This is a genomic window from Limibacter armeniacum, from assembly GCF_036880985.1.
GTDB lineage: Bacteria > Bacteroidota > Bacteroidia > Cytophagales > Flammeovirgaceae > Limibacter > Limibacter armeniacum.
In genome coordinates, this window is sequence record NZ_JBAJNO010000008.1 from 807,398 (window position 1) to 1,038,083 (window position 230,686).

The 230,686-nt window shown below is 40.4% G+C and carries 170 protein-coding genes, 3 tRNA genes and 1 pseudogene (1 of these 174 only partly in view); 112 read left to right on the forward strand and 62 right to left on the reverse strand.

The features are described 5' to 3' along the window. Positions 1-585, forward strand: partial view of an NAD-dependent epimerase/dehydratase family protein gene (locus V6R21_RS09230; protein WP_334242994.1) — the 3' portion only. 369 nt of this gene lie to the left of the window's left edge; 585 of the gene's 954 nt are visible here — the last part of the coding sequence; the start codon falls outside the window, past its left edge; it ends in the stop codon at positions 583-585. Positions 586-669: 84 nt separating this feature from the next. On the opposite strand, the gene V6R21_RS32405 is transcribed toward V6R21_RS09230, so the two are convergent. The 3 genes from V6R21_RS32405 to V6R21_RS09240 all read right to left on the reverse strand — a co-directional run bounded on the left by V6R21_RS32405 (position 670) and on the right by V6R21_RS09240 (position 3,515). Continuing rightward, the gene (locus V6R21_RS32405; RefSeq protein ID WP_408612978.1) at positions 670-819 is read right to left on the reverse strand and encodes a PspC domain-containing protein; all 150 of its coding nucleotides are present in this window, start codon (positions 817-819) and stop codon (positions 670-672) included. A gap of 238 nt (positions 820-1,057) precedes the next feature. Beyond that, a complete protein-coding gene (gene feoB, locus V6R21_RS09235; RefSeq protein ID WP_334242996.1) occupies positions 1,058-3,184 on the reverse strand; it encodes a ferrous iron transport protein B in 2,127 nt (708 codons plus the stop codon). Positions 3,185-3,278: 94 nt separating this feature from the next. After that, on the reverse strand, positions 3,279-3,515 hold the full coding sequence (locus tag V6R21_RS09240; protein WP_334242999.1) for a FeoA family protein: 237 nt from the start codon (positions 3,513-3,515) through the stop codon (positions 3,279-3,281). Between the two features lie 359 nt (positions 3,516-3,874). Between V6R21_RS09240 and V6R21_RS09245 the strand changes: the two genes are divergently transcribed. Continuing rightward, on the forward strand, positions 3,875-6,352 hold the full coding sequence (locus tag V6R21_RS09245; RefSeq protein WP_334243000.1) for a type IA DNA topoisomerase: 2,478 nt from the start codon (positions 3,875-3,877) through the stop codon (positions 6,350-6,352). Positions 6,353-6,427: 75 nt separating this feature from the next. On the opposite strand, the gene V6R21_RS09250 is transcribed toward V6R21_RS09245, so the two are convergent. The 6 genes from V6R21_RS09250 to V6R21_RS09270 all read right to left on the reverse strand — a co-directional run bounded on the left by V6R21_RS09250 (position 6,428) and on the right by V6R21_RS09270 (position 11,847). Further along, positions 6,428-7,534: an IS4 family transposase gene (locus tag V6R21_RS09250; protein ID WP_334240759.1), complete on the reverse strand. Its 1,107-nt coding sequence runs from the start codon at positions 7,532-7,534 to the stop codon at positions 6,428-6,430. 154 nt (positions 7,535-7,688) lie between these two features. Beyond that, positions 7,689-8,096: a cupin domain-containing protein gene (locus tag V6R21_RS09255; RefSeq protein ID WP_334243002.1), complete on the reverse strand. Its 408-nt coding sequence runs from the start codon at positions 8,094-8,096 to the stop codon at positions 7,689-7,691. Between the two features lie 3 nt (positions 8,097-8,099). Further along, positions 8,100-9,041 (reverse strand): alpha/beta fold hydrolase, encoded by a 942-nt coding sequence (locus V6R21_RS09260; protein WP_334243005.1) that lies wholly within the window; start codon positions 9,039-9,041, stop codon positions 8,100-8,102. A 187-nt stretch (positions 9,042-9,228) separates the two neighbouring features. Next, a complete protein-coding gene (locus V6R21_RS09265) occupies positions 9,229-10,548 on the reverse strand; it encodes a M48 family metallopeptidase (protein ID WP_334243007.1) in 1,320 nt (439 codons plus the stop codon). Positions 10,549-11,021: 473 nt separating this feature from the next. Beyond that, entirely contained in the window at positions 11,022-11,171 is a 150-nt protein-coding gene (locus V6R21_RS32410) for a hypothetical protein (RefSeq protein WP_408612979.1), read from the reverse strand. Then, the gene (locus V6R21_RS09270; protein WP_334243009.1) at positions 11,128-11,847 is read right to left on the reverse strand and encodes a hypothetical protein; all 720 of its coding nucleotides are present in this window, start codon (positions 11,845-11,847) and stop codon (positions 11,128-11,130) included. The genes V6R21_RS32410 and V6R21_RS09270 overlap by 44 nt, the downstream gene beginning before the upstream one ends. Positions 11,848-11,956: 109 nt before the next feature. Between V6R21_RS09270 and V6R21_RS09275 the strand changes: the two genes are divergently transcribed. Genes V6R21_RS09275 through V6R21_RS09285 form a run of 3 tightly spaced genes read left to right on the forward strand, consistent with a single transcriptional unit; the run spans position 11,957 to position 13,262 of the window. After that, the gene (locus tag V6R21_RS09275) at positions 11,957-12,166 is read left to right on the forward strand and encodes a transposase (protein WP_408612980.1); all 210 of its coding nucleotides are present in this window, start codon (positions 11,957-11,959) and stop codon (positions 12,164-12,166) included. Between the two features lie 2 nt (positions 12,167-12,168). Beyond that, positions 12,169-12,357 carry a hypothetical protein gene (locus V6R21_RS09280; RefSeq protein ID WP_334243011.1) on the forward strand — a complete coding sequence of 63 codons (189 nt, stop codon included), beginning with the start codon at positions 12,169-12,171 and terminating at the stop codon, positions 12,355-12,357. A 14-nt stretch (positions 12,358-12,371) separates the two neighbouring features. Further along, positions 12,372-13,262: an IS3 family transposase gene (locus V6R21_RS09285; RefSeq protein ID WP_334244919.1), complete on the forward strand. Its 891-nt coding sequence runs from the start codon at positions 12,372-12,374 to the stop codon at positions 13,260-13,262. Between the two features lie 95 nt (positions 13,263-13,357). Here the strand turns inward: V6R21_RS09285 and V6R21_RS09290 are convergent, their stop codons facing one another. Then, positions 13,358-15,007 (reverse strand): ATP-dependent DNA helicase, encoded by a 1,650-nt coding sequence (locus tag V6R21_RS09290; RefSeq protein WP_334243013.1) that lies wholly within the window; start codon positions 15,005-15,007, stop codon positions 13,358-13,360. A 281-nt stretch (positions 15,008-15,288) separates the two neighbouring features. Here V6R21_RS09290 and V6R21_RS09295 point away from each other — a divergent pair, with 281 nt between their 5' ends. The 4 genes from V6R21_RS09295 (at position 15,289) to V6R21_RS09310 (ending at position 22,083) form a co-directional block, all read left to right on the forward strand. Further along, complete coding sequence (locus V6R21_RS09295; RefSeq protein ID WP_334243015.1) at positions 15,289-16,080, forward strand: M48 family metallopeptidase; 792 nt, start codon at positions 15,289-15,291, stop codon at positions 16,078-16,080. Between the two features lie 529 nt (positions 16,081-16,609). Then, positions 16,610-17,989: an ammonium transporter gene (locus tag V6R21_RS09300; RefSeq protein WP_334243017.1), complete on the forward strand. Its 1,380-nt coding sequence runs from the start codon at positions 16,610-16,612 to the stop codon at positions 17,987-17,989. Between the two features lie 570 nt (positions 17,990-18,559). Continuing rightward, entirely contained in the window at positions 18,560-19,597 is a 1,038-nt protein-coding gene (locus V6R21_RS09305) for a porin (RefSeq protein ID WP_334243019.1), read from the forward strand. Positions 19,598-19,932: 335 nt separating this feature from the next. Further along, entirely contained in the window at positions 19,933-22,083 is a 2,151-nt protein-coding gene (locus tag V6R21_RS09310; protein WP_334243021.1) for a glutamine synthetase III family protein, read from the forward strand. 79 nt (positions 22,084-22,162) lie between these two features. Here V6R21_RS09310 and V6R21_RS09315 read toward each other — a convergent pair whose 3' ends face one another. The 3 genes from V6R21_RS09315 to V6R21_RS09325 all read right to left on the reverse strand — a co-directional run bounded on the left by V6R21_RS09315 (position 22,163) and on the right by V6R21_RS09325 (position 30,963). Further along, on the reverse strand, positions 22,163-25,000 hold the full coding sequence (locus V6R21_RS09315) for a T9SS type A sorting domain-containing protein (protein ID WP_334243023.1): 2,838 nt from the start codon (positions 24,998-25,000) through the stop codon (positions 22,163-22,165). Between the two features lie 194 nt (positions 25,001-25,194). Then, entirely contained in the window at positions 25,195-28,056 is a 2,862-nt protein-coding gene (locus V6R21_RS09320; protein WP_334243025.1) for a T9SS type A sorting domain-containing protein, read from the reverse strand. A gap of 435 nt (positions 28,057-28,491) precedes the next feature. Further along, on the reverse strand, positions 28,492-30,963 hold the full coding sequence (locus tag V6R21_RS09325) for a T9SS type A sorting domain-containing protein (RefSeq protein ID WP_334243027.1): 2,472 nt from the start codon (positions 30,961-30,963) through the stop codon (positions 28,492-28,494). 469 nt (positions 30,964-31,432) lie between these two features. On the opposite strand from V6R21_RS09325, the gene V6R21_RS09330 reads away from it, so the two are divergent. The 11 genes from V6R21_RS09330 to V6R21_RS09380 all read left to right on the forward strand — a co-directional run bounded on the left by V6R21_RS09330 (position 31,433) and on the right by V6R21_RS09380 (position 44,329). Beyond that, positions 31,433-31,503: transfer RNA gene (locus V6R21_RS09330), tRNA-Cys, on the forward strand. A gap of 97 nt (positions 31,504-31,600) precedes the next feature. After that, positions 31,601-31,671 (forward strand) — tRNA-Cys (locus V6R21_RS09335). A gap of 48 nt (positions 31,672-31,719) precedes the next feature. Beyond that, positions 31,720-31,793: transfer RNA gene (locus V6R21_RS09340), tRNA-Cys, on the forward strand. 519 nt (positions 31,794-32,312) lie between these two features. Beyond that, the gene (locus tag V6R21_RS09345; RefSeq protein ID WP_334243028.1) at positions 32,313-33,560 is read left to right on the forward strand and encodes a c-type cytochrome; all 1,248 of its coding nucleotides are present in this window, start codon (positions 32,313-32,315) and stop codon (positions 33,558-33,560) included. A 119-nt stretch (positions 33,561-33,679) separates the two neighbouring features. Then, complete coding sequence (locus tag V6R21_RS09350; protein ID WP_334243030.1) at positions 33,680-36,871, forward strand: TAT-variant-translocated molybdopterin oxidoreductase; 3,192 nt, start codon at positions 33,680-33,682, stop codon at positions 36,869-36,871. 100 nt (positions 36,872-36,971) lie between these two features. Further along, positions 36,972-38,423: an NrfD/PsrC family molybdoenzyme membrane anchor subunit gene (gene nrfD / locus V6R21_RS09355; RefSeq protein ID WP_334243032.1), complete on the forward strand. Its 1,452-nt coding sequence runs from the start codon at positions 36,972-36,974 to the stop codon at positions 38,421-38,423. Positions 38,424-38,475: 52 nt separating this feature from the next. Continuing rightward, positions 38,476-39,087 (forward strand): DUF3341 domain-containing protein, encoded by a 612-nt coding sequence (locus V6R21_RS09360; protein ID WP_334243035.1) that lies wholly within the window; start codon positions 38,476-38,478, stop codon positions 39,085-39,087. A 108-nt stretch (positions 39,088-39,195) separates the two neighbouring features. Then, positions 39,196-39,864 carry a c-type cytochrome gene (locus tag V6R21_RS09365; protein WP_334243037.1) on the forward strand — a complete coding sequence of 223 codons (669 nt, stop codon included), beginning with the start codon at positions 39,196-39,198 and terminating at the stop codon, positions 39,862-39,864. Between the two features lie 107 nt (positions 39,865-39,971). After that, entirely contained in the window at positions 39,972-41,339 is a 1,368-nt protein-coding gene (locus V6R21_RS09370; protein ID WP_334243039.1) for a quinol:cytochrome C oxidoreductase, read from the forward strand. Positions 41,340-41,484: 145 nt separating this feature from the next. Then, a complete protein-coding gene (ygiD, locus tag V6R21_RS09375) occupies positions 41,485-42,312 on the forward strand; it encodes a 4,5-DOPA-extradiol-dioxygenase (RefSeq protein WP_334243042.1) in 828 nt (275 codons plus the stop codon). Positions 42,313-42,421: 109 nt separating this feature from the next. After that, positions 42,422-44,329 carry a DUF4139 domain-containing protein gene (locus tag V6R21_RS09380; protein ID WP_334243044.1) on the forward strand — a complete coding sequence of 636 codons (1,908 nt, stop codon included), beginning with the start codon at positions 42,422-42,424 and terminating at the stop codon, positions 44,327-44,329. A 120-nt stretch (positions 44,330-44,449) separates the two neighbouring features. On the opposite strand, the gene V6R21_RS09385 is transcribed toward V6R21_RS09380, so the two are convergent. The 4 genes from V6R21_RS09385 to V6R21_RS09400 form a co-directional block, all read right to left on the reverse strand. Continuing rightward, positions 44,450-46,045: a hypothetical protein gene (locus tag V6R21_RS09385; protein ID WP_334243045.1), complete on the reverse strand. Its 1,596-nt coding sequence runs from the start codon at positions 46,043-46,045 to the stop codon at positions 44,450-44,452. Between the two features lie 2 nt (positions 46,046-46,047). Further along, positions 46,048-46,806 (reverse strand): hypothetical protein, encoded by a 759-nt coding sequence (locus V6R21_RS09390; RefSeq protein ID WP_334243048.1) that lies wholly within the window; start codon positions 46,804-46,806, stop codon positions 46,048-46,050. 38 nt (positions 46,807-46,844) lie between these two features. Then, the gene (locus tag V6R21_RS09395) at positions 46,845-47,435 is read right to left on the reverse strand and encodes a hypothetical protein (RefSeq protein ID WP_334243050.1); all 591 of its coding nucleotides are present in this window, start codon (positions 47,433-47,435) and stop codon (positions 46,845-46,847) included. Positions 47,436-47,566: 131 nt separating this feature from the next. After that, positions 47,567-48,058 (reverse strand): hypothetical protein, encoded by a 492-nt coding sequence (locus V6R21_RS09400; RefSeq protein ID WP_334243052.1) that lies wholly within the window; start codon positions 48,056-48,058, stop codon positions 47,567-47,569. 365 nt (positions 48,059-48,423) lie between these two features. Here V6R21_RS09400 and V6R21_RS09405 point away from each other — a divergent pair, with 365 nt between their 5' ends. After that, entirely contained in the window at positions 48,424-49,881 is a 1,458-nt protein-coding gene (locus tag V6R21_RS09405) for a hypothetical protein (protein ID WP_334243055.1), read from the forward strand. Between the two features lie 50 nt (positions 49,882-49,931). Continuing rightward, positions 49,932-50,723: an NRDE family protein gene (locus V6R21_RS09410; protein WP_334243057.1), complete on the forward strand. Its 792-nt coding sequence runs from the start codon at positions 49,932-49,934 to the stop codon at positions 50,721-50,723. On the opposite strand, the gene V6R21_RS09415 is transcribed toward V6R21_RS09410, so the two are convergent. Together V6R21_RS09415 and V6R21_RS09420 are read right to left on the reverse strand one after the other, a co-directional pair. Next, positions 50,720-51,538 (reverse strand): MBL fold metallo-hydrolase, encoded by an 819-nt coding sequence (locus V6R21_RS09415; protein WP_334243058.1) that lies wholly within the window; start codon positions 51,536-51,538, stop codon positions 50,720-50,722. The genes V6R21_RS09410 and V6R21_RS09415 overlap by 4 nt on opposite strands. 109 nt (positions 51,539-51,647) lie before the next feature. Beyond that, on the reverse strand, positions 51,648-52,244 hold the full coding sequence (locus V6R21_RS09420; RefSeq protein ID WP_334243060.1) for a porin family protein: 597 nt from the start codon (positions 52,242-52,244) through the stop codon (positions 51,648-51,650). A 399-nt stretch (positions 52,245-52,643) separates the two neighbouring features. Between V6R21_RS09420 and V6R21_RS09425 the strand changes: the two genes are divergently transcribed. Together V6R21_RS09425 and V6R21_RS09430 are read left to right on the forward strand one after the other, a co-directional pair. Then, positions 52,644-53,789, forward strand: coding sequence for an NAD(P)/FAD-dependent oxidoreductase (locus V6R21_RS09425; RefSeq protein ID WP_334243062.1), 1,146 nt, complete (start codon positions 52,644-52,646; stop codon positions 53,787-53,789). A gap of 183 nt (positions 53,790-53,972) precedes the next feature. Continuing rightward, positions 53,973-55,040, forward strand: a complete 1,068-nt coding sequence (locus V6R21_RS09430) for a glycosyltransferase family protein (protein ID WP_334243065.1) — start codon at positions 53,973-53,975, stop codon at positions 55,038-55,040. Between the two features lie 141 nt (positions 55,041-55,181). Here the strand turns inward: V6R21_RS09430 and rfaD are convergent, their stop codons facing one another. Next, positions 55,182-56,147 (reverse strand): ADP-glyceromanno-heptose 6-epimerase, encoded by a 966-nt coding sequence (rfaD, locus tag V6R21_RS09435; RefSeq protein WP_334243067.1) that lies wholly within the window; start codon positions 56,145-56,147, stop codon positions 55,182-55,184. A gap of 258 nt (positions 56,148-56,405) precedes the next feature. Between rfaD and V6R21_RS09440 the strand changes: the two genes are divergently transcribed. The 7 genes from V6R21_RS09440 to V6R21_RS09470 all read left to right on the forward strand — a co-directional run bounded on the left by V6R21_RS09440 (position 56,406) and on the right by V6R21_RS09470 (position 69,916). After that, the gene (locus tag V6R21_RS09440) at positions 56,406-57,611 is read left to right on the forward strand and encodes an alpha/beta hydrolase family protein (protein ID WP_334243068.1); all 1,206 of its coding nucleotides are present in this window, start codon (positions 56,406-56,408) and stop codon (positions 57,609-57,611) included. A 407-nt stretch (positions 57,612-58,018) separates the two neighbouring features. Continuing rightward, positions 58,019-61,120 (forward strand): SusC/RagA family TonB-linked outer membrane protein, encoded by a 3,102-nt coding sequence (locus tag V6R21_RS09445; protein ID WP_334243070.1) that lies wholly within the window; start codon positions 58,019-58,021, stop codon positions 61,118-61,120. Positions 61,121-61,169: 49 nt separating this feature from the next. After that, positions 61,170-63,065: a RagB/SusD family nutrient uptake outer membrane protein gene (locus tag V6R21_RS09450; protein WP_334243072.1), complete on the forward strand. Its 1,896-nt coding sequence runs from the start codon at positions 61,170-61,172 to the stop codon at positions 63,063-63,065. 489 nt (positions 63,066-63,554) lie between these two features. Next, a complete protein-coding gene (locus V6R21_RS09455; RefSeq protein ID WP_334243074.1) occupies positions 63,555-65,126 on the forward strand; it encodes a hypothetical protein in 1,572 nt (523 codons plus the stop codon). 533 nt (positions 65,127-65,659) lie between these two features. Further along, positions 65,660-67,951: a TonB-dependent receptor gene (locus V6R21_RS09460; RefSeq protein WP_334243076.1), complete on the forward strand. Its 2,292-nt coding sequence runs from the start codon at positions 65,660-65,662 to the stop codon at positions 67,949-67,951. 89 nt (positions 67,952-68,040) lie between these two features. Beyond that, positions 68,041-68,790 carry a DUF4249 family protein gene (locus V6R21_RS09465; RefSeq protein ID WP_334243078.1) on the forward strand — a complete coding sequence of 250 codons (750 nt, stop codon included), beginning with the start codon at positions 68,041-68,043 and terminating at the stop codon, positions 68,788-68,790. A 139-nt stretch (positions 68,791-68,929) separates the two neighbouring features. Next, positions 68,930-69,916, forward strand: a complete 987-nt coding sequence (locus V6R21_RS09470) for a cation diffusion facilitator family transporter (RefSeq protein WP_334243079.1) — start codon at positions 68,930-68,932, stop codon at positions 69,914-69,916. Positions 69,917-69,923: 7 nt separating this feature from the next. Here the strand turns inward: V6R21_RS09470 and V6R21_RS09475 are convergent, their stop codons facing one another. Genes V6R21_RS09475 through V6R21_RS09485 form a run of 3 tightly spaced genes read right to left on the reverse strand, consistent with a single transcriptional unit; the run spans position 69,924 to position 73,672 of the window. Next, on the reverse strand, positions 69,924-72,005 hold the full coding sequence (locus V6R21_RS09475; RefSeq protein WP_334243082.1) for a carboxypeptidase-like regulatory domain-containing protein: 2,082 nt from the start codon (positions 72,003-72,005) through the stop codon (positions 69,924-69,926). A gap of 32 nt (positions 72,006-72,037) precedes the next feature. Further along, complete coding sequence (locus V6R21_RS09480; protein WP_334243084.1) at positions 72,038-73,036, reverse strand: FecR domain-containing protein; 999 nt, start codon at positions 73,034-73,036, stop codon at positions 72,038-72,040. 45 nt (positions 73,037-73,081) lie between these two features. Continuing rightward, on the reverse strand, positions 73,082-73,672 hold the full coding sequence (locus V6R21_RS09485; RefSeq protein ID WP_334243086.1) for an RNA polymerase sigma-70 factor: 591 nt from the start codon (positions 73,670-73,672) through the stop codon (positions 73,082-73,084). 176 nt (positions 73,673-73,848) lie between these two features. Between V6R21_RS09485 and V6R21_RS09490 the strand changes: the two genes are divergently transcribed. After that, complete coding sequence (locus V6R21_RS09490; protein ID WP_334243090.1) at positions 73,849-74,712, forward strand: LA_2272 family surface repeat-containing protein; 864 nt, start codon at positions 73,849-73,851, stop codon at positions 74,710-74,712. A 170-nt stretch (positions 74,713-74,882) separates the two neighbouring features. Here V6R21_RS09490 and V6R21_RS09495 read toward each other — a convergent pair whose 3' ends face one another. Continuing rightward, on the reverse strand, positions 74,883-75,461 hold the full coding sequence (locus V6R21_RS09495) for a DJ-1/PfpI family protein (protein ID WP_334243092.1): 579 nt from the start codon (positions 75,459-75,461) through the stop codon (positions 74,883-74,885). A gap of 345 nt (positions 75,462-75,806) precedes the next feature. Continuing rightward, positions 75,807-76,661 carry a DMT family transporter gene (locus V6R21_RS09500; RefSeq protein ID WP_334243095.1) on the reverse strand — a complete coding sequence of 285 codons (855 nt, stop codon included), beginning with the start codon at positions 76,659-76,661 and terminating at the stop codon, positions 75,807-75,809. A gap of 193 nt (positions 76,662-76,854) precedes the next feature. On the opposite strand from V6R21_RS09500, the gene V6R21_RS09505 reads away from it, so the two are divergent. Together V6R21_RS09505 and V6R21_RS09510 are read left to right on the forward strand one after the other, a co-directional pair. Then, positions 76,855-77,802: a mechanosensitive ion channel family protein gene (locus tag V6R21_RS09505; protein WP_334243097.1), complete on the forward strand. Its 948-nt coding sequence runs from the start codon at positions 76,855-76,857 to the stop codon at positions 77,800-77,802. Between the two features lie 203 nt (positions 77,803-78,005). Beyond that, on the forward strand, positions 78,006-80,414 hold the full coding sequence (locus tag V6R21_RS09510; RefSeq protein ID WP_334243099.1) for a heavy metal translocating P-type ATPase: 2,409 nt from the start codon (positions 78,006-78,008) through the stop codon (positions 80,412-80,414). 73 nt (positions 80,415-80,487) lie between these two features. On the opposite strand, the gene V6R21_RS09515 is transcribed toward V6R21_RS09510, so the two are convergent. The 7 genes from V6R21_RS09515 to V6R21_RS09545 all read right to left on the reverse strand — a co-directional run bounded on the left by V6R21_RS09515 (position 80,488) and on the right by V6R21_RS09545 (position 87,331). Further along, positions 80,488-80,949: a hypothetical protein gene (locus V6R21_RS09515; protein ID WP_334243101.1), complete on the reverse strand. Its 462-nt coding sequence runs from the start codon at positions 80,947-80,949 to the stop codon at positions 80,488-80,490. A 71-nt stretch (positions 80,950-81,020) separates the two neighbouring features. Continuing rightward, a complete protein-coding gene (locus V6R21_RS09520; RefSeq protein WP_334243102.1) occupies positions 81,021-81,266 on the reverse strand; it encodes a DUF2061 domain-containing protein in 246 nt (81 codons plus the stop codon). Between the two features lie 113 nt (positions 81,267-81,379). Then, complete coding sequence (locus tag V6R21_RS09525) at positions 81,380-81,787, reverse strand: RrF2 family transcriptional regulator (protein WP_334243104.1); 408 nt, start codon at positions 81,785-81,787, stop codon at positions 81,380-81,382. A gap of 248 nt (positions 81,788-82,035) precedes the next feature. Continuing rightward, complete coding sequence (locus tag V6R21_RS09530) at positions 82,036-82,944, reverse strand: universal stress protein (RefSeq protein ID WP_334243106.1); 909 nt, start codon at positions 82,942-82,944, stop codon at positions 82,036-82,038. Between the two features lie 388 nt (positions 82,945-83,332). Then, positions 83,333-84,157 (reverse strand): purine-nucleoside phosphorylase, encoded by an 825-nt coding sequence (locus V6R21_RS09535; RefSeq protein WP_334243108.1) that lies wholly within the window; start codon positions 84,155-84,157, stop codon positions 83,333-83,335. 96 nt (positions 84,158-84,253) lie between these two features. Beyond that, positions 84,254-86,491, reverse strand: coding sequence for a Tex family protein (locus V6R21_RS09540; protein WP_334243109.1), 2,238 nt, complete (start codon positions 86,489-86,491; stop codon positions 84,254-84,256). Positions 86,492-86,551: 60 nt separating this feature from the next. Beyond that, positions 86,552-87,331 carry a biotin--[acetyl-CoA-carboxylase] ligase gene (locus V6R21_RS09545; RefSeq protein WP_334243110.1) on the reverse strand — a complete coding sequence of 260 codons (780 nt, stop codon included), beginning with the start codon at positions 87,329-87,331 and terminating at the stop codon, positions 86,552-86,554. Positions 87,332-87,548: 217 nt separating this feature from the next. On the opposite strand from V6R21_RS09545, the gene rsfS reads away from it, so the two are divergent. Together rsfS and ftsH are read left to right on the forward strand one after the other, a co-directional pair. Beyond that, positions 87,549-87,917 (forward strand): ribosome silencing factor, encoded by a 369-nt coding sequence (gene rsfS, locus V6R21_RS09550; RefSeq protein WP_334243112.1) that lies wholly within the window; start codon positions 87,549-87,551, stop codon positions 87,915-87,917. A 328-nt stretch (positions 87,918-88,245) separates the two neighbouring features. Then, positions 88,246-90,285 carry an ATP-dependent zinc metalloprotease FtsH gene (ftsH, locus tag V6R21_RS09555; protein WP_334243114.1) on the forward strand — a complete coding sequence of 680 codons (2,040 nt, stop codon included), beginning with the start codon at positions 88,246-88,248 and terminating at the stop codon, positions 90,283-90,285. 104 nt (positions 90,286-90,389) lie between these two features. Here ftsH and V6R21_RS09560 read toward each other — a convergent pair whose 3' ends face one another. The 3 genes from V6R21_RS09560 to nqrF all read right to left on the reverse strand — a co-directional run bounded on the left by V6R21_RS09560 (position 90,390) and on the right by nqrF (position 94,656). Next, entirely contained in the window at positions 90,390-91,100 is a 711-nt protein-coding gene (locus tag V6R21_RS09560; protein WP_334243116.1) for a YebC/PmpR family DNA-binding transcriptional regulator, read from the reverse strand. 230 nt (positions 91,101-91,330) lie between these two features. After that, positions 91,331-93,163, reverse strand: a complete 1,833-nt coding sequence (locus V6R21_RS09565) for an ABC transporter ATP-binding protein (protein ID WP_334243119.1) — start codon at positions 93,161-93,163, stop codon at positions 91,331-91,333. Positions 93,164-93,348: 185 nt separating this feature from the next. Beyond that, positions 93,349-94,656 carry an NADH:ubiquinone reductase (Na(+)-transporting) subunit F gene (nqrF, locus tag V6R21_RS09570; RefSeq protein WP_334243120.1) on the reverse strand — a complete coding sequence of 436 codons (1,308 nt, stop codon included), beginning with the start codon at positions 94,654-94,656 and terminating at the stop codon, positions 93,349-93,351. A 485-nt stretch (positions 94,657-95,141) separates the two neighbouring features. Here nqrF and V6R21_RS09575 point away from each other — a divergent pair, with 485 nt between their 5' ends. From V6R21_RS09575 to V6R21_RS09585, 3 genes are all read left to right on the forward strand, one after another. Continuing rightward, positions 95,142-95,567 carry a hypothetical protein gene (locus V6R21_RS09575; RefSeq protein WP_334243122.1) on the forward strand — a complete coding sequence of 142 codons (426 nt, stop codon included), beginning with the start codon at positions 95,142-95,144 and terminating at the stop codon, positions 95,565-95,567. Positions 95,568-96,089: 522 nt separating this feature from the next. Next, positions 96,090-96,278: a hypothetical protein gene (locus tag V6R21_RS09580; protein WP_334243124.1), complete on the forward strand. Its 189-nt coding sequence runs from the start codon at positions 96,090-96,092 to the stop codon at positions 96,276-96,278. 165 nt (positions 96,279-96,443) lie between these two features. Continuing rightward, a complete protein-coding gene (locus tag V6R21_RS09585) occupies positions 96,444-100,796 on the forward strand; it encodes a DEAD/DEAH box helicase (protein WP_334243126.1) in 4,353 nt (1,450 codons plus the stop codon). Positions 100,797-101,371: 575 nt separating this feature from the next. On the opposite strand, the gene gloA2 is transcribed toward V6R21_RS09585, so the two are convergent. Beyond that, complete coding sequence (gene gloA2, locus V6R21_RS09590; protein ID WP_334243128.1) at positions 101,372-101,761, reverse strand: SMU1112c/YaeR family gloxylase I-like metalloprotein; 390 nt, start codon at positions 101,759-101,761, stop codon at positions 101,372-101,374. Positions 101,762-101,959: 198 nt separating this feature from the next. Here gloA2 and V6R21_RS09595 point away from each other — a divergent pair, with 198 nt between their 5' ends. Then, positions 101,960-102,379, forward strand: coding sequence for a hypothetical protein (locus V6R21_RS09595; RefSeq protein ID WP_334243130.1), 420 nt, complete (start codon positions 101,960-101,962; stop codon positions 102,377-102,379). A gap of 73 nt (positions 102,380-102,452) precedes the next feature. Here V6R21_RS09595 and V6R21_RS09600 read toward each other — a convergent pair whose 3' ends face one another. Continuing rightward, the gene (locus V6R21_RS09600; protein ID WP_334243132.1) at positions 102,453-103,613 is read right to left on the reverse strand and encodes a mandelate racemase/muconate lactonizing enzyme family protein; all 1,161 of its coding nucleotides are present in this window, start codon (positions 103,611-103,613) and stop codon (positions 102,453-102,455) included. 258 nt (positions 103,614-103,871) lie between these two features. Here V6R21_RS09600 and V6R21_RS09605 point away from each other — a divergent pair, with 258 nt between their 5' ends. Both V6R21_RS09605 and V6R21_RS09610 read left to right on the forward strand, forming a co-directional pair. After that, positions 103,872-104,528: a PD-(D/E)XK nuclease-like domain-containing protein gene (locus V6R21_RS09605; protein ID WP_334243134.1), complete on the forward strand. Its 657-nt coding sequence runs from the start codon at positions 103,872-103,874 to the stop codon at positions 104,526-104,528. 214 nt (positions 104,529-104,742) lie between these two features. Further along, positions 104,743-105,627, forward strand: a complete 885-nt coding sequence (locus V6R21_RS09610; protein ID WP_334243136.1) for an outer membrane beta-barrel protein — start codon at positions 104,743-104,745, stop codon at positions 105,625-105,627. Positions 105,628-105,692: 65 nt separating this feature from the next. Here the strand turns inward: V6R21_RS09610 and V6R21_RS09615 are convergent, their stop codons facing one another. Together V6R21_RS09615 and V6R21_RS09620 are read right to left on the reverse strand one after the other, a co-directional pair. Continuing rightward, a complete protein-coding gene (locus V6R21_RS09615; RefSeq protein WP_334243138.1) occupies positions 105,693-106,157 on the reverse strand; it encodes a hypothetical protein in 465 nt (154 codons plus the stop codon). Positions 106,158-106,201: 44 nt separating this feature from the next. After that, a complete protein-coding gene (locus V6R21_RS09620; RefSeq protein ID WP_334243139.1) occupies positions 106,202-106,510 on the reverse strand; it encodes a hypothetical protein in 309 nt (102 codons plus the stop codon). Positions 106,511-106,609: 99 nt separating this feature from the next. Here V6R21_RS09620 and V6R21_RS09625 point away from each other — a divergent pair, with 99 nt between their 5' ends. Next, a complete protein-coding gene (locus V6R21_RS09625; protein WP_334243142.1) occupies positions 106,610-107,146 on the forward strand; it encodes a hypothetical protein in 537 nt (178 codons plus the stop codon). Positions 107,147-107,193: 47 nt separating this feature from the next. On the opposite strand, the gene V6R21_RS09630 is transcribed toward V6R21_RS09625, so the two are convergent. Next, positions 107,194-107,976 carry a DUF5995 family protein gene (locus V6R21_RS09630; RefSeq protein WP_334243144.1) on the reverse strand — a complete coding sequence of 261 codons (783 nt, stop codon included), beginning with the start codon at positions 107,974-107,976 and terminating at the stop codon, positions 107,194-107,196. 281 nt (positions 107,977-108,257) lie between these two features. Here V6R21_RS09630 and V6R21_RS09635 point away from each other — a divergent pair, with 281 nt between their 5' ends. The 8 genes and pseudogenes from V6R21_RS09635 to V6R21_RS09670 all read left to right on the forward strand — a co-directional run bounded on the left by V6R21_RS09635 (position 108,258) and on the right by V6R21_RS09670 (position 118,514). Beyond that, positions 108,258-109,508 (forward strand): efflux RND transporter periplasmic adaptor subunit, encoded by a 1,251-nt coding sequence (locus tag V6R21_RS09635; protein WP_334243146.1) that lies wholly within the window; start codon positions 108,258-108,260, stop codon positions 109,506-109,508. 6 nt (positions 109,509-109,514) lie between these two features. After that, positions 109,515-110,975 (forward strand): TolC family protein, encoded by a 1,461-nt coding sequence (locus V6R21_RS09640; protein ID WP_334243148.1) that lies wholly within the window; start codon positions 109,515-109,517, stop codon positions 110,973-110,975. A gap of 27 nt (positions 110,976-111,002) precedes the next feature. Next, positions 111,003-111,694 (forward strand): annotated as a pseudogene (locus V6R21_RS09645) (ABC transporter ATP-binding protein). Next, positions 111,691-112,929 (forward strand): ABC transporter permease, encoded by a 1,239-nt coding sequence (locus V6R21_RS09650; protein ID WP_334243150.1) that lies wholly within the window; start codon positions 111,691-111,693, stop codon positions 112,927-112,929. The pseudogene V6R21_RS09645 and the gene V6R21_RS09650 overlap by 4 nt, the downstream one beginning before the upstream one ends. Continuing rightward, positions 112,926-114,107, forward strand: a complete 1,182-nt coding sequence (locus V6R21_RS09655) for an ABC transporter permease (protein ID WP_334243151.1) — start codon at positions 112,926-112,928, stop codon at positions 114,105-114,107. Before V6R21_RS09650 ends, V6R21_RS09655 begins: the two co-directional genes overlap by 4 nt. Positions 114,108-114,190: 83 nt before the next feature. Beyond that, entirely contained in the window at positions 114,191-115,597 is a 1,407-nt protein-coding gene (locus V6R21_RS09660; protein ID WP_334243153.1) for a sigma-54-dependent transcriptional regulator, read from the forward strand. Next, entirely contained in the window at positions 115,584-116,894 is a 1,311-nt protein-coding gene (locus V6R21_RS09665) for a sensor histidine kinase (RefSeq protein WP_334243155.1), read from the forward strand. Before V6R21_RS09660 ends, V6R21_RS09665 begins: the two co-directional genes overlap by 14 nt. A 183-nt stretch (positions 116,895-117,077) precedes the next feature. After that, complete coding sequence (locus V6R21_RS09670; protein WP_334243158.1) at positions 117,078-118,514, forward strand: hypothetical protein; 1,437 nt, start codon at positions 117,078-117,080, stop codon at positions 118,512-118,514. 100 nt (positions 118,515-118,614) lie between these two features. On the opposite strand, the gene V6R21_RS09675 is transcribed toward V6R21_RS09670, so the two are convergent. From V6R21_RS09675 to V6R21_RS09700, 6 genes are all read right to left on the reverse strand, one after another. Next, positions 118,615-121,008 carry a TonB-dependent receptor gene (locus V6R21_RS09675; RefSeq protein WP_334243160.1) on the reverse strand — a complete coding sequence of 798 codons (2,394 nt, stop codon included), beginning with the start codon at positions 121,006-121,008 and terminating at the stop codon, positions 118,615-118,617. Positions 121,009-121,026: 18 nt separating this feature from the next. Beyond that, positions 121,027-122,349: an HTTM domain-containing protein gene (locus V6R21_RS09680; RefSeq protein WP_334243161.1), complete on the reverse strand. Its 1,323-nt coding sequence runs from the start codon at positions 122,347-122,349 to the stop codon at positions 121,027-121,029. 69 nt (positions 122,350-122,418) lie between these two features. Next, entirely contained in the window at positions 122,419-123,510 is a 1,092-nt protein-coding gene (locus V6R21_RS09685) for an imelysin family protein (protein ID WP_334243162.1), read from the reverse strand. Between the two features lie 83 nt (positions 123,511-123,593). After that, positions 123,594-124,622 (reverse strand): DUF4856 domain-containing protein, encoded by a 1,029-nt coding sequence (locus tag V6R21_RS09690; protein ID WP_334243163.1) that lies wholly within the window; start codon positions 124,620-124,622, stop codon positions 123,594-123,596. Between the two features lie 336 nt (positions 124,623-124,958). Then, on the reverse strand, positions 124,959-125,729 hold the full coding sequence (locus V6R21_RS09695) for an NYN domain-containing protein (protein ID WP_334243165.1): 771 nt from the start codon (positions 125,727-125,729) through the stop codon (positions 124,959-124,961). A gap of 176 nt (positions 125,730-125,905) precedes the next feature. Then, a complete protein-coding gene (locus tag V6R21_RS09700; RefSeq protein ID WP_334243167.1) occupies positions 125,906-126,748 on the reverse strand; it encodes a 1,4-dihydroxy-2-naphthoyl-CoA synthase in 843 nt (280 codons plus the stop codon). Positions 126,749-126,976: 228 nt separating this feature from the next. Between V6R21_RS09700 and V6R21_RS09705 the strand changes: the two genes are divergently transcribed. The 11 genes from V6R21_RS09705 (at position 126,977) to V6R21_RS09755 (ending at position 137,118) form a co-directional block, all read left to right on the forward strand. Then, entirely contained in the window at positions 126,977-128,074 is a 1,098-nt protein-coding gene (locus V6R21_RS09705; RefSeq protein ID WP_334243169.1) for a class I SAM-dependent methyltransferase, read from the forward strand. 5 nt (positions 128,075-128,079) lie between these two features. Then, a complete protein-coding gene (gene rlmF, locus V6R21_RS09710) occupies positions 128,080-128,997 on the forward strand; it encodes a 23S rRNA (adenine(1618)-N(6))-methyltransferase RlmF (RefSeq protein WP_334243171.1) in 918 nt (305 codons plus the stop codon). 449 nt (positions 128,998-129,446) lie between these two features. Then, entirely contained in the window at positions 129,447-129,908 is a 462-nt protein-coding gene (locus V6R21_RS09715) for a DUF1801 domain-containing protein (protein ID WP_334243173.1), read from the forward strand. Between the two features lie 124 nt (positions 129,909-130,032). After that, positions 130,033-130,905: a helix-turn-helix domain-containing protein gene (locus tag V6R21_RS09720; RefSeq protein ID WP_334243175.1), complete on the forward strand. Its 873-nt coding sequence runs from the start codon at positions 130,033-130,035 to the stop codon at positions 130,903-130,905. Positions 130,906-131,284: 379 nt separating this feature from the next. Continuing rightward, positions 131,285-132,283 carry a hypothetical protein gene (locus tag V6R21_RS09725; RefSeq protein WP_334243178.1) on the forward strand — a complete coding sequence of 333 codons (999 nt, stop codon included), beginning with the start codon at positions 131,285-131,287 and terminating at the stop codon, positions 132,281-132,283. Between the two features lie 109 nt (positions 132,284-132,392). After that, the gene (locus tag V6R21_RS09730) at positions 132,393-132,905 is read left to right on the forward strand and encodes a hypothetical protein (protein WP_334243180.1); all 513 of its coding nucleotides are present in this window, start codon (positions 132,393-132,395) and stop codon (positions 132,903-132,905) included. A 6-nt stretch (positions 132,906-132,911) separates the two neighbouring features. After that, complete coding sequence (locus V6R21_RS09735; protein ID WP_334243182.1) at positions 132,912-133,424, forward strand: SRPBCC family protein; 513 nt, start codon at positions 132,912-132,914, stop codon at positions 133,422-133,424. Between the two features lie 89 nt (positions 133,425-133,513). Then, a complete protein-coding gene (locus V6R21_RS09740) occupies positions 133,514-134,143 on the forward strand; it encodes an energy transducer TonB (protein ID WP_334243184.1) in 630 nt (209 codons plus the stop codon). A 122-nt stretch (positions 134,144-134,265) separates the two neighbouring features. Further along, positions 134,266-135,405 carry a DUF2891 domain-containing protein gene (locus V6R21_RS09745; protein WP_334243185.1) on the forward strand — a complete coding sequence of 380 codons (1,140 nt, stop codon included), beginning with the start codon at positions 134,266-134,268 and terminating at the stop codon, positions 135,403-135,405. A gap of 29 nt (positions 135,406-135,434) precedes the next feature. Next, the gene (locus V6R21_RS09750; RefSeq protein ID WP_334243187.1) at positions 135,435-136,640 is read left to right on the forward strand and encodes a porin family protein; all 1,206 of its coding nucleotides are present in this window, start codon (positions 135,435-135,437) and stop codon (positions 136,638-136,640) included. A 28-nt stretch (positions 136,641-136,668) separates the two neighbouring features. Next, positions 136,669-137,118: a GNAT family N-acetyltransferase gene (locus tag V6R21_RS09755; protein ID WP_334243189.1), complete on the forward strand. Its 450-nt coding sequence runs from the start codon at positions 136,669-136,671 to the stop codon at positions 137,116-137,118. Positions 137,119-137,170: 52 nt separating this feature from the next. Here the strand turns inward: V6R21_RS09755 and V6R21_RS09760 are convergent, their stop codons facing one another. Both V6R21_RS09760 and V6R21_RS09765 read right to left on the reverse strand, forming a co-directional pair. Next, entirely contained in the window at positions 137,171-138,157 is a 987-nt protein-coding gene (locus V6R21_RS09760) for a DNA topoisomerase IB (RefSeq protein ID WP_334243191.1), read from the reverse strand. Positions 138,158-138,168: 11 nt separating this feature from the next. Continuing rightward, on the reverse strand, positions 138,169-138,915 hold the full coding sequence (locus V6R21_RS09765; RefSeq protein WP_334243192.1) for a glucose 1-dehydrogenase: 747 nt from the start codon (positions 138,913-138,915) through the stop codon (positions 138,169-138,171). Between the two features lie 248 nt (positions 138,916-139,163). On the opposite strand from V6R21_RS09765, the gene V6R21_RS09770 reads away from it, so the two are divergent. Then, positions 139,164-139,739: a 3'-5' exonuclease gene (locus V6R21_RS09770; RefSeq protein ID WP_334243194.1), complete on the forward strand. Its 576-nt coding sequence runs from the start codon at positions 139,164-139,166 to the stop codon at positions 139,737-139,739. 187 nt (positions 139,740-139,926) lie between these two features. After that, positions 139,927-141,918, forward strand: a complete 1,992-nt coding sequence (locus V6R21_RS09775; RefSeq protein WP_334243196.1) for a serine hydrolase — start codon at positions 139,927-139,929, stop codon at positions 141,916-141,918. Between the two features lie 56 nt (positions 141,919-141,974). Here V6R21_RS09775 and V6R21_RS09780 read toward each other — a convergent pair whose 3' ends face one another. Beyond that, positions 141,975-142,430 (reverse strand): hemerythrin domain-containing protein, encoded by a 456-nt coding sequence (locus tag V6R21_RS09780; protein ID WP_334243198.1) that lies wholly within the window; start codon positions 142,428-142,430, stop codon positions 141,975-141,977. A gap of 487 nt (positions 142,431-142,917) precedes the next feature. Here V6R21_RS09780 and V6R21_RS09785 point away from each other — a divergent pair, with 487 nt between their 5' ends. Next, a complete protein-coding gene (locus V6R21_RS09785) occupies positions 142,918-143,505 on the forward strand; it encodes a phospholipid scramblase-related protein (RefSeq protein WP_334243200.1) in 588 nt (195 codons plus the stop codon). Between the two features lie 77 nt (positions 143,506-143,582). Here the strand turns inward: V6R21_RS09785 and V6R21_RS09790 are convergent, their stop codons facing one another. The 3 genes from V6R21_RS09790 to V6R21_RS09800 form a co-directional block, all read right to left on the reverse strand. Next, positions 143,583-144,728: a PepSY-associated TM helix domain-containing protein gene (locus V6R21_RS09790; protein WP_334243203.1), complete on the reverse strand. Its 1,146-nt coding sequence runs from the start codon at positions 144,726-144,728 to the stop codon at positions 143,583-143,585. A gap of 71 nt (positions 144,729-144,799) precedes the next feature. After that, a complete protein-coding gene (locus V6R21_RS09795) occupies positions 144,800-146,059 on the reverse strand; it encodes a DUF4374 domain-containing protein (protein ID WP_334243205.1) in 1,260 nt (419 codons plus the stop codon). Between the two features lie 4 nt (positions 146,060-146,063). Next, positions 146,064-148,403 carry a TonB-dependent receptor gene (locus V6R21_RS09800; protein WP_334243208.1) on the reverse strand — a complete coding sequence of 780 codons (2,340 nt, stop codon included), beginning with the start codon at positions 148,401-148,403 and terminating at the stop codon, positions 146,064-146,066. A 513-nt stretch (positions 148,404-148,916) separates the two neighbouring features. On the opposite strand from V6R21_RS09800, the gene V6R21_RS09805 reads away from it, so the two are divergent. The 16 genes from V6R21_RS09805 (at position 148,917) to V6R21_RS09880 (ending at position 167,320) form a co-directional block, all read left to right on the forward strand. After that, on the forward strand, positions 148,917-149,816 hold the full coding sequence (locus V6R21_RS09805; RefSeq protein WP_334243210.1) for an STM4015 family protein: 900 nt from the start codon (positions 148,917-148,919) through the stop codon (positions 149,814-149,816). 10 nt (positions 149,817-149,826) lie between these two features. After that, positions 149,827-150,960, forward strand: coding sequence for an STM4014 family protein (locus V6R21_RS09810; RefSeq protein WP_334243212.1), 1,134 nt, complete (start codon positions 149,827-149,829; stop codon positions 150,958-150,960). Next, a complete protein-coding gene (locus V6R21_RS09815; RefSeq protein WP_334243214.1) occupies positions 150,950-151,573 on the forward strand; it encodes an HAD family hydrolase in 624 nt (207 codons plus the stop codon). Before V6R21_RS09810 ends, V6R21_RS09815 begins: the two co-directional genes overlap by 11 nt. A 279-nt stretch (positions 151,574-151,852) precedes the next feature. Then, positions 151,853-152,653 (forward strand): STM4013/SEN3800 family hydrolase, encoded by an 801-nt coding sequence (locus V6R21_RS09820; protein ID WP_334243216.1) that lies wholly within the window; start codon positions 151,853-151,855, stop codon positions 152,651-152,653. A gap of 10 nt (positions 152,654-152,663) precedes the next feature. Then, positions 152,664-153,986 (forward strand): STM4012 family radical SAM protein, encoded by a 1,323-nt coding sequence (locus V6R21_RS09825; RefSeq protein WP_334243218.1) that lies wholly within the window; start codon positions 152,664-152,666, stop codon positions 153,984-153,986. A 14-nt stretch (positions 153,987-154,000) separates the two neighbouring features. Next, the gene (locus tag V6R21_RS09830; RefSeq protein ID WP_334243221.1) at positions 154,001-154,846 is read left to right on the forward strand and encodes an STM4011 family radical SAM protein; all 846 of its coding nucleotides are present in this window, start codon (positions 154,001-154,003) and stop codon (positions 154,844-154,846) included. Positions 154,847-155,021: 175 nt separating this feature from the next. Further along, positions 155,022-155,555, forward strand: coding sequence for a hypothetical protein (locus tag V6R21_RS09835; protein ID WP_334243223.1), 534 nt, complete (start codon positions 155,022-155,024; stop codon positions 155,553-155,555). Positions 155,556-155,716: 161 nt separating this feature from the next. Beyond that, positions 155,717-160,087: a CusA/CzcA family heavy metal efflux RND transporter gene (locus V6R21_RS09840; RefSeq protein WP_334243225.1), complete on the forward strand. Its 4,371-nt coding sequence runs from the start codon at positions 155,717-155,719 to the stop codon at positions 160,085-160,087. Between the two features lie 11 nt (positions 160,088-160,098). Then, positions 160,099-161,319, forward strand: coding sequence for an efflux RND transporter periplasmic adaptor subunit (locus tag V6R21_RS09845; protein WP_334243227.1), 1,221 nt, complete (start codon positions 160,099-160,101; stop codon positions 161,317-161,319). Positions 161,320-161,495: 176 nt separating this feature from the next. After that, a complete protein-coding gene (locus V6R21_RS09850) occupies positions 161,496-162,188 on the forward strand; it encodes a response regulator transcription factor (RefSeq protein ID WP_334243229.1) in 693 nt (230 codons plus the stop codon). Further along, complete coding sequence (locus tag V6R21_RS09855) at positions 162,185-163,558, forward strand: HAMP domain-containing sensor histidine kinase (protein WP_334243231.1); 1,374 nt, start codon at positions 162,185-162,187, stop codon at positions 163,556-163,558. Before V6R21_RS09850 ends, V6R21_RS09855 begins: the two co-directional genes overlap by 4 nt. A 101-nt stretch (positions 163,559-163,659) precedes the next feature. Further along, positions 163,660-164,148: a universal stress protein gene (locus V6R21_RS09860; RefSeq protein ID WP_334243233.1), complete on the forward strand. Its 489-nt coding sequence runs from the start codon at positions 163,660-163,662 to the stop codon at positions 164,146-164,148. An 11-nt stretch (positions 164,149-164,159) separates the two neighbouring features. Beyond that, a complete protein-coding gene (locus tag V6R21_RS09865; protein WP_334243235.1) occupies positions 164,160-164,642 on the forward strand; it encodes a hypothetical protein in 483 nt (160 codons plus the stop codon). Beyond that, the gene (locus V6R21_RS09870) at positions 164,626-165,411 is read left to right on the forward strand and encodes a YoaK family protein (RefSeq protein WP_334243237.1); all 786 of its coding nucleotides are present in this window, start codon (positions 164,626-164,628) and stop codon (positions 165,409-165,411) included. The genes V6R21_RS09865 and V6R21_RS09870 overlap by 17 nt, the downstream gene beginning before the upstream one ends. Positions 165,412-165,662: 251 nt before the next feature. After that, positions 165,663-166,235 (forward strand): Crp/Fnr family transcriptional regulator, encoded by a 573-nt coding sequence (locus V6R21_RS09875; RefSeq protein WP_334243239.1) that lies wholly within the window; start codon positions 165,663-165,665, stop codon positions 166,233-166,235. A gap of 146 nt (positions 166,236-166,381) precedes the next feature. Then, a complete protein-coding gene (locus V6R21_RS09880) occupies positions 166,382-167,320 on the forward strand; it encodes an NAD(P)-dependent alcohol dehydrogenase (protein WP_334243241.1) in 939 nt (312 codons plus the stop codon). A gap of 149 nt (positions 167,321-167,469) precedes the next feature. On the opposite strand, the gene V6R21_RS09885 is transcribed toward V6R21_RS09880, so the two are convergent. Continuing rightward, complete coding sequence (locus V6R21_RS09885) at positions 167,470-167,688, reverse strand: hypothetical protein (RefSeq protein ID WP_334243243.1); 219 nt, start codon at positions 167,686-167,688, stop codon at positions 167,470-167,472. 300 nt (positions 167,689-167,988) lie between these two features. Between V6R21_RS09885 and V6R21_RS09890 the strand changes: the two genes are divergently transcribed. Further along, positions 167,989-168,564 (forward strand): GrpB family protein, encoded by a 576-nt coding sequence (locus V6R21_RS09890; protein ID WP_334243245.1) that lies wholly within the window; start codon positions 167,989-167,991, stop codon positions 168,562-168,564. 46 nt (positions 168,565-168,610) lie between these two features. Here the strand turns inward: V6R21_RS09890 and V6R21_RS09895 are convergent, their stop codons facing one another. The 4 genes from V6R21_RS09895 to V6R21_RS09910 all read right to left on the reverse strand — a co-directional run bounded on the left by V6R21_RS09895 (position 168,611) and on the right by V6R21_RS09910 (position 172,228). Then, positions 168,611-168,832 (reverse strand): hypothetical protein, encoded by a 222-nt coding sequence (locus V6R21_RS09895; RefSeq protein ID WP_334243247.1) that lies wholly within the window; start codon positions 168,830-168,832, stop codon positions 168,611-168,613. Between the two features lie 407 nt (positions 168,833-169,239). Continuing rightward, positions 169,240-170,277 (reverse strand): hypothetical protein, encoded by a 1,038-nt coding sequence (locus V6R21_RS09900; RefSeq protein WP_334243249.1) that lies wholly within the window; start codon positions 170,275-170,277, stop codon positions 169,240-169,242. A gap of 99 nt (positions 170,278-170,376) precedes the next feature. Beyond that, positions 170,377-171,432 (reverse strand): hypothetical protein, encoded by a 1,056-nt coding sequence (locus V6R21_RS09905; RefSeq protein WP_334243251.1) that lies wholly within the window; start codon positions 171,430-171,432, stop codon positions 170,377-170,379. Positions 171,433-171,466: 34 nt separating this feature from the next. Next, positions 171,467-172,228 carry a hypothetical protein gene (locus V6R21_RS09910; protein WP_334243253.1) on the reverse strand — a complete coding sequence of 254 codons (762 nt, stop codon included), beginning with the start codon at positions 172,226-172,228 and terminating at the stop codon, positions 171,467-171,469. Between the two features lie 543 nt (positions 172,229-172,771). Between V6R21_RS09910 and V6R21_RS09915 the strand changes: the two genes are divergently transcribed. From V6R21_RS09915 to V6R21_RS09935, 5 genes are all read left to right on the forward strand, one after another. After that, a complete protein-coding gene (locus tag V6R21_RS09915) occupies positions 172,772-173,383 on the forward strand; it encodes a hypothetical protein (RefSeq protein ID WP_334243255.1) in 612 nt (203 codons plus the stop codon). A 4-nt stretch (positions 173,384-173,387) separates the two neighbouring features. Further along, positions 173,388-174,275 carry a GNAT family N-acetyltransferase gene (locus tag V6R21_RS09920; RefSeq protein WP_334243257.1) on the forward strand — a complete coding sequence of 296 codons (888 nt, stop codon included), beginning with the start codon at positions 173,388-173,390 and terminating at the stop codon, positions 174,273-174,275. Positions 174,276-174,365: 90 nt separating this feature from the next. Beyond that, positions 174,366-174,956: a Crp/Fnr family transcriptional regulator gene (locus tag V6R21_RS09925; protein ID WP_334243259.1), complete on the forward strand. Its 591-nt coding sequence runs from the start codon at positions 174,366-174,368 to the stop codon at positions 174,954-174,956. Positions 174,957-175,064: 108 nt separating this feature from the next. After that, positions 175,065-175,994 carry an NAD-dependent epimerase/dehydratase family protein gene (locus V6R21_RS09930; protein ID WP_334243262.1) on the forward strand — a complete coding sequence of 310 codons (930 nt, stop codon included), beginning with the start codon at positions 175,065-175,067 and terminating at the stop codon, positions 175,992-175,994. A 94-nt stretch (positions 175,995-176,088) separates the two neighbouring features. Next, positions 176,089-176,535 carry a GNAT family N-acetyltransferase gene (locus V6R21_RS09935; RefSeq protein ID WP_334243264.1) on the forward strand — a complete coding sequence of 149 codons (447 nt, stop codon included), beginning with the start codon at positions 176,089-176,091 and terminating at the stop codon, positions 176,533-176,535. Between the two features lie 55 nt (positions 176,536-176,590). On the opposite strand, the gene V6R21_RS09940 is transcribed toward V6R21_RS09935, so the two are convergent. Beyond that, a complete protein-coding gene (locus tag V6R21_RS09940; RefSeq protein ID WP_334243266.1) occupies positions 176,591-176,995 on the reverse strand; it encodes a hypothetical protein in 405 nt (134 codons plus the stop codon). Positions 176,996-177,612: 617 nt separating this feature from the next. On the opposite strand from V6R21_RS09940, the gene V6R21_RS09945 reads away from it, so the two are divergent. The 9 genes from V6R21_RS09945 (at position 177,613) to V6R21_RS09985 (ending at position 188,664) form a co-directional block, all read left to right on the forward strand. Continuing rightward, positions 177,613-179,637 (forward strand): serine hydrolase, encoded by a 2,025-nt coding sequence (locus V6R21_RS09945; protein WP_334243268.1) that lies wholly within the window; start codon positions 177,613-177,615, stop codon positions 179,635-179,637. Positions 179,638-179,869: 232 nt separating this feature from the next. Beyond that, positions 179,870-181,183, forward strand: a complete 1,314-nt coding sequence (locus V6R21_RS09950; RefSeq protein WP_334243270.1) for a carboxypeptidase-like regulatory domain-containing protein — start codon at positions 179,870-179,872, stop codon at positions 181,181-181,183. A gap of 220 nt (positions 181,184-181,403) precedes the next feature. Continuing rightward, the gene (locus V6R21_RS09955; protein ID WP_334243272.1) at positions 181,404-182,030 is read left to right on the forward strand and encodes an HAD family hydrolase; all 627 of its coding nucleotides are present in this window, start codon (positions 181,404-181,406) and stop codon (positions 182,028-182,030) included. 433 nt (positions 182,031-182,463) lie between these two features. Continuing rightward, entirely contained in the window at positions 182,464-183,183 is a 720-nt protein-coding gene (locus tag V6R21_RS09960) for a hypothetical protein (RefSeq protein ID WP_334243274.1), read from the forward strand. Between the two features lie 266 nt (positions 183,184-183,449). Next, a complete protein-coding gene (locus V6R21_RS09965; protein WP_334243275.1) occupies positions 183,450-185,375 on the forward strand; it encodes a hypothetical protein in 1,926 nt (641 codons plus the stop codon). Between the two features lie 269 nt (positions 185,376-185,644). Beyond that, entirely contained in the window at positions 185,645-186,208 is a 564-nt protein-coding gene (locus tag V6R21_RS09970; RefSeq protein WP_334243276.1) for a Crp/Fnr family transcriptional regulator, read from the forward strand. 71 nt (positions 186,209-186,279) lie between these two features. Then, the gene (locus V6R21_RS09975) at positions 186,280-186,606 is read left to right on the forward strand and encodes a DMT family transporter (RefSeq protein ID WP_334243277.1); all 327 of its coding nucleotides are present in this window, start codon (positions 186,280-186,282) and stop codon (positions 186,604-186,606) included. A 660-nt stretch (positions 186,607-187,266) separates the two neighbouring features. Then, complete coding sequence (locus tag V6R21_RS09980; protein ID WP_334243279.1) at positions 187,267-187,767, forward strand: GNAT family N-acetyltransferase; 501 nt, start codon at positions 187,267-187,269, stop codon at positions 187,765-187,767. A gap of 408 nt (positions 187,768-188,175) precedes the next feature. Beyond that, positions 188,176-188,664 carry a hypothetical protein gene (locus V6R21_RS09985; RefSeq protein ID WP_334243282.1) on the forward strand — a complete coding sequence of 163 codons (489 nt, stop codon included), beginning with the start codon at positions 188,176-188,178 and terminating at the stop codon, positions 188,662-188,664. 506 nt (positions 188,665-189,170) lie between these two features. On the opposite strand, the gene V6R21_RS09990 is transcribed toward V6R21_RS09985, so the two are convergent. Further along, a complete protein-coding gene (locus tag V6R21_RS09990; RefSeq protein WP_334243283.1) occupies positions 189,171-190,214 on the reverse strand; it encodes a beta/gamma crystallin-related protein in 1,044 nt (347 codons plus the stop codon). 1,234 nt (positions 190,215-191,448) lie between these two features. Here V6R21_RS09990 and V6R21_RS09995 point away from each other — a divergent pair. The 12 genes from V6R21_RS09995 to V6R21_RS10050 all read left to right on the forward strand — a co-directional run bounded on the left by V6R21_RS09995 (position 191,449) and on the right by V6R21_RS10050 (position 221,394). Beyond that, on the forward strand, positions 191,449-191,781 hold the full coding sequence (locus V6R21_RS09995) for a transposase family protein (RefSeq protein ID WP_334243285.1): 333 nt from the start codon (positions 191,449-191,451) through the stop codon (positions 191,779-191,781). Continuing rightward, positions 191,742-192,368, forward strand: a complete 627-nt coding sequence (locus V6R21_RS10000) for an HARBI1 family protein (RefSeq protein ID WP_334243287.1) — start codon at positions 191,742-191,744, stop codon at positions 192,366-192,368. Before V6R21_RS09995 ends, V6R21_RS10000 begins: the two co-directional genes overlap by 40 nt. Before the next feature lie 453 nt (positions 192,369-192,821). Continuing rightward, positions 192,822-202,784, forward strand: coding sequence for a LamG-like jellyroll fold domain-containing protein (locus tag V6R21_RS10005; protein ID WP_334243288.1), 9,963 nt, complete (start codon positions 192,822-192,824; stop codon positions 202,782-202,784). After that, positions 202,784-205,315, forward strand: a complete 2,532-nt coding sequence (locus tag V6R21_RS10010; RefSeq protein ID WP_334243291.1) for a T9SS type A sorting domain-containing protein — start codon at positions 202,784-202,786, stop codon at positions 205,313-205,315. The genes V6R21_RS10005 and V6R21_RS10010 overlap by 1 nt, the downstream gene beginning before the upstream one ends. Positions 205,316-205,835: 520 nt before the next feature. Beyond that, positions 205,836-207,455 carry a calcineurin-like phosphoesterase family protein gene (locus tag V6R21_RS10015; RefSeq protein WP_334243293.1) on the forward strand — a complete coding sequence of 540 codons (1,620 nt, stop codon included), beginning with the start codon at positions 205,836-205,838 and terminating at the stop codon, positions 207,453-207,455. A 183-nt stretch (positions 207,456-207,638) separates the two neighbouring features. Continuing rightward, complete coding sequence (locus tag V6R21_RS10020; RefSeq protein ID WP_334243295.1) at positions 207,639-211,334, forward strand: two-component regulator propeller domain-containing protein; 3,696 nt, start codon at positions 207,639-207,641, stop codon at positions 211,332-211,334. A 338-nt stretch (positions 211,335-211,672) separates the two neighbouring features. Beyond that, positions 211,673-214,726 (forward strand): SusC/RagA family TonB-linked outer membrane protein, encoded by a 3,054-nt coding sequence (locus V6R21_RS10025; protein WP_334243296.1) that lies wholly within the window; start codon positions 211,673-211,675, stop codon positions 214,724-214,726. Positions 214,727-214,738: 12 nt separating this feature from the next. Continuing rightward, positions 214,739-216,319 carry a RagB/SusD family nutrient uptake outer membrane protein gene (locus V6R21_RS10030; protein ID WP_334243298.1) on the forward strand — a complete coding sequence of 527 codons (1,581 nt, stop codon included), beginning with the start codon at positions 214,739-214,741 and terminating at the stop codon, positions 216,317-216,319. A 138-nt stretch (positions 216,320-216,457) separates the two neighbouring features. Next, positions 216,458-218,287 (forward strand): alkaline phosphatase, encoded by a 1,830-nt coding sequence (locus tag V6R21_RS10035; protein WP_334243300.1) that lies wholly within the window; start codon positions 216,458-216,460, stop codon positions 218,285-218,287. 11 nt (positions 218,288-218,298) lie between these two features. Further along, positions 218,299-219,399 carry a sulfatase-like hydrolase/transferase gene (locus V6R21_RS10040; RefSeq protein WP_334243301.1) on the forward strand — a complete coding sequence of 367 codons (1,101 nt, stop codon included), beginning with the start codon at positions 218,299-218,301 and terminating at the stop codon, positions 219,397-219,399. A gap of 381 nt (positions 219,400-219,780) precedes the next feature. Further along, positions 219,781-220,578 carry an arylamine N-acetyltransferase family protein gene (locus V6R21_RS10045; RefSeq protein WP_334243304.1) on the forward strand — a complete coding sequence of 266 codons (798 nt, stop codon included), beginning with the start codon at positions 219,781-219,783 and terminating at the stop codon, positions 220,576-220,578. Between the two features lie 240 nt (positions 220,579-220,818). Beyond that, a complete protein-coding gene (locus V6R21_RS10050) occupies positions 220,819-221,394 on the forward strand; it encodes a YdeI/OmpD-associated family protein (RefSeq protein WP_334243306.1) in 576 nt (191 codons plus the stop codon). Between the two features lie 276 nt (positions 221,395-221,670). On the opposite strand, the gene V6R21_RS10055 is transcribed toward V6R21_RS10050, so the two are convergent. Next, the gene (locus V6R21_RS10055) at positions 221,671-222,444 is read right to left on the reverse strand and encodes a hypothetical protein (protein ID WP_334243308.1); all 774 of its coding nucleotides are present in this window, start codon (positions 222,442-222,444) and stop codon (positions 221,671-221,673) included. Positions 222,445-222,870: 426 nt separating this feature from the next. On the opposite strand from V6R21_RS10055, the gene V6R21_RS10060 reads away from it, so the two are divergent. Beyond that, positions 222,871-223,785: a hypothetical protein gene (locus V6R21_RS10060; RefSeq protein ID WP_334243310.1), complete on the forward strand. Its 915-nt coding sequence runs from the start codon at positions 222,871-222,873 to the stop codon at positions 223,783-223,785. Here V6R21_RS10060 and V6R21_RS10065 read toward each other — a convergent pair. Next, a complete protein-coding gene (locus tag V6R21_RS10065) occupies positions 223,780-224,886 on the reverse strand; it encodes an IS4 family transposase (RefSeq protein WP_334240759.1) in 1,107 nt (368 codons plus the stop codon). The genes V6R21_RS10060 and V6R21_RS10065 overlap by 6 nt on opposite strands. 632 nt (positions 224,887-225,518) lie before the next feature. On the opposite strand from V6R21_RS10065, the gene V6R21_RS10070 reads away from it, so the two are divergent. From V6R21_RS10070 to V6R21_RS10080, 3 genes are all read left to right on the forward strand, one after another. Further along, complete coding sequence (locus V6R21_RS10070) at positions 225,519-226,457, forward strand: SDR family NAD(P)-dependent oxidoreductase (RefSeq protein WP_334243312.1); 939 nt, start codon at positions 225,519-225,521, stop codon at positions 226,455-226,457. 66 nt (positions 226,458-226,523) lie between these two features. After that, positions 226,524-227,438, forward strand: a complete 915-nt coding sequence (locus V6R21_RS10075) for a helix-turn-helix domain-containing protein (RefSeq protein WP_334243314.1) — start codon at positions 226,524-226,526, stop codon at positions 227,436-227,438. Between the two features lie 335 nt (positions 227,439-227,773). Further along, entirely contained in the window at positions 227,774-228,658 is an 885-nt protein-coding gene (locus V6R21_RS10080) for an AraC family transcriptional regulator (protein ID WP_334243315.1), read from the forward strand. Positions 228,659-229,042: 384 nt separating this feature from the next. On the opposite strand, the gene V6R21_RS10085 is transcribed toward V6R21_RS10080, so the two are convergent. Then, positions 229,043-230,182, reverse strand: a complete 1,140-nt coding sequence (locus V6R21_RS10085) for an acyltransferase family protein (protein ID WP_334243317.1) — start codon at positions 230,180-230,182, stop codon at positions 229,043-229,045. Between the last annotated feature and the right edge of the window lie 504 nt (positions 230,183-230,686).

Sequence of the window (230,686 nt, forward strand, 5' to 3'; positions counted from 1 at the left end):
TATGGAGAGCCAGTACACTTGCCGCAACATGAAGAAACAACACCTTTGAACTCCCGACTGCCTTATGCAGTGGTGAAGAATGTAGGTGAATCGTTCTGTCGCTCATTCAAACAGGAGTACGGATTGGATTATACGATCTTCCGTTTCTTCAATACTTATGGACCAAAGCAGAGTACTGACTTCGTTATGTCCAAATTCATTGATTCGGCACTGAAAGGAGAACCATTGACGATCTATGGTGATGGATCCCAGACCAGAACGTTCTGTTATATTGATGACAATATTGAAGTAGCTTTGAAACTGTTGGAAACCAATAGTGGACAAGATCAGGTAATCAACGTAGGTAATGATATACCAACAACGATATTGGAGTTGGCAGAGTTGATCAAGGATATGACAGAGAGCGACTCTCCAATCATTCATCTACCTCCATTGAAAGAAGGTGATATGACCCGTAGACAACCTGATATCGCACAGATGAAAGGGATTATAGGGAAAGATTTGGTGAAACTGGAAGTCGGAATGGAACAGGTAATTTCAGCAAGAAGAAAGATGCTGAAAGCCGGTGGAGTAATTATGGCGTAAGTTTTATCATTATAAACAAAACAGAAAAGGAAGCTGCTATAGCTTCCTTTTTTGTTTTTATATGTGCTTTGCTGAACGCTCAGCTTATTTCGATAATAACTTGACAATCCAAAGTATCAGGTAAAGCCCAAGACCTGTTCCAAAAAACAGAACTGAGATTACAAATACGATTCTAATGAGAGATACACTCCATCCTAGTTTGTTAGAAAGCCAGCTTGATACGCCTAAAATCATTTTATTCAGTTTTATGGTGATAAGATTACTGTAACTTGTTAACGAATAACAGTATCAGTAAGGTATTATTTTTCATAGGAAAAGTACCTTAGTGTAATACTATATACGCTAAATACAGCATTAATTTGACACATTTACAGATACGTTTTTTCTAATGAAAAAGTTATAAAGCCTCGCTGAAAGTCCAATTTATGACCACTCAGCGAGGCTTTAGGTTTATATTTAAAGAGGGGAAAATCTATTGCATTATTTGGTAGACAATAAAGCTACCTATATAAGCCAAAGCGCCCATATATCCCATCTGGATAAGTGGCCATTTCCAGCTTTTGGTCTCTCTTTTTACAATCGCCACTGTACTCATACATTGCATGGCAAATACATAGAAGATAAGCAGAGAGAAGGCTGTAGCTGGGTTAAAGACCTTTTCACCTGTGACAGGGTCAATTTCCTTTTCCATTCTAGTCTTAATAGTACCTTCATCATCTGCACTTCCAATGCTGTAGATCGTAGCCATTGTACCTACAAACACCTCTCTGGCTGCAAAAGATGAAATCAGAGCGATACCAATTTTCCAGTTAAAGCCAAGTGGGCGAATAGCAGGCTCAATTGTTTTACCCAAATAACCGGCATATGAAACCTCGATTCTTTTGGATGCGATCAGGTCCGCTGTATGTGTTTCATCCAATTGTTCCTGCTGAGCGATTTTTACAGCTTCTTTTTCTGCATTGTCCATTTCATTTCCTGGACCATATGAAGCTAGTGCCCAAAGCACGATAGAGACGATAATAATTACTTTACCAGCTTCCAATACGAAGGACTCTACCTTTTCACGAACATTCAACAGGACGTTTTTCCAATGTGGTGCACGGTAGGCAGGTAGTTCCAGCATCAGGAAAGTGCTCTCGTTGGTCTTCAGTATTTTTTTGAATACATATGCCGATATCAAGGCAGCTGCAGCACCAAGAATATACATGCCGATGAATGTAATCGCTTGCAAGTTGAAGATTCCCCATACTGTAACAGGGGGTACGGCAAAAGCAACCAGAATAGCATAAACTGGTATACGGGCTGAGCAGCTGATCAGTGGAGTTACCATAATGGTAATCAGGCGTTCTTTCCAGTTACCGATGGTACGGGTAGACATTACAGCTGGAATAGCGCAAGCTCCGCCAGAAATCAATGCCACAATGCTTCGACCATTCAAACCGAATTTCTGCATGATCTTGTCAAACAGGAAAACAGCTCTGGCCATATAACCAACTTCTTCCAGTAAACCGATGAGAAGGAAAAGAATAGCAATCTGAGGTATAAAGACCAATACACCGCCTAGACCTGCAATGATACCATCCGTAATCAGACTTGTGTACCAAGCTTCAGGAAGTATAGCCTTTACTAAGTCGCCAGTTGCAGTAAAACTTTCTTCAATCCACTCCATTGGTAGTTCTGACCAAGAGAAAATGGCTTGAAAAACAAAAATCAGAATGCCGAAAAAGAGGATAGGTCCCATTACTGGGTGTGTAACGATCCTGTCTATCTTGTCTGTATTTGTAACAGCAGGTAACGGTGCTTTCTTCAGTGCTTTTTGCAAGATAGGAGCCATGCTGTCATAACGTTGCATAGTCTCATCTATCTGAAGCTTAATAGCCTTGAAATCATGTTGCTGACAGATTTCCTGAATAGTATTTTTTTCTTCTGACGATAAGAAGGGAAGATCTTGGTGATGGTGAGCAAGCAGAAGTGCTCTATATTGATTGTCTAACTGGAGACGATCCTGAATAGCACTGCTCACTTTTTCAGCAGTAGGTGAATTCTTGAAAATTATGGGAGAAGCTGTTTTTCCATTGACTTTGGTTGAGCTTTCAACAACAGCATTTTTTAAACCTTCAAGCCCTTCACCTGTACGGCCATTTATCTTCAGAACAGGAATGCCAAGTTTTTCACTCAAAAGCTGCTCGTTACAGAAAACCTGATCCTTGTCAGCCATGTCAATCATGGTCAATGCCAAGACAATCGGTAAACCTGTATCCTGCAATTGAGAGAGGAGTAGCAGGTGGCGATCAAGGTTGGTAACATCAGCTACATAAACGATAACTTCAGGGTAGTTTTTGTCTTTAGGGTTGGAAAAGACATTCAAAACTACTTTCTCATCCAATGAAGTAGGATAAAGACTGTATGTGCCAGGGAAATCTGTGATTTTGGCTTCGAAGTCTTCTGTCAGTTTGCAGTACCCTACCTTTTTGTCTACCGTTACACCTGGAAAGTTTCCTACTTTCTGTCTTAACCCTGTCAACTGGTTGAATACGGATGATTTACCTACATTCGGGTTTCCAACCAATGCAACAGAGATTTCCTTTCTTTTCGTCATATCCGCTCTGATAAAAATATATGGCTCATTTCCCCAATGGATGCTATTCCACTGGAATCATGAGCGAGCAAAAGACCTGAAATTAGTGGTCCAACTATTCTTTAATTTTGATGCAGTTTGCTTCTTCTTTGCGAATGGCAAAGTTATTTCCTGCCACTTTAAGGTAAAACACGCCACCGAAAGGGGCCTTTCTTACCATAGTGACATCACTACCTGGAAAAAGTCCCATCTCAATTAGCTTGCTTGCAATGTTGTCGTCAGCAAAACCTACAATAGTGCTTTTCTCTCCTGCTCTCAAATTGGCGATGGACCTGTATGTGATCATGTTCATAATTATAAAAGAGTCAGTGGATTACAGTTGTGAAATGGCAGGTGTTGAAGCTTTTTTGCCGTAAAACTGTTCTGTTAAATCCTTATTTAGACTGAATTTTGATAGTGGCAAAGGTAATTATTACAAATGCTTTTTACTATAAATGTTTGGACTTAACCTCTAAAAAGTTTTAATGTTAAGCCTTATCAGAAGCAAAAAAAGTACAACCATTTCCTTAGGAAGTGGTATTTTTATGTCTGAATTTAGAAAGAAATCAAGCAAAGCCTTTGGAAAAAGGTGATGTGAAATATAGAATTAAAAGAAGGTCAGACGCTTATATTGCCTTTGTGTGGTAAGTGTTCCCGACTGATTTTTAGCTTATGAAAGTCTGCATCGCAGAGAAACCGAGCGTGGCAAAGGAAATTGCCATGGTAATAGGCGCCAAGCAGCGCAGAGATGGGTATTATGAGGGAAATGGGTATCAGGTAACCTGGACTTTTGGACACTTGTGTACCTTGAAGGAACCTCAAGACTATGATCCAGCACTGAAAAGGTGGGACTTAACCACTTTGCCGATTATCCCTGTGAAGTTTGCCATTAAGATTATGGAAGACAAAGGGGTGAAGCAGCAGTTCAATGTGATCAAATCATTGGTGGCAAAAGCGCAGGAAGTGATCAACTGTGGTGATGCCGGGCAAGAGGGAGAACTTATACAGCGTTGGGTTTTGCAAGAAGCTCGTTGCCGTGTTCCTGTCAAGCGATTGTGGATTTCATCTTTGACTGAAGAAGCGATTCGTGATGGTTTCCGTGCACTGCGTGATGCCAAAGAGTTTGACCTTTTATATGCTGCAGGTAGCTCTCGGGCTATTGGAGACTGGCTGCTTGGGATCAATGCAACGAGACTTTATACACTAAAATACGGGGCTTTTGGGCAGGTATTATCCATTGGCAGGGTACAAACGCCAACCTTGGCACTGATAGTCAACAGACAAAAAGAGTTGAACAATTTTACACCTGAAACTTATTGGGAGCTTAAAACCAAGTACAGGGATGTTCTCTTTACAGCGAGAGGTGAGCAACTGGATGAATTTGGGGCTTTTGAAGGCAAGTTCAAGGATAAGGAAAAAGCCGAAGAACTGGTTAGGTCTTTAGAAAATCAGCCATTTACCATCACGTCATTTACAAAGAAAAAAGGAAAGGAAACACCTCCTAAGCTTTTTGACTTGACTTCATTGCAGGTGACTTGTAATAAGAAGTTTGGGTTTTCAGCTGACCAGACACTGAAGTTGGCTCAGAGCTTATACGAAAAGAAGGTGTTGACTTATCCAAGGGTTGATACAACACACTTGCCTAACGATGTATTTCCGCAAGTGCCGGCTATATTGAAAACCTTGCACAAGTTTGCAGATCAGGTGCAGCCGCTTCTGGGTAAACCGATCAAGAAGTCAAAGAAGGTATTTGATGATAAGAAAGTCACTGATCACCATGCCATTATTCCTACAAAAGTGGCAGCTAAAGGACTTGCACATAACGAGCAGGTAGTTTATGATCTGGTGGCATTGAGGTTTATAGCAGCATTTTACCCTGATTGTATCGTATCCAAAACAGAAGTATTGGGTGATGTAAAAGGTATTGAATTTAAAGTTACAGGTAAACAGATCCTTGATCCGGGATGGCGTGTATTGTTTCAGAAAGAGGAAGAGGCTGCCAAGAGAGCTAGAGAGCAAAGGAAGAAAAGAGGGGAGGAGGACGATGATGACGACAATAAGGGACAGGAAGATCAGGAACAGGTATTGCCTGAATTTAAGAAGGGCGAGAGTGGTCCGCACGAACCTCAATTGCAAGAAAAGGTAACCTCTCCACCTAAATTGTACACTGAAGCAACCCTACTTAGGGCAATGGAAACCGCAGGTAAACAGGTGGAAGATGAGGAGTTGAGAGACCTGATGAAAGAGAATGGGATAGGAAGACCTTCTACTAGAGCAGCAATCATCGAGACACTTTTCAGAAGAAAGTATATTCGAAAGGAACGTAAGAACCTTGTGCCTACACAAACAGGGACCGAATTGGTGGACACCATCCAAAATGAGATGTTGAAGTCTGCTGAACTGACAGGTGTTTGGGAGAAAAAATTACGTGAGATCGAGGATGGGACTTATCAGGTTGCCAATTTCATGAATGAAATGAAAGAAATGGTAACAGAAGTAGTTCAAACAGTGAAATACGATCAGAATGCCAAACGAATAGTAACTGAAGATCCTGAAGAAAAACCAGAGCATAAAACAGCTGCAACAGCTGACAAGAAGAAAAAGGCTGTTTCAGATAAAAAAATAACATGTCCGAAGTGCGGAGAGCATGAAGTTGTAAAGGGAAATACAGCTTATGGTTGTCTAGGAAACAAGGATAAATCTTGTGATTTTGTAATAGGGTTTGAATTTGGAGGTAAAAAACTAACAGATAAGCAATTACAGTCTCTGATTATAAAAGGTAAAACCCCAAGTATAAAAGGACTTGAAATAGATGGACAAAAAGTGGAGGGATACCTTACTTTGGATAAGCGTTTTAAGGTGGCTTTTCACAAAGTAGAAGAGGCTCTGCTAACTTGCCCTAAGTGTAAGAAATATGAAGTAGTGAAAGGGAAGACGGCCTTTGGTTGTTTGGGGAATAAATACAGGACTTGCAATTTTGTGGTTCCATTTGAAATCAGGGGTAAAAAGTTGTCTGAAAATCAGATTAAGCAGCTGGTTCAAAAAGGAAAGACAGGTAAGCTATCAGGGTTTGAGGTTAATGGTGATAAATTTAACGCCAAACTGATCTTGGATGCGAACTGTACCATTCAATTTGAAAAAATGGATTAGTAAAATATAGGAAAAGCCGTTACCAATCGAATGGTAACGGCTTTATTATTATTCAACACTCTACGGTACACTTTTTTATAACCAACTAAAAACCAGTTTTTCAGATGGTGTTTTGGAACTAATTCCCCTCCAAAACTTCTTCCAAAGTCCTTTGATCTCATTACCTACTTGGCGGGGTCTCGTACAGAAATGCTCCTGCAACAGATCTTTTCCCTTTCTGAAATAGCTGTTCTCCCTGTAACCGTGGTTCTTTACTTTTATGTTTTGTACTTTTTCATGGAAAGCCACGCCAAATAAGTGACAAACAGCAAAGGCCATACACACCACAGCAAAAAGTCTTTCAAGCCGATCCAATTTGGTCAGGTGAGTGGCTTCCAGGTTGAATCCCCGCCCTTTGAGCGACTGGAAGAACACCTCGATGCTCCACCGTTTTCTATAGCTTGACAGCAAGCCGCTTTTCATCAGGTTTGAGACTACGATCAGGTAGTCCTTTCGCCCGTTTTTATCCTTGGTCATCTGCATGGAAAGAGTCAGGTCCATTCCATAGATCGTCGCTCTTCGGTCAGTGCAACGAAAACCTTCTTTGCTCCATACCTCTCCTGTTTTCTCCACACCATCGATGTTGATTTTGTGGTGTGATGGAATCCGAACGCAGAAGACAATCCCTTGCATGGTCATAAACCGAAGCCACTTTTTGCCGATAAACTCTCGGTCTGCAATCACTTTCCCGATCCGCTCGGGAGGTACAATCTGAAGCACTTCCTTCAGCAAATCAATACGCTCCTGCTGGTGGCTGTTTCCTTTTTTGTCCAGTAGCCGAAAAGCCAGTGGGAAACCCACGCCATGACTGTAGGCCGTCACGGCCAGAATATTCACTGCCTGCTTTCTGGACTGCCAGTTGGTTCGGTCAATGCAGAGGGTGATCTTTCCGGATGGCAGGCAGGAAAACAACCATGCCATCAGGGCCTGATAATTGAACACAGCTCCTGACATAAAGCGTTTGACTTGCTTGGTCCGAGAAGCTTTTTGTGCCTTGGATGGCAAGTTTTTGGCTATCTGATGAAATTGCACATTTTCATCTTCCACCAAGGCCGTAATTAGCTTGGCTAGTACCTGTTTGCTTGGTTTGCCTTTGACGATTTGGAAACCGCAGAGGATTTCAAGTATATTTGCAGTCAACATAAAGGTAAAGGTCTGGCTTGTGGTTTTGGCGAACGGCAAAGTTAGACCTTTGCTTTTTCTTGCCCCAATCAGCCCTTAAATAACCTGCAAATATCCTGTAATCCAGTATTACACCCTTAACTCACTTTGTTATTAAAACTGTACCGTAGAGTGATTATTCAATAAAAATACGATCTTCACCTGTAAACTTTGGTGACTGTACTGATAATACTTTTAAAGGTTTGTTGCCCATGACTTTTATAACTGCATGAGGAGTTCCTTTTGGTATAAAAATATAATCTCCTTTTTGAATATTTAAAGTTTGTTCACCCAATAACATTTCAGCTTTACCATCAAGAATATAAACACTCTCAGTATGGTGAATATGTTTATGCTTTCTAACAGACGTCTTAACCCAGATTATAAAAGAAGTTACCTGTTCGTTGGATGCAATGGGCTTTACATGGACATTTTCATAAACAGTGTTTGGTTCAATTTTTTCTAAACTGGTTATGTTTTGACCATTACAGTAAAGCGTAAATACAAACCAAAATACAAAGGTTGTTATCAAGTACTTGATCATATATTAGCGGATATAAACCAACATTTGACCAGAAAAGAACTTGTGAGCGTCTTGTGCGGTGACGATAGGGATTTCCTCCATAGGTACATGACCAGCATCTTCATATATGATCATCGAGGCATCAGCAATCTTGTCACTGAATTTGGTTGCCAATTCTGAAGGAATCCATACATCTTTTTTACCCCACATGATTAAAGTAGGAGCATAGACTTGTCCAATCATGGAGGTGTTATCTTTTTTAGGCATGGAAATTCTGTCTATAAAAGCCTGCCTGTTTCCTGACCTTAAGAGTGTTTGGTGGTAGCGGTTAACCAACTTGTCATCTACTTTTGAATCATCTCCATAAACCTCAAGCAGGTTCTGTTTTACTAAAAATTTCGGTGTGCAATAGCGTAAAGCCTGTTGTATTAGTGGTGTTTTGGTAAGATCAAATACCCAAGGTGAAGTAGTGGTCTCATTGCGAATGCCACTAGGAGAAATAAGAATAAGTTTATTGACTTTTGCAGGGTGGCGGGCGGTGAAGTTCCATGCTATTTCCCCTCCAAGAGAGTTTCCGACTAAATAGCACTCATCAATTTTTAGTGAATCCAAAAGTGTTGACAGCATTCTGTCGTACATAGCAATAGAATAATCTTTATTAGGGTGTGGACCAGACAGACCAAAACCAGGGAGGTCCAGTCGGATAATTCTATAATCTTGGCGTAATTGTTTTCGCCATCCATCCCACGTTTGTAAGGAGGAAGCTGTCCCGTGAAGCAGTATGAGTGGTATTCCTGTCCCTTCATCTTGGTAGTGGACAGTCATTCCTTCAAAATTCAAGTAGTGTGAATAGGCGTTGGCAAAGTGTTTTTTGAGTTTTTCAGCAGGTATGTCGCTGTAAAAGTGGAAACCAACAAAAGTGGCAATCACAGCTACAAGGGTTACAGTAGCAATTTTCTTGTACATGGTAGTTCAATCGTAGTTGTTTAATAGGGTTTTTAGCTTAATGTTAACAATTTGATGTTTTTTAAATGATAATTCAAATAAAAACCCCTTAAATGATATTGATGTACAATGTTTTTTGATTGTGTAAAAAGAAAACCACTTCATTATAGAAGTGGTTTTATAGGGAAATTTATTGTATTTGAATTGCTTAGTTAGAAGTCTGCTTATTAGTAAAGGTCTTACATCTAGCAATCATTTGTCTTGTCCAAATAAGTTGTTCTTTGTTATATTCTTGAGTCTCTTTAAACCTTAAAACCAAATACCTTTCACAGGCTTCAAAAGCTGCTAATGCTTTTGAATACTCCTCCATTCTTAAAAATAATAGTCCTTTTTCTTGCTCACGTTCTGGTTTGAAATTGATGAAGTCTTGGTTTTCAATATTAAGTAGAGCTAAGGCATCTTTGTTGCTTTTGTTAGTGTTTTGAAGGTGTCGGCTAATATTAGCCTTTAAGAGGTATGCTTCTTCAGTAGGCCATTGACTCGCAATGATTTTATCCAAGAGTTCGGAAGCTAATTCAAAGTTTCTGTTGTGAATTTCAATGGTAGCCAAAGCTTGTAAACTAGGAACTACCATTCTTTGGAAACGGTAGTCAGGATTGGGTTCACTTGATATATATTCAAGTTTTTTTAGCCTCTTTTTTAAGCTTGGATGGCTGTCAAGCAACCCTGTCCATTCTTTACTTCCGCTACGTGTATAATGTTTGCCAGCTCTCTCCAAGACTCTGCCTAAAGCATGTTTATCTTTTCCTTGTGTAATTAGCCATTCTTGTGCAATCTTATCAGCAGCTGTTTCATCATTTCTTGAATAAGAAGCACCGATAACCTGTTGAATAGCTGCAGTTGCATTATTAGAAAGTGTGCCGGCAACTACTGTGGCAATATAACTATTAGTAAGCGAATAGTTTTTCTTCTCAGCGTTCACTGCAGCTGCTGTCATAGCTGCAGTGTCAATGATATTACCTATGGTAGTCGTTGTTTTATGGGTCTTGTATTGCTTTAAATTGTGATCCAAGACAAGATGAGCTACTTCATGAGCCAAAATTGCCTCTAACTCATCCTCATTTTCTATCAGAGACAGCAGGCCTGTGGTTATAAATATACTACCGTCGTGTGTAGAGAAGACATTAAGTTCAGTTGATTTTATAATTTGAATATTAAGGTCTTTGTATCTACCTGGTAATACTAAATCAGTAGGAAATACCTCCATCAAGTTTTGATACAGGTAATCTTCCATCATAGGGTCATTCAGAAAGTTATAGTTATTAAGTTTTTTGCTTAGATATTTTTTAGACTTTATGTCTAACTCATTTCTGTTGTTATAATCTTGATAAACCTTTCCATTATTTGATATTTTTGGTTTTCTGTATTTAAGCCATTGGGCTGTCCAAAAATCAGCTTCAAAATCTTGTGCAAACAAGGTGTGGGGAAGGAGTGAAATAAATGTGAGTAATAAAAAATACTTTTGCATAGTAGATAGGGTTTTAAATTGAATTTGGGTGCTTGTTTATATTGTGACAATTGAAAAGTAATATAGTCAAAAAAATATATTTTTCTCATAAAAAAATAGAGCGGAATGAGATTGATTTCTTGTTAGGAGGTGAGTTTTTATATGTTTGAAGTGTAGGTGGGTGTTTATGTTTAATTTGTTTGTTGTAATGAAATTTTGTTGCTTTTATTAAATTTATATATATATAGGTTTTTCTGTTGAGTGTTTTGTGATTGTAGTTTTCTCGATGTTAACATTGTAAATTTTTAATGATTAACTGGGTGGTGAAGTTGTGTTTTGAGATTGTTTGTTAGTTGAAATATTGTTGATTCAATTAGTTAATTGTGTTTTTTGATTTTGTGTTCAATATAGCCCTAAGCGCTCTCTTATTGTTCTCTTGGTAATGGAAAGAGGTAACCTAAATTAAATCATTAGAAGGATTTGGAGTGAAATTTTTAAATATGGGGTGGGTGGTCTGCGTGCAAGGTTGAGTTAAAAGTATCTTGGTATTTTTTAGAGACAGGTACTACTTGAGAAAACCCTAAATCAAGTTTGATTTGTTTATTTGAAAAGTGTACATGATGAATTTGCTGAGGGTTTATCATGTAGCTTCTGTGACATCGTTGAAGGGAGGGGGGTAGGGTAAATAGCTTCAATATTTTTTAGTGAATTTCTAAATAACTCGTGTTGTAGCTTTTGGTTAGAGATAAAATAAATGGCGACATAGTTGTCCTCAGACTTTAGGTAGAGTAGGTTTTCAGGTTTAATGCTTAGCTGTTGTTTATTATTATCCGATTCAAAAAATAGCATGTTGGAAGTAGGTGAACCTGTAATGGTTTTTATTTCAAATCCTTTGAGGTTTTTTGTCAAAGCCCAACTGATCAATAGTGGAAATATCATGACAAAAGTGAATTCCATTAGCATCAGAAAATAGCCATTCCAATAAAACTCTTGCCAGTTCCAGAAATAGTTGAAAAGTAAAAAGATAGCATTGGCGCCGAAAAATATTTCCCATACAAGCCATATCAATTGCTGTTTCCAGTTTGAGAGATGCAGACGTGGTGCAATGTAAAACTCATGGAAAGCAAAGGATAATGAAGTAAGCAAACCAAATGCTATAGACCTAAAAAGAAGGCTATGACCAGAAAATGAGAAGCCTTGTTGTATGTTGTAGCCTTTATATATAAAAAGTACAAAAAACATAAAGAAGCCTGTCAATATCGATTTAAGCCAAGGTTGTAGGTACTTACTGAAGTGTGCTTTTAGTTGAGATTGATTCATTTTTCTCTACACGTGTGTTCGTAGTTATATTAGTCTATTGAGTGCAATATAAGGAATTGGGAAGTGCTTGTCCCGTCCTAGTATAGCGTTACACCAAAACTGTAACGTCATGGAAGAGAAGCAAGTAAATCAGGTTTATATAAAGCGAACTCAGAAGGATTATACAATGTCCTTCAAGCTTCAAGTGGTCGCTGAATTGGAAGAAGGCAAGCTCTCCGTACAGGGCACTTGTGACAAATATGGTATTCAAGCCAAATCTACTGTTCGTGACTGGTTGCGAAAATTTGGTAACTTGGACTGGTCCAACACCCCCCCTTAAAAATGTCGAAAACCCCTGAGCAAAGAATATTGGAGCTGGAGCAAAAAGTCAAGCTGCTGGAACGTCAGAAGCAAACCCTAGAGAAGCAGGTAGAACGAGCTGACAAGAAGATCATTCTCTTTGATATGATGCTGGAGATGGCAGAGAAAGAATATAACATCCCGGTGCGAAAAAATATATCCCCCGAGTAATCGAGGGCAGCAACATTGAACACGGTTGGAGCAAGGTTGAATGTTGTGAGTTACTCGGGGTAAACAGGCAGTTTTATTACAGATGTAAGCAGGAGCAAAAGAAGCGGGAAGCCCTAACGGTGAAGGTATTGGAGCTAGTGACGCAGGTACGCATGCGACAGCCTCGCTTGGGTGTGCGCAAACTGTACACCATCTTGGAACAGGAGTTAAGGACTCTTGATGTAGGAAGAGATTGGCTTTTCGATATCCTCAGGGCTAACCATATGCTGATAAAGCCTCGCAGAAGATATCACGTGACCACCAACTCACATCACCGTTTCCGTAAGCACAAGAACCTGACGCAACACTTGGAGGTAAAGCGCCCAGAGCAGCTTTGGGTGGCTGATATCACCTACATAGGCACAAGGCAAAACCCGATGTACCTGGCTTTGGTCACGGATGCTTATTCCAAAAAGGTTGTTGGCTATGATGTATCCAACAGCTTAAATGCACAAGGGGCTATCCGGGCATTGAAAAGGGGACTCCAGCAACGGGAATACCCTGCAGAAGCCTTGATCCATCACTCCGATAGAGGGTTACAATATTGTTGTGATGATTATCAAGAAATGCTGGACGACGCACAGGTAACCTGTAGCATGACTGAGAAGTATGATCCTTATCAAAATGCAGTAGCTGAACGCGTAAATGGCATCCTTAAGCAGGAGTTTATAAGAGGAATCCAAATCAATGATATCCAACTTATGAAGAAAATAATCAAGCAGAGTATAGACATCTACAACACGGAAAGACCCCATTTATCATGCAGGGTGAAAACGCCAGAATACATGCACCTGCAAAGAGAGATAAAGATTAAGACCTATAAAAAAGAAAACCCACCAGCACTTGAGCTAGTGGGATCCATATAAAGTTGTATCATTGTAAATCTGTAACGCTATTTCAGGACGTCACAGCTTTATAAAAAGAAACCCCTTCAATATCAGCTGAAAGGGTTGTTGTTTTTTTAGAAAGGTAGATCCATATCTCCTAATATCTTATTGGTAGTGTATTCTTCAGGTAAGGGATATTGAGTACGTGTTGCTTCTGTTAGTTCTCTAATCAATTGACTTTGGTGATTTAATTTACTGAAAAAGTATTCCCAAAACCGTTTAAACTCAGGTGTGTTAATATCATTTCTGAAATGCATGGCATGGCTGAAGTAAGCATAAGCAAGGTCATATTTATGATAGCGAATAGCTTCTCGGCATTTTTGATAGTAAATGTCTGCCATTTGGTTGCTGTATAATTCCTTGTTCTGTTCGAATGAGGGAATCCGTTTGATAAACTTCTGAACAGTAGGAGAGGCTTTAATGGACTCAAAACGTATAGGAGATAGTAATATAAGGTCGTTCAATGAAGTAGCCCTACTGAGGGCAACATAAACCTGTCCAGTATCAAAAGCTTTAGCTGTATCTATTATTAACTTCTTAAATGTTAGTCCCTGACTTTTATGAATAGTGATTGCCCATGCTAGTTGTAATGGAAATTGGGTAAAAGTTCCAATGACTTCCTCTTCAAGTATCTGAAATTGGGTATTCCAGTTGTAACGGATATTACGCCACGTACTTTTTGTGACCCAAATAGGTTCCTTGTTTTCAGGTTGAACCAAAACCTGATCGTGTTTTAGTTTTATAACTGTACCAGTTAGACCATTGTAGTAGCCATATCGTGTGCTATTTCTGGTAAACATGACTTGAGCACCAACCTTTAGCTGTAGCGTTTTTGGAACAGGATGTAATTCCTCATTGAAAATACCATCGACAATACCATCGTAGGTATAACCTTTTCCCCTTAATTTTAATAACTCTGTATTGTTCCATTGGTCTGCATCAGACCGGTGTGTTACTAATCTAACATATTGCCCTTTTTTTTCAGGTGAAAGTGATGGCTGAACTCTGGAATTGAGGGTTTTCAAGTCAGTGACTGTAGGGCTGCCCACCCTTATTCGGTTCAGGATATTAATAAATGACTGATCCTTTTGTCGGTAGACCTTTTCAAGTTCTATGCAGATGGAGTTACATGATTGAAAAGCTGTTGATAGAAAAAATGAAGTACCTGTGTAATGCTTCTTCAGTAATTGCTGGGTTTCTGTATTGTTTATAGGAGGAAGTTGGAATGGATCGCCAACCAAAATGACTTGAACACCGCCAAAAGGTTTATCTCGCTCTCTTCGAAATACCCGTAATAGTTTGTCAATCGCATCAAGTGTATCGGCTCTGACCATAGAAACTTCATCAATGATCAACAGTTGCAAGTTTCGGATAATCTCTTTTTTGGATAAACTGTATTTAAAAGTATTCAGAATGGCAGTTTTGTCTGGATCATTAGCGGGTGCGAAAACCCTGAACCTCTTGTCATCAGGTAGTAATGGACCAAATGGTAACTGAAAGAAGTTGTGTATGGTCATACCACCGGCATTAACAGCAGCAAGTCCGGTAGGTGCCAATACCAGTAAGTTTTTGTGGGTGTTTTGTCTGATATATTGTAGGAAAGTGGTCTTGCCACTACCTGCTTTACCTGTCAGGAACAGGTTGCGGTCAGTTTCTTTAATAAAGGATATTGCCAACAAAAAAGCAGGGTTGTGGTTGTCAGGTTGAAAGGTGCTGTTTGTCATGATGATATATAATAGGTTGAAAATAAGGGAAGATGAAAATAATCATTCGAGCCGACTCGAGGAGGGAAGGTACTATAGGGTAATGCTATAATCTTACATGCGTATTAAAAGGCAAGATATTATGGGTTAGTCTATTTTTAAGAGGTGAAAGGAGAGTGGGAGTTTATTGATGTTAAAAAATGTAGAAAAAATATAACCATATTAACTATTGCTGGACAGTGAATGTTAAATTGACCAAACCCTTCACAAAATTACTATACATAAACTAATTATTAACGACAATGAAGAAGCTGTTTTTAATAGTACTGTTGCTTTGGATGGGAGGATGCTCTAAAGTTCCAATAACAGGCAGGAATCAGATTACACTGGTATCTAATAGCGAAATTTTGGCATTGAGTCAGCAGAATTATAAAGAAGTATTGAAAGAAAGCAAGCTTTCCAATGATGCTGATAAGGTAGCACAATTGCGAAAAATCGGAAATAAGATTTCGGCAGCAGTTGAGGAGTATTTGAAAAGTAAAGGCAAAGGTGAAATCCTTCAAGGATATAAATGGGAGTTTAACCTGATAGAAAGTGAACAGCAGAACGCATGGGCAATGCCAGGTGGTAAGGTGGCTTTCTATACAGGGATATTGCCTGTTTGTAAAAATGAGGATGGAATTGCCGTGGTAATGTCTCATGAGATTGCACACGCCATCGCTCAGCATGGTAATGAACGAATGTCACAGCAGATGGTAGCCCAAGGTTTAGGTACTGCCTTAGATGTGGCACTAGCCAACCAGTCTTCACAAACAAGGTCTGCGGCAATGGCTGCTTTTGGAGCTGGCGCACAAGTAGGGGTTTTGTTACCATATAGCCGCAAGCAGGAAAGTGAGGCTGATATATTAGGGTTGTACTTTATGGCAATGGCGGGGTATAACTTGGATGAAGCACCTGAATTCTGGAAACGCATGGCAGGCTCGGGAGGTCAAGCTCCTCCTGAAATCCTTTCAACTCACCCTTCAAATGAAACTAGGATTAAGCAAATGGAAGAAAATATTCCAAAGGCGAGAGAATATGCCAAAACGCATTAATGCTCGGTAGTTAGGAATAACACTTGGCAGAAATGGTAATAGAGTCAAAAAACCTCAGCAATCGCTGAGGTTTTTTTGTGGGTAATGGTTTGCGTTGGGCTTCATCTCCTTACTCCCTGCTTTCAGTGACTGAAAAGTAGAATGTAGGAATGAGGGGTTTTTGATGAATATTTCGTTTAAGGGTTTTTACGAACCCTATTTTTTGTAAAAAATTACTTTTCAGTTAAAAAATGGGTTTGAAAATGACTTAAAATTACAAAAAGTGAATATTTATATGAAAAATAGGATAAAATTTAAACTACTATTTGGTTGTTTAAGTATTTTGTAATAAAATTGGATATGAGTTAGGAAAATCACTAAAAACAGTGATGTATTTTGATAAAATGTTAACTGTACAATTAATGGATTGAATATCCATCTGATATATTCAAAACTCAGCCAATTCAATTATTACTATGTGTGTTTATGCTCTGAATTAATTACCAAAACATTACTGGAGCTATTAATCATTCTAAAACCCTTGTAAATAATGTACAACGCTTTCTACTTTTTACTAGACGCAGCCGTGCCAGCAATGCAGTTGGCTGCCAATACAGTAGCTGACGCCGCTTCAGCTGTAAGTACCACTTCAGCAACTGATACAGCAGCAACCGCAGCTGTTGCTACCGCAGAGGAGGTTCAAATGATTAGCCTCACAGCCAACAACGTATGGATGATGGTAGCAACTGCTCTTGTCTTTATCATGCACTTAGGATTTGCTGGAGTAGAGGCAGGATTTACACAGTCTAAGAATACTGTAAACATCCTGTTTAAGAATGTACTTACATTTGCGATCGGCTTGCTGTCTTACGCATTTATTGGATTCAAACTGATGTACCCAACAGTAGCAGATCCAAACGGATTCCTGAACTGGTCAGGAATTGGCATCGGTATGGGTGCTGACTACGTGTCAGGAGCTTATGCGGATGGACACTATACTTACTGGACTGACTTCCTGTTCCAAGGTATGTTTGCAGCAACTGCCGCAACAATCGTATCAGGTGCAGTAGCAGAACGTATCAAAATCAGTGGTTACCTGATCTTTACTTTGATTTTTGTAGGTGTAATCTACCCAATGGTAGGTATGTGGCACTGGGGCGGAGGCTTCTTGGCTAGCATGGAAACTCCTTTCATTGACTTCGCTGGTTCTACACTGGTTCACTCTGTAGGTGGCTGGGGTGCATTGGCTGGTGTGTTGATCCTAGGTCCACGTATCGGTAAATATGTAGATGGCAAAGTAGTAGACAAACCAGGTTCAAGTGTGCCTTTGGCTACAATCGGTGTGTTCTTGCTGTGGTTAGGCTGGTTCGGTTTCAATGGCGGTTCTGTATTGTCTGCTGATCCAGAAGGAACTTCACTTGTACTGGTAACAACTTGTTTGGCAGGTGCGGCTGGCGCAATTGGTGGCTACGTAGCAGGATACTTTGTGTTCAAAAGACTTGACCTTGGCATGGTGCTGAACGGTATCCTTGCAGGTTTGGTAGGTATCACAGCTGGTGCAGACATCATGTCTCCAGTAGAGGCAATCATCATCGGTATGATCTCAGGTGTGTTGGTAGTACTTGCTGCGAAAACGCTTGACAAACTGAAAATTGACGATTGTGTGGGTGCGATACCTGTACACCTTGTGTGTGGTATCTTCGGAACACTGGCTTGCGGTATCTTCGGTGCAAAAGCAGGTGTTGACCAGTTCCTTACTCAGCTGATCGGTGTAGCAGCTTACGGTGCGGTATCATTCTCTGTAGCATTCCTGATCTTCAAACTGCTCGACGTGACAATGGGTCTGAGAGTATCTGAACAGCACGAGCTGGAAGGTCTTGATAGCCACGAGCACGGTATGAGAGGTTATACAATTACTTTTGACGACTAATCATATATAACAAAGAGTTGCACTGTAATGGTGCAACTCTTAACATCCAAAACAAATCATAATCAAAAGCCTAATTAAAGCTGTTAGCTCTCACAACTTTTCATAACAGTTTTACAGGTTCCGAAAGCAATCTCTGTGTATACTGAAGCGAATTTTAAAAACCCGAAACAAAGTGGTGTTAAACGCATCATAAACCTTCAAAAAGTACTTCCTTCAGATCTTGTTAAAGTTAAAACCTACTGCTGATAGATTTTGACAGCAAAACGGTAAAGTGTTTCTGGTAAAAGTATCAGAATTAACAGTAGGAATTAACAAAGTCGTTTCTATTCAGAAGCGGACACAGTACTCCTTTGTCTTTATTTTCAATTCGTTGATTAATAGTAGTCTTGGAGGAAGAAAGGAGCTGTAGAGAAATACGCTATTATCAAAGGATTAGAATAAACTAAGGAGTGTAAAAAAAGAAAGCTGCCAGTCTCTCACCCCTGGCAGCCAAACATCGAAAGCCAAAATGTTCACTCTTAAACTTTCTTAGTTATGTGCAAAATTACACGTTTGTTCTTTGTTTTCCTAATGACATCTATAATTTCTACTGCATGGGCGCAGGAAGAAGAAGCGCCAAAACTTCAGGTTTCAGGTGCAGTAGATGCATATTATAAATATGACTTTGGCAAAAGCCCAAATGCTTATACAAGTTTTACTGATTCGCATAACTCGTTTCAGTTAGGTATGGCGAACCTGATCCTCTCTCAGCAAGTAGGGAAGGTAGGTTTTGTGGCTGATCTTGCTGTTGGTCCACGTGCAGATGCTGCCAATGGATATGTGAGTGAAGATGGTTCGATTAGCTCACTGTCCTTGATCAAGCAGTTGTACATGACGTATTCACCAACAGATTACTTAACAGTTACAGCTGGTAACTTTTCCACTTTTGTTGGATATGAGGTGATTGATGCTAACGGCAACTTCAACTACAGCACTTCTTACCTGTTCTCCAATGGTCCGTTTTACCATACAGGTGTTAAGCTGGACTTTGATTTGGGGAACGGTGTAAGTGCAATGGCTGGTATCTTCAATCAGACGGATACGAAGTTTCAGACCATTGACCCTAAGTTTTATGGCTTGCAGTTAGGTTATGCGCCAGAAGATTCTGGACTGGCACTATACCTGAACTACCTATACGGTAATCAATCAGGTGATGAGGACGTAGATGATATCGTGTCTCAAATTGACCTGACTGGTACTTATCAAGCGACAGACGCTTTTATGATAGGTTTGAACTCAAGCTATAAGAGCAATACAATTGAAGGAATGGAGGGTAATTACGGGTTCTTTGGTACTGCATTGTACCTGAACTATGCAATTACAGAAAGCTTTGGCCTTGGTGCGAGAGGAGAGCATTTTGAAATGTACGGTGGAGAGGATGAAACAGGTAGCGCGCTGTCAGAAAATGTGATGGAGTTTACGTTATCTGCAAATATCAAGCAAGGTCCATTGACAATCATTCCAGAGTTTAGATTCGATAAAGCATCTGTAGACATGTTCTCGGATGCGGACGATAACCCAACAGATGCGGCGACAAGTTTTCTTGTAGCTGCCTACTATTCTTTCTAAGCAAGTGTGTTTTGGTTCTACTCTGCCTGGTCGCATTAGCGACCAGGGAGTTTTTACACCTTGATAGGAAAGAAATGTGTATGAAATTAAGAAAACAGGGTTTATTCAAGCCCTGTTTTTTTGATATAAGGTATTATAAGCCGTGTTATGGGTTTTGTTTTAATCCCATTTTTAGGAAAAGTGTTGTTTTATTGAGGAATAATACTCATTTTTGAACCGTGTTAAGAACTATGTGTGTTATTTCAAGGTGATCTCAACCGTTTTTAGACAGTTAGGTCACACACAATGCTTAGAAATTAAAATCTACATTAAGATTATCTTCAAACGCTGTATCCATGACAAATCTTAGACTGAATGCCGTTGAAAAGGCGCTGGCTAGAACTACTAAGTCAGTTGACGTACCTTCAAACAAGATTTCTGATTACTTTGGTGATGACTGCTTCGATCTGAAAAAATTGAAAGCAGCTGTTACACCTGCTGTATTCGAACAAGTTCAAGCTTCTATCGAAAAAGGAGCTAAAATCGATCCTGAAACTGCTGACGCTGTAGCTGCAGCTGTTAAGGAGTGGGCGGTTGCTAAAGGTGTTACACACTGTACGCACTGGTTCCAGCCATTGACTGGTTCATCAGCAGAAAAGCACGATGCATTTTTCGATTCAAGAAAAGGTGTTGAAATATTCAAAGGTTCTACTCTGATACAGCAGGAGCCTGATGCATCTTCATTCCCTAACGGTGGTATCCGTTCTACTAACCTTGCTAGAGGTTATACTGGTTGGGATCCATCATCTCCATTCTTTATTGTTGAGTCTACATTGTGTATCCCTACGATCTTCGTATCGTTCACTGGTGATACATTGGATTATAAAATGCCATTGCTGAAAGCTCAGGAAGCAGTTAGCAAAGTGGCTGTTGAAGTATGTAAATACTTTGACGAAGAAGTAACTGCTGTTAGCGCATCTTTGGGTTGTGAGCAGGAGTACTTCCTAGTTGATAAAGCGTTCTACGCTGCAAGACCTGACCTTTACATCACAGGTAGAACACTGTTCGGTGCTGCTCCTGCGAAAGGTCAGCAGTTGGATGACCACTACTTTGGTTCAATTGCACCAAGAGTGTACGCATTCATGAAAGACTTCGAGATTGCGTGTCTGAAATTGGGTATTCCTGTACAGACTCGTCACAACGAGGTAGCGCCAGGTCAGTTTGAGGTGGCTCCTTTGTTTGAGGAGATCAACGTTGCTGTTGACCACAACCTGCTGATGATGGATGTAATGCAGAAAGTTGCTGACAAGCACGATCTGAAAGTGTTGTTGCACGAGAAGCCATTCAAAGGTCTGAACGGTTCTGGTAAGCACAACAACTGGTCACTGATCACAGATAACGGCAGAAACCTGTTTGATCCAGAAGGAAGCCTTTACTTCCTGACATTCTTGGTGAACACAGTTAAAGCTGTACACAAATATGGTGACATCATCAGAGGTTCAATCGCTTCTGCTGGTAACGATCACCGTCTGGGCGCTAACGAAGCACCTCCAGCAATCATGTCAGTTTTCTTGGGTTCTACTTTGACTGAGTTCTTGGACAAAGTTGAGGCTACAGGTGAGCTGGTTTACGAAGATGGCGAGGACAAATTCATGCAGTTGGGTATCGAGAAGATTCCTTCACTGAAATTGGATAACACTGACCGTAACCGTACTTCTCCATTTGCCTTCACAGGTAACAAGTTTGAGCTGAGAGCTGTAGGTTCTACTCAAAACTCAGGTACTCCAATGGCTATCCTGAACTTGGTAGTAGCAGAGCAGTTGACTCAATTCAAAGCTGAAGTTGATGCCCTTATCGCAGGTGGGAAAGACAAAGAAGAGGCTATCAGAGAAGTATTGATTACTTACATCAAAGAATCTAAGGCTATCCGTTTCGAAGGCGATGGTTACTCACAAGAGTGGGTAGAAGAAGCTGAAAGAAGAGGTTTGTCTAACGTGAAAGATACGCCAAGAGCACTGAAATTCCTGGTAACTGAGCAGGCAATGGAAGTATTTGCTAAGCACGGTGTATTCAGCCACAAAGAAATTGAAGCGAGATACGAGGTTTGGACTGAGATCTACAAGACTAAACTGGATATCGAAGCTAGAACAATGGAGTCTATCGCTCTGACTAAGATTATCCCTGCAGCTTCTCGTTACATGGGTAAATTGGTTGAGACTGCAGCTGTTGCAAAGAGCATCGGTATTGAGTCTAGAGGTCTTGTGAAGACTATCGAGGAGGTTGCTTACCAAATCGACGTGTTGAAAGAAGGTGTTGCTTCTATGGCAACTGATCTTGATCGCATCGAAGAAATGGGTGACGTTGTTGAGCAGGCTATTGCTTTCGCTGACACTGTAAAAGGTGTACACTTCGAGAAAGTAAGAGGTGCAGTTGATGCGCTGGAAGCATTGGTTGACGATCAGGAGTGGCCATTGCCAACTTACAGCGAAATGCTGTTCCTGAAGTAAGATTAAACCACTTGCCGAGATTTCGGTTTGTGCAAATCATAAAACGGAGGCTGATACAAATGTATCAGCCTCTTTTGTTTTACCGGATAATGAATTTCTGAGTGCTTTGTTGTGTATCGCTATGATAGTTTAAGAGATATACGCCACTCGGTAAATTGAGTTCTTGTTCTCCTGATGGAAGAATAATGATTTTTTCCCCCATCAAACTTCTAATTTCAACCTGACCTGAAGCACTCTGTGGAGTAGTGATCTGGATATTCCCGTTGGAAGGGTTCGGGAATACCTGTAGGATGGTGGAATTGATACTATTGGCTTCAAAACCGCTGACCTCAATACTTCTGACATACCTTTGAAGCAATGTACCTGTACCATCAGCACCAGACCATGTTTCTATCATCAGCTCAAACGTGGTCGAAGGTGGGGTGAATGGTAGTAAATCACCATTGTCTTTACCTGTAAGGCTATAAGGGGCTTCATTTTCAACCTGAACAGTATTGCCATTGATTTTAAAGACGACACTTCCTACAGCCACTTTTGGGTTTACGACAACCGTCTGGTTGGGAGTGGAACTGAAGTCGATAGGGAAGCGGAAACCGACAAGATCATTGTCTTCCAGCAAGCCGATGTTTTGTTGTTGATCGGTGTCAAAAAGGAAGGTTTCTATATCGTATTCTTGCGAGTATTCAGCCGTAAAGCCTAGAAGAGAAAAACCTGTCAGAATTCTTTTGCCATTTTCTGCCTTATAAGTGGCAAGGTAGTAAGGATTACTGTTTTGGTTGAAATATGTATCAGGTCTGTCAGAAAAGAAGTCATATGGAGCATTTTCAAAGAGTCCTTGACTGAAACTTTTTGAAAATGTCAGAAGAAGATCACTGCCATTTTGTAATTCGGCACGTATGATGTATTCCCCTTCAGCATTGGTATTAGGATCGAAATACTGACTCAGGTTTACTGTTTGGGCTGCTTCAATTGGCTGTCCAACCTGTATGTGCTCTCCAAATAGGGATCTGATCATCAGATAGATTTCAGATTGAGCTTCGGGATACTCAGGTGAATTGATTATATCAAAGTCCCATAAGATATCAATTGGTTCATTAATCAGGTAACCACCATATGCCATATAATGACCATCAACGAAAGGAAAAGGCAGTATATTCCCTTCTCCGTCTTTATGTTGGACAGGACCGTAACCTAATGGGCTGTGGAGTTCGACGGATACATTCGTGATCGGGTCTTCACCTTTGTCCAGTTCAAAATAGTAGCTTCCTGAGCTGAACTGGCTAAGGTCCAATGTGAAGCCAAAACCTGTTGGGACCTCTGTCAGCCTTTCACCCGTGGTTGCATCTACCAAATATAGTCTAGGGTGAGATGTCTCATTGAATACAAGAAATGTCAATGGGGTTGAAACGGTTTCTCCTACTATTTCACCTGTTCCATTCGCATCGGTATAGGCAGTTGCTTTTATATCATAGATACCAGGTTCTAAAGCCTCACCGATTGGCTGTCCGTTGTTGTCGCCAAACAGGAAATAAGGAGTTGTATTCTGAATGCTTTTGGCTACAGAAACCCCATTGCTGAAGACATTTTTCCTTAGTACCAGTTCCGTTTCAATACTTCCGACACTTCCTGATGGAATTACTTCAATGTTGAAAAGATTTTCAGTGAAGTCTGACAGTGTAAAAGTGGAACCACTTGGGGCAGTTACCGGTATGGTAACGGTACTGTTGTCAGGAGCGTAGGCTACCCTTGCAGATAGGGCAACTGGGGTAGGAGGAATATTCAAAATTGTGCTGAAAGTAATGGTTTTTTCAGCAACAAGGTTGCCTTGAAGGTTACTCTTGCTATATGCCTTTGCCGTGAGGGTGTAACTGCCGGGAGGTAGCGTTCTGACATTGAATTTGCCGTCATAGTCGCCAAAGAATGTATAAGGGATTGTGTTTTCTGTTCGGCTTGAGCCGTTGAAGATCAGTTGCATACTATCTACACCGTCAGGCATGTTGGTTTTGAGGTAGAATTTTGTCTCTGCCAGATCCGGAAAGTTGGCAAGGTTGAATATATCACCATCAGATACCGAATAGAGATTATGCCTGACATCTTCTATAAGTGAGAAATTGATCTTGTCAGAAGAAGGTGGAGGTGTGGATGAATTACTTACATTGAAGCTTAGCTGCTTTTTCCCAATTGCATTTCCCGATGCGTTGTCAGCACTATAGACAGTAACTTCCAATTGGTAGCTTCCTACATTGAGAGACTGTGCGTTCAATTTGCCATTGACATCTCCGAAAAGGGCATAGGGGACGACATTTTCGGTTTTTATGGAGTTGTTTAACTTGAATTGAACACTCTGGCTTCCTTGCAGGTTATTGGCAATTATATTGAAAGAGTTGCTGGGGAACTGAGATAGGTCAAGTGTGTAGTTGTCTTCTAACTGAGCAATGATGGTGTTGCTGGGAACATGGATTAAACTTAATATTACTTCGTCCCCATTTGGTGGAGGTGTATCATCTTTGACGACCGAAAACTGAACAGTAGTCTCTCCCAAAAGTGTTCCTGAGCCATTGATACCGCTGAAAGCCTTTGCCGTAATCATATGGGAGCCAAGTGAAAGTGATTCACCATTGTAATTGCCATTACTGTCTCCAAATAATGCATATGGAGAGATGTTTTCAAAAGGACTTGCATTCCCATCATAGATCAGTTGGACACTGCCAGGGTTGAGGCTTTCAGCTACTGCCCGAATACTAAATGTATTGCCAGGAAAATCGCCTTGGTTAAGGGTCGCCCCATTTGTCAGTGCGCCAGTCTCGGTATCAGTATCAGACCTGACAAGTTGAAGTGTGATATCAGATGACTGTGACTGTGCCCAAAAGGGTAAGGAGAATAGCCATAAGACCATTAGCGTAGTAATCAGTTTCATTGTGTCAATGTTTTGATTTGAACTGTTTGGTTAAACCTGTGGAAAAAGCATATTAGAGAGCCGTCAGGTTCAAAAAGTACCCACTTCGTGTGCTGTGGATTAGTATATCAATGATGATATGAATTGTTTATGCTGTGTTAAAAAAGTAGGGCTTATTCGAGATGAAGTAAGCCCTACTTTATTTATAATCAAGATCAGTGGATAATTAGCTTTTGGGTGGTGTGCTCGTTGCCATTACTGTAATTAAGTAGATAAATCCCCCTTGGTAGGTTTATCTGATGTTGTCCTGAAGGGAGGTTTTGAATGTTTTGTCCTAATACATTGACAATCTCAATGTTTCCTTTTCCATTTGGAGAGACAATATTGACTTTTCCCGATGATGGGTTAGGCCATGTTTGCAGGATTGTTTCCTGACTATTGTCGAGTCCTACTGCGAAAGCAGTTGTAAAACCGGGTGTCGCTATACTTCGAACATACCGTTCTATCAGTTCCCCTGTAGCATTTGGTCCTGTCCAAGTTTCAACGATCAACTCAAAATAAAATCCATCTATCAGTGGAGGTGTAAGTGGTGTAATTATGCCATTCTCATCTTTAGGAGTAAGGCTGTATGGAGGATTGTTGCTAGTGTGGTACTGCTCTCCATTTACCACAAAATTGACACTTCCTATTTCGTATTTTGGTTCTACAACAATGGTTTGTAAAGGGTAGAGGTTATAGTCCATTTCATAGAAATAAGGAAGTGGTAATGCTCCAATTACTTCCTGTAGTTCTGTATTGAATGCGAGTGTTTTGACATTCAACGCTCTTGGTTCATCTGAATTCAGGTCATTGAAAATGTCCAATACTTTAAAACCGGAGAGTACCCTTTTGTCATTTTCAATCTTGTAGGTGGCAATACCCATCAAGATATTGTACCTGTTGAAAATACTTAATGAGTATGGAGGTTCTTCAAAAAGGTATATACTAGCATCTACGGTAGGTAAAAATACTTGAAGGATTTCATTATTAGGTACTGAAACAAAATTCAGGATAGATGCATCTTCAAATTGGCTATTGGGATCAATGTATTGTGAATAGGAAATAGTGTCACCTGTAACCAGTTCAAAGCTTTTAAGGAATTCAGGAGTGGTAAAATTAGAATGTACCATAAAAAGCGCTTGTACAGGACTTTCAGGGTAATCGGGTGCATTGATGACTGTAAATTCCCATTTCTGATCAAAAAACTCATCTATTCTGTAGCCTCCAAATACCTCATATCCTCCATTTACCAGTGGGTAAGGTAAAATTCTACCATCTTCATCTGTGAATGTTAGTGGTCCAAACTCAATGAATTGATTGATGATACTAGGGTTTGTAGCGATGATCGGGTCAGATCCTTTATCATAATCGAAATAGAAATTCTCTGTATTGAATTGACTTAAGTCCAATATATAGCCATTGATTTGAGGGATTTCAATCAGCCTTTCTCCTGAAATGGCATCCGCCAGATATAGTTTTGGAGCTGTAATGTTCTCAAATACATAAAAGAATAGCCCTGGTGATGAGATGCTCTCTATCACTTCTCCTGTACCATTAGCCCCCGAGTAGGCAATCACTTCCAGTTCATATCTTCCGGGTTGTAAAGTTTCTCCTATTGGTTGTCCGTTTTGGTCGCCGAACAAGTAATAGGGTGCAGTACTCTGTATGCTGCTAAATACTTCAGGATTATCATCATCTGAATTTTGACTGTAACTGAGTTTTGTTTCGATACTACCTATCGTTCCTGAAGGAATAACTTCTATGTTGAATGCATTTTGCGCATAGTCTGAAAGTTTCAGGTAAACATCACTGGGTGCATAATCAGGGATTGCAGCAGTGCTATTGTTTGGCGTATAGACTACTCTTGTGCTTAGTCCTACAGGAGTCGGAGGTGTGTCAAGTACAGTTGAGAAAGTAATGGTTCTTTCTGCAAGCAATGTTCCTTGTAGGTTGTCTTGACTATAAGCTTTGGCAGTTAAAGTATAGTTGCCTGGAGGGAAGGTTTTACCGTTGAAGATATTGCCTGCATCTCCAAAAAATGAGTAAGGCGCTACATTTTCTAACCGGCTGGAACCATTGATGGTTAGCTGCATACTTTCTGTGCCTTCAGGGGCTGTGGCTGTCAGGTAGATTAAAGATGCCTCTTTCTGTGGGAAAAGGTCACTGCCAAGGTCTATGGAGGAGCTATTTTCAAGTTCAAAAGCATTTTTACTGACTATATCTGTAAGAAGTAATTTGATGCTTGAAGTAGTGGGAGGTGGTGGTGTATCCTGACCTATTACCGTAAGAGTAACTTGTAGTTGCTCCAAAACGTTGCCGGAGGCATTGTCGTTGCTATAAGCTGTCGCACTTAGGTTGTAGGAGCCAATAGCGATAGGTTTACCAATAAGGGCACCATTTACATCGCCAAATAAGGCATAGGGAGCGATGTTTTCCGTGCGTTGCGTGGTGTTGAACTGAAACTTTACACTTTCAGGGTTTTTACTGCTGATAGCTATTACACTGAATGCATTGGAGTTAAACTCAGAAAGGTTTAGAATATAATTACCTTGAAGTTCTGTGACTACCGTATTGGTAGAGGTATGGATCAGTTGGAGAGTCAACTCGTCACCAGATGGCGGAGGAGGGGTGTCATCTCCACTTACTGTAAATTGTACTGTAGCTTGTCCAAGTAGTGAGCCTGAACCATTGCTTCCGCTATAGGCCACAGCTGTTACAGTATGGTTGCCGACTGTTAGAGGGCTGCCTTCGTAATTGCCATTGCTGTCTCCAAACAAGGCATAAGGCGCTACATTTTCTTTTGACTTGATTGCGCCGTCATAGGATAGAATAACACTTCCAGGATTGAGGCTTTCTGCTATTGCTTGAACGCTAAAAGTACTTCCAGGGAATTGATTCTGATTAATCGTTATTCCATTGGCTAATGTGCCAACTTCAGTGTCGCTATCAGTGCGTATTAGCTTAAACGAAATGGGAGATTGCGCCCATGTCGTAGGGATTAGCAATACTGCTAATAAGAAAGTAAAAATGAGTTTCATGGGTAAACATATTGAGTAGTAAATGAAATGGAAGCTACTTAAATAGGAAGGAATGTCTGTAGATAGGTGTTGAGTTGGTTAAGGTAGCGGTGATATATAGCGTTGCATTTGTTTTCATAACAGTATAAGTATTTACGAATGTTCCTTAAGTAGTTGTGAACAAGGCCGTAATGGCAGTTTTGGGCTGTTAATAAATATTGATATTTAAAACATTAAGAGAGCTTGTTTGAAGTTGTTGTGTAAAAGAAAGACTGTCCCCTTGATTGAAGCAGTCTTGATAGGCGTGTTAATAAGTTGTAGTCAGGTTTTGAGGTGGTATAAGGTCAGAATTCATTTTGAAATCAGGGTGTATTCAAGAAAAAAACGGCTATCTCGAAGTCGAAATAGCCGTACAAACACACACATAGATTTAAATATACTCCAGATGAAAGCATGTTACCTTACAATGAGCTTCTGAACTCGTTGCTTGTTGCCATCATTGAAGTTGAGTAAGTAAATGCCACTAGGTAGGTCAATGGCATAATGACCTGCCGGAAGCGTTTTGATTCTTTGTCCCAGTACACTTAATATTTCAAGGTTGCCATGACCTTTAGGTGTTGAGATCCTGACTTTTCCACTTGAAGGGTTTGGCCATGCCTGAATCTTGTCTGTATCAAGGTCTGCCGTTGTGCCAATGCTAAGAGACTGGCTGGCGCCAAGTGCATCAATACTTCTGACATATCTCTCGATAAGTTTTCCTGTTGCATTAGGTCCTTCATAGGTCTCAACCATTAGTTCCATGTAGGTGTTTTTGGGGAAATAAGGTAGAATATTGCCATACTCATCAGTACCAGTCAGTACATATGGAGCCGCATTGCGAGTATATACTGTCTGCCCGTTTATCAGCATTTTAATACTTCCCACTTTATAAGTAGGTGTTGGAATGATCGTTTGAGCAGGGTAACTGTAATAGTCAATAGGGTAGTAGAACCCAGTAGGAGGCGCTTCCAGCAGTCCTATGTTTTGCCTTAATGAAGTATTGTAAAGCATTGTACCAACATTCAATGACTGGTAATACTTTCCTTCTATTTCCAATTCAGAAAAGCCACTGATGACATATTTATCTTCTACCAACTGAAAAGCAGCCAATCCTATTGGAATGGTTCCATCAATTCTTCCTGAGTAAAAATCGAAAGGAGCCTCTTCAAAGATGTTTGGGGTAAGGTTTGTGTAAAAGCCCTGCATCAGGTCTGTTGGCTGTGAAGGCTCAGCCCTTAAATTGTACTCATCCTCAAGGTTAGTGTTAGGGTCTGTGTATTGCGTCATATTGAGCGTGTCCCCTTCTACTATTTGGATTCCTTTCAGGATAAATGGCGTGAATTGTGAGCGTACCATCAGGAAGTTCTCACTTTCCAAAACCGGTAACTCAGGGGCGTTTATGATATTGAAATCCCATTCCTGAGTGTAGATTTCGCCAGAGGTATAGCTTCCCTGCACTTTATAATTACCATCCTTGATAGGGAATGGTAGTATTCGTCCATCCTGATCATAGTAAGTGATAGCGCTAATGACGTACTCATACGGTGTGGCAGTAAAGCCCGCTGCTGCATTGCTGGCAGGCTCTTCTATTACCTGCTTGAAGTAATAATGCTCGGTTTCATACTGACTCAGGTCAATGGTGAATCCCTTTGTTTCAGGAATCTCTACCACAGGGTTGTCTGTTTTTACATCAAACAGGAAAAGCCTTGTGAAGCCTTTTGTACGTTTCACTTCAAACTCCCCTCCAGTTGTTGCCAATACTTCTCCACCAGCATCTTGTTCTGCATATGCCGTTATCTTAATGGAGTAGAACCCTAACGGGAGCGCTTTCCCGATTAGTTTGCCATCCACAGCTCCATACAAGGAAAAAGGAATGTTGTTTTGTATAACAGTCAGTTCTATGGGGTCCCCATCTGCTGTGGCTTTATAAGCCAGTTGAATCAGGACACTCTTGCTCGGTTCGTCTGCTTTGACTTCAACATTGAAAGCGTTTTCAGCAAAGTCATCCAACAAAATGGTTTTGACCTCCTGATTGTTTTCCATCAGTTTGGTTACAACCATATTGTCAGGTGTATAGACGAGGTTCCCTGTAACTGTCACGGGAGCAGGAGAGGTGTCGATAATATGAATGGTAATGGTATGTTCAGCCAGTTGATTTCCTGCTAGCTTGTCTTTGGTGAAGGCTTTTCCTGAAAGAACATAAGTGCCGGGAGCCAAAGTATTGGTCAGGAAATTACCCTTGCTGTCACCCCAAAACGCGTAAGGTTCATCATTTTCTGGTCGGGCTTTCCCGTCAATAGCCAGTTCCATACTTTCAGTTCCGTTTGGAGCAATAGCCTCAAGATATAGCGGTGTATCAGCTTTTTCTGAAAAGTCATTCAGGTCAATTGTGATACCATCAGTAAGTTCATAGACTTGTTTGGTATTGTCGTCAACAAGGTTGAATGTGATTTCCAAAGGAGGTTGTTCCTTGATGACGTACTCGACGGTAAAGGTGATGGTTACCTCACCGAGTATTTCGCCTTTGCCATCGGCTTCAGAAAATATGATTACCGTAAGCGTGTGTTCTCCTAGGGTGAGTTCTTTCCCGTTGTAGTTGCCTTTGCCATCTCCAAAAAGGGAATAAGGAACCAGGTCTTCTGTTGAGTAGGTTTTTCCATCATAAATAAATCGGACACTTCCAACTTCAGCACCTTCTACTTCAGTTTTGACGCTGAAGTCATCTCCAGGGAATTCATTTTTGTCGACAATGTCTCCATCTTTCAGCTCGCCAGCTTCTGTATCAGTATCCGTTTTTATGAGTTTGAATGTTACCTTAACTTCTGGTGGTTGAGCGAAGATTGGTGGTAGCGTGAATAGCACGAGTAAGATAGTAGTAATGAGCTTCATGTGGGTATATATTGTGACTGTTACAGATCAATTGGTTCTATATGTTTGAGTAAGGAAGAAGGGGTCTGCAATTGCTTACTCAAAAGAAGATGTTGATAGAGTGTTAAGCCTGTTTGGATTAATATAGAGTGTTCAGGTTTAAAGGGTTTTTCTCTACACAGTGTTATAACAGAAGCTGTTTTAAAAATGTTCCTCTTGCTTACATCCTTTATTGAGGGGTATGGAATGGCTATTGGAAATGGGAATTATTGTTAATAAGTGCTATTCAGTTGGTGAAGCATGGATGCGTTTTTCGATGCGGATGATGCTAAATCAGGGTTATGCCTAACGATATTGAAAAGGGATAAAAAAAACTTGAATAAATTACTGATTGAAGACCAGTGCTTTGAATTGGATAGGGTTCAAAATGGGAGAAGTGCATTTGGAAGAAAAAAACATAACCGTTATGTTTGCAGGGCAATTTTGAAAAGGCACCGTGGCCGAGAGGCTAGGCAGGGCTCTGCAAAAGCTCGTACAGCGGTTCGAATCCGCTCGGTGCCTCTAGTTGCTTTCAAATAGGGGCCCATTAAGTTGGGCTTTTGTTTTCTGAAGTAAAGAACTTTTACTTACTTAAAGCATACAATACCAGAATTGTCAAGGCACCGTGGCCGAGAGGCTAGGCAGGGCTCTGCAAAAGCTCGTACAGCGGTTCGAATCCGCTCGGTGCCTCTAACATTCATCACTCATAGTAGTGGTAGTGTTTTCTTTTATTGTCAAGGCACCGTGGCCGAGAGGCTAGGCAGGGCTCTGCAAAAGCTCGTACAGCGGTTCGAATCCGCTCGGTGCCTCCACGATCTCAAAAGGTTTATCCATCTCGGGTAAACCTTTTTTGTTTTACAAAAAGTTTTGTGTGAAACTGACACTTAAGGGGTTGCGAGATAGTGTCGAATTGGATGATGTTACATGAATAAGTATTCACTTAAAAGAGTGATCAGTGTTAGGTGATTTTTGAACGGAAATATTCTTTTCGAAAATGGATAAGTGAAAAAACATTAAAAAAGGCTTGTGAATTATCAGTTTTTGACAGCCAAGTAGATAGGAGATCAGCTTAAGTGTTAGTTGCACATGAAAATGTAATTTAGAGTAAATCTAAATAAGATTGATTGCCGCTTCAATAAATGTAATGAACTCATTTTTAATTAGTTGTATAGATTTGGTTAGGCGATAATATATGACCTACATCACTGTTCAGTGATAACTTTTTGTTTGAATAATACCAAGTCAGTGTTAGATTTGCGGCAAACTGAAGAAAAGTGAATGATTTTTAAGGTAGGAAACTAAACTGAAGTTTTTTTATAAACCCTATAAGTATGAGTATCGGCAGAAGTGTTACTAGGTTTCGTTTTGCTCTGATGATGGTTTTCGGACTGTTGTTCTCTGCGGGTGTTTACGCTCAAGGTGCAGCAGGGGGGATTCCAACCGATGAGGCTTCAATCTCAGCGGGTCAGGCATTGTTTTCAGGAAACTGTGCTTCGTGTCACGCAGTAGACAAAAAAGTAGTAGGCCCAGCGCTGAAAAATGTTTACGACAGACGCGATGTCGCATGGTTGACTAAGTTTATTAAGCATCCGCAAAAGGTAATCGACAGCGGAGATGAGTATGCGGTGGCATTGTACGACCAGTTCAAGCCAACGATCATGCCAAACCAGGAGGTATCTGATCAGGAGATCCTGCAGATCCTTGCTTACGTGAAGCACACTACGGACAATCCTCCGGTAGTGGATGAAACAGAAGTACCTGGTGGTGGTGAAGGCAGTAATGCACAAGCTGCAGGCGTAGACTCAAATCTGTTGCTGGGAATCATTGCAGTGCTGATGGTATTGCTGGTAGTTGTACTGGTAGTGCTGATTGTACTTGCACAAGTACTTTCTAAGTATCTGAAGCAGCAACAAGGTCTTTCAGAAGAAGATCAGGAGTACGTTGCTCAGAAGTTTGACCTGATGGCTGTGCTGAAAAGCCAGGCATTTGTTGGTTTTGCTTCATTCATCTTTGTAGTAATCGTTGCAAAAACGGTGATTGACGGTCTGTTCGCTATTGGTGTACAACAAGGTTATGCGCCAGATCAGCCAATTAATTTCTCTCACAAACTGCACGCAGGTTACTACGAGATTGACTGTAAGTACTGCCACACAGGTGTAGAAAAGTCGAAAAACGCCAACATTCCGTCGGCAAACATCTGTATGAACTGTCACAACAGTATCAGAACGACTTCACCTGAAATCCAGAAGATCTACAAGGCAATCGAAAACAACGAGCCGATCCAGTGGGTGAGAATTCACAACCTTCCAGACTTGGCTTACTTCAACCACTCACAACACGTGAAAGTAGGTGGTATTGAGTGTGAGACTTGCCACGGTGACATCAAAGAGATGGAGATTGTACAGCAACACTCTATCCTGACAATGGGATGGTGTATTGACTGTCACAGAAAGACTGACGTAGCGGCGAAAGGAAATGCATACTACGAGAAGCTTGTGGAAATCCACGAGTCGAAAACCAAAGCTCCTATGAAAGTAGAAGACATTGGTGGTCTGGAGTGTGCTAAATGTCACTATTAATAGCAGTGTAAGGGAGCAGGGCAAATGCTTAGGGTGATCAAACAAACAGACTTCATTCATAAGCTCCCTCTACAAAAGACTGCATCAAAAAATCATTGGATAAGATAATTAAACATACAATGAGCAAAAAAACATACTGGAAGGGTGTTGAGCAACTTACCAACAACCCGGACTTTGTGAAAAATGCTGAAAAAGAATTTCCAGAGCAGCTACCAATCGTAGATGCTTACGGAGATAATACTGATGAAGAGTCAACTACTAGAAGGGACTTCCTGAAGGTAATGGGCTTCTCTGTAGCAGCAGTATCATTGGCAGCTTGTGAAGCTCCAGTGAAAAAGGCAATTCCTTACCTGAACAAACCTGAAGAGGTTGATCCGGGAATTCCTAACTATTACGCTTCTACATTCATCGATGGATCAGATTACTGTCCGGTTGTTGTAAAAACACGTGAGGGTCGTCCGATCTTGGTGGAAGGTAACACTTTCTCATCTCTTACTAAGGGTGGTGTTTCTGCGAGAGCAGCAGCTTCAGTTCTTTCTCTTTATGACAATGAGAAGATCAAAAACCCAACTAAAGGTGGTAAAGAAATCGCTTGGGACAAGCTGGATGCAGAGGTAACTGCTGGTCTGAAAGCTGCTGGTAAAGTAGCGATCGTGGCTAATACAGTCCTTTCTCCTTCTACAAAGCTTGTTCTGAAGCAATTTGCAGATACATATAATGCTGACTTGGTTCAATATGACCAAGTATCAGTTTCAGCGCTGATCGAGGCTAACCGCAAGCAGTTTGGTAAAGCTGTAGTTCCAGCTTACAAATTCGGTGAGGCTAAGACAGTAGTCAGCTTCGGTGCTGACTTCTTGGGCAACTGGGTAGCAATGGAGGAGCACACTGCTAACTTCATGGCAACTAGAAAAGTTGGTCCTAACAGAAAAGAAATGTCTCAACTGTTTGTGTTCGAAACAATGCTTTCGATCACAGGTGCACAAGCTGACTACAGAACGCCAGTTAGAGCGTCTGAAGAAGGTTTGGCAGTAGCAGCGCTTTACAATGAGATCGCTAAGGTGACTGATAACGCGACTGTAAACACTGCAGCATTCAAGAGCGAGAACATCAAGAAAGCGGCTAAAGCCCTGCTAGCTTCTAAAGGTAAGTCAATCGTTGTTTCAGGTATCAACAACGTGGCAGTTCAACTGATGGTGAACAGCATCAACCAGATGCTGGATAACTATGGTAAAACTGTAGACCTTGACAGACCATCATTCCAGAAGCAAGGTAACGACGTAGCAATGAACGCTTTCGTTGACGGCTTGAAAGTAGGTAAATACGGTGCGGTTGTATTCTACAACGCAAACCCTGTTTACGATCACTCAAGAGGTGGTGAAATTGCTAAAGCAATCAGCAAAGCAAAACTTTCAGTAGCGACAGCTGACAGACTGAACGAAACTGCTTCACTTTGTACTTACAACGCTCCTGACTCTCACTACTTGGAGTCTTGGAACGATGCTGAGGCAAGAAAAGGCTTCTTCGCTTTGGGGCAGCCTACTATTTCTACAATCTTCTCTACTCGTCAGGCACAGGAATCATTCCTGATCTGGGCAGAGGATGAGAGAGAGTACGAAGAGGTAATTCAGGAGTACTGGAAGAATACACTGTTCCCAATGCAGTCTCAAGAGTCAACTTTTGAGAAGTTTTGGGTAAGATCACTTCACAACGGTGTTTTCGAGACAACAGCGGCATACACTTCAGTTCACGAGGCTAACGGCGATGCAGTAGACTATACGTCGGCAATTGACACGAATGAAGTAGTGTCTTCTCTACGTAAATCATACAAAGCAGGAAACGCAGGAACTGAAATCGTTGTTTTCTCTACAGCGGTAATGGGTGCTGGTACACAGGCTAACAACCCAATGCTGCAAGAGACTCCAGACCCAATCACGAAGGTCTGCTGGGGTAACTACATTGCAATGCACCCAGCTCAGGCTAAGGAAATGGGCTTGGAAGAGTTCGAAACGAAGAAAGCAGTTGTGAAAGTTTCAACACCGAAAGGTACTGTTGAGCTTCCAGTTGTAATGCAGCCAGGTCTTCCTAAAGGCGTATTGGCAATCGCTACTGGTTACGGTAGAGATGCTGAGAAAGCTGGTAAGGTAGCCGCTCAGGCAGCAGGTTTCAACGCTTTCACACTGGTAAGTAATAAAGACGGTTTTGCGCAGTATGCTATCACTGACAAGGTTTCAGTAGAGGCTACTGGTGAGAAGCAAGACTTGGCACAGACTCAGACACACGAAACAATCATGGGTCGTGAGTCAATCATTCAGGAGACTACACTGGGTGAGTACAAGAAAAACCCTGCTGCAGCACGTTACCAAGTGATGATCTCAACTTACGAAGGTAAGGAGAAGCCAGAGAACATCTCGGCTTGGGACATCAACAACGATGGCTACGGCAAGAAAGAAGAGGTGGAAGACAAGCACAACGCACTGTGGTTCGACAGAATGGGCTTGCAGGCGGATACGCACTCTTACCCTAACCACCACTGGGGTCTTGCAATCGACCTGAACTCTTGTACTGGTTGTTCAGCATGTGTGGTAGCATGTCACCTTGAGAACAACGTACCTGTAGTAGGTAAAGACGAAGTAGTAAGAAGACGTGAGATGCACTGGATGCGTATCGACCGTTACTATGCTCACGAAGAGGTAGAAATCCACATGCCGGAGGACTACAAGAAAATGGAGCAAGCGGTTGAGAACCCAGAGGTTGTATTCCAGCCAATGATGTGTCAGCACTGTAATAACGCTCCTTGTGAGACTGTTTGTCCAGTAGCTGCAACTACTCACTCTTCAGAAGGTCTGAACCAAATGACGTACAACCGTTGTGTTGGTACTAAGTACTGTGGTAACAACTGTCCTTACAAAGTACGTCGTTTCAACTGGTTCAAGTACCACAACAACAATGAGTTTGACTATCACTTGAACAACGATCTGGGCAAAATGGTATTGAACCCTGACGTTACAGTTCGTTCTCGTGGTGTGATGGAAAAATGCTCAATGTGTGTGCAAAGAATCCAAGGCGGTAAGCTGAAAGCGAAGCGTGAAGGTCGTCAGATGGTTGACGGTGATGCTTCAACAGCTTGTGCTACAGCTTGTCCTTCAAATGCGATCGTATTCGGTGACCTGAACGATCCTAAGTCTAGCATCAGAAAAATGATGGAAGGCGAACTGGAGGAAAGAGCTTACAACGTTCTGGACGAGATCAACACAAGACCGAACGTTTGGTACATGGCCAAGGTAAGAAATAAGGACGCACATAACGCATAATAAGACTTGAGACCTAAGACATGAGGTATTAGACCATAATCTAATATCTTGTGTCTTGAGTCTTACATCTAAAAAAATTTAAAACTCATAAGCAATAGATATGGAAATCGTATCAAAAGTTCGTGAGCCACTGGTAACCGGTGGTAAGACGTACAAAGATATCACAGAGGACGTTTGTCGTCCGGTGGAGGCTGCGCCAAATATCAAATGGTTGGCTGGTCTTGGATTTGCCCTACTGCTGCTCGTTTCAGGTGGCTACTTCCTGGGAGAGATGCTGTGGTATGGTATCGGTAAATGGGGTATGAACAAGTCAGTAGAATGGGCTTGGGATATCACCAACTTCGTATGGTGGGTAGGTATCGGTCACGCAGGTACCCTGATCTCTGCCGTACTTCTTTTGTTCCGCCAGAAATGGAGAACATCTATTAACCGTGCTGCGGAAGCAATGACGATCTTCGCCGTAATCTGTGCCGCTATCTGGCCAGTAGTACACATGGGTCGTCCTTGGTTGGGTGCTTACTGGGCTCTTCCACTTCCAAACGCATTTGGTTCACTGTGGGTAAACTTCAACTCACCACTACTTTGGGACGTATTCGCGATCTCAACTTACTTCTCTGTATCATTGGTATTCTGGTTCATCGGTCTGATTCCTGACTTTGCAACTATCCGTGACAGAGCAATTAAGCCAGTTCCAAGACTGATCTACGGTATGCTTTCAATGGGCTTCAATGGCTCAGCTAAAACTTGGATGCACTACGAATCAGTATCATTGATTCTGGCAGGTCTTTCGACTCCTTTGGTACTTTCAGTACACACGATTGTATCGTTTGACTTTGCTACTTCAGTGATTCCTGGATGGCACACAACTATTTTCCCTCCATACTTCGTAGCAGGTGCGATCTTCTCAGGTTTCGCCATGGTATTGACGTTGATGATTGTAACGCGTAAGCTTTACAACTTGGAGGACTACATCACAATGGAGCACATTGAGATGATGAACGTCATTATTACAGTGACAGGTTCAGTAGTAGGTATCGCCTACATTACTGAGTTCTTCATCGCTTGGTACTCAGGTGTAGAATATGAGCAATATGCTTTCGTAAACCGTATGACAGGTCAGTACTGGTGGGCTTACTGGTCAATGATGACTTGTAACGTAATCTCTCCACAGCTGTTCTACTTCAAAGGAGTAAGAACAAACCTGTATGCGACTTTCGCACTGTCAATCGTGGTAAACATTGGTATGTGGTTCGAGCGTTTCGTAATTATCGTAACATCACTGCACAGAGACTACCTGCCTTCAAGCTGGGTATACTTCTCGCCAACAATTCACGACGTGATGTCATACGTATTTACATTCGGTCTGTTCTTCACGCTGTTCCTGATGTTCTCTAAATTCTTCCCTGTAGTCAACATGGCTGAGGTGAAATCAATCCTTAGAGACTCAGACTCTAAAGTGTACAGAGGTCGTAGAACTATCTCTGATGCTGTAGTACCAGCTGACCACAGAACAACTGAAGAAGAAAAGGCAAGAGAAAGCGTAATGGCTTAATCACCGCTAAACAGTTGTGTGAAATTCTGAAGAACTGAAAACAGAAAATTCAATGGAAAACAATAAGCATTTCGTACTGGGTATATTCAACGACCACAACGTGTTGCTGAAAGCGGTGAAAGCTGTAAGAGGCAAGGGCGTGAATATCAAAGAGGTATATACTCCTTACCCGGTTCACCACCTAGAGGACGCACTAGGATATAAGAGATCTTGGATGCCAAAAGCGGCATTTATGTTTGGTATGACAGGTACAATCCTGGCAATCGTACTCCAAACTTGGGTGATGGGTATTGACTGGCCGATGATTATCGGTGGTAAGTCATTTATCGCTATCCCTGACTTTGTTCCGATTACTTTCGAGTTGACAGTACTACTGTCTGCATTCGGTATGGTAGGTTCATTCTTTGTATCACAAGGTCTGAAACCTTACGCTGTACCAGTTATATTTGACAGAAGACAATCTGACGACAAGCACGTAATGGCGATTGATTTGGCTAAAAATGGCTTGAGCGAAGCAGAACTTATGGGTCTTTTGGAAGAGACAGGCGCAGAAGAAGTGAAAAGAAGAGACCTGACTGAGAAAGAGCAGGAAGGTAACTTTATCACTTACATTGTTGACCTGTTTACACACGGTGTAACTGACTCAGCTCGTAAACTAAACTAATTTTCTAGAGGCTAGAGACAAGAAGCTAGAACATAGATAAATACTTGTCTAGGTTCTAGTCTCTAGGTTCTGGCTTCTAAAAAGAATCAAACATAAAATTTTCGCAAAATGCGCATCAATAAAATACTTCTTGGACTTTTGGCAGGTGCTGCGGTAATGACAGGATGTACAGCGGAAGGTAACGATCCAGGTGTGGAGTATGCTCCACAAATGTATGTTTCAATCCCTTACGAGCCACTTACGCAGGTGACCAATGAAGGGGTTCCTACTGGTCTTATCGAAGGCTTGTATGAGTACTATACCAACTCAACTCCTTACAACGACTACAAAGGTAAGCAGCCGATGAACGAGATGCTTCCTGTTGAAGGTACAGTTGCTCGTCAGAACTACTCTTCAGTGACTAAGTCATTAGACGCTAAGCCAGACCAACCGCTTCTTTACTACAAAGAGTACGGTAAAAACGACTTGGAAAAAGCAGCAGCAGAGCTGCAAAACCCACTTCCAGACTCAAAAGATATCGTGAAAGAGGGTAAGCACCTTTTTGAGGCTTACTGTCAGCCATGTCACGGTGCAGCTGGTGATGGTCAAGGCAAAGTAGGTAAGGTATACCTTGGTGTAGCTAACCTGAAAGGCAAGGCTATCGTCAATGCAACTGACGGTCATATCTTCCACGTTATCACTCATGGAAAAGGCAGAATGTGGTCTCATAAATCACAGCTGAATCCTGAGCAGAGATGGAAAATCGTTAAATACGTAAGAGATCTTCAAGGTAAGTAATTGCAAATAGTTTTGTTGGGTTGAGAGTGTCAGTGCACTTTTTTCAAAAATTGGAGAAACGTGCAGGGGGACTTCTTGGGCTTAGCAAAACCAAAAAGATATAAAAAATGGCTCACGTAGATGTAGATATCAACAACATTCAGGAGCAATTCTCCTTCTCGGGGGACCTGAAGAAAAAAATACTCGGTATTGGCGGACTGGGTGTGCTGGTACTTGTGATCGGCATAGTGATGCTGATGTTTGGTGGCGGACACGGTCATGAGGAGCACCATGCTGCTCTTGAGGCTGCTGCTAACGTAGCATCTGTAGCTTCTGATGGTCACGGGCACGCAGCAGATGTAGCGGCTCATGCTGAAGGTGGCGAGCACCACGGTGGTTTCCACTGGACAACTGTACTGAAAACTAACCTTTGGATGAATGCAGTATACTTTATCGGTATCGCACTTCTTGGTTTCTTCTTCTTTACAATCCAGTTTGCGGCAAACGCAGGTTGGTCAACGCCAGTTCAGCGTATCATGTTGAACTTCGGTAGATTTATTCCTATCGGTGGTGCTATCCTGTTGGTAGCATTCCTGATCGGTAACCACGATATTTTCCACTGGACGCACAGCTACCTGTTCGATCCAACAAGCCCAGAGTTTGACCCAGTTATCAAAGGTAAGGAAGGCTTCCTTAACCTTCCTTTCTACTTGGTTAGAATGGTAGTGTTCGTAGCAGTTTGGACAGTGTTCTTCTTTATGCTGAACAAACTTTCTACTAACGAGGATCTTCACGTAGGTTCAACTGTACACTTCAGAAGAACACAAAGAATCTCAGTAGCATTCTTGATCTTCTTCGGTGTATCAGAGTCTATCGCTTCTTGGGACTGGATCATGTCAATCGACACACACTGGTACTCAACACTATTCGGTTGGTACTGTCTGGCTAGCTGGTTGGTAACTGCGGTTTCATCAATCACGTTGGTAGCAGTAATCCTGAAAGAAATGGGTTACCTGAAAATTGTTAACGAAAACCACTTCCATGACCTTGGTAAGTTTATCTTCGGTTTCTCAATCTTCTGGTCGTACCTGTTCCTTGCGCAGTTCCTTTTGATCTACTACGCTAACATCCCAGAGGAAACAATTTACTTTATTGAGCGTCTGAGATCAGGAAACTACTTCTGGATCTTCGTTACAATGTTGTTGTTCAACTTTGTAATGCCTTTCTTCATCATGATGACAAGAGATGCGAAGAGAAAGACTATGTTCCTGAAGATCGTTACTGTAGTAATCATCATCGGTCACTGGTTGGACTTCTACCTGATGATCACTCCAGGTGTTCTGAAAGAAAACGGTGGTATGACTTTGTCAGCTATCGGTATGGGTCTGGTATTCCTGTCAGGTTTTGCTTACGTGATCTTCAATGGTCTTACTAAAGCAGGTCTGATTCCTCAGAATCACCCAATGATCGAGGAAGGTATCTACCACCACACTTAAGAAATGCAGTAGCAACTAGTTTGTTACTTAAAAATATAACCCTCGGGAGAGCAATCTTCTGAGGGTTTTTGTTTTTACAGGAATTTGAAACAACCGGTCCTTATGTGGGGTTATGATTGGAGAATCATAATCAAGAAAATTAGCGATGGGAAGAATTAAAGCGTTTGATAAACTGAAGGACACAGGTTATACAATGCCTGTACTTTTTGTAGGACATGGGTCTCCTATGAATGGAATTGAAGACAATGAGTTTAGCCGTTATTGGGCAAAACTAGGTAAAGAAATACCAGAGCCAGCTGCCGTATTGTGTATTTCGGCACATTGGCTGACAAGGGGAACACATATTACGGCAATGGACGCTCCAAGAACGATTCATGACTTTGGTGGTTTCCCAAAAGAGTTGTTTGAGGTAGAGTACCCTGCACCGGGAAGCCCTGAAATAGCAAAGTCAACGAGTGATCTGATTGCTTCAACCTCAGTAGGGCTAGACCATGATTGGGGGTTGGATCACGGTTGCTGGACTGTGGTCAGACACATGTACCCAAATGCCAATATTCCTGTCCTTCAATTGAGTATTGATTATGATAAGCCCGCATCATATCATTATGAGTTGGGCAAAGAGTTGCAGGCATTAAGAAAGAAGGGAGTTTTGATAATGGGAAGTGGCAATATGGTCCATAACCTTAGAATGGTAGCTTGGGATAAGATGAGTACACCTGACTTTGGGTTTGACTGGGCATTGGAAATCAACGAAAAGTTCAAGCAGCTGATTTCAGCCCAAGACCATCAGTCCTTAATTGATTATCAGAAACTAGGACAAGCTGCCCGATTGGCAGTGCCAACCCCAGACCATTATTTCCCTTTGCTCTATACCTTGGCATTGCAGCAGGAGAGTGATGAGGTATCCTTTTTTAATGACAGGTATGTAGGAGGGTCTCTTAATATGACATCCGTGAAGATTTCAGCTAGTTAGGTGAGAGTGGTTCAGTTTAAGCTGAACCATTTTTTATTATTCTTAGAATTATCTATACTTCCCATATTTTAAGGGTAGATGACTTTTTAATACTAAACCTGATTACTAAATGAGAATATTACTTATCGCGCTTCTGCTATTATCTGGAAGCCAACTTTTAGCACAAACTTACAAAGATGTATCAAGTAAGGTAAAAAGCGCTACAGTGTACACTAAAGGCGCTCAAATCATAAGGAAAGCAAATGTCAGTTTGAAAGCAGGTAAGAACTACTTGAAATTCACCAAGCTTTCAGAAAACATAAATCCTTCTAACCTTCAGTTGAGTGGGAATGGCACCTATACACTGATCAGTGTCAAACACCAGCATAATTACCTGAGCAAGGAAGATAAGCAGCAAGATGCTGACCGTGAAGTATGGAAACAGAAGCTAGACTTACTCAACAAACAAGAAGTTAAGGAGAGAGCCAAGCTGAGGGTAGTGGATAGAGAATTGGAAATTCTGTTGGCAAACAAACAACTCAGAGGGGAGCAACAGAACCTGAGCACACAGGAGTTGATGACAGCCATGAACTATTTCAGCAGCAAGATGACTGAGATAGAGGAGAAGAAAATTGCCATCAATAGCAGGTTGGAGGATATCAAAGAAGAAAAAGAAAAACTGATCCATCAAATTTCCTTGTTGAAGAAAGGGAATGATGAACTGGTAAGCGAAGTGTTGGCTGTGGTGGATGTACCTCAGGCTCTTGATTGGAAAGTGGAGTTAACCTATACCATTGACAAGGCAGGTTGGTTTCCAACATATGACATTCGTGTAAACAAGCTGAATGAACCAATGCAGATTGTCTCCAAGGCAAGTGTTTTTCAGCAAAGTGGCTATGACTGGAAAGATGTTAAGCTATCCATTTCTTCTGGTAACCCATCTCAGAATCAGGTTTTGCCTACCATGGATACTTGGTACCTGGATTATACCTATTCCACTTTCAATTCAAGAAACTATGGTAGCCAAAGTTACTATAGCACACCTGCTTCTTCACTGGGTATCCATCAGGTGAGTGGTAAAATCAGGGATGAGAGAGGTGAACCAATAGCGGGAGCAACTGTCCTTGTAAAAGGATCAACGATTGGAACAGTTACGAATAGAGAAGGTTATTACTCATTGCAGTTGCCAAATAATGCAGCCGTTTTGGTTGTTCACTATATTGGTTATGAAAATGTAGAGGTACCGATAAATCAGTCGGTAGCCAATGTTACACTGAAGGAGGATATAAATCAGCTTGATGAAGTAGTAGTTGTGGGTTATGGCACGGAAGTTAAAAAAAGACTGTCAGGAAAAGTAGCAGGCGTTAATGTAAGTAAAGCTAAAAAAGAGGAGGCTCCCAAACCTATTCCAGTTACCCGAACAGAGAACCCTGTCAGCTTTAACTATGAGATCAAAATACCTTATACAGTGCCTTCAGACGGTCAGTCTTATGTAATTGAGATGCTTAAGCAGGAAGTGCCTACAGAATACGCTTACAGTGCTGTTCCAAAATTGGAGGAGGGAGCATTCCTGATGGCTAGGGTACCTGACTGGGAGAATTATGACTTCCTTGAAGGAGAGGCAAGTTTGTATTTTGATAACAATTTTGTCGGTAAAACGGTCATCAGTAGCGAGACCGTAACAGATACTTTGGACATCTCTTTGGGTAAGGATGAGCGAATAGTGGTCAAGCGTGAAAAGGTAAAAGAACTGAAAGAGAAAGCTTTCATTGGCGCTACGAGAAAGGCAACAAGAGCTTGGACCATTTCATTGAAAAATGCCCGTTCCGAAACGGTTGAGGTTAACCTTAAAGACCAGATTCCGGTATCGGTCAATGATGAGATTGAAGTTGAGTTGCTTTCAGGAGATGGGGCAGAATTAGATGACAAGACGGGCTTGTTGACTTGGAAGATCAAACTGAAGCCTGGACAATCCAAGGACTTTACATTTAAATATATGGTACGATATCCGAAAAAGGAAAATGTGCTGCTAGAGTAGTGAATGCAGAAAGGCTGAATGGAATACGAACCATTCAGTCTTTTTTTATTGAGGCAAATTTAGACAAAAAAATACAGGCGGGATAGCCTGTATAAAAAAAACGAAAGGAAAGAAGGGGTATTAAAAGCAAGCTCCAGCTGCCTTATCGTTCGGTATCTCGACTCTTTTGGTAATTTCGTTGTCACTGATTGTATAATTGAAATCTTCGTATCCCATCCATCTGCCACCAACCCAAACACTAGTGTAGAATTGGTATTCTGTTCCAACTTTTAGTTTGTTGGTAGAGAAAACCCCTCCTTTCATATAACCCAAGTACTGCCAATATCGACACCCGCTTGGGTCTTTGTAATAGATATAAGCACTAGGGTAGAATACAACATCTGGATTATTGGGGCAAGTAGCAGAAAGGTCAAAACTGATTTCTTCCAGTGGGGAAGTATCTCCTGTTGCTGTAAAAGAGATTGACTGGGCTTGGCAGGCATCAAATGATTCAGATGTAGCAATTTCTTTAGTGTTGTTACACCAGTAATAGCCATCGAATATTTTGATTTCGAGTGAGGTGTTTTGGGGTACCCGATACATGTAAATCATCTCTTGGTCAGCGAAGTACTTGTACCCTGAGCTTAGATACTGACCTGTTTGTGAATTATAGATTCTTGTATAATAATATCCTGATTTGAAGTTACTGTCAAAACTCATGTTAATGCTTGAAGTGTTGCATGAACTGAACCACCAGTCAAGATTCCAGTAAGAAAGATGTGATACGCTCAGCGTTGCATACAGTTCTCCGCTTTGCTCGTACACTAAAGCATTGCCTTCACTATCCCATGATGATGCTCCTTCATTGAGACTCCAAACAGGGATAATGTCACCCGCCTTGACAGGTTCGTAATTGTTTTCAGGGTTAGAAGTTGCTGAAGAGATACTAATTTCTACTTTGATGGGTTCAGAGAAGGTTTTAACCTCTTTTGTCTCGCTATGCATATTGATTGCTACAAGACCAGCTGTTTCAAATACAAAATAACCTTCTTCTTCCCTGAGTGAGATATTATCTAAACCTCCAGGGAAAGCTTCTAGTGCTTGAGGACTGTTAGGTGAAAAATAGACCAATTGTGCCGTAACATTACCAGTAACAGGTCTGCCTTTAGCATCCTTCATAATAGTGCCATTTGGAATAGTTACAGAAGCACCTTCTTGGTCATAGCTATATGTTTGGAAACTCATTTCCTGTGTGGTCGCACCTTGGCTATCAGTATTGAAATTGATTTCCTGAACACTTATTCCTTCAGGTGGAGAACTGAGGTTCACCATATTGATATAGACATACTGTGCCTCCGCATTTGTTGTGGTGATATTTCTGGAAGTGGTTAGGTAATTTGACAACTTGGCTGTAACTGTAAAATCAAGCTGTATGGGAACTTCACTTTGAGACTTTACCACAAGCGTTAGGAAACCAAACTCATTTACACTGAATCGCCTGTTAAGATTTTGACTCAAAATAGAAGTGGCATTGGGACCACTGACCGATATGGAAATGTCCTCAAATGGAATTTCTGTACTGCTATTGGTGTCAACGAACTGTACAGTGATGGTACTTATGTTGCTGTCATCATCTATGGCTAATTGAAGCTGTAATCCTTCCAGTGGATCATTGCAACTACCAATTAAACAGAGTACCAGAAGAAAGACGATTTTTTTTGCTAATCGCAATATCATGATCATAGTAGTTTCAAGGATATTAAGGTAAAGGTGTAGTGTAGTTTAAAAGACAGGTAAGGGTAAATTTGGTATTGAGAGAGGTTTTGCTCAATTGTTGGTTGCTGAGATACATTTGGGGCGAGATAGTTACTAGCTTCCATACTTACTTTTGGAGCACCTTGATAAAATGCTCCAATGTCTATCCCTAAGCCCAAACCTTTGAGAATATCATTGAGAATAAACCAGTGTTGTCTCCTGAGTGACCGAATATCCTTCAATTCCAGATTACTGCCTATACCTAAATAGGGCATAATGGAATTGGTTTTGATAAAAACAGCTACCTGACCTAGTTCTTCAGGGGAAATATCAATTCCACCAACGAAAACATTACTGTCGTTTAAGCCTGTGACAGAAAAGTCAGTCATAACGTTATAGGCAAGCCCAGCGGTTACTTTTAAGGCGATAGGAGCATTACGTGTTTCGGGATGAAAATAGTAGTGACCATAGATACCAGCAGTGATGGTTTCTGCCTTGATTTTAGCTAAAATACTATAGTCAAGGATATAGCGGTTTTGAGTGAAATTTACATTGAGGTAATTGATGTTTCCACTTACTGAAAAATGGTTTTTGAGGGTCTTTTCAGCGTCAATTCCAATTCCTTGGCTACTGAATTTTAATCCCAAGTGCAGGTAATTCCTACTTTTTCGTTGGGCATGACAATCAACGTTAAATAAGGAAAGTAGAAATAAAGTTAAGCTCCAAAGTAGTAGGGTTTTCATAGCAAAAGTAGATAGTGGTAAAGTTAGTGGTCGATCAATTAGTTTAAAGCCAGACTTTCTGCTTTTTTCTCTTTCTCCTTAAGTATACCACCTTCATAAGTGGTGATCACAAATGCTTCATCCTTGAGAGAAAGACCATAAGTTTTTTGAAGGCTAGTAATGGTGAGGATATTATTTCCTATAACAGCAAATGAGTATTTTCCTTGTAACTGAAGCGTAGCCAATAGTTTGTTTTCATGGTATATTCCCAACCATTTTTTGGAAACAGGTTTCATGTATAGCTGTTTATCCGTAAAGTATTGGGCTAAGGCTTCCTGCTCTTGAATTTTGATATAGTAGTTGTCCATGTCAAACTTGAACAGGTTTACACCATCAAAGAAATGAGTACCTTGTTTTTTGTGTGTAAGGATCATCCAAGAACCGAAGTCCATACGTTGGTCATAGTAGTATTTGCGGATTTTGTTTTTTTTGCGGACGGATGCTAAGATGATCTCATTGTCTTCAGTCATTTCCACCTCAGAGGCTATCTCTTTTGTATTCAGGTTGAATAGCAATTTTAATAGCGCTATATCTTCCACACTACTTATTTCATTCAGGTTGATTTTGTCAGGTATCAGTTCTTCAATCACTGGAGGGGTGTGCTCTTCTGGGGTAGGAGGAATAACTGTTTCTGTATTGTCTTCACTTCCATTGATTATATTTTCCTTGATACTTTCAGAACTGCTCGCTTCGGTGTCAGTAGTTGTCTCAGAGTTAGTTTCTAACCCTTGATCAAGTGCTTCCTGCAGAGGTCTGACTTTTTGAGGCCTATTCTGAATAGGTTCAAATTCATTATGTTGTTGGGATTGTTATTATCAGTTACAGCAAAAGCTTCAGTGGTTTTGTTACCATTGATGCCGTCTACTTTGTTCATGACCATGATCCTTCTTTCAAAATAATCACTTTGGCTGAACATAATATTGGACTTTCGGACTCCTGCAACAGCTATTCCAGACTCATATACCCTGACTATTTTAAGCGCATCTTTATCTGAGTATTGTATAAGTCTTCCTGTATCATTCAAATCAAATCTCTCCGTAGTTCCAGAATGAGTTATTATATGAATTTCAAACCCAGATAGGGCACTAACCTGATCTACCATGATGTTGTATTGCTCTTGGTCTTCCTGTACCAATAGAACGCCATTCCATTGTGCATAAATGAAAGCAAAACTATTGATAGAGAGTAGTATAGTGATAAGTAGTTGTTTCATGATTATTTTAATTGGTACAGAAAAATAACGTAAAAAGGTTTAGCTGTACATGTGAGCCAGAAAGCCGTGAAGTGGAGAAAGTGTAGATTGTTATTTTATCGGATTATAAAGGGCTATTATCAGGGTTTAGCCAAAAAACATACATTAGTTAAGGATGAAGTGAAGCGACTTTATCAATCAGCGTAAAACTTTTGGGGAGGATGTTTGGCTACAAACATTAAGGAAATTAAATTCAGATAAGAATATTTCTAGATTGACCTTCAATTGACAACATTATATTTCTGCACATTTACTTGTATAACCTACTCAAGTGATAAACCTTTGAAAAAGTATAGAAGCTAACTCTTCCATACTGTACTTATCATATGTCTACTCTAACTCAAATCAAATTTGGAGGATATACTGGTGGGGTACTTTTGATCTATTTTCTGTCATACTTTGACCTTTTTGCCCAAAACCATTATTACAATACGGTTCAATATGGAGGAACCGCCTCTCTTATATCTGGAGCTGCTGTATCAGGTACTCCTGACAATGCTTCCATTTATTACAACCCTGCAGCGACTGCCATTCATCGTGTACAGGATCTCTCAATGAGTTCAAACCTGTATGGGATTACCTTGCTGAAGGTGTTTAACGGAGCTGGGTTGAATCAGGATTTCAATTCCAATAAAGTAAACCTGTTCCCTCAGTTGTTAGCGGGAAGAATACCATCTAAAAAATCGGACAGGCTTTTTATTGGTTATACACTATTGACTAGAAATGACAACGTTGTAGAGTTTAATGCCAGAAATAATATTTATAAGCCAAGCTCAGTAGATAATACACCTGATACATTGGCAGTGGCTGCATTTGACTGGGAAGAACAATTGACAGAGCAGTGGGGAGGACTGAATTTAAGTTATAGGTTAAACAGTAATTGGGCAATTGGAGGCACCTTCTTTCTCGCATACCGGCAGCATAAGTTTTCAAGTAGAAGTTTTGTCAGAATTGTCAACTTGTCAAATAGTATCACCATCGGGACAGGAGAATTGTTTCAGCGCTTTAGAAGCAATACCTTGGGGATGCTTTTGAAACTGGGTGTTCATTGGAAACAGGGACCTATCAGGTTAGGAGGAACCATTACTACTCCCAAACTGAACCTTGATACCTTTATAGACAAAGGGACTTTGGAGCGAGAGCTTTTGATACTGAACATCCATGAGTTTTTTGGGGCTAATGACATTATCCTGATAGATCGGCAGGAGAAGTTGAAAACGAGACACAAACAACCATGGGAAATTGCATTTGGGGCTGCCTATCAACTAAAGCGGACCGCCTTGTATTTCAGTGTCAATTATTATACAGCTGTGAGTATCTATACGTTGCTTGACCCTAAACCGCCAAGTGATATTGTGGAAGAGTTACTTTCCTCAACAGATTTTTTGTCAGTGAGGGATGGGGCTCGGTCAATTACCAATATCAGTGTAGGAGCGGAACATAGATATGGTAGTTTTACCTTGTTGGGAGGTTTCAGGACAAACCTGTCCAATTATTTGGATATCAGAAACCGTATTGGCAGTGAGATTGTGATAGCCCCTGGAGTCGGACGGTATAACCTGTATTATCTAACGGCAGGAGTTGGGTTCCAAAAAGGACACAATAGTGTACATATAGGAATAGATTATGGTTTTTCGAAGAAGAGTGTGGCGCCATTTGCGGATGACCTGACATCAATCAATAACTTTTTTGGCTTTCAAGAAAGTGAGGTAAGCCCTGAAGTAAAGTTGAATCAGATTAACCTGATTCTAAGCTTTACACATTACTTGAAAACAGGTGACTAAACAACAAAATACGGTTTTATAGGTTAACTTTTTGGATCAAAAAAATACATATGTGTCTCATAACTTTTGCTTTGGACAAACATCCCCGATACAAATTGGTTTTGGCTGCTAATCGGGATGAATTTTTTAATAGACCTACTCAACCGATGCATTTTTGGGAAGAGCATCCGGATCTTCTGGCAGGTAAAGACCTTCAGGCAGGTGGCACTTGGATGGGGTTTAATCAGCAAGGGAAGTTTGTTGCTATTACAAACTATCGTGATATGGCAAGTATCAAGGAAAGTGCACCTTCAAGAGGTCACCTTACTGCGGGATTTTTGCTCTCACCTTTCAGTGCTGCTGATTATATGACAGAAGTGGAAAGAGAGGGACACAAGTACAATGGTTTTAACCTTTTAACAGCTGATAGTAGTGGTTTTTATTATTACTCCAATTATGATGGAAGCCCGAAGCGGTTGTCGGAAGGTATCTATGGCTTGAGTAATCATCTACTGGATACTCCTTGGGTAAAGGTAACCAAGAGTAAAAGGCATCTGAATGAGCTGTTGGTTCAAGATATCATCACAACCGACCAGTTGCAATCCATGATGTTTGATATGGAAACCGTATCAGAAGATCAATTGCCTGATACAGGTATTGGTGCAGAATGGGAAAAGCTGTTGTCCTCCATGTTTATAAAGACGGACTTTGATTATGGCACAAGATGCTCATCCGCAGTGCTCATGGACTATGAAGGAAACCTCACTGTACAGGAGGTTACCTACAATAGTCAGCAAGAGGTATTAAGTGATAAGCATTATAGCCTAAAACTTGATCAGCCGTTTGGATCTGACTGTTACTAATTTTTTCGTAATACAGGACCTTCCAATATACTGCGGATTACATTTCTTTTTGATACATCGCCTGCTGTAAACCAATACATCAGGCGGTCTTCTTTACCCAAAAGTTGTAAGGTTATTTCGTCTATGGAATACCCTTCTTTTTTTAGACTAATTGTTCTCTCCTTGAGGTTCAACATAAAGTCCAGCTTGCGTTTCAAGGCTGTTTCCGCATCTTGAAAAGTAGGGCGGTGACAACAAAAAATCTTTTTCACCTTGAGTTTGCTAAGCTTTTGCACAGAATCAAGGCTTTGTAAAAAGTCTTCGTCTTTCCTGAAGTACTTCACCTTGTCTGCCAGAAAAGCATCTGCCGAAAAAAGCCACTGCTTCTCCGGTTCGTATAGAGCAACCTGATCAGTAGCATGCCCCGGAACATTAATTACCTGAAAATTATAACGGTTGGTTTTAACCTCACTTCCCAATTCTGAAGTGGAAGTAACAGGAGCAGGAGCCCAGACTACTTGCTGGTAGAAGTGGATACCAAAACCATTGGAAAGAATATGATTGGTAGCAGAAGAAGCCAAAACAGGGTACCCAGCTTTAGTCAGGGCAAGGGCATTGCCACTATGGTCTTCATGGTGGTGTGTAATTACTACTTGATTGACATTGGCAGCTGTAGCAAAGGATAACACCTCATTAGTAAAACATGATAGGCCTGAGTCTATAAGCAAGCCATCAACGGCATAGCACCTTACGTACATTATGGGTGAAATCACACCAAAAATTTTTTTGCCCATTCTAAGAGCCTGCACTTCATCGAATGTTTCAGTAGTAGTCATGTCGCTAATGGATTATTGAAAAAATAACATCGTTAAAGTACAAAAAAGCAAAAAGGATTTCCTCTTTAAGAAAGGAAATCCTTTTTGTATTGTTCATTTTCAGTTGACACTAAAACTTTATTTTCACGCCTGCATTGGCATACAGAGATCGAGATCGAGTGTCGGCAAATGTCTTGTTGATACCAAATTCGTAACCGGCATCAATGAAGAAGATAAATAGGTCCAAACCAGCACCTACGTTCATTCCCCAATCGGTCTCTTTAAAAGTGAAGTCGTGAAATACATTTTCCTCTTTGTTAGTTAGAAAAGTGGCTGAGGGACCTGCAAAAACTCGAAAATTAACGGGGGCATCAGCGTCAGCAAATCGCAGACCTACCAAAAGTGGTACTCTTATGCCCTTAAGATCAGGTTGAGCGATTACTTCACGAATGGAAAGTTCCCTATCAGTTTGGGTACTGACCAGCTCAGTTTTACGATTCACAAACTGGAAGCCTGGCTCAAAATAAACTTTGTTACCTATTGCGAGTGATGCACCTAGTTGTATGCCTGCTCTTGCATCAGATTCAAAAGTGCCTGGATCATCATTATAGCGGAATGCATTAATACCAATATGTGGTTTTAATTCTACCTGAGCCAATAGTGTTGCCGGCAATGTAAGAATTAGTGCAAGCAAAAAGATTGATAGTGAAAAGGATGTTTTATTCATGGTTTAGTTGGTTGGTGTAAAATCTGTTTACAGTCATAAGACATTGCTTAGCGCACATCAGACAATCAATTTTAGATTTTTATAACATTTTTTACATAAAAGCACTCAAGTAAGAAGTGTCTTGTTGTATTTCATGTTTAAAATTCTGCATTTCAGTCAATTGTCGGTTGATTGTGTTGTTGTGGGTGCGTGATTTTGCTTATGCTAAGGGGAAATAGGGACTACCATTTTTGAGCTAAAAAATGTATTATCGGACAGCAAAAAAAGCCCCCTCTAACTTTTTGAGGGAGGTAATATAACCAATCTGACTAGCAATATGGAGTGTAATGATCATCGTAATCACTCTATCTGTTAACCTGATAAACCTAATTAATGTACAACATGTAATGATTTAAGACTATGCTAAGTTTTTGGGAACAAAGACATTTTGTGGACTATGACTATTTGATAATTGGAGGAGGAATTGTGGGGCTTTCTACCGCAGCTTCTTTAGCCGAAAAGCAACCTGATAAAAAGATAGTACTGCTGGAAAGAGGGATTTTTCCGACAGGAGCCAGTACCAAGAATGCGGGCTTTGCTTGTTTTGGAAGTCTTACCGAACTACTGTCAGACCTTCAGTCCATGGAACGGGAAAGCGTTTTGGGGTTGGTGAATGACCGGTGGACAGGCTTGCGAAAGTTGAGGGACCGTCTGGGAGAAGAAGCTATAGGCTACCATTGCCATGGAGGTTATGAGCTTATTTCTGATAAACAAATGCCCGCCTTACAACATATTGAAGCTGTCAATAGTATGTTGTTGCCTATCTTCGGAGAGCCCGTATTTATACAGCGTAATGATTTGGTGAAAGCGTTTGGGTTTAACCGTGAGCAGACAAAGGCGTTGGTGTATAACCAGTTTGAGGGGCAGATTGACACTGGTAAAATGATGCGCTCACTATTGGGGTATGTTCAGTCCAAAAGTAATGTAACGCTTTTGACAGGCTGTGAGGTGAAAGATTTTGAAGATGATCGTAACAAGGTGAAAGTTCGTGTTTGTAATACAGTATCTGGCAGTGAGATCAGCTTCAGTGCTGATCAAGTAGCGGTATGTACAAATGCCTTTACGGAAACACTCTTGCCTGACTTGGAGATAGAGCCGGGTAGGGGACAGGTATTAGTTACCAAACCAATAGATGGATTGAAGTTTAAGGGAGTATTCCATATGGATGAAGGTTATTACTATTTCCGTAATTATGGTAATAGGGTAATTTTTGGAGGTGGACGAAATCAGGATTTTGAAGGGGAAGCAACAACAGAATTCAAAAATACAGATCACATCATCAATGTACTGAAAGAGAAGTTGGAGAAAATGATCTTGCCTGATCAGACATTTGAAGTCGAGCATCAATGGGCAGGTATTATGGCATTTGGACAAAGTAGACAACCGATTTGTCGAAGGGTTTCTCCAAAGGTTGTGGCTGGAGTTCGCCTTGGTGGAATGGGCGTGGCAATTGGCAGTAACCTTGGTGAGAGGTTAGCCCTGATGATGACAGAAGCTAATAGCTAACAAGTTTAGATTTTAAAGTATATCCCCAATTTTGTAAACAGCTGAACATCGTTTAAGCCTGTTACAAGGTTGGGGATTTACGTTTCTTAACAATGTCCCATTTTTCTTCACATTATTATAACCTTCCCGTTTCATCAATGTCTTTTCTGTTGTGCATTTTGCTCATACATCAATAACCTGATTATGAGAGTACTTTACGCAATACAAGGAACAGGAAACGGACATTTGAGCAGAGCGAGAGACATCGTACCTGCCTTGCAAAAATACTGCGAAGTAGATTTGCTTATAAGTGGCACTCAGGCAGAAGTACAGTTGCCTTTTGAAGTAAAATACCGATACAAGGGAATGAGCTTCGTCTTTGGTAAAGAAGGAGGTGTTGCGCTTTGGGAAACTGTCCGAATAACAAAACCCAAGCGGTTCCGCAATGAGATAGCCAGTTTGCCGATTCAGCAATACGATTTGGTTATCAACGATTTTGAACCAGTCTCTGCATGGGCTGCTTTCCTGAAAGGAGTGCCGTGTGTATCCCTAAGTCACCAATGTGCAGTGCTGTCTGAGAAAGCACCTAAACCAAAGAAAGGAGATAAGCTAGGTAAGTTTATTCTGGAAAACTATGCGCCAGTGCAGGAGCATTATGGTTTTCACTTTGATAAATATAGCGAAGGTATCTTTACGCCTGTTATACGAAAGGAAGTGAGAGAGCTGGAAGTAACCGATCAAGGGCATTATACTGTTTATTTGCCATCTTATGCTGACAAGAAGTTGTTAAAGCATTTGAGCAAGTTTGAGGAGATAAGGTGGGAGGTGTTTTCCAAGCACTGTCAGGAAGAACTGAAGGAAGGTAATATAACTATCAAGCCTATCAGTAATAAAGCCTTTATCGAGAGTATGGCAAGCAGCAAGGGAGTGTTGTGTGGAGCAGGGTTTGAAACACCTGCTGAAGCTTTGTATATGAAGAAAAAGCTGTTGGTTATTCCGATGAAGAATCAGTATGAGCAACAGTGTAATGCAGCTGCCCTCAAGAATATGGGAGTGCCTGTAATAAAGTCATTGAAGAAAAAACATTACGAGACAATTCAGTCTTGGTTGGAAAGCGCTCAGCTAGTAGAGGTGAACTACCCTGACAATGCTGAGGAAGCTGTAAAGATTTTGCTTGAAGATTTTCAAGCGCATATGCTATCGGATGCTTATGAATTTGCGGAAGAGCTAGATTACAGAAAAAACCTTATACCTCAAGTAATTGGGGCATAACTAGATTTTTCTGTTTTATTTCAATTCTCGTGATATCCGGAAAGGGTAGTGCTTTATAGTGCTGCTCTTTTTTTATATAAAAGACAAAAGACTTGAGACAAGCTATAGAAGTCTCAAGTCTTTTGTTAAAAGTCTTATATCTTAATAATACTTTCCTTCTTTCAGGTAGTTCTGAACATAATCAGTTACACCTTCTTCCAGCGTATGGAAAGGCTTGTCGTAACCGATTTTTCTCAGTTTATCCATATTAGCCTCTGTGAAGTACTGGTACTTGTCACGGATGTCTTCAGGAGTATCAATGAATGAGATGTTTTCAGCAACATCCAGTGCCTTGAAAGTGGCTCTTGTCAGATCCAGGAACGTACGTGCATTACCTGTTCCCAAGTTGTATAAACCAGAGTCCTTACGGTGATGAAGTAGGAACATCATTACATCCACTACATCTTTCACATAAACAAAGTCTCTTGTCTGCTCACCATCCTTGAACTCAGGATTGTGTGAACGGAACAGCTTCATGCCATCTGTTTTGGTAATTTGGTTGAAGGCATGCATAATCACAGAAGCCATTCTGCTTTTGTGATACTCATTGGGACCATATACGTTAAAGAACTTCAGCCCAGCCCAGAAGAATGGTTTTTTCTCCTGCTTCAATGCCCACTTGTCAAATTCATTCTTTGAAACGCCGTATGGGTTCAATGGCTGAAGCTTTTCTACCACTTCTTCATTGTCATCATAACCGAACTCACCCAAGCCATATGTAGCCGCTGAAGAAGCGTAAACCAATGGAATGTAGTACTTGCAGCAAGCTTCCCACATCTGCTTGGTGTAATCCAGATTCAGCTTGTTGAGCAATTCCATGTCAAACTCAGCTGTGTCGGTTCTAGCTCCAAGATGGAAGATAAACTCTACTTCCTCGTAGTTTTTGTCTAGCCACGCAAAGAAATCATCTCTGTGAACACGCTCTTGAATCTTTTTGCCTTCAAGGTTTTTGTTTTTTGCCTCGTTGGAAAAATCATCCACAGCGATGATGTAATTGAAGTTATCCTTGTTTAGTCGCTCAATCATGCAGCTGCCGATAAAGCCTGCCGCTCCTGTCACTACTATCATTGTTCGGAATTATGAATTATCTGATGAATAATAGATTTGTCATGCAAAAAGGACGTCTGCTTTGTATAGTCGCCTTATGCTTTCGGGGCGCAAGTTACTGAATTTTTTATTTAGGCGAGGTGCGATAAGTCAGGTCCTTTTATTAAATAGAAAATTGAACAATATTTGGCCTCGAATAGATTAATTCAATTAACACCCTAGTAACGGAACTTAGGCAAAGGGTGTTCAATTTTTTACCCAAATACATATCTTATATCTATGAACTATACCAAGAATATTTGGATACTTTTGTTGTTGCTTGCACCATTTTTTCAATCATGTTCTGATGACGACGGAGACGATCCACAGCCAATCAATGAGAAGTTGGTATCTTATGAAAAAGCCCAAGTGATTTCTGAAACGTTTGCAGAGCAGGCAGCTCAAATTGCTGGATATGGTGATTTCACGGAGTTTATTGAAAACGATACGGATGTTTATGCCATCATATACAAAACCACTTATCAGGGAAATGAGATTCAGGCTTCAGGGTTGGTGAGTGTGCCAAAACTGTCAGACCCTTCGCCATTGATTATGGTACATCGTGGAACGATCTTTTCAGATACGGAAACACCTTCAGAAAATCCGTTGTCACCATATGCTTTATTTGGGACTTTGGGCTACATTTCTTTTACGCCGGATTTAATTGGTTTTGGAGCATCAAAAGACGTTTTCCACCCTTATTTTGAATATGAACATACCGTAGATGCTTCATTGGATATGCTGGTGGCTGTAAAAGAGCTGCTTAATGAACTGGAAATCACTTATGACCCTACTCTATTTATTACAGGGTATTCTCAAGGAGGGTATTCTGCGATGGCTACATTAAAAGGAATGGAGGATTCTTCAGATGATTTTGGTGTTGAGATAGGAGGAGTAGCTGCTGGTGCAGGTGGATATGACATCAATAAGGTAATGGATGAAATTGTCATGGAAGATACTTATAGCTCACCGGGCTTTCTGACATTTGTAGTTCAGTCTTATCATGAAACCTACAATTGGGATACTCCTTATTCAGAATACTTCAATGAGCCATATGCACAGCGAATTGCAGGTGGTCTATTGGAGGGGGCCAATACACAAGAAGAAGTCAATGCGCAACTGAGTACAGAGTTGGATACCTTGTTTACTGCAGCTTTTTTAGCAGCTGTAAGGGAAGGTACAGAAGAGCAAGTTTCTGGAGCGATGGCTACTAACAGTGTAGCTGATTGGGCACCTCAATCGCCATTAAGACTTTATCACAGCCCCAATGATGAATCTGTTCCTTATGCCTCGTCAACTTTTACTTATGATTTGATGGTATCTAATGGAGCAGAAGATATAGATTTTAAGGAAATAGGTGGAGACAACCATGCTGATGCAGCTGCCTATATGTTATTGGAAGGCTACCTGTGGATTGAGAGTCGCAGGGCAGAGCTGATTCCATAAGACGTTGTAAGGTTTTAGCCATCATAACAAAGCCACCTTTGGTCATGAAAAGACGAAGGGTGGCTTTCTTTATTTGAACCACTTTATCAAATATTTTGTATTTCTGAATAGGAAATGCCCTCCCACCATTAATGACATACCTGTCTACTGAAGGCTGTTCTTATCTTATAACATGCTGTAATTCATATGAAATCACCCTTTAAAAGCCCATGTAATTGATCATTTCAAGATGATAAACATTATGTAAGGTTTGAAGTGTTTTATTTCTTAACAATGTACATAATGACTCTTTTGTGACACTTATTTAAGCACATGTAACACCACGTTAGACACGCATTTTTTATTGTCAAAGTGCCTCTTGTGCACATTTTAGACAATGTGTTGACCGAAAACATCTCCAATTGGTTATGAAAAAACATTACTATTTTCCTCGTGTAAGATTATGGCTCTTCTTTGCTATTATCCTGCATTTGATTTGTGCTCCTGCATGGGCACAGGATCGAACAGTGTCAGGTACTGTTACCGATGCCGAGTCAGGTACACCTTTGATAGGGGTCAGCATTGTAGTTGAGGATGCTGCCGAACAGAAAGGTGTGACTTCAGATATAGATGGTAAGTATAGGATTAACCTGTCTGAGGGAGAGAATGCCTTGAAGTTTTCATATATCGGCTATATATCACAGACTGTACTAGTGGATGGAAGGGAAGTGGTAGACGTTCAGATGGAAGTAGATGCTGAAGAGTTGGAAGAAGTAGTGGTGGTGGGATATGGTGTACAGAAGAAAAGTGACCTTACGGGGTCAGTGACTTCCATAAAGAGTGAAGACATTACGAAGTTGCCAGTGCCAAATGCTACCGAATCTTTACAGGGAAAAGTATCAGGTGTGCAAGTCGTACAGACCTCAGGAGCACCGGGAGCCACGCCTACTGTCAGGATTAGAGGTGTTGGTACAACAGGAGATGCAAGTCCCCTATACGTGGTGGATGGTATGTTGACCAATGATATTTCCTACTTGGCTCCAACAGATATCACTTCTATGGAAGTGTTGAAGGATGCGTCCGCAACAGCCATATACGGTTCGAGGGGTGCCAATGGAGTCATTATCATTACAACAAGGCGAGGAAAAAGTGGCAAGGCCCAGATCAGTTATGATGGCTATGCAGGTTTGCAGACAGTATATGAACGGATTGACATGGTCAATGCGAGTGAATATGCACAACTGGTAAACGAAATCAAGCTTAATTCGGGACAGCAACCTATTTATTCACAGGATCAGATCAACAATTTCGGGAAAGGAACGGATTGGTTTGATGAAGTCCTCCATACAGCCTTTATCCAAAATCACCAGCTTTCATTCAATGGAGGCTCTGAAAGGATGACTTACAGCATTAGTGCAGGGTACTTTTATCAGGATGGGGTTGTGGAGGAGTCTAGTTATGATCGGGTCAATTTTAGGGTAAACAACAACTATAAGTTAACCAGTCGGATTGATGTAGGGCACAATATAGCCTTCTCCTTTAGCGATACGGACAATGCCCCTGATAACATTATTCAAAACACCTATTGGTTTGCCCCGACGATTCCTCCAAGAACAAATGATTTCTATTCGCCTTCCAATACCAATATTGCCAATCCTGAAGCACAGATTGCTTTCACGAATAATGAAACGAAGGAACACAGGCTATTGGGAAATGTGTACATGGATATTGACTTGTGGAAGTACTTTACTTTCAGGTCTAACTTTGGTGTAGACGTGCTTTTTAGGGAGAATACAGACTTCGCCCCTCAATTTTTGGTTTCCAATCTCCAAAGGCAAGTTAGAAGCCGCATTATGAAAGAGTGGACAAACGAACGCTCTTGGCTATGGGAAAATACACTGACCTTTGCGAAAGACTGGGGAGATAACCATCGACTGACAGTTTTGGGAGGATATACCTCTCAGGAATTTAGAACAGAGAATCTGTCAGGTACTACTTCAGGGTTTCCATCTGACATACCACAGTCAATCGTGGATCAGGGAATTCCTTTTGAAAATATATTGCCGGAAGACCTTTGGTATTTGGATGCAGGTTTGAACACAGCAGATGCCCGTACGAATGCAAATACAGCAGAAGAATGGGCAATTATATCCTACCTGTTTAGAGTAAACTACACCTTTATGAATAGGTATTTGTTTACAGCGTCAGTTAGAACGGATGGTTCGTCTAGGTTTGGCGAAAATAACCGCTATGCAACCTTCCCTTCATTTGCACTTGGGTGGAGGGTTTCTGAAGAACCATTCTTTGGCTCTAAGGACATTGTCAGTAACCTAAAAATTAGGGGTAGCTGGGGACAGATAGGTAACGACAAGATTGGCGTCTATCGCTCTCAAGTAGCTGTAGCAGGTAACCTTAACTATGTATTTGGACCTAGTGAAGTGACGGAAGCAGGTTTGACCGTACGGGATATTGCCAACCCAGACCTGAAGTGGGAAACAACAGAGCAATGGAATGTGGGTTTTGAGTTGGGATTGTTTAAGGACAGGTTAAGTCTGGAAATGGACTACTACAGCAGGAATACCAAAGACCTGTTGGTTGAAGTGAACGTACCGTCCCAATTAGGGTTTGAAGGTAACCTTCCTACCAACTTGGGAGAAGTTCGAAACCGTGGTATTGACTTGAGCTTAAATTGGGAAGATGATATCAATGACAATTTCTCATACAACTTTGGAGTCGTACTGTCAACAGTAGACAACGAAGTGCTTGAACTTGGTGGAGCAGGTGAGATTGCTGAAGGTGCTGTTGGGGGGAATGTACCGAATACTGTAACCCTTACTAGAGTGGGAGGAGAGATCGGAGCCTTTTATGGGTATAAAACACAAGGTGTTTTTACAGACCAATCCCAAATTGATGAATTCAATGGGTTGGATGGCGATGCTTCAACACCTTATGATGCTCAGGCACAACCTGGTGATTTGATCTATCAGGATACCAATGGAGATGGACAAATCACTCCGGAAGATAGGGTGTTCATAGGCTCTCCAATTCCAGAACTGATTTTAGGAGTAAACTTCGGCTTTAATCTGGCAGGGTTTGATTTCTCAGCAAGCTTTAATGGTGAGTTTGGCAATGAAATCTATAACGCTAAGAAGCAGATCAGGACGGATGATGTGAACTTTGAAGATACATACCTTGCTCGTTGGCAACAACCAGGGGATGTCACCAATGAGCCAAGAGTGACCAACGGAGGGATCAACTATAATCGGGTATCAGATCGCTTTGTAGAGGATGCCAACTATTTCAGGCTTAGAAATGTTGTGTTGGGTTATACTTTCCCACAGGCGCTTACTGAAAGTATCAAGATAAGTAAGCTGAGGGTTTATGTGAGTGGTACCAATATCGTGACATTCACAGATTACTCTGGTTTTACCCCTGAAATCTCTGGTGATTCACCTTTGGACACAGGAATTGACAGAGGGGTATACCCTATTGCCGCAACCTACCTTTTTGGTGTCAATGTAACCTATTAGGGCATTGCACTGAATCTTCTCAAACTCATATCAAAGCATTTCAACAACTATGACACATAAAGGAATAAAGGGAATATTTTGGGCAATCTGTCTGCTTGTAGGCTGGAGTTGCTCAGATGATTTTCTCGATAAACGCATACAGGGAAGTATTTCAAATGAGAACTTCCTGCAAAGTGAAGGGGATGCCATTAGGGCTACCATTGCCATCTACAACGAATTGTATGAAATCTACGATTCAGATTGGCTGATAGGAGACATCGCATCGGACTTGGCAGACAAGGGCAGTAGTTCTGGTGATGACGGAGGTGGTTTTATTGAAGTAGATAACTTTCCTATTGGCGTAAACAATGGCAGACCAAGACAATGGTGGGAAGGAAATTACAGAGGAATAAACCGAGCCAATCAGGTTATAAACCGTGTTCCGGATATAGAGATGGATGAAGCAACACAATCCATGTTGCTAGGAGAAGCAAAGTTTCTTAGGGGACTGTTTTACTTTAACCTTGCCACAACATTCGGAGGTGTTCCTATCTATACAGAGCTTCCAGATAAGGACTTGCCTATACGTCCAAGAGCTTCACTGGAAGAAGTCTATGATGTAATAATCGGTGATCTGCGAGAGGCTGAAACGTTACTTCCTCCAGTAGGAGGCGAAGGTTATGAGCAGCCAAGGGCGTCCAGAGGTGCAGCACAAGCTATGCTAGCCAAAACTTATTTGTATATGCAAAACTATGACAGTGCAGCCTTTTATGCAGAGGAAGTAATCAACTCTGGAAATTATGCCTTGATAGATGATTATAAGGAAGTTTGGCGACAGGAATCAGAATTGGGTAGTGAATCTGTATTTTCTGTGGCACAGGCAGCGAACCCCGGAGAAAATACTTCCGGAAACTGGACCCTGTTTCAAGGGGTAAGAGGACGTTTCAATAAAGGGTTTGGGTTTAATAGCCCTTCGGAAGTTTTACAGGATGACTATGAGTCAGGTGATCCCCGTTTGGATGCAACTGTATTGTATATAGCTGAGACTGTACTGGATCGTAAACAGGAGATATCACCAGAAGATGCCGCTGCTGGTGATTTTGAAACCATACCACCTGCGGAGTTTGGGCTTTTTACATTCAACCAAAAAGCATATGTAGAAACAAAAGATAGGGTGCAGCTAAATGATTTCAGCCCAAAAAATATCCGGTTGATTCGATATGCAGATGTGTTGCTGATAGCCGCTGAAGCATTGAATGAAACAGGAAACAGTGGCGATGCCCTTGTTTATTTGAATCAGGTAAGAGAACGGGCACGTAACTCATCTCCATTAAGTGTGGATTTAGGAGTTGCCTTACAAAACCTGAATGATTCCATACGAAATGCATTAGGTACAGATGAAAGCTTAAATGGTGTAGTGGTCAGAAGGGTTTACAGTGGCAGTAATGCAGAGACGGCAGGCTTGAACAGCTTTGTCATGAACTACTTTGATGTCGGTATGGGAAGACAATTGTATGCAGAGAGTATAGATATCATCATGTCGGTCAATGGGCAATCGGTAAGCGATGTGGAGGATGTTTATAACCTGATAGATAGTGCAATGGTTGGCTCGACAGTCACTTTCACTGGAACTCGCTATATGCAGGATGCTAACCGTAATAATACAACAACAGGGGTTAGTGCATCGGTGACAGTCAATGAACTGCTTCCGGATATTGAAGGACTTTCAGGGACGGAATTGCGTGATGCTATCTGGCAAGAGAGGGTAGTGGAATTTGCTATGGAAGGTCATAGTTTTTGGGATGCTGTCAGAATGGACAATGTAGAAGCAGGTACATTGGAGCAGCGGATTGTCAATGAGCATGGGAAAACAAACTTTAACCCGCAACGGGATAGGTTATTGCCAATTCCTCAAACAGAAATAGACCGGACAGGTGGAGTATTGGAACAGAATCCAAACTATTAGCGAAAGTTGACTCAAAAAGTGAGCTTTTCACTTAAAAAGGTGTTTCATAAGGAACACCTTTTTGTTTTGTGAAATTTGAAATTGATGACAATACAAATTGGTGGTATTACTTGTTAGATCCTGATCAAATAGAAATGCAGGCAAGTAGCCGAACAGGTTGATTGAAGTAATTAAAATAGCATGTAAGAAAAGAACTGTTAATTACTTAAGACCTGAAATGGCTTATATGAGACAATTGGTGTTATTATATTGAAAAAGTGCTGAAATTATTGTTAAAAGTGCAAGCCCCGAAAGTATTATTACCAACATTTGTGAATGAATTTGTCAGTTAGCTGCCATGAAATCTAATTGTATATATCCTTTTGGGCTTGTAATAAATGGGGTGTAATAAAATCATATCAGTGAATACTTACCTCAAAATATAATGTCCATGATGGAAGAGTAGCATTCAGGCTGGCGAGGTAGTAGTCTCAACATGAACAGTAAAGTATGAAAGCGTCTTCTTCGTGGAGGTTTATAGTATTTTTCAACATTGTGGCAGGGATGTTACTGCTTACAGAATTGACATTTCGCTACTATGCAGATGAGATAGCAGGGGATTACCTGAAACAAACTTTTCAAAAACAGACCAAAGGGAAATACCAGCTTCAGTATGATGATTGGACAGTCGGGTTGTTGGGAGGTAATACCTCTTTTGAAAACCTTCAAATCACTCCTGTTGATACCCTTATGAAGGAAACTAAGGCATTTATAAAGTTTAAGAAAGTAGCACTGAATGGACTGTCTTATTACACATTGATCACCAAAAAAGGGGAGCTTTTCAATTCTTTGAAAATTACAAAAGGATGGGCTTCGGTCTTTTCCAATAAGCAACTGAAGTCTGATACAGCCAAACGCTTTCAGGTGCCAGCTAAGTTGCAGCAAATGGAACTAGGTAAAATTGAAGTAGACTCTGTGCAGGTAAGAACATACCAACAGGATTCGACTGGTAAAAAGCTGTTGGCGCAAGCAATTGTAAACGTCTCTTTACAGGACATAGCCTATCATAATGAGGAAGGGAAGTTGGTGCCATTTCTTGCGAAAGGAGTGGAGATGAAAGCTAATGATATCATGCTGTATGATTTTTCAGATGCTTATACCCTTTCTGTAGACTCTATAGGCATTTCCACCCATGACTCAACACTTTGGGTAAATGCATTTGCACTGAAGCCGATTTATGGAGAACAGGAGCATTCGGCCCGAAAAGGGATTTCAAAAGATAGAATTGATTTGGAGTTAGGGGCTGTTCGTGGCCATGGTGTAGAAGTCGACAGTATGCTGTATGGTCATTATATGCTCAGAAGGCTTGAGCTGGATTCTGTCAACCTTCAAGTTTTTAAAAACAAGCAGTTTCCTGTTAATGGAAAGTTTAAGAAGCTTCCTCAGCAGTTATTGCGTGAGCTTAAAAGTAAGGTCAGAATAGATACCCTGCAGGTTAGAGATACTTATGCAGCATATGAGGAATTAACCAAGAATAGCAGTATTGCTGGGAAAGTATTTTTTACAAATCTCCAATTAACGGCTACCAATGTGAGTAATATTGAAGCCAATAACCCTGTCATTCAGTTGGATGCAAAGACAAGGCTAATGGGTGAGGGGACTTGTGATATTCATATCCAAATGCCTGTCTATAATCCTGAAAACCGCTTTGAGGTAAAAGGGACTTTAGGGAGTATGGACCTTAAAACCTTGAATCGGGCACTTAATCCATTGGCTATGATGGAAGTGGAGATGGGTAGCCTGCATAAAATGGATTTTGGTTTCAGTGCCGTGGAGACGGTATCCAATGGTTGGATGGACATACAGTATGAAAACCTGAAGGTGAAACTGCTACGGAAAAAGGATAAGGACACCAATAAGTTCCTTACAAAGATTGCAAACATCTTTGTCAAAAAAGACAAGGAAGAGTCTAAGCACAGTAAGATCAAATTCAAAAGAGATCAATCAAAATCGTTTTTGAACTATTGCTGGAAGAGTATTTTATCAGGGATTAAGGATGCTTCAGTAGCGGATTTGAATTGAGTAACTTTAGCTTAGATAAATGTTGACAATTAAGTTAAAAAGGTAAGACAAAAGCATTCACTTACATTAACAGGGTACATGCTGATTGCACACGTAACGAATTAGGATTAATAATACTAATGCAGTAATTTAAAATAAATACATAACCCAAATAAAATGTGTTTTGATAAAATGGGGCTTGCTAACAATGTACTGAGATAATGTAATAAATACTGATTTAAGGTAAATTGTTAGCACTATTCATTTTATAAAACATAAATAATAACCCAATAAAGCACATATGCTTTACATATGTCATTCCCATACAACGCTATTCATTTCAAGTAGATACTCATTGTCTTAAAAATATAAATATTATGAGAATGTAGTATGTTCAATATAATTGCATATCTATCTCATTTTGTTCTAGCCAATAACTTATCTGGCTGTAAAACCCATTAAGCTTAACAGTATACTTTTTATGCCATAAACAGAGACTATATCTGTGGCAGCTTACAAGGCTATAATTCTGAACCAAAGAACACACGCCAGCTATGCACCAACTTTCTACGATACATTTTAGGACATTGATTTTTAATGTCTGTCTCTTTATATCAATACCCACTATCGGGCAAACTATCACTGGTAAAGTGATGGAGTTGAAATCAAAGAATGGTTTGGAGGGAGCATTTATTTCTGTTCCTGCTTATGGTTTGATGACAGTTTCAGAGACTGATGGATCTTTCAGTTTAGAGCTGGAAGGTAAACCAGTAAGTGAAGTGATCGTATCTATGCTAGGCTATGATAAAATGAGCATGGTATTGTCAGGAAATAATCCATTGGAGGTTTATTTAAAACCACTGGATACTACTTTGGAAGAAGTGGAAATAGTGGAAGATGCAGGACTGTATAATATCAAAACACTTCAGTCTGTTACGATTTCTGCTGAGGAGTTATCTAAAATTCCCACTTTCCTAGGGGAAGTAGATGTAGTGAAAAACCTGAAGATGCAGGCAGGGATCGGAGGTACTACAGAGATGGATGGAGGATATTACGTAAGGGGTAGTAGTTATACTCATAACACAGTATTAATTGACGGAATGCCGCTTTTCAATTTAAGCCACCTGATGGGGGTTTCGAGTATGATTCAGGGAGATATTATCGATGAAGTGAGCATGTATAAAAGTGCTTATCCGGTAGAATACAATGGAGCATTGGCTTCGTATCTGGTAGTCAATACAAAAGCTGGCAATACAGAGAGACATAAAGTAAAGTCAGGTATTGGGTTACTATCCTCTTCAATGAAATTGGATGGGCCAATTGTCAAAGGGAAGTCTTCTTATTCCTTGGCTCTAAGGAAGAACTATTATGATGTGGTTACAAGCCTTTATGATGAAATAAATAAAGGTAAAGAGGATTACTCTCCCATTCCATTATATACTTTTTGGGATGGCAGTTTGAGATTGGATACAGAACTGAAAGGTGGACATCACTTGTCTTTGACGGGGTTTCATTCTTCCGATATCCTTATTCGTGATAGAGAAGATCGCCAGTTTGTTTTAAAATCAGGATGGAAAAACCATTTGGCATCATTGAATTGGTCCTATCGTGATGATGCAGGGGTCAACTATCAGGCTGTAGCAGGGGTGTCATCCTTCAATTATACCTCCTACCTGAATTATGGAACAAAAGAGACTGGGAACAATGGCGTGTTGCAATGGCATTTCCGTTATCAGGCAGACGGATGGTTAGGAGAGAAGTGGCATCTGATGGTAGGAAATTCACTCTCATGGCTGAATTTTGATATAAAGAACCATGTCATTACTACAGATGGAGAGACTATAAGGTACCAACGTCAACAGACTGCACCCAGCCAATTGGCAGCATTTGCTGATATCAACTACCATGTAAATAGTGACCTTAAAGTTAGGTTGGCTAATAGGGTTGATATCTTTGTCAATGGCAAAACAAGAACTGAGTTTTCACCGGGTGTCGATATGACTTACAAGAAGAAGAAGTGGACATATGACATGGGAATATCAAGGTCAGTACAATTTCACCACATGTTGTCTGTTTTGGGATTTTCATTGCCAGCAGATGTGATGTATCCTGCCAATGAAGTAATAAAGCCACAGTCTGCTTGGCAAGCATCGACAGGCTTGAAAAGGGAGCTAGGCAAAGGTATATCCATAAAAGGAGCTACATTTTACAAATGGCTGTATAACCTTTCAGAACTAAAGGATGGAGCCAATGTGTCAACAGAAACAGCAGAAGAGGTATTGCTTTTTGGAAATGGAAATGCCTACGGAGCTGAAGCAACACTAAGTAAAGAGGACGGGAAGTTTACAGGTGAACTAAACTATACCTATACCCGAATTAGGCAGCAGTTTGAAGATATCAATAATGGTAATTCCTATTCTCCTTATTATGACATCCCTCACCGATTTAATATCAACGTTCACTATCAGTTCACCGAGAAGCTGAGTGTCATGTCAGCATGGGCTTACAGTTCTGGAGCATTAATGACTGTTCCAGTTTCCTTGGTAGCGTATCAGGGAACTCATGGGTCAGGTTTTAATGGACCCGTGCCTATCTATGATAGCCGTAACAATTTCAGAATGCCTGAGAACCACCGACTTGATTTCGGTCTTGAGTATTGGTGGTCAGGTAAATATGGTAAATCAACAATATCATTCGGTGTTTTTAATGCTTATAACAGGGCAAATCCATTTTATGTGTATTTTGATGGGAAAGAGAATGAAAACGGATCAGTTGATATAGTAGCTAAAAAGAAATCATTGATGCCACTGATGCCTTCTATCGGTTATTCATTTGAGTTGTATTGAGTTTTAATATTTCAGCAGAATAAATATTCTTGAGTATGAAGCTATCTTACTATCTTCTGTTTTATTGTTTCATTTTTTTGTTCAGTTGTATGCCTGATGAAATCATCAATGTTGATATTCCTCAAGGTAAGAAGGAGATAATGGTTGAAGCTTATATTGAATCAGATAAGCCTATCAAGATGTTGGTGACAGAGAATAACCTATTGAGTGAGGCACTTTACCCTGTGCTAATTAGCAATGCACAGGTAAAAGTTTATTCAGATACAGCATCAGTGTTGCTTGAAAATACAAGAGATGAGTATGTGGAAGGGAAAGCTTATTTTAATTACCAATATGGCGAAGCAATTGGCTTCAAGGAAGGAGAAGTAATCCATTTGGATATGATCACTCCAGATGGACAGCAAATTACAGCATCAGCTCCTGTCATGTCTAAGTCTGTTATCGGAGAAATAGAGGTGGCTGAAAGATTATTTTCAGTAAAAACAAAAGCTGATAGTGTACCTGAAAATCGATATTTTGCTCTAGAAGGAACGCTGTATGCAGAACCTGAAAACCATTACTTCAGAGAAATATTTGATTTTTCGGTTCAAGAAAATGAAATCGTGACATTAACAATAGGTCATGATGTAAAGATAGATTCAGCAAGAGTTTCATTGATGCATATTTCTAAGGAGCTGTATGACTTTCAGCGTTCAGCTAGGCAGGCATATTCAGCTAATATTGATAATTTTACACAGCCAGCAAGTGTTAAAGGTAATGTAAATGGTAGCTTAGGCATATTTACACATTATACAAAGTATGATTCCATGTATCGAGTAAGTTCATTGGACACGCCTTAATCCATTGGAATACATAGCTTGAAATATATTCAATAGCCACCTCATTTGGGGTGGCTTTTTTTCTCTGTTTTTGTCATTAGAACTGAGTCATTCTATCATTTTTTTGGATCTTTGTATGCTGAAAGTAGAATGAACCGTCATGAACATTTTAAAACAGCATACTCGTCTACTAAGGATAGCAGTAATAGTAAGTGGACTTCTGATGACCATCAAGTTTACAGCTTACTTTATGACTGCATCCAACTCAATTCTTTCTGATGCATTTGAATCTATAGTCAATGTTGTGGCAAGTGCTTTTGCTTTGTACAGTATTATGTATGCAGCAAAACCTAAAGATGAGGATCATCCTTATGGACATGGCAAAATTGAGTCCGTAGCTGCTTCACTGGAGGGGATGTTGGTACTGATGGCAGGGTTAGGCATCATTTTTAAAGCAGCCCATGATTACTTTTTTGGATATGAGATAGGGAAGTTGGATACAGGTATTGTTTTAATGGTGGTGACTGCTGTAGTGAACTTTGTATTAGGAAGAATATTGATAAAAACTGGACGAGAGCATCATTCAGTTTTACTGGTGGCGGATGGTAAGCATTTGGTGGCAGATACATACTCTACTAGTGGAATAGTAGTGGGGTTGATAATCATGTACTATACAGGGTTTTCATGGTTGGACTCCCTGATTGCTTTTGGAGTAGGTTGTGTGGTTGCGTACTCAGGTTTCAGGGTCGTAAAAGAAGCTCTTTCAGGTATTATGGATGAAGCGGACTATAAGCTTCTTAGAAAAGTAGTCAAGATTCTGGAAAAGAACAGGAAACAAAATTGGATTGACACTCATAACTTGCGGATCATCAAGTATGGTCGGATGCTACATTTAGACCTGCATATGACAATGCCCTATTTTTTGACTGTAGAGCAGAGCCATGATGAGGTAAAAGCAGTAGAAGAGTTAGTGGATGCTCAGTTTCATGACGAGGTAGAGGTTTTTATACATGTAGATCCTTGTATACCTATAGAAACCTGTGGTTTGTGTATGAAGGATGCGTGTCCTTTTAGGGACCATCGTTTTGAAAAGAAGGTCATATGGGATTTGCACAATGTACTTAAAGATGAAAGGCATACGGTTTAAATAGGTTTTACGCTTTTTTCTTTCCATTCAGAGTAAACCTGATTCCTCCCTGAAATCCCCACCAGCAACTAACCAACCTTTGGTCATTATCTACCTTTTGGTAAAAAGGATGGTGGGGTTGTGATGATGTGAGGTTTTGCCCTTCTTCAAGCATTTTACTGATCTGTCCATTGATGGAACCTCCTCCAAAAATGGTTATTGTGGGTATAATGTCGATAGTTAGGTTGGAAGTTAGAGAACCTAGAAAGTTCATATACTTAAACCAGTCATCACCTTCCTGTACATAATGGAGTGTGCCGTCAAAATTAAGTCCAATCCATTTCCATATTTTAGGAGCTGTACCGATACCGTACCCAGCCATGACAGTCAGTGAGTCAGCTACCTGTCCACCGATTGAAATGATGTTATAGAACTTTCGAAGACCTGTTTTGTAATTCAGCGTAATATTGGTTCTCTCTTTTACATTTATATCTATCACCTGATAGCCATTCTTAACAAAGCTAAGTAATCCTATTGGAGCACCATTCTTCACATGTGTAGAGACATTGACCAATCCTGCTTGCACACCTGAAAGTGTATCAGCAACATTGACCAATCCAATTTGTAGACCTTGCATTTCTTTATCTACATCATTGGCAATGAGAGATAACTGCATGCCGTCATAATTTTGATAGGCTTTATTGATAATAAGGTTTGTCTGAATACCATTGAAGTCCCCTTTCGCAGCATTTCTGATTAAACTTGTTTGCCATCCAAATGAGGATACATGCGTTTTATTGGCTACCAATGACAATTGTAGCCCATCAAAAGCCCCTTTTGCTACATTCTTCCAAGTAGTGACTTGAGCTCCGGTGAATTGTTTTTTGGCAGTGGTATTAGTGATGCCTGCCAATTGAAATCCGCAACCTCCTTCGGTCAGGATATTATTGATACCAGCCAGTTGTACACCTTTCAGCCTTCCTGTGACAATATTTGTAATCCCCGCCAACTGTAATCCACTCATCTGTTGGTTCGCAATATTAAGAGCTCCAGCAATTTGTAATCCACCTACAGTATAGCGGCTTAGGTTGAAAGCTCCAGCAATCTGTCCACCGGAAACGCTGCCTCCCACAATATTGGCAGCTCCAGCAATTTGTCCACCTTTTACATTATAGCGTTCAAAATTAAGTACCGTGCCTACCTCAAAGCCTTCCAGTCCAGCTGCATACCCTGCAAAAATATTGAGTGAAAGGGTGTTGATACTTCGGCTGTTTTGGTAAAAGCTACTACCAACCATAGGTACAAGGCTTACTTGACCAAAACTATGAATCAGGCTTTCAGCAGCTTTGTCAACATTTGCAATGGCATTTTCAGGTACAAAGAGCTGTACCATCTTTAATTGATCCAATGGAGCTGTAGCCAGAGGTGTAGTAAGCTCCAAGGCCTTTGGTATATCAGGCTTGACTGTGATTGGTGCCTCAGGTAAGGGAGCAGGGGTAAGCTTGATATTGAGGCTTTGATCATCTTTTACTTTGACTTTTACTTGTTTGGTGTTGTAAATCTCCTCTCTAAAGGAGAGTGTCAAATTGATGTTGGGGTTGTCAATTTGAAATGAAAAAGTCCCATCAGTATCTGTAGTGGTTTGTAAACCTAAACCTCCAATAGAAACTAGTACTCCTTGAACAGGTGTATCCGTTTCAGCATCACTGACAACTCCAGAAATTTGATGCTGTACTTTTCGCTCTTTTCTTTCTGGTAGCTCTACCTTTTTTCTGTAAAAAATTATTTGAGATCCAATTGGTTTATAGGCAATGCCATCAGGACCAAAAGTGCGGTTCAGGATGCTGTCAATAGCTTCATCCTTTGCCATTACAGTATAGCGTTTGTTTTTAGGGAAAAGCTGCGTATTGTAGGTGAAATCAAAATCCCCTTCTTTCCCTAGCTTAGCTAATACTTGGTCAACGGTTTCTTCTTGGATTGAAACGCTGATTTTTCTTTCTGTAATTGACTGCTGAGCTTGTAAAGGCAGACCAATGAACAGTGTAATGATGTATATAAATAGTATTGTTTGCCAGTTACAAATGACAAAAGATTGTTTGTTAATAGTCATTGATTGTTGGGTAAGTAAAATTCAAGCACACATCATTCTTCACATGATCCGTTGACAAAGTACACAATTCCTTTCTTTTCAATAGTAATGCCCATTGCCAACTCAATAGCGGTAATCATTTCTTTCAGCGTGCCTGGAGTCTGAACCGACATGGTTAAGGTACAATTATCTAGATCAGTGTTCTCAATTACAAAGCTGACATCATAAGCCAACGAGAGGTCTTCCAATACAAAAGGAAGTGGCGTAGCATCGAACTGGAAAGTTTTGGTTTTCCATGCCATTTTATTGGCTGTTTTAGGAGTTTCCTTGATAAACTTTTTCTTGTCAGCTAGAAAAACACCAATGTCTCCTTTTTCAAGTTCGATTTGTTTTTGCTTCGCATTGGTTTTTTCTTTTGCAATCAATGCAACCTTGCCACTTGTTACATAGACTTCCACTTCCCTGTTTTCAGGGTTTGAATGAATATTGAATGAAGTACCCAACACTTTGACCTGTGTTTCCGTCATGTCCACAATAAAAGGGGATGCAGGATCTCTTTTTACATCAAAGAAGGCTTGCCCCTCCAGCCTGACTAGACGATCTGCTCCTGAAAACTCCTGTGGATATTCCAGTAAACTCCCTTTGTTAAGTGTTACATGTGTGCCATCAGGTAAGGTAATTTCCTCTACCTTCTTGGCTGAGACTTTCATCATTTCGATGGTTGTATCCTGAGTGAAGATCAATAATGCGGCACTCAAGCCTATTACAATTGTGGCAGCAACCCACCACAAATGTTGTGTCCAAGAGACAGATTTAGTCTTTGAAACTTCTTTAGGTCTGATCTTTTCCCATGCTTTATCAGTATTACTGACTACCTGCTTACCCAATCGGTATTCCAATGAGGCAAGTTGCCACACAGTTTCAAACTCATGGAAATACTTTTCATTTTCAGGATCATCTTTTCGCCACTTTTCAAGCTGGACCTTTTCTTCCTCAGAGGCTTCACCTGTCAGGTAACGGCTGATGAAAATATCGATATCTTGTGTATTCATATTGGTACCGGTTCTATAGATAGATAGTTGAAAGTGGTTATACCCTTATCTTCTCCAAAATAATTCAAGAAGTACTTCCATTCCGAGCAGCACAATAGGAAGGTATTCAACCAGCTCTTCCCTTAATACCTTTAGTGCTTTGCTCATCTGTACTTCAACCGTTTTGATTGATAAACCAAGCTCTTCGGCTATCTCTTTGTATTTCTTTCCTTCCTGTCGACTCATCCTGAAGATTTTTTGTCGCTGTACAGGTAATGATTCTATGCATTGCTCAATCTTTTGACTTAGTTCCAGCTCTACCATTGGATCCATGTCACTTAAGGTATCAGCATGTTTTAGTACTTCTTGTTGGTGCCTGTTGCGAACCTCTAGGTGTTTCAACTGCCGGAGACAGTTGTTGCGTACAGCGCCAAATAAGTACCCTTTGAGATTGCTGCTAATGGTCAGTTCTTCCCTTTTTTCCCAAAGTGTACAGAACAAATCCTGTACAGTTTCTTCCGCCGCTTCCATATTACCAAGGTAGCGTACAGCATACTTGCACAAGGGTTCATAATACTCCTTGAAAAGTAATTCATAGACTTTTACGTCCCCATTACGGAATCGGTCGAGTAGCGATATATCAGTTTGGTTGATCATAAAGAATGTACACTAATCGAATTTTTTCACTCAGAAAATCAGTCAATTATCGTGTGATTCAGATTTTTTTAAAAAATGGGTAAGGGTAAAACCCCTTTTAGTATTCCTGTATGTGTAAAGGGTAAAAACTGTTTTCAAAAATGACATTAACATTTTAACCAAACAATATTTTTGCAATGAAAAGATTCTTAATATCACTGTCATTACTTTTTATTTTCACATTGGGAGCCGCTTGGGCTCAGCAGGATTCAACTAAAAATTATCGTGTAGCACAGGCAACTATTTTGCCACCTTTGTCTACTGATAATTTGCTCGATTTGGATCCCTTGACGACAACACATTCGTATTCTTTCAATATGTTTTTTGGAAAAACGGGAGGTTTGAAAGGAATGGAATTAGGGGGCGTGGGAAATGTGATTTTAGGAAAAACAGAAGGTGTTCAATTTGCAGGGGTATTTAACTATACAGGAAATGAATTGAAAGGGGCGCAGTTAGCAGGAGGTGTTAACATTCTAAATGCAGAGGGGAAAGGCGCCCAGATAGGAGGTGTCAATGTAGCCAGAGAGGAGCTAAATGGTATTCAAATAGGGGTGGTTAACCATGGGACAACAGTTAAAGGAGTTCAGTTTGGGTTGATTAATATTGCGGATTCCATTAAAGGTGCTCCAATAGGGCTACTTAGTTTTATAAAAAGTGGGTATAATGCTTTTGAAGTTGGTAGTACGGAAGTTTTTTCAGGAGAAGTAACTTACCGATTGGGCGCTGATGGGTTTTATAATTTATTCTCTTTAGGGTTTAAGAGTGAGGATGGTTATGACCGCTATGGTGTGGGGTATGGATTTGGAACGCAATTTCGAATGGGTAAAAAGAATAAAATTTTTCTGGAAGGAATGGCTTACCAAATCAATGAAGATGAAGTTTGGACAGATGATCTGAACTTACTTTCAAGGCTTAATCTAGGTGTTGATATTCGAGTTTTCCCTTGGATGTCTATAGCTCAGCCCCTCCTTGAATGTATTTGTTTCTCATCTATATGCTGATGAGGAGTATGCCATAGCCAGACCGGAATTGACCAAAACCAATATCCTGTTTAATGAGACATCATCAGGTGGAACAAACGTGAAAATTTGGTTAGGGTATCAGGTAGGCCTAAGGTTCGGAAAGTTATAAAACAAAAAGAGACACTTTTTGAAGTGTCTCTTTTTTTGGTTTACAACTCTATCTTGGTTCCCAAAATATCCAAAAATGATTTGACCCATTTTGGGTGTCCGGGCCACGCAGGTGAAGTGACCAACTTGCCATCTGTAACCGCTTCAGTAGGCTCAACTTCAATAAACTCTCCTCCAGCCAAGGTAACTTCGGGTCCAACAGCAGGGTAAGCAGTCAGCTTTTTGCCCCTTACCACATCAGCTGCTGTCAGAATTTGGATACCGTGACAGACAGCTGCAATAGGTTTGTCACTTTCGGCAAAGTGTTTTACAGCCTTGATAACCTCAGGATAGAGACGCAAGTATTCAGGAGCACGTCCACCCGCTATCATTAAAGCATCGTAATCAGTAGGATTGACCTTGTCAAAGGTGGCATTCAGTCGGAAGTTATGTCCTCTTTTCTCCGAGTAAGTTTGTTCACTTTCGAAATCATGAATGGCTGTGGCAATGGTATCGCCTTCCTTTTTGCCTGGGCAAACAGCATGGATCTCATGACCTACCATAAGCATCATCTGGAAAGGAACCATTGTTTCGTAATCTTCAGCATAGTCACCAGTTAGGAAAAGGATCTTCTTTTGCATGGTTTAATGAGGTGTTTAAGTGAATGATTGGGTTTTGGTTTTACAGAAAATTTTCTGCTCAATTGGTGAAAGAGGATAGTAAAATCCTCAGATTGAATTTAGTTATTTTTGTGATAACAAATGAAATAGAATGACAATAAAGTCTGTTGGAAACTACCTATTATGAAGGTGTTGTATATTGATTCATGACTCACAAATTATTTTTTATACTTCCATATTTATGTGTTTAAAGAAGGGAGGGGCAATAATGGTTTTTGTATGCTAAATACATTCCTGATTTAGTCATAAATATAAAATCGACATCCTTTGGATGCCGATTTATGATTAAAGAATGGTGTAAAGAAACTACCTACCAATCTTGAACAGTTTTTTGAAGGTAACATTCAACAGTACACCAACAATTACCAAAGCCATTCCTATATAAACCATCCAGTCATATGTTTCTCCAAAGAAAAGAAAGCCGAATGCTAGCCCATAGATAATGCCAGTGTAGTTGACGCTTGCAACTTTGGCAGCTTCTTCAGCCTGATAAGCTTTGGTAAGGAGCACTTGTCCAATTTGGGTTAGGATGCCAATTGCCAGAAGGTAAATCCAGTCATCTCCAATAGGCATTTTCCAATTGAATATGGTCATAAGTCCTGTAATAGGAAGTGCGACGAAAGGAAAATAAAATACAATTACAATTGGGTGCTCGTTTCCTTTCAGTTTTCGGATACAGGTGTAGGCGGCAGCAGAGAACAGTGCACCAACCACAGCAAGCATAAAGTAGAGAGAGTTTACTCTTGAGTCAAAACCTTTGATCAGAAATATGCCGGCAAAACACATTAGGAAAAAAAGCCACTGCACTTTATAGAGTCTTTCTTTTAAGAAAATGGCTGTCAGTAGCGCTGTGAAAATAGGAGCTAGATAATGTAGGAGCAGGGCTGATGCTAGTGGCATATTTTGGAATGTGGCAAATACCATTACCAATGCGATAGTGCCAAAAACACCTCTTGCCCAAAGTATAGGTCTGTTTTCGGGTTTGCCCCAAATGGCTACCTTTTGAGCTCGGAGAGTGATGTAACTCATGACTACCGAAATACTTGCCCTGAAAAAAACGACTTCTGCTGCGGGTAAGTGAGAGACTACTTTTACACAGGTTTGCATAGTAGTCATCACCAAGGCCGACAACAACATATATTGAACACCTTTTGATAACATAGACAGTAAGGTTATGGATTGTGAGCGATAGCTGTTTGAAGAAACGAAAGCGCAAATATAGGGATATCAGATGGATTTATGAGACGAGTGCGCTCTGGCATAAACATTCATTTTGAGGTCATTTTTAGCATCTCTGTCTGTGTTTTGTACCTTTGTAAGTCAATAAACTCATAAACTGACAAAACAGAACAACATGCTTGAAGGAATGATTGAAGCCATGAGCGGGCTGAAAAAGGTTTATTTTGTATCTGTATTGATTGGTGGACCCGTATTGCTTTATATGGTTCGCTATCTGATTAACAAAACAAGGGATAGCCGCCGTAAAAGGCTTCAGAATCGTAAATATACAGACTCCATCAAGACAAGTACTCCACTTGATAACCCGAACAAGGAATTGCGAGCTGCTGCTATTGAAAGTATTGAGCACAGGTTTTCCATTATCCGCAAGCTCTCTGGTTTGGTAATGTTATTAGGGTGGATTTTTATGCTTATCGTGCCTTTTCTTGATAAGCTTCCAGCCACTATTGTTTCTGTTTTTATAGCTTCATCAGGTGTGGTAGTTGGTATTGCTGCCAGACCCATGATTGAAAACCTGATTTCAGGTATTGTAATTACTTTTTCACAGCCTTTCAGAACAGGGGATACGCTTAAGATTGATGGTCAATACGGTACTGTGGAAGACATTACATTGACACATACTGTTATCAAGATTTGGAACTGGCGACGTTATATTATCCCGAACAATAAAATGTTGGCAAAAGAGTTTGTAAACTATACCATTCAGGACTCCTTCCAATGGACACATGTGGAGTTTTGGGTGAGTTATAATGCTGACCTTGAAGTGGTCAAACAGAAAGCCATTGAGATTGCCAAGAGTAGTAGACACTTTGCAGACTATGAAGATCCTGTATTCTGGATAATGAAAATGGATAAGGAAAGTGTCAAGTGCTGGGTGGCTGCATGGGCTGAATCGCCAAGTAAGGCTTGGGAACTGGAATGTGATATTAGAATGAAGCTTCAGCGTTTCTTGCAGGATCAGGGAATACTCTCACATACCATTGTTGTTCAGGAAAATAGTAATGCTGTAGGAGGTGTAGTTGGACCACAACTCATGAGTGATCAGGAAACTGTTCTTCAGTAAGTACAAAATATCATTTGAATAGTAAAAAGCCTTCCAATTGGAGGGCTTTTTTGTTGTGACAATCATCAGTAAATGATGATGGAGGTCAATATTGGGCGAGACATGAGGCAGTACATTTGTTAATGAGCCAATCAGATAAAGCCAATCTGTTGGCTGCCTGAAATTTTTCAGGGACTTCGCTACTCATAACTGAACATTACGGAATGGAAATAAAGGAACAACAAGTCTGCTATCATTGTGGTGAAAACTGCGATGAGGACATTCTCCACTATGAAGATAAATCGTTCTGTTGCAATGGTTGTCAGATGGTGTATCAGTTGCTGAATGAGCATGAACTCACGAACTATTACTGCATCAATGAACAGCCTGGAACCCAACAGAAAAAACGCACACCTAAAGAAAAGTTTGCCTATTTGGAAGATGAATCGATACGCCGTAGGCTAATTGAATTTTCAGATGGAAACATCACCAAAATAAGCTTTTACCTGCCTCAGGTACATTGCTCTTCTTGTGTGTGGTTACTTGAAAAATTGCCACAGTTACATGAGGGGATTGCCAATTCCAAAATCAATTTCATGAAACGGGAGTTGTATGTCAACTTCCATGAGGATGTGCTGTCACTAAGACAGTTGGTGGAATTGCTGACCAACTTGGGCTATGAGCCTTTGATTAATCTGGAAGACCTTGATAAGAAACAGAAGAAGAAAAAAGCTTCTACCCAAACCAATGCGTTTTTAGTGAAGTTGGGTGTGACAGGATTCTGTTTTGGTAATATTATGCTGCTGAGCTTTCCCGAATATTTGGGGATCAATCAGGCAGACCAGCATTTTGTAGAGATTTTCGGATACTTGAACTTGATCTTGTCTCTGCCGGTATTCTTTTATGGTGCCAGTGATTACCTGAAATCTGCATGGTCGGCATTGAGTCATAAAACCGTTAACATTGATGTGCCGATTTCCTTGGGGATTTTGGCGCTATTCCTCAGAAGTACCTATGAAATATTGTCAGACACTGGAGCAGGGTACCTTGACTCTCTGGCAGCACTAATATTTTTGTTGCTGGTAGGTAAGTGGTTTCAGCAAAAGACATTTGATAATATCAGTTTTGAACGTGACTATAAATCCTATTTTCCGATTGCAGTCACAACGATGAGGAATGGAAAGGAAGAAACAATTCCAATCTCAAAATTGAAGGAAAATGACACATTGCTGATCCGTAATGGGGAGCTAATACCTGCAGATGCGATTCTACTGAAAGGTGATGCGCACATTGATTACAGTTTTGTGACAGGTGAATCACAGCCAGTTCCTAAGGCATCAGGAGACTTGATCTATGCAGGAGGAAAGCAGCGAGGAGGAATGATCGAGTTACAAATGGTCAAGGAGGTGTCTCAAAGTTATTTAACTAGGCTTTGGAACGATAGCGCCTTTACTGAGAACCGCTATGATGGACTTGATAACTGGACCAATAAGATAAGTAAAGCTTTTACTTTGGCTGTTTTATTGATTGCTACAGGAGCGGCTATTTCTTGGTGGTCTTCTGGTGTTGAGGTGGCTATCAATAGCTTTACAGCAGTGTTGATTATTGCTTGTCCTTGCGCATTGGCACTGAACGTACCTTTTACATTAGGCAATGCACTGAGGGTTTTGGCAAGAAACGGTATCTATTTAAAGGATACCAATGCAATTGAGCGATTCTCACGGATTACACATATTATTTTCGATAAGACAGGTACCATTACTTCAGCAGAAAATGAGTCTGTTAGTTTTGAAGGAACTCCATTAATGGGAGAGGAGGAGAAGCTGGTTAGTGCGTTGGTGCATTATTCGACTCACCCTGTCAGCAAACAAATAGATTCCTACTTTAAGAATACGCAAGTTGATTTGACTGTACAGGATTTTCAGGAAGTGGAAGGGACTGGTATAAGCGGTCTTGTTGATGGTGTCAGTATAAAATTAGGAAAGGCGTCTTTTGTAAGCCAGAAGCGAGAAGATAAACCACAGAAAGAAGTACTTGTAACGACGGCACACCTGTCCATTGGAGGGCTTTACAGAGGTAAGTTTGTGATGAAACAGCAGTTGCGTAATGGTGTACAGGAGCTGATTACACAACTTTCGGGTAAGTATAAGCTATCGTTGCTTTCAGGAGATAATGAAGGTGAGAGAGCAAAGCTGTCTGAAATCTTTGGGGAAGGAAACGAGCTACGTTTTAATCAGTCTCCACAGGATAAGATGAACTATGTGAAGGAATTGCAACTTAAAGGAGAGCAAGTGATGATGATTGGGGATGGACTCAATGATGCGGGTGCATTGCGTCAGGCAAATATTGGCGTTGCAGTTGCTGAAAATGTGCACCAGTTTTCACCTGCTTGTGATGCAATTCTGAGTGCTAAACAGCTCAGTCAATTCGGCAAGCTTTTTGGCTATGGCAGAGCTTGTTTGAAGGTTGTATATGTTGGTTTTGTCCTTTCACTCCTTTACAATATTGTAGGATTGGCATTTGCAATTACTGGTAACCTTTCACCAATTGTAGCAGCGATTCTGATGCCGTTAAGTTCAGTTACGGTAGTGGGAGTGGGTACTTTGCTTTCAACATTGAAATGGAAAAAGTAAGGTGATATAATTATATATAAATAAGCCCCTGTAAAATGATCTTGTTTTACAGGGGCTTTATCTTTGGTATAGGTTAGAATATTTTCCACCATGGTTTCTTTTTAGGTGCTTCAATTGTGAGGCGAGTTTTGAGAAATTCAAAATACTTGCTGTCATCTTCCGTAAAGACCTCTTCTCCTTCCAATGCATATGCCCTAGCTAACTCATCGGCAGCTCTATCAAGGTTTTGTATTTCAAAATGGCATTGGCCTAGCCTTAAATGTAGAAATGGGTTGCCAATAGCATTAGGACAATGCATGGCATTACTTAAATTATCAACTCCAGCTTTATAGTCCTGATTCAGGAAATTGGCATCGCCAATGGCTGCTAGTATCCAAGTTGTAGCCTCCCAGTTTGTCTTTGGTTCAGGTGCCAGATCAAACGCTTTCCAGTAGAGATCTAAAGCTTGGGAGTAGTTCTCATTGTCAGCTAATTCATCTCCTTGCTCACAAAGCTTCTTTATCATGTCATGAAGGTCGTTTTTCAGTTCGGTCATACTTTTTAAATATTTTCTGTTAGACATGACAATGATAAAAAAAGAAACAAGGTAGCTCCAAACCAATTTCTTTAGACCTTCACTTTCTCCCAAGCCCTTTCGTGCAGGTAGTAAAGTAGCATCTTAGAAACTACCTCTACAGACCCTATAGAGAGCGCCATTGTCAGTTCTCCTGTGACTAGGTAGGAGATGACCATTGTGTCAATGGTACCGACTAAACGCCAAGAAATTGACTTGATAACACTCTTGGCATGCGAAGAGCCTTCTACATTAGAGGCAATCTTCGTCTTATTTTTTAATAAAGCATCTAAAAGCATTATATAAGTAGTTTCTATTGTAAGCTATTTGTATTTTATTCTACTGATAAAAACAAAAGTATATAAAACCTATCGAAATAATAGAGTAATAAGTGTTAAAAAAATCTGGAGGACTATTTAAGGTCCGCCAGACTTTTATTTTCAAGTATTTTGAGCGTTTCATCCCTGACCTCTGTCATCACTCGCTTGAGTGTACAGCTTTCCTCATCTTCACAGTCGTCACAAGGCTCATAATAGTTCAAGCTAACACAAGGAAGAAGGGCTATAGGGCCTTCAACCATTCTTAAAATCTGAGACAACGGTACAGAAGCGGGTTCTTTGATCAGGTAATATCCACCGCCTTTTCCTTTCTTGCTGCCAAGTACTCTTCCTTTTCTCAATTCCAGCAGAATACTTTCAAGAAACTTCTGAGAAATATGTTCATGCTCTGCAATTTCACTGATCAGGACTGGTCCTTCACCGTATTTTCTTGTCAGGTAGCGCAGGGCTCTTAGTGCATACTTGGTCTTTTTCGATAACATGCCGTTCGATATGTAGTGGTTAGTACTGTTTTATACAGTTTCGGGACTGGGCAGTCAAGTAATAATAGAAAGTGTTGAAAGCCACTTATTTCCCGGTTTCATTGCCATAATCCTAAAATGATTAGAGCAAAAATATAATTTTTATTGAATATCCGGCGAGAACTGTACATAAGAATAAAGGGTCTGTAAGCATATCATTTGTTGCTTACAGACCCTTTTCTTTTTTATTTATAAAGATTGCTGTCGTATTAGATGTTGATCAAGGCTTCAAAGAAGTTTACTTTTTGATCTCTATCTTTCACCACCAAAGTAGGGATACTCAGGTTGTTTAATAACAGCCTTTCTGTAGTACTTCCCAAGAATTTGGCGGCCATTTCAGACTTACCTCTCGAACCGATTACAATCAGGTCAGCATCTTCCACCAAGGCAATATTGAAAATGATCTTGGCTCCTTTGGAGTTGGTTGGATCAAAATGGAAACGACAAGAAAGTTTTGCTCCTTCCGTATCAAGGTCCTCAATAAATTGCGCAAAACGCTTTTCTGCATGTGAAATCAGGATCTTGGCATATTCTTCTGGTCTTTTACCAGAAGTGTGGTAACCAGTTGGCAAGCCAATAATATTAAGGCATGTCAGTTCGATTCCTGTGTTTCGGGTATAGTGTAGCGCCTTTTTAAGGGCTGTTTTTGACATTTGAGAAAAATCGATTGGAATCAGAATTTTCTTCATGTCAGCCGATGGTTTTTCCGTCAGTGTCAAAACAGAACACAAAGCTCTTCTAGATAGCTTTTTGGACATGTTGCCTGTGCCGTCCCCAATTTTCTTCTTCCCAACCACAATCAGGTCAGTAGCATGCTTCTTGCTTGCTTCCAGAATCTTGATAAGTGGCTCACCTGCCATCAGTTCATAAACTATCGCAGGGCTGAATTCTGTCTCGCCTAATACCTTGGCAACTGTGGCCTTCATCTGCTCTAGGAGCGCCTCATGGGCTGGCATCATCTTGCCTTCAAACTCCATTTCAGTTTGGAGTTGACCTTCTTTTGCAGCGTGTACCAGTATAACCTTTTCAGTATGCTGTTTTTGGGCAGTAGAAAAAGTGTAACGGATAAGGTGTTCATCCATGTAGGAGAAATCAAGGCTCACTAAGATCGTCTGCATGTTGTACATGACGCCATCGAAAATTTAATATTGAATAATAAAATGTTACAATTATAACTAACTGTATTTCTCTTAAAAAAGTGCCGGATCAATTGTTAAGATCCTTTGATTTGTATGCAAGTTACCTAGTATGCAAACTACGATACTAATCATTACACCCTAAAAATCATAATAAGGCTTAATATAATTTGGATTGGGAACTTTTTTGTGAAATGTGTGTATTTGCTGAATGTTAACAAATAGTTGAAATAATTTTACAATGACTTGATAAAGTTCAATTTGATAACGTGTTTTTTTGAAAAAGTGTTTGAATGTTTTGGGTGTTTTTGTGTAAAAAAATGAGGGAATGTTTTTGTGTTGCTATTCCATTCCCCCATTGGTATTGCTTTTATTGAGCCCCGATCATGGCACCGATCAAGGTTCGTAGTTTAGGTTCGGCAGCTTTTGCAGCTGCTATAATTTCATCAATATTGACAGGCTTCAGTTTCCCCGGATAACACAAGTCTGTAATTACAGAAACTGCAAAGACCGGCAACTTCATCTGGTTGGCAACAATCACTTCCGGGACAGTTGACATCCCAACAGCATCTGCTCCAATAATACCCAGAAACTTATACTCAGCCTTTGTCTCAAGGTTTGGTCCTGGCACTGAGACATACACGCCTTTTCTAAGGTCAAGCCCTTTCTCCTCATTGATCTTGAATGCCTGCTCTATAAGCTTTTGGCTGTAAGGTTCGAACATATCAGGGAAACGGTCTCCCCACTCATTGACATTGGGACCTGTAAGCGGATTTTCATAGCAAAGGTTGATATGGTCATCCAATACCATTAAGTCGCTTAGCTCAAAACCGTTGTTGATACCTCCTGCTGCATTCGAAACAAATAACTTTTCTATACCAAGCAGTTTCAGCACCCTGACAGGGAAAGTCACTTCTTGCATGGAATACCCTTCATAGTAATGGAAACGGCCTTGCATAACGACCACTTTTTTACCGGAAAGGGTTCCAAATATCAATTTACCTGAGTGGAACTCCACTGTTGAAACGGGGAAATGCGGGATGTCTTCGTAGGAAATGGTATGGGCAATCTCAAGGTCATCTACAAGTCCACCAAGCCCTGTACCCAAAATGATTCCGAACTGAGGCTGATAGTCATTCGTTTTGTCCTGAAGAAACTTAACGGCTTCTTCTACTTTTTCTTTTAGGTTATTCATCTTTGGTTTTATTTAAGCTGCTAGAACAAAAACAAGAAGCTAGACATTAATGAGGAAGGTTCCTGTTATGTCTAGCTTCTAAATATAGGCTACTTCTTATTTTCCGAATTTCGCTTTCAGCATGCTTAGCATATCGTCCATAGATTGTTCTTTCTGTGGCTCCTGCTTTCTTTGAGGTTTCTTGCCACCGCTTTTTTTCGGAGCGCCAGCATTGTTTCTCATGCTTAGTGAAATACGTTTACGGTTCATGTCAACCTCCAGTACTGTAACGTCCACTTTCTGGTGAACCTTTACCACTTCATTAGGGTCCTGAATAAAGCGGTCAGCCATTTCACTTAAGTGAACCAGACCATCCTGATGGACACCGATATCTACAAAGGCACCGAAATTGGTGATGTTGGTAACGATACCTGGCAGTGTCATACCGATCTTTAGGTCTTCCATATGCTCTACGCCTTCTGCAAACTGGAATTCCTCAAACTGCTCACGAGGGTCACGTCCCGGTTTTGCCAATTCGTTTACGATATCGGTCAGGGTAGGCATACCAACTGTATCAGTTACATATTTTTTCAAGTCAAGTTGCTTGCGCAAGTCGTCTTTCTGCATCAGTTCTTTGACCGTACAGCCAAGATCTTTAGCCATCTGCTCTACAATTGAATAACTCTCTGGGTGCACAGCACTTGTATCCAAAGGGTTTTTGGCGTCTCTGATACGCAAGAAACCAGCAGCTTGTTCATATGCTTTTGGTCCAAGGCGAGGAACTTTTTTCAGGGCAGAACGAGATGAGAAAGGACCGTTTTCATTACGGAAGTCTACAATATTCTTAGCAATTGTTGGTCCCAAGCCTGATACGTATGTCAGTAGCTCTTTACTGGCAGTATTTACTTCAACCCCTACCATGTTTACACAGCTTACCACTACGTCATCCAGACCATTTTTCAGCATAGACTGGTCTACATCGTGCTGGTACTGTCCTACACCAATTGATTTAGGATCAATCTTTACCAGTTCAGCCAATGGGTCCATCAGGCGGCGCCCGATAGAAACAGCACCTCTTACAGTTACATCGTAGTCAGGAAACTCTTCTCTGGCTACATCAGAAGCAGAGTAAACAGAGGCACCACTTTCGTTGACAACCACTACCTGTACACCATCAAGCTTCAGGTTTCTGACAAAGCTTTCCGTTTCACGGCTTGCTGTACCATTACCGATGGCAATAGCCTCTACATTGAATTTTCTGCAAACATCTTTGATTTCAGCAGCAGATTCAGCCGTTCTTTTTTGTGGCTCGTTAGGGTAGATGGTGTTGTTGTAAAGCAGTTTTCCTTGCTTGTCAAGGCAAACCAGTTTACATCCTGTACGGAATCCAGGGTCAAGAGAAAGGACTGTTTTCTGTCCAAGTGGAGCAGAAAGCAATAGTTGACGAAGGTTTTCAGCAAATACCCTGATGGCTTCCTCATCCGCTTTTTTCTTGGTAGCAAGTCGGATTTCAGTTTCCATTGAAGGCTTTAGCAGACGCTTGTAAGAGTCTCTAGATGCCAACCTAACCTGTTCTGAAGCTTCTGAACTGCCAGATACGTATCGGTCTTCCAGCAGGTAGAGTGCATCTCCTTCTTCAGGAGAACAGTCCAAAGAAATGATCATCTCTTTTTCAGCTCTTCTGAGTGCCAATACACGGTGAGAAGGTGCTTTTTCAATTGGTTCTGACCAATCGAAGTAATCTTTATACTTGGCTCCTTCTTCTTCCTTGCCCGGAATTACCTTGGCATGGAACTCACCTTTCTTTTCAAAAAGGTTTCTGACACTTTGTCTTACTTCCTGATCCTCGTTGATTTTTTCAGCAATGATATCTCTTGCGCCAGCTAGTGCTTCCTCAGTAGTTGTAACGCCTTTTTCCTCGTCAATGAACTGTTTGATGATCTCTTCGATATCAAAGTTGCCCTGATCAAGGATTTGGTCAGCCAAAGGCTCCAGTCCTTTTTCACGAGCGACAGACGCCCTGGTTTTACGTTTGGGCTTATAAGGAAGATAAAGGTCTTCCAACTTGTTCATTGTCTCAGCCGCTTCAATCTGTGCTTTAAGCTCGTCTGTCAGTTTTCCCTGCTCCTCAATAGACTTTAGTATTGATTCTCGGCGTTTGTCAAGATCTCGCAATTGAGCAATCCTGTCACGAATTGCCGCAACGGCTACCTCGTCAAGGCTGCCTGTTACTTCTTTACGGTATCTTGAAATGAAGGGAACTGTAGCTCCGCCATCGAGCAACTCCACGGTTGCATTTACTTGCTGAGGTCTGACGTTGAGCTCCTCAGCTACCTTCTGAATGTTTTTTTCCATCAATTACTCTAAGTGCTTGAATGGCACATTTATATTCTAATTATACAATAAGATGCAGGGTTATTTCCCGATCATGAACTTTACTTCCTTGAAACCGTACTCTTTAAACCCCCAAGGGGTTTTCAGAACCAGTTTTCCGTGGGGATCTACTCCGAGGATGACACCTGTAAATTCATTGAAAGACCCATCGGGACACGCTTCGGCAAAAGTATGTTCTTCCTGATACCAAAACAAAGCTTGCAGGTACTCCGTTTTGAGCAAGTCATCTTTTCCTGCTTTTAACTGAAGGTACCTTTTCTCAATGTTTTCCAGTAGGCTTTCCATTAACCTGTACAGGTTAAACTGCTTGCCTGTCATATTGGCAATAGATGTGGCAGTTGGTGTGGAGAAATCTACTTGGTTGACATTTAGCCCTATTCCAATTACCGAATAATTGATGTGATGACCTTTCAGGTAATTTTCGATCAGTATTCCCGTTAGCTTTTCCTCTTTTACATAAATGTCATTGGGCCACTTTACTTTAGGGTAAATACCCGTAGCGTGTCCAATACAGTCATGAATTGCCAGTGAAATCGCCATGTTCAGCTTGAACTGCTCTCTGGCGAGTAAAAACTTCGGGTACAATACCAATGACAGTGTCAGGTTCTTGTCAGGAGCAGACTCCCACCCATTCCCTCTTTGGCCTCTGCCGGCTGTCTGATCGGAAGTGTAAACCACTGTGCCTTCCGGAATATTACCCGAAACAGCAAGATTGACAGCTTCCGTGTTGGTAGACAGACATGTTGGCAGATAAACCACTTTTTTGCCCACAAACAGGGTGTTGGTACAAAAATTATGCAATCTTTTGTTAGTTTTGTGTGTATTATAAATGGCTGAAACCGGTGGTTTGACGGATAAAAAGATAACCTTTCGCATTCCAATCTTACATCCACTTTCGAAAACAGAAAAACACTTCCGAACCGGGATTAGACTTTTCTATAAAAGCCATTTGGAAATACGTTTCCATCAAAACAGCGTGTAAAAGTAAAACAAAACAGAGAAAATCATCAACTTGTTAATGGAAGACAGAAAAAAAGGGATTAGTTCTGAAGAGCTTGCGGGGTTGATTGTTAACGGGATGAAGGACAAAAAAGCCCAGGATATCGTGGTGCTTGACCTTCGGAAGGTACAAAATGCAATGACAGACTTTTTTGTGATTTGCTCCGGAACTTCAGATAGACAAGTGGACGCAATCAAAGACGGAATCGAAGAATCGACTTGGAAATTTGCAAAAGAAGATCCTTACAGAAAAGAAGGGCTTGAAAGAAGTGAATGGGTTTTGCTTGATTACATCAATGTAGTAGCTCATGTTTTTACACAAAAGAAAAGAGCTTTCTTCGGTTTGGAAGACCTTTGGGGAGATGCAATTGTATCCAGAGTTGATTAAAAAGAAGCCTTGCAAATGGAAAAATAAACCTATGTTGGTTGAATTCTTTTGAGAAATATTAATCCTTTTGCAAAAATCTTAGTTTAATTTAAAAATGATTTTGCTGAATTCTGTCACAAACCAATCTAAGATAAATTATATTAGAGGGATGAGTGTGCTCAGTAAATGATTATTTGATCAAACAGATACTGGGTTTTTAGCTCAGTCTGAATGTGATAGATGGGGAATGATTGAACGCAAGGGGAGTGATGTTGATTTGAAATGTTATCCTGAAAGCAGTAGATCATCCTGAATTGAAAGTTTTTTGTCTAATAAAAATACCTGAACATTGAATCAGAATAAGAATAACACGCCGAAGAATTCAGGCCCGAAAGGAGGGTACCAGATTTGGTTACTGATTACACTGATATTGGTGGTACTGGGTCTGACTTGGATAAATCGCGGCAGTACAACTTTACCTACAGACGAGAACCATTTTTGGTCTATGTTCCAAAGTGGTGACGTGAAGGAAGTGACGATGGTGAACCGTCGTTATGTGGAGGTGACGCTTACAGAAGAAGCGCTGAAAAAAGAAAAATATAAGGCTCAGCTGGAAAGAACAGGGCCTTTTGGCATTGGGGGTGGACCTCACTTTGGTTTTGAAATCGTTTCTGCGGAAAACTTCCAAGTCAAGATGGAGAAGTCCCAAGACGGTGTGCCATTGGATAAACGTATTCCGCTAAAAGTGGATACCCGGGAAGATATTGGTAACTGGTTTATGAGCTGGGGCTTTATTTTCATCCTGCTGTTTGGCTTCTGGTTCCTGATGCGCCGCATGGCTGGCGGAGGAGCTGGCGGACAGATATTCAACATTGGGAAGTCTCGTGCTACCATGTTTGATGCCAACCGTGTAAAGGTAACATTCAGCGATGTGGCAGGTCTTGATGAAGCGAAAGAAGAGGTAGAAGAAGTGGTAGACTTCTTGAAAAAACCTTCAAAATATACAAACCTAGGTGGTAAGATCCCTAAAGGCGTATTGCTTGTAGGCCCTCCGGGTACAGGTAAAACATTACTTGCCAAAGCAGTGGCAGGAGAGGCTAGTGTTCCATTCTTCAGCCTTTCAGGTTCTGACTTTGTGGAGATGTTTGTAGGGGTAGGTGCTGCTAGGGTACGTGACCTTTTCAAACAAGCAAAAGAGAAAGCGCCTTGTATCATCTTTATTGATGAGATCGATGCTATTGGACGTTCAAGAGGTAAAGGTTCTATGCCAGGCTCAAATGATGAGCGTGAAAATACACTGAACTCCCTGCTAGTAGAAATGGATGGTTTTGGAACAGACTCAGGTGTTATTATCTTGGCAGCAACCAACAGACCTGACGTTTTGGATTCAGCACTACTTCGTCCGGGACGTTTTGACCGTCAGATCAGTGTAGATAAACCTGATATTGTAGGTCGTGAGCAAATCTTTAAGGTTCACCTGAAGCCATTGAAACTAGCTCCAGATTTGAAGCCTAAAGAGTTGGCAGCACAGACACCAGGTTTTGCAGGTGCTGAGATTGCGAACGTTTGTAACGAAGCAGCCCTGATCGCTGCCCGTAATAACAAGAAGGAAATCGATATGGCAGACTTCCAAGCGGCAATTGACCGTGTAATTGGTGGTCTGGAGAAAAAGAATAAAATCATCTCTCCTGAGGAGAAAGAGATTGTAGCATACCATGAAGCTGGTCACGCTGTGGCAGGATGGTTCTTGGAGCATGCTGATCCATTGGTGAAAGTAAGTATCGTACCAAGAGGTATTGCAGCATTAGGATATGCACAGTACTTGCCTAGAGAGCAGTACTTGCACACGACAGAGCAAATGATTGATGAGATTTGTATGACATTGGGTGGACGTGCTGCAGAGGATATTATCTTCGGTCGTATCTCTACAGGTGCCTTGAGTGACCTTGAGCGCACAACCAAGATGGCATACAGCATGGTCTCAATCTATGGTATGAACGCTGAGATCGGTAATATCTCGTTCTATGACCCTCAGCGCAGTGAGTATTCTTCGAGACCTTATTCTGAGGCTACTGCTGAGAAGATTGACGAAGAAGTGAAGAAACTGATCGAAAAGGCATACGATCGTACCAAGGAGTTGCTTAACAAGCATCGTACAGAGTTGGAGACTTTGGCGAAAGAACTGCTTGACAAAGAGATTCTTTACCAAAATGATCTTAACAGACTGATCGGTGAGCGTCCGCACGGTACGAAAACTACGTATCAGGAATATACACAAGGTCATCATGACGCTCCTGATTTGGGTAAACCTACAGACACAGAAAATGCGGATGTAGTAACAGGTTCGGGTTCAACTCAACCTCCAAAGGAGAAAAGTGAAGACCAATAGGTGAGAAATTTTGTTTTATCGCTATAAATTGAAAAACTCCGGCGCCGTTGTGGTACCGGAGTTTTTTTATTCAGAAGCTAGAAGCCAAAGAAATAATCTAGTCATTAAAGAATGTTGGTGTACACAGCTTGTACATCGTCATCATCCTCAATTTTGTCAAGCATTTTTTCAATATCAACCAACTGCTCTTCTGTGAACTCCACTGGAGAAGTAGGGATACGCTGCAAGGTTGCTTTTTTCATTTCAATACCTTTGTCCTCAAAAGCTTGTGTGATTACACCAAAGTTCGTGTAGTCGCCATATGCAATTGCAGTTTCATCTTCAGTATCAATTTCCTCAACTCCTGCGTCGATCAGTTCCAGTTCCAGCTCGTCCAGATCAATCTCTTCAGTCAGTTCAAATTCGACAACAGCTCTTCTGTTGAACATGAATTCCAATGATCCGTTTGGTACCAGTCCGCCACCTGCTTTGTTGAAGTAAGACTTTACATTGGCAACTGTACGGTTCATATTGTCTGTAGCACATTCTACAAATACCAAAACACCGTGAGGGCCTTTGCCTTCGTAGTTAATCTCAACGTAAGCATCTGCGTCCTTGCCTTCCGCTCTTTTGATGGCATTGTCGATATTGTCCTTTGGCATGTTCTGAGCTTTGGCGTTTTGGATAGCCGTTCTCAGCTTGGCATTCATGTCAGGGTCTGAACCACCTTCTTTGGCTGCCAGTGTGATGTTCTTAGCCAGTTTTGGAAATATCTTGGACATCTTGTCCCAACGTTTCTCTTTTGCCGCTCTGCGGTATTCAAATGCTCTTCCCATAATATTTATATAGTTTTGCTAAAGGCTTAATTTCTCAGTCTTGGTCTGCACTATTGGCAGTTGTAGGACTTTACTCTAGATGAATAATATATTCACAAAAATATCAAGTTCTGTGAAAAAATTATTGCTCAGATCATTATAAGATCACCTAGAATTACTCCTTTTCTCTCAGATCGTACTGATGCCGCAAAATTGATGAAAGTATAGAAATGATGCAATACCCTTCTGATTTATTGGTATCCTGCCGCTTGTAAATTGAATAGTTCTGCATAGAGTTTGGGTTGAATCATAAGTTCCTCATGGGTTCCAAGCTCATGTATCTTTCCATCTTTCAGGACAAGGATGCGGTCTGCCATACGAACAGTACTGAACCTGTGAGAGATAATGATGCTTGTTTTGCCTTTTGTCAGTCCAATAAAGCGTTCAAACACTTCATACTCAGCTTTGGCGTCTAGTGCAGATGTAGGCTCGTCCAAGATAATCAGCTCCGCATCTTTCATATAAGCCCTTGCAAGGGCTACTTTTTGCCATTGACCTCCTGAGAGTTCCTGTCCTTTGACAAATCGTTTACCTAGCTGTTGGTCATAACCCAGTTTCATTTTATCTGCTACTTCATCCGCAAGGCTCAATTGGGCTGATTGCTTGATTTTATCAAGGTTATCAACTTCATTGATGTTCCCTACGGCAATGTTTTCTTTTAAGGTAAACTCATAGCGGAAGAAGTCTTGGAAAATCACCCCAAACATTTTCTGGTATTCAACCAACTCAAATTTTCGAATATCCACTCCATCGAGCAGGATTTGTCCCGAAGTAGGTTCATAAAACCGGAGAAGCAGTTTGATAAGGGTCGTTTTTCCGGCGCCATTTTGCCCGACAAATGCCATTTTTTCTCCTGCTTTCAACTCAAATGAGACACCTTTCAACACTTTTTTCTCAGTGTCAGGGTAAGCAAAATGTAGGTCAATAATCTGAAAACCTTCTTTGATGTTTTTAGGCAGTGGAAGATACTCCGTAGTAGGTTGTGGAACCTCAAGGTCGATAAAGTCAAAGTAATCCTTGAGGTAAAGGGCACTTTCTGAAATTCTTGTAAATGTAGAGAAGAAGTCCTGAAGGTTACGCCTCAGCCTGTTGAATGAGCCTGAGAGGAATGTAAGCTCACCGATGGTAATAAGACCTGTAAGTACCCTGTAAATAATGAGTATATAGGCGCCGTAATAACAGGCTGTGCCTAAGATGTTGAAAAGAAAGCCGAACAGGCTTCGTTTTACAGCAATTGTACGATTGAGCAGGAAGTAGTGGTGCGAAAGGTTCTTGAACCTGTCAGCAACAAAGTCGGTGAGTCCAAATAGTTTGATCTCCTTGGCGGTTTTATCATTGGCACCAATGTAGCGTAGGTAGTCTAGTTCACGTCGCTCAGAAGTCCAGCTTCGAGCCAGTGAGTATTGTTGCTGGCTGTACTTGATCTCATTGATAAAAGAAGGTATAATACTTAAGACTAATAGTAGAATTAGCCAAGGCTCGAAGTAGATCAGCCCTGCAATCAGAGAAGAGGTGGAGATGATGCTCTGCGCTTGTCCCAGAACGTTGGACATCAGGTTAACCCTATTGAAAGTTTGAGTACGGGCTCTCTCCAACTTATTGTAGAACTCAGCGTCTTCGAGCAGGTCGATATTGATTTCATTGGTTTTTCTAATGATCCTGATCGAAGATTTGTTGGAATATAGGTCTCCAAGTAGTCCATCTGTCAGGGAGATAGCCCTACCGATTAGATCAGAGAGTAACGCTAATCCCAATTCAATTCCGATATACCACCAAAGTGTACTGAAATCCTGATCTGGATAATTTGTCAACCGGATGATCTCATCAATAATCAGTTTGCCCACCCAAAGCAGCATAACAGGCGTAAGGGCACCGATCAGTCTGCAAAAGAGACTCAGTATGAATAACCCTTTGTTGGTGTTCCAGACTTCCTTGAAAAACCTTGGGATGTATTTTAACGCCTGAAATGAGGTGTTCAGGTCAGGCTTCTGTTTGTCCTTCAAGGACTGTAAATTTTTACGCATAAAATATCAGGATATCCTTTCCTGTAACCACAAGGAAAGCTTTAGTATGATTTCAATATAATAATCATACAAAATAAGAATTGTTTGAAAGGACAAAAGGAAAAGGATGTAAAACAAAAAAGCCCTACACCATCAGGTGTAGGGCTAATCTATAGTATAGATACTAGTATCTAAAGTCTATCTTATCAACCACCGAAGTCGTCGAACAGTACGTTTTCTGGAGGAACACCGAAGTCCTCACACATCTTAACTACTGCCGCGTTCATCATTGGAGGTCCACAGAAGTAGAACTCTACTTCCTCTGGCTCAGGGTGCTTGCCCAAGTAGTTGTCGATCAGCGCTTGGTGAACGAAACCTAGGAAACCATCGCCATCATCATCCAGTGACTTCTTCTCCTTCCAGTTATCTTCTGGCATTGGATCAGAAAGTACTAGGTGGAACTTGAAGTTAGGGAATTCTTTCTCGATGTTTCTGAAATCATCGATGTAGAACAACTCTCTCTTCGAACGGCCACCGTACCAGAATGATACTTTTCTACCTGATTTCAACGTGTGGAACAGGTGGAAAAGGTGTGAACGCATTGGCGCCATACCAGCACCACCACCTACGTAGATCATCTCCTTGTCAGTGTCCTTGATGAAGAACTCACCGTAAGGACCAGAGATTACTACTTTGTCGCCTGGCTTTCTTGAGAATACATAAGAAGAACAGATACCTGGATTTACATCCATCCATGCGTTCTTCGCTCTGTCCCAAGGAGGAGTAGCGATACGGATGTTCAACATCACGATGTTTCCTTCAGCAGGGTGGTTGGCCATAGAGTATGCACGGAAGATCGGATCATCGTTCTTCATCTTCAGACCCCACAGACCAAACTTGTCCCACTCAGCTTGGAACTCATCAGGTTTTTTGCCCATTCTAGGGTGAGCAGTAATATCGATATCCTTGAAGCTTACTTCAATAGAAGGAACGTCAATTTGGATGTAGCCACCAGCCTGGAAGTCGAGGATTTCGCCTTCAGGAAGCTTCACAACAAATTCTTTGATGAAAGATGCCACGTTGTAGTTGGACACCACTTCACATTCCCACTTCTTAATACCGAAGATCTCTTCTGGGATTTCGATACGCATGTCATTCTTAACTTTAACCTGACATGCCAATCTCACGTGTTCTTGCTGTTCTGCTCTGCTCAGGTGACCAACTTCTGTCGGAAGCACATCTCCTCCTCCTTCGATTACCTTACACTTACACATGGCGCATGTACCGCCACCACCACAAGCGGAAGGAAGGAAAATTTTCTGTGCAGACAGGGTTGTCAGCAGAGTCGATCCCGCAGACACTTCAACCGGGTTTGACTCATCGCCATTCATGATCAGTTTTACAGGTCCGCTTTGCACCAATTTCTTTTGGGCAAAAAGCAGGACGAAAACCAATAGCAGAATAACCAGAGTAAACGCAACGATCGCTGCAGGTACTACGACTGATAACTCCATTTGAATTAAATTGATGTTTGTTTAAACGATTCAAAAATTTCGGTGCAAATATAAGACACTTACAGCCCTAATAAAAGTATTTTCGATAGTTTGGATATTGCGATTTTAAGTAGAAGTCTAATGTGCCTTTTATATTCTTTCTCTTTGTGAGGTAACATGCTGTAGAAGAAAAAGTTACTTTTTTGTCAATTATGGTCTTAAAATACCTGTATGTAGGCTGTAGAATATTTTTTTGCGCTTATTTAGGCTCGTTTTCACCCCTAAAAAGTCTCTATAACCATATTAAAGTGAATATATGTTAAGGTGGACAACTTCAAAACCTTACATAATTATATGAAGTTAGTCTGGCTTGCTTAAATTCCTTTTATGAAACTGATCAATCCTTCGGGTAGTAAAAGTAGTAATGCTGCTTTAAAATGTTGTATTACAATTATTTGCATTATTTAAAGACTGTTTGTTTAACCCATATGTTTATTGACTGAAAAATGACTGAAGAAGTTTGTAACTCAAGTAACCAAGTGTTTTTCAGAGGGGAGTACCTTCCTACTGATAACATGTTGAATTGTGAATGGATAGGTTTTATTGCTGAAATTGAGCCATCCAAAGAAGCTTGTAATAAGGTGGTGGAGCTGTCAAAGAAGTACAACAGCAGTTGTGTATTAAATGATAACCGTAATCAGACAGGCCCTTGGCCTAAGATTGATGATTGGCTGGAAAATCATTGGATGCCTTCTTTGGCTGCAGCAGGAGTGAAATTTATCGCTCATATCCACTCTCCAAATGTTTTTACCAATTTTTCAGCCCAGAAGCACTTTAAAGACACCAAACATGGTATAGAATTCAAGCATTTTCAGGATGAGGAGGAAGCTAAAAACTGGTTGAAAGAGATGGCGAAGGAAATCGGAATGTAGTGTTTTGGGAGTGAAATAATCATCAGAAAATCAAAGCTTGTATCTCTTGTAAAGATACGAGCTTTTTTAATGTTAATACTTCCTAGTCTGTGTTGATAACGACAGTGATTTTTTAATCAGCTTACACATTACGGGAATTTTATTTTTCAATGGTCAAGTAAGGAAATATTGCTTTCACAAATTGGGATGATGTAAACCTGTTTTGGTTTCTTAACACATTGAATACGATATGTGTTAAGGTTTTGATAATCAGGTGTGATGTATAAAGAAAATACAAGTATTTTTCAGTCAAATTGCTTATATTAGATGGAACTAATCAGAATAGTTCCATTCTAAAGAGGTCTGTTGGGACTTCTTAACTTTTTCCCCTCATCAAAACCAGCTTGTAACTGATGAAGTGATTAGACTATTACACAGTTCCTGTTTTGGAAAAGCCAAGACAGTGTCAGCATTTAAGGTCCGGACATGATGTGGGACAGCTGAATGAAGAGTAAAATCAACCGGTCAACCACTATGAAAACTATGAAAAGACGCAAAGAAAAAAAGCCTAAGGTTAATGAAGAACTTCAAGGCTTTGACATTAGGATTAATGCATCGGGAGAGATTGAAAGTAACTATACCATTGACCAGCTTAACCGATTCCTTGACAAACATGTTATTGACAAAAAACTGAAAAACAGGGAAGACTTGGACGTTGTCCGTGAAGACTGATCAGACAGAACATTATTGTAAAAAACATAGGAGCCTCCTTTATAGGGGGCTTTTTTTGTTGTGATACACATTGGCCATTCTTGTCAACCGTATCATTTATCCTAAATTTGAAAAAATTCGAGATAAAAGCTTCCAAGAGAAGCCATATACCATAGAGAAGTTGAGATGGCAGAAAATCCAAGAGCAGTTGAGTTTTTTGACGAACTGTACGAACTACATATAGAAGACCTGCTGGACGGCAGACAGAAATATACTAAGCTGAAGACCTTGCTTGAGCAGATCTGTAAGGATCTAACCAAGGATGAGCGGATGCATACTTCCAACCTGTTTGCTAGGTTGGCTTTTTTGGGTAACAAGAAGAAGCTTTCACGTAGGTTACTATGGAGCTTGCATGCCGTGCGGATTACAGCAGAAAAAGTACGGAAACATCGCTATAACCCTACTGAAAATGAGTGGTTTTTTGCCGTGCAGACGGTAGCTTCAGGTATCAGTGTGCTTTATGCAGAAGAAGTGGATGAGGAAAAACAGCCTTTGGATATTCCTGAACGCTTGGCTGAAATCCAACCGGATAAAGTGCCGTACCATGCTGAACCAAGGCAAATAGAGGAGCGTATTGGTTGCCTGAGAGTCGAAGTATTGGACATTAATAAGGAAGAGGGAATACTACTTTGTGCTGATGAAAGCAACCACGATGAGGATATGATCAAGGTGCGTTTCAATGTCTATGACTGGAACATGGGTTATAACAGTACCATTGAGCACTTATGGGAAGGCGCACAACTGAACCTGTTGGAGGTGTATATTGATCCGGATGGGGTATATGTACCCAAGCATTTGGTATTGGAGCCGGATTACCTGATTGACGTATCAGCGGTGGCAGAGTGTTTTCAGCGTGATGGAATCAATCCTTTGCTGTACCTGAACAAGAAGTTTGACGAGACGGAAACCAGTGCAGCCATGCAATTGGGTAACGTTGCCAACTTCTTTCTGGATGAGCTGTTGAATGAAGATATCCTTGAGCCAGTAACATTTGCAGATACCTTTAAAAAGACTTTTAAGCTATATCCGCTTCAGTATTCTACCATCGGCGAACTGAATGACCGTGATGCCTTTATGGGTTTTTACAAGAAGGCAGAAGAACAGTTCAGTAATATCCGCAGGGTAGTGAGGGAAGATTTGAAAGCGGAAGGTGTTAATGAGAACAACTATTATATAGAACCTGCTTTTTACTCAGAAAAATATGGTTTTCAGGGACGATTGGACTTGTTGCATCTTAAGGAGGAAACTGAGGAGCCCCATTTCGATATCTTTGAATTAAAGAGTAGTAAGTCTGTGCCGCAGTTGGGTTTGAGCCGAGATGGTATGTGGAAGAATCATCAAGTGCAGGCATTGATCTATCGGATGCTGTTGCAATCCGTGTTTGATGTGGAAGCCAATCAGGTGAACCCTTCTATTTTCTACTCAGCAACGACCCAGCAAAATTTACGATTTGCTCCCGCAGTACAGTCCTTGGAAAAGGAAATCCTGAATGCCCGTAACCTGATTGTGGCTAGGGAACTTCAACTGGCCCGTTCACCGCACGGTGAGGATGCTGCCAATACACTAAGGCTGATTTCTGAACGAAACTTCCCGAATGCGCCAAGCTTTGTTTCAACTAAAGTAAGAGACTTTGAGCAGGGATTGCGAAATATGACACCATTGGAAAGGGAATACCTATTCTCTTTTGTCAGCTTTATAGCAAAGGAACAGCAGCTTTCCAAGATTGGAGACACGGAATTCAGTCAGGGCTTGGCTTCCCTTTGGTTGGATGATTTTGTTTCAAAGGCGGACTCTTTCAATATCTTCTATGATTTAGAAATAGAGGAAAACCATGCAGACGAAGAGTCACCTTACATCATCTTCAAAAGAACCAATGAGGAAAATAGCTTTGTCAACTTTCGTGAGGGAGATATCGGAGTGCTATACCCAAGGGAAAAGGATGGGGATAGTGTATTGAAGAACCAGATCTTCAAATGTTCCATTGCGCAGATCACCAAAGACCAGATTACGGTCAGGTTCCGTTTCAGGCAACGTAATATTGCCTTCTTTGAGCAGCACCAGCGTTGGGCAATTGAGCATGATGTGTTGGATAATGGTTTTACAGGAATGTATCGAGGACTTTTCAGCTTCCTGAACCATACCTCAAAAACCAAAAAGGATATACTCCTAGGTATTGAGAAACCAAGGAGAGAACCTATCGTGACAGACTTCCAAACTGAAGATGTGCTGAATGAGGAGGAGAGACGCATTATTGGAAAGGCTTTGGCAACCAAGGACTACTTCCTAGTGGTGGGACCTCCAGGTACTGGAAAGACTTCCCGAATGCTGAAGAATATGACTGCCAACCTGCACGCCAATCCTGATACCAATATTTTGTTGTTGGCATATACCAATAGGGCAGTGGACGAAATCTGTGAATCAGTGGACGAAGCCATCAAGGAAACGGCAGATGGAAAACGTAAGTTTATTCGAATTGGGCAGGAATTTTCCACCGCACCGCACTGGCGCGATTGCTTGCTGGACAAGGTAGCGGCTGAAGCTTCCAACAGGCAGGAACTGAAAGATACCATCGGTAAGCATCGCATCTTTATTGGGACGCTGGCTTCCATTACAGGAAAGCTGGAATTGTTTAAGCTCAAGGATTTTGATATTGCCATTGTGGATGAGGCTTCCCAGATTCTGGAACCTCAGATTGTAGGACTGTTGCCTAGAGTAAACCGCTTTATCCTGATCGGTGACCAAAAGCAATTGCCAGCCATTGTACAGCAGGAGCCAGAACTTTCGGAAGTGCATAGTGAGCTATTACAGGATATCGGGCTTTACAACCGCCGAAACTCCTACTTTGAACGTATGTTCAACCGATGCAAGCAGTTTGGTTGGGATTGGGCTTACGATATGCTGACCCATCAGGGTAGAATGCATCAGGAGTTGTCCGTTTTCTCCAACCAGTCATTTTATGATAACAAGCTGACGACTGTGCCATTGCCTTGGCAACATGCAGAGTTGAAGTTTGAGCAAGTAGATGAGCAGAATAAGTTTGAGCAATTGTTGAGCAAGCACAGGTTGGTTTATGTGCCATCCAAAAAGAAAACCGACAACAAATCGGACAAGATCAATGAGGATGAGGCAAAGCTGGTTGTGGAGATGGTTAAGGCTGTAAAAGGCTTATATCTACGCAATGGGATGAAGTTTGACCCGATCAAAACCGTGGGAGTAATTACGCCTTACCGTAACCAGATCGCCCAGATCAGGCATGAGTTGGAAAAAGCAGGTGTAGAGGAGGCAGAGCAATTAACGATAGATACAGTAGAACGCTATCAAGGGAGTCAACGGGAAGTCATAATTATGTCCTTCTGTGCCAATACACCTTTTCAGGTGCAGAACCTGATGTCATTGACCGATGATGGGGAAGTGGACCGCAAACTGAATGTAGCCATTACCCGTGCTCGACAACAGATGGTTTTTGTCGGCAACGAGGAGTTGCTATCAAGGGAAGTTATTTTCTACCGTCTGATAGAGTGGGTGAAATCAAGGAATGGCTATCTGGCAGAAGGAATTGACGAAGTACTAAAGCATCAGTTTGAGTTGCCAGAAGTCAGGATGGAAAGCAAACGTCAGCTAATGGAAGAAGACAAAGACTTTGAGGAAGTATTCAAAGAATTAATTAAAGACCCTGTCAACAATCATCCGAGGACAAAACTCCCTGAAATGGTGATGGGTGCTGATGACCATTACCTGCGAAATATTGTACTAAACTATGGTAGAGCCGACTTTGACAAGCCATTGGAGCATGATTGGACGCATTTGCATTTCAGTCCAGCTGAGCGTGTGGATGCTTACGGTTATATGATGATGCTGCGTAGGTTTTATACTGCCAAATGGCTGTTTTCAAAACATAAGACACAGTTTTTGGAGCATTTTGAAGCGAATGGAAATAAGATTTTCTTCTTTGACTTTGGCTGTGGGCCAATGACTTCAGGTCTGGCATTCAATCAGGTTTTTAGAGATACACGGAAGCACTTTGTCTTTAATTATATTGGGATTGACAAGTCTGAAGCCATGCTCAAAAAAGGAAAGGCTTTTGCCAAGGGAGGATTGCTTGAATCCGTTTCCTACTACAATTTCCAGAAAGCACTGAAGGATGCTAACTGGGGATATATTCAGGATTGCTTTAGTCAGCCACATACCGTAATTCTGAACTTTGCTTATATCTTCTCCAGTTTGGAATTGTCGGAAGCGCTATTGCTGGTAAAGGAAATCAACCGAATGGTGACACAATTCCCGCAGAACCGTTACATTCTGATTTCACAATCTTCCATTTCGGATAGTAGAAACTATAATTTCAAGCATTTCTGTGAGCGACTGAAAGGTATACAAAAAGAATTGTCTGTAGGAAGCGGAAGAGTGACTTGCAGTCATGATGCTTTCTGTGATTATGATAAGAGTGAGGAAGTGTATTTTGAGGTATTGAGTAATTAGACTTTAGATTGGAAAAATATGATGATGAAATTTAACCGTAAAGAAGCTTTCATTAAAACGTTCAGTATAAAATAAACCTGCTTATTATTGATCGCTTTACTATCTGTTTCTTGTAACCGCCATGAATATAAATATATAGGATCTTATGAAATTGGTGATACAACGTTGAATGGAGAGTTTAGGGATATTCCATCCTACGGTTATTATTTTGAACTTAAAAGAAACTCAATATGTAATCTTCCATTTGGAAATTGTAGAAATAATGGGAAGTGGAGTTTGGAAAGAAGGGATAGCGTGGATTACGTTACGATGTATTCTGAACATTCATTTTTTAATGGGCCTTTTAAAGTAGAATATATTGGAGATTATGAAGTGAGTCACTTGAATGGATTCATAAATAGAAAATACTCTAAGTATTATTTCACTTCAATGAAGACGAATATAAAAATGGAATGTCGAAAGTATAATAAATAGGCAATCCTCTATTGGTGGAATGTACTGTGATTCAATGCAAGAACAATTCTTGTGTTGAATCACAGTACCTTGCGCTAGTGGTGTCTTAAAAGTCTCCAATTTTACCCCTCATACAACTCGATCGGCAACCCATCCGGATCAGCAAAAAACGTAAACTTCTTCTCTGTAAAAGGATCAATTCTGATCGGTTCGACTTCCACACCTTTTATTGTCAGCGCCTCAGCAGATGCTTCTATATTTTCTACTTCAAAAGCAATATGCCTTAATCCACAAGCTTCAGGGCGTGATGTTCGGGCAGGAGGGTTAGGGAAAGAAAACAGCTCTATTTGGTACATATCGTTTACGGCAAGGTCAAGCTTGTAAGAACCTCGCTCTTTTCTGTAAACTTCTTGCAGTATCTTAAGCCCTAATATTTCAGTATAGAATTCTTTCGATTTCGAGTAGTCCGATACAATTACAGCGATATGGTGTATTTTCTTTGGTCTTAACATGTTTGCTATTGATAATTGGTGTGAAAATTCAGCATCCAATATGGAATCCTGTTAAGATGCAAATATGTGAGATAGGCTTGATTTTATTTTATTGAATGTGTGTTTCCCCGTTAAAAATCTTCATTTTTTCTTAACTTCTTACAGGTTGGGCTGCTTGTTGCTTGAACTATAGAAAAAGCATAAATCAAAAGAAAATACATGAATACATACGTGCTGATTGCTGGAATTGTGGCGAGCTTAGCATTTCTAGGTCATTTGGTCATTGGAGTCAGAAGTTTTCTGGGACCTATTATTTATTCAGGAACAAGGGAGATACCCAAAAGGGTAATGCACAGCCTGTTTCATTATATGACTGTCTATCAACTGCTGACTGCCGTTATCCTGTTGTTGTTTGCTACAGGTAAAAAGATTGTCTACTTGGATGTGGTCAATGAGGGCGTAGTCCAGTTTATTGGCGTCAGTTATGCGATGTTTGCCTTGGCTCAGTGGTATGTAATCAGACAAACTTCGGTTAAGAAGGCTTCAAGGAAGCTATTCCAATGGATATTTTGGTTTGTAATAGCAGTTTGCTGTATCGTTGGTACAGTAGATATTAATATACCTGCTTTGGTAAAATAGCAGTGTAGACAAAAGGATTTAGACTTGAGATATTAGTAGAAAGTCTCGTATCTCAAGTCTAAAATTTCCAATCTTAAATAACAATCTTCTCCATTTTGTTCAGGTATTCAGGGTCAAAGTCTGCACCTACACCTGGACCATCCGGAACAATTACCCTTCCGTTTTCTGCATAGGTAATACCTCCTATTACAGGGTCTTCAGCCAATAGAAGCGCTGTATCCATATCGTGATGTACAATACTTTTTCTTGCAAGAGATAGGTGTGCCAATATAGTAACTCCAAAACGGGTTTCTGACATGCCACCTACCTGACATTGAATACCTGCCACTTCTGCAATATCTGCGATTTTGAGGGCATTGGCACAGCCTCCTGCCTTAGACAGTTTGATATTGAAGTAGTCACAAGCCTGAAGCGTTGCCAGTTTGAAAGCATCACGATGGTCAAAAAGTGATTCATCAGCCATAATTGGAATAGGGCTGTGTTCAGTGACTTTCTTCAGTGCCAAATTGTTCCAATGTGGAACAGGTTCTTCGCAGTGTGTGATTTGGTATTGTTCTAGCATCTTTAGTGTGGAGATTGCTGTAACGGTATCCCACCCTTGGTTGGCATCAATGCAAAGAGGAATCTCCATACCAATTGCTTCACGTATAGCCTTGATACGGGCAACATCTTCCTTTTTAGTGGTTCCTAACTTGACCTTGATAACAGGGTAACCTTGGTCCACAAATTCCTTGGCACATTTGGCCATATCTTCAGGTGTGCTAATACCCACCGTCATGTCTGTATAAAGTTCCTTGTCTTTTTTTCCGCCCCAAAGTGCGTAAAGCGGCAGGTTGGCAAACTTGCCTGCAATATCTTGTAAAGCCACCTCAAATGCACTCTTTACAGTGCTGTTGAAGGTCGTGATCCTGTCCATATCAGCGATGCGTTCCTGAATTTCCAGCGGGTTTTTGCCTTTGAAGTTTTTGGCAAATACCTGAGCCATCTCAAAATCAGTCGCTTGCGTTTCTCCTACAATGAAAACAAAAGGACATCCTTCTCCTGTACCAACAATACCTTGGTTAGTGTGAATCTTTACAACAATGTTTTCAGCATTGGTGATAGTACCTAATGAGATAACAAAAGGTTTCTTGAGAGGAACGATCAGTTTGAATATTTCAATTTGTGTGATTTTGATAGTGTTTGCGTCCAGCTTTTCCGTCTTTCTTTCTTCTATTGTATGTGTTGTGTTCATTTTTTTTATTCTGTGTATTGTGGTTGCTTCGGAATAAAATGTGTGTCCAATATGGAAAAGAATCTTGAAAGTTTCATTAAAATAATCACAAATTATATGATTATATGTTGATGGGTGAATAATGTTGTAGGAGTAGTATTGCAGAATTGCCTATAAAATTTATTACCTTGCGGGGCATTTTCTAATATTTGTTTATAGAAACAGCAGCATAACGCCATTTTGGACTTGTGTCCGCTAAGTAGAGAAAAGGAAACCGCAATGAAGGCAGAAATACGGATACTATCAGATACAGAATACCGCAATCATCCCGCAATTTGTAATTCAGACCTTTCAATTGCTAGAGATATTCTTTCAGGAAGGGTACGCAAGAAACCTGCATTGGCTCTTAGGATAGGGAGTGCTGTCCACATGGCACTACTGGAACCTCAAGTATGGCAACAAGAGCGCCTGAAGATGAAAGATGATGAAGTGAAACGGGTAGATAAGCTGGCTGCTGCTGTAAAACGTAATTCCTTGTTCGGACCCATTATCGAGGATGAGGAAATCTTAAAAGAAGTATGCCTTTTCTGGACGGATGAAGAAACTGGTACAGAATGTAAGGCAAAAGCTGACTTGCTTCAACCTGATCTATTGTTGGGCGATGTCAAAACTACGGCAGCTCAAAACAAGGAACGCTTCCTGATGGATGCCTTTAGGTTTGACTATGACCGACAGTTGGCTTTTTACAATTCGGCGGTAGGAGCTGAACGGTTGCTGCTGATCGGTATCAGTAAGAAAAGCCGAGGCAGTGTTTACTTTTCAGAGTTTGATGCTGAAAGTGAATTTATTCAAGTTGGTGTTGCCAAATATAGAGCCTTACTGAAAGCTGTAAGTGACTCACCTGCCTTAAGAAAAGAAGTGTACAACCTCCGTTAGGTGCTAATCAAATATTACTCCTTCTCGTTGTTACTACTATAATAGCGTTAATAAATGTGAATGATTTTTCATGCAATAGTGTGATAAATACTCTAATTATTCTTATACTTGACAAATTTTATTATGAGAATTCTTAGAAAAACTATTCATACTCATTGCTGAATAGATTTTACTAATACAGAAACCATTACATTACTAAACTGACTTAATCGGAATGAAAAAGTTTTTCTTAACTGTGGCTGCAGTGTGTGCGGCTTATGGGTTTGCGTCTGCGCAATCAATTCACTTAAAAGTTAGAGGCGGTACAAACGTTGCATTTTATCAATCTGATTCTCCAGCAACAGAAGTAGGACCTAGAATTGGTGGTCATGTTGGTGCTGAATTAGAGTTAGGCCTTACTGATAACTTCTCAATTTTGGGTGGTGTACAGTACTCACAACAAGGTCTGAAAATCAATGGAGAAAGCTCTGCTACAGATTTGAATGTAGAGGTAGCTGGTATGATTGCTAGCGGTGATTTGGACCCTTCAGCTTTCGGTCCTGCGGATCCTTCAAACCCTGCATATCCTTTGTTGGTGGCTATCCAAACAGGTGCACTGCCATCAGTAAATGTGAAGACTGAAGGTACTCAGATCAGAAATTATTTTAACATCCCTGTACTTGCTCAATATAAGCTTCCTTTCGGATTGAGAGTATTAGCTGGTGCGCAAGCGGGTGTATTGCTAAGTGGTAAAAATGACTACAAGCACACATTGGAAATTTACCAAGGTGAGGAAATCATTGCTGCAGTAGCTAATGATGAAACATTAAATGCAATGGTAGCGCAGTTGGTAGCTTCTGACCCTGATTTGGCGAGTGATGTAGATGACGTACTTAGCCTTTACAAAGAAGGTGGTGTTGTTGAGAAGAACAAAGACATTAAAGACACTACAAATGAGGTTGATTACTCTTTTGTAGCTGGTGCTGGATATGAAGTTGGTCGTTTCTCAATTGACGCTAGATATACTCAAAGTATGCAAAACCTGTACAAAGAGGATCCAGATAATGAGAAGACAAGAAACGCTTATGTTCAAATTGGCGTAAGCTACAAACTGTTCTAATCAGTTATTCTGATATACATTTGCAATAATCTTAACAACCCACAGCCGTAAAGTTGTGGGTTGTTTTATTTCCGGTCATCAATCAGAGGGAACTCTTGCATAATGCGGACTTCATTGAGTGTTTGGATTTGTCTTTCTACCTGAAAGAAGCGTGCAGCCGTTTTGCTCGAAAGCTTTTCCTCCATCAGTTTGAAGTACTTCTCCCGAAGGGCTATTCTTTCTTTTGCCAGTTCAAACCCATCAACTGCCATCTTGTGGGCATCCTCATCTGTGAAGTTATCATAGTGTTCCTTATAGGCTTTAAACCTTTTCAGTTGCTTGTCCAGAAGGGGTTCTTGCTCATCCTTAAACTGCTTGTACAGTTCCCAAAAAATATCCTTTTCATTTTCGGGTAAATGCATGGTCTGTTCCACTGTATTCTTGTCATCAGCAAGTACGGCAATCTTGATCATGGTAAGGTCTTCATCGGTTTGAGCATAAAGAAAATGGCAACTCAGTGCCATTAGTACAGCAAGTATAATGGTTTTCATAAGTAGAATTTGGATGTGGAAAATTACGGTAGTGTAAATAGGGACTATTTATTAAAGAAGAGCTTTCTAAGTTTGGTTCTGATCAGGTTGTCAACCTGTTTTTGAGCTTCCCTCAAGGTGTGAGCAAAGCTGACAATTTCATACCTGTGTTCACTCATGTCATAAATTTGCATGACCATATAGTGGAATTCACCTTTGTGAATTTTGAACCCTCGATAGTAAAAGTTATTGGCGTTGTTCATGGATTGACGGATTAAGCGTGAATTTTCTTCCATAACAATCAGAGTTGTTTGTCGGGTTTCTTTTCTGCTGATTTCCTGTTTTTTATCATCTGATTTTGTCTGTGAAAGCATTATTATTGCATCTGAAGTAAATTGAGATGTAATAATTTGATGAACACATTGTATTAACCTAATATGATCCGTTACCTTTTTATAGTCTGTAGCTTTTTGATGCTAAGTACAGCATCAGCACAAAATACCCCTGCCTACCTCAAGAGTCCTTCGGACTGGAAGTTCGAGAGGTTGGATTTTCCATTGGCTTTTGCCCCTGATCTAGGCTATCAGGGCTATGAGGAAATCAGGTTTGCACCGGGGATGTTTGACCGCACTTCTGAGATGTATTTTACCTATATGTTTGTATTGGCTTTGGATGGCAGAAACAAGATGGATGAAGTGGTGCTTTGCCAACTGCTAGAGAAGTACTACAAAGGTTTATGCAGGGCAGTTGCGGAAGAAAAGCAGCTTGATATCAACCTTGATGAAGTCACGGTACAGGTAGCGCAACATGGGAAAGAATCGTTTGGGGCAGTGGTTGATCTTTTTGATGTCTTTGGCAATGGTAAAAAAATGCAGGTCAGCATGGATATCAGTCTTTGTTTGCCTCAAAACAACCAACAAACATTATTGATTGCCTTGGCATCTGCCCAACCGAAGCAGAGCAAGGCATGGGAAAAACTCGCACAAGAGCGAGACAGAATGGTATTGTAATTATATAAAGCAACACGAGCCATCTTCATTAGATAGCTCGTGTTTTTTTATGTCTTGGCATTAATATCAGTAGACATTCGTTCAAGATGTGTGATTTTTTCAGCTACAGTACCTTTTTCTTGCCACCTTATAAACCGCAAAATCCACTTTAATGGAATATTGGGGTACGCCAACCTGCCTCCGAACAGGCAAACTTTTTCATCCAAATGGGCGATAAATACATGTTGCTCATTGGTATCTGTTAGCTTGGCATAGTCCATAGCAACATTCCAAGCCTTGTCTCGCGCATAGTTCATGCTGAAGTCCGCCAAAGCTTCGTCCTTGTTACCAAACCATTTATCGATCAGCCGCATACCAGTCCATATCTGGCTCAGGTTATCCTGTACCTGGTTGACCAGTGAAGCCAATACCTGATTGATCATATAAAAATCATCTTTGAGAGAGGCGATCTTATTGCCATTGGCTACTGTGGCAGCCGCAATTCCTAAATCCAGACTGATATGGGCATTCATACCTAAGAACAGGTGCTGCAATACAATAGATGAATTGTTCTCTGCTATCCTGAAGGACAGTTCCCAAGACTGTGTACAGCTTCCGTTCCGCATATAGCTTTTGTATGCCTTGATATATCGGTAAGCAAATTCTTCCACCAATTCTTCCATCATAGTAGGATTGGTAAACTGATGTTCTGCAATCTTGTCTTTAACTGTTGTGGTAACCTGCTTGTACAGCGCCGGAAAATACCCTAAGGCACTTTGATTCTCTTTTGCATCTTGAATGATCTTATCCAACTCAAGAATAACTTGATCGATACGGGTAGGACGGTTCATCAAAAATAGATTTGAGCGTGGTAATAAATGGATAGCAATGCTATCGCCTTCAGTTTATTAGGTTTATGTTTAAATATACATTAAATCACCAATCTGCACAGCTATTCACTTCTTTTAAATAGACTATTCTAAAACTGTTCCGATTCGGAGCACTCTGCTATAAAACGAATCATTTTGTGTAGGGAGATAATTAAGATTTTTTGTTTGTAATTGATTGATATTCATTTGGTTGATTTAATTGGTCTGTTCTTTTCATCTATAACAAGCAAATTGTAACAAAGATGGATAGAGTAATACCCGAAAAAGAACAGATAAAAGATAAACGGAAAACCTACTTCCGTTGGCTGTTGGCGGCAGGAGCCGTAGCGCTATCAGTATATGGAGTAAGTCAGCTGCTGACCAAAAGCGTAGCCCGTCGTGATATCCTGATTGGCGTTGTGCAGCGTGGGGAGATTTCATTGGAAGTGTCAGGAAGAGGAAGGATTGAACCTGTGTACCAACAGGCACTGACTGCCCCTTTCTCAACAGTTTTGATTGCTTCCTTGAAAACTGTCGGAGATCAGGTACAAGATACCACTGCCATTCTGAACCTGGATAGAACAGCAGAGCAGAGCAGGCTTCAGCAGATGATGGATGAGGCAGAACTGAAAAAAACAGAACTCCGCAAGGAAAAACTGAGGCTCAAAAAGGAACTGTATGAGCTGGAAACGGAAACGGCAGTTAAGTCCTTGGAGTTGGAAACGCTGTCTTCCAACCTGGCGAGTGAACAGAAGTTGCTGGAAATAGGGGGAACTACAGAAGAAAGTGTTTCGCAGGCTGCAACTGCCTTGAAAGTGGCAAAGCTTAGACAGCAGAAACTTCAGAATGACTGGCAGGTAAAACAATTGGCAGTAAAGGAGGAAATCAGGGCTTTGGAGATTGCCTTGGAGATTCAGCAGCAACATATCGCTGACCAAGAACGGAAGTTGGAAAAAGCAAAGATGCAGGCAGGTATTGATGGTGCCATCACTTTTGTCAATGATAAGGTGGGTGCATCCATACAGGAAGGGGAAGTCCTCGCCCGCATAGCCAACCTAAAAGCCTTTAGGGTACGTGGTTTGGTGGCGGAAAGCTACAGTCAACGGGTGTCAGTCGGGATGAAAGCCCGTATCAACACCTCACAGGAAGAATACTTGGGAGAAGTAAGCAGTATGTCACCTTCCTCAGAAAATGGAATGGTCACTGTATTCCTGAATATTGACCCGAATAGTGCAATAGAGAAATTGCGTCCAGACATGGTAGTAGATATAGCCTTGATGGAGGAAACCCGTGACAGCGTACTGAAGGTTGAAAACCGTGGCGCATTCAAAGGTAAAGTAAGTGAGGAACTTTTTGTGATCAGAGGGGATAAAGCGGAAAGAGTAAAAGTAACGACAGGTTACCGCAATGATGATTGGGTGGAAATCAAGACGGGATTGCAAGAGGGAGACTCTGTGATTGTATCCAATACCGAGCGCTTTGAGCAGTCTCCTTATGTTTCAATTGAAAACTAGACAGCCATGAAAAAGATATTACTAATAGGCTGCTTGTTGATGATCGGGAAATGGGGCATTGCCCAAAAGGAATTGACTTTGGAAGATGCCATCAGCAGGGCACAGTCAGAGTCTGTGGAAGTCAAGCAAGCACAGGCAAGGCTGGAAGCCCAACGCTGGAACTACAAGTCTTTTCAGGCAGGACTGTTGCCGCAACTTTCGGTAGAAGGGATTATCCCTGCCTACAATAAAACCTATAACCCGATCACGCAACCTGACGGAAGTTTGCTGTACCAATCCATTGAGCAGAACAACCTGAACCTCCAACTGAACCTTGAGCAGCAGATCGGTTTTACGGGAGGAAGTGTATTTGTCGGTAGCCAGCTTAGCCGTTTTGATGACTTGCAACGGGATACAAGACAGTACAATACCCAACCATTTTATATAGGCTACAGTCAGCCATTGATGAAATACAATGCCTTGAAATGGAGTAAGCAGATTGAGCCACTGAAGTTGCAGGAAGCCGAAAAGGCATACAATGAGCAGATGGAATCGGTAGCTTACCAGACTGTTCAGCTATATTTTAATGCCTTGAAGGCTCAGTGGCAAGCCAATATCGCAGCCAACAACCTTCAGGATAACCAAAAGATTCTTGAAATCACGAAGGAGAAGAAATCATTGGGAAGGGCTAGTGAAAACGATTTGCTGCAAGTGGAGTTGAACGTACTCAATGCAGAACAGCAGGTGACTTCCGCAGACCTTACTTATGACAAGGCTATGAGAGCCTTGATGAACTACCTGAATATCGAAACAGAAAAGGAAGTTGAATTGGTCTTGAGCAAAGAACTGCTGCTGACTTCGGTGAATAGCCAAACCGCTTTGGAAAAGGCACAAACCAACCGACAAGATTTGGTGGCATTTCAAAGAAATATGCTGGAAGCGGAAAGCAAGGTGGCAAAAGCAAAAGGGGAAAACCGCTTTCAGGCAGATCTGAGTGTAGCGGTGGGTTTTAGTAATCAGGCGCAAGTACTGTCCGATGCCTATCAGGAACCGATACAGTCACAGCAAGTGAGCTTCACCTTCAGAATGCCACTCTTGGATTGGGGAAGAGGAAAGGCAGCAGTCGGCTCTGCACAAATGGAGCGGGAAGTGACCTCCCAGATGATCAAGCAGTCGCAGATGGATTTTACAAGAGAGATTCAGGATGCTGTACAGACTTTGTCAACCGTGGTAATGCAGGCTCAAAACAGCGAGGCTGCTGACCGTATTGCTCAGAAAAAGTACGATATCTCACTGAAGCGGTTCCAGCTTGGTGACATCAGTATCAGGGAACTGGTGTGGAGTGCAGAAGAAAAGGACAGCGCCAAAAACAGGTATATTGCTTCACTGGAAGCCTACTGGCTAAGCTATTACCAATTACGTATGCTGACCCTATTCGACTTTGAAAAAGGAACAGACATTGAATATGCGATGCAGTCTAAAATCTAGTGTCAAATTATCTAACATTTAAGTAAAATGATTGAGATCAAAAACATCAGCAAGGTCTTTAAGACCCAAACTATTGAAACATGGGCTTTGCAGGAAGTGTCCCTAACAGTTGAAAAAGGAGAGTTTATCTCCGTTATGGGACCATCAGGTTGTGGTAAGAGTACCCTGCTCAGCATTATTGGTTTGCTGGACAGACCAACCTCAGGACAGGTACTGATCAATGGGGAAGACCCTTTCAAGCTGACTGACAAGAAGCTGGCAAAATTCAGAAATGAGCACCTTGGTTTTGTCTTTCAGAGCTTTCACCTGATCAATGAATTGACAGTAAAGGAAAATGTATCCATGCCGCTGATGTATGGCAACGTAAGTGCTGCCGAAACCAAAAGGAGAGTGGAAGAGGCTTTACACAGAGTAGGACTTTCCCACAGGATGAACCATTTGCCATCACAGCTTTCAGGGGGCAGCGTCAGCGTGTGGCTATAGCTAGAGCCTTGGTAGGCAGACCGTCCATCATCTTTGCCGATGAGCCAACAGGTAACCTTGACAGTGTAATGGGAGAGGAAGTGATGAATCTGCTACTGGAGCTGAACAAGGAAGGTGCTACTATCGTGATGGTGACGCACGACGAGCAACAGGCAAAGATGACTGACCGTATCGTCCGCATCTTTGACGGAAGACAGGTATCTGTTCAACCTCAAAATCTGACAATGGAATCATGAGAACTTATATAAAACTGGCGATTATTTCGCTGAAGAAGAACCCGTTTTTCTCCTTTGTAACCCTTTTTGGTATCAGCCTTACGATTACGGCACTGATGGTGATAGGTTCCATTATAGACTCTTCGTATGGAACACATGGATTGGAAAAACGAATGGATCATCTCTTGATTTCTAAAATGATGGTAGTCGAGCGAGAAAACAAATACTACTCATCATCAGGGTATTCATTTAACGTATATGACCAATATTTTTCCAAAATGAAGACACCTGATATGATGGCGGTGTGTTCTGGGTTGATGAATACCAACCTATATTATAAGCATGTCTCTGAGATGATAGAAAGGAGGGATGTTAGTCAGAGCTATATGGAGATGTTTGATTTTGAGTATGTCAATGGGAAACCCTTTTCAGAAGATGATTTCAAGCAACGCAGTAAAGTGGCGCTGATTACGGATAAGTTGGCAGCTGATGTATTTGGAGCAGAAGATTGTATCGGGAAGAAAATTAAGGTCAATTCTGAGCTTTTGACTGTTAGAGGTGTCATCAAGCAAGGTAATAGGCTTCGAAACTATTCTTATGCAGATGTTTATGCACCAATAGATGAAAGCAGTGCTTGGTATTTAAATCAATACAATAAGAAGCTGGGGAACTTGAGAATCCTGATGTATTTCAACGATACAGGTATGGTTGAAAGTGGCAGAAAGGAGTTTGACAAAGTAATGGCAAGCATTCCGCTGGATAAGGAGAAGAAAGAAGTGAAGTTGTCCGGAGAGGCATTGAGGCATATAGAAATGCCGGTTTATGATTTATTCGATCTAACGTCTGCGACAGCATTATATGGCATTGTGATATTGATTGTACTGCTGTGTATGTTTTTACCTGCCTTGAACTTAGTTAATATCAATATTACAAGAATGCTTGAGCGTTCAGGGGAGATTGGTATTCGCAAGGCTTTTGGCGCTTCAGCAGGTGAACTGATCAGGCAGTTTCTTGTGGAGAATACCGTGATTACCATTATCGGTGGTTTGATAGGTTTTGTCATTGCGACAATCACCATTCATGGGATCAATTACTTTGGCATGTTCAATGCCAATGAAACACTGGAGGTAAACCCCATCCTTTTTGTTTACGGTTTTACCGTCATGCTGATTTTTAGTGTGATGTCAGGTACTTACCCTGCGATTAGAATGTCCCGTTTTGAAATTGTCAAATCCCTAAAATCCGAAAACCAATGATCAAGCATAGCATACAACTGGTATGGGCAAGAAAGAAGAAAAACCTGCTGATGGTGATTGAGATTGCCTTTTCCTTTCTAATCCTGTTTGGGTTGTTTACAGTACTGTTTGAGAGATACAGTAACTACGCCCGAGAGCGAGGTTTCGATACCGAAAATGTATTGATCCTTCATGTATCAGAAAACAGAACAGACTACGAGAAGTGGAAAGAAGAAAGAAAGGATGTCTATAGAAGTATTGAGAATTACCTTGATGCAAACAAGGATGTTGAAAAGTTTGCCTATATGGATAATACCTTTCCGTTTAGTAGCAATAACAATACAGAGGGTTCTACATTTAATTATGGATTATCCTTCAACTATTACCGCCAGTTACTTTCACCAAAAGCCATTGAGTTATTAAACTTGCCGTTTGTTCAGGGCAGGACCTTTAATGAGACAGATTATAACGCAGACACAAAGTCCATGATTATCAATCGGGTATTCTATGATCATCTGAAGCCATACCTCAATGAAAAAGATGAACTGCTTGATGATGATGGACAGCTGAATATGAAAATCGTTGGCGTGATCGAGAATTATAAGAAAAAGAATGAGTATGAGGAACAGAAGTTTGTTGGGATCTGGCCTTACAACAAAGAGCGTTTCAACCAGACCTTGTTCTTTATCAAAACCAAAAATGATCCTACAACAATAGAGGCTCAATTGGTCAGTGACTTGGAGAAACGTTGTCCTGACTTAGCATTTGGTGTAAACTACTTTGACACTCAACGAGTACAAGCCAATAAGGAGGTTTTGCTTCCGCTGATTCTGCTGACAGCAGTATGTGTTTTCCTGATAATAAACGTTGCACTGGGGCTTTACGGAGTACTTTGGTATAACATCAGTAAGCGAAAAAGTGAGATTGGTTTGAGAAGGGCCGTTGGGGCGAGCAAAAGTCTGATCCGAAAGCAGATGCTGATAGAAGTGGGTGTGCTGCTGTTGGGAGGATTCTTGTTGGGAGGTTTGTTTGTAGTACAATTTCCTTTGCTTGGTGTTTTCAATTACACCGGAGAGCAATACCTGATTGGTACCTTGCTGTCGGCATTTTTTGTAGGAATCATTACCTTTATCTGTGGATATTATCCAAGTGTACTGGCTTCAAGGATTACTCCTGTAGAAGCGTTGCATGAGTTATAGGCAATATTGAGGCGTATTCAATGCGTCTCTACATCAGTCTGTCTTGAAGCTCATATCTAAAATCTCAAGTCTGTAAATATATAATGAACCAAAAACTTCCTCTACTGATCATTGATGATGACGAAGCAGTTCGTAAGTCACTAGGCTTTTTCTTTAAGCATAAAGGGTTTGCTCCTTTGCTGGCGCCAAATCCTCAGGAAGGTATTGCCTTGCTGGATGAGTTCGACTTTGCATGCGTCATACTGGATATGAACTTCAAGGTGGAAACTTCAGGGGAGGAAGGACTGTCAGCATTGCAACAGATCAAGCGGCAAAGTCCTAAGTTACCTGTAGTGTTGCTGACGGGCTGGGGAACCATGGAGTTGGCAGTCGAGGGAATGAAAAACGGGGCAGCTGACTTTGTCAACAAACCTTGGGACAATGAACATTTGCTTCGTTCGGTGCAAACGGCAATGGCTCTTTCCAAACAGAAGCCTGAAGTGAATGTAGTGCAGCAATCCCCTTCACGCAAGAAACTGGACAATCAGTTTGATTTCAGTCAGATTATCGGTCAGGATCCGAAGCTGCTGGAAGTCTTGGAAACGGTGGGGCGTGTGGCCAAAACGGATGCACCAGTACTGATTATGGGTGAAAGTGGTACAGGCAAGGAACTGATAGCGGAAGCCATTCACAGGAACAGCAAACGGGCAGGGGAAAGCTTTGTCAAGGTCAACCTGGGCGGTATTTCCAATTCCTTGTTTGAAAGCGAGATGTTCGGTCACAAGAAAGGTGCTTTTACAGGCGCTTATGCCGATCGGGAAGGGCGTTTTGCGATAGCCAATAAAGGCAGCATCTTTTTGGATGAAATGGGTGAACTGGATCTGAACAGTCAGGTGAAACTGCTGCGGGTATTGCAGGAACGAAAGTTTGAACCTTTAGGCAGCTCAAAGACACAGTCTGCAGACTTCCGTATTGTATCGGCTACCAACAAGGTACTGCCTGAGTTGGTCAAGGAAGGGAAGTTTCGTGAAGACCTTTTCTTTCGAATCAACCTGATTACCGTATGGTTGCCGCCACTTCGGGAGAGGAAAGGGGATATAGCATTGCTGGCACAGCATTTCCTTCATCAGCTTTCAGAAACCTATGGCATTTCGGGGAAAAGCATTTCGGCAGAAGCATTGAAATGGTTACAGAAACAGCCATTGCATGGCAATATCCGTGAGCTGAAAAACTGGGTCGAAAGTACCGTACTGATGGCGACCAATGAGGAATTGCAGGTAAGCGATTTTCAGCACAATCCAACTTACATCAATGCATTCCAGAATGAGGAGGTCAAGGAGGAACTGATTCCTGAAGGCGTTACACTGGAGGAAATGGAAATGATGATGGTGCGTAAAGCCATGGAAGATCATCAGTACAAGGTGGCTCCTGCAGCCAAGGCATTGGGTATCTCAAGAAATGCCCTTTACAGGAAACTGGAAAAGTATAACATTTCAAATGCTAAGGATTGAATATAGCTTGCTGACAGCCCTGATTGTTGGGACATTGCTCGGCATCACTTTTACGATAAGGGAAGAGTACCCTTTACTTTTTATCGCAGCAGAAATTACCTCAGCCCTGATCGTTCTCTGGATGATCAGGCTTTGGCGTTTTGTACACCGTCCTTTAAAGGAACTTAACAATGCGTTGCTTCAGTTGGAGCACAATGACTTCCAGTCGAGGCTGAAAGCCACTTCTCATCCAATGGTCAACAAGCTTGTACTGGTATTTAATGCCATGATGGAAAGGCTTCAGTCCGAACGGGTCAAGCAGCGGGAGCAGAGTTATTTTCTGGATCACCTGATGCAGGCATCTCCTCACGGAATTATTATTCTGGATTATGATGAACGGATTTTGCAAGCCAATCCAAGTGCGCTGCTGATGACTGAAATGAATCTGGAAAAGGAAAAGGGAAAGTTACTCACAGAAGCAGAAAACAACTTTTTGAAGCGGCTGGCAGATATTCAATTGAACCAAGTAGGAGAAATCAACCTGTCAGGTGGAAGGCGTTACCGTTGCCAAAAAGCCTCCTTTATTTTCAAAGGCTTTCCTCAGTATTTCCTGATTATTCAAGACACTTTTGTAGATGATGTTCGCAAGGAGAAGCAGGCGTACAGCAAGGTAATCCGAATGATGAGCCATGAGGTAAATAATACGGTCGGTGCGGCCAATTCTTATCTGGAAACACTCAAGGTATTTGCACCTGAAGAGGAGGAGTCAAAGGAAGATTACCTGGATGCTTTACAAGTATTGCAGAGAAGGAATGAATCTATGGCGACGTTTATGCGGAATTTTGCCAGCGTTGTCAAACTGCCGGAGCCGGATAAGCAGTGGATAGATTTGGCTGAGGTTCTTGACAGGGTTTGCAGGCTTTATGAACCAAAGTTGGAGCTTGCACAGATTCACCTTTCAAAACAGTACAGGGGTAAGCCAATTGGGGTATATGCAGATGCATCATTGTTGGAGCAACTTTTTATCAATATCCTGAAAAATGCTGTTGAAGCTATCTCTGAAATTTCAACAACAGAAGAGAAAACCATTGAGGTTAACTGGAATGAGAAGTCTAACAAACTTCAAATCTGCAACTCAGGACCCGTTATTTCAAAAGAAGTAGAGGAGAAATTGTTTACGCCATTTTTCAGTACCAAACCGACAGGGCAAGGAGTGGGTTTAACACTTTGCAGGGATATTCTGGTTAAGCATGGTTGGGATTTTAGGCTCTATTCTCCGGATAATCACGGAGCTGTTTTCGAGATTGAAATAAGGTGATTAAAGTCTTTATAGCTTTCAATGCCGTCTGTAATGATTCTATCTTTTCATTTGTTTCATAGTTATCAGTCAAAACTTAATAATGGTTAAGCTTTGATTGGTACTACACTTCAGAGGAGGTTGTATACCTCTGTGGAAAACTGGTAGTGAAGAAATTGAATTCAGAAACAAACCGGTTAAGCGATGAAACTGAAAAAAGTGCTCTTTATTTCGATGCTATGTGCCATTTGTGCCTTTAGCTGTGATGATGACGATGACAATGGGGGCGGTACACCTTCTCCAAATGACAGCCTTCCTGAAAACCTGCCTAATGTGGAAGATGCCACATTTTCCAACTCCACCAATATAACAAACCCTTATTATGGACCTCCAGCAGACATGGTTTATATCTATGAAGGTGGTGAAATTGGTGAAGACCCTGAAGAGGAAATCAGGATAGAGCGAAGGGCTGACACCCGTGAAGTAATGGGGGTAACGACTATTATTCAAAACGATCAGGTTTTTCTGGACAGTGTACTTATTGAAGACACAGATGATTGGCTGGCACAGGATGACGACGGCAACCTTTGGTATTTTGGGGAAGAAGTGAAAAACTACGACGATGAAGGCAATTTTGAAGACGATGAAGGCTCGTGGGAAGCCGGAGTAGAAGGTGCCTTGCCGGGATATTGGTTGCCTGCCAACCCAACTGTAGGTCAAAATTACTATCAGGAATATTGGGAAGGTGAAGCAGAAGATCAGGCAGAAGTGATCAGTGTGGATACCATGGTTACGACTGAATTAGCTACCTATAATAACTGTCTGGTTACAAAAGATATCAATCCGTTTGATGAAGGAGAGTATGAGCTGAAGTTTTATGCCCCCAATATTGGATTGGTAAAAGAAGAGAAATATGATGACAGCGACGTGCTGATAAAAATGGTAGAGTTAGTAGAAATAGCAGAGGTGGATACTACCTCAACGATGCTACCTGAAGACCTGCCTGATATCACAGAGGCAACTTTCACTAATCCAACCGATATAACGAATACATATTATGGTCCACCTGTCGGTTCGGTCTACATTTATGAGGGAGGTGAAATTGGTGAGGATGCCGAAGAAAGTATACGACTTGAGCGAAGTTCAGAGACCCGAGAGGTAATGGGTATAACAACCATCATTCAGAATGATCAGGTGTTTGTGGACAGCATATTGGTAGAAAATACTGATGATTGGTTGGCACAGGACGATGATGGTAATGTCTGGTACTTTGGTGAAGCGGTTGAAAACTTTGATGAGGAAGGTAATTTCTTGGACAGTGCCGGTGCATGGGAAGCAGGTGTCGATGGAGCTTTGCCAGGTTATTGGTTACCAGCCAACCCTGAAGTAGGACAGACCTATTATCAGGAATACTACGAAGGGGAAGCAGAAGATCAAGCAGAAGTGGTTAGTCTGGATACAACGATTACCATCGGTCTGGGAACTTATGAAAATTGTCTGGTCACCAAGGATATCAACCCTTTTGAGGAGGATGTGTATGAACTGAAGTTTTATGCACCAAATGTTGGCCTTATTAAGGAAGAAAAATACGAAGGAGATGATGAGTTGGTGGAAGTAGTGGAACTGGTGGAAATTGAATGATAGGTAGGGTTGTGAAATAGAAAAGGCTGGGGATATTTTCCTCAGCCTTTTCTTTTGTCTAGCGTCTAATGTCTATAATCTAGTATCTACTATCTCATCATTAAATCTTCACCTGCAAAGTCAGGTAGAAGTTCCTGCCATCAGATGGGATAATACCTGGTCCCGGATAACCTGTCGCACGGCGTGTGAAGTACATATTGTCGGTCAGGTTGTTGATACCTGATTCAACCGTAAACTTCTTGATACGGTATTTCAATGAAAGGTCTGTGACATAATAAGCAGGAATAGGTCCGTAGACAGCATCCGAAAGTGGCTCTTGTGTATTCAATGCATCAGTGTACTGCTTGGCTACATAGCTATACTGCCAGCTTGCGGACAGGTTACCATAATTTACATTCAGACCGGTCTTGAAGTTGAATGGTGGTACCAGTTCCACTTCATTTCCATCATAAATGGATTCATCAGAAATGTATCGCCCCCTGATTAGGGCAATATTGCTGAACAGGTTGATATTGGTTTTGGACTGCTGGTTAAACAGCTTCATCAGGTTGATCTCTGCATAGGATTCCATGCCCAATGTATAGGCATCTGAGATATTGGTACGGATTGGGTTGGCAGGGTTTGCCAGACCAATCTTATCATTGTAACGCAGGTAGAACAAGCTGATGTCATAGTTGAATAACTTTGTAGTACCTCTTGCTCCAATATCTGCACTGTAGCCTTTCTCATCCTGCAAGTCAGGATCTACGCGTACATTTGAGTTAAGTGTTCTCAAGTCAGAAAATGTGATGGCACGGTAGTTCTGTGAAAGGTTGGCGTAGATCTCATGACCTTCTGATGGTTTGAAACTGGCACCAATCCCTGCCATAAAGATTGAGCGGTAATTGGTGATAGAATCTTCCTGCTGAACATAAACGCTTTCCAGCAATCCATCCTGATCCAGAATCTGGGTAGGCTTTTGGTAATAACCTTCTCCAATGGTACCGATTCTTTCAAAACGGATACCTGGTGTAATGCTGAACTTGTCAGAGATATTAAAAATATTCTCAGCAAACAGCGCAAAGTTCTTGATATAGAAATCGTGATCTGAAAGCAAGTTGTCAGGAGTTGTAAAGCTGAAGTCAGCATCCTTTCCATTGCTGGCATCTCCCTGCATCTTGACGTCAAACCCACGGTAATAGCGAGCACCAACCAGCAAGACTGATGTTTGGTCGCCTAGATTGTAACGTTGCAAGAAACGCAGCTCCGAACCGATATTCCTGAAATTGTCATCTACCAGTAGTCTTGGATCATTTTGAGGATCTTCTGCTCTCAGGTTAATTCCCAGTGCTTCACGGCTCGCATATAACCCAAAGTTTTTCCACTGAAGTTTGCTGCGGTTACTGAGCTTGTATTCCATCAGGATAGCTGCAATGTTCCAGTCTATCTTGAACCAGTTTTTGTCGGTATAAGAAGCCCTTGGATCCAGTGCAAACTGAGGGTCTGTCAGGCCGCCCGGTTGCTTGGCAAGGTAATCCATATGGGTCAGTTCCAATCCAACCTTGAATTTTTCAGAGGCATTGTAAGTCACATTGCCGTAAGCTGTGTTTACCTCAAATTCCGAATTGGGTCTCCAACCATCTCCTCTCTTGTACTGGTAAAAGGTATAATAGCTGACTTTCCCTACTGTTCCACCCAAGCTGTTGAATGAGTTGAAGAGTCCGAATGAACCGGCTGTCTGTCTGGAAACGAGTTCGATCTTCTTGTCAGGGTTGCCTTCCTTCATGACAAAGTTGAGCATACCGCCAAACTGTGTACCATATTGCATAGCCGCTGCACCACGCACCAACTGGATTTTTTCTACTGATTCCAAAGGTGGCGTGTAGTAGCTCTCAGGGTAACCAAGCGCATCCGCTGCAATATCATATCCATTCTGTCTGGTGTTGAAGTTGGATGTACGGTTGGGGCTTAGACCTCTACCGCCAATGCCTAGTTGGAGTCCTGCTCCGTCACTTTCCCAGATATTCAGCCCCGGTACCTTGTTGTACACCTGTCGGCTATTGTTGGTCGCAAGGTTTGCTGTTACGTTGTTCAGCACGATTACCTCACTTTTCTTCCCCTCATAGATGGCTGTTCCTTCGACGGCATTTAGCCTAACGATATCAGAGGATTCATAGTCACGGACAGATACTTCCTGCAATACTTCTTCAAAAGCAGCCATGGAAAAGTCAAGTGTATTTACACCAGATTTGGCGGTCAATGGCTTTTCCTGTGTTTTCAGCCCCATTGCAAAAACGACAATGGTGTAGCTTTTCCCTACTTCTAACTGGTCAAGTTGGTAAGTACCACTTTTAGTTGTAACGGTATTTTTTGAAGTGTTTTTAATAAAAACATTCGCCCCTTCTACAGGCTTTCCGTTGCTGCTGATTTTACCTTTTAGTACAGCATCCTGTGCAGCAGCTGAAAAGCCAAAGCTCATCAATAAAAGTGTAAGTGCGTATTGATATAGTTTCATTCTATAATTGAATAAATGTTATTCTGCCTCCATTGGTAATATCCAGCCCTTGTTTGCAAAGGAATCGTATTCTTCTGCCAGATTTACAGTCGGGTCAATAAATGGTTTGCTTGGTCTGCCATTCAGCGTGACATAGCACTTGGCATATACCTTAGGCTTTTCAATGCCTTTTTCTTGGTATATAGCTGTCAGATGATGGGCAAACTGCAAAATCATATCAGGTTGTGTTGCCATCATTTTTTCCTGAAGCGGCGTTAGGTAGTCTGAGTTAACTATCTCGACCCTGTTCCCGTTTTCAGGATTTTCTACATAAAAAGTAATATGTCCGGCTTTTTCCATCAGCATAACACGCCATGAGAAACGGAAACCTTGTTCTGTCCAGAAAAGGTTACCGGGATACAGGGCATAGCGGAATGGAAAAATTAGCTGGAAGGTGAAGAATACAGCCAAAAGTAATGTCATTACTATATTGGCGATATTGTCTGTGTTTTCCAGCGGGTTCTTTGCTGCGGCAAACTTAACATTTCCCCATATCTTTTCATGAAAATCAGCTGAGAAGAAGATCAACGTACTCAGGATCATGATATATGGGAACATTCCAATAGGGAACAGCATAGCCGTCATGACATGGAATGCGATTACTGCCAGATAGGCAAAAGGTCTTGTCTTTCGATTGATCAGGAAGAATGGGATAGTCAGGTCGTAGATTGCACCAAACCAGCTAAAGAAATAAGCCACCCAAGTGTACTTGAACAGGAAACCGATATAAGGCATGTCGGTATGTGCTGCCAGCCAGATACGTAGTGGCTGTGCTTCCAATAACCAGTCAGGGTGAAGCTTGGCAATTCCTGCATAGAAATAAACAATTGCCAGTTGTAGCCTGATGGCTCCAATAGCCCAGAAAGGAATCCGTTTCGCCCTGTTTTTAGGCTTGAGCATCGCATCAACGGAGTAGGCTTTATTGGCTGGTACAAATATCATCAGCAAGCTGACAAGGCTGACAAAGTAGTAATGGTTTAGGTAGGTGGTCAGGTCAATCAGCTCTACATAGGTGAAGGCAAGGAAAAACACAAAGGCTGCATAGTGGTAAAGGAAACCAACCATGATAAAAAATGCTGCTACAGCCATTGATAAGAAAAGAAGATACATGCCATACTCACCCAACGGCTTGACCCATTCAAATCCGTAATAGGTGAAATGGAATTGGGGTTGGAGATACAGCTCTTCAATCCAGCCTTTCAGCCAGAAACGGATGACGCTGCCTAACATCATACCTCCGAAGATCACCCGAAATGTGATCAGCGGTGCAATAGATACTCTCTTGAATAGAAGATCCTTCATTCCTTTCCTCACTCAATTTATAGAATAGTAGAGATGCTTTATTGGGCATCTCTACATATTAGCTCGAAATTAATCGCCATCATTATCAGTATAAGTAATGGAAACGCTAAGTGCGGATGGCATTTCCGTCTTGATCATGATAACAAGGTCAGACATATCCTGATATACTTGCTCAAGGGAGTTGTCCTTGTTTTCTATCAGGTTAGACAATGGGCCTTGAAGGTTATTCAAGCCTGACTTGATGCTGCCGATTTGGTTATTGATCTTGCTAGTCAGGTCTTCTTTGATGGCTCCTGCTTCATACATAGCTGTCAAGTAGTCAGCAAGTCCTTCGCCATCTGTACTTCCTTTTCCAAGGAATATATTTTCAATGGTGGTTACATTCGCTTTCAGTAATTCCAGAGAATGTGCGCTATAGTAAGATTCCAAAGACTTAGGGCTTACCTCACCACTCAAAGCGTTTTTGCCCATTGGGTACCCCAAACGGTTGTTTTTGCTTCTCTCATAAGCCTTGTTCATCTCATTGACAATCATGCTTATTGCACTGCTTGGGTCGTTCCCTGTTTTTGTGGCAAAATCAGTAGCGTAACCGTCTTCCCATGCTGTACTTACAGAAGAGGCGATAGTTGAAACTTCTTGGGTAACATCTGCCAAAAACTGCTTTCTGTTTTCAGCATTGGCATCTGCGGTAAAGCTATCCAATGCCTGCTCATTGAAAAGCAAATACTCAATGGCAGGAAGCCCTTTGATTTCATTGTTGTAGATATAGGTTAGATCCCAACTGCCAGTTGCAATAGTATCATTTAGGGCAGTGATACGAGTTGGGAAAGAGTTGATATTACGAAGGAATGTACTCTCATTTACAGGGCCAAACTGGTAAGGATTTACCTCAGCCCAAGCTTCGTAAGTTGCTGTCAGTGCATCCTGAGCAGCAGTTAAGGTTGTATTGTCAGGTGTGTCTACAAATGCTTGGACAGCGCTGTTTAGTGCATTTGCTGTTTCACTGAACTGTTGTGTAGCAGGAAGGATAATATTGGAACCATAATTCTCCAACATTTTAGAACGTTCAAAGTCCACCTTTACCTCATTGTTACTGTCGTCACAGCTTGTCTGAAAGATGGAAAGTGAAAATAAAGCCGCGATTACCCAAGATTTTCTCATAATACTCCTTTTATCACAATAGGGTACAGCGCAACAAAGAGTTGTGCTGTACCCCACAAATTTAATGTATGTTTTTAAAAGAATTACAGATTCAGGATTTCTGCATCTGTAAAACCGTAAACGTCTTTCAGTATCAGGTTAGCTTGCTGTAGGTTCGGAACCTCAGCATCATCCGGTTTTTCACCGAAAAGGCTGATCACTTGGTTGAATTTTTCAGTAGTGATTTTCTTGTCCAGGTTGTAAAGAAGTCCTTTAGCGAAAGCCTGTCCTTCAGACCAGTGGTGGTAAAGGCTACCTGTATCGTTTGCATCAATATCAGCAATTACATTGTTGATGTAGTGAACAGCGCAAGCAGCTACCAGTTTCTCCCAGTTGGTCTTGATTGTTTCAATGGCAGCGTCTCTTGCTTTGTAATCTTTGTTTCCGATAGCAGTTCTACCTTCAATAAATGCATCGTAGATAGTAGCTCTTACATCAAATGCAGGAGACATTTCCTCAGCATATTTAGCCCAGTACCAAAGTGCTTCGTCTGTTTCAGGGTAGCCAGAAGCAGGAGCGCCAAAGTAACCGAATGCTTCATCCCAGTGGTGTTGCATTGTTGTACCTTTTCCTTCTGTCACTTCCTCATTGTCTACGTTCATTTTCTCTTCACCCAAGTAAACAGAAGTAGCTTGGTAATACAGTAATGCACCCATCAGACCTTTAGCTGTCATTTGAGCCATTTCATGACCATCATTGTCGAATAGGCGACCATCGATAATGTTGTCACTGCTGCCACTGTAAAGTTCTACTTTCTCGAAGATGTCGTAAGCCTCAGACTTGAAAGGCTCAGCCGTCTTACCTGAAATATTTTTATCAGTATCGAATAGGTTGTTTGTGTTCTCGTAGATCGCAACCAGTTCGTCTTTTGTAACTTTTGTAACACCGTCATTTGCTGACTTGATTGTTGACTCAAGTGTGCTCAGCAAGTTAATTCTTGCAGTTTGACCTGAGTAGTCAACATTGTCAAAGCTGTAGTTAGTTGGTAATGTTAGCGTTGTTTCCTCATCATCACATGAAGTAAAAGTGCATACCATCATGGCTGCAGCTGCTACTGATAAAAACTTTCTCATCGTGTAATAGGTGTGCTTTTATTTAGATTCATTTAAAACAATGTGGCGCAAATGTATTTTTTACTTAGAATTATTCCAAATAAATATAAATAATTGTTTGAAAAGTGAACTTTATGAGAAAAGCGAAAGGGGTAATGTTTTATTAAACAGTTGTTTAAGTGTACTGTTTAAATGTTGTAACATAGACACTTTTGTAGACCTTTTAAAAAGTGCATTAGAAGTACTAATCAGGTATTTTACAGTCGAAAAACCCTCGTATTCTAAATGTTAAATGAAATAATGATGGCGTGTTTTCTAAGCTTTTATCAGGATAAACTGAGAAGTGTTTTGCCACGTTTATTTATTCCTTACAAAAACAATCTTGGAGTTTTGAGGTCCACTGTCTCTTTGTTGAATCTCGAAATACTCTAATGACTTAATCAGGTCAGTGAGCTTGGCAAAACCAAAGTTTCGAGGATCAAAGGTTGGCTGTTTCTTACCAATCAGGCTTCCGACTTTAGCCAAAAGTGCCCAGCCATCATCATCAGCTAAGTCATCAATGGTGTTTGCAATCAGGTAGATGGTTTTCTTGTCTATGCGAGTGACTTTTTTACGACGTCTAGGCTTAGGGGCTTTAGGTATCCCAGCTTTAGGTTTTTCATCTTCTTCTTCCTCGTCTTCATCTTTAGAGGAGAGAATTTCCAAGTAGATAAACTTGTCGCAAGCAGTCAGGAAGGGTTTGGGTGTTTTCTTTTCTCCAATGCCAATTACTTTCATACCTGCTTCACGAAGCCTTGTGGCTAGACGTGTGAAATCACTGTCACTGGAAACGATACAGAAACCATCCACTTTTCCTGAGTAAAGGATATCCATTGCATCGATGATCATGGCAGAGTCAGTCGCATTTTTACCACTGGTATAACTGTATTGCTGGATAGGTGTAATGGCATTTTCGAGCAGGACATTTTTCCAACCACCCAAATTGGGCTTTGTCCAGTCGCCATAAATACGTTTGAAGGTAGGAGTGCCGTATTTAGCGATTTCATTCATCATCTCGCTTACATTGGCGGAGGGGATATTATCGGCATCTATCAGTACTGCCAGTCTTAATTCGTCTTGGGTAACCATAAAAAGTATTTTGTTGGATTAATTTGCTTGAATATACAGCTTTTTGGATTGTAATAAGCATCACCTCTCTGTACACATTCTGAAACAGGATATGCAAGAAGCAAAAACAGAGCAAAAAAATAGAGACGCATGGAGTGCGTCTCTATAAGTCTAGTGTCTAAAGTATAGCCTCTAGATTATGGTATCCATTTGATATCCTTGAAGTTCGGCTTTCTCTTCTCAAGGAAAGCGTTACGACCTTCTTTAGCCTCTTCAGTCATGTAAGTAAGACGGGTAGCCTCACCTGCAAATACCTGTTGTCCTACCATGCCATCGTCCGTTGCATTGAAGGCAAACTTCAGCATCTTGATAGAAGTAGGTGATTTTGCAAGGATTTCCTGTGCCCACTCGTAAGCAGTATCTTCCAGCTCATCGTGAGGGATTACTGCATTGACCATACCCATTTCGTAAGCTTCCTGCGCTGAGTAGTTTCTACCCAAGAAGAAAATTTCACGGGCACGTTTCTGTCCTACCATCTTCGCAAGGTATGCTGAACCGTAACCACCGTCAAAGCTGGTTACGTCTGCATCTGTTTGCTTGAAAATAGCGTGCTCCTTACTAGCAAGCGTAAGGTCACATACTACGTGCAAGCTGTGTCCGCCACCAACAGCCCAACCTGGAACTACAGCGATCACAACCTTCGGCATAAAGCGCATCAGGCGTTGTACTTCGAGAATGTTCAGGCGGTGCATGCCGTCATCGCCTACATAACCTTGGTGTCCACGTGCCTTTTGGTCACCACCGCTACAGAATGCCCAACCACCATCTTTAGGAGAAGGTCCTTCACCTGAAAGCAGTACGACACCGATGCTTGTATCTTCACGGGCATCCAACATGGCCTCAAAAAGTTCTGATACTGTTCTTGGGCGGAATGCGTTACGTACTTCGGGACGGTTGAAAGCGATACGTGCTACGCCATTCGCCTTTTTGTACGTAATGTCCTGATATTCTTTTACTGTTACCCAATCTATCTTGCTCATATATTCAGCTATAAGTTGTTAGACATAATTAGTTGCATTGGATAAGATGCACAAACATCCTGTCCAATACTTGAAAGCCTTGCAAAAATAATATTTTTTGGATGCAACTGCCTGTACAGGCGAGGATTCTTTGGCAAGGGGTGTTACCAGACTGATTTTGACCGCCAACTTTGTCTGTTCAATTCCTTACCTTTGCGGCTGAATTTATTTGGCATTAGCATCTGAAAAATGAAATTCCCATACGAAGGAAAAACATACAGCATTATACGTTACCCTGAAACAAGTAACCGTTCACTTCGGGCATGGAGTGCAGCTGACGAATTGATGGTTAATTATATAGCGGAGGAAAAACTTACGCCTACATCTCCTGTAACCTTTAATGACAGGTTCGGCTTTTTGGGTAGCCTGTTGGAGAAGTTTCAGCCTGTATCGGTGATTAACTACTGTTCCCAGCAGAAAGCCATTCAGCAGAATTTTACAGCTAATAAGGTTTCGGTAACAGGTAAAAGTTTTGCCAACCCTTTGGAGAAATTACCTTCCACAGATTTGGGCTTAATTAACGTGCCGAAGTCAATGGATTTGTTCCGACTTTTTCTCTACCAGCTTTCGCAGTCATTGACAGGGAATGGAACTGTACTCTGCGGATTTATGACGAGACATTTCACGCCACAAATGCTGAAGATTGCAGAAGCGTATTTTGAAGAGGTAGGACAAAGCCGTGCTGTCAAGAAAGCACGCTTGCTGATACTGCGAAAACCTAAGAATTTTGAGGAAAATAATATCCTGAACGAGGTGAGGCTGGATGAGCATACGGTACTGAAACAGTACTTCGGGGTGTTCTCTGCCAACAACATCGACTATGCTACCCAGTTTTTTATCGAACATCTGGAAGTAAAAGAATCGGATCAGAAAATACTGGATCTGGCTTCAGGCAATGGTGTGTTGGCATTGGCAGCAAGAAGGCAGCAACCTGCAAGTGAAATTCACCTGATGGACGATTCGTGGTTGGCTGTGGAATCTTCCAAGCTGAACTTGCCAGAGGAAAATACATACTTCCATTTCAACAACAGCATGGATGAGCTTGAGAAAGGAAGCTATGATCTGGTGATCTCCAATCCACCTTTCCATTTCGAGCACGAAAACAATATTGAAGTTTCGCTGACCCTGTTTGAAGAGGTGGCACAACGCCTGAAAAAAGGAGGGCGTTTTGAACTGGTTGCCAACAGACACCTGAACTATAAGGTACATCTTGAAAAGCTGTTTGGCAGGGTGGAAACGGTAGCCGAAAATGAGAAGTTTGTGATTTACCGTTGTACCAAAATTTAATCACCGTGCAAAAGCAAAAACCACAATTGCATCCACGCAACCAACACAAGCAGCGGTATGATTTCAGTCAGCTGATAAAAGCCTGTCCGGAACTGGAAAATTATACCCTTCAGAATCCACATGGAGAGGAAACCATCAATTTTTCAGACCCAGATGCGGTCAAGGTATTGAACTGTGCCTTGCTGTCCCATCATTATGGGATAAAATATTGGGATATTCCTGAAGGCTACCTTTGCCCACCTATACCGGGCAGGGCAGATTACCTACACTATCTGGCAGACCTGCTGGCAACGTGCAACGGTGGCAAGATACCGGAAGGCAATCAGATCAGAGGACTTGATATTGGTGTAGGTGCCAACTGCATTTATCCTCTGTTGGGAAATAGTCTGTACGGTTGGTCATTTGTGGGAGCCGAACTGGAACCGGATGCCCTGCAATCGGCAGAAAATATTGTGAAGCAGAACGGCATCACTGATATAGCACTACGCTTGCAGCCATCAGCAGCTGGTATTCTGGATGGGGTGTGGAAAGAGGATGAGAAATTTCACTTTACGATTTGCAACCCACCTTTCCATGCCTCAGAAAAAGAAGCGGAGAAAGCTAACCAAAGAAGACTCACTAAGCAGGGTGGAGAAAAAGCCACCGAAAAAGCTCTGAACTTTGGCGGACAGTCAAGAGAACTTTGGTGCAAGGGCGGTGAAGCATTGTTCCTGAAGAAGATGGTCAAGCAAAGTGCTACTCGACCACAACAGTGTATCTGGTTTACCTCACTGGTGTCCAAAAAAGATACCTTGCCTGATCTGTATAAGCATTTGAAGAAAGCAAAAGCGAAGGACATCCGCACCATTGAAATGGGACACGGCAACAAGTTGACAAGGTTTGTGGCTTGGACGTTTTTGGATGCACACGAGCGCAAAATTTAGTAGAGGATAGTTCTTTTCTGGTCTTAGCGTCTCACTGAATGCTGTCAACTTTAGTAAAAGTGTGGGAACAGAGCCTTGCTCTGTTCTTGCGAAGCACCACGAAACACATGCTCGTGGGACATTTGTGACACGATTGAACACGGCAAGGCCGTGTTCCTACAGTGGTTCGTGTTGTTAAGTTGACAGCATTGAGCGTCTCACTTCATTGAGCGAGACGTTCACCATATTCATTAGTCGTAGCGGAGGCTACGACCAGTTACGAGTATTTCGTCAGTCCCGAATTGACAAAATATATAAGCGATGGATTTTAATCCATTGAAATGGACGATGAAAAATGAACAATCAAAGAGGCTATAGAAACTGGATTTTTTACTATTCTTCATTGTATATTGTTTAGCTAAAATAAGAACTGTCTAACATCTTAAACCTGATACCCCAATACTATAATCATGAAATCTGATGCTACTACACCCGAATCATATCTGAATGAACTTCCCGAAGACCGAAGAACTGTAATGCAAAAAATCAGGGAAGTAATACTTGAAAACTTGCCTGAAGGTTTTGAAGAAGTGATGAATTATGGAATGATAGGCTATGTGGTGCCACATTCCATTTATCCTGCCGGTTATCATTGTAATACTGACAATCCTCTTCCGTTTATAAGCCTTGCCTCGCAGAAAAACTATATTGGACTGTACCATATGGGTATTTATGCCGATGTGGAGTTGATGGACTGGTTTAAGGCTGAGTATGCGAAGGTCATTACAACTAAGTTAGATATGGGGAAAAGCTGTATTCGTTTGAAAAAGATGGATCAGGTTCCTTATGAACTTATAGGAGAGTTGGTTAGTAAAATAACGCCTGAACAGTGGGTGAAGACCTATGAAGCCGCATTGAAAAAACCTATGTAGATAAGTCAAAATATATTCATGGACAGGGTGGACTGATATGTTCGCCCTATTTTTTTGATTGCATTTTCCTGCCCCATTCCGTATTTTCTAAAAAAGAACCCCGCATTTTATTCCGAATAGGCGCTTGAAAAATCTTGATCTCCAAAAACGTATCACCATCGAAAGGCTGCTTGGTCAGGCTGATTCCTTTGCTGCAATCGCAAAGGCAGTTGGTGTACATCGTGCCACGATCATACGGGAACTGCACCGCAATTCGGAGGACGGGATTTACTGTGCCTTGAAAGCCCAAGAAAAAGCTCACCTCCGGAAAGCCATCGCCAGTATCAGGTCAATTATTCGCAGGAAAAATCACAGCATACCCCTAGGAGGCAGGAGAGGTAAAGCCAAAAAAGAACGTGATCCGCTGTATCTTTCAGTTTACCGCATTGCAAAGCACCGCTATTACCTTTACCATAAGCGTAAGGATTTCAGAAGCCGTTTGCAGCAAGGCAGCCGTTTTACGGGCGAAGCGCAACGCACATTAAAAGCTTATCTGGATGCCCGCAGGAAAAGGGATTGGTGGAAAGCGTACCGTCATCGGAAACAGAATAAAAGCATCCGCAGGCAATGGCAGGAAAAAGCAGCTTATACCTACAACTTTTTCAGAAGCGATTACTGGCAACCGGACAACAGGGTGTACCATTATCGCAGACGCTTTAACCGTATCTTTTGGGAGCCTCGATTCCACAGGTGGTATTGGAGGCAGGAAGTAAAGCGTCATACAAAAAGGTATCGTTATTTCTGGACTCCCACCACTGTTGGTTTTGCCAATGCTATAAAACAAAAGCCATTTAGCCAACAAGTCCTTCAGCTGCTAATTCACCCAATCCAAAAAACAACATTCCTGCCGACCCCATTGGCAGGCAAGGCTTTTATGTGCCTAATTTTTTTAACATGGGGTAGTTTACCTGTTTCCAATACTTTTTTCAAAATGCCATTTCCAATCAGGGTAGCCTGAGACACACATTTTTTCCAATCCGAATAAAACCTTCCATTTCTTTTCAAAAAAATATCTACCTGATTTGAAGGTATTTGAATTACGTAGTACAGTTGCATTTGCTCCAGAATGGTGGATGTTCGACGTGAAATTTTATGGGTGGTGCACGGTAGGCTTCTTTTGTATATTAAAAAGAAAAGACAATTATGGAAAGCGTGATTTTTTATACTCATTATAAAGTAATAGAAGAGTCTGATAAAAATGAGGTGACAAATATTGGGATTTATTTTGGGGAAGGGAAAAAGATTTATATTTCAGATATTGCTGATTAGTAGTTTGACAAATACACCTGTCTGTCAGTTGTTTACATTTTTAATTATTATAAACCCAATTCATTATCATGAAAAAGATTTTCACCTGTCTTCTTGTATTCTTTTTGCTTACTCATTTGGTATCTGCTCAAAAAGTAAAGTATTCTTTTTCTGAAGGTTATGAGAATGTTTTGACAGCAAGCAAATATAAAGTATTGGTGGACAAAGCTGTAGAACAGATTTCTGAAAGATATAAAATCAAATCAGTTAAAGACGGAGTGATCCGATTAAAAGATGGACAAGGAATGACGGAGTTTAATCTTCATAATTTACTGTTGATTTGCAAAGATGAAGAATCAGACCAGATAGTATTATTGGTAGAGGATCACTTTAAAAAGCTGTTTGATACGATTGATGCCCAAAGTAAACTCAACCCAGAAGATTTTGCTTCCATGCAGGATCGATTAAGCATTAGGGTATATAATGAGGGAATTATAAAGTCTATGGGAAATAAGGAAATGTTGATTACCAAAGAAGATATGGAAGGGACAGTTTCTTTATTGATGTTTGATTTGCCCAGTGGTTTTACACCTGTTCCTAAAAAATTACTGGAATTGTGGAATCAGAAAGAGGATACCTTGTTTGGATTGGCCCAGCAGAATGTAAATAAACAAGAAGTTATTCGGGATTCTAAAAAATTGCAGGCACAAGGAGATAGTATGGAAGTGCATATAATTGAAAATGACGATTACTGTGCGAGTTATGTACTGGATTTAACGAATAATGCGCCCGAACTGGTAGGCGAATGGGGATCGGTGATCACTATACCCAACAAAGGGGTTGCGGTGATCTGTACCATTTCTGAAGAAACACCAGTTGAGTTTGTCAATTTCATCAAAATATTAAGACCAATTGTAGCTAAGTTTTATAATGAACATCCACAACCTGTGTCAAAAGAATTTTATTGGTATTACAATCAGACTTTTACTAAGATCACAACCTTTGAAGATGAAAATGGACAGGTCAATGTCATTGCGCCAATAGGACTTTCACAATTAATGATAGCAGATCAGTCAAGTGATAAATGATATTGTTTTTTACTTCCAATTCCTTGTCAGTTAAGGTGTTGAATTAAGATTAAGTGAAAAACTAAATGATAGATGCTTCGATTTTTTAAAAACTAAACCGATTAACGAGATGGAAACCTGTAAAAATTGTAAGACTGAAGTAGCTGTACATGATGTAACATGCGGATTGTGCGAGTATCCTTTGCAAGGAACAGAACAGGAGCAGTCAACCTTTATCGCCAAACAAATTGTACAGAAAAGTGAAGTGCAGTCCTCTGTTGAAAACCTGGACAAATCAAGGTGGCTACTGTTTGCTATAGGCATTTTTAACCTGATATTTCCCTTTCTGTCTGGGGCTGATACGACAACGCTGATATTTAATGCCATTTTGGGAGGCATCTTCTGTGGCTTCGGGTTTATGACCTATATATTACCTAAGCTGGCATTGACAGTTCCGCTTACCATTACTGCTTTATATTACTTATTTTTGCTGCTGCTAATGCCTCATATGTTTTGGAGTGGAATTGCCATAAAGGTAGCCATACTGCTGGGGATGGGTTATGGCTTATTCAGTGTATGGAAGGCTGATAAGATCCTTAAAGCAAATCCATATCTGGCATCTGTCATGATGAAGAAGAAATAATCAATCATGCAGCGAACAATCAAGCTCAAAAAAGTGCTTCCATACACACCGGATGTTGTATGGAAGGCGCTTACCGATTCAAATTTCTTGGGACAGTGGTTTATGGAAAATGACCTTGTACCAGAAGTCGGTCGTGAATTTACTTTCCGTATGGCTCCCCAAAAAGGCTGGGACGGTATTACGCATTGTCAGGTCATAGAATTGGAGCCTTTGAAAAAAATCAGCTATACCTATCGGGGTGAGGCAACCGGAGAGAAAGCGATGGCTTGTGCGGGTATCCATTCCGATACGGTAGATCGGGCAGCCAAGGGAATCTTTGCCAAGCTGGACACTGTGCTAAGTTTTACATTGGAGCCAACTTGTGGCGGCACTATCCTTCAGATGGAGCATTCGGGTTACAGAGGATTCAAGATGGTGCTGGTTAGCCTTATTATGACCATGGGATGGAAAAAGCAGTTGGGAAAGAAACTGCCGAAATTGTTGGAGAAATTATCGGATCGGAAGATATCGGTAAGCTAATAGCTAAACAAGGCTAATGTTGTGGATATGAATGGTTTTTTTAACCAATAACTCGCATCGTTTTTTATCATAATGAAATTAGATACAAAATGAAAAACAGCTTTTTTATAATCACACTCTTGTTGATTACCACTTTTTCATCTGCTCAGAAAATAAAGAAAGTTTCAGTGAAAGATGAAAGCGGATTAAAAGAAACCTACAGTGTCTTGAAGTCCGACCCATCAGTCAGGCATGGCGAGTACAAGAAGGCTACAAATTATTTGCTGGTGAAAGGTCAGTACAGTCATGGGGAAAGAAGTGGCGTATGGGAGTACTATTCACCTAAATCAAAATTGGTTCAGCAATATGATTTCACTTCTGATACGCTTCTGTATAATTATAATGGACTCGAATATGCAATGGACTCAACGCAGTACACTAGGTCCATTGTCATATTGGGAGGTTTGTACCCTGTCCTGAAGCAGGTTGGAAGATCAATAAGGTATCCTGCTGAAGCAAAAAAGAATCGTACAGAAGGAAAGGTCAATGTCAAGTTTGTGGTTGATGCAAAAGGAAATGTAAAACAGATGGAGGTAGTAGAAGGAATTGGTGATGGTTGTGATGAAGAAGTGATGAAGGCATTTCAAGGTGTTGAATTTGAATGTATTCCGGCTCTTGACCTGAAGGGAAGCCCTGTCGAGAGTGAGTTTGTATTGCCGATAAGTTTTAAGTTAGACTAACGGGAATAGTAAAAAACAACTGTATATGAATCATCCATATACAAAGTGATTTATGTGAGGTGTCATGTCCGAAGAAATGCATTAATACTAACTGATTATTATATAAACTAACTGACAAGAGCATGAAAAAACAATTACTGTACTTTGTTGCCTGTGTATTGCTGGTTGCTTGTAAGAACCAATCTGCACAGGACAAACAAGATACGCCTGTTCAGGAAGCAACAACCAACCACAGTGAGGCTTCAGCACAACCGATGAGGCTTTCATTGGAGAATGCGAATGTATTGGCAGAGCTTCCGTTATCCTGTATTCAAACAGAATATCCGAACATGATTCATCATAGGATGAATGAGAAAGATGAAGCAAAGCAACCGCACGAACTGTATCCGGCGTTTCATGGATGTTATGACTGGCACTCGTCAGTACACGGACACTGGTCACTGGTTAAGCTGCTGAAAACGTATCCTGAACTGGAGAAGGCGGAGACCATCAGGTTTGCATTGCAGCAAAACATGACAAAAGAAAATATCCTGCAAGAAGTGGCTTACTTTGAGAAGGAGCACCACAAGTCTTTTGAGCGTACATACGGCTGGGCATGGTTGCTGAAACTGTCTCAGGAATTGTACACATGGAATGACCCGACAGGTAAGCAGCTAAAGGAAAACCTTCAGCCATTGACGGATGTAATCAGAAACAATTTTATAAACTTCTTGCCAAAGCTGAAATATCCGGTGAGGGTTGGTGAGCATACCAATACTGCCTTTGGACTTTCACTGGCGTGGGACTATGCCCAAACGGTAGGAGATCAGGAGTTGTCAGCATTGATTGTATCCCGTGCCAAGGATTTTTATTGGCAAGACCAGAACTGCCCGATGTCGTGGGAACCTAGTGGGTATGACTTTTTGTCGCCATGTCTGGAGGAGATGAATCTGATGCGCCGTGTGCTGGATGAAAAAGAGTTCAGCCAGTGGGTAAGCACATTCCTGCCTGCTTTGGTACAGCCCGATTACAGTCTGGCGGTCGGAGAGGTTGCTGACCGTACTGACGGAAAGCTGGTACATCTTGATGGACTGAATTTCAGTAGGGCATGGAGCTTTTACGGATTGGCAAAGCAATATCCGCAGTATAGTTACCTGATCGGTACAGCCAACAAACATGTGAGCCATTCATTGCCGAACCTAGTAGGTGACCACTACGAAGGAGGACACTGGCTGGGTACTTTTGCTATTTATGCACTTGAAGAAGGGTTTGTTTTACAGTAGTAGTGTTGAATTTTTTAATGTATTTATAAATGAAAAGATACCTGTTAATTTTTTTGATATTAGTCAATTTTAGTGCTAAAAGTTATACGCAAATTATTTTTGAGAAAGGTTATTTTATTGATAATGATAGTCAAAAAATTGAATGTTTAATCAAAAATATAGATTGGAAGAATAACCCGATTAAGTTTGATTATAAAATATCAGAAAGTCAGAGCAGTGAAAGTATAGGGATAGATTCAGTTTTAGAGTTTGGTATAGGAGATGTGTCCAAATACCGTAGATACACTGTTGAAATTGACAGGTCAAGTGAACTACTTAATAATTTATCAATACACAGGAATCCAACTTTTCAGAAAGAACAACTCTTTTTAAAAGTGTTGGTGGAAGGAGACGCAATTTTGTATGGTTATGAAGATGGTAACCTGAAACGTTTTTTCTATCAAAAAAGAAATGAAGAAGAAGCTCCTAAGCAATTAGTATATAAAGCCTATCAGAATAAAGGAGGTTATATAGGGTACAATAACCAGTTCAGGCAACAACTATGGAACCATTTAAAGTGTGAAAAAATCTCTCTAAAGGATATTGAACGCCTAGATTATGAAAAAAAGGATCTGATAGGGCTTTTTGTTCAATACAATGGTTGTAGTGGAGAGGCTGCTGTTGTGAGCTATGAACCAAGCAAAAAAAGGGACATATTTGATCTTACCTTACGTTTAGGTATGGCTTATTCACAGCTAATGGTTAAATCAAGTATATATGGGGATTATACATCTACTGTAAACTTTGAGGATAAAATAACTTTTAGGGTAGGTTTACAGGCTGAATTTTATTTGCCATTCAATAAAAACAAATGGTCTGTATTGACTGAGCCAACTTTTCAGTGCTTTATTTCAGAGGGAGTAATACGTGATAATGTGAACAAGATACATTATCAATCAATTGAAGTGCCTATTGGACTGAGACATTACTTTTATCTGAATCATAAAAATAAGTTATTCCTTAATGGGGTGTTTCTAGTTGATTTTAGTAACAATTCAAAAATCGATAGGGAAAATGCAGTTGATTTAGAAATAAAAACAAGAAATAACTGGGCTTTTGGTTTCGGGTATAAATACAGAAATAAGTATAGTTGCGAAGTAAGGTATCAAACTAACAGAGAGTTATTGAGTGATTACCTTTATCATAGCGCTAATTACAGCACATTGTCATTAATGCTTGGTTACACCTTATTTTGACAGTATCTGCTTTTTTTAAGAATAAACCATGAATTATAGAATCGATTATGTAAAGCAGTCGGAGTACCCAAAAGTGGTAGATGTTTGGGAAGCTTCTGTGAGGGCTACGCACCATTTTTTGGAGGAAGGAGATATTGAATACTTTAAGCCACTTATCTTAAACAGCTATTTGGATATGGTAGAACTAAGGTGTGTCAGAAATGAAAGGAGAGAAATTCTGGCATTTCTTGGAGTAGCTGAAAATAGTCTCGAAATGCTCTTTATTCACCCTGATTCAAGAGGAAAAGGTATCGGAAAAGCATTAGTGGAGTATGCAATTAATGAGTTTAAGATTACCAAAGTGGATGTCAATGAGCAGAATGAACAAGCTGTTGGTTTTTACTTCCATTGTGGCTTTGAGGTAGACAGCCGTTCTGAGTTGGATAGCTTAGGCAAGCCTTATCCAATTCTGCATATGAAGTTGAAAACTCAATCCTAATCAGATATACAAAGGTTTTGAACTGTCAGGACTATATTTCCTGACAGTTTTTTTATATGATTTTCAGTAAGAGTTTTTCTTCAGCCGAATGCCCAAAAGGTTTGATACTGTCCTTGTAAGTGTTTTTTGGAAAAACTTCTTGCGCTACAAGCTGCAAAATGTTTGGGTGGACATAATATTCTCTACAAACAGATTCGGTATTGCCGATCTGCTCTGCTACTAACCTGATGAGTATGTTTGGCAACTTTTTCTTAGGTGCTTCCTTGTAAAGGCTAACAGCATCAGGGTAACACTCAATCGCTGTCCGACTTGCAGCCCAAGTACGGAAGTCTTTACAATAAAATTCTTCTCCTATGGTCTGGTGGATGTATTCGTTTACCTCTTCGCTGTTTACAGTATGCCACTTGTCTGAGTCATCCTGATAGCGGAAGAGTTCATAGCCGGGAAGTTCAGCGGACTTCTTGATATAACGAATCAGCTCATGGTTTTCAATATGAACCTCTTGCTGTTGATTACTTTTGCCGTTAAACTTGAATAATAACTCCTTTCCTTTCAGATGCAGGTGTTTACGCCTGAGAGTAGAGAGTCCATAAGAATTGTTCTGTTCTGCATATTGCTGGTTACCGATACGTATGCCAGTTTCATCAAGTAAAAGTACCATCAATGCCAGTACTTTTTCTTTTTCCCAATCTTTTTGTTCCAAATCCATCAGGCAACGCTTACGCATATCAGGTAAGGCATTGCCAAAAGGCTTCATCCTGTCAAATTTTTGCTGCTGTTGCTGGCGTTGCCATTCTTCATGATAAAGATACTGTTTGCGCCCTTTTTCATCCCTTCCTGTGGCTTGGATATGCCCCTCTGAAAATCGGCATATCCAGACCTCTGACCACATGGGAGGAATCACTAAAGCTTCGATTCGTTCGATTGTGTCATGGTCATTGATTTTTTTGCCATGCTCATCCAGATAGGTAAAGCCTTTTCCCTGCTTTTTTCTTTTATAGCAGAGTGAATCATCATCAGTATGTTTAAGCTTTTTCACCCTTTTCAATGTTAACTCAGTACAGCTACACCACCGTCAATATTGTATTCTGCTCCTGTGATAAATGCAGCATCATCTGAAGCAAGGAAGGTAACGAGCTTTGCCACTTCCTCAGGTTTTCCAAACCGTTTCAGCGGAATCCTATTTTCCAATTGCATCGTCATTTTTTCAAGCTGTTCCTCTGGCATACCAATTTTGCCAAATATAGGAGTTGAGACAGGACCTGGGTTGACAGCATTGACTCTGATTTTTCTGGGAGCCAACTCAGTAGAAGCGGTTCGGGTGTATGAATTCAGAGCGGCTTTTGTTGCCGCATATATAGCAGTGCCATATGAGCCTGTGTAGGCATTGACAGAAGAAAGGTTAATGATAGCACCTCCGTCATTGATGATGGGAATAAACTTTTCAATAGTGAAAATAGCACCCTTAAGATTGATATTCATTAGCTGGTCATAGACTTCTTCCGTAACCTGACCAATTGTAGTGGGCGTAAATACACCTGCATTTACAAAAAGGATATCGATCTTGCCAAAACGTTCTTTAACCTGATTAACTAATTCATCTAGGTGAGACAGGTTACCAACATCTGCAATCATTCCCGTTACACCTAGTTCGGAAGCGGCGCTTAAGACTTTTGTTTCAGATCTTCCGGTAATGATGACTTCTGCGCCTTGGGCTTTCATTTCCTTTGCCGTTGCGTAGCCAATACCGCTGTTGCCTCCTGTGATTACTGCAATTTTCTGGCTTAATTTGCTCATAGAATATTTGGATTTGGGTTGTAGGTGTATGCTGTAAACTAAATTTAAAGAGATCTTTTAGCTTTACAGGCTAACACACTGATCTTTATTTTATGAACTTGTACGTTTGTTGAATAAGAACTTTTTAAATTTATAAGCTTGAAGAGAGATAGCTTTAGTAGCTCATTTTTAGACATGGCTACAGGAAATATGATATTGAAATAAATTGAACATAACAGCGATAAGCTTACAAATAAACTGACGGAAATATGTATTTGTTTTTTGATACAGAGACTACTGGCTTGCCCTTGAACTGGAAAGCACCAATGACTGATTTGGATAACTGGCCACGAATTATACAATTGGCTTATGCCAGCTATGATGAAGGTGGAAACTTATTGAAAAAGCGGGTAGAACTGATCAAGCCTGATGGTTGGATCATGCCAACTGGAGATTTCTGGATTGAGAACGGATTCTCTCAGGAGCAGAGTGAGGAGTTGGGATTACCAATTCTTGAAGTATTGCAGGATTTCATCACTCAGGTGGAGCAGAATCCATACTTGATCGCTCATAACATGAGCTATGATTATAATGTTGCAGGTGCTGAACTGATTCGGGCTAAACTGTTTGCCAAGAAAAAACCTGTGAAGATCTGTACCAAAGATGAAAGTACTGACTTCTGTAAGCTGGAAGGTCCTTATGGTTATAAATGGCCAAAGCTGGAAGAACTGCACCATATCTTATTCGAAGAAGGTTTTGATAATGCACACGATGCTTTGGCAGATGTAGAGGCTTGTGCAAGATGTTTTTTTGAATTAGTTAGAAGAGGTGTGATCAACCTGTAACAGTGTTTTTTCTGACTTTTTTAGAAAAAAATTGAAAATCAACATTTTAACATTGTATAAAATGGTTTGGTGTTTGTCTATCTGATAAGTAACCCAATTGAAGTAAAGTTATTCGACTACATCCTGCTGGTAATGTGTATTGAAATGTTATCGGTATCATGTTTTGCTTATGTATATCACTTTACAAATGAAAAACTTATCAGATAGAAAACAACCCAAAAACTTTTACAATCATTTCACCTTTTATCACTTTCCATTAAGAGTTTACCTGCTGTCGGCATCAATATTCCTTTTTACAAACTGTAATGATGACGGTGATTTTTCCCATTTGAATAATGGAGATGAATTGATAACCGATCTCGAATGGGCTTCATTGAGAGACCTTTCCAGTGATGCTTTTGGAGAAAGGTTTGAGCAGTACAAAGAACGAGGCTGGATAATCAAGGATATAGATGCCTATCAGGGAAGAGCCAATATGCTTTACTCCATGGTTTGGGAAGAAAACCATGACAACCGCAAGTGGCAGGAATGGCGTGACCTTACCAATGATGGCTACCATGCAAAGTGGGAGGAGCTGAAAGGAAAAGGGTATAGGCCGAGTGATATAGAAGCCTATCTTACAGATAACTCTATGCGTTATGCGGGAATCTGGGAGGAAAATGTAGAAGGGCTGAAATGGTCTTCTCATCGTGACCTGACAGCAGAAGAATATGGAGAACTCTTTGATGAGCGATCGGGCGCGGGGTATCGCCTTGTAGATATGGAAGCCTACCAAACACCATCAGGAATCAGGTATGCCGCCATCTGGTATGAAAACACGGATAACCGTGGTTGGGCACAGTATCGGGACATGTCAAGGGAAGTCTATCAGGAGCGTATAGACGCTTTTCTGAATGACGGATACAGCGTAATTGATTTTGAGTCCTATATGCTGAACGGTCAGCAACGGTATGCCGCAATATGGGAAAAGAATCGCTACAATCGGGCGACGGCTGTACGTTCAGATAGGACAGAAACAGAATATGCCAACTACTGGAGGTATTATAGGGATCTTGGTATGAGGCTAATTGATTTTGAGCGATATGAAACACCAAATGGTACTCGCTATGCAGGTGTATGGACTGAAAATAATGCGCGTTACAGTTGGGCTGAAAAGGGAAATATTGACAACATTATTGAGGACTACCGAGAGGCTAATGATATTCCTGGTATTTCGGTAGCCATTATTCACCAAGGAGACTTGGTATACCAGCGGGGTTTTGGAATGGCAGATATTGGCGCTTCTAAGCAGGCACATGGGAGGACGGTTTACCTGGCGGCTTCTGTTTCAAAAGTGATAGGAGGAACCTTGGCTGCCAAGATGGAAAGTGAAGGCAGGTTGGCAGATGGTACAACGGTAAATCTGGATTTAACTAAAAAGACTACAGATTACCTAGACATTCCTGTAGAAGGGCATACGCATAGTGTCGAGGATTTGCTGGCTCATTTGGGGTGCATATGGGAATATGATAATGGCCCTGAACCACCTATTGATCACTATAATACATCTCAACTGGCTCTGGAGGAAATATGGAATACTCCTCCTATGTCAAACTGTAGTATCGGTAGTAGCATAAACTATTCTACTCATGGATTCACATTTGTGGGGGCTGTATTGGAAAAGGTGTCTGGTCGACCGGTAGCTCAATTGGTAGAAGAGGAAATAGCAGACAGGTATGGCTTTAACAGTATGAGGGTTCAGTACCGGACGCAGAACATGCGATCCAACTACGAAAGAGCAAAACCTTACAGCGATGATAATAGCCAGACAGAAGCGACCTATGAAGATAATTCTTGGAAAGTACTTGGAGGAGGAATAGAAGTGGATGCGGTTGATTTGGCTTGGTTTGGCTGGAAAACCCTCAATGGTGAAATTGTAGATGCAGATACAAGAGACAACAGAATGTGGACACGCATGTTACCTGCTTCTCCATATGGGTTGGCGTGGGCTATAGGGACAGATACCTTTGGTCATTCTCACCAATTGGTAGGACATGAAGGGAGCTGGGCTGGAGCGAGGTCTTCCCTTATGATATACAGAGGCTCAGATCAGCTGGTGATAGCAATTCTTTCTAACAGAAGAGGACATAACCCAGGACAGGATTTGGCTCAAGTGATTGCAGAAGAAATTTTGCATTAACCTTTACAAAAATGGAAAAGCAGCAGTCTTACTCAATAAGACTGTTGCTTTTATAATTAGGACTCTTTGACATACCCAGCATGCCTTTCCTGCATAGCCGAACGGTACTTTTTACCCAAGGAAGATTTATGACCTTCAGTCAGTACTTTGCCTGCCAACTGGAAGAATTTGTGTTCCTCATCGTCCAAATGGTGACAAACCTTATCCTTTAAATCTTTGGCATATTGCAACCATGCAGCATTGCTCATATCCGTTTTTTCCAATTTCTCAATCAGCTCATCAATCTCATGGTGTTCGGCTACTCCATGCCTAGCATGATCTTGTGTCATGTCCTCCTGAAAGAGAGGGATATAAAAATACCGTTCTTCAGCTTCTGCATGTGCCTGAAGTTCTTTCTTGAACTCCTCAAAAACCTCTTTCCTTCTTTGGGAACTTCCTGAGGTCTGAATCAGTTCGTCAGCAAGTTTCCGCTGAATGTCATGATCTTGTCTTATCGATTCAAATATTGTCATGGCTATCAGGTTTAGGTGAATATTCTGTTGAGTTGTATATTGTGGTCAATTACTTCTAAGTGCTACGATCAGTTCATCCTCTTTCTTTTCGACCTAGCTTCACTTCTATTTTCTTGGCTTGTTCATAGAGATTCTTCAAAGGGGTAGCCTTGCTACCGCATTGGTATTTAGAAGGGGCTTTATTACCTGTTCTTTAAAATTGTTGGTGCATATAATTTAACCACTATAGACAAAACCAAGTTCAGAATCAGAGGGATTAAAGTGTCAATTTTACGATTGAATAGGGAAGAAGCTGCTTGTATGGTATCTCAATTTTGAGATAGGATAAACCAATTAGATGCCAAGTTTGAAAATTCAATTGATCACTCAGAATAGTTATATTTTTTCCATAATTTTCGGCGATTAATGTGACGTTTTTTTAAGAGCCATGAAATGTTTTGAAACATAGAATAGGCTCATTTTTCATTTTTAAACCTATCTAATTAAGATGAATTCAATCCTTAACAATAACCTGTTTTTAGTAAAGGAACATGTTGGTATGTTCAAGGCATCCAACAATTATGATATCCATGACCCTGAGACAGGAGATATCGTACTGCACTGTAGAGAGGAAAACCTGAGTATTTTCACTAAGCTTTTCAGATTTAGTGACTACAAAAGAATGACTCCTTTTAACATTGAGATCAGAACACCTGAAGGAGAAAAAATCCTGACTGTAAGAAGAGGAATCTCTCTGTTCCTGTCAAAAGTGGAAGTCCTGAATGAAAAGGATGAAGTGGTTGGACTGTTCAAGCAGAAGTTTTTCTCTATTGGAGGTAAATTCAATGTTTTGGACCCTAGTGAGCAGGTACTTTGTTCACTGAAAGGAAAATGGACTAGCTGGGATTTCAGATTTGTGAAAGAGAATGAGGAGTTTGCTACTGTGACCAAGAAATGGAGCGGACTGGGTAAGGAGCTTTTCACTACAGCAGATAATTATGTTTTGCAGATTGATGATAAAGTACCTTCAGATCACCCACTGCGTCTACTGATTATGGCTGCCGTAATGTGTATCGATATGGTATTGAAAGAATAGTGAAAGTTGTTTTTCATAAAAAAGGGCTTACTCAAGTTTTTTTGAGTAAGCCCTTTTTTATGCTCCAATATTTGCATTTAGTAAGTTGATATCCGTTGTTTTTGCTTTTTCTTTCTTCCAAGGTAAATGACTAGCCCTGTAATGGGTAAGGTTGCAATCAATAGACTTGTCAAAAATGCCAACACCTTTGTGGGTAATCCCAAAATTGCTCCTACATGAATGTCATAGTTCATTCGAATAAGATGGTCTTGGAAACTTGCATCTTGGTACTTGCCATAGACACTTGGAGTGGATACATCTTCAAGTGTATACTGATCAAAGAACAGGTAATCGGCATCAGAATAGATTCCATCCTGATAGGAAACTTCGACATAGATACTGACTGAGTCTGCATATGGAAAGTGAATTTCATAGTCCTTAGCGGTTGGGTATTGCTTTTCGAGAAAATCAGGTAGTTGGTCAATGGGCTTCAACTGGTTTTCTGAAGGGATTTTCTCAGAGGTATTTTTAGGGATAATAAAGGCAGTTTCTTTATCACCACCAATTGAACTGTAAAACAGTACGTAAAACCAGTTAAGCGCCATAACTAGCCCAGTGATGGCAAATACTAATGCCAAAGCAGAAACATAAAAGCCTAGGACTGTATGTAGGTCAAAGTTTTTTCGTCTCCATCGTGTTGACGGTTTCCAGTCAAGTTTGAGGCGTTGCCGTCTCCCTTTTCTGTTTTTGGGCCACCATAAGACAATGCCAGTGATAATGGAAAATAGAAATAGTAACGTACCATAAGAAACGATGGGAGTTCCAATCTTGGGAGGCAACCACAAGTGTAAATGCCCATCCAACACAAATGAGAAGAAACTATCTTTGTGATTTTTTCTGTCAATTACTTTTCCACTGTAAGGATCGAGGTAAATGGAATAATAGAACTCAGGTTCTGCCTCATAAAAGATGACCTCAATAGGTTTTGCCTCATTTGAGTATAAGATACCATGAACAGCACGGTTAGGAAGTTCATTTTTTGCAAAGGCTACTGCCTCAGTTGGTGAAAGTTTTGGTGCGTCTTTCATTTCAACTGTAATGTCCTCTTTGAGGAGTGAGGAAATTTCCTCATTAAATACCCAAATAGCTCCTGTAACTGCTTCAATAAAAACAATAAGCCCTGAAGTAAGCCCAATGAATAAGTGAATCAACCGAAAAACCTGACGTGTATTGAAACTTCTCATATTGCAATATTGATCATATAAAAAGGTGTAGTCTATATCCTAGACTACACCTTTTACTTTAAGACTAGATCTTAGTAAAGGTTGGAGAATCCTTTAATTGTTTTGCCTTCAATTTTAGCGCCTTTTACTGCTGTAGCAGATTCAATGTCTACTTGGTAAATGTATGCATCATCAGCTGTTTCGATACTTACATAAATTTTTCCATCTTCTACATACACAGGCGTAGTATATCTCTTGGCATGTAACGGTACATTTTCCACTGGAGTAATGGTTTGGTTGGCAAGGTCAATAATTACCAGCTTTTGGTTAAAGATTGATCTACCAAAGGCTCCCCAGTAGAGCTCGTAATCAGGGTCGCTGGCAGGGTCAACGTCCTCAGTCAAGATTCTTGCAATGGCCTTGTTGTCTCCTACATAGTCAAACCAGAATAGGTTACCACCATTTTCAGCGTTTTCAATATCAAAGAAGTAGTTCTCATCAAACTCTGTTGAGCCATTTGGAATTCTTAAAATCCCAGAAGGTTTTTCAGCTACAGGCAAGAAACCAGACAGGTAAGCGCCAGATGAGAATGAGTATAGGTCGCCATTGTCAGCTTGAATAAGACCAGTAGTTGTGCCGTTTACACCAATGTTACTGGTTCTGTCATCTTCGATGATTTTGATTGGCTCACTTTCTACGTTAGGGTATGAGTATACTGCTACGTATGCCTTGTCAGGCTGAGGAGTAGTGTAGTAGCCATTGTCATCAACCAGATAGAAAGGAATAAAAAGCTTGTCGCCAACTACCTGCAATGCTGTTGGCCATGCCGTAACACCTTCACCTGCTGTGCCTGTATCAACATCGTAGATTTTGATCTCTTTGATACTGGTTACAGCGCCAGAAGCAGCATCTATTGAATAAAGCTTTCTCAGGCTATGCGAACCATCTCTAGGAGGATCCATTGCCAGCATGGTTTCGTTATTTACATTACCGAATACTTCTAAAGGAGCTTCCAGTAGGAATTTAGCCGCTTCGTAAATCTCTCCTTCGTCATTGACCTGATATACCTGAGCCTCAAAGTTGGTATACCCAACAATGAAAAGTGATTTACCTACCGTATAAGAGAAGTTCCAGTCAAATGACTCAAAACCTGTCCCCTCAGCAGAAACAGTACCTTCCATCAGGTTTTCTTGTGTAACCACATATTCAGCTTCCTGATCACCTTTGGTTTTGAGGGTAAGTGTGATGCCTTTTGCTTCTTCTGTAGTCACTTCAGGTTCATTATCATCATCACAGCTTGCGAAAACACCAAGCGCTAATAGTAGTCCAATTGAAATGTACTTCTTCATCATTAATTTAATTGTTGTTTAAGTAGAATCTGAATTTTAGATAAAATGCTCTTCCAGGTTTTTGAATGCTGAAATTGTCATAAGCTTTTGCGTCAAAAATATTTCTGGAAGCCAGCGAGACACTGTATTTGCCTTCTTTAAAAATGTAGCTTATGTCAAGGTCGTTGGTGAATTGAGTGGGTATCTTATTTTTTTCACTTTGTTCTCCCATACCTTCCCAATACAGGAAAAATTCATGAACGTAGGAGGAGGTCCAGTTAAAAGTCATTCTGTTGGATTGTGCAAGGTTTAGGTTATAGCCTAATCGGATATTCCAGAAAAAATAAGGGGTATTTGGAACTCTGTTTCCTCGATTTTCATTGATAGTTCCTTGACTATATTTGGATTGGTCCGTAATTGACTGGTATGTCCAATTGAAGTCTACAGCGTATTTATTTTGCCATTTCCAGAGGGTTGAAGACTCAATGCCGATGATGTTGACATCTGCAATGTTATGGTAGCTGCCATATACCCCTCTATCATTGACATATCTGATGAAATCCTTTGCAGGTCTAAAAAACAGGTTGGCTTCAGACTTTAATTTATTGGCTTGTGTATCTTTTTTGAATATGATACCATAATTCAAATTGTGAGAACTTTCAGCGATCAGGTCTGGCGATGGAAGTACAAACACGCCATCACCTAAAATTTCAATAGACTCAGGAAGACGATATGCTTTTTCAAATGAAAGCTTCATAACCCATGATGGGTGAAGCATATAACTGGCTGTAGCGCCATAGCCCGTCTTAACTAGATCTGCTTTTGTTTCTACATTTTGAAATTCACCTTCTAGGTACTCTTCAGTATTAATTATGCTTTTAAAGAAGTATTGCTTTGCAAACAATGATGCCCGAAGCCTTTCATTTAAGCTGGTATGATTTCCTGAGATACTGATGATATCTTTACTAAGTTTATTAGGGAATTCAAAGGCGTGGTTATTCTCATTGATTTCGTCACTTCCTTGACGGTTTACCTGATGGTGAAAAGCATTAAAACTTAAGTTTTTCTGATCTGTAACCTGATATTTAGCATTGAGAGAAGCTGTGAATATCTGGTCATCCATATGGAAGATGGATTTTTGATCATAGCGTTCACTGGTGACGTATTTATATTCCTGTGCCCAATTATACCTTCTGGATAAGGTATCATAGATTACGGAGTTCTTTTGACTTGCGACTGTTTTTGCCTCGATACTGAAATCCCCCCATTTCTTTAAATAGTGCATCATTGCCGAAAGGGAGTTTTGTTGAGAATGTAATCCTCCATAAACACGGTTGATGGATACTTCAGGGTGTTGCATGTTGTTTTTTTTCCCTGAATAGAAGAAGTCTACACTTAGTATATCGGCTATTTTTTTATCTGTAATACCAAACTTCAGGTTTGCAGTACCTGATGTATATTGGTCATGGAATCTTCTTACACGTGAGTAGGTGGAGATGTTTCCTAGGCTATCGGCAATGGGCATCCCATCCATCCAATAGTTATTGTCAGAATGGTTGAGAAAAGTCAGTAACCTCAAGAACAGCCCTTTATTATTGTTTTTCTGTAATACAATAGAGGAGCGGTGCGTATTAAATGAACCATAGGAATAGGAAACATCCAGCAATTCTTCTTTCGGGGGCACAGTTCTAATATTGATTGCACCACCTAATGCATCTGATGCCAACTCGATGGGAACTACACCTTTATAAATTTCAACTGAACGAATGATATTGGCAGGGAGATCATTGAGTGTAGTCTCCAAAAAATCCATAGATATACCATCTATAAAGAACCTTACTTGCTTTCCAGAAAGTCCATTGATAGATACCTGATTGGTAGCACCTAAACCACCAGACCTTCTTATATTTACTCCTGCACTTGCCTCAACCAGCTGACTGATATCCAGATTCATATCCTGAAATTGAGAGACGTCAATAATAGAGGTATTCAGCCCTGATTCCGTGATTTCTTTGGCTTGTTTATCTGCATTTACATCAACATTCTGAAGTACTTTAGCATCGTCTTTTAACGTAATTGTAAGGTTTCCTGAAAAAGGATATGAGATGCTTATATGTTGATTGATAAATCCAACCCCTCTGATAATTAGGGTGTAATCTCCTTTTGGAATATTGCGGACTTCAAACTTCCCTTCCTCATTCGTGATAGCGCCTTTACTGCTTATTTCTTTCAGTTGAATGGTTACTCCAGGCAAAGGTTCACCATTACTATTCACGACTAATCCTGTGAGTACAGCATTATTTTCTTGTGAAAGCGAATGGAAGGAGATTGTTGAAGTACAGATCAGGATAAAAAGTATTCTCAACATTTTATTTAGACTAATTATAAATTAAAACAAACATAATAGTTGTAATGGTTTTATAAAAGTTTATTTAGACTAATTTTAATTAACAAGTAAAATGTTTTCTGTTTATCTGTTAAAATCGCTGTAAGCTTATAGGGAGTGAAGTCGTTATGATCGGGGTTGGTTTAGGTGTAGACAGAATGGGTTCACATTTATTTTGAAAAGGCTTTAGCCGTTATAGGGAAAAGGAGTAGGAAAGTATGTAAATATGTATTTTGATAGAGATAGCTGTGTTTTTCCAATTTTTTAAAAATGAATAATTGAGGGGAGACACAGGTGGAAGCCTTTTGATATATACTCAAGTGAAACTGTGTCAGCGATATGTTTCAGTTAGATTGAAATGTATAATTGATGGATGGCAGTTTATTTTTTAGAAGAAATTTTTACTAAAAAAATTAGACCGTACTTCTTTTACGTTCTGCGGTTTCAAATTTGTATCACAATCATAAACATTCACCAGTATTTAAAATTTTTAGTATGGACTTCAAAAATGTCGCTTTGTTTGATCCTGCAAAAGGGATTGAAAACCCAACACAACCCCAAAAAGTATCCGTTGATTTCGATTCTGAAAAGCCATTTTCAGAAGTATTTGATGCTTTCCTGAATGACCCGAAAGTTGGTGAGGTTCGTCAGCTGCATATTGGTCAGTGGTTTGATGAGGTCGCGGAAGTGTTTAACGAAGTTGTTGATCAGCTTCTTGAAAACAAGGACAAGCTTCAAGGTCTTGAAACGCTGTTTATGGCTGATGTAGATCAGGATGAAGCTGAGATTTCTTGGATTGAGCAGGAAGATATGGGACCAGTACTAGTGGCTTTCCCTAACCTGAAACACTTTATCGTAAAGGGTAGTAACGGATTGATGTTTACAGACCTGAAACATGATAACCTTGAAACACTGATTATCCAGACGGGTGGTTTGGGAAGTGAAACATTTGATCAGGTACTTCAGTCATCTTTACCAAAGCTGCAAGTATTGGAAATTTGGACTGGAGACAGTAATTACGGTGCTGACATTGAGGCAGTGCAAGTGCGCCCTCTGTTGAAAGGAGACCTGTTCCCAGAACTGAGAGTGTTAGGTCTGAAGAACAGTGAAATTGCTGATGACATTGCCAAGGAATTGGCAGATGCGCCTGTACTGGAGCAACTGCATACACTTGACGTTTCAATGGGTATCATGAAGGATGAAGGTGCTGAATACTTGCTGAACAGTAAGTTGGATCACCTGAAAAAACTGGATGTTTCCAGCAATTACCTTTCTGCTGATATGATTCAGAAGATTGCCCAAAAATGGCCTAACCTAGAGCTTATCAGTGGTGGACAGAAATCTCCTGATGAATATCACGGTGAGGTATATTACTATGTGGATGTAAGTGAATAGTATTGGACTTATGAAAATTGCCATTCTCGGAAACCCCGAAAACAGAAGAGTTCAGCAATTTGCACAGTCCTTTGGAGAGAAAGAACACTGCGGTGTTCTTTCTTTTCTGGAAGTATTGGAACACCCTGACCGTTTACCAGAGCTTTTGGCAGGAGTTGATTGCCTCAAGATTGAATCATCGGGTGAAAACCACGAAGTGTTCCAACAAATCCTTGCTTGGGGAGCCGAGGAGGAAGATAGGATTGTCCAAAACCCCATCAGTAAAGCGGAAGCATTGTCATTACCATTTGACATGGGACTTATCCAACATTCCAGACAGTGGTACTTGGGACTGCAAAAGTTTTTGAGGCAAATTGAAAAAGTGGCTGAGCAGCAGCATATTCATTTGCTGAATACACCAAGAGCAATCTTGCAGATGGCTGATAAGGTTCAGACACACCAGTTGCTGGAAAAAAACGGGATTCCAAAAGTGCCTTATTTAGGGGTAATTGAAAACTATGAAGACTTAAGGAACCTGATCAGTGATACTGGTTTTAAACGGTTGTTCCTAAAGCTGGCACACGCTTCTTCTGCTTCCGGAGTAATGGCTTACCAATGCAAAGGCGAAAAGGAATTACTGATTTCTTCGGCTACACTAGTAGTGGAAAATGGGAAACCTAAAGTGTATAATTCACTGAAGCTGAAAAGGTACACCAACCATCAGGAGATCAGGATACTGATCGATACTTTGGCGAAACAATACCTGCTGGCAGAAAGGTGGGTGCCCAAAAAAGAATTTGAAGGGGATACGTTTGACTTGCGTTTGGTGTATATCAACCAGGAAGTGGAACATGCTGTGATGCGTTCCAGCAAACAGCCCATGACAAATCTTCATCTAGGAAACAAGCGAGGCAATCTTGAAAGCCTGAAGCTTAGTTTGGGCACTGAAAAATGGTGTGAAATACAGGAGGTAGTACAGAAAGCAGTAACGGTCTTTGATGGGGCACATGTAGCAGGAGTCGATCTTTTGCTTACAGGAAAACACTATAGACCTAAAGTGATAGAGGCCAATGCCTTCGGAGATTTGTTGCCTAACATTGTTAATGCGAGAGGAGAAAGTACTTATCAATCTCAAATCCGATACCTGAAGAATAATGCCAATTAGATGTATACTTTTTGATCTTGACAACACCCTTATTGACCGTGACTTTGCCTTTGAAAAATATATGGAGGCAGCTTTTTCTGAAGGGGGAAAGCCCGAAATATGGCAACAGCATAAGGTTACTATATTGGAAAAGGATAACCACGGCTTCACAAGTAGGAGGGATTTTTTTGACTGGCTGAGAAGGACTTATCAATTGGATGATTCTTTTATGCAATTTTTTGATGGGCATTTGGTCGGCACATATACAGCACCATCGTGCAAAGGAATTGTATCAGTTTTGAAGCAGTTATCAGCTTATTACAAGGTTGGCATTTTATCTAATGGAGGAGTTCAGAACCAGCAGTTGAAATTGAAGCGATCAGGCTTGGGTGATTTTTTTGACTCAAACAACATTTTTATATCAGGAGCCTTGGGCTGTGCCAAGCCTGATCTTCAAATTTTCAGAAAGGTAGAAAGTCAGTTGGGTTTCAGTTCTGATGCACTATTGATTATTGGGGACGATCCTCAAAATGATATTGAAGGAGGCGAGAAAGCAGGTTGGAGTACCTGTCATTTTGAGTACCGACAGGGAGCACAGCAGTTACGTCAGAAGGTAGAGGCAACCCTGATTTGACTGCAGAGTTACCTGTATATAATTAATGGTTAGTTGTAATTAAATTTTTTCTAAAAAATTCATACCATACTTCGTTTACGGTTTGCTCGATCATATTTGTATTATATTCAATTCAAACAAATTTTACTTTTTGATATGAGCTTCGTTTTGAGAAAACCTGAAAGGCGATTTCATTAAAAGATCACGGAGTAATAAATAGAACACAGTGAGGCTGTCACCGTTATTTAGTGGAAAGAGCGTAATTGAGTATAGAAACCAAAGAAGATAAATACCATTGAGATGAATGCAAACGAGATTGTAGGGAAAAGAAATATCATCATGCTTACGCTGGATACCCTGCGTTATGATGTAGCTCAACGGCTATGGGAGTCTGGAGAAACGCCCAATTTTAAAAAGCTTTTGCCCAATGGATGGGAGAAAAGGCATACACCAGGAAGCTTTACCTATGCGGCACATCATGCATTTTTTGCAGGCTTTTTTCCTACACCTGTTTCATCTCCCAAAGCGCCTAGACTTTTTGCAACACGGTTTGCCGGGAGCGAAACCTCTACGGATGAAACGTTTCTATTTGACTCACCAACCATTATTGAGGGACTTCAGGAAGAAGGATACAGGACGGCATGCATTGGAGGGGTGGGATTTTTTAATCGGCAGACACCACTCAGCAATGTATTCCCTTCCCTGTTTATGCAGAGCCATTGGAGTCCTGAACTAGGGGTGACAGCTATTCACTCAACCAAGAACCAGTTTGAAAAAGCAAGAGACATATTACTCAGCCCTGCTCAGGAAGAGAGGCACAAGAATGTATTTCTGTTTATCAATGTTTCAGCTATTCATCAGCCAAATTGCTTCTATCTGGAAGGCGCTGAAAAAGATTCGATTGAATCCCATGCAGCAGCGTTGAAGTATGTAGACAGCCAGTTACCTATCCTGATGGAGGCTGTAAAGGAACTGGGACCTTCCTGCTGGCTAATGATGGGAGACCATGGAACGGCTTATGGAGAAGATGGCTATGAGGGACACCGTCTGGCACATGAGGTGGTGTGGACTGTGCCATATGCTGAGATTTTAAACGACTAAAGACAACCAAGTGAGACTTAAAGAACTGATTGAAGACCGCGCTTATTACAATGGGTATGCTTATTCGTATCCGCATAAGATGGCTTACAGACCTTTCGCAACACCTAAATCCTTGAAAGCGCTTTGGAAAGATGAGCTTAAGAGAAACTTGTTTCTTTATGTTCATATTCCTTTCTGCGAAATGAGGTGCGGGTTCTGTAACCTGTTTACTGTAGCCAATCCAAAAGCTGAGATCCAGAATCCTTTCCTGACAGCTCTTTTCAGTCAGATGGAAGCAAGCAGGGAGGCATTGGGTGATGACTTTAACTTCTCCAATTTCGCACTTGGTGGAGGAACTCCTACTTACCTCTCAGCTGAGGAGTTGACATTGCTTTTTGACAGGACAAAGACCTTGTTGAACGTGGATACCAGACAAACCAATTCTGCTATTGAGGTATCTCCCAAGACCATTACAGACGACAAGATTGCGTTACTGAAGGAAAGAGGCATGTTCAGGGTAAGTATGGGCGTGCAGAGCATGATCGAAGCCGAAGTGAAAGCTATGGGCAGACCGCAAAAGCTGGATGAAGTCAAGAGAGCGATTGAGGCACTGAAAGCGGCTGATTTCCCATTACTGAACTTTGACCTGATCTATGGGGCAGAAAACCAGACCAAGGAAAGCTGGCAATACTCTTTGAAGACAATGGTAGACATTGCACCTGAAGAGATTTTCCTTTATCCGCTTTATGTCCGTCCTTTGACAGGGCTTGGCAAACAAGGCAAGGATTGGGATGATTTCAGGTTTCAGCTGTATCAGCAAGGAAGGGATTTCCTGATGGAGAATGGTTACAGACAGCTCTCGATGCGTCAGTTCAAGAAAGAAACAGCGCCGGATTTTATGCACCCTGATTACAAGACGCACAAAGACGGCATGATGGGGTTGGGAGCAGGTGCAAGGTCTTATACAGAGTTTACGCACTACAGCCATGACTATGCTGTAGGTAGCAAAGGGGTGAAGCAGATTATACATAATTACAACCAGTCAACGAAGGCTGACTTTGAGACCGTGAAATACGGATTTAACCTCAATCTGGAGGAGAAGAAAAGAAGGTTTGTCATCAAATGTCTTTGTGAGGGAGCCGGTTTATCATATCAGGAATACCAACAGCTTTTTGGTGAACTTCCAATAGTGGATTTTCCTCAGTTACAGGAATTGATAGACCTGAATCTGGTGGAAGAAAGTACAACCCACTTGCAACTCAATAAGGAAGGTAAGTCTTTGGAAGATGTAATTGGCCCTTGGCTGTATTCTGAAGCAGTGGAAGAGGCGATGGGTAAATTCGAACTGTCTTAATAAAGCGAACCAATATGAAATGGAATATACTTTATAGGGGACCGCTCTCCAGTTGTAATTATGAGTGCAGCTATTGTCCGTTTGCCAAAACCAAGAATACAAGGGCTGAACTGCTGGACGATGAACAAAAACTGCTGAAGTTTGAAGCTTGGGTAAATGCACAGCAACAACACAATATCGGTATCCTCTTTACCCCTTGGGGAGAGGGACTGATCAGAAAGCATTACCAGCAAGTGATGACTCGCTTAAGCCACCAGCCGATGGTCGATAAGGTAGCGATTCAGACCAACCTTTCTTCCACTTTGGATTGGATGCGTGAGGTCAATACGGATGCATTTGCCCTTTGGACCACTTTCCACCCAACGCAGATAAGCCTGTCGGCTTATCTGGATCGTTGCGAAAAACTCAATAGCATGGGGATTAACTACAGCGTAGGGATGGTTGGGTTGAAAGAAGATTTTGAGCTGATTCAGGAGATGAGAGATCGGCTTGCTCCCCACGTTTACCTTTGGGTAAATGCCTACAAAAGGGAGGAAGGTTATTATACTGAAGAAGACCTGAATTTCTTGAATAAGATTGATCCTCATTTTCATTTCAATGCAGTCAGGCACCCAAGTTACGGAGAGGCTTGCAGGGCAGGATATTCTTCCTTTTCAATTGATGGGGATGGAGCAGTGACAAGATGCCATTTTATCAAAAACAAGTTGGGGAATATCTACGAGACTCCACTGGAGGAGATGGTTAAAAGAACCCCTTGCAGCAATGATACTTGTGGCTGTTATATTGGCTATATCAATATGGATAAACTGGGACTTGACAATGTGTATCAAGGAAAAATCTTGGAACGGATTGCTATTTGATTGCATATCGATCATTTAACCTAGTTTTAATAAGGCTTTTCTTAAACGCTATCTGGTCGCTCCTTCTTTAGGGGAGCGGCCTTATTTGTATACAAATCCATGTATAACCGAGAAACATTTGTATCAAATAAGAGGAGCAGTTAGGTAGATATTAAGATCTGTTGATGAGTTGAACATGGCTTTGCAAATTCGTCGCATGGAAAAAGGTGTATATTTGCAAATAGTGAATCGTAGAGCAAACATATCGTTTATACTGCTGCTGATTTATGCCTTCAGCTTTTTGGACTTCCTGATACCCCATTGTCAGGAGTTGGTCATGGGTGAGTTGGGTGGATACCAACACCATAAGGAACACCATGTCCATGAGAAGAAGGAACCAAAGGTAGCGAATCAGTTACAAGCCCAAGCCCAGATTGAGCATGAAGGGCACTTTGATACTGACTTGTATGATCTAATGATATGTGTACTTAGTGAGATGGAGCATGCAGCAGATGACTGCAATATTGTTCACTATGTCTTCTCTAAACTGGATGGTAAGCTGAAGCTGGATGTCAAAGAAAAGTTGGCGACCATCCTGCTTTTTGTCTTCTACCTTACAACGTCAAGTAGTGCTTCAGCAGCATATACTTGTGAAGATGTTTCACTGCTTTACCTTTCCCCTCCACTTGATTCCATTTCCCTACGGGGACCTCCCGTCATTTCTTGTTAAATCAGCTATCGTCACATTTTATCAGGTAGGTTTTCAATACTGAGTACTCATTTTTCAGGGGCATTATATGCTTGTCCTGAAGGTTTGAGGTAGCTTATGGTATTGGAGTATCCTGTCCTGAGGTGACATTTTTTATTGTCTCAACAAGAAACTGGCTAATTATGATTAATCAGATTATATCATTCTCCATCCATAACAAATTGATTGTGGGACTGCTGACGCTTACCCTGATCGTTGGTGGGATTTGGAGTATGACCAAGGTACCGCTGGATGCGGTGCCAGATATTACCAATAACCAAGTACAGGTGATTACACAGGCACCTAATCTGGGAACAGAAGACATTGAGCAGTTCGTGACTTACCCTGTAGAAGTTGCGATGGCAAACCTTCCAGGTGTAGTGGAAATTCGCTCTATTTCCCGATTCGGACTATCAGTAGTCACAATTGTTTTTGAAGACGAAATGGGGACTTATTTACCCCGTCAATTGGTATCGGAAAAGTTAACCGAAGTCAAGGAGGAAATCCCTCAAGGATTTGGTGTGCCTTCTATGGGCCCTATCTCAACAGGACTAGGTGAAATCTACCAATATACATTGAAAGTAGATGATGCCCATAAGGGACAATATACTGCTACTGACCTGCGAACCATGCAGGATTGGATTGTACGTAGGCAGATGTCAATGGTGTCGGGTGTTGTGGAAATTAATGCGATTGGTGGCAGTATCAAGCAGTATGAGGTAGCTGTATCCCCTGATGAGCTGAAGGCGATCGGACTCACTATTTCCGACATTTTCAATGCCTTGGAAAGCAATAACCAGAATACAGGCGGAGCTTATATTGAAAAGGATCATTACGCCAATTTTATAAGGGGTGAAGGGTTGGCTCGAAGCCTTGATGATATCAGAAATATCGTGGTAGACAATGTGAATGGCTTGCCAATACGTGTGGGAGATGTAGCACAGGTACGTTACGGTTCGGCTATTCGCTATGGAGCACTTACGCAGGATGGAGAAGGTGAAGTGGTAGGCGGACTGGTTATGATGCTGAAGGGGGCTAACTCCAATGACGTGATTGAAAGAGTAAAGCAACGCATGGATGAAATTCAGGAGTCTTTGCCTGAAGGGGTAGTTATTGAACCGTTGCTTGACAGAAGTAAGCTGATTGCCCAAACTACGGATACTGTGAGCAGTAACCTGATGGAGGGTGCCTTGATTGTGATCTTTGTCTTGGTTTTTCTGTTGGGAAACTGGCGTGGAGGTTTGATTGTCGCTTCTACTATTCCTTTGTCTTTGCTGTTTGCCTTTATCATGATGCACGTCTTTGATGTATGGGCAAACCTGATGAGTTTGGGGGCTATCGACTTTGGTATTATCGTGGATGGTGCTGTGATTATCGTCGAGGGGACTGTATTTCTGTTGCACAATAAAGTGTTGAAGAAAAAGCCTTTGACGGCTGCACTCAGGGATGAAACAGCTTTTGAAGCATCAAGTAAGATGATGAACGCAGCATTCTTTGGGCAGCTGATCGTGCTGATTGTGTTTATTCCTATTCTTGCACTGCAAGGTGTAGAAGGGAAGATGTTCCAACCAATGGCGCTTACCTTTATGTTTGCCATGCTTGGAGTGATGCTGCTTTGCCTGACATATGTACCAATGATGTCAGCCTTATTTATCAGGATTGGTCAAACAGAAAAAACATATTGGGGTGATCGTTTTGTGAATTGGTTGGAGCGTATCTATGAACCAGCTTTGGGTAAGGCGCTTGCAAATGCCAAATGGGTGGTAGGAATAGCAGTCCTATTGTTAGGGTTGTCGGTCTTTTCCTTTTTCCGAATGGGAGGGGAGTTTATCCCTCAACTAGATGAAGGGGATATTGCATTTCATGCCATTCTAACGCCGGGAAGTTCACTGACAGAAACTATCGAGACAACAACCAAAATTGAGAAACTGGTTAAGGAGAATTTTCCTGAAGTGGAGAAAATTGTCAGTAGGATAGGAGTGGCAGAGGTGCCTACTGACCCTATGCCGATGGACATTGCTGATGTGATTGTCATTATGAAGCCAAAATCCGAATGGGTGTCGGCAAGTAGTAAGGACGAGCTTTTGGAGTTGATGAAAGAAAAGTTGGAGCAGGTCCCTGGTGTAAACTACGAATTTACACAGCCTATCGAAATGCGTTTCAATGAGTTGCTTGAAGGGGTAAGAGAAGATATCGCGATCAAACTGTATGGGGAGGATATCAATATGCTGGCAAGTAAGGCAGAGGAGGTTTCCAAGATAATTGCCGGTACCAACGGGATCGGTGATATGCGGGTGGAGGCTACCACAGGCTTACCCCAAATGACTGTCCGGTACAATAGGCACAAGTTGGCTCAATATGGATTGAATGTCGAAGACCTGAATACAGTTATAGAAACGGCTTTTGCTGGAGGAAAAGCAGGAGTCATTTTCGAAGGGGAAAAACGTTTTGATTTGGTGGTAAGGTTAAATGAGCGTTATCGCCAAAGCATCGACAACCTGAAAAACCTTTACGTCAACAGACCTGATGGGGCACAGATTCCGCTGAAGGAAGTAGCGGATATCAGTTATCAACCTGGTCCAATGCAGATCAGTAGAGACAATACCAATAGAAGAACCTATGTCGGGATTAACGTTAGAGGACGTGATATCAAATCGTTGGTGACGGAAATTCAACAGAAACTGGATGAAAAGTTGGTCTTGCCACCGGGTTACTATATCCGTTATGGAGGTGCGTTTGAGAACCTTGAACGGGCAAGTAAAAGGTTACAGGTGGTTGTGCCTATTGCGCTAGGACTGATCTTTATCCTGATATTCTTTGCCTTGAAATCCCTAAAGCAAACAGCCATGATTTATATCGCTGTGCCAATGGCCGCCATCGGTGGTGTTTTCTCCCTTTGGTTAAGGGGAATGCCTTTCAGTATTTCGGCGGGTGTAGGCTTTATCGTGCTTTTTGGTGTGGCTGTACTGAATGGATTGGTACTGATTAGCAGCTGGAATGAGTTGAAGGAAGAAGGGGTGACCGATCTCAATGAAAGAATACGTTTGGGGGGCAGAAGAAGGATAAGACCTATTTTGTTGACAGCCTTGACAGACGTACTGGGCTTTTTGCCGATGGCAATCTCTACTTCAGCTGGGGCTGAGGTACAACAGCCTTTAGCAACGGTAGTAATTGGTGGAATGCTTTCCGCAACAATGCTCACCTTATTTGTATTGCCGATACTTTATCAGTGGATGGAGTCCAGAGATACAGCCATCAGTCTACCTAAAACGACAGCGGTGATACTGTTGGTGGGAAGTTATATCATTTTTCCTGCTGGAAAGGCGAATGCGCAAGAAGTACAGCCTAGGGTAGTGAATACAGTTGACGAAGCCATTAGTTTGGGATTAGCCAATAATGGAGATGTTCGGGTAGCGGAAATACAGGTGAAGGTGCAGGAAGAACGAGAAAAGGCAGCTTTCAACCCTAAGAAAACAGATATCGGAGTTCAGTATGGACAGTACAATAGTTTTGAGAATGACTTTGCATTCAGTGTTTCCCAAAACTTTGCATTCCCGACGGTTTACTCGAAACAACGGAAACTCGCAGAAGCCAATACCGAGGGCAGTCGTAAGCAGTTGGCAGTTCAGGCTAATACCTTGAAGCGAGACATTCGACAGCATTGGTATCAGTTGGCTTACCTGTATGAAAGGCAAAGGCTCTTATTGTATCAGGACTCACTTTACAATAGGTTTTTGCATGCCGCTACAGTGCGGTATGAGACAGAAGCGACTAATTACCTCGAAAAGTCAGCAGCAGAAACGAGCGTGATGGAAATCCAGAATATGGAGAAGGTGGTAGCTGCTGATATTGCCATTCAGGAAAGGCAATTACAGGTGTTGTTGAATGATATGGAAGGGCTTCATTTCCGTCCGGATACCTTGAAGGAAATCAAGTTAGATCAGGGGTTGATCAGCCGTGCGGTTTCAGAAAACCCTTCTTTGGTATATGCAGAGCAGCAAGTCCAGATTGCAGCTGCTGAGAAATCAGTGGAGTCTTCCAAGCTGCTGCCTGACCTTTCCATCGGGTATTATAACCAGTCATTGATTGGTACACCTACGGCAGATGGAAATGTTGCAGGAGGCTCAGATAGGTTCAACAGTGTGCAGGCAGGGATATCTATCCCATTGTTTTTTGGCTCTTACAAGTCTGGTGTAAATGCTGCTAAACTGAAAACACAGATGGCAGAAGTACAGACAGACTATTACCGGAATGTTTTGAAAGGACAGTATGAACAGCAGATGTCGGAGGTCGCCAAATATCAGGAAAGCCTGAAATACTACAAGGGACAAGCCCTTCCACAATCAGAGCGAATCATTGACAATGCACAAAAAAGCTTTGAGCATGGTGCGATTGGCTATATCGAATACTTCCAGAACATCAACTACGCTTTGGTGCTCAAATTCAATTATCTCAAGACCTTAAACGACAGTAATCAGGCAGCTATTCAGCTTGAATACCTGATCGGACAATAATATTAGGAATTATGAAATCATACATGAGAATATATAACCTACTGTGGCTAGTCAGTTTGTTGACGCTAGCTTGTAACAGTCAAACAGGAGAGGATCATGACCACGATCATGAAGCATCCGAAGCCTCGTTGCAACATGAAGAGGCAGGACACCAAGAACATCAGGATGAAGTCCATTTTTCAGCGCAACAGTTTCAGTCCTTGTCCATGAAAGTGGATACGCTACCGTTCAGAAATATCTCCTCTTATGTAGAGGCAAACGGTCAGTTGGAAGTGCCACCTCAGAATGAGGCTTCCATTACGGCTATCATCGGTGCAAATGTTCAATCCATTAAAGTGATAGAAGGAGATGAGGTGAAAAAGGGACAAGTATTGGCTTACTTGAGTCACCCTGACTTGATCAGGCTTCAGACAGACTATCTCAATAACTGGAACCAACTCCAGTATTGGGAGAAAGAGCTGAAGAGACAGCAAAAGCTGTATGAGGAAAAAGTAGGTTCAGGCAAGGAACTTCAAAAGGCACAGGCTGACTTTCTTTCGCTAAAAGGGAATGTACAAGGACTGGAGTCACAACTGAAGTTGCTCGCCTTATCTGTTAGCAGGATACAGCAAGGAAAGATTTATGAACAGGTTCCGGTGAGAAGCCCGATTGACGGTTATATCCGTTTGGTGGAAGTCAAGACAGGACAGTTTGTACAGCCGCAGACAGAGATGTTTGAGATAGTCAATATCGACCATATCCATGCAGACTTGATGGTATACGAAAAGGATATGTACAAAGTGAAGAAGGGGCAACAAGTGAAGTTTACCGTTGTTTCGTTGCCTGATAAGGAGCTTGAAGCCAAGATATATGCCGTAGGGAAATCTTTTGAGGAAGGACCAAAAGCCATTCACCTTCATGCCGAGATTGAGAACAAGGAAGGACTGCTGTTACCTGGAATGTATGTTAGGGGTAGAATCATGACCGATGATACAGCACGCTTGGCTTTACCTGAGGGCGGTGTGGTCAGGCAGGGTGACAAGTACTATATATTCAAGGCAAAACAGGAAGAAGAAAATGGACAGCAAGAGTGGGCGTTTGAACCTGTTGAGGTGGTTACAGGAACCCAAAGCGATGGGTGGATAGAAGTCAAGCTGTTAGCGCCACTGGAAGAAACAGCAAAGGTGGCATGGAACAATGCCTATTACCTTTTGGCTGAAATGAAGAAAGGAGAGACAGAGCATAGTCACTAAGTTTTTCAAAAGTCAGGGATTGCCATAAACAGGTGATCTCTGGCTTTTTTAAAAGCGTAGGAGATCATTTATGAGATATTAATAAACAGGAATTTTTTCTAATGCCATTCTAATCCCCCCTAGTAAGGACTCCCCTCATTTTTTGCGTAAATTGTATTTTTTGAATTGGAAGGGATATGAATACAATCTTAATTATAGAAGACGAGCAACGTTTGGCTGACCTGATCAAGAAAGGACTTGAGGAGGAGGACTATATGGTGTACCATACTTTGGATGGTTTGGCAGGCATGGAGTTGCTTCGTGAAAAGTCAGTAGACCTGATTCTTCTGGACATCCTATTGCCAAAGATGAGTGGCTTGGAAGTTTGCAGAAAAATCAAAACAGAAGGGCATGCCGATGTTCCGATCATGATGCTGACGGCTTTAGGAAGTGCCGAAAATATTGTGTTAGGACTGGACAGTGGCGCGGATGATTATTTGTCTAAGCCATTTAAGTTGATTGAGCTTAAGGCAAGAGTCAGGGCATTGCTTAGAAGAAAGTCCATTAGTGTCAAGAGTGAGTCAGATCACCTGTATCGCTTTTCAGGAGTGGAAATGGATGACGAGACCAAGACGGTTAGACGAAATGGTCAGGAGATGTCTTTGACTTCTACAGAGTACAGGTTGCTGCTGATGTTTATGAAAAATCCAAGGAAGGTGCTGTCTCGTACAGACTTGCTTGATGAGGTCTGGGGAATCAATTTTGATATTGGTACCAATGTCGTGGATGTATATGTGAATTACCTTCGGAAAAAACTGGACAAATGTGGTGACGGTAAGCTGATTCATACGGTTATAGGAATGGGATATGTACTAAAGGAGGCAGAATGAAAATTCATAACAAGATCATATTACTACTGTTAGGTATCTTTTTTACCTATACACTGTTGTTCAGTGGCTTTATCTATTATTCCATCTCAAACTATGCGTTTACCGATTTTTATAAGCGATTGGAAATTCGGGCAGCGAGTATAGCCAAGATCAAGCTGGATAATAGCAACGATGTAAGCAGTATAAGGGAAGTGCATGACGATTTTCTTGAGAAGCTGCCAAGCCAGAAGGAGTACATGTTTCGAGTGGTAGATGGAAAAGCCGAGGCGGCAGCCTATCAGGGAGAATTGCCAAAGCATTTTATTCAGGATCTGATAGAAGATCAGGCTGCCAAATACAGCAAAGGCAATAAGTTTTACTCCGGTATTTTGTATGAGACAACACTTGGTGCTAAGTATCTGGTGATTGTTGGGGCTGATAACTACTTCTATGCGCACCACATTGCGTACTTGCGTAACCTCATCCTGACCTCGCTGATGTTTGCCATCCTGATTCTGGTCATTATTTCAATCTTGATTTCAAGAACACTGACAAGACCTGTCAACAATATCATTTCTGAGGTAAAGGAAATCAGCTCTGAAAATTTACACCTTAGGCTAAAAACATCAGACAACAATGACTCATTGAGTGGGCTGACATCGACTTTCAATGATATGCTTAACAGGTTAGAGACTTCCTTTGAGACACAGAAAAACTTTATCAGTAATGCTTCCCATGAGTTGAACACACCACTTACGAGTATCATAGGTGAGGCTGAGTTGGCGCTTTCTAAACCAAGGGACGGAGAAGAGTACAAGACGTCAATCAGTAAAATATTGGAAGAAGCTGAAATGCTGGACAAAAAGACCAAGGCACTCTTGTTTTTGGCACAGACGGGATATAACGGGAAGGCTCAGAAGTTTGATAAGGTACGCATTGACCAACTGATCTTGGATATAAAGGAGACGGTACATAACATCAATGCCAACTATCAGATCAAGATAGATTATAGCCTGTTGCCTGAAAGCCCAGAAAAGCTGAAGGTGAAAGGCAACGAACAATTGCTTCATTTAGCCCTTTCCAATATTATTATCAATGGGTGCAAGTATTCGGAAGCTAATCAGGTACAGGTCGGATTGGCAGCATCTGATAAGGATGTTATCATTGTGGTTCGGGATACAGGCATCGGTATTCCAGAGGATGAGATGCAGTATATTTACGATCCTTACTTCAGGGCTTCAAACACAGGGGACTTTGAAGGGTATGGTATTGGTTTGCCTTTGAGTCGTAACATTATACAGATGCATGATGGGAGGCTTATTGTCAACTCAGTATTGGAGAAAGGAACCACTGTTCAAGTCAACCTGCCAATTGGTGGCTACTCGCTCTAATGTCATTCTAATGTGAAACAAGACACTCTAATGTGATTCTAATCTGGTTATAAGCTGTCTGTAATCTCTCAACTCTACTTTTGTTTTCAAATATGATGATTATGAAACAGGTAGAGAAAATATTAGTCCCGACAGACTTTACGGTAAAATCACTTAATCTTGTTCGTGAAGCGATCGAGCATTCGTCAGCACCGCAGCTGGAGATCGTCTTGGCGCACGCTTACCTTCCAAGTTCAATTACAGACTTATTATTTTTCTCTAAGAGTAGGCTGATAGAAAAGTTATCCAATAAGGAGTTTACGGAAGCATGCAAGCTGATCAAAAGCAAGTATGATACACGTATCCATGCCATGTATGTGGATATACTGTCCAGTAATCATGCTTCTTACTTGAACAACTATTTGGAAGGTAACAAGATCGATGAAGTCTACCTGCCTGAGAATATGGAGATGAAACCAACTACAACGGATAGTATTGATCTGGTGCCTATCCTAAGGAAGTGCAGGCATACGACGGTGATGATTCCGTTACCCAAAAGCTTGGTATTTATCCCAAACAGGGTCAATCAGGTTTCTGACCTGTTTCAGTAAACAGCTTAACTATGAAGTTTATATATATCACTTATGTCTTGTTTGTACTGTTAGCGGTATCGTTTGGTAGTGTATTGCTATCGGGAGAAAGCTCACAGGAGTTACTGGTTGGCAAGTGGCAGGAAGTCTCTTGGGAGTACGAAAAAGTAGACAAGCATAATGGTGCTGAATTTGAACTGAATGAAGCCCAGATTAACGAAATCTGTAATCAGCTGGTAATTCACCAATCAGAAATATGGGAATTTGCACCAAGTAATAAGCTACACCTGCATAACAAGGAAAGTGGTTTCAGTGAAGTACTGGATTGGAATGTCAAAGGCAGGGGACATATCCTTGAGCTGAAGCATCAGGACAGTCGATTGGAAGGATATCAGGTTCAGGAAATTTCAGAAGACAATTTGGTCATTCACTTCAATTTTGATTTGCGGGTGCGTGGCATTGTAAAATTGACATTCAAGAAAATCTCAGAACAACAATATGCTCAGAAAATATAGCAGCTTTAGGTCGCTTTCAGACAATATAAAACTAGGTTCCCTGACAGCATTTTCGGCAGGTATGGTCAATGTGATCTCCGTGATCGCATTTTTTGCTTTTACCTCCAACGTGACGGGGCACTATGCGATTTTGGCACAGGAAATCGCAAAAGGGAATTGGTATCAGGCGGCAATTGTGTTTGTCTGGATCTCCCTTTTCTTCTTGGGGAACTTTGCCTCTAACCTGATGATTATTCACAATAATAAACAGGAAGATAGGTATAAGGCACATGCGTTGCCTTTGGCAGTAGAGATACTTTGCCTGTTAGGAGTCGGTTTGTACATGCAGTTTTATTATTCGGAGACGCTTCAGGAAACCGAAACACTAGTAGCGATACTACTATTTGCAATGGGATTACAGAATGGCTTGACTGCAAGCATTTCCAATTCGGCAGTAAAAACCACTCACCTGACAGGGCTTACCACAGATTTAGGAATCCTCTTTTCGATGTTTACCAAGAAAGAGTTTAGGTCAGATAAGGCTTTGCTTGACAAAGCGCGATTGCTGCTCTGCATTATGGTATCGTATATGACAGGAGGGATTATCTCAGGGGTGATCTATTATGAGTTAAACAGCATGGCGTTTTTCGTCGTATGTTTTGTGCTGTGCATCGTCATGTTCTATGATTATTACCACCTGAAGGTCACTAAAGGTAAAGGCTCAAGCGCCGGACTTGTCCATGAACAGCTTACCGGTGCTACACTCGAAGCACAAAAAGGAAATATTTAGTGTAAACATTTGAGAGCCAATAGATATTCACATTCAATTCTACACATGTTGAGATCGCTAATATGATTTTAGCAAAATAAAATACCTGCTACATTGTGGCAGGTTTTTGTCTTTTCAACAGTTTTAACCGTTTAGTGTAGCCAATTTATCTAAAGCAGGTTATTGATGTAATTACAGAATATCAGTAGGTTTAACTTTTTGAGGAGCGTACATATTTAAACAATGACGTTAGAGAAGGTCAGTTTCACTATATGGAAAAATTAAAAGAAGCCATCCTAAAGCACCATCATATAGAACAGGATATACTAGATGATTTTGTTCAGTATTGGGAAGTTGTTGATTTCTCTAAAAATGCGATTATCTCGGAGCAAGGAAAAACCGACAACTACCTTTATTTTACGGTAAGTGGTTGTCAAAAAGCTTATTACCTAAACAACGGAAAGGAAAGCATCATATCATTCACCCAACCCAATCATTTTACCTGTGCGCCTGAGTCATTTCTGACGCAAAAGCCATCCAAGTATTACTTTCAGTGTATCCATGATAGCTCTTTTTACAGAATCTCCTACCAGCATTTTAAGCGTCAGGTAGATAAACATGTCGCTTTGCAATACTTCTTGACAAACTCACTAATGGGACTGGTCAACAACATTACTGACAGGTTTATCAAGCAGGCAACCTATTCTATTTCCATGAAGTTTGTTGATTTCATGCATGAACATGGCAATCTAATAAATCATATTCCTCAGAAGGATATCGCCAATTTCCTGAATATTAACCCAACGAACTTTTCTAAGTTGATCAACTCCGTAAAGGTTGAGTAAAAAGGTGCTGTCATTTATCTTTATTGGTATAGACCAAGATTTACATAGGCTTAATTTTTCAGCTTTGTCCCATCTAAACAGAACAAGGGCAAAAGGCGGTCATAAGGTCTTTATGTCACAAACTTCTATACCAAAATACGAAAGAGATGAGACAGGTAAATTATTCAAAATATGGCGACAGCAGTGTTTTAAAAGTGACAGAAACGCAAGCGCCTTCCATAACAGGTAAAGACCAGGTATTGGTAGAAGTCCATTATTCATCATTGAATGCCATTGACTGGAAAAATAGAAAAGGAGACTTCCGCTTTGTTAGTGGGTGGTTTCATCCAAGGACAAAACAGGGATTTGATGTGTATGGCATTGTGGTGGACAAGTCAGAAAACCTAAAGGATATCAGTATTGGTGATAAGGTAGTAGGTGAACTCGGTAATTTTTCGGGAGGTGCGTTAAGTGAAAGGGTGATGCTGACAAAAAATCAATTTGTAAAGGTCATTGGTAACTTGCCTGAAGAACAACTGGGCGGATTGGCGATGGCAGGTTCTACAGCGTGGCAGGCACTTTTTGAAAATGCACACCTCAAAAAAGGGGATAAGGTGCTAATCAATGGAGGGAGCAGTGGCGTAGGCCATTTGGCAATTCAGTTAGCAAAAGCACATGGAGCAGTCGTTACCTCAGTGTCCAGTACAAAAAATCTGGACTTTTGTAAGGCATTGGGCGCAGACAAAGTCATAGATTATACGAAAGAAGATTTTACCACCTTGAATGAAAAATTTGATATCATATTTGATGTGGTATTCAATGCTTCGTTTTCAAAGGTGAAAGGAATTCTATCTGAAAATGGTACCTACATTGGAACCACTCCTTCCCCAACATTGATCTTTGATATAATGAGAGGAAGGCAAGCGAAATTTGTGGCCGTGAAGCCTAATACAATTGCTCTAAGTGAAATGATAGCCTTAATGGAAAAAGGCTTATTGAAAGTCCATGTTGATAAAGTTTTCGATATGGATAATATAGTCGAGGCACATAAACAGATGGAGCAATCAAGAACAAGGGGGAAATTGATCATTAAGGTGAAAAACTAATAAGCTTTGGCTATGGTTAAGCTCCTAACGAATAAGTTAGCAGAAAACCATAGCCTTACTTTTTTATCCTAAACCTGTAAAAAATAGCGATTGTACTTAGTCATGATAAGATACATGCTGGTTTGAAATTGATATTGCTCCAATGATGATTACACATTGATTAGAAAGTCTTCCCATATACCTGCTTCCTGAAGCAGTGTTTTCATTTTGGTCTCAAGCTTACTGTTTGAGATACAGTTTTTGTGATATTCTTTTCTGAGTTCCTGTAATAGTTTTTTTCGCTCGTTTTCCTGATTTGGGGCTAGAGATAATAGCTTTTCCACAAGATGAATAAATTGGATTGAGCCAAAAGCATAAGTCTGTTTCATAGCTGTTAGTTTGTTAGTCCTAATAAAAAGTCATCTGGTTGTAAATAGTCTTTAATCAATACGTTGCTATTCTTGAAATAGTGTAACTTTATTAAGAAAAGTTCTAGTGATGTAAGGTTGTAGTGCTTTTTGTCAGAAAATGTATATAGCATTAGAAATGATAGGAAGAGGGGTTTGTTAAAGCCTTACAGGTATAGGTATGATTGACCTATTGTTGAGTGTTAAAGACAAGGTTAAAAGCCCAATGTCCCTAGGCTTGGCGAGTGTAGCGACAGCGACATATAATACAGGTAAGAAACTATGGAGAAAAGATTAGAAGAGCTGACAAAACAAGAATGGGATACACTTTTTCCTGTGGAATTGGTGGAGTATAATCCACGGTGGAAACTAACATTTGACACTGAGCAGCAAAAGATAATAGAAAAAATTGGGGCTAAAGTTATTAGGGTGGAGCATGTAGGAAGTACTTCAATACCTAATATTTACGCTAAACCATATATTGATATTTCAATTGAGATATCAAAGAAGGATTTGTTTAATGATGTCCTTATAAGTGGACTTACAGCGCTGGGCTATCACTATTTCAGACAAGCAGGAAATGGGTCAGACTATATGGTATTTGTGAAAGGGTATAAGTTAAATGGAGATAAGGCGCAAATATTCCACATTCATATGTGCCCGTCAGGTCATGAAATGCTGAATCAAATATCTTTTCGTGACTACTTAAGAGCCCATACAAAAAGAGCGAAAGAATATGAACAATTGAAACTGGATCTAGCCTCCAAATTCAGAAATGATCGAGTAGGGTACCGAATGGCCAAGGATGGATTTGTTGAAGAAACAATGAAGCTTATAGAGCGAAGAGGTAAGGCTTAATTCTAGAAATTCGAAGGGAGGTAAGGTAAAAGAGTTTGGGATGAGATTAGACCCGAAGGGCCATAAACTCATCCCATATACCTGCTGCTTTCAGTAAAGCATCCATTCTGTTTTCAAGTTTTTTGTTTGATCTACAGTTATTGAGATATTCTTGCTTGAGTTCATCAAACAGCTGGCTACGTTCCTTATCCTTTTTTGAGTCTAGATATAAAATCTTTTCTACGAGTTGGATAAATTGAATTGAGCCAAACCTATAGACATGTTTCATTACTGTTATCTGATAATTTTAATGGTATTAATACCATCAGTAGATGGTTATTTATGAAGAGGTGCAAATATATTGATATATACTTTGTTAGCCTATAGTTATTATTTGCGAAATGAGTGAATAAAGGCATAAATATGGTAATAGAAGTTAATAATGCGAGTTGTTATGGCAAGTGATTTTGTAGAAAAACTTGAGTGGGATAGAGGCATGATATAAAAGAGAAAAAGCTATGTGCTTGAAGTAACATTGACAAGGCATTTTAATTGATCGGCTAGAACCCATACCTGACAGGGGTGTTTGTTATAAAAACAAAACCCCTTGTAAAGAACCTGCTTTACAAGGGGAATTTATATGTTCTTATCTTGATAGTATAAAAGAAACTTCCATTCAATAGTTAAAAGTATTCCCTATTGAATTAGCCATGTTGTAGTTTCTCCTTCATTGATCTCAATACTTTCAGATTTTATCACACTTCCAGACTCTGGTCTTACTGCTTGCAGCAGAATTTCTCCGACAGGCAGCTTAACTGTCAGCTGACTAGCATTACTATCAGTACTACCTATGTAAGACATTCCTTTTGTTGACTCTTGCTGAATGATAAAGTCTTCGAGTAATTGCCCGTTTGCTTTAAGTAATAAAGAATACGAAGAGCTGTTCTGAATATTCAAGAAACCTGTTTTCTCATTGTCATATTCATTGAAATACAAAGGTATCTCAAAGTCAATTTCCTTATTAGCATTATTGGCTACTACAGAATAGGTGGTTCCATTAGGCTTATGCTTAACCCAACCTATTTCTTCTATTCCTGCATTGGTGGACTTGTCTGACACCCAGTACTTGAATATCAATACCTGATAGCCATAATCCAAGGCGATTTTTCCAGAACCGGCAGGGTTAAATGAGGCCAGCTTAGTACCTGTTTCGCCATTAAGGTAGACATCGACAGAGTAAGTATTTGTATTACCGTCAACGCTATAGATCGGATACTCAAAGTTGACGATTGATTTTTCAAGTTCGCCTTCGCTATTGTCTATTACCCAGGAAACGGCATCATAGCTATTACTGGACAATACAGCATCCCATTGTTTAAAAATCTTATCTGATGAAGGAGCACTAACTTCTTCTTTGGAAAGGTCTTCTGCCTTATAAAGTTTCAGGTTAATTGTTTCAATACCTGTAGTAGTAATAGCAACGCCAAAATTGTAGGAGTGTGATGGTATAATTCTTTCGAATTGACCTTTTACATATAGGTAAAGGTCATAATCAGTATCGTTGGTAAGTAGCAGGTTAGGTTGGGGATCCTGCTGAGCTAAATATCTATCATCTATAGTGGAGTAGCTGCCTTCTTCAATAGTGAGGGTGTCATCATATGCTCCTTCAAATGTAGAACAAGAAAAGACAAAGATGGAAAGCAACCAATATATAATCAGGGAAAAATGACGCATGACTTTCAGTTTGTTTAAGTGAAAACTTAATAAAATAGAGTCAGCCCTATAGTAGGGTACTGACTCTATTTATTGCTTGTCACTGAATTTTCATTCTAATTATTGAGCTTCTTCAGTTACAGGCTCTTCGTCTTTTACTTCAGAAACTACTTTACCATCTACCACTTTAATCAGCCATTCAGCATTTTCTCCTACTGAAAGGTCAATAGTGACATTTGCAAGTGTTCCGCTACCGTTCAATGTAGAAGCCTCTAGCGTATAAATGTTTTCATTAAGGATAAAGTCGATTGCATCACCATACGACAGAATTGAAGCCGCTTGTGCATCACCATCCAAGTACATTAGTTCTTCGATATCCTTACCGTTAGCTCTGATAACGATTGGCTCAGGATACTGGTTAATGATCTTGATAGTACCTCTCTTATCAGGGACAGCGTTGATCTGGTCGTAATGAGGAATGAACATGTGCATTTCTGGTCTGTTGGCATTGATAACTGCCCAGATATCTACCTCTGTACCAGCAACCACTTCTTTTTCAAGCCATCCAGTGATTTCCATGCCGTCAGGTGTGTTTGGATCAGAAATCCAGTAACGGAAATGCAGTGTGTATGCACCATAGTCAACACCAACAAGTTTCTCATATTGGTCACCTGGCTTCATTGTCATGATTTTAGCACCATTTTTACTGTTCAGGAATACGTCTACCTGATAGTCAGTACCACCAACATAAGAGAACTTCAGGTTACCTGAGTTGATCTCAGAAGGGTTGTTCGTGATGTGCCATGTAACACGCTTTTCTACTTCTGTAGAGTTTGACAAGTTAATGCTCCAACGCTTAAAAACTTGTGACAGATCCGGGTTGTCCGGAAAGTTGTCTTGTGCTACATCATCATATCTGTACATCTGCAAATCAAAAGTCATGTCGTTATCGTTTGGAAGCCAAACAATGAAGTCAGTAGCACTGTTAGGGATTTTCTTGATCATTCTACCATTATGGTAAAGCGCCAAAGCGTGGTCAGAGTAGTTGTTGATAACAAGGTTACCTGAATCCTCTGATACATCAAAGCTTGCTACCTCATCTTCACTGTCCCAGAAACATCCGTTCAGCACAAACATAGCTGACAGAATGCACATCAATTGTACAAATTTTTTCATCTTGATTTGTTTTTAGCCTCAGTTTATGAATTGATTAATATTTTTTCTTTCCTCCTAAAATGATCGATGTTGATAACTTCAATACAGGCTGTTGATCCATGGCCTGATAAGGTCGCTCAAATACATCGTTTACATAGCTGCCATTCATGCTAGACGTTGGGTAGTATGCAAGTTCAATGTTAACGAAACTGATATTGATACCGCCTACTAACGATGTGCTGATCAAATCGAATTCTTTGTCCTTTGCAGATAACGAACGCTTTAATACTACCTCATCATTCCAGCTACTTTTTTGGAGCTGACTTCCAGCAATGTTAAAATGAATTCTCCCCCCTGCATAAAAAGAGAATACTCTTGTCTTTCTTCTCAGATCAAGAAAAAGTGGGATAGCAACCGAATGGATTGTATTGTATTCTTTGATATAATAATCTTGAAAAGTACCCGCATCAGCACTTTTGTAAACCGTTCTGGTTGTAACAGGCTGATACTCTAGTCCAGTAGTTAAAAGAAAGGGGAATGAGATATAGATACCCCCTACAGGCAATCCCGGAACAACGAATGGTGTATTCATTGAACTTTTATCATCCGAAGCACTTTCAAGGGCATTGTATGGGATCACTCCTTCAGGAGAGTCCATCAACCTTGAGGTTTCGTATGAAGCTGTTTGGAAATCACCAATAAAGTTGATTCCTCCTTTGACATACCATCTGACTCTTTTGTCGGTTTGTGCCCCAGCATTTGACGTATAAAAAGTCAACAGCCCACAACATAGAATTATGAGTAGCTTTCTCATCATTGATTATTAGTGTTAGTTTTTAGCAGTTTTGAAAAATACTTGAACTATCTCTCCTGCAACAAAAGGACAAACGAATTCATAGTAGAAACAAAAACTTTTTAATATTCTCTTTAATTGGTGTCGTGCTATCACAAGTTATAACAGCACTGTACAGTCGTTATTTTGGGCGCAAATAAAATGTTTTTTATATAAATTTTCTTAAAAAAATTCTTGATTTAATGTTTGGTTGTTATCTACTTCTCATACAATCAACTTGTTATGGTGTATTAAAAATGTCAATTTGGAAACGAATACCACTGATGATGATTTAATCACTTGGAAAAAATGATTGTTTAACACCGGTTTCCTAATTAGTATCAAGAAAAAATAGATTTATCACACGATGCGAGATTTTGTTTTTGTCTTTTGAGCAAAGTTGTTAGCTAGAGCTTCTGTTCTTAGGCATTAAATCAACGGATATATGATCTCGTTATTTGTAGTTAAGTGTTTGATATTTAGATGTATTGCAGATAATGTAAATGCAAGTGTATAGAGATGGATGAAATGGATGTAGAAGCATACCTTTTGAAGCTGAATGATCGTGATTTTGTATTGGATGAAATACAATCATTGGAAGCAAGTCTTGAGCAGTATTTGAATCAGGGTAAGGATATGGAGCTAATAGAGACTGCAGCTCAACTGTCATTAGGCAAGTCAATGAGGTTAGAAACGGGGTTGATTTTGATCAGGTCAATCTTGTTTAGACCTGTATCAGGACATTTCCTAGAACCAAAGTCATGGAGAGACATAGTGAAGGTACTTATTTATCGCCTATACGATGTGCCAGAGATTTTAAGGGAAGTGGAAAATGTGGATCTGGAAGATAAACGTATCCTATTGTTGGATGTAGAAACGGTCTTTGAACCTCTTGAGGTAGCTTCACCTATGCTGGAAGGATATCGCAGTAATGAAATAAAATTTGCTGTGTGTATCTCGGCTATTTTAAATGACTTTTCAACTATCCTTCTGCTTTTGCTAAAAGAAAATCAAGCGTCTAATGGTTTGATAGATAGCCTGTTTCAGGGTGTTGATTCACTGTTGGGCATTGAAAAAAGTAATTACAGAGTAAAGCATTTTACTGACCGTATTATCAGTATCCTTGACCGACTGATTTGAATGTGTGCGTACAAAAGAGATAAACAAACTAAAAAAGAAAATGGAGATAAGGTCACTTAGTGGAGTGGGTCTTGATACAATATACAAGGCTTTCAGTCAGGCTTTTGCTGATTATGATTTTCAATTTAGTAGAGAACAACTTCAAGCCATCTTAAAAAGAAGAGGTTTTGTTTCAGACTTATCTTTTGCAGCGTTTGACAAGGATGAAATAGTTGCTTTTACGTTGAATGGAATCGGAAATTTTAATGGAATACCAACAGCTTACGATACAGGGACAGGTACCTTGAAGGATTATCGTGGAATGGGTCTCGCTACAAGGGTTTTCGAGTATTCTATCCCATATTTAAAAGAGAAGAATATCCAACAATATTTGTTGGAAGTACTGCAACATAATACAAAAGCGGTTTCTGTTTATCGAAATATCGGATTTGAAGTAACCCGTGAATTCAATTATTTCAATCAGAGGAACGAGCATATTAACAGTGAAATCAAGAGTCTTGAAACACCTTATTCAATTCAGCAAATTGATATAAATACTATCAGTTCATTGACAGGTTTTTGGGACTTTTCTCCTTCTTGGCAAAATGACTTTGAGTCCATTCAAAGAGCAATTGAGGGTTTTGTTAGTTTAGGTGTTTTTACAGATCATAAGCTTATTGGGTATTGTGTATTTGAGCCTAGCTCTGGGGATCTAACGCAGATAGCAGTAGCAAAATCCTACAGAAGAAAGGGAGTAGGAACACAATTACTACAAGAAATCATTAAGCTAAATAGCAATGAAAGTATTAAAGTAATTAATACAGACATTGGGTATGACTCAATCACCAATTTCTTGCAAGCAAAAAATATCCTCTTAAGGGGCAAACAATTTGAAATGATCAAAAAGTTATAAGCTTGGTTGAAGTAGCAAGTACCGTTAAAAAATATGATAGAAAAGCTGACACCAGCTTTTCAGTAGAGACTTTGATTAGGTAAGTGAAGGATGGAGCAATTCAAGACATTTTTGGAGAAAAAGTTTGATCTGAAAGGTCGTAACTCACCAACTGATAGAGATTGGGAAATCATTTCTTCGCATTTAAGGAGAGAGGAGTTCTCTAAAAAACATACCCTTATTGAAACAGGGCAAACAGAAAGGACTCTCTCTTTTATTGAAAAAGGGATTATCCGTTTTTTCATGCCTAAAGAAGAAAATGACCTGACATTCAACATTGTTTTTGAAAATGGGTTTTTGAGTGCTTATGATTCACTTCTAACCCAAACACCTTCAAGTTATAGTATAGAAACTTTAACTGATACGGTTCTATGGCGAATCGATTATGACAGCTTACAAGCAGTTTATAAAGAGACAAATTTTGGAGATTTTATTGGGCGTTTGGCAAGTGAAGAATTGTTCTTGAAAAAACAGAAACGAGAACTTTCACTTCTCAATCATACTGCAGAACAGCGTTATCTAAACTTGTTTAATGAACAGCCAAGATTAGTTCAGCAAATTCCATTGAAATACATAGCTGCTTATATTGGAATTACTCCACAGGCATTGAGTAGAATACGTAAACGTATTTATTCTTCATAGTTGTGTTGCATACCTGTGAATGCTTTCATTACTTAACTTGGGTTCATTGTATTGCCTCTCAAATTGTTATTCCTTTGTCCAGTTATTTTAAATGTTTAGATCATTATTATGCAAACAATACTTGGAGCCAACGGGCAAATTGCAGAAGAATTAGCAAGGGACTTGTGTAAGAATTATACGACTGATATAAGGTTGGTAAGTCGAAATCCTAAGAAGGTTAATGAAACTGACCAACTGTATCCTGCCAACTTATTAGATGCTCAAGCAACTGAAAAAGCAGTGGAGGGAAGTGATATTGCTTACCTGACTGTTGGTCTGCCCATGGACTCAAAAATGTGGGAGGATCAATTTCCGATAATGATGAAAAATGTCATTGAAGCTTGTAAAAAGCACAAATGTAAATTGGTGTTCTTTGACAATACCTATATGTATGCCAAAACAAGTGCTCCACAAACGGAAGAAAGTCGCTTTGAGCCAGTGGGCAGAAAATCAACTGTAAGGGCAATTATGGCTGAACTGCTTTTAAATGAAATCAATAATAAATCCTTAGAAGCAGTTATTTGTAGAGCGCCTGAATTCTATGGTCCTGGCAAAACGCAGAGTATTACAAATACATTGGTTTTTGAAAAAATCAAGGAGCATAAAAAGCTGATTGTACCTCTAAGGGAAGATACTAAACGCACTCTGATTTGGACTCCTGATGCAAGTCGAGCGATGGCGCTTATAGGGAATACGCCTGACGCTTATAACCAGACTTGGCATTTGCCTTGTGATGATAATCGACTTACTTACAAAGAATTGATCAAGTTAGTGTCTGAAGGGTATCACCAGAATTTCGATTACACTGTGGTGAAAATGTGGAAGTTCAAATTGGGTAGCTTGTTTAATAAACAACTTCAGGAATTAAAAGAGCTATTACCTCGATACAAATACGATAATATTTTTATTTCAGATAAATTCAAGAAGAGGTTTCCTGACTTCAAAACGACAACTTATCAAGAAGGTGTGACTGTTATGATAAATGAAAATAAAGGCTGATTGCAGATTTAAGAATTGTCAAACACTTTGAGAGAAATACTACCTTGAATAAGAGGGGATTAAATTATAGGATGAATGAAAGTTTAAATGAATTATGACTTTTAGAGAAGCCCAAATAGGTGATATTGAGCAAATTCAAATTGTAAGAAATTCAGTAATTGAAAACACTTTATCAGACCCAAGCTTGGTCAGTGATAAAGACTGTATCCAGTTTATTACTCAAAAAGGAAAAGGGTGGGTTTGTGAAATTGATCAGCAAATTGTTGGCTTCTCAATTGTGGATTTAGAAGGACATAATATTTGGGCTTTGTTTATAAAGCCTGAATTTGAGAAACAAGGAATCGGAAAGAGGCTTCATAACATTATGCTTGATTGGTATTTTGAGCAAACTAGAAGTCCTGTTTGGTTAGGGACTTCACCGAAGACAAGGGCTGAAATGTTTTATCGAAAGGCTGGATGGAGAGAAGTTGGAACACACGGGAAAAGTGAGGTGAAATTTGAAATGACGTTTGAAAGTTGGGTTCATCTAAAAAAACACTAGAGGCGTAAAGTGTTAATAAAATGTCTAGACCTTAGGGTGTTAATTGTTAGTGTATCTATTTCAGTAACCATTCCATAGCTTCAGCCTCTTGGATAAATGACTTGTATAAAATACTTCCATGGCTCAGCTCAAATTCCTCAATTAATAGTTTTGCATAGGTATGTGAATCAGAGGGTGTACATCCTACTAGATAAGCAACCTTTTTTAGGTTAGTCAGTTTCAGAGGTTCTAACCATCTGTGGCTATCGGCTATGACGTTTACGGGTGATGTATCTATCAGAACCTTGGAAAGGTCAATCAGCCAGAGATACGGTTGGAAGCGGAAAAGGTACTGTTGTGAAATTTGTTCTTCTTCCAGCAGTACCTTTTGGTTTGGAGGAATACTAATGCTTCTCGTTATAAAGAGTGTGTTTTCAGCATAAAATTCATACGTGGTATATGCCGTTGTAGTTTTTTGCATAATGAGGGTCTTTTTAGTTTAACTCTCTTGTATTGTCAGCCAAAATAGAGAGGGTAATTTTTTTGATTATATGCATAGAGAATTTTACATATGTCATGACTTTTTTACTTTATTATATGGGCTTATCATCTAAAAGGTAAACTTCAGTCAATTCCTGTTGGTAGATTCAATTGACAGGTTTGAGATCCTTTCTGATGTTGTTTGGGTAAAGCAATTTCAATACTCAAATTTTGAAAAAACGATGTAGTATAAGCATATAAGTTTTTCAGCAAGCGTATATGGGCTATTAACCGTAAACTGTTTATATGGTGGTATTGTTAGTGAGAGAGCCACCTGACCAGCTACTTTTTTATTAATGTGAATACTTGAATATACTTTTATATTTACCACTTACCAATTTTACCTTGATATGTGAAAATCCCTTTATATGGGTTACTTCAAAGTGAAAATAACCTTAAGCTTTGCCTGTTTTGTTTTACCCACTATACCTTTATTAGCGAAAAACTTTAAAACAGGTAATAACACCCACTAGTCGTTTATTAAATCTTGTATTAACTCTATATTGAGGGACTCCAAACTTTAATAAACGATAGCTTTACTTTATTACACATAATCATATGAGGCTCATTCTAACCCTATTTTTATTTGTAAGCCTAATCATAAGCGCTCAGTGTCAAATTACCCTTTCAGGAAGTGTTGTAAACAACCAAACCAAAGCGCACATACCTTATGCAAATATTGGTATAGCCAATACAGAAGTTGGAACCATTTCGAATGAGGATGGAACTTTCTTAATCCATATTCCATCTATGTATGTCAATCAGGAATTATTGTTTTCATCGGTTGGGTATATAAGAAAATCAATTCCCATCGCTTCACTTTCCAAACGTTCGGAACTATTGGTATCACTTGATGAAAACGTAATTGAGTTAAGGGAGATGGAAGTGCTGGCTAAGCGTGAAAAAATGAAATCCAAAGTTTTAGGTAATGGAAAAAGCCTACTGCTTACAGGTCAGCTACATTATGATACACTTTCAGCAGGTAGTGCTATGGCATTGCTAATTGATAAGACAGGTAATGAAGACTTGACCTTTCTTACTGAGGGATCCCTTTATATCGCTAAAAACCTTTCACCTGAGTTTAAAATAAGGTTGAGAGTGATGGCTGTAGACCCACTGTCAAAGCAACCAACTACAGACTTATTAGCAGAGCAAATCATCAAGACTTCAGATCTAAAGAAGGGGTGGTTGGACTTTGAATTAAAAGGATATCAGCTAATCGAAGAAGCGCAGTTCTTTATTGTTTTTGAGTGGATTATGGATAAAGCAGATCGGGAATATGTTGCCAAAAAATATGAACAATATATCAAGTCCTACCCTGATCGGGTATCATTTGATACTGTGATTGTCAACGATGAAAAGGTATCCATTCCTAGAGTCAGCACAGTGGTAGCAGGAACGGTATTTGGCGTTACCAAGTCACAGAAAGACCGTGAAAAGTTTATATGTTATTACCGCTCCAATAGTTTTGGCGAATGGAAAAGATCTTCCGGAATACTTTCAGCAAAAGTTACACTGTCTAATTATCCAGTAGAAAACAGTGTCAGTAAAAAAGAGTCACCTTGTTGGGATTTAGCCTGTAAGGTAGATAGTTGGGCTGAAGCTTTTAAAAATGAATATAGCATTCCTGGGTTGCAGTTATCTATAGGAAAACTGGATACAATTATCGTTTCTAAAGGCTATGGCTTTTCTGATATAAAAGCAGCAAAGAAAGTTGACCGCAATACCCAGTTCAGGGTGGCTAGTGTTTCCAAAACCATGACATTAGCTGCAATAATGCAACTAAACTCAAAAGGATTGTTGCAGCTTGATACTGCCATACAACAATATGTACCTGCTTTTCCAAACAAAGAGTACTCGGTTTCTATAAGGCAACTAGCAGGACATTTGGGTGGAATACGAGGCTATTATGGAAAAAGTTGGGACGAAATATTCATTCAACAGCATTATAAGAGTTTGTCAGATGCGCTGAATATTTTTAAGAATGATCCGCTTGCAGTAAAGCCTGGAACAGAGTTCTTATACTCTTCATATGGATATATTCTTTTGGGTGCAGCCATTGAAAATATAACGAGTCAGCCTTATTTGAGCTATATGAAACAGCATGTATGGAACCCTTTGAACATGCTCTCAACTTATGGTGATGTATCAGATAGCCTGATGGAAAATAAAAGCAAGTTCTATTATCTGAATGGTGAAGAGGCGGCTCCTTATGACCTTAGTTATGCTTATTCCACAGGAGGGTTGGTCTCCACATCTGATGATCTTGTTAAGTTTGGTTTAGCTCTTACCCAAAACAGTTTTTTCAAGGAGGAGATTAAAAAGCAATTTTTTGAAACCCAATACACTGCTAAAGGTCTGCCAACAGGCTATGGTTTAGGGTGGTATGTCACAAAAGACAGTCAAAACAAAACAGTTTGGTATCATACAGGAGAGCTACCCTCATCTGGCTCAATACTATTGATATACCCTGACGATAAAGTAGTGATAGCGCTGTTGGCTAATGCTCCAATAGTAACGGAAACTGAAGATCATTTCTTATCAGAAGTGTTAGCGTTAGTTGAAACAATACAATCGCTTTAAAATACCAAGGCAGTAGTGAATAAGTAGTTATTGATTAGCTACCGTTAGGTGGTTATTAAATAGGAAAGCGTGTTATAGTGAGTGACTTAAGTCCGGTACCATAGCCATTTGTATTGAAATAGAGCCTGTATTCTTTAAAATATATGTCTCAATGTTATAAGGTGAGGTAGGACTTTGACAGAAGTATCTGTTTCATATCAAAACAGGTTACATCTAACAAGTCAAAACCACTATGAAACAACTTAAAAGAACGCTTCTTTTTCTTTCCATATTGATGACAAGTGCCTTGATCATATCATGTAGCGACAATGATGATGATGAAGGACCTACTCAAGGTGTAGTTGAAGGGCAGGTAATGAGTAACGAAGACTCTACTCCTTTAGAAGGAGTTCAGGTAAGTGTCTTTGATTCAGATAGTAATGAACCTATAGGAAGAACTGTAAAGACAGATGCAGAAGGTAACTATTCATTGGACCTGAATCCAGGTACTTACTATTTACGATTGGCTACATTGGGCTATCAGGAAGTACCTCCTTTAGGAGTTCCTGCGATCCCATTTACGATTGTTGTAGGAGAAACGGTTCAACTGGACTATGAATTGGTGAAAAGCGCAAATCAGGATGTTGGTGCGATTAGTGGTAAAATCCAAGGAAATGGATCAGCTCTTTCAGGTGTACTGGTTATTGCAACAAGTGAGGATGGAACTAATGCATATAGCTCAATTTCCGATCAGGATGGTAATTACACGATTTGGAATTTGCCGGCTGGTACTTATGGCGTTAAGGGCTGGTTAAAAGCCTACAACTCCGAAAATGTAAGTACAAGTGTTACTGTGGTAGCTATAATAGAGGAGACCGATATTAATATGTCTGCTGGTGCTAACGGAAGTATCAACGGAACTGTGAAGTACTTGGCGACTGGAAATAAAGATGTAGATGTATCATTGATACATCCTATTACGCAGCAGGTGATTCCAGGCCTTTCTATATCAACCTCTGGAGCATTTACGCTTGAAGGTATTCCGGATGGCAGCTATTTAGCAAGAGCAAGCTTTAATAATGATACTTTGGTAGTAGATCCAGACTTTATTGTGAAATTTGGAGACCCTGTAGTTGCAGTTGAGGGAGGTACTACTTCTGTTTCACAAGGTACATCCATAAAAGATGTCCTTGATTTTGCAGTGACCAACTCAGTACAGTTGGATAACCCTACAAACTCTGCAGATGAGATTGTCCCTGTTGAAACAAATACTACAGGTCTAACATTTTCATGGACGCCATATTCAAGTGCTAGTGATTATGTGGTAGAACTTCAGGACTTAAATGGCAATGTTGTTTGGGGTGGTTTTGATACTTCAGGTGAAATTCCTTTGAAAAATATTACTACAACTTCTACATCTATTACTTATGACGGTCCGGCATTAACTGCTGGGAAAATCTATCGTTGGAAAGTATATGCCAGCAAGGATGATCAAAAAAGTGCGGCAGGATGGAATCTGATCTCAGTAAGTGAGGATCAAATGGGGTTAATTAGAATTACAGAATAAGTATAAAGATTCAATAAATACATTACTATAAAAATGGCGACCTCGTGTCGCCATTTTTGTTTTGTAGGGATAAATTCTCCTTTGACTAATAAATCGAATTGAAATTCCCTTCTGTCTCTCCTCAAATAACAAGAATCCATATTTAGTATTTATTAAACCTCAGTTCAGTACTATATTGAAAGGAGTAAGCTTGAACAAATGATAGCTACGTGATATGTAAATGAATAAGGTTAACACAATAGTATTTGATTTATATAATACTTTAATCAAAATAAAAGAGCCAAGACATTTCTTTCTGAATTTGTTTAATAAGTCTGAAAATGGTTTTGACTTAGATTTAGCAAGTTATACTAGACTCTTAATGACCAAAGATCTACGTGAGGTAGTGGAAAGTTTACCTTCTGAGTTTGAAGAGTTATACAATAGGTATCTGATTGATTTAGAGGATGAATTAAAGTCAGTTGTAGTATTTGATGAGGTGCCGTTTGTACTGAATGAATTGAGACCTGAATTTCAACTCTGTTTAATCTCAAACTTAGCGTCACCATATAAAAAGCCATTCTTTGATAATGGTTTGGAGCAATATTTTGATAAAGTGATTTTTTCAAGTGATTATGGCTTTTTAAAGCCTGAAAGGACAATTTTTAAGAAGCTGGAGGATTTGACAGGTAATAAAGCGGATGAGGTTTTAATGGTAGGAGACTCTTTGAAGTCAGATGTTGAAGGTGCTAAAAAAATGGGATGGCACTATTTGAGAGTGAAAAGAACTGGTATTGTTGAAAATAGGTCTGAGATTAAAGATTTGAGTGCGGTTATAAAGCATATATCAAAAACTGAAAAAGATTAAGTTGATTGTAGTAGGAAATTGACAGTAATAAAAAGTGAGATATAGTAAATTGAAAAAAAAGAGATAGGATTCATTCTTAGATAAGAATAAAAAGAAGTTTATAGTTGCTGTTATTGATCTAGTGGTTATGGTAAATGTGTGAATGATTAATAAGAAAATTGGAGAATTGAAACTAATGAAAGAGTAATAACTATTGATGTTGAAAAGTAAAATGTGATAAAGTGGGTTTTTGAATTTACCTTTTTCATCCATCGAAAATTTTCCAATAAAGAAGATTATTTTATTAATATTGGTTGTGCTCTATTAGGAAATAGAGATGAACCAATTTGTTGAAGGTGTGATAAGAAATGCAATGACTACTGTGTTTTAAATGGTGGGGTTCTTTACATCAGATGAGTTGGCGATATAAGAGTTTTACTTTTTAAAAATAGACATGAAAGCCTTATACGCATATAGAAAAGATTTTTTTCATATCTACACAGGAGTACTTGACAATAAAGAAACCCTTGATCACACCATTCAGGTGATAATAGATGTGATACAAGACTACCTGAAAACGCCTCAAAGTGTTTTTTTGAATACTGCTATCTATAAAAATTTTAAGCAAATCGAGGATAGTGAAAACTCATACAATGAAGCTTTTTGGAGTATAGTAGCCAATTTCCCTCCATGTCATAACAAGGCAGAAGAATACCTTGTATTTGTCTTGGAAATACTAAAAAATGAAAAATCAGATATATGGGAAAATGATGCCTCTCAGCTTGGACAGCAAGCTGCATATCACTTGGCTTTAGCTGATAAAAGGTTTATCCAATACTACGCTCAACTGTTGGAAGTCTGGGATATGGCACATGAAGTTGATCAGGCGGAGGAAATAGATGAAATTATAGACAAGTATGAATGGTGTCCTGAGATTGAGGAGCTTATTTTTATCAGATCTACATGTAGAGGAGCTATAGGACAGCATGGGCGTGAACAGTTTGAACAATTATCTGACCTGATTGTCAAGCATAGTGAACCACTAGAAGAAAATGCTTTTTTCAGGAGGTTGGTATCTGCATATTTTAGGGGTTACTCAAAGGAGACAATTGCCAAAATGGATTTTAACCCAAGACTTATTGAAGCTGCCTTGAATACTATTAAAGTCGAATGACTTTGAAATGATACTTGATATACTTCAAGAGTATTTATCAAAAAAAAAAATTTAAAGTGACTGATGCAAGTCCTATTCATATATAGACTTTTTGTAATAAGGTCTAATCAATCTAGCTATTTTTTTAAGGGAATTATTGGTGAAATAAGGAGAATGAAACTTTCATTTTGAATGATACATGTGCTTAAAAGTAAATGCTCAAAATGGATATACCTATGCTCACCACACATTACTTGATCTCTACATTTAACTAAACTTTTATCAATATGCGGAGTGACTATAAACTTCAGGTAAGACATGAGTCAACCTATTCCATTGTAGTTTTCAAACTTGAGGACAAGTTTGCTATAAAAGAAAAGAAAAAAATCGAATGGATTCTAGATCTGGAAGGAGATGCAGAGCCTATCATTTTTTGCGAACTGTTTGATCCTACCAAGTTTTTGGTGATGAACTGGAATGGTTGGTTGCGTGCCTATGATATCGAGACAAAGACTAAAATATTTGACCGTGACTTTAATTGCGAAATAAATTGTAAGGCACTACTTAATAAATGGCGTAACAGACTTTATGTAGCTGCTGAACCCTATGATGAGGCGCAAAAAGTTGTAGTATTTGACCTTCCTTCTTTGGAAGAAATAGAGGAATATGAGTTGCCAAGGGAAGTCAATGTTCGTGAGATGAGTCTTTTGGAAGGTAATCGTTTCAACTTCTTATTTTACGATGCAAATGAAAACTACAGCATGAAGACCCTGAGGTCTGTCAGGTTCAGCCACGGATTCCACGTCTTCGACCCTGCAAGTAAAAGCTTGACTTACCGACCGCTTCCTTCTCCACCAAAAAGTAGTATCAGCCATCAGTCTCCAATGATCAATACAGATCGAGCACTTGCTGTGATCAAGGATTGGGAAGATGTAGAGGTAAAGGTTGACAAAGATGGCAATCGACTGTTTGTACAGAAGTTGATAGTCATTGATATGAACAATCTGGAGATATTGTATCACTTCCCTGTTCGTGAATTTTATGCATATCAGCTTGATAGGAACGAGGAGGAAAGTTTAAAAATTGCAGACATTCTGGAGCAGCGGAAAAACACAGGGCATAACACTGACGAGTACGATGAGGCTCTGACGCAGTTTAACGAAACACTTTGCAGTACGCATATCGATTCTGATCAGGAGTTTATCTGGATTACTTGGGAGGGCGGTATTGTGAGAAGAATGTTTATTAATGGTAAATACAAGTCACCGCTTTTAGTGCCCAAGGAGTTATCTCATAGCAAAGTACAAGACGCATTTGGTGTTGAATCGTCTCACACCACTTTTGTAAGTGGAAACTTTGATCAGGTAATCCTGAACCTTGAAGGTGATAAAAAAATCATTGATGTAAGTGAGATTGAGTTGGTGAATGAAGGAGATGAATGGCTTCCCGTTGATCTTCAACCTTACCTTGATGAAATAGATAATAGTGATCAGAAAGAAATAGAAAGAATACTCAAAGAACAGGAGTTTATTATCATCGAAAACCCCAACGAATCCACCAACAAATGGGGTTGTTATGATTGTTTAGAGGAAATTGCACGTATAACTGCCGATTTAGATAAATACCGAAGAGGTCATACCCTCAAGTTTCTATTCCGATTTTCGGATGGTGTAGAAATGGATGAAAAAGAATTTTTTATGAGGGCAGTTAAGGTTGAATATACATATGAAATTGTAGAAACCATCATCAAGAATTTCACTTCTTATAAAGATGCTAGTCACCTTTATGCGAGTGATGAAGATTTAGCACTTTGCTATGCCGTCCATTATTTCTCTTGTAGTTTTGAATCTTGTTTAGACCTTGCATTCCGTTATCTGTCCGTTGTAGATTTTCAGCATGAAGTATATTGTTGTGAGACATTTATTCCTGAACTTTTCTATGTCTATAAGAACACAAAGCATTACCCGAAGCTATTGCTGATGGCAGAATTATTGGATGATTCAGATGTTTCGAGGACTTTTCTATACCGAGAGTTTCTGGACACTAACTCCGTGTTTCGTCAGTGGTTTGATAATGGAGGAAAAGAACAAATTCCATCTTTATTAGACGAACTATCAGAGTATGGGTTTGAGGTCGATTTGAAAGTTGGTCCCTCTTCAATAAGTAAACTAGATGGTCTCAAAGAACTAATGGACTGTTTTTATGGTGCTTAGTTTTTCGTAAGTCAGAAAAAATATACTCATTAGTCGTAGGTTTTGTAAAGCAATCCTACGACTAATAGTAGCTTTAGCTACTGTTTGTCAGCATTAGTTAAATTAAGAAGAATGAAAGTATATATTTTCGGAAATGGCAATGTCAGCTATTCAGACTTTGAAAGCTTATACCTAAAGCCAATTAGGAGGTTAGTTATGACTGAAGAGCTTACAATTTTGGATAAACGATAGGTTGATGTTATATGTTAGGTTAAAAAGACAGCGTGCTAATGACAATAGATATAATTCTTGACAACATATATTCTCTTCCTGAAGCTTCAAAACAGACACTCAGAAACCACATTGTTGAAGTTAGTTTTCCACGAGGACATATTCTGTTACGGGCTGATAGGGTTGAAAAGTCCATTTACTTTATCAGGCAAGGAATAGTCCGGGCTTATGCCAAAACCGTTGATAATGACATTACTTTTTGGTTTGGAAAAGAGGGAGATACTGTGATTTCAATGAAAAGTTATGTTTCAAACCAAAAGGGATATGAAGATATTGAACTGTTGGAAAGTTGTGAACTTTATGAATTGAAAACGAATACACTACAAAAACTTTTTGACGAAGATATACATATCGCAAATTGGGGCAGAAGACTTGCGGAGCAGGAGCTTGTAAAAACAGAAGAACGACTTATTTCCCGCCAATTCAGAACAGCAAAAGAGCGATACGTAGAACTTTTGAACCAAAATCCCTACTTAATTCAGCGAGTTCAATTAGGGCACATCGCTTCCTACCTCGGCATCACTCCAGTAAGTCTAAGTAGAATTAGGGCAGAAATAAAGTGACTTTTCATTTCTTATCATTTGTATAATTTTCTCTCAATTCCATTTCTGACCTTTGTGAAAAAATAAAGGATATGAATTGGATTATTTTAATTATCGCAGGTTTATTTGAAGTAGCTTTTGCTTTCTGTTTAGGAAAAGCAAAAGAAGCTACAGGAAATGAGATGTATGTATGGTATACAGGTTTTCTTATTACCATCACTATTAGTATGGGACTATTAATTAAGGCAACTCAAAACTTGCCACTTGGGACAGCTTATGCTGTTTGGACAGGAGTAGGAGCTGTAGGAACAGTCATAGTCGGCATAATTGTATTTAAAGAACCTGCCACTTTTCTGCGGTTACTTTTTATGGCAACCTTAGTTGGTTCAATTGTCGGCTTGAAAGTAGTATCGCACTAAAATCTATTGTAGGAAGCGTACTATTCTTAAAGACAAAAAGAAGGTAAAACCATCAGACATATTTTTGAGAAAGATCTAATAGAAATGAGGTTTTTACTTGGTTCAAACAGCGTTTTTCTGATTGGAGTAATGATTGGAATGAGCTTTTGCGATTGATGATGTTTAGTTTATTGCTAGACCTCAATATTATGTCCCCTCTAATCAATCTTGGAAATCGCAATCCAATCTGACCATAATTGGTGAGGAGTTCAATACAGTACAGGATGCGATTAGCTCATATGAAAAGGAAATGCTAGAAAGAGCTTCAGAAAGTACGACTGAAACGCTAGCGTTTGTAAGCAATATACTTTCCGAGAATAACCTGCAATTTATGTGTGATTTTTTCAATGGGGACAACGCTTAGATGGGGGGTTGTGAAATTTATTCCAGTGTCTAGTTATACTGTTTTACAAACCTTGATGCCTTTATGTAGAATATCGTATGATGTGAAGAGCAGCCCTAGTGTTGCTCTTTTTCTTTATTTTGTTAATAACAAACAGCCCAACAGGTTGTGTTGTTAACTTCCATTTATTTACTATTTGATTAGTACTATATTGAAAGGGGGAAGTTTGAATAAGTGAGGTTAGGTATAGATGATAGTTGAAATCAAAAATCTTATTAATGGACATTACATTTAGACAAATTGAAAATAAAGACATACAGATAGTCTTAGACATGTTTAAAGCAGCTGCTGAAAAAATCAATAAGATGAATGTTGACCATTGGCAGTATTGGAAAAATCCGCCACAGGAAAAGATAAAGTGGGTTGAAGAAGGTATTCAAAATAATGAATTCTTTTTTGTTGATAGAAAAAGTGGAGAAAACTTAGGTATGGTAAGAATACTGAATGAAGACTTATTGTATTGGGGTGAACAAAAAGAAAAGGCAAAGTATGTGCATTCTTTAGTTGTGAAAGAGGAGTATAATGGACTCGGGATTGGTACTAAAGTACTTCAAGAAATTGAATATAGTGCAAAATATGACGGTTGTAAATATCTAAGGTTGGATGCTGATTCTAAAAACATAAAACTCTGTAGTTATTATGAGAATTTAGGTTTTAAAAAGGTTGGTATCAAAGAGTTGCCATTATCTACTTGTAACCTATATGAAAAAAGCTTGTAGATAGAACTATGGGCCAATGCAGTTGCAATTTGGTTTTGAAGAGTTGAAAATTATGAACCAGATCAGATAAATCTTATTTTTTCTCATATTCAACTAGTTATGTGTGGTTGTGGGTTTGGCATACCCTTCTTTAAGAGGGTTTATTTTGGAAAGTTCGTTTACCTTTTTGGTGGAAATGAAAGATTATAAGCCTTTTCACTATTTAAAAGCGAAAAAATAAACTGATTACATGCAGATCTAAATGTTTGTGTATTACAACTGCTTTGAGACAGCGATTGCACTTGTCATTGTAAGTTTTCTAGGTCACGGGTTTGTGAAATTTTATGTGGCTGCTTATTTTGATAATAGCATTTATAATTAGCAGAGGTACTCTTTGTTCTAACTATCTTTTATCTAACCTAAAATATTGTGACTAACCTAAACCTATCTGACTTATCTGATATGGATAAGGTGCGTAAGACACTAAGAAACCCATTGGGTGAGGTTTATTTTACGGGGCATCCTGATGCCAATAATGGGCTGTTGTATGCAAGGTGTGTGGGGGTTGAACTGACGTCTGATGAGTTGATTGCTGCAGGCACCCTGACATTGGAACTGTTGCGTCAATACCAGCTTCAGTGTTTGTTGTTTGATTTGAGTTGTTATTTGGGAGGCTGGGAAGGAGCTTATGAATGGCAAAAGCAAGTATGGATACCGTCTATTCAAGAATTAGGCTTAAAGCGGAATGCGATTGTTATGTCCAGTAATTTTTTTGGGCAACTATCGGCTGAGCATTCATTGACCATGGAAGGTATGCATACTGAACAGTTGAAAAGCCGGTTGTTTATAAACAGGAAAGAGGCTTTGGAGTGGCTTAATGGATGTTGTAGGATTTGTAAGAAGGTAGTAGGTTTTTGAGTTGAGTTCTTCTGATAATGACCTGTATCCAGATTTTATTTGGAACTGCCACTTGAGATAAGGCCTAATGAGGCACAAAAAAAACATGCAGAAGCTCCGCATGCCTTTTCCGATTCTATATCAATCAAAAATAAAATATTGACTTCCTTAAAAGTTAAACATTTGTTTAACGCTTAGTGAAAATAGAAGTCAGGTAATGAAAACCTGACTCTATACACACATTATGGGGATAGGTGAAAACCTAACACCAACTATAACAACACAATAGGAGAATAAATGTTTGAGAAATTTATTTTTTAAGGATAGTACACTCTTTCGGAGTCTTTTGAAATGAAAGGTTGTAAAATATTTTATTTGTCTTCCACTCTTGTTATCAACATTACCAATCCCTACGATGTGTTATCTTTCAAGTAATTTTCAGAAATCATTCCTTAAAGGTCTCTATTGAAAATAGTTAGAAAGAATACCCAAAATATCCTTCCTAACCATTTCGATTGGATCACCAATTAAGAGATCGGTCTTGCGTATATCTCAGCCTCACCCTGTTGGAAATCATCTATTTCAATTGTGACCTTTTGGTAAATTTTGTCTTTGGTTCCCTTAATGACAAAGGCATATATGGCATCTACCTTGTACTTTTTAGGGGTTAGAATAATCTGAGCTTCTCCCACTGAACGAGGTGGAATAGTGATGGTAATCGTTTTTGTGAATTTACTTGTTTCACTCTTGGTCTCCTCTTCCCCAATGGTAAAGGTATTTTCCAGTGTTGTACTGATGGTCTGCGAAATTTCTGCTGAAATGGGTCCTTTTTCTATACCTACTGTTGCAGTTGTACTCACTGTAATCCCAACTAGTGTGGAATTACTCCATGATCTGGTCGTGGATTTGGTCAGTTCCTTTTCAAGTGTCAAGGATGTCTCCTGTTCGATGTCGGTCCCATTTACCGTAGAGTCAGATATTCCTATTGGATTACCATTGGGCAATACTTCCTCGTTTGTATACTCGATCCCAACTAATTCCAATTCTGGACGCAATATTTTCACGCTGGAAACCACATCATTGAATCCATATACTTTCAAGTTTGGGTATTCACCAGGCCCGAATTCTCTAGAGCTTCCCCTTAGTCTACTGTCCTTGTAAAGGACGACATTCACACCATGGGGCACTTTCAATGATGAAATACTATCATTTTTGAAGAAAGGGAAATTGTAGTCCGTACTTTCACCCGTTCCTGCCAGGTTTTGTTCAAAACCTTGATATTGGCTATGCTCATAGAAGCTCACAAGAGGGAAAAGTTTAGCATCATGTTCAAATATTTTCATGGAACTAACCTTGTCGTTCCACCCAGGGAGTGATGCATAGTCACCCTGAAAAAGTACTATATGACTTCCTCTAAAGCCTGAATCTTTATAAAGATGAACAAAGTAACCAGGTGCAATTTTTAGAGAACTCATAACATCATTCCCGATGCCAATGGTTGGGTACTCCCCTTTATCGAGTACCTTTTTTGATCCCTTGAAGTTTGTGTGTTTAAAAACTGTAACTCCCATAAATTTTGTTTTGAAATTGAAGAATGAGTAATGACAAGACCTATTTCTAAGTGTATAGAATAGCTTTGTCTTGTTACTTTAAAAAAGCCATTATTAGGTTTGAATAATTTATTGTAGAAAGTGCTGTAATTTGAATTTTAACAACTTTGACTGAAATTGCCTATGTATGAATTGTAGTCTAATGTTGATTCTTTATAATGTTAGTGCGAAAACTCATTAATTATGATATAATATATTATGAGTTGTCCGATGGAGGTATGAGATAAAAATTTGATAATTTTAAATAAACTAAGTTAATTATTCAAATTTATTTTTTAATAATATGGTTAATTATGACGAGTGTAAAGTGTATATAGTCAGTAAGTTGAATTGTGTGGTTTGTGTGTGGGTTTTTTTGAGTTAATAACCATTTGCATTTTTTGTGTAATCGTGAGTTTACTTTTTTTGATGAATTGTATTCGAAAAAGTGTGGGGGTTGGTGTTAGTTATATTGTGCTGTATTGTAATGTTGTTTATTCCAATGATGAGCTTTGTGAGTTTTAAATGACTCGTTTTTTTTAATAGGGTAGTGTAACTGAATATTCCATTGTGCCTTGCCAAATAAATTCAGTAAAACGATTTATAATACATGGTATTTGTTTATTAAGTATTGGGTTAGTGCTACCTTGAGAAAGGTAAAGGTTAAACAAACGATTGCTCTATGTTATCGTTATTTTCTGACATTTTTTGATAAAAGTAACAAATAGAAAAAGCATTTTTCCATTAAAATAAAAATATTGTATTTTCTTATTTTCATCGTTTTACTGTCTTGTAATGAAGAGAATAACACACTAGGTGTTTCTGATGAATAGTTAAATCAAATTGGGAACAAATTAGCTGAATGGGGAGACGCTAACTGTAGAATAGTTGCCATTAATGAAACATATATTTTGTGGCAATGGCCTAATGCAGGAGGTTGTAGTGATGTTTAATTCGAATTTAAGGGAAGCTTTGATCCAGATAACTTTGAAGAAAGAGCAGATTCAGTTTAGAGTAACTTACGGAAACTGATAAACAACAAATAGTACAATATCTGAAATGTCTGGGTACAGTTGAAATTATTAAAGGGGGAGTATGGACCGGAATAATGCTGAACTTAAAGAAAGATAACAAAGTATAAACGTTAGACATTATCACGATTAACAAAAAGTTGTGAATTAGGAACAAAAGAAGGCGACAAAGCACTCATTTAGTTGTGAAACCTAAATCCATAAGTGCCCGTCGCCTACAGAGTTTAACGTCCTTGACCAAGGAAGAGTTGAGAGAATTGGAAGGAATTTTCTCATATGTTTATGTTGAAGCCTTACAGCAGTATACCATGAAAGGGAGGCCTCGCAGGAAGCCTTTGAAGAAGCTGGATGATTACCGTAACAGCAGTCTCCAAGGGATAGAGACTAAACTCTTTTTTATTCTATATAGCTTGAAGGAGAATCCCACGCAAGAATCACTAGGATTGTATTTCAATATCAGTCAAAGTAAGGTAAGTGAATGGCTATATTTCCTGGAAACTGCTTACTACAAACATTAAATTATGTAGGAGAGCTACCTGCCAATGTAATGGAAGAGTTTCGAAAAAAACTTAAGCCTTACTGGAGTGAAGTATTCTTAGTGGATGGAGTAGAACGCCTCATACAGCGTCCAAAGGACTCGGAAAAGCAAAAGATGAACTACAGTGGAAAGAAGAAGAGACATACTACCAAGAACCTTGTCATCACCGACAAAGAGGGTAAGCAAGTGCTCTATCTTTCTGAGACTGTAGCAGGTAGTATTCATGATAAAAAGCTTTTTGATCAACAACAGTTTGCCTTTCCTAAAAAAGGTATCAAGCTACTGGGGGACTTAGCCTTCAAGGGCATTGATCTTGATAATGTTACATTCATTGTGCCTATCAAAAAACACAAAGGGATTGAGCTACCTGATTTTATGAAAGAGGCGAATAGAAAGCTGGCAAGTATAAGGGTTCGTGTTGAGCATGCTATCTGCGGGATTAAAAGGCTCAGAATCCTCAAGGATATTTTCAGGCTAAGAAGAGAAGGGGCATTAGATAGAGTGATGAAAATTGGAGCGGGTTTACATAACTTCAGATCTCGAAGGAGAAGACTTGTTAATACATAGATTGTTAATCGTGATAAATACTGTTTATTTTGAGTGATATATGTATGACAGTTGCTTGCAGTTAGGTATCAAACTGACTTTTTACTGCATTCAGTGTAATTTATACGATGAGTCTGTCAGGTATGAAAGTTTATTTCTATTACCAAATACACTCAAATTGTTGATTTGGAATTCAAGCAAGTTTTATGCTTCCCACTTGAAGCAACCGAACTGTAAAAGTATAGTTGTAATCGAAACCCGTTATTTAGAAAACAATTTCACTTGAAAACCGTAGCATTTTTTTGCTGCGGTTTTTTTGCTTCAAAAGAAAAGATGTCTCCCCATTGTCCACCATGGCGATTAGCTATATCCGACCTTATCTACCGATATTTGTAAGTATTTAATACTGAATACCAAAACGCTATTAATTAAAACCATTTTTCAGCTATTGATTTTTACCTTACAAATTCCTGTATGAAAAACGTGTACACATTATTAAGTAGAGGGAGTCTCGTACTCTTCTTTCTGCTATTTATCCAACAGGTTTATGCACAATCCACCCGGAATGGGGCTATTGACCTTTCACAAGAGCAAGCGGATTATGTATTGATCAATGATAAGGATTCCAATAAACCCCTTGGGATCGAAAGCTCTCCCTTTACCGTAGAGCTGTGGGTGCAACTGAAAGAGAACAGTAACAATGATATGAACTTGTTCCGGTTCTATTCTAACAACAATCAGCTTAGTTTATCCTATGATGGTGATAATAGCTTTAAGCTAGCCACTGATGGAAATGTGGGGGATGTCTATTGGACACTGGATGGATTTACGCAATCAACTACCTTTCTGGATAACTGGGTACACGTTGCCCTTACATACAATGGTTCAAGTACTGTCCGATTATATATCAATGGTAGTCAGGTATATGGTGCAAATCTTTACAAGAATGGAAGTCCAATCTCGGCACTTTATCCTAAGCCAAGTAACCATAATGGAGATGGTAACTGTCGATTTGGAGATGACGATGCCGATGGTAAAAATTCGGGTAAGTTCTATGCGGCAGAAATGCGGGTATGGAAAGTGGCAGTAAGTAGTACTAATATTAAAAAGTATTACGATGAGGAAGTCAATGGCAGCCACCCGAACTGGAGTAACCTGGTTCGTTATTACCACGGTACACACGAAAATGTGAGCAATGGTAAGGTGTCGATTCCGGACGTGACAGGCAACTATGATGCGACGGTAAATAATAACACAAGAGTAAGGGTAAAAGATTACTACCCACCAATCAAGCCACCTTCGTTTTCGGCGTTTAACCCGAATATTTCGGCTTCTACTTGTCAGTCGGACCGAATCAATGTAAGCTGGAATGATATTGAGAGCAGCAGCTATTCTTATGAGACAGGCAATAATGTTTGGTATGAAGTAGTACGCACAGACAATACTTCGAGTGTACTGTATTCCGGTACCGGCACAAGCTATACCGATACCAATGTCTCGAAGGGAGATGTGAAAAAGTACCGTTTCAGAACATTCTGGGAGATTAACGGAACCCGCTACTATTCGGATGATACCGATACTTCCAATAGTGGTAATGTAAAAATGAGTTATGATGCAGCAACGAATGTGACGGCAACTGAAAGCAATTGTGACCGAACAATCGATATCAGCTGGAGCTCTTCAGAAACTCCTCCTAAATGGACAATCCAACGAGCAACCAACTCCTCTTTTACATCCAACAAGGTAACGCTTTCAAGCAATATTAGTGGAGGAACGACTTCCTATACGGATAATACTGCCTCGATAGACAAAGATTATTACTATCGTGTGATTGCTTCTGGTACGGATGATAATGGCTGTACTGTTGCAGGTACCTATTCAGGTGTGGACAAGGGACGTACTTCTCAAGCACCTCAGGCACCGACAAATCTGGCGCTGTCTCAGGATTTGGGTAGTAAAACACTGACATTGACATGGAGTAACCCATCTGGAAATAATGCGACAGGCTATAAGATCATCCGTGAGAAGTTTGATGGAACAGATCGTGTGGAAATTGATATCAATGATATTGGTACTACTTCCTATATGGATAATTCATTGGAATTGTGTGTAACGTATCGTTATACAGTAGCGGCTACCAACTCTTGTGCGACTGATGGTGTGGAGTCAAGTACCAGTGTGACGGGTAATATCAGTCAGGACCTGACTTCCTTTATAGAGTCTGTGACGACATCCAAAGGCTATTTCTCTGATTTTGTAAGGGTAGAATGGGAACTGAACGGAACGCTGAACCAAGTGGATCGCTTCCTGATTTACAGAAGTATTGCCGGTGAGGGTACCTATTCCCTGATTAAGGTGGTGGACAACGACCTGATCTTTGAGGATGAAAGTGCGGTAGGTGGCGTGTTCTACAACTACAAGGTAGTGGGACAATCACTCTGTGAGGATATAGAGATTTATTCCAATGAAGAAAGTGACTTGGGTTTTGTGATTCCGTTTGGTGTAGCGAATGGTCATGTGGAATATGCCGGCGGTAATCCGGTAGAAGGTGTATTGGTCAACTTTGAGAAGACAAGCGGAAACACCGGGAACAGTATCTATTTTGACGGTGATGCCGATTACGTAGACGCTGGAGATGAGATAGACCTGTCAAATACTTCGTTTACGGTAGAGTTCTGGGAAAAGAGTGAGCCTTCCTCAGGCACCCGCCAGATTTTCACTTGGGGACGGGGCGATGTGAAGAACCGCAAGTTGATGATTGGATATAACAATTCTGATAAGTTCTATTTCGGTTTTTATAGCAACAACTTTGCAACAAGTGATGCTTATGAATATGATGGGGAGTGGCACCACTGGGCTTGTGTTTATGACAAGGATGATACTTCAGGCAAAAACCGCTATATCTACAGGGATGGTGAACTGGTTGCCAGTAACTATTCGAGCAGTGACCTGCTGGATGCCAGCCTCTACAGTACGGTGATCCTTGGTCATTCCAATAGTAAAGATGACAACTACTTTCAGGGATTTTTGGATGAAGTTAGGGTATGGAAAGTGGCACGCTCAGCAGAGGAGATTCAGGAAAACTATAACCGCAGTTTGAATAACAACATCACAGGCATGGTGGCTTACTGGAGATGTGATGAAGGTTTTGGTGATGCAATTTACGATGCTTCAAAAACGGGGGATACCTTCAATAAAAATGATGGCGCCTTTAATGGACAGGTTACTTTCTCTTCAGAGATTCCGACAAGTAATCAATTAGGTATCCGTGCAACAACGGATGAATTGGGTGATTATACCATTGACTATATCCCATATGCTTCTGGTGGACAGGTGTTTAGGGTGACCCCTTCTTTGGGACAACACCAGTTCCAACCTCTGTCCAGAACGCTGTATATTGGTGATGGAGCCAAGACGCACAATGGTATTGACTTTACCGACATCTCTTTCTTTACAGTGAGTGGTAAAGTCAAATATGAAAATACAGAAGTGCCAGTAGAAGATGTGACACTATTGATAGATGGCGTTGAGGCAATCGGAGATGATAATAAGGTGATCCGTACAGATGCTGAAGGTAATTATGAGATCAGTGTACCGATTGGTAAACACTATATCTCTGTCGAAAAAGACGGACACGTTTTTGCCGAGGGGTACTTCCCACAAAGAGATGACTTAGGGGCCATAGAGAAACACGAGTTTGTGGAAGACCTGACTGTGAACTTTACTGACAGTACCAAGGTGAAAGTTGCAGGTAGAGTAGTTGGAGGAACGGTACAAGGAGAGAAGACGATTGGTTTAGGGTTGTCCCTGAATAATATTGGTGTGGCAGATTTGCAATTCAAGTTGCAGAAGGAAGGCTATGATATCGATCTGTCAGATAATGAGATTTACGACCTGATCGACCTGAAAACAGACCCTTACACAGGGGAATATGAAATTGAGATGCTGCCTGAGCAGTGGATCGTGAAGAAGGTAGGAAACGACAACTATTTTATTCCTTCCGGAAATCTAAGCGTGCTGGATCTTCGCAATAGCATCTATCTGGAGACTGTGACGGATTCTGTAATGGTGGATGATGAAAAAGTGGAAGCTTCATATAGTTATCATCACCTGTTGAACTACATCATCAGAGAAGTACCGACGGTTGAAGTATACAGTTCAGACGATACGGAATTTAGTGGGGACTCGGTGTTTGTTTTCACCAACCAAGTGACACAGATGCCGGATACGTTGGTCATCGACAAGACGATGTTGAACTTCCCAATCTTCCAGATGCCGAAGATGTATGGAGTAAACATCTATGTCAATGAGGTGTATCTGAATCCAGACCACCCACTTGACCCGGTAGTAGATAAGGTGCCGGTAAAAGGGGCCGAGGTGACGATCAATGATCAGTTAATGATAAACCCTGCAGCAACAACTGGAAAAACCGATGCTAGTGGATTGCTCTACTATGAGTTCCGTGCAGGCGTACCGAATTTGTCACAGGATGGAGAGAATTCTTATACCAAGACGTTTGAGGTGAATGTGGAGACTTCCAGTCATTCTTTACAATGGGAACCAGAAGGAGGAGCTCCATTCAGAGCTTATGTATTGGGAGAGTTGCCGACAGCGGGAACGGACTTTGTTACTTTTGGACCGAGTGAAGTGGAGATGGTTTTGAGAGACCCTCCGGGTTCTAATAGTTATGCGTATATCGAAAAGGGTTCTACTTTCCAGAAACGTGAATCGTGGAACTTGTATGCCAATAGTACCTCGGCACTAGACTATACCTCACGTACCGGCTTGTTTGTAGGTACAGGTGGTGGATTGGCTGGACCAATGGTACTCTCTGAAACCTTTACGGATTCGGAATATGGGATGGAAATTGTCAAGGAATATGACTTCGAAGGAAATTATACCAAGACTTATACCTTTAAGGAGCGTATAGAGACCAGTTCTGATCCACAGGATGTGGGGTCGGATGCCGACTTGTATATTGGTGAGGCAAAAAATGCCTTCGTGACTAAGTCTCGTAACCTGAAAGTCATGCCTACTGACTATTGCGAGGATTACGGATTAGAACATTTGCCGATTGGCACGACGGGATATTCATTAGGTATCATCGATGGGTTTGTCTTCTCGGATGATCCTTCTTCTACCTTCTTTGTGTACTCTCAGTCACACATTGTCAATAACCTGATTCCGAATCTGATTGAAATCAAGGACCTGCTGTTGACGACTTCTCCGAAGTATGAATCGCATTTGGATATTACCAGTCCGTACTTTGGCCTGAGCAATAATGACAGTACCCTGAATGAGTTAAGGGATTCCGTACGATTGGCAAACCCAGGTGCTGATGTTTCCAACCTGAGTTACACCTTTACACCGGATTCTCCATCAGAAACTGATTCCGTACAGTTTATCAATACGCAGATTACCAAATGGATCAATGCCATCATCACCAATGAGTCAGAAAAGGCAACTGCGGAAACCATCCGTAACATTTCCATTGATGGTTCGTCAGGCGCCCTGACCAATGAGGTGGAGGAAACTTTCTCCAGTGAGTTCAATCAGCGAAGCAGCCGAGACATTACGTTTACTTGGAACAGTGAGTTCCAGAGCATCACGAACCTGAATGGTTTTAACCTTCATAATACATGGGATATGACCGCTCGAATTGCCACAGAGGAGGATAAGACAGTGGACAACAGCGTTCTATTTGGTTATGTAATTGATGAACGGGATGAAGGTGATTACTACAGCATTGATGTGAAGTACAACAAAGGGGTAGCGCTTATGGATCGGAGCAAGTTTACGGACTTCATTACCGACAAGGAGAGCTTCCTGGAAGAAAATGGAACATTGTTAGGAATCGCAGGAGGTGCGATAGTTGGAAAAGCTGTACTGGGTAAAGTTGCCGAAAAGGCGCTGAAAGTTTCTACGACTAGAGGAAATGCCTTGGTGGCAGCAGGTAAGTTCGGACTAGATTTTGGGTACCAGTTGTTGGAGATGAGCTTTATGGGCTATAACTCCCTTAATCTTTTTGATGATATCTCGGGGAATCAGACCTACGACATTACCGGATTTAATATCTCCAGCCCGATCTTCTCTACAAGAGGAGGACAAAGTAAATGCCCTTATGAAGGGGAGCTGTATACGTCCTTCTACCATGAAAATAATCAGGTAGTCAAGTTGAATACGGCAACCCTTAAAAGAGAAAATCCAAAACTGGATGTTACGCCTGCTATACGTGCCAATGTGCCGGAATCAGAAGTAGCCACTTATACACTGGCATTGCAAAACGAGAGTGAGTCCAACACGGACATGTGGTATGAGATCTCCATTGATGAGTCGACTAACCCTTATGGTGCCGTCTTATTGATGGATGGATTAACGGCAGAGCGTTCGTATCTGGTACCTGCTTTCCAGACGGTGAACAAGACCTTGACACTGGCGAAAGGAAGAGCGGATATCATGGATTATGATAGTATTGCTGTGGTCTTGCAATCAACCTGTCAGAATGACCCTACTAGTGACAACGTGGAAGTCATTTCCGATACCGTATTTATCTCTGCTCACTTCTTACCAGAATGTGCAACAGTGGATATTACCAATATGGATGACAACTGGGTAGTGAACTACAATAATGACAACCAGGTGCCGATCACTTTGGGAGGCTATGATATTAACTTGAGTACTTTGGAGCGTATTGACGTGCAGTACAAGAGCTTGAGTGGTTCGCCAGTTGTAATCAAGACTTACTTTAAGGATGACCAAACTGATGCCTACGATGCTTACAATGGTGAGAAGGAATACCTGAACGGAAGAGGGGATGTAAGCTTTAATTGGGATATCTCAGCCTTAACAGATCGTGTTTATCAGTTGAGAGCAAGAGCACATTGTACGGATGGATCCATTTACGAAATGGACTATATACAAGGTACGATTGACCGAGTGACACCAACTGTATTTGGAACACCGCTGCCAACAGATGGTATCTTGAATTATGGGGACAATATCGGAATCCAGTTCAACGAGGAGCTAGAGGCTGGTTTAATCAAGGACCATAATATTACCGTAAGAGCTGCCTTGAATGGAGCAGATGTTTCGCATCAGACTAGTGTGAGCTTAGATGGAGCCAATGATTATTTGCGTTCATCAGCTATTTCGTTGAACAACAAAGCGTGGACGATTGAATACTGGATGAAACGTAACTCAGGTACATCAGGGGTGATTCTGACCAAAGGCAATGGCAGTGAGCAGATACAATTGGAAATGGAAGCGGATGAAACGATGTCGCTTACATTAGGTAGCCAAACGATCACGGTAAATCCTCAGTCCTATTACTCCGATACTTATCCGGTTGACAGTTGGCACCATTGGGCGATTACCTATGATCCGTTGTCAGGTTATGCTACGGTTTACATGGATGACAAGGTCATCGAGGAAACACCTAATATCAACTTTGTGTCCTCAGATATTTCGCCATTGTATGTCGGTGCCGGAAACAATGGAACTTCCGACCATCTTCAGGCTAACCTCCATGAGATTAGAATCTGGGAAAAAGCAAGGACACTGGGAGAGCTTGTGGCCAATATGAACATTACGCTACGAGGCGCTACCCCTTACCTTTATGCTTACTGGCCAGTTAATGAAGCAGACGGAACACTGTTGACAGATATCACGGCTTCCCGTACCATGCAGATGATGGGCGGTACTTGGGATCTGGCACCGGGCAGTTATGCTTATGCCTTTAATGGAAGTAGTGAGTACCTTTCCATTGATGGTGCCAATATCGTACTGGAAGAGGAAAGTGACTTTACCATTGAGTTCTGGTGGAATGCTGCTACCCCTATGGATACTGTAACCTTCTTCTCAAGTGGCAGAGGTGATGGTGTGGAAATCTACAAAGATCCATCACTGGGATTGGCGATCAGTGGACTTTCGGATGGTACGATGGCCATCTTATCGAATGGAAACACTTACAAAGCCACCACGAAAAACTACTTTGATCAGGAGTGGCACCACTTTGCTTTCACTGTCAACCGTAAAGGAAATGCCAAAGTGTTTGTAGATGGAGAACTGCAAAGTCAGACAACCATGTCTACTATCGCGGGACTGGCAGGAAGCAAGATGTGGATCGGTGCAAGAGGCGTGGATGAAAATCCATCTTCCACTTTAATCGATCAATATTTTAACGGTAAGATCGACGAGTTCAGAATCTGGAATACGGAACGAAAACAAACACATCTCAACCTGTACAAGCATCATAAACTACAGGGAGATGAGGTAGGCTTGATCGCTTACTACCCGTTTGAAACTTATACTACTGTAATGGGAGCCACTTTGATGGAGGAATCGCTGGTTGACCAAACAGCCGCTGACAATGGTGGAAGTATGGCGATCGCTACAAGTATCAGTAGTGCATTTACAACAGAAGGAGCAGCCATACAGGATGTTCGTCCGGTACAGGATATTCCATTCAGCTATGTCGTGAATAACGATAGAATTATCATTGTTCCGGATGTGGATGCTGCTCGTATCGAGGGGCAACTGATGGAAGTTACTGTCAGCAATGTACAGGACCTTTATGGCAACCGATTATTGTCACCAGTCAGCTGGACCGTATTGGCGGAACAGAATATCCTGACTTGGGAAGAGCAGGTAATCAATCTGGAAATGCAGGAAGGAGAGGGTCTCACCTTTGAAGCTGTGATGATCAACAGCAGTAATGAAGGATACGATTATCAGCTGGACAATCTTCCGGGATGGTTATCCACAGATGATGCGTATGGAACAGTAGCGGCTAACAGCCGTAAGGTGATTACTTTCCGAATCAGTGAAGGGGTAAATGTAGGTACCTACGAGCAAGGGATTAACCTGACTACCGTACTGGGCTTTGATGAGAAACTATCTGTCAGCCTGAGGGTATTCCGTGCTACACCAGTTTGGGAGGTTGACCCAACGGACTATCAGTATACCATGAACCTAATTGGTCAGGTAACGATCAACGAGGTAATCTCTTCTGACCCTTACGATATCGTAGGTGTTTTTGTGGGAGAAGAATGCAGAGGTGTAGCGAATTTAGCATATGTAGCTCCGTTAGGTACTTATCAGGTATTCCTGAATATCTATAGTAATGAGATTCAGAATGAGGAGATGACCTTCAAGGTATGGGATGCCAGTACAGGTAATATTCATGAGGACGTTACGCCACTGATTACTTTTACAGCGAATACCATTCAAGGAACCAATGATAATCCGGTTCAGATTGTCGCTTCTAATTCAATCACTGCGAATTATCAATTGTCATCAGGGTGGACTTGGATATCCTTTAACCTGAACTCTCCATTGAACTCAAACCCGAATGCCTTATTGGCTGGTGTTGGAGCAGAAGGAGATGTCATCAAAGGACAGACTTACTATGACCAGTACAGTGAACTGACAGGTTGGGTAGGTACCTTGACCAGTTCAGGTGGTGTAACAGGTGAAGAGATGTATAAAGTAAATCTGACTTACGATACGGACTTTAGTGTTACAGGAGCACCGATGACGGCGAGCAGTATGCCAATTGCACTGGATAGTGGCTGGAATTACCTTGGATTTATTCCACAGGTATCCATGACTGTAGCGGAAGCTTTGAACGGTATCAGCCCGATAGAAGGTGATCTGATCAAGAGCCAAAATGCCTTCTCACTCTATAATCCACTATACGGATGGGTAGGGTCCTTACAGACTCTTACTCCAAGAGAAGGATATATGTTATACACAGGGAAAGAGGCTACTTTGACTTACCCAGAGAAAAGTATCTTGAGTAACAGTCGTTTGGCTAGCTTACCTTCGGTCAATTCAGCTCCTTGGGCATATAATGCACAACAGTACAAGGATAATATGTCAGTGGTGGTTCAGTTGACAGCAGAAGAAGAGTCAATCGAGGAAGGCTGGATATTGGCGGCATTTGAAGGAGCACAGTGTAGAGGTATCACCTCAGGTCAGCAAATTGGAGAAGAAACATACTTCTTCCTAACTGTAGGTGGAAACACAGCCTCATCAGCATTGCAATTCAAGGCTTATGATCCTGCCACGGGATATAGCTATGAACTAAATTCTGAGTTGAGTGCTTATACACAGAATCAACATTTGGGAGATCTGGAGTATCCAATAGAAATGCGTTTGGCAACTGAATTATCGGCGGAAGATGGGTTCCAAGTATATCCGAATCCATTTACCTCTACATTGCAATTGCTGGCGCATACAGAAGCGGAAGGAAAAGCAACGATTAAGTTGACGAGCATTACTGGTAACGTTTTGTACCAAACACAAACGGATATTAGTTCATCAGGTCAGGTGAAATGGAGTCATCCAACCCTTGGCAATAACTTGCCTACAGGAACTTACCTGTTGATGGTCATCACAGAACAAAACGTCGAAGTCCTAAAAGTAATCAAGCAATAATGAGAAGGAGCTATAATTATTTACAGTTTGTTATAGGTTGTCTATGTTGCTTGATAAGTGGACAACTGCAGGCAGCTACACCTGATTGGTCGGTAAATGCTGCAGATTACAATTATTCAATGGGAATTACAGGGAGGGTGTTGCTTAACGGCAACACCCAAACTCCCAATGATATGATTGGTGTATTTGTAAATGGAGAATGTAGAGGTGTGGCAAAGCCTATTTATATAGCCGCATTGGACCAGTACCAATATTTTCTCTTGGCTTACAGTAATCAGTTAACTGGAGAGACTCTAAGCTTTCAGTATTATCAGGCTGAGGGGGATCAGGTTATTTCATTGACCAACTCCTTGACTTTTACACTTGATGATCAGGAAGGAACAGTGTCTGATCCTTATATTCTGGCGAATGCACCGCTTGTTAAGTGGCAGGAATCTTCCTTGTCATTTACCATGGTAGCAGATTCCTTGTATACGATTGATGCACTGCTGGATAACTTTGCTGATATACAGTTAGACTACGAACTGGAAACATTTCCAGAATGGTTGGTCTTGGAGGATTCAAGTACCACTATCGAGGCAAATGAGCAAAAAAATATCGCCATCAATATCAAGGAAGGTACCAAGCCAGGCAGCTATCAGACGGAGTTGGTAGTACATTCAATTGGAGGAAGCGATACCTTGCAAGTACAGCTGACCGTGGAGGAACCTATCAGTGTGTTGACATGGGAAGAGTCAACGATAAGTTTGGAAATGCAGGAGGGTGAAGCATTCACTTTTGAGGCAACAATTCTCAATCATAGTGATGAGCAACAGGACTATGAATTGGTAGATTTGCCAGTATGGTTAACAACAACAGAGGATACAGGTTCAGTCCCTGCAAATGGAAATAAAACGATTGCGTTTGAGGCACATGAGGGCATCAATGTGGGACAGTTTGAGCAGGCTATCCGCTTAACAACTACCTCTGGCGTGGATGAGGTATTGAACGTTCAGTTGAGAGTATTGAAATCCGAGCCTGAATGGGGCGAAGAAACGATTCCAGAAGGGTATACCATGAACCTGATAGGGCAAATGACAATTAACGGAGAAGTATCCAGTGATCCTTATGATAAAGTAGGGGTATTTGCAGGAGAAGAACTTCGAGGAACGGCTAACCTAACTTATGATTCCTCTGCTGCTGCTTATTTAGTATTGTTGGAGATCTCCAATGACACAGGCACAGAAGAAGAACTACACTTTAAGGTGTGGGATGCCAGTACTGGACGCTTGCATGAAGAAGTAACACCTTCAATTACCTTTAAGGCAAGTATCACCTTGGGAACAACCACTGAACCCATTGCTATCGTAACTACAGATGAAATCACATTGGATTATGACTTTCCAGCAGGGTGGACATGGGTATCTTTTAACCTGAATGCTGAATCCAATGCCAATATCAATGACCTGTTGGTTGGAATAGGTTCGGAAGGAGATGTTATCAAGGGGCAAGATGATTATGACCAGTATAGTGAAGTAACCGGATGGATTGGAAGCCTGACGAATAATGGAGGAGTGACAGCTGATCAGATGTATAAGATCAAGTTAACCAATGCTTCCAATTTACAGGTCAAGGGTACGCCAGTGGAGGTCAACAGCACAGATATTGCTGTGGATACAGGGTGGAATTACGTAGGATTTACTCCTCAGGTATCCATGACGATTACGGAGGCGTTGGCAGGGATCACCCCTATGGAAGATGATTTACTCAAGAGTCAAGATGCTTTTTCCTTGTACCATCCGACTTACGGTTGGGTAGGAACATTACAAACGTTGCGTCCGGGAGAAGGCTATATGCTTTATACAGGAAATGAAACAACCTTTACTTATCCAGAAACAAGCACACTGAGCAACGGACGTCAAGCGAAGGTGAATCCCGAAATAACAGCTCCTTGGTCTTACCAATCTCAACAGTTCAAAGACAATATGTCTATGGTAATCCAATTAGAAGGCGAGGACATAAGTATGGATGAAAATTGGGTGATTGCCGCTTTTGTAGGGAATGAATGCCGTGGAATTGTATCAGGTCAGCAGGTTGAAGAAGGACAATATTTCTTTATGACGGTAGGTGGGGAGTCTGAAAAAGAAGTAGTACGATTTAAAGCTTATAATGCAGCATCCGACCGTACCTATATCCTAAATTCTGAGGTAATGAAGTTTACTGCTGATAAGCTCTTAGGTAATCTATCGGAACCTGTTCAAATGCGATTGGTTGGAGCGACACTTCCCGATCAGGCGGTGAAGGCATACCCAAATCCTTTTGAGTCAACTATACAGTTGTTGGTGGATACTGAAGCGGAAGGAGCTGTCAGCATAAAGTTGGTGAATATTACCGGAAGTGTATTTTATCAAGAAGAGATGCAAGCGGATGCGTCCGGACAAGCAATATGGAGTAACGAGACTTTGGGTAACCAATTACCTCCAGGTACTTATCTGTTGATGGTCACAACACAGCAGAAAACAGAAGTACTAAAGATGATTAAGAAAAAATGATGATATACAGAAAGTAAATTTAATGGGGAGTTGATCCGTTAGCAGCTTTCTGAAAAGCTTAAGAGCCTGCGAGTTATTACTTGCAGGCTCTTTGGTTTTATAGCTTTCTCTTTTATCAGGATCACTAATAGAGCTGCATCCACTATAGGCGATCATGGCACTATTGTTAAGCGGTACAGGTTGTTCATGATTGAAATTTAAGCCAATGCCATCGCCAAAACACCAATTATTAGCTTGTTTTTGGGAGAATGAAATGGAGCTGAAAAGCAGTAAAGGCAGCAGTAGTTTCTACAAAATGCCGCTTAAAATTAATGGAATCTTTATGTTGAAGTAAAACAATAAGGTAGTCTCAGTCTGCCATTTTTTGAACTCTGATTAGCTTTTCTTTATATCACTCTATCTTTTAAAGTATTACTTCGACCAGTGTGCAGGTATATTGTTATACAAGCTTTAAGAGAGAGACTAACGATACTTTAATATTTTTTTGACTATCAAGTTTTATTTTTATCAAACAACAGCTATGATTAAAAACATTCACACAAACTTCATATTGACGGTAATTGCATGGTTATTAATCTTCAATTTTCAGACAGCTAACGGAAAGACTATTTACTTAAAAGGAAAAGTCTACAATGACCTTAACAGAAACGGTTTCTATGACAAAGAAGAGAAAGGGGTTGCAGGTGTCAGCGTTTCAAATGGTACTGAGGTAGTCGTAACGGATAGCAATGGGGATTATAAAATTCCTGTCTCAGCCTACCAAACCGTTTTCGTTATCAAACCTTCAGGATATCAGCTTCCAATGGATGAGTTTGGAATTTCAAAAGGGTATTATCATTACTATCCTGAAGGAACTCCACCAATGGATGGTCCCGGTATAGCACCGACAGGAAAGCTCCCAAAACAGTTGGATTTCGGACTGTATAAGGTTGAGGAGAAAACGACATTTAAAATAGCATTATGGGGTGATACACAGGCAGGTGGAGAGGTAGATTGGAACCATATCAACAAGCTTGTAGCTGAGGAAATCATTAAGGATGGGGGAGTGGACTTTAGCGTTTTACTGGGAGATATCACGCATGATAATGTCAATATATTTTCAGCGGCCAAGCAGACATTGAAAATATGTAAGATGCCTATGCATGTTGTTCCTGGTAACCATGACAGGGATTATGATGTACTGGCAACTGACCCTGCCTTGGATATGACTTCCTTTAAAAATGCCTTTGGTCCTTCACATTATGCCTTTAATTATGGAAAGGTTCATTTCATTGTCCTCAACGATATTGTAACTGTTACATCAGATTTAATAACAACCAACACACATGGTGATTATGAGGAGAAGCTAAGCAAAGAGCAGCTTGATTTTGTAAAGAACGATCTTGCATTTGTTCCGAAAGACCGATTGGTGGTTTTTTGTCAGCACGCTCCGTTGGCTGATATTTCCAACTATCAGGAGTTACAACAGCTTTTAGCTGACAGGCAAAACTTGCTGGCAATATCAGGTCATAACCATTGGTTACATCAGGAATACCTGTCTGTTAGTGAAGATAACGTCATGCATGAAATCATTGCAGGTGCAACATGTGGGTCTATTTGGACAGGTGCACTAGATTGGGAAGGTATTCCTTTATCCGTTATGAGCGATGGCGTTCCGAAAGGATACGCTTACCTGATGGTTGATGGTACAGATTACAAGCTGCAGTACAAGGCTTCCAAAATGCCTGTAGACAAGCAGATGCAAATATGGATTTATGAAAAAAATAAATGGGATTGGGGAATGAGCGTTCCAGAAAATTTAACCGAAAGGAGCATCGTTGCCAATGTTTTTACAGGTTCGGACAGCACAATGGTAACCATGCGGATTGATGAAGGAGAATGGCAACCGATGGACAAAAAACTTATACCCGACCCATACTTGATCAGGTGGAGATATTTGGAGTCGAAAGGTGTCGGTGTTTCCGATATGACCAATACGCTAAACTTCAGCCCTGTTCAGGAAAACCCTCATATCTGGGTTGGCAGTTACCCTGAAACCCTTTCGACAGGCGTGCATAAAGTGGAAATCAAGACACAAGATCCAATCTTTGGCAATTTCTATGATGTCCGTGTATTTAGGGTGAATGGCTCCGGTGAATAATCATTTCTTTAATGGAGCACAGTTTTATGAAAAGACAACTGTGCTTCATCTTTAGTTTACCAAAGGTTCATCTGAGGATAAATAATTTTTATATGAAAGAACCTAATTTGCCCTGATAACAATTAAACTAAACATGACGCATTTGTAATGCTTATTTGCAAGTGCCAAGGCAGACTTCTTCAGATGAATCAACATAGATATACAAAGACACGATTAGTGATTTTGCTTTGTTTCCTCTCTTCAATCAGCTTGGGGCAAAACCTCAAATTCAGAACACTTCAAGTAGAAGATGGTCTTTCCAACAACTCTGTCAATGATTTTATAAATGATTCTACAGGGGCACTTTGGATAGCAACATGGGATGGATTGAATCACTTCAATGGACATGAATTTAAAATTTACCGACACGATGAAAATGACAGTTCATCAATTCCCAGTAACTTTATTTATGGATTGGATCAAGATAAGGATAAACGTATTTGGGTTAAATCCAGTGTTAATACTATAAGCCTACTGAAAGAAGACCATTCCTTTCAAAACTATACCTTTCATTCCCCAATAGAAACGCATGGAATCAATAATCAAGGGGAAATGATGGTAGTTATTGATAAAGATACGCTAGTGTATGGCGATCAGAAATTTCATCCGTGTGGTGGCTATCACTTTAGAGAAGACAAGACTGGAAAATATAAAAAACTGTTGCTTGACCATTTTCCAGAGGCAACAATTCGGGATGTACTGCTACGAAAAAATGGAGATATCTGGTTTGCTACCTTAACCGATGGACTAATCATTTATTCATTGGAGAAAGGGAATATGGCAACCCCTAAATTTCACCAATACCTCTCTGATAGCTTCAACCCATACAGCTTAAGGAGCAATGAGATATACAATCTTCATGAAGATACTTTCGGTAATATCTGGCTAGGAACAAAAGATGGCGGTATAAGTATTGTACTGAACAACTCAGATGAGATCCATGCCATTTATGCCCATCCTGTAGCCAATCCGAATTTGCCCAGTGAAACTGTAAGGGCGGTAACACAAGATCACCAAAACAACTTGTGGCTTGGTTACTATAATGCAGGTTTGCTCTACAAGGCTCCACATAACACCATGTTTCAGTACATGGATTCCACGATTTATAAAGGGAACAAAGACTGGAAAAGAATCAGAAGTCTATTTACAGATAAGTTTGGGAATGTTTGGGTTGGAACCTATGCCGGCATTATGAGAATTACGCCCCAAAAGCATGTTACACATTTTTCCACTTCCGAACATAAGTACCTACGCAGTAACCGAACCTATAATTTTTGTGAAACAGAGAATGCACTTTGGATTGCAGGATGGGATGGTATTTCAAAATTTGATTATGGAACCAACTCCTTTGTAGCATTTGAAGGGCAGGAAATGTTGGAAGGCTTTCATACCCGAAAGATACTGGCTGACAAGGATACCCTATGGATTGCCACTGAAAAAAATGGGGTGATTGTTTTCAGTTCGGGTAAACTGGATTTTATCAAAAAGCAGCATGGTATCCTGAACGACAATGCATATGACCTATGGAAAGATACTCAAACGGGCAATTTGTGGATCGCTACCCGAAGTGGAATTTCCATTTACCATCCAGAGAAAGGCATTCAGCATAATATTCAAAAAAAAGACGGCTTACCAAGTGAGTTGGTTTACGGTCTGCTGGAAGGGAATGAGGAGATTTGGTCAAGTACTACGGCAGGAATAGTTTCCATAGATAAAAAGAGTTATGCTGCAAAGTTGTACCCATGGAAGCAGGGTTGGCAAGGACCAGAATTTGCAGAAGGAGCGCATTATAAAAACAATGCAGGCGTCCTGTATTTTGGAGGGGTGGACGGAATCAATTATTTCTTGCCTAACAGGATGCATGCTGCACAAAATTTTCCGCTGCTGCATTTGAAGAAATCAACTGATTGGGAGCAAACACTTCAGCATGGAAAATTTTCAGCATCAGTGGAAAGTGTTGGCTTTCTTGAAAAACCACAGAACGATATCGTCTACCGCCTTAAGCCATTGCAAAGCGACTGGCAATTGCTTGACAAGGATGGTAAAATTGCATTTGAACATCTGCCTGCTGGAAGCTATACCCTGCAAGTGGGTAATTCGCAAGAGATAGATCATGGAAATTGGCAACAGGTCGGTTTTGACGTACCGGCTTCCATTTGGGACTCTCCTGCTTTTTGGCTGTTTCTGGCTGGTTCAGTTTCCATTGTATTTCTGTATTGGCGAAACAGGCAAGTAAGGGCAGTTCAAGCAAAACTGGAGGCAAAAGTAGCTGAACGTACAGCAACCATCTTGCAGCAGAAGGAGAAACTTGAGGCCAAAAACAAAGAGATCTCTAGCCAAAAAGGGGAGTTGCTGTCACTCTATCAGCGACATCAGGACAATGAGCTTGAAGTAGAGCAGCTCAAGCAATATTTTATGGGACAATTCCGTAAACCACTATCTGAGTTTAAGGAAGGGTTTGAACAGCTCAGGTCACGTGACAATTCACTGAAAATAGAATTGAACTACTTATTGGATCAGATAGTAAATGAGCTGGATCAATGGGATAGCATAGAGCGGGTTAATGAACCGAATAACCAACTGTCTGAAAAAATGACCGTCACCTCCCTGCCTCATCTTTTTGAAGGTCTGGTAAAACAGGTGAATACCTTACTTAAAAAATACTCCATTGAGTTAAAGGAAGAAATAGAACTATCCCATGAATGGGTGGAGTTACCAGTCCAAGACTGTAAAGAACTTTGGCTCTATACATTCAAGGAAATTATCAAGTACCTATCAAGTCATACGACCATCAACCTAAAAATAAGGGAATTAGACAATAATCATCTCTCTATCAACATACAGGTTTCAAGCACACTTTTTCATGACAGTTTTGAGGAAATCTGGCAGTTCAGCCCTTATCTCAAAAAAGGGAAAGTCATCATGGAGCAATTGGGTGGTCAGTTAACCTATGAGATGACTTCACCCGAACAGGTCAGTATAAAGCTGTCACTCCCATTCAACACTTTGGATCAGAGTGAAGGTAAAGGGTACTTCAAACATTGGAAGTTTTTTGAATTCTCAGAATCATTGAATCCTGACAAACCGAATGTACTGTTGGTAGGAGAGAAGTATGAGCTTGACCATATGCTTTCCCTATTGGAAGATGACCGTTTTGATGTATTGGTTGAGGAAAATATAGAAGTGATAGAGCAGTCCATTCATCACCCAAACATAGACGCCCTTATTATACATAATGGTCATGCCAATAAGCGTTTGGTAAACCTAATCAAAAAGGTGAAAACAGAGCGGAAGGAAATTCCAGTTCTCTATACCTATGATAGACTTGATTATTCTATCCATGAAAAACTGCTGGATCTAGGGGTTGATCTGGTGATACAGTTACCCGCCAATGCAAGTTTGCTGACCAAGCAACTCTCCACCCTTATCAAGAAGAGTCATCAGTTGGTCAGTCATGAGAAGCCGGTTTCTCTTCTGATAAATGATGATAAGCCTTTGTCGTTGAGTCCAAATGAAAAACTGGTTAGGGATGGTATTGAACTCATCAACCAACATATTGATGATGCCGACTTTAAAGTCAATACGTTGAGTGACCTGCTTCAGATCAGCCAAATAAAATGCTATAGAGTCTTCAAGGATGTATTGGGCAAATCACCTTCTGATATCATCATCGAGTTGAGACTTGAAAAGGCAGAGCAGCTGATCAAAGCTAACAAGCTCAATATCGCTGAAGTCAGTTACACCTGTGGCTTCAACGATCCAAGGTACTTCAGTAAGGTATTTAAGAAACACTTTGGTCAATCACCTAAAAACTACCAAAAGGGAGTTAAAGGACGATAAAGTGAGTTCCCTTGTGATTATCCATCTCCCACAATCAAGTTAGATATTTTGAAAACTGAGTATGCTCCAAAGCGGGGCATGCTCAGGCCTGTTCTTTATGCACCGACCTCTGTATTTCTTACTTGCTTGGACGGTTTTATATGAACGGGGTATAAACCATTTGTTGACGTACTGATATGCGATAGTTAAGGCATTGTTGCTGAAGAAAAAGTACCACATCAGCGGTGTTTCAGACCACTTTTTTGAAAGGATATTACAACTATTTGAAATAATAATACCACTGATTTCTGAGTGTCTGAACTTCATTTGCAGTGTTTCAAACACAAAAAATCACTTCAATGAAAAGTAAATTTATCTCGGTTTTTATCATCTGTTTAGCACTTGTCATACAGGTGCATGCACAGTCAGTTATTAAAGGTACTGTGCTGGACAAAGAAAGTGATACTCCTCTACCAGGTGCCAGTATTGTTCCCAACGGCAATTCTTCATTGGGATCGATATCAGCAGCTGACGGAACATTTACCCTAACAGTTCCTGAAGAAAAGGGAGAAATCTGGATTTCCTTTATAGGCATGGAGCCAAAGGCTGTTCCTTACAATGGCGATGCTACACTGACTGTCTATATGGAAGTGGCAGCACACCAGTTGGATGAAGTGGTGATGATTGGATACGGTTCTTCCAGAAAAGAAGACCTGACCTCATCGGTATCATCGGTAGCAGGGGTTGAACAGATCAACAACAGGGCGGTGACGAACCTGAATGACTTTTTGCAAGGTAGTGTGCCTGGGGTGACAGTCTTGCAACAAGGTGGTGATCCTTCCGCTCAGAGCCAGATCGTAATCAGGGGAATCGGTTCATTTGCCAACGAAACACCTCTTACAGTAGTGGACGGTGTCCCATACTACGGTCCTGCCATTAACCCTAACGATATTGCTTCGATATCCATTCTTAAGGATGCTTCTGCAGCTGCTATCTATGGAGCGCAAGCAGCTTCAGGTGTAATTGTAATCGAGACTAAAAAAGGAAAGCTTGGTGGACCTGAAATTACATTCGACACTTATGTAGGTGTACAGCAAGCAGGAAACCTGCCAACGCCTCTTACGGCACAACAACAGTCTGAAGTGTACAACTTGGCGGCTGACAATGCAGGCGTTGAAAGACAGGCCGCTCACAACGCTACCCTTAACCCATGGGGACAGGTCAACAGAACAAACTGGGTAGATGAGATCTTTAGAGAAGCTGCGATCTACAATGCCAACCTGAATGTAAGCGGTGCCAGTGAAAATGTTCGCTATATGTCATCAGTAGGCTACCAGAAAAAAGAAGGTGTTTTGGTTGGTACAGACTACGAACGCCTGAACGCAAGACTGAAGGTTGACTTCTTTTTGACAGACAAGATTGAAGTTGGTGAAAATGTCTATTTCTCGCATACGAATGCCGTTGGTACTAACTCTACCAGTTCTTATTCAGGGTCTATCATCAATGCGATCTATATGCCATCGGCAGCTCCTGTCTATGATGAGAATGGTAACTTCCACGGGGTTGTACCTGAATCGCTATCTGATTATGCAGGTGCTTATGGTGACGTTTACAATCCTGTAGGACAACTACTGAGACCAACTGTAGACAATCCAGTCAATTACCTGAATTCAAATACTTATTTCAAATATGATATTCTGGATGGACTGACATTCAAATCAACATTGAGTGCGAGTGTGTCTAGCTCGAAGTATAAAAAGTTCTCACCGAAAATTCCTGAGCTGGGAAGAACAAACCTTCAAAACTACCTCTATCAGGAATATAGCAACACGAACCGTTGGAACTGGGAAAATCAGGTGACTTACCAGAAGTCATTCGGCAAGCATAACCTGAACCTGACAGGAATTTACTCAGCCCAAAAGACCAACTACGAGTCTTACTATCAGGAAGGAAGAGGATTTAGTAGTGAGGCAGCATTTAACCAATTTATGGGTAATGCTTCTGAAATATTTACACCAGTCACTGATGTGTATGAAGATGCACTGACCTCTGCCATTGGTCGTGTTATGTACAATTATGCCAATAAGTATTTTGTTTCTGCCAGTGTCAGAAGGGATGAAACTTCCAGACTGGCTATCGCAAACCAGGCAAGTGTTTTCCCATCAGTTTCGGGTGCATGGAAAATTTCAGAGGAGCCGTTTTTCTCTTCCAATATCTTCTCTCACATGAAAGTAAGAGCATCTTGGGGACGTATTGGAAATATTAATTCTGTGGGTTATTACTCATTTGATGTGCCATTGAGCACGCAGAATGTGATCATTGGAGAAGATGGGGCACTCAATGACCGTGGCGTGTATGCAGGTCGCCAATCTAACCCAGATTTGGAATGGGAAATTTCAGAGTCTTCCGATTTCGGTTTCGATGCTAGCTTCCTCAACAACAAGGTAGATTTGACATTTGACTACTTCGTGAAAACAACGAAAGGCATGATTCTGCCGGGCTTGGAAGACCTTCATCAAGGTACTGCTGCTCCGGATGTAAATGGTGGAGAAGTACAAAACAAGGGTATTGAACTTTCAATAGGATACAACGGTCAGGCAGGGCCTGTTAAGGTTGGAGTCAGAGGAAATATCAATATCATGAAAAATGAGCTGGTAAACCTTGATGGTTACAACAACAGTGATATCGATTTTATCTCTCACACTGATGATGTAAGAAGCATTTTGCGTCCATACAGGTCTACGGTAGGTCAGCCATTGTATGCTACTTACTTGGTTCCTTACGAAGGTATTTTCCAGTCACAAGCTGAGATCGATTCTTATACTAAAGACGGACAGCTGATTCAGCCGAATGCACAACCGGGTGACTTCAAGTTTACGGACGTAAATGGTGATGGCAGCATTACGGATGATGACAGGGTCTATATGGACAGCTATATGCCTGACTTTACCTACGGTCTGAACCTGACGCTTGGATACAAGGGCTTTGACGCATCCATGATTTTCCAAGGTGTATCAGGAGTGAAAGTGTTCAACGGGTACAAGTTTACCGCTTACAATGCCTCTCAGTCAGGATATAACCTTGATAACCGTGTATTGGATGCATGGTCTGTGGACAACATAAATGCCGATATCCCAAGACTTTCAACCAAGGATGACAACAGCAACTTCAGCACACCATCAAGCTGGTATCTAGAGGATGCTTCCTATGTAAGGCTGAAAAACCTGACCATTGGTTACACTTTCCCTTCAATTGGAGGACTGAAAAACTTCAGGGTTTATGCAGCTGGAGAGAACCTGTTCACCATTACTAACTATAGCGGTATGGATCCGGAAGTTGGAGGCAAAGGTCTTGACGTGGCAAAATATCCAGTTGCCAGAACATTTACAGTAGGCTTATCATTGACTTTATAATCAGCACACATCATGCGTAAAAATATTATTAGATCAGTTTCAGCATTAATGATTGCCCTTTCAGTGGGCGCGTGTTCTGACGAGTTCACTAATCTAGAACCAAAGGGAAGTACTTCATACGAAAACTTCTTCAGAACAGAGCAGGATGCCATAGAAGCGGCAAACAGCATGTATTTCTACATGAAGGATGAGGATATGTTTTCAAGGGGATTCTTCTGGTATATCAATGCATCTGACGATATGGTAACAGGTCGTGTAAATGGTACGGCTGACAATATCAAGAATTTCAAGATGACTGGTGAAGAAGGGTATACGTACTGGATGTATCCACAGAGTTATAAGATAATCCGTAGAGCCAATGACGTATTGTTGAATGTGGCAGATATGGAAATCAGCGAGTCATTGAAAAACAGGATTTTGGGAGAAGCTTATTTTATGAGAGCATTCCATTATTTCTGGTTGGCTCATACTTATGGCGACAACGGTGACAATGGTGGTGTTCCGATCCTTACAGAGGAGAACATGTTTGATGATGCTGGCAGCTACAGCCGACCAACCAGCGTAGTTGAAAACTATGCGCAGATTATTGGGGATTTGGAAAAAGCAGTAGCGCTTCTACCGTTGTTTACTGAATACAGTGCGGATGATTTGGGAAGAGCCCATAAGGATGCAGCGTTGGCTTACATGGCTAAAACATACCTTTATTGGGCGCAGTATGATGACTCTAAATATGAGGAAGTAATCAAGTATGCAGATGCCGTGACTAACTCAGGCTCAGGAAGGGCACTATATGACACAGGTAACCCTGAAGAGGATTTCAGGTTGCTGCATAGCCATTTAAATAACTGGGGACCAGAATACATTTGGACGGTCGATTCAGGTGTCAATGGCGGAAGCAAGTTGCCCGGTGTTGCATTGGAAAATAAAGGTTGGGGTAAATACAACGGATGGGGGTATTATACGCCAACACAAGAACTTTATGATGAATTTGAGGACAATGATCCAAGAAGAGGGGTAACCATTCTGAAGTTTGGTGATTCTTTCAAGTTTTTTGGGGAGGAAAAAAGATACCAGTCCGAAAACTCTTTGTCTGGATTGCAATTCAACAAGTACATGTATGAGTACCAGTTTGAGGATCCAATCGGTAGTTATATCAACCCGAATGGTGACGACCCTACTACGCTGTACAATGTGCCAGTTATGCGATATGCTGAAGTGTTACTGATGAAAGCCGAGGCATTGATTATGCTTGGTCGAAATGGAGACGAGCCTTTGAACATGGTAAGGGAAAGAGCTGGTTTGAATCCTGTAACAGGAGCTACAATGGAAGACCTGAAACATGAAAGAAGGGTAGAGCTTGCGGGCGAGTTTGCGAACAGGCACTTTGATCTGGTAAGATGGGGCGATGCGAAGGAAGCTTACAGCAAGCCACTGCATGGCAGAATCCATGCAGACAAGACTGATCCGGATTCACCTTTCAATATAGGAGAAGTATGGCCTGCAAGAAACTTTGATCCGTCATACATGCACGTATGGCCAATTCCAAATCAGGTTGTAAACTCTTCAGGTATCAGTCAAAACAAAGGCTGGTAACAACTAGCAAACAGGGTGTCGTAAAGAACATGACACCCTGTTATTATCCCAAATTTCTTGACATCAGCTTTCAATCAGCATCAATATATAACAAAGAGATCAGCATCAATATATAACAAAGAGATATCCGTAATTGAGATGAATGGCAATAACAGAAAATTGATCATCCTGCTAATTATCAGTGCAATAAAACTGGTGGTTGGCTTTGCTTGGGCGCAATCACCTCGAATTCATTCACATAATGATTATATTGGAAAAGTACCTTTTTGGGAAGCATTCAATAGCCATGCAGGTTCTATTGAAGCAGACGTAATCCTTTCAGAAGGTAAGTTGATGGTCGCTCATGAAGAAAGTTCAATCAAACCTGAGTGGACTTTAAGTAATGTTTACCTTGACCCTATCCGACAGGCAAAAACATTGGGAATGCTGGAGTCTCATAATTTCCAGTTGGTTGTTGAAATCAAGACCGATGCAAAAAAAACGTTGGCAGTGCTAGAGCCGGAACTGGAGAAGTATAAGACACTATGGTATACTGAAACTAACCCCAAGGGTATCAAGATTGTAATATCCGGAAACAAGCCACCTGTTCAGGACTACAATCAGTATCCTGACTATATCTTCTTTGACTACCAAGGGTTACCTCAGGAAAACCTGCCGCTGGAGAAAATTGCCATGTGCAGTTATGACTTCAAAAACTACTCTGAGTGGAACGGAAAAGGACGCATGATTGAAGCCCAGAAGCAAAAGGTACAAGCCATCATTGATGAGGTACACGCCTTGGGTAAACCTATCCGTTTTTGGGGAAGTCCAGACAAAAAAACGGCATGGAGAGCGTTTCATGCTATGGGAGTGGATTTCATCAATACTGATATACCATTCTTGGCCACTGATTACCTGACAAAATTACCTAGAAACACTTACAAGGTAGCTAAGCAACACAATATTTACTATCCGACCTATCAGGCAGATGGTCAGGGAAATCAGGTGGAGAACATTATTCTGATGATTGGAGACGGGAATGGTCTGACACAGATATCAGCCGGATTGGCTGCCAATGGGAATAAACTGAACCTGACTCAGCTGAAAAATATCGGATTGGTCAAGACACAATCATTTGATGACTTTGTCACTGACTCTGCTGCTGGTGGTTCAGCTTTGGCGACAGGAAACAAGACCAATAACAGGCATATTGGGGTGACACCTGAAGGGAATAGGGTAGAAAACTTATCGGAAGTATTGGCAAAATATGGCTTTGCAAGCGGTGTCGTGACCTCGGATGAGGTTTCTGGAGCAACACCATCAGCATTTTATGCTCACCAGACTGACAGAAACAAAACGGATGAGATCAATACTGATTTGTTGGATTGTAAACTGGATCTCTTTATAGGATATGGTAAGCAAGCCTTTCAGGATAAGTTGGATTCATTGGAAACAAGTGGATTTGATCTTGTGGAAAGCCTGAAAAAAGTAGGAAAAAGCAAAAGTGAAAGAGTGGGATACTTTCAGCCAGAATCAAATATCTCGGAAAGCATAGCCAACAGTTCTTACCTGCAAGAAGCAACCTCATCTGCATTATCATTTCTTTCTGCAAAGAAACAACCTTTTTTCCTGATGGTGGAAGGTTCAAATATCGATTTGGGTGGACACTGGAACAGTACAAAAGTGATGGTTGAGGAAGAACTCAATTTTGACAGGGCAATTGGTGAGGTTATGCGATATGTGGACGAACACCCAAATACGCTTTTGATTGTAACTGCAGACCATGAGACCAGTGGAGCGAGTTTGCCTTATGCCAATGTAGAGAAAGGAGAAGTGGAAATCGACTTTCATAGCTATGACCATACCGGTACGATGGTGCCCCTGTTTGCTTATGGCGCACATGCAAACCTGTTCTGTGGTGTATATGAAAACACTGCCGTATTTAAGAAGATTATTAGCTTAGTTGAAAAATATCACCAACCCAAATAACCGTAACTGAAATGAAAAAGATTGGCTTTCTTTTATTACTTATACTTTGTTCTCCAATACTGAAGGCTCAACAGACTGAAAATGTTTTTGTCATTACCTTGGATGGTCTTCGTTGGCAAGAACTGTTCGGTGGAGCAGATTCCTTGTTGGTAAATGATCCAGACTATGTGGATAAACCGGAAGAACTGACCAAGAGATTCTGGCGTCAAGACCCATTGGAAAGGCGTGAAATCCTGATGCCATTTTTCTGGAATGAGTTAGCCAAAAACGGGCAACTCTATGGCAACCGCCAATATGGAAACAAGGTTAATTGCTCCAACACAAAGTGGTTTTCTTACCCTGGATATCACGAGATACTTTGTGGTTTCGCTGATGATGAGCATGTGAACAGCAACAACAAGATCAACAATCCTAACCAGACAGTGTTGGAGTATCTGAATAACCAAAAGGCATATTCAGGTAAAGTGGCAGCTTTTGGCTCTTGGGATGTATTCCCCTTTATCATCAATAAAGAAAGAAGTGGCATACCAGTCAATGCAGGATTTGACACTGCCAAAGGCAAAAATCTCACTGAACGTGAAAAGCTGCTAAATGAACTGCAAAGTGAAATCAGAGGGCCTTGGTCAGGTGTTCGATTGGATCCTTTCACACATCATTATGCCTTGGAGTATATCAAAAAGAATAAACCCAAGGTGGTATTGATTGCCTATGGTGAAACGGATGACTTCGCACATGATGGAGAATATGACCAGTACTTGTATGCAGCTTACCAGACAGACCAATACATCAAAGCGTTGTGGGATTATGTGCAGTCTGATAAGCAATACAAAGACAAAACGACTTTTGTCATTACGACAGATCATGGCAGGGGCTCATACCCTAAAGAACAATGGAAACACCACGGTCATGAACAGAAAGGTTCTGACCAAATCTGGTTTGCTGTGATTGGTCCTGATACGCCTGCTTTGGGTGAAGTAAAAGAAGAAAGCCAATATTACCAAAAGCAGATAGCCAAAACTGTAGCTGCATTTTTAGGGGAGAATTATACAAATGAGAAGTTTGAAACTGGTACTGTCGTAAGGGATATGATCAGTAACCAAGCCTCAAAATAAGAGAACGAACTGGTCAGTAAGTGACTTGATTCCTTTAGATTGAATGGAGAAAGATGTAAAGAGCAGCCTTAGGGTTGCTCTTTTACTTTATTAAATCAAATCACAAAGTTTATTTCACTTATTCCATAAATTCTTTAGTAGTCAAGTGTTCTCCAAAATGGGGTACAATTTCACTAAGAACATAACCTTGTTGTATTCAGTTGAATGCTGAAGTTGCACCTAATCATTCGTTAAATCCCTTAAGGATTGTTAGATTGAGGCGGTGATGACTCAATGTTAAGAGGGACTGGCGAGTAAAAGGAATTCCAACTGTAAGTCGAACATTTGTACTTCTTTTCCTGTTCCTTAGGATACCGTTAGCCACTATTTAAAGAATAAGAAATGATGAGTTTTACATTGAATCAAAATGAATACCTAGAGCGAATTAATTACAAAGGGTCAACTTCTGAAGATTTTGAATCCCTGAAATCAATTCGTCTTGCTCAACATAGGTCAATCCCTTTTGAGAACTTTGATATATGTCTTGGTAAAGGTATTAGCCTCGAACCGGATGTGTTGGTAGAAAAGTTGATCAAGAATAAACGTGGTGGCTACTGTTTTGAACTAAATGGTCTTTTGTTGTTAGCGCTTAAATCATTCGGCTTTCAAACACAAGAATTATTGGGAAGAGTACACCTTGCAGGTGAACCAACAGGTAGAAGTCATTATGTGATTTTAGTGACAATTGGTGATGAAAAATGGTTGGTAGATGCGGGGTTTGGTGCAGAAACACCTTTAATTCCAATTCCTTTAGTGTGTAATCAAACTGTTTCTTTTGAGGGGCAATCATATCGATTAATAGAAAGTGAATTGTATGGTTTTATGCTTCAGAAGCAGTATGATACAGAGTGGAAAAACCTATATAGTGTCGATTTGAATCATGTTTGCCCTGGAGATATTGATTATGGGAATTATTATACTTCCACTAGTCCAAAATCTATATTTGTTCAAGGAAGAATTGCTACTATTCCTGTGGAAAATGGGAAGAAGACACTCTTTAACATGCAATTCAAAAAAGTAATTGATGGTAAAGAAGAAATAATAGACCTTGAGGAAGGAGAGTCTTATCTGAATATTTTAGAGAAAGAGTTTGGGATTGCACTAGGAGTGAAGTACAAAGATTTAAAACCTTTGCAATAAGAAAAACAGTAGCGATTGCAAGTTCACTGCAATATGGAATTCTATAAAAGACATCAACTACAGTACTTTGTTTAATATGCTGATTCTCTTTTGATAATTTGAAGAGGTGCGAAGAAGATGATGAAAAGGGCTGTAGTTGAGTGAGTCTCTATAAAACTGGGATTAGCTTTAATGTTTAGAAGGTCAAATTTGAATAAACGGTAGCTAGATATATCCATTAAAAATAGTACAAGCTAAAGTATGAAAGAAGTGGAAGATTATTGTCCTCAGAACAGACATGATTGGAGAAAATGGCTTGAGTTAAACCATAATAAGAAAGAAGCTGTTTGGCTCATTTTTTATAAGAAAAAATCCCCTCACTATAACCTAAGTTGGAGTGAGTCAGTTGATGAGGCGCTTTGTTTTGGTTGGATTGACAGTGTCAAAAAAACAATAGACACTGAGAAATACAAACAATACTTTACTAAACGAAAAGCAAAGAGTAATTGGTCGAAGGTCAATAAGGATAAAGTGAAAACCTTAATTGAACAAGGACTTATGAAAGAAGAAGGCTACAAAAGCATTGAAATTGCAAAAGAAAATGGTTCTTGGACAATTTTAGATGAAGTTGAAGCACTTGTAATTCCAGAAGATTTAAAAGCAGAATTTGCAAACCACAAAGGATCAATTGAATACTTTGAGAGTCTTAGTGCTTCCATAAAAAAGATTTTATTGCATTGGGTGGTTTCTGCTAAAAGATTAGAGACTAGACAAAAGAGAATGATTGAAATTGCTGAAAATGCTAGTAAAAAACTTAAACCAAAACAATTTAGGTAGCATAAAAAGCTTATAACAAGGGCTGAACTGTTTAGGTAACGGAGGGTAAGTTTTTTAGCATGCTTATTACCTTGGGATTATAAGCCATTCGGAAAGCCCTGTATTTTGGTAGGGAAGTGGCCTGCAAGGAGTAATCACCTTTATCCAGAAGATACATCAGTCTTGGGCTTGTCAGTAACAAGACAAGTGAATAAAAAATGCCACTATTATCACTACCATATGATTCAAAAGATTTTTGATACTATCATGATTTTCTATTACTTCGATTATCAAAAATTAGTTGATCTTTTCTCCCATCATTATACCATTGGGACCTTGTATTTGAAGACCTGATATTGCACCTGATGTGTCTGTAACAAAAGTAAGTTTCATAGTTTGGCTTTGGTCTAAAAACTTATGCTTTTCATAAGGTTTAATTTCTACCTTTTGGCCTTGGGCATCACCATAAAGTTTATTTCCCTCTTGAATAACCGACAAGGTAAAATCTGAAGAGAACTTATACTGTCCTAAGTATGCTGGAATCTCATCGGAAGACAATTTGATAAATGTAACATCAGAAATTACAGCACTTTCTTTCATTTTATGGTCATAGCTTATCATTCTGAAAGGCTTCCATTCATCATTCTCTAATAGCCATAGATTTGTGAATCTAGCCTCTACACTACCAAAAGAGTGTCTTCCTGTCTGAATAGCACCATACAGCACTCCATTATTATAAAGTGGGAACACCTCCATACTTCCCTGTTCAAGGATTCTTTTGGTTGTGTTCTTGCCCGAGCTGCATAGGTTTTCTTTTAAAGTTTGGATAAATGCAATTCGTGTATTGGTAATACCATCTTTGTCATGATAAAACTCAAAGTGCTCAGGCAATAGTGACTCAATTTGATCCAGATTGCATTCATTAAATCCCACATCAAACATCAAGCTGTCCTTTTCTTTTAGGACTCTGAACAAGTCTGAATCTTCTGAAACCTGAGCGTTTATAGAGTGGCTATAAAGGATACTTCCTAGGATACAGATCAATTGAATTTTTAAGATCGATAATTTCATAATTTTTATTATTAGTTTATTCTTTACCCTTTGGATGAGCTTGAGACTAAAAAGGTTACAACTTTTTTGATTATTTAAATGAAATAAAGGGGGAGAGGTAACAATAAAGATGAGTTGAGTCAGACCTAAAGATCTGATGGATTTAGCTTTTTTGTGACTGAATGATTGTATCTGTACCTTGATCTAAAAGGTCTAAAGGATTGGGAGGTTATGGAATATTGAGCAGCAGCAGAAAAGTACTATTTCAGAGCTTAGGGAGCTAAAGAGAAGGTGAGAAGTTTGGACAAGACAAAGAATCCACTAGCTTAAAGGAGGTTTGACATAGTGTGTGTATATAGTCCATGCACTAAGATCTTCAAATTTGACGAAATATATACCACTGTGTACTTTATATAATTTTTAGCTGTCACAATCAATCACCTTACAATGAAACCTGAAATCGAAAATAAATTATATAAAATCGAAAGTTTATGGAATCATTTCATTTGGGAATACAAGTTCTGCTCTCGTAAAATAAAATTCAATGATGATGTGAAAACCAACTATTTAGGTAGCATACTAGGTTATTTTTCAGATACTTTGGATTTGGCTTTCTCTACAAATAAACCAGTCAGTAATTCAGATAAGTTTTCTTTTTCAATGAGCTTGTTACAAGCCATTTACATCCATCAAGACTTTATTGAGGAACTATTGGAAATTTTCAAAACAGGAGTGAATAAAGGGGATTTAAAGGAAGATGAATCATACAGTATAAACCGAGAGTTACGGAATGAACTAATTGGACATCCAATTAGAAAGTTTGAAGGGAAATTGATCTCATCTACGCTATTTAGCTATCAAGCTAAACAAGATGAAATACAATATTTAAGATATCATAAAGACAATAATTTCGCTTTTGAATGCAGAACTGTTGGGATAGTAGAAATCCAAAAAAGACATCAAAAGTTTCTAGACAAGTATCTTGATATAATACTATCCAAGCTTAACTCAATCTTAAATGAATTTTTACTAGAATTAGATAAAGTAGAAGCTGTTAAAGAAAATAATGATTTTAATACATTATTGAAACTTATTGAATTGTATTTTGAGTCAATTTTCACGTCAGATTTTGCATACGATAAATCGTCATTACTGAGAATTTATAATCGAAAAAACGAACATTTAAGATATCAGAATTTTATCGATTGCTTCTATGTTGATCTCAAAGATTATTTGGAAGATACTAGGAAATATCTCGTTGATATTTTTGAAAGAAAATCAAGAATTGATTCTGATTTACAGAGTTTCAATCCACTAACTATTGAGTTTGTAACTACCACTCTACGGTACACTTTTTTATAACCAACTAAAAACCAGTTTTTCAGATGGTGTTTTGGAACTAATTCCCCTCCAAAACTTCTTCCAAAGTCCTTTGATCTCATTACCTACTTGGCGGGGTCTCGTACAGAAATGCTCCTGCAACAGATCTTTTCCCTTTCTGAAATAGCTGTTCTCCCTGTAACCGTGGTTCTTTACTTTTATGTTTTGTACTTTTTCATGGAAAGCCACGCCAAATAAGTGACAAACAGCAAAGGCCATACACACCACAGCAAAAAGTCTTTCAAGCCGATCCAATTTGGTCAGGTGAGTGGCTTCCAGGTTGAATCCCCGCCCTTTGAGCGACTGGAAGAACACCTCGATGCTCCACCGTTTTCTATAGCTTGACAGCAAGCCGCTTTTCATCAGGTTTGAGACTACGATCAGGTAGTCCTTTCGCCCGTTTTTATCCTTGGTCATCTGCATGGAAAGAGTCAGGTCCATTCCATAGATCGTCGCTCTTCGGTCAGTGCAACGAAAACCTTCTTTGCTCCATACCTCTCCTGTTTTCTCCACACCATCGATGTTGATTTTGTGGTGTGATGGAATCCGAACGCAGAAGACAATCCCTTGCATGGTCATAAACCGAAGCCACTTTTTGCCGATAAACTCTCGGTCTGCAATCACTTTCCCGATCCGCTCGGGAGGTACAATCTGAAGCACTTCCTTCAGCAAATCAATACGCTCCTGCTGGTGGCTGTTTCCTTTTTTGTCCAGTAGCCGAAAAGCCAGTGGGAAACCCACGCCATGACTGTAGGCCGTCACGGCCAGAATATTCACTGCCTGCTTTCTGGACTGCCAGTTGGTTCGGTCAATGCAGAGGGTGATCTTTCCGGATGGCAGGCAGGAAAACAACCATGCCATCAGGGCCTGATAATTGAACACAGCTCCTGACATAAAGCGTTTGACTTGCTTGGTCCGAGAAGCTTTTTGTGCCTTGGATGGCAAGTTTTTGGCTATCTGATGAAATTGCACATTTTCATCTTCCACCAAGGCCGTAATTAGCTTGGCTAGTACCTGTTTGCTTGGTTTGCCTTTGACGATTTGGAAACCGCAGAGGATTTCAAGTATATTTGCAGTCAACATAAAGGTAAAGGTCTGGCTTGTGGTTTTGGCGAACGGCAAAGTTAGACCTTTGCTTTTTCTTGCCCCAATCAGCCCTTAAATAACCTGCAAATATCCTGTAATCCAGTATTACACCCTTAACTCACTTTGTTATTAAAACTGTACCGTAGAGTGTGTAACTACTTCAGAGCATGATCAAACTGAGCAAATTCAGAGCAGAACAGACTATCATTATGAGATAGGTAAAATTGCCACTAAAAGAAATCTCAGAGACTTTGAGTTTTTTGGAGGTATACTAAGGTCTGAGCTGAAAGGAAGTCAATTAATTATTGATGAACTAGATCATATGGAACAAAATATTTCAAATGATATAGAATATTATTCTTCTCTAAAGTTGATTACAAAACAGCTTGAGGAGTACTAAAGTCGAACCACTAACAAATACTATTATCTACTTAGTAATAAGTATAAGGTGTTTTAATAGATTCTTTTATAGAAGTTTAAAAAGTCTAGCCTACGAGTGTTTATTGCGTGTTAGTGTTCATACTGATCAAGATATCAGTTAAATTTTTTGGATACAACAATGATCGATTTGGATACAAGTCGATTATCCTCCCCCCTTAACTTTGTTCCATATTTAGAAACAGATATTTATGGAATATATGGAAGCAACAAAAACAGTCATTATTACAGGTGGAAATTCAGGATTGGGGTTTGAGTGTGCAAAAACAATAGCCAAAGCAAATCAGGGTTGGCATATTGTACTTGCCTGTCGAAATGCCGAAAAAGGAATTCAGGCGACAAAGGTTACTACTGAGGAAACAGGAAACAAAAACGTGAGCTTTTTGAAATTAGACTTGGCTTCACTGGCATCTGTAAGAAATTTTGTTGCAGAATTCCAGTCCAAGCATTTACCTCCACTGCAGGGACTTGTATGCAACGCGGGTATAACATCTGGTGAATCAATTGAATATACAAAAGATGGGTTTGAATTAACTTTTGGGGTAAATCATTTAGGACACTTCTTGTTGACAAACCTCTTGCTTCCCCATTTTGCTGAACCTGCAAGAGTTGTTGTTGTCAGCAGTAATACCCATAACCCTGATATTAGAGAAGGTAAATTAGTTGGTCAAGCTATGTACTTGGGAGCTGAGAGATTAGCTCACCCCGATTCAGAGTATAAACTAAAATCAGGACCAAAATATACAACCTCGAAGTTGTGTAATCTTTTATTTGCTTATGAACTTGATAGAATTCTTCAAAAAGAGAATAAAAAGATTACCGTAAATTCTTTTGATCCAGGGGCGTGTCCCGGGACAAACCTTGCAGGTGAAAATAATATAAGAAAAACCATCATGGATAGTTGGTTTGGCAAATCGTTGCTTAAAATAATGGGTGTTGTAGCTAGTACGCCTGAAAAATCAGGTGAAGCCATGGCCCGATTGCTTCTGGATTCTAGATTAGAGAACGTAAGCGGAAAATATTTTCAGATATATGAAGATATTGCCTCATCAAAAGATTCATACAATAAAACATTTGCAAAGGAACTTTGGGAGGATAGTATTAAACTAACCAACTATCAGAATAGTTAATACAATTCTATCTTAATTACAGAAATTGTCGAGTAACTTTAGACGAAGTTTTAAATACGTTACTTCATGAAAAACAATGAGTTGCAAAGAATTAAAACTATTAACCAGTATCACCAGTTAATGGGGCTACTCAGTCCGGAGCACCCATTAATTAGTGTGATTGATTCTGAATTAATTATTGATTTTCAAGGCAAACAGTTGTTATCTTTTGTATTCGATTTCTATGCCATTGCAATTAAGCAAGACTTTAAAGGTAAAATGAGATATGGTCAACAGGTTTACGATTTTGATGAAGGGATGATGTCATTTGTGGCACCAGGCCAAGTATTCTCATTTGAAAACGAAGTAAATGTTCCAATTAAAGGTACCTTGATTCTAGTTCATCCTGATTTTTTATGGAGTACAACCTTGGCGAAGAAGATTAAAACGTATGAGTTCTTTGAGTATTCCAGCAATGAGGCCTTGTTTCTTTCTGAAAAAGAAGAAAAAATAATTACTAATATTATTGAGATCATTAAATATGAATACAAGGCAAACATTGATAGATTCAGCCACGACTTAATTATTGCACAGTTGGAACTACTGCTCATTTATTCCGACCGTTATTACAATCGTCAATTTCTTACCCGAAAAAAAAGTAATCATATTCTGATTGATCAATTTGAAGGCATTTTAAATAACTACATCAACAGCAATATGATTACTGAAAAAGGGTTGCCTACAGTGCAATATGTTTCTGACAAATTAAACGTAACACCAGGTTACTTGAGCAGGATGTTAAAAGCACTTACAGGCCAAAGTACCCAACAGCATATTCACGATAAATTAATTGAAAAAGCAAAGGAAAAGCTGTCTACCACTCAGGCTTCTGTCAGTGAAATAGCTTACGAATTAGGCTTTGAACATTCACAGTCGTTCAATAAACTATTCAAAATAAAAACCAACACTTCTCCCTTAGAGTTTAGGCAGTTATTTAGTTGAGTTGCAAGCCAAACTGAACTAGAACAAGCAATTCTGTCAATCGTTTTTGGGGGGATGAGTGCAAATAAGGAGAAGTAATTTCAGCCAAAGAATAGTTTCTAGGAAACAACAAGATTAGCCAAGCCCTTGATGGGTTTGGCTTTTTTTGTGGCTGATGCTTATTCTGGATTGAAATGAAAAAGACCCAAGCATTTAATATGCACTACTTGGGCCTATAAGGTATGAAGCATTTACCTTTCAGGTACAAATATAAAGGAACTCTCAATACTTGTATTGTCACTTTTTATATGATTATTGTCTTATATTTGTGTTTTGAGTGAGAAAATAGTCAAATCATGTATGAAAATGTTAAATATTGTGATGTGCCTATAGAGGCAGATAGGTCTTTCTTCTTTGATCATGTCCATATCGAGTGGGATCAACAAATCAAGTTTCACCAACATGCTGAATGGGAGCTGTCCTATATAATTACAGGCAGTGGTCATCGTATGGTGGGTAATGTGGCACAGTCATTTAGCTGCGGGGAAGTGGTACTTTTACCTCCTAATGTTCCGCACTGCTGGTCATTTGATGCTTATGATCATGACAAAGACGGCAAGATTGAGAATATAACTATTATTTTTCCTGAAGAAGTATTGGGAAAGCTTATTGAGGGTTTTCCGGAAATGAAGGAAAGTGTTTCTCAAATCAGATGTTATAAAGAGGCTGTCAGGTTTGAGGGAGCAACCCTTAAGGCCCTGCAAAAACGAATGCATGGCATGTTGCAGGAGAGTAGCCTTGAAAGATTGATCTCCCTTATCCGCTTGTTTGACATCATGGCTTCTACCAAGGAAACCTGTGTAGTTGGGGGAGTTATCAAGCAGAACAATAGTACTGCAAAAATTCAGGAGATATACCGGTATGTATTCAACTATTACCAACATCCTATCTCCTTGGATGACATTGCCCAACACGTCGGAATGAACCGATCTGCGTTCTGTGTTTTCTTTAAGCGAGCAAAAGGGGTGTCATTTGTTTCCTTTCTGAATGAATTTCGTGTCAATTCCTCTTGCCTAATGCTCCGTCAGACCAATATGTCTATCGCTGAGGTTTGCTATGCTGTTGGGTTTAATGATATTCCTTATTATAACCGGACTTTCAAGAAGCTGATGGGAATTACCCCTAAGAAATACAGGGAGCAATATCAGTTGTCTATTTCACAGGAGGAGTCTGTTAGTTAATGTGAGTGTATCTTTAATAAGAAGGATTGAAACTCATCACTACTATATATTGTGCTTTTTAGGACTGAAGAATGAGTAAAGCCTAGGAATGCAATAGACATAACCTAGGCTTTTGGGGTATGAGGCACAAATTTTGGAGATTATTGATCACAGCCATCACTATTATAGCTTAACCTCCTATGACAAATGTAGGTATACCGACGCTGTCTTAATTGTTGTATTTTATCTAAGAATTGTCAGATTTTTGCATTTATTACTTTTGTGCATCTTCATTATTCTTCATGAAGTGGCAATAAAAAAGGCCCAAGAATACCTAAGGTATTACTTGGACCTGAAAGTAAGTATATAACCTGAGTTTACCCTTCTCAGGCAATGCTTACAGAACTATTTTGAAGCACGGGCCATCGTGCGTTTTGTAAGCCACTTGCGTACAGGTACGTCATATAGCTTGAAACAAATATAGGCAAGGATAATACTTCCTATAAGTATGGTCAAAGCCACTGGAATCGACGCTGCCATGGAAACTTTGTTGTTGGCTACCCAAGCCATAAATACATAAGTCAGTGGGTAGTGGATGATGTATAAGGGGTAAGATATATCTCCCAAGAATTTACAGATAGTGGATGGTATTTTGCTTTCTACTTGTCCGCTAGCTCCAATGAATACTACCAGTGGGAAGACAAATATGATGGATAGGGAATCATAGAGACCATTCATCCATAGGTGATCATGTCCTCCGACTCTTGGTATTGAAAGTATAGCAACCAATATCAGGCAGCTCCACATAAATGCGTTCTTTATACTACCAGGTTTTACAGTACGTGAAAGAAAAAGACCAGCCAAAAATGGGTACAACAACCTTGTAAAGCCTATCCTCAATTGTGTTGAATCAATAGACCACCCTCCAATAATATCACCATGAGAACTTGTTACAGCCAGATGTATAAGTGCGCCACCTGAAATCAGTACCAGCAGGAACAATACCTTGTTCGAGACTTTTCTAAGGATTAATGCGTAAAGTATATTGGCTATATATTCAAAGAAAAGTGACCATGCAGGACCATTTAAAGGGTGCATTTCGCCCCATCCTCTAATATCCATAGATTTAGGGACAGGAAGTAATGTAAAGCCAATCAACATAACAGCCAACATTTTCAATAAGGAAACATCTGCTATACCGGGCCACATTGGGTTAGCCTGTTGGTAGAAGGTGATTGCACCAATCACCATCCCTACAATAATCATTGGGTGCAGGCGGATAAGGCGACGCTTAAAGAATTCCTTCAAGCTCATTTTATGCCATCTGTCATCGTAGGCATACCCTATTACAAAACCTGATAATAGAAAGAAAAAATCTACTGCAAGGTAGCCGTGATTGATAAGTTGCTTTACATGATCTCCTCCTGCGAAAGTTTCCAAAAGGTGGAACATGACAACAATTACAGCCGCTACACCGCGAAGTCCATCCAAGATGATGTAGTGTTTTTTAGTGTCTGTAAATGAGTGTGATATATTTGAGTTCATAGGTGATGTTGTTTGTTGTTTGGCGCAAAGTAAGGTGATAAGGTAATAATACAGTTGTCTTTTTTTATGTATTTATTGTCTGATATTTGCATCATATCTAACAACCATTGTGGCTTTTTTTGCTGATAGGCCATTAGTTTTTGTATCTATTTCACATTTCATGTGAGGGGTATATAGGAGTTTAACATTGTGTAATCCACGTTGTGGATAGGAGGAGGTAATTCCTAGATGTTTAAGAGAAATACCAAAAGACAATACACTTGCTTCAATTTATTATACCAAAATCGTGAGGTGGTAAGATTTTTAAATAGATAAGTAAGCCTCTAAAGGCAGATGTAAGTCTCATAGGTTTGTCACTGTTGTGATTTTCACACATTACATTACAATACCTAAAAAATCCTGTAGGTAAAGCTTCAAGAACAAACTTTGGTATGAACTAGTTTTTATAACTAAAGGCTAGAATCGAGAGTCCGTATGCTTTTTAGCCTGAACTTTTGTGTTGTA

Coding starts and splice junctions, on each gene's coding strand:
- V6R21_RS32405 (WP_408612978.1), bottom strand. CDS start 819: ATGATTTTAGGCGTATCAAGCTGGCTTTCTAACAAACTAGGATGGAGT.
- feoB (WP_334242996.1), bottom strand. CDS start 3,184: ATGACGAAAAGAAAGGAAATCTCTGTTGCATTGGTTGGAAACCCGAAT.
- V6R21_RS09240 (WP_334242999.1), bottom strand. CDS start 3,515: ATGAACATGATCACATACAGGTCCATCGCCAATTTGAGAGCAGGAGAG.
- V6R21_RS09245 (WP_334243000.1), top strand. CDS start 3,875: ATGAAAGTCTGCATCGCAGAGAAACCGAGCGTGGCAAAGGAAATTGCC.
- V6R21_RS09250 (WP_334240759.1), bottom strand. CDS start 7,534: ATGTTGACTGCAAATATACTTGAAATCCTCTGCGGTTTCCAAATCGTC.
- V6R21_RS09255 (WP_334243002.1), bottom strand. CDS start 8,096: ATGATCAAGTACTTGATAACAACCTTTGTATTTTGGTTTGTATTTACG.
- V6R21_RS09260 (WP_334243005.1), bottom strand. CDS start 9,041: ATGTACAAGAAAATTGCTACTGTAACCCTTGTAGCTGTGATTGCCACT.
- V6R21_RS09265 (WP_334243007.1), bottom strand. CDS start 10,548: ATGCAAAAGTATTTTTTATTACTCACATTTATTTCACTCCTTCCCCAC.
- V6R21_RS32410 (WP_408612979.1), bottom strand. CDS start 11,171: ATGATAAACCCTCAGCAAATTCATCATGTACACTTTTCAAATAAACAA.
- V6R21_RS09270 (WP_334243009.1), bottom strand. CDS start 11,847: ATGAATCAATCTCAACTAAAAGCACACTTCAGTAAGTACCTACAACCT.
- V6R21_RS09275 (WP_408612980.1), top strand. CDS start 11,957: ATGGAAGAGAAGCAAGTAAATCAGGTTTATATAAAGCGAACTCAGAAG.
- V6R21_RS09280 (WP_334243011.1), top strand. CDS start 12,169: ATGTCGAAAACCCCTGAGCAAAGAATATTGGAGCTGGAGCAAAAAGTC.
- V6R21_RS09290 (WP_334243013.1), bottom strand. CDS start 15,007: ATGACAAACAGCACCTTTCAACCTGACAACCACAACCCTGCTTTTTTG.
- V6R21_RS09295 (WP_334243015.1), top strand. CDS start 15,289: ATGAAGAAGCTGTTTTTAATAGTACTGTTGCTTTGGATGGGAGGATGC.
- V6R21_RS09300 (WP_334243017.1), top strand. CDS start 16,610: ATGTACAACGCTTTCTACTTTTTACTAGACGCAGCCGTGCCAGCAATG.
- V6R21_RS09305 (WP_334243019.1), top strand. CDS start 18,560: ATGACATCTATAATTTCTACTGCATGGGCGCAGGAAGAAGAAGCGCCA.
- V6R21_RS09310 (WP_334243021.1), top strand. CDS start 19,933: ATGACAAATCTTAGACTGAATGCCGTTGAAAAGGCGCTGGCTAGAACT.
- V6R21_RS09315 (WP_334243023.1), bottom strand. CDS start 25,000: ATGAAACTGATTACTACGCTAATGGTCTTATGGCTATTCTCCTTACCC.
- V6R21_RS09320 (WP_334243025.1), bottom strand. CDS start 28,056: ATGAAACTCATTTTTACTTTCTTATTAGCAGTATTGCTAATCCCTACG.
- V6R21_RS09325 (WP_334243027.1), bottom strand. CDS start 30,963: ATGAAGCTCATTACTACTATCTTACTCGTGCTATTCACGCTACCACCA.
- V6R21_RS09345 (WP_334243028.1), top strand. CDS start 32,313: ATGAGTATCGGCAGAAGTGTTACTAGGTTTCGTTTTGCTCTGATGATG.
- V6R21_RS09350 (WP_334243030.1), top strand. CDS start 33,680: ATGAGCAAAAAAACATACTGGAAGGGTGTTGAGCAACTTACCAACAAC.
- nrfD (WP_334243032.1), top strand. CDS start 36,972: ATGGAAATCGTATCAAAAGTTCGTGAGCCACTGGTAACCGGTGGTAAG.
- V6R21_RS09360 (WP_334243035.1), top strand. CDS start 38,476: ATGGAAAACAATAAGCATTTCGTACTGGGTATATTCAACGACCACAAC.
- V6R21_RS09365 (WP_334243037.1), top strand. CDS start 39,196: ATGCGCATCAATAAAATACTTCTTGGACTTTTGGCAGGTGCTGCGGTA.
- V6R21_RS09370 (WP_334243039.1), top strand. CDS start 39,972: ATGGCTCACGTAGATGTAGATATCAACAACATTCAGGAGCAATTCTCC.
- ygiD (WP_334243042.1), top strand. CDS start 41,485: ATGGGAAGAATTAAAGCGTTTGATAAACTGAAGGACACAGGTTATACA.
- V6R21_RS09380 (WP_334243044.1), top strand. CDS start 42,422: ATGAGAATATTACTTATCGCGCTTCTGCTATTATCTGGAAGCCAACTT.
- V6R21_RS09385 (WP_334243045.1), bottom strand. CDS start 46,045: ATGATATTGCGATTAGCAAAAAAAATCGTCTTTCTTCTGGTACTCTGT.
- V6R21_RS09390 (WP_334243048.1), bottom strand. CDS start 46,806: ATGAAAACCCTACTACTTTGGAGCTTAACTTTATTTCTACTTTCCTTA.
- V6R21_RS09400 (WP_334243052.1), bottom strand. CDS start 48,058: ATGAAACAACTACTTATCACTATACTACTCTCTATCAATAGTTTTGCT.
- V6R21_RS09405 (WP_334243055.1), top strand. CDS start 48,424: ATGTCTACTCTAACTCAAATCAAATTTGGAGGATATACTGGTGGGGTA.
- V6R21_RS09410 (WP_334243057.1), top strand. CDS start 49,932: ATGTGTCTCATAACTTTTGCTTTGGACAAACATCCCCGATACAAATTG.
- V6R21_RS09415 (WP_334243058.1), bottom strand. CDS start 51,538: ATGACTACTACTGAAACATTCGATGAAGTGCAGGCTCTTAGAATGGGC.
- V6R21_RS09420 (WP_334243060.1), bottom strand. CDS start 52,244: ATGAATAAAACATCCTTTTCACTATCAATCTTTTTGCTTGCACTAATT.
- V6R21_RS09425 (WP_334243062.1), top strand. CDS start 52,644: ATGCTAAGTTTTTGGGAACAAAGACATTTTGTGGACTATGACTATTTG.
- V6R21_RS09430 (WP_334243065.1), top strand. CDS start 53,973: ATGAGAGTACTTTACGCAATACAAGGAACAGGAAACGGACATTTGAGC.
- rfaD (WP_334243067.1), bottom strand. CDS start 56,147: ATGATAGTAGTGACAGGAGCGGCAGGCTTTATCGGCAGCTGCATGATT.
- V6R21_RS09440 (WP_334243068.1), top strand. CDS start 56,406: ATGAACTATACCAAGAATATTTGGATACTTTTGTTGTTGCTTGCACCA.
- V6R21_RS09445 (WP_334243070.1), top strand. CDS start 58,019: ATGAAAAAACATTACTATTTTCCTCGTGTAAGATTATGGCTCTTCTTT.
- V6R21_RS09450 (WP_334243072.1), top strand. CDS start 61,170: ATGACACATAAAGGAATAAAGGGAATATTTTGGGCAATCTGTCTGCTT.
- V6R21_RS09455 (WP_334243074.1), top strand. CDS start 63,555: ATGAAAGCGTCTTCTTCGTGGAGGTTTATAGTATTTTTCAACATTGTG.
- V6R21_RS09460 (WP_334243076.1), top strand. CDS start 65,660: ATGCACCAACTTTCTACGATACATTTTAGGACATTGATTTTTAATGTC.
- V6R21_RS09465 (WP_334243078.1), top strand. CDS start 68,041: ATGCCTGATGAAATCATCAATGTTGATATTCCTCAAGGTAAGAAGGAG.
- V6R21_RS09470 (WP_334243079.1), top strand. CDS start 68,930: ATGAACATTTTAAAACAGCATACTCGTCTACTAAGGATAGCAGTAATA.
- V6R21_RS09475 (WP_334243082.1), bottom strand. CDS start 72,005: ATGACTATTAACAAACAATCTTTTGTCATTTGTAACTGGCAAACAATA.
- V6R21_RS09480 (WP_334243084.1), bottom strand. CDS start 73,036: ATGAATACACAAGATATCGATATTTTCATCAGCCGTTACCTGACAGGT.
- V6R21_RS09485 (WP_334243086.1), bottom strand. CDS start 73,672: ATGATCAACCAAACTGATATATCGCTACTCGACCGATTCCGTAATGGG.
- V6R21_RS09490 (WP_334243090.1), top strand. CDS start 73,849: ATGAAAAGATTCTTAATATCACTGTCATTACTTTTTATTTTCACATTG.
- V6R21_RS09495 (WP_334243092.1), bottom strand. CDS start 75,461: ATGCAAAAGAAGATCCTTTTCCTAACTGGTGACTATGCTGAAGATTAC.
- V6R21_RS09500 (WP_334243095.1), bottom strand. CDS start 76,661: ATGTTATCAAAAGGTGTTCAATATATGTTGTTGTCGGCCTTGGTGATG.
- V6R21_RS09505 (WP_334243097.1), top strand. CDS start 76,855: ATGCTTGAAGGAATGATTGAAGCCATGAGCGGGCTGAAAAAGGTTTAT.
- V6R21_RS09510 (WP_334243099.1), top strand. CDS start 78,006: ATGGAAATAAAGGAACAACAAGTCTGCTATCATTGTGGTGAAAACTGC.
- V6R21_RS09515 (WP_334243101.1), bottom strand. CDS start 80,949: ATGACCGAACTGAAAAACGACCTTCATGACATGATAAAGAAGCTTTGT.
- V6R21_RS09520 (WP_334243102.1), bottom strand. CDS start 81,266: ATGCTTTTAGATGCTTTATTAAAAAATAAGACGAAGATTGCCTCTAAT.
- V6R21_RS09525 (WP_334243104.1), bottom strand. CDS start 81,787: ATGTTATCGAAAAAGACCAAGTATGCACTAAGAGCCCTGCGCTACCTG.
- V6R21_RS09530 (WP_334243106.1), bottom strand. CDS start 82,944: ATGCAGACGATCTTAGTGAGCCTTGATTTCTCCTACATGGATGAACAC.
- V6R21_RS09535 (WP_334243108.1), bottom strand. CDS start 84,157: ATGAATAACCTAAAAGAAAAAGTAGAAGAAGCCGTTAAGTTTCTTCAG.
- V6R21_RS09540 (WP_334243109.1), bottom strand. CDS start 86,491: ATGGAAAAAAACATTCAGAAGGTAGCTGAGGAGCTCAACGTCAGACCT.
- rsfS (WP_334243112.1), top strand. CDS start 87,549: ATGGAAGACAGAAAAAAAGGGATTAGTTCTGAAGAGCTTGCGGGGTTG.
- V6R21_RS09560 (WP_334243116.1), bottom strand. CDS start 91,100: ATGGGAAGAGCATTTGAATACCGCAGAGCGGCAAAAGAGAAACGTTGG.
- V6R21_RS09565 (WP_334243119.1), bottom strand. CDS start 93,163: ATGCGTAAAAATTTACAGTCCTTGAAGGACAAACAGAAGCCTGACCTG.
- nqrF (WP_334243120.1), bottom strand. CDS start 94,656: ATGGAGTTATCAGTCGTAGTACCTGCAGCGATCGTTGCGTTTACTCTG.
- V6R21_RS09575 (WP_334243122.1), top strand. CDS start 95,142: ATGACTGAAGAAGTTTGTAACTCAAGTAACCAAGTGTTTTTCAGAGGG.
- V6R21_RS09580 (WP_334243124.1), top strand. CDS start 96,090: ATGAAAAGACGCAAAGAAAAAAAGCCTAAGGTTAATGAAGAACTTCAA.
- V6R21_RS09585 (WP_334243126.1), top strand. CDS start 96,444: ATGGCAGAAAATCCAAGAGCAGTTGAGTTTTTTGACGAACTGTACGAA.
- gloA2 (WP_334243128.1), bottom strand. CDS start 101,761: ATGTTAAGACCAAAGAAAATACACCATATCGCTGTAATTGTATCGGAC.
- V6R21_RS09595 (WP_334243130.1), top strand. CDS start 101,960: ATGAATACATACGTGCTGATTGCTGGAATTGTGGCGAGCTTAGCATTT.
- V6R21_RS09600 (WP_334243132.1), bottom strand. CDS start 103,613: ATGAACACAACACATACAATAGAAGAAAGAAAGACGGAAAAGCTGGAC.
- V6R21_RS09605 (WP_334243134.1), top strand. CDS start 103,872: ATGAAGGCAGAAATACGGATACTATCAGATACAGAATACCGCAATCAT.
- V6R21_RS09610 (WP_334243136.1), top strand. CDS start 104,743: ATGAAAAAGTTTTTCTTAACTGTGGCTGCAGTGTGTGCGGCTTATGGG.
- V6R21_RS09615 (WP_334243138.1), bottom strand. CDS start 106,157: ATGAAAACCATTATACTTGCTGTACTAATGGCACTGAGTTGCCATTTT.
- V6R21_RS09620 (WP_334243139.1), bottom strand. CDS start 106,510: ATGCTTTCACAGACAAAATCAGATGATAAAAAACAGGAAATCAGCAGA.
- V6R21_RS09625 (WP_334243142.1), top strand. CDS start 106,610: ATGCTAAGTACAGCATCAGCACAAAATACCCCTGCCTACCTCAAGAGT.
- V6R21_RS09630 (WP_334243144.1), bottom strand. CDS start 107,976: ATGAACCGTCCTACCCGTATCGATCAAGTTATTCTTGAGTTGGATAAG.
- V6R21_RS09635 (WP_334243146.1), top strand. CDS start 108,258: ATGGATAGAGTAATACCCGAAAAAGAACAGATAAAAGATAAACGGAAA.
- V6R21_RS09640 (WP_334243148.1), top strand. CDS start 109,515: ATGAAAAAGATATTACTAATAGGCTGCTTGTTGATGATCGGGAAATGG.
- V6R21_RS09650 (WP_334243150.1), top strand. CDS start 111,691: ATGAGAACTTATATAAAACTGGCGATTATTTCGCTGAAGAAGAACCCG.
- V6R21_RS09655 (WP_334243151.1), top strand. CDS start 112,926: ATGATCAAGCATAGCATACAACTGGTATGGGCAAGAAAGAAGAAAAAC.
- V6R21_RS09660 (WP_334243153.1), top strand. CDS start 114,191: ATGAACCAAAAACTTCCTCTACTGATCATTGATGATGACGAAGCAGTT.
- V6R21_RS09665 (WP_334243155.1), top strand. CDS start 115,584: ATGCTAAGGATTGAATATAGCTTGCTGACAGCCCTGATTGTTGGGACA.
- V6R21_RS09670 (WP_334243158.1), top strand. CDS start 117,078: ATGAAACTGAAAAAAGTGCTCTTTATTTCGATGCTATGTGCCATTTGT.
- V6R21_RS09675 (WP_334243160.1), bottom strand. CDS start 121,008: ATGAAACTATATCAATACGCACTTACACTTTTATTGATGAGCTTTGGC.
- V6R21_RS09680 (WP_334243161.1), bottom strand. CDS start 122,349: ATGAAGGATCTTCTATTCAAGAGAGTATCTATTGCACCGCTGATCACA.
- V6R21_RS09685 (WP_334243162.1), bottom strand. CDS start 123,510: ATGAGAAAATCTTGGGTAATCGCGGCTTTATTTTCACTTTCCATCTTT.
- V6R21_RS09690 (WP_334243163.1), bottom strand. CDS start 124,622: ATGAGAAAGTTTTTATCAGTAGCAGCTGCAGCCATGATGGTATGCACT.
- V6R21_RS09695 (WP_334243165.1), bottom strand. CDS start 125,729: ATGGTTACCCAAGACGAATTAAGACTGGCAGTACTGATAGATGCCGAT.
- V6R21_RS09700 (WP_334243167.1), bottom strand. CDS start 126,748: ATGAGCAAGATAGATTGGGTAACAGTAAAAGAATATCAGGACATTACG.
- V6R21_RS09705 (WP_334243169.1), top strand. CDS start 126,977: ATGAAATTCCCATACGAAGGAAAAACATACAGCATTATACGTTACCCT.
- V6R21_RS09715 (WP_334243173.1), top strand. CDS start 129,447: ATGAAATCTGATGCTACTACACCCGAATCATATCTGAATGAACTTCCC.
- V6R21_RS09725 (WP_334243178.1), top strand. CDS start 131,285: ATGAAAAAGATTTTCACCTGTCTTCTTGTATTCTTTTTGCTTACTCAT.
- V6R21_RS09730 (WP_334243180.1), top strand. CDS start 132,393: ATGGAAACCTGTAAAAATTGTAAGACTGAAGTAGCTGTACATGATGTA.
- V6R21_RS09735 (WP_334243182.1), top strand. CDS start 132,912: ATGCAGCGAACAATCAAGCTCAAAAAAGTGCTTCCATACACACCGGAT.
- V6R21_RS09740 (WP_334243184.1), top strand. CDS start 133,514: ATGAAAAACAGCTTTTTTATAATCACACTCTTGTTGATTACCACTTTT.
- V6R21_RS09745 (WP_334243185.1), top strand. CDS start 134,266: ATGAAAAAACAATTACTGTACTTTGTTGCCTGTGTATTGCTGGTTGCT.
- V6R21_RS09750 (WP_334243187.1), top strand. CDS start 135,435: ATGAAAAGATACCTGTTAATTTTTTTGATATTAGTCAATTTTAGTGCT.
- V6R21_RS09755 (WP_334243189.1), top strand. CDS start 136,669: ATGAATTATAGAATCGATTATGTAAAGCAGTCGGAGTACCCAAAAGTG.
- V6R21_RS09765 (WP_334243192.1), bottom strand. CDS start 138,915: ATGAGCAAATTAAGCCAGAAAATTGCAGTAATCACAGGAGGCAACAGC.
- V6R21_RS09770 (WP_334243194.1), top strand. CDS start 139,164: ATGTATTTGTTTTTTGATACAGAGACTACTGGCTTGCCCTTGAACTGG.
- V6R21_RS09775 (WP_334243196.1), top strand. CDS start 139,927: ATGAAAAACTTATCAGATAGAAAACAACCCAAAAACTTTTACAATCAT.
- V6R21_RS09780 (WP_334243198.1), bottom strand. CDS start 142,430: ATGACAATATTTGAATCGATAAGACAAGATCATGACATTCAGCGGAAA.
- V6R21_RS09785 (WP_334243200.1), top strand. CDS start 142,918: ATGAATTCAATCCTTAACAATAACCTGTTTTTAGTAAAGGAACATGTT.
- V6R21_RS09790 (WP_334243203.1), bottom strand. CDS start 144,728: ATGAGAAGTTTCAATACACGTCAGGTTTTTCGGTTGATTCACTTATTC.
- V6R21_RS09795 (WP_334243205.1), bottom strand. CDS start 146,059: ATGATGAAGAAGTACATTTCAATTGGACTACTATTAGCGCTTGGTGTT.
- V6R21_RS09800 (WP_334243208.1), bottom strand. CDS start 148,403: ATGTTGAGAATACTTTTTATCCTGATCTGTACTTCAACAATCTCCTTC.
- V6R21_RS09805 (WP_334243210.1), top strand. CDS start 148,917: ATGGACTTCAAAAATGTCGCTTTGTTTGATCCTGCAAAAGGGATTGAA.
- V6R21_RS09810 (WP_334243212.1), top strand. CDS start 149,827: ATGAAAATTGCCATTCTCGGAAACCCCGAAAACAGAAGAGTTCAGCAA.
- V6R21_RS09815 (WP_334243214.1), top strand. CDS start 150,950: ATGCCAATTAGATGTATACTTTTTGATCTTGACAACACCCTTATTGAC.
- V6R21_RS09820 (WP_334243216.1), top strand. CDS start 151,853: ATGAATGCAAACGAGATTGTAGGGAAAAGAAATATCATCATGCTTACG.
- V6R21_RS09830 (WP_334243221.1), top strand. CDS start 154,001: ATGAAATGGAATATACTTTATAGGGGACCGCTCTCCAGTTGTAATTAT.
- V6R21_RS09835 (WP_334243223.1), top strand. CDS start 155,022: ATGGCTTTGCAAATTCGTCGCATGGAAAAAGGTGTATATTTGCAAATA.
- V6R21_RS09840 (WP_334243225.1), top strand. CDS start 155,717: ATGATTAATCAGATTATATCATTCTCCATCCATAACAAATTGATTGTG.
- V6R21_RS09845 (WP_334243227.1), top strand. CDS start 160,099: ATGAAATCATACATGAGAATATATAACCTACTGTGGCTAGTCAGTTTG.
- V6R21_RS09850 (WP_334243229.1), top strand. CDS start 161,496: ATGAATACAATCTTAATTATAGAAGACGAGCAACGTTTGGCTGACCTG.
- V6R21_RS09855 (WP_334243231.1), top strand. CDS start 162,185: ATGAAAATTCATAACAAGATCATATTACTACTGTTAGGTATCTTTTTT.
- V6R21_RS09860 (WP_334243233.1), top strand. CDS start 163,660: ATGAAACAGGTAGAGAAAATATTAGTCCCGACAGACTTTACGGTAAAA.
- V6R21_RS09865 (WP_334243235.1), top strand. CDS start 164,160: ATGAAGTTTATATATATCACTTATGTCTTGTTTGTACTGTTAGCGGTA.
- V6R21_RS09870 (WP_334243237.1), top strand. CDS start 164,626: ATGCTCAGAAAATATAGCAGCTTTAGGTCGCTTTCAGACAATATAAAA.
- V6R21_RS09875 (WP_334243239.1), top strand. CDS start 165,663: ATGGAAAAATTAAAAGAAGCCATCCTAAAGCACCATCATATAGAACAG.
- V6R21_RS09880 (WP_334243241.1), top strand. CDS start 166,382: ATGAGACAGGTAAATTATTCAAAATATGGCGACAGCAGTGTTTTAAAA.
- V6R21_RS09885 (WP_334243243.1), bottom strand. CDS start 167,688: ATGAAACAGACTTATGCTTTTGGCTCAATCCAATTTATTCATCTTGTG.
- V6R21_RS09890 (WP_334243245.1), top strand. CDS start 167,989: ATGGAGAAAAGATTAGAAGAGCTGACAAAACAAGAATGGGATACACTT.
- V6R21_RS09895 (WP_334243247.1), bottom strand. CDS start 168,832: ATGAAACATGTCTATAGGTTTGGCTCAATTCAATTTATCCAACTCGTA.
- V6R21_RS09900 (WP_334243249.1), bottom strand. CDS start 170,277: ATGCGTCATTTTTCCCTGATTATATATTGGTTGCTTTCCATCTTTGTC.
- V6R21_RS09905 (WP_334243251.1), bottom strand. CDS start 171,432: ATGAAAAAATTTGTACAATTGATGTGCATTCTGTCAGCTATGTTTGTG.
- V6R21_RS09910 (WP_334243253.1), bottom strand. CDS start 172,228: ATGATGAGAAAGCTACTCATAATTCTATGTTGTGGGCTGTTGACTTTT.
- V6R21_RS09915 (WP_334243255.1), top strand. CDS start 172,772: ATGGATGTAGAAGCATACCTTTTGAAGCTGAATGATCGTGATTTTGTA.
- V6R21_RS09925 (WP_334243259.1), top strand. CDS start 174,366: ATGGAGCAATTCAAGACATTTTTGGAGAAAAAGTTTGATCTGAAAGGT.
- V6R21_RS09930 (WP_334243262.1), top strand. CDS start 175,065: ATGCAAACAATACTTGGAGCCAACGGGCAAATTGCAGAAGAATTAGCA.
- V6R21_RS09935 (WP_334243264.1), top strand. CDS start 176,089: ATGACTTTTAGAGAAGCCCAAATAGGTGATATTGAGCAAATTCAAATT.
- V6R21_RS09940 (WP_334243266.1), bottom strand. CDS start 176,995: ATGCAAAAAACTACAACGGCATATACCACGTATGAATTTTATGCTGAA.
- V6R21_RS09945 (WP_334243268.1), top strand. CDS start 177,613: ATGAGGCTCATTCTAACCCTATTTTTATTTGTAAGCCTAATCATAAGC.
- V6R21_RS09950 (WP_334243270.1), top strand. CDS start 179,870: ATGAAACAACTTAAAAGAACGCTTCTTTTTCTTTCCATATTGATGACA.
- V6R21_RS09955 (WP_334243272.1), top strand. CDS start 181,404: ATGAATAAGGTTAACACAATAGTATTTGATTTATATAATACTTTAATC.
- V6R21_RS09960 (WP_334243274.1), top strand. CDS start 182,464: ATGAAAGCCTTATACGCATATAGAAAAGATTTTTTTCATATCTACACA.
- V6R21_RS09965 (WP_334243275.1), top strand. CDS start 183,450: ATGCGGAGTGACTATAAACTTCAGGTAAGACATGAGTCAACCTATTCC.
- V6R21_RS09970 (WP_334243276.1), top strand. CDS start 185,645: ATGACAATAGATATAATTCTTGACAACATATATTCTCTTCCTGAAGCT.
- V6R21_RS09975 (WP_334243277.1), top strand. CDS start 186,280: ATGAATTGGATTATTTTAATTATCGCAGGTTTATTTGAAGTAGCTTTT.
- V6R21_RS09980 (WP_334243279.1), top strand. CDS start 187,267: ATGGACATTACATTTAGACAAATTGAAAATAAAGACATACAGATAGTC.
- V6R21_RS09990 (WP_334243283.1), bottom strand. CDS start 190,214: ATGGGAGTTACAGTTTTTAAACACACAAACTTCAAGGGATCAAAAAAG.
- V6R21_RS10000 (WP_334243287.1), top strand. CDS start 191,742: ATGGCTATATTTCCTGGAAACTGCTTACTACAAACATTAAATTATGTA.
- V6R21_RS10005 (WP_334243288.1), top strand. CDS start 192,822: ATGAAAAACGTGTACACATTATTAAGTAGAGGGAGTCTCGTACTCTTC.
- V6R21_RS10010 (WP_334243291.1), top strand. CDS start 202,784: ATGAGAAGGAGCTATAATTATTTACAGTTTGTTATAGGTTGTCTATGT.
- V6R21_RS10015 (WP_334243293.1), top strand. CDS start 205,836: ATGATTAAAAACATTCACACAAACTTCATATTGACGGTAATTGCATGG.
- V6R21_RS10020 (WP_334243295.1), top strand. CDS start 207,639: ATGAATCAACATAGATATACAAAGACACGATTAGTGATTTTGCTTTGT.
- V6R21_RS10025 (WP_334243296.1), top strand. CDS start 211,673: ATGAAAAGTAAATTTATCTCGGTTTTTATCATCTGTTTAGCACTTGTC.
- V6R21_RS10030 (WP_334243298.1), top strand. CDS start 214,739: ATGCGTAAAAATATTATTAGATCAGTTTCAGCATTAATGATTGCCCTT.
- V6R21_RS10035 (WP_334243300.1), top strand. CDS start 216,458: ATGAATGGCAATAACAGAAAATTGATCATCCTGCTAATTATCAGTGCA.
- V6R21_RS10040 (WP_334243301.1), top strand. CDS start 218,299: ATGAAAAAGATTGGCTTTCTTTTATTACTTATACTTTGTTCTCCAATA.
- V6R21_RS10045 (WP_334243304.1), top strand. CDS start 219,781: ATGATGAGTTTTACATTGAATCAAAATGAATACCTAGAGCGAATTAAT.
- V6R21_RS10050 (WP_334243306.1), top strand. CDS start 220,819: ATGAAAGAAGTGGAAGATTATTGTCCTCAGAACAGACATGATTGGAGA.
- V6R21_RS10055 (WP_334243308.1), bottom strand. CDS start 222,444: ATGAAATTATCGATCTTAAAAATTCAATTGATCTGTATCCTAGGAAGT.
- V6R21_RS10060 (WP_334243310.1), top strand. CDS start 222,871: ATGAAACCTGAAATCGAAAATAAATTATATAAAATCGAAAGTTTATGG.
- V6R21_RS10065 (WP_334240759.1), bottom strand. CDS start 224,886: ATGTTGACTGCAAATATACTTGAAATCCTCTGCGGTTTCCAAATCGTC.
- V6R21_RS10070 (WP_334243312.1), top strand. CDS start 225,519: ATGGAATATATGGAAGCAACAAAAACAGTCATTATTACAGGTGGAAAT.
- V6R21_RS10075 (WP_334243314.1), top strand. CDS start 226,524: ATGAAAAACAATGAGTTGCAAAGAATTAAAACTATTAACCAGTATCAC.
- V6R21_RS10080 (WP_334243315.1), top strand. CDS start 227,774: ATGTATGAAAATGTTAAATATTGTGATGTGCCTATAGAGGCAGATAGG.
- V6R21_RS10085 (WP_334243317.1), bottom strand. CDS start 230,182: ATGAACTCAAATATATCACACTCATTTACAGACACTAAAAAACACTAC.